Genomic DNA, 226,401 nt, shown 5'->3' on the forward strand with positions numbered 1-226,401 from the left:
TTCGCTGTTCATCGTGAGTCGGTTCCGGGAAGAGGTGGCGGCCGGGTACGACACGCCGACCGCGGTGCGCCGGTCCGTCATGACGGCGGGGCGCACGATCCTGTTCTCCGCCACCATGATCGTGGCGAGTCTCGGTGGCATGCTGATCTTCCCGCAGGGGTTCCTCAAATCGATTGCCTACGGCGCGATCGCGACGGTCACCCTCGCCGCGCTGACCGCCGTCACGATTCTGCCCACGATGCTGGCGATTCTGGGGCCGAAGGTGAATGCGCTGGGTATCAGGCGATTCCGGCGCGTGGCTTCGGCTCAGGCTGTCGAGCAAGGCTTTTGGGGGCGTTGCACCGGGTGGGTGATGCGGCATCCGCGGAAGATCACCGCCGTCTTGATTCTCGGCTTGCTTCTGCTGATCGTGCCGGTGCGCAATGTCGCCTTCGGCGGGTTCAGTGAGAAGTATCTGCCGCCGGACAATACGGTTCGCGTGGCGCAGCAGCAGATCGACACCTACTTCCCGTATCGCAAGTCCGATCCGATCGAGTTGATCATCGAGACCGAGGACACCACCGAGGTCGGTCCGCTGGTCGCCCAGGCGAGCCACGCCCCCGGACTGCTGCCCGCCGGGTTCGAGATTCCGACCCGCTCGCAGATCGAGCCGAATGTCTTTCGCACCCAGGCCTATCTGGTCGATTCGACCAAGTACGACAAGACGATCGACTACATCCGGGCGCTGCCGGTTCCCGAGGATGTGACGCTGCTGGTCGGTGGTGTGCCGACCGTCCAGCACGACACCATCGCGGCACTGCTGAACCGTTTGCCGCTGATGATCCTGCTGGTGCTCGGCGTCACCACGATCCTGATGTTCCTGACCTTCGGCTCACTGGTGCTGCCGTTGAAGGCCGCCTTCATGAGCGTCCTCGGCCTGGGCTCCACCCTCGGCATCCTCACCTGGATCTTCACCGAGGGCCACGGCGCGACCCTGCTCAACTTCACCCCCCAACCGATTCAAGCGAACATCCTGTTCCTGATCATCGCCATCATCTACGGCCTCTCCACCGACTACGAGGTATTCCTCTTGTCCCGCATGGTCGAAGCCCGCGCCGCCGGTGCCACCACCGAGCAGGCCATCCGCTCCGGCACCGCCCAAACCGGCCGCATCATCACCGCCGCCGCCCTCATCCTCCTGGTCGTGACGGGCGCCTTCGCCTTCTCCGACCTGGTCCTCATGCAGTACATCGCCTACGGCATGATCGCCGCCCTCATCATCGACGCCACCGTCCTCCGCATGCTCCTGGTCCCCGCCACCATGAAACTCCTGGGCGACCGAGTCTGGTGGGCCCCCCGCTGGATGAAACGCATCCAACGCCGCATAGGCCTCTCCGACCCCGTCCTCCACGAAGAGCCCCACCACTTCCGCAAGCCCGAGTTGGCCGACGCCCGAGCCTGATTCGCTAAGAGCCCGCGGCGGCGCGGCGCAGCTGCCAGATGCGGGCTCCGCCGACCAGGGCCATCAACAGGATCCCCGCGATCACCGCGAACAACAGCGCCACTCCGAGGGGCCACTCGAAATCCCAACCGAGAAAAGAGATCACGACCCGCTGCGTGTTCTGCAGGATGAAGATCAACACGACGACCAGCACCAGCGCCCCCGACGCGAGCGCCAGCCACACCCGACCGGTCCGCGTGGATTTGATCGATCCGCGGCGAGGCCCGGTATCCACCGGTGGTCCGGCGGGCGGCGGACCGACAATGGGCGGCGTGCCCGGTTGCGCAACCGGCGGCGGTTGCACAGGCCCTGGAACCGGGCGATCCCCCGGCGGAGTAGTGGCTGGTGGTTCCGGCGTACTCGTCATAAACCCCGAGTACCCGCGAATCACCTGACGATCAGCCCGATTTCGACCGGCAGTCGTGAGCTAGCTGCCGACGAGCATGCAAATTGGCGGGTAAACGTCAAGAAGAGGCCTGCTGATTTGCATGCTGGTGGGTTAGGAGGCGGATTGGGGGTGGTCGGGGAGTCCTAGGCGGAGGTGGTCTATGTGGTAGATGGCCTCGTCCAGGAGTTGGGCTACGTGGGTGTCGTAGAGGGAGTAGATGATGCTGCGGCCGGTTCGGGTGCCGGTTACCAGGCCGAGGTTTCGCAGGAGGCGCAGTTGGTGGGAGACGGCTGACTGTTCCATGCCTACTGCTTGGGCCAATTCGGTGACCGGCAACGGGCCCTGGCGAAGTTCGGTGAGGATAAGAAGGCGGCTGGGGGTGGCCAGGGCCTGGAGTGTGTTGGCTACGTGAGCAGCGGATTCGGCGTCCAGGCGAGCTGCTGGCCGGTCGCGGCCCTCGACTCCATGTCCCATACTCCGGCATGCTACCTCGAACACAATATATGAAGACGTCTTCATGTCTTCTGTTATCGTGGGCTGCGTCCCTGCTGCTCGCTTCGGAGGTCGCGATGAGTTTGACCGCTCCCGCCCTGCTCGCCGCCGGAGCCGGTGTCGGCTTCGGGCATGCTGTGCTGCCCGACCATTGGGTTCCGCTCGCGGTGATCGCCCGTACCCAGCGGTATCCACTGCGGAGGGTGCTGCGGCTCTCGGCGCTGGCGGGGATGGCGCATGTGGCGCTCTCGCTGGTGCTGGGCGCGATTGTGATCGGCGTCGGATTGCAGTTCCGGGCCACGGTCGAACGACACGAAAGCTTGATCGTGGGTGGGCTTTTGATCGCGACCGGGTTGGTGTTCGCGGTGCTGGAGCTGCTCGGACGCGGGCATACGCACAGCCATGACGAGCATGGTGGGCATGGGCATGGGCACGACCACGACGATCACGGCCATCACCACGACGATCACGACCGTGACCATGACGATCACGACCGTGACCACGCCCACGGCACCGACCACCACGCGGTGGCCACGATCCCGGTCAGTGCGCACGAGCACGGGCAGAATCGGGTTACGCGGTTGTTGGCCTTCGTGATTCCGTTCGGTGCGGCAGCCTCACCCGATTTGACCATCCTGCCGGTCTTCCTTGCCGCGAGCGCGGTGGGCGTGACGGCGGCGGTCGGCACCCTTGTGGCGTTTTCGCTGGTCACGCTCGGCACGATCGTCGGCTTGACCCTGCTCGGCGTGGTCGCCGGTTACCAGCTGCGCGGCGCGTGGATCGACAAGGGCGCCAACCTGATCACGGCCGCCGTGCTGGTCCTCCTCGGAATCCTGGTCGCCACCAACGTCATCTGAGGAGGGGAATCCTCAGGCGGCGGAAGGGTTTTCGAGGACGATGGCCACGCCCTGGCCGGATCCGATGCAGACGCCGATCGCGCCGTAGCGCGCATTGCGTTCCCGCAGTTCGGTGGCCAGGGTCAGGACGTAGCGGGCACCCGTGGCACCGAACGGATGACCGATCGCGACCGCCCCGCCGTTGGGGGTCAGCTTCTCGTCCGGGATGGTGAAACCGCCCAGCTGGTTGGGCAATTCACGCAGTACGCCCAGGGCCTGGGCGCTGAATGCCTCGTGTACCTCCCACACGTCGATCTGCTCGGGTGTCAGACCCGCGCGCTTGATGGCCAGCGGCAGCGCCCACGCAGGAGCCAGACCCATGTAGAGCGGATCGATGCCGTACACCGCGGACGACACCACCCGGGCCAGCGGTTCGACGCCGAGTTCGGCGGCCCGCTCACCCGAGGCCAGCACCAGCGCGCTGGCCCCATCGGTCAGGGGCGTCGAGTTCCCGGCGGTCATCTGTGTCGTCCCCGGCTGCGGCGGCAATGCCGCCAGCGCTTCGGCGGTGGTGTCGTCGCGGATGAACTCGTCGTGCTCGAACAGGCGGGCGGGGGTCTTCCTCGTGCCGGGAATCTCGACCGGCATGATCTCCTTGGCCAGTCGCCCGGAATCCCTGGCCGCCTTGGCGTTTCGTTGCGTCCGGAGCGCGAACGCGTCGATCTCCTCGCGGGTCAGCCCGTACCGGTCGGCCACGTTCTGTGCCGTTTCGATCATGCCGATGTAGGCATTGCGCGCCAGCAGCGTCGGATTGGCCGGGCCGCCCGCACCGGCCCACATGGTGTCGAGCAGGATGACCGGGCCGCGCGGCCCGAACGGGGAGTCGCCCTTCATGTACGCCCAGCCCGACCGCGACATCGACTCGACGCCGCAGGCGATCCCGACGCCCAGGTCCCCCGCCTTGATCGCGTGCGCGATATTCACGGTGGCGCTCAGCGACGACCCGCAGAACCGGTTGATCGTCGCCCCGGCCACCGTATCCGGGAATCCCGCCGCCAACGCCGCCCACCGCGCGACGTCACCCATCCCCTCATGGGCCGGATTCACGCAGCCCGCCACGATGTCCTCGATCTGATCGAGCCCCACCCCGACGCGCTCGCACGCGCCCTTCATGGTCATCCCCAGCAGGTCGTCGGCCCGAATGTGCGACAGCGAGCCACCGTATTTGGCGAATGGGGTCCGGACACCACCGAGCACGAACGCTTCCGTCATCACGATCTCCTTCGAGAGTGTCCTCGGATCTCAACGGGCCGAGCGCCGTTGCCCTTCCGATCTTGCCCCGGTTCCAACGGAATCCGCGACACCGCCCCGAACGACGGCTACTGGGCGACGAGGCCGATGCTGCGGCCGATATCGGCGAGGGTGGAGTCGAAGAGGACGTCCGGGTGGGAGATCTGGATCGGGTAGTTGTTGAAGACCTCGAGGGTGACGTGGCCGTAGAGGCGGGCCCAGAACTGGATCATGACGTAGCTGACGCCGAGGTCCAGTTTTTCAGCGGGGAACTTCTGGCCCGAATCGGCCAGGACGCGAAGGAGTTCGGTTTGGAAGGTGATCAGGTCGTCGCGCAGTTCCGGCGGAATGAGTTCCGTGGGCGGGGTGATGACCTCGTATTCGGTGAGCAGGCGGCCCGCCGCACCCAGGAAGATGCGCCCGACCGGTTCACCGAATTGCTGCATGGCGCTGGTGATTCCGGCCGTGACCGGCGACGCGAAGACGAGGGTGAATTCCCGGGAGTGCGTCAGCGCCCAGCGGCGGAAGCCGCGGCAGATGGCGAAGAAGCGGGTGCCCGCGTCGTCTGGGAGGTCGGCGATGGCGGCCTCCAAATCCTTGGCGAGGTCGCCGCAGACGTCGGTGCGAACCGCCGCGACGAGGTCGTCGCGGGATTCGTAGTACCGGTACAGCGCGGGAGCGGTGATGCCCAGCTCCCGCGCGATGGCCCGCAGCGTGATCGCGTCGGGCCCCTGGTCGACCAGCAATGACCGCGCGACGCGGCGAATGTCGGCGTCGCTGACCGCGGGCACGCGGCCGCGTCGGCGAGGTTCAGTCATGCCGGTGTGGACCTCACTCGTACTTGACCTGCCAGCTCTTGATGCCGTTGAGCCAGCCGGAGCGCAGGCGAACGGGGTCGGAGACCTGGCTCAGGTTCGGCATCACGTCGGCGATGGCGTTGAACATGAGGTCGATCTCCAGTCGGGCCAGGTTGGCGCCCACACAGAAGTGGGTGCCGGTGCCGCCGAAGCCTACATGGGGATTCGGGTTCCGGAGAACATTGAACTCGAAGGGGTTCTCGAAGACGGTCTCGTCGAAGTTGGCGGCGGAGTAGAACATTCCGACGCGCTGGCCCTTCTTCAGCTCCTGTCCGCCGAGCACGGTGTCCTGCAGCACGGTGCGCTGGAAGGCGATGACGGGGGTGGCCCAGCGCACGATCTCGTCGGGCGCGGTGCGCGGCCGCTGTTCGCGGTAGAGCTCCCACTGCTCGGGGTGGTCGACGAAGGCCTTCATGCCGTGGGTGATCGCGTTGCGAGTGGTCTCGTTGCCCGCGACCGCCAACAGGATCACGAACCAGGCGAATTCGTCCGAGGCCAGCGCCTCGCCGTCGACGTCGGCATTGAGCAGCGTGGACATGATGTCCCCGTGGCCGTCCAGGTCGACGGGGCACTTGCGCTTCTCCTCGGCGAGGTTCCAGGAGTAGCCCATGACCTCGGCGGTGGCGACCTTGTGATCTCCGTTGAAGTCCGGATCGTCGTAGGAGATCATCTGGTTGGTCCACTCGAAGATCTTGCCGCGATCCTCCTGCGGAATGCCGATGAGCTCGGCGATGGCCTGCAGCGGCAGCTCGCAGGCCACCTGGGTGACGAAGTCGCCGGAGCCGGTCTTCTTGGCCTCGTGCACGATTCGCTCGGCGCGCTCACGCAGCGCGTTGCGCAGGCTCTCGACCGCGCGCGGGGTGAAGCCCTTGGAGACGATGCGGCGCAGCTTGGTGTGGCGCGGCGGGTCCTGGTTCAGCAGCAGGAAGCGCTGGACCTCGATCTCCTCGCGCATGATGTCGTCGTAGAAGCGGATGACCGCGGTGTTTTCCTCGGAGGAGTACACCTCGGGGGTCTTGGAGATCTCCTTGATGTCTTCCATCTTGGTGACGGCCCAGTAGCCGTCATCCTTGAACCCGCTGCCCGCCTGCGGAATCCAGGCGACGGGGCTGGTACGACGGAGTTCGGCGAACTCTTCGACGGGCAGGCGGGTGGCGAGCAGATCGGGATCGGTGAAATCGATCCGATTAGGGATGGACGGCGCGGCAGTGCTTTCTACAGACACGGAACCTCCTTTGGAACACGTTCGCCGTCGAGTGAACCACACCACACTGCCGTTTGTGAACAGGTATTACTAAATGGGTTTCATTTGATGTGTCATCGGCCCCTGACCTCGAATCGCACCGCCTCGTCGGCGTACCCTTGATAGCGGTCATCCGCTGGCAAGCGGAGTCGCTCGGACCAGGGATTCGGGGGAAATATGAGTCCGATCCTCATGTTGGTGCACGACACCTACAACACCGTTCTCGCTCAGACCCATGACCCGGAAGTGCCGCCAACGTCGGATAAGACACTGAAGGTGGTTCGCTACCTGACCTGGCTGGTGATCTTCCTCGTCATCGTGGCTGCGGTCGGCGGCGTAACCACATTGCTCGTTGTGTTGTCCCGGAGACGATCTCGAGGCGGACCACCGCGGTAACCGACGGGCAGGCGCTGGGTGGTGTCGACGGCGATGGTGACCGGCGGCCGTGGCGGCGCTAGGTTGGCGGCATGGCACTTTTGGGAACGACCGACCTCGATATCTACCCGCTGTGCTTGGGCGGGAACGTCTTCGGCTGGACCGCGGATCGGGAGCAGTCCTTCGCCGTGCTCGATGCGTTCGCGGCGGCGGGCGGGAATCTCGTCGATACCGCCGACGCCTACAGTGCGTGGGTGCCGGGCAATTCCGGCGGCGAATCGGAAACGATTCTGGGCGAGTGGATGGCTGCGCGCGGCAACCGGGACACCATGTACATCGCGACCAAGGTGGCCAAGTCCCCTGCGCGGCCCGGCCTGAGTGCCGCCAATATACGTGCGGCCGTGGATGATTCGCTGCGCCGACTGCGCACCGACTACATCGACCTCTACTACGCGCACCACGACGACACAGAGGTCCCGCTCGCCGAGACCCTGGGCGCGTTCGACGAGCTCGTCCGCGCGGGCAAGGTGCGGTATCTGGGCGCGTCCCAGTACACCGCCCCGCGCCTGGCCGAGGCTCTCGCCATCGCCGACCGCGAGGGCGTGGCCCGCTACCGGGTCGTGCAGCCGCAGTACAACCTGATGGATCGCACCGTCTACGAGGGCGAACTCGCGGACCTGTGCGTGCGCGAAAAGCTGGCGGTGCTCCCCTATTACGGCCTCGCGAGGGGTTTCCTCACCGGCAAATACCGCCCCGGCGACACCGACACCGCAAACGCGAGTCCGCGCGCCGACGCCGCCCGCGCCTACCTCGACGACCGCGGCCTCCGTGTCCTGACCGCCCTCGACGAAATCGCCACCACCCACAACGTCCCCGTAGCCACCGTCGCCCTGTCCTGGCTCCGCGCCCAACCCGCCATCGCCGCCCCCATAGCCAGCGCCCGCACCGTCGACCAACTCACCCCCCTCCTGGCCTCCGCCACCCTCACCCTCACCCCCACCGAGCTCAACCAACTCACCACGGCGTCCCACCGTTGAACCCATCCCCGCCCCGCCCCCACCCCCGTCCGCGCCGCCTCTTCCGCCCCGCCTACCTGATCCTGGCCTTCCTAGCCCTCCCCCTCGTATTCGGCTGCGGCACCCTACTACTGATCATCCTCATCTCCCCCCACTCCACCGCCCCCTCCACACCACACCCCACAACCTCCTCCAGCCAATCCAACCCCTCACCCGCCCTACCCACCCAACACCCCTGCTACCCCTTCCAACCAAACTGCTGACACCACGCGTCATGACTCGTCGAGAGGCGGCTACGTCGGTTCGGATTTGACGACATACAGTCGGGGCGTTGGGAGTTCGAGGCCGAATATGCGGGCCAAGGCGACTCTCAGGGCCTCCTCATCGGAGAGGTCCGCCGAGTGTCGGCGATCTCGTGTTTCGACAGCTGGCGTGGGATCGGGCTCTACCTGGGCGATGCCAGGCTGTACAAGCAACGAGCCGTCGTCGGACGATAATGCTTGGCGCAGCGCATCATTGACAACCTGCCGCTTCGACCGCCGCTGCCTTCGCGCCGCCTCCTCGAGCAGTACAACGACGTCAGGATCAAGAGCCACGGAAATCCTCACGCCTCCATGATTCCCGCTCCCCGCCCCGCAGTGGAGAGAACATTTTCACAGGCCAAAGAACCTCTCGAAAACCGAACACCGCGCTGACTGAAGCGGCTATCTCGGTTCGATTTTGGCAGTCGCAGAGGGTGCGAGACGCCGGGTCCAGACCTCGCGGATCGCCACGGCCACCAGGATTACCAATACAGCGGGAACTGATTCGAGGAAGAAGCTCCAGTGCCCGAGTGGCATTGCGGCCCAAATCAACGCTGCCGTCACGAACGGCACGAGGACGGTGATGATTCCGGCGGCCACCCGCCGCACCGCGACCGCCTCGGCTACCGCCGCGAGAACCAGCAGGCAAAAAGCGACGAAGGTCAAGCCCGAGGTGATATCGAATCCGTCCGACGGGACGTAGTCCGTGTACCTTCGGGGCTCGCCCATTCGGGATCCATGAACAATCCAGCCAGCATCGCCGCGGTCGGAATCACCGAACCATGAGATTCCCCCTGCCACCATGGTGGCCGCGATGAAGAACCACCAGAACGCATACCCGCAGATACGTGCTACGCGAAATAGCTGGTAGCGAGTCATACACGGCAACTTAGAACATTCCACTCCGTCCATGGCGCTCCGCCGGGAATGGCTCGCCGATGACCAGTAGGCCGTGCGGTGCGGGCGTCGGCGGCATAGTCGTCATTCACCGCTGTGGGTGGCACGTTCGCGCAGCTCGCCGAGGATCCGGAATGCCCATCTTCGAGTTCGTTCGTCGTTGCTGGTGGATGCCGCACTGACAACGGAATGCCATGGCGGGGCGGTTATCAGTGACCAGTAGCCGGTTCGAAGTGACTCCAGGGTTGCCCAGTTCGGTGGTGTCCGGTTCTGGCGACCGTCCAGAAAACAGGCGAGAATCCAGAGCCAGCGATATCGGTCCACGGTGGGTGTGAGCGCGCCCGTGTGCGAGAGGTAGTCGGTGAGGACCTGTTCGGCGTGCTCGTAGTCCCAGATGGTGCCGCCCATGCCGTCACTCCAGACCAGCGTGGACATCAGGTCTCCGGTGTGGTCGATGAGAGCCTCGTCGGCATCCGGTGCCGCTATCGCTCGGTGGATCGGTACAGCGCAGGCAACCTTGTAGGCGTATTCGCCGTTGAGGTAGTCGCCATCGCAGGCCTTGCGCAGGAGCCACGGTTCCGCCGCGGGATCGTTGAGCTCGCAAATGGCTTGGACGAGATACACGCGACCCCAACCCGCGGTGCGGTCGGCGAGCCAGATGAGGTTGGCCGTGGCATCGGGAAGCCGTGCGAGAGCCTGGGCGGCCAGAAGTCCAAAGGTGTTGGACAGCAGTCCGATTGTCTGGATCAACGAGACATCCTCTTCGGTTCCGACAGCGGCGAGTATCGCCATGCCGAGCACAGTCGGGTTCTCGTCGATGCTGGTGCGAGTGAGACGACGGCCCAGTTCACGAGCTTGGTCAGGCTCCACGCGGCTGATTGCCTCGGCCATCGACGGCCACAGGGCGCTCTCGATGTCGTACTCGATGACCTCGCGGCGGAGCCGTTCGATGTCGCGGTTTTCTGGTGGCGCACCGAAGTATTCATCGATCAGGCAGCTCGTACGGGTGCCCTGGTAATCGGACCTGTCGTCACCTCCCACGCGAATGAATCGGCGGTCGGCATCCGGATACGGTCTGCCTTCTTGGGGCAGTGGGATGCCCGGGTATCTCCGGGCGAGGGCGAGAGCGTGGTTGTAGAAGGAAGTCCGGGGGCGGGGCTCGGCCGGGCCGGTGGTCACGCTCATCGCGCGGTGGAGGACTCGATTCTTCCGATCATGAGGGCCGATAGTGACAGGCGTTGCCCTCCTTCGCAACTCGGCGGGTGGGAGTGGGGCTAGCGGGGGTCTTCTGGGTTTGGGTCGTCCAGGGTGAGGTCTCTGGTTAGCTTGCTGAGGTCGGAGTTGATGCCGTCGGCGTTTGTTGTTATGGAGGCTGTGTAGGGGGTTTGGGGGTCGTCGATGTTGGGGTTGTCGGGTGATGTCATGGGGGTCAACGCCTTTCGGTTCAGTGGGGGGTTGGTGGGATTACCCAGAGGGTGTCGGCGTTGCCTGCGGTGAGGCGGGCTCGGTAGACGGCTAGTTTGTGGTCGATGAGCTGCAGGTTTTGCTGGAGTTCGGCGAGTTTGGCGAGGACGGTGGCGCGGTGGGATTCGAGGAGGTCCAGGCGCTGTTGTTCGTTGCCGCGACCGGCGTCTACTAGTTGGGCGTAGTGGCGGATGGTTTTGATGGGCATGCCGGTGGCTCGCAGTTTGGTGCAGATGGTGATCCAGTCCAGGTCGAGTTGGCGGTAGCGGCGGCGACCGGTGGAGGTCCTGGTGATGTTGGTGAGGACCAGACCGGCGCGTTCGTAGTAGCGCAGGGTGTGCACGCTGACGCCGGTGCGGCGGGCGGCCTCGGCGATGGTCATCCCGGCCTCCGGATCGGGATGGGCCGATTGGGGTTTCGATTGCGCCTTGACTTCGAGCACGCTCTAAATTCTAGCGTCGCGGGTATGACAACAACTTTGATCACCGGAGCCAACAAGGGGCTCGGCTATGAGACAGCTCGTCGGCTCGTTGCTGCGGGCCATACCGTCTACATCGGCAGCCGGGATGCTGTGCGCGGTCGACGTGCCGCCGAAGAGTTGGGCGCGCGGGCCGTTCAGCTCGATGTCACCGACGATGCCTCCGTACTCGCCGCGGCCGAGACCATCAAGGCGGAAGGCGGGCTCGATGTGTTGGTCAACAATGCCGGAATCGCGCCGGAGTGGAGCGCACCCGACGACGTGGTCGGTGCCGGAGAGGTGACCGCGGACTTGATGCGGAGGACGTTCGAGACCAACGTTTTCGGCATGGTCCGCGTGCTGCACGCGTTTCTGCCACTACTGCAGCGGTCGTCCGCCGCGGTGGTGGTCAATGTGAGCAGTGGGTTGGCATCACTGACCCGGTCCGCCACCGAAGGCACAGCGGCGCACGCCTACCCCGGCGTCGCGTACCCGGCGTCCAAGTCCGCCGTCAACGCCATCACCCTGCGCTACGCACACGCATTCCCCACCATCCGGATCAATGCCGTGGAGCCCGGATTCACCAGCACCGACCTCAACGCGGGAGCCGGACGACAGACCGTCGAGCAGGGCGCCGAAATCATCGTCCGCATGGCTCAAATCGACCACGACGGCCCTACCGGCGGATACTTCGACACCGACGGCACCCTCCCCTGGTAATCGAACCGGGTGAAAGCTAGTGATGAGATCGGGTGCGACACAGGGGCTGTCACAGTGTTGGTGCGGCGATCGGGGCGTGGGGCAGACGGGTGAGCGGGGGCACCGAGATGTCGGTTGCCTTGACATTGATTCGGGCGATGAACTGTTCGGTGTCGATGATGGCACGGTGATGAATGCCCTCACCGATGTTGTCGCGATCGTCGCGAGCCTGGACCGACCATCGAATGCGGCGACCTTGCACGGCGGTGACCTCGACCTGCACGGTGACCGTCATGCCGGGCAGCGAGGGCGCGACGTGACTGACATCGATGTGGGTTCCCACGCTGGTCTGCCCTGGGCTCAGGTGCGGATGGAGGTGGCGTGCGCAGGCCCACTCCATCAGGCCGACCAGGTAGCCCGTCGCGAACACCGCTGGAATCTGTTGAAACTCTGGCGAATCCGGGTAGAGGTCGGGCACCGTCCGACCCTCCGGGATTCGGTAGATCAGTTCCGAGCGGGCACCGACTTCGATCACAGAATTCCACCTCGCTTGCGCGTATTTCCTTCGCCATCCGCGTGTTTCGCGCCTGCCAGGCTATATCCCTCGTCGCCGCAACGCGACGCTTTCGTCGCCGCGATCGGTCGCTTTCCCGGCGTCCAGACGCAGGGCTTCGTCGGCGATATCGCCCAGCAGCGCCGGATCGAATCGGGCCACCGCATCCAATGCCGAGAACCAGGGTCCGAGGGTCCACACCTCGGCCAGGAGTCGACGGATCTCGCGTCGCGCGGCCTCCTTCTCGGCGGCCGGGAGACCGGCGGAGGTTCGGACTCGAGCATCCACGATGCGCGTGAGCAATCGCGAGCGCGTCTCGCCCTCGGTCGTATGCGCCAATTCGTCGGCGTAGCGGCCGTCCCCGATCGCCAGGGCCACCTCGACGAGTGGTTCGACGGCGAGGTCGCGGAGGTCGGCGCGCGGAATCTCGCCGAGCAGCAGTGCCGCATCCCGCAAGATCGTTCGCGCGCTGTCGGTTCCGAGATTCTCGGCCAGCGCCGGAATGACCACCGCCAAGGCCCGAATCCGCTCCACCACCAACGGAATACGCTCGCTGAACCGCAAGGCCCGCTGCTCCTGTCCGGCTCGCACGAGCGCCGCGACCACCTCGCGATAGGCGAGGGATCGTTCCCTCTCGTCCGAAACGACGCTCGCGATCATGGCCGCCTCACCGAGCGGACCGGTCCGGGCCCGCGCCGCCGCGAGCACCGAATACACGTGCTGCGGATCGAGATCGAGGGGCGAGAGTCCGTCGACCAACCGGCCGACCCGATCACCGTCGCCCAGGGCCGCCGACAGCAGCACCAGGCTCACCCGATCGGGCAGCGTCGCAACGTAATCGGCCGCCGCCACGGTCTTCTCGAACTCGTCGAGCAGCGGACCCACGATCGGTGCGGCGAGCTCGATGCCCGCGTTCTCGACCATGTAACGCAGGACCGTGCACCGCCGTCCGACCCCGAAGATCCGGTCCAGCACACCGTGTAGGCGATCGGCGTGCCCCAATTCGACGAAAACAGCGGCCAGACAACCCAGTTCGTAGTCGAGTCCGTCCGGTGGTTCGGCCCAGCTCGAGTACAGACCGGCGAGCCGCCGCCCCAGCCCCGTCGCCGAATCGATGGCGCCGATGGCGATCAGGCCGCCGGTCAGCTCAGCCAGCGGTGTGGGCCCGTCCCGATCGGGCTTGGCCGCTACCAGCACGGTCCTGGTGAACTCCCACAGCGCCTTCTCGTCCCCGGCGATCACCCGGTCCAGCAGCAGGTGCAGCGTCCGCATCGCGGTCTCGAGGAAAACCGCTGCCTGCTGGGCGGTTTCGTCGGGTCGCGTGCCGAGGTGGGTGAAAACCAGGAATCTGCAACCGTTGTCGTCGATGCGGTCGGCCAGCGCGGCGGCCCGGATCATGTCGCGGGCGATGACCAGGGCCCGAATCACCGTGTAGAACGCGAATCCGCGCTCGTAGGGATCGGTGGTCCGATACGAGGTGCGTTCGATTTCGGCGGCGAGACGTCGCCCGTCGGCGATCCGGTCGGCGGAGACGAGTGCGGGCAGTACGGCGGTCAGGATGTCGAGTCCGTTGGTCCCCGGCGCGAATTCGCGACCCAACTCGATGGCGTGATCCGGATCCTCGAGCACGACCAGGCATTCGACCAGATGCTCGACGATCTCGAGACGCGCCCGCCCCGTGTACCCGGCCAGCCCGGTCTCGACGGTATCGACCTCGGCGCGGAGCTCGTCCCGAAATCCCCCGGCCACCAGATCCGAGGCGACCCGGGCCAGGAGGCTCGACCGTTCGACCAGATCGACGATCGACCGTCCGATGGCCAGCGCCGACCCGACGCACATGGCGGCGGGCTCCGGCTCACCCTGCAGCGCCATGGATCGCGCGATCCGGCACAGCGCGACGGCCTGGAAGTCCGCGGACTCGATCAGGCGGCCCAGGGAGAAGCCCTCCTCGAAGTCGCCGATATCGGCGAAGGCAGCGACCGCGTAACTCAGAATCTCGTCCCGATGATCGGGCCCCTTCACCAGCAGCGCATGCCGATGAACCTCGCCGATCGCCACCTCGAGCTCCGCCCGCCGATCCTCGGCCCGCCAGGCCGAAACCAGCTGCGCGAGAACGCGAACCCGCTCCCGGGGCGTAATGATCTCCTGCGCCAGCTCGGCAGCGGTCTCGGGGTCTCCGGCCTCGATCAGGCCGGTGGCGATCCGGCGACGGTCATTGTCGGTCAGTGTGCGGTGGGTCGATCTGCGCAAGGCTTCGACCAACGATCGATTGCCCGACGGATCGGCAGCGCTGAATTGCACCGAATCCAAGGCGATTTGCGCCCGCAGACGTCGACCGGACCGCAGCATGCCGTCGACCAGACTCTGCGCCCGGGGCAGGTCCCCGAGCAGCGCGAGCGCGGCGGGCAAGCGCACCGGGACATTGGTGCCGCGCTGGGTCAGCCGTCGCCGCCGCATGGCGAGCCGCGAGACGGACAGCAGATCGGGATCACGATCGGCCAGCCAGAGCCGCGAGACGGTGGCGATCTCGTTGCGCGCGGTCCCGTCCCCGCCGGTGAGGTCCAGCAACCGATCGTGGCGGACGGTGTCCAATGCCAGCGCGGTCATGCGCGCCACATCACGCTGCCCGCGCAGCATCGAGAAGTACCGGGTCAGTAGGTAAGTCGGGGTGCGGCTCGGCCAGCCCTGATCGCGATATCGGGCGGCCCAGGCGTGAATCCGCTCGCGATACCGCTCCATGAGCGTCCGCCCCAGCGCGGTCTCGGCCTCCCGCTGCAGGGTCTCGTGGGCGAGCAGATTGATCTGATCGGCGGCGTAGCGACTGGTGTAGGCGCGGAAGGTGCGGCCGGTGACGCCGGTGAGCGTCTTCTCGATCCGGAACGGCGGCAATCCGGTGAGGTCCTCGAGTTCGCTCGCGGTGAGACCGTGTGCCGCGGTGATCAACCCGAGGATCTCCTGATCGTCATCGGAGCGCTCCAGAATGCCGCGCAGCTCCAACCGCGCGGCCTGAATGATGTCGAACGCCGCCGGGGACCGATCCACCTCGCGGCGACGGCAGTGATGCAGCGGGTGATTGCCGGGAACATCCAGCGGCAGTGCGGGATTCGGCCGCGCCGCGACAATGACCCGCAGCCCGGGCCCCGGATTCTTCGGCAGCAGCGAGGCGATGCTGGGCTTGCCGCGATCCTCGTCGAGGCCGTCGACCAGCAGCACCAGTCGCGCGCCACTGTCCGCGGCCCGCTGGGCGGCCAACTCCAGCAGATGCAGACGCAGCGCGTCGCGATTGCTCCCCGCCCGCGCGAGCGCCGCCGCCTGATCCGGCACCAGCACCGAAAGCTGTTCCAGCACAGCGTCGGTGAACGCATTGTGATCGTCCTGCGCCGCCAGCCGCGAGGTGATGAAGAACGACACCACCCGCACATTCGGCGGCGGATGCAGCGCGAACCACGTCATGATGGCGGTCTTGCCAGCCCACGGTCCCGCCTGCCACCACACGTAAGGCTCGTCGCCCGAACAGAATTCGGCGAGCTCACGGAGTTCGGCCTCGCGATCGAGCAGCCCGTCCGCGGGCGTGAGATCGCGGATCTGCGCCGTATAGGCGGTGGCGATCAGCTCCGGGAGCCCGACTGGCTCGCTGCGGCCGGTCCATCCGGCATTGGCCGCGAGGGCCACCCGTCCGGCCGTACCGCGTTCCAGCGCTTTGGGTTTGGGCATATTGGCGGCGGGCAGCCGGTCGCGCAGTTCGCGGAACAGCACCGACATGGTCAGGTAGCGATCCGCCGTCGGCACCCCGGTGCGGAGGATGTCGAGCATCATGCCCGTGAACGCGGTGCGCCCGCCATCCCCCTTCGCCACCGCGAACTTGGTCTTCTCATCGGTCGCGGTCAGCACGAACGCGCCGTCGATATCGGTGGCCGCGCGCAGGATCTCGCCGTCACCCGCGAGCACCTCGCGTCCGAACGCCTTCCCGCTGTGGCAGCAGTCGAGAATCACCACGACCGCTCCCCGCGCATTGCTCTTGATCCGCGACCGCACGATCGAATAGGGCAGCGCCGTCACATCCGCCTCGTCGGCGCGGGTTCCGGTGTGCGTCAAGTGCAACTGGTTGTCGACGACCACCCCGTGCCCGACGTAGTAGACGAGCAGCAGCCCGGTCGCCGCCCGCGCGGCGGCGGTAATGGTGGCGGCCATGGTCGACCCGTCGGCCGGGTCGAGCACGACATCGATGTGCCGCTCGGGAATTCCGGTCTGGGTCCGCAGGAACTCGGCGAAGTCGGACAGGCTGCGTGCGATCTCCGGAAAGGAGTCGAATCCCGAGTCCGCGTCGTAGTTCGCGGTTCCGATCAATACCGCACGGGTCGCTTCCGGGTCAGGAAGCGTCATCCGGCACCAATCCCACTGTCATCCTCCCCCGCACGGCGTGTCCGCAGAGAGTCTGCCATGGGTGACGAATCGGTGAGAGCCGAACCGGCGTCAGTACGCGCCCTCCCCCCTGGTCACCGCACCGATCGTCTTGGCGATCAGCAGGAGATCCAGGACCATGGACCAGTTTTCGACGTAGGAGAGGTCCAGGCGCATGGCGTCCTCGGGGGTCAGGTCGGAGCGGCCGCTGACCTGCCACAGGCCGGTGACGCCCGGCTTCACCAGCAAGCGCCGCCGCATGACGCCGTCATAGGAGTCGACCTCGCGCCGCACCTGCGGCCGGGGGCCCACGATGCTCATCTCACCGCGCAGCACATTGATGAACTGCGGCAGCTCGTCGAGGGAGTACTTGCGAATCACCTTGCCCACCGGGGTGACTCGCGGATCGTCGCGGACCTTGAAGAACAGCGGGTTGCCGCCGTTCGATTCGATCAGGGCGTTGATGTGCGCCTCGGCGTCGGCGTACATGCTGCGGAACTTGATCATTCGGAACGGCCGACCGTCGCGGCCGATGCGTTCGGACAGGTAGAAGATGGGGCCGCGGCTGTTGAATTTCACCGCCAGCGCGATGACCGCCAGCGCCGGGGCGATGGAGATCAGGGCCGCCAGGGCGAAACAGAAGTCGAAGACGTCCTTGCGAATCGACTTCGCGCGGTCGTATTGCGGCTTCTCCACGTGCAGCATCGGCATGTCCGCGACCACCCGGTGGGTGAGGCGGGTGCCCGCGATGTCGACGAGGCCCGGTGTGACGATGAGTTCGGCGCCGAGTTCGTCGAGTTCCCATGCCATGCGCCGGAAGTCGGCGGGGCCGAGATTGTCGGTGACGGTGACCGCGACGGTGTCGGCCCCGGTGCGGCGGACCGCGTCGATGACATCGTGATCGTTTGCGACAATGGGGATTTCGCGACCCCCGACCTCGAGCACCCGTTCCGCGAGGTCGCCGTCCTCACGGGTGCAGACCCCGATCACCTGGTAGCCGGAGTCGCAGTCCCGGGAGAAGGCCGCCACCATGGCGCGCGCCGACTCGGGGCTGCCGACCACCAGCATGGCGGTGCGGTATTCGCCGCGTGCCCGGCGCGTTGCCACCCAGTAGCGCCACAGTCGGCGCTCGACCATGAGCCCGATCATGCCCAGCGGCAGGGCGATGGCCAGATAGCCGCGGGCGATGTCCACCCGCAGCAGCAGCGACACGATGGCGATGCCGCCGAAGAGCTTGAGCGACGCGGCCACCACGCGTCGGTATTCCTCTGTACCACTGCCGATCACGCGCGGCGACCGAGTGCCGCTGAGCGTGAGGGTGAGCGACCAGGCCACCGCCAGCACCACCGAGACCATGGTGTAGCGCACCTCGAGCGGTAGCTGCGAGGCCAATGGCGGCTCCGTGGCCGTGCCCCCGAATCGAATCCACTGGGCGAATCCTATGGCCAGGACCAGAACAAATAGGTCGCTGACAAATAGCCGACGCGCGTAATCCGCTTGCCAGCGTTCACGATCCGAGCGTGGCGCCGGACGTGGTGGCCGGTGTGCGCGCACGGCGCGACCGGCAGAAACCTCGTAACTCATGAAACGAACGCACCTCCCCCACGGGAGAACTCGGTTCCAATCCCCGCTGATCAGTTCCACGACAGGCTGACGCCGGTTCCCCAAGGGCTTTCAGGACCATGACAACCGATGTGGCCGTCGAATAGTTCGTCGGCCAGAAGGCGAATGTTACACACCTCCGGCGGCGGGCAAGTTCAATCCCGCACGGCCTCAACGTTTCCGAAAAGTAACGGACGCCAACGCGACCGTCGGCACGCCACCCTCCCCCCATTTCCCCTATTCGCAACATCGCAGGTTGAACTACGCAGGACACACCGTGTGAGCTGGGCGAAACCCTTGTAATGCAAGACTCGGAGGTTTGCCGACCGGACGCCCGGTTCTGCGAGTCGCAGAAATACAGTCGATTTGGCACCATCCGTCACCCGCTTACCCCGGTAGCGCGGAGCAATCCTGTTGTAACGTAAGGCCGGACCGAGCCGACCACAGGTCATCCGGTGCTGCGCGGGCAGCCCGGGCTCGGTGAAAGGTGGGGAATCTTCGTGCAATGTCGTCTCTGCGACTCCAAGAGCTTGATCAGCATTCTTGATCTAGGTGCCACGCCGCCCTGCGAGAAATTTCTCACGGCCGACGAACTGGACCTGCCGGAATCGACATATCCGCTGCATCTGCGGCTCTGCGAGAACTGTCTGCTATTGCAGATTCCGGCGCTCATTACCCCGGAAGAGACATTTACGGAATATGCGTACTTTTCGTCCTTCTCCGACAGCTGGGTTCGGCACGCGAAACTCTTTGTGGATCAAGCAATCACACAGCTAAATCTGAACGGCGATAGTTTCATTATCGAGGTGGCGAGCAACGACGGCTACCTTCTGCAGCACGCCGTGGCCGCCGGGATCCCCTGCCTCGGCATCGAGCCGTCGGTGAATGTCGGTGCGGCAGCGCGGGATCGGGGTGTGCCGACCGAGACCGCCTTCCTCGACGAGGAGTTGGCCGCCCGGGTGCGCGCCGAGCACGGGCCCGCGAACCTGGTGGTGGCCAACAACGTCTACGCCCACATCCCCGATCTGCTGGGCTTCACCCGCTCGCTGCGGGCGCTCATGGCCGAGGACGGCTGGCTGTCCATCGAGGTGCACCACGCCCTGAACCTGGTGGCGCTGGCCCAGTTCGACACCATCTACCACGAGCACTTCCAGTACTACACGCTGCTGTCGGCACAGCGGGCCCTCGCCACCGCGGGCCTCGAGGTGGTCGATTGCGAACTGATCGGCACGCACGGTGGTTCGCTGCGCGTCTGGGCGCGGCCCGAGGGCGTGGGCACCCCCACCGCGCGGGTCGCCGAGGTCCTAAAGCTGGAGGCCGACGCCGGTTTGCACGAGGTCGCGGGCTATCTCGAACTGCGCCCCGACACCGAGCGGGTGCGGCAGGATCTGCTGCGATTCCTGTTGGAGGCCAAGGCTTCCGGCAAGCGCGTCGTCGGTTACGGCGCGCCCGGCAAGGGCAACACCCTGCTCAACTACTGCGGTATCCGGACCGATCTGCTCGAGTACACCGTGGACCGAAACCCGTACAAACACGGCAGGTTCACGCCCGGCACCCGGATTCCGATACACGAACCGGAGCGGATCGACGCCGACCGCCCGGACGTGGTGCTGGTGCTGCCCTGGAATCTGGAACGGGAGATCACCGCGCAGCTGCGGCACGTCACCGACTGGGGCGGCGAACTCGTCTATCCCCTTCCCCATCTTCATCATGCGACGTTCGACGATGCCGCCGCATCCATTCAGGCTGAGAGGTAAGCGAAGTGAAGGTCGTACTGTTCTGCGGCGGTTACGGCATGCGCATGCGAAACGGCACCGAGGACGTCATCCCCAAGCCCATGCAGATGGTGGGCCCGCGCCCGCTCATCTGGCATGTCATGCGCTATTACGCGCATTTCGGGCACAAGGACTTCGTGCTGTGCCTGGGTTACGGGGCCACCCACATCAAGAACTTCTTCCTCACCTACCAGGAGTCGGTGTCCAACGACTTCGTCATCCGCGGCGGCAAGGTCGAACTGCTGCAGTCCGATATCAGCGACTGGACCATCACCTTCGTCGACACCGGGGTGGAGTCGCCCATCGGTGAGCGGCTGCGCCGGGTGCGCAAGCATCTCGAGGGCGAGAAGTACTTCCTGGCCAACTATGCCGACGTGCTCACTGACGCGCCCCTGGACGAGGTGATCGGCCAGTTCCAGGCGTCGGGCGCCGCGGCCTCGATGATGATCGTGCCGCCGCAGTCCTCCTTCCACTGCGTGGACGTGAACGGCGCGGGCGAGGTCAAGAACATCACGCCCGTCTCGAAGCTGCCCATCTGGGAGAACGGCGGCTATTTCGTACTGACCCAGGAGATCTTCGATCACCTGCCGCCCGGCGGCGATCTGGTGGAGGACGCCTGCGGCGCGCTGGCCGAGCAGGGTCGGTTGTTCGGGTATCAGCATCACGGGTTCTGGAAGCCCGCCGACACCTTCAAGGAGCGTGCCGAGTTGGATGCCGGATACCAGCAGGGCGATCGGCCGTGGATGGTGTGGGAGCGTGCCGCCGCGGGTGACCGCACCGCATGATCCGACTCGACACCGGCGCGATCTCCGAGATCGCGCTGCTGGCAGCCCATTGCGATGATCTCGCCATCGGGCTGGGTGGCACGCTGCTGTCGCTCGCCGATTCCGTTCCGGGGCTTCGGGTCCGGGCGCTGATCCTCACCGGTGCTGGCACCGAACGGGAGGACGAGGAGCGGGCGGCACTCGAATCCTTCTGTCCGGGTGCGGATCTGGATGTGCGCATCCTGGATCTGCCGGACGGCCGCACGCCCGTGCACTGGGAGCGCGCCAAGGAGGCGGTCGGCGAGCTGCGGCGCGACGGCAACGCCCAGGTGGTGTTCGCGCCGCATCGCGACGACGCGCATCAGGATCACCGGCTGCTGGCCGAGTTGGCCCCCACCGAGTTTCGCGACCACCTGATCCTCGGCTACGAGATCCTCAAGTGGGAGACCGATACTCCGCGGCCCACCCTGTTCCATCCGCTGTCGGAGATCGTCGCGCGGCGCAAGGCCGAGCTGTTGATGAAACACTATCCCTCGCAACGCGATCGGGATTGGTTCGACGAGGAGTCGTTCCTGTCGCTGTGCCGCTTGCGCGGGGTGCAGTGCCGCGCCCGCTACGCCGAGGCGTTTCTGCTCGAGAAGGCCACCATCACTTTCGGAGGTGCATAGTCATGCGCGTGCTCGTCACCGGGCATCAGGGGTATCTGGGCACCGTCATGGTGCCGCTGCTACAGCGGGCCGGTCACGACGTGACCGGCCTGGACAGTGGGTATTTCGCGGAATGCGTGCTGGGTGAGGCCCCGCCCGCGCCGCCGAGCATCGAGGTGGACCTGCGCGACGTGACCGTCGAGCAGCTGACCGGATTCGACGCGGTCGTGCATCTGGCGGCGCTGTCGAACGATCCGCTGGGCGCGCTGGCCCCGCAGATCACCTACGACATCAACCATCACGCCTCGGTGCGGCTGGCGCGGCTGGCCAAGGAGGCCGGGGTGCGCCGATTCCTCTACGCCTCCACGTGTTCGGTGTACGGGGCGGCCGGGGATGGTCTGGTGACCGAGGACGCGCCGCTGCGTCCGCTCACGCCCTACGCCGAATCCAAGGTTCGGGTCGAGGACGATGTGGCCGCCATCGCCGACTCCGGCTTCTCCCCCGTGTTCCTGCGCAATGCCACCGCGTTCGGGTTCTCCCCGCGGCTGCGCGCCGATATCGTGCTCAACAATCTGGTCGGGTACGCGGTGCTCACCGGCGAGGTGAAGGTGCTCTCCGACGGCACGCCGTGGCGGCCGCTGGTGCACGCGCAGGACATCGCGTGGGCGTTCGCCACCTGTCTGGAAGCGCCCGCCGAGGCCATTCACTGCCGCGCCTACAACGTCGGCACCGAGGCCAACAATCTGACCGTGGCGCAGATCGCGCAGGCGGTGGTCGACGTGGTCCCGGAATCCACGTTGGTCATCACCGGCGAGAGCGGCGCGGACCCGCGCTCCTACCGGGTCGACTTCGGTTATGCCCGCAAGGAATTGGGTTTCGAGGCACAGTGGAGCATTCCCGACGGCGCGGCGGAGCTCTATCGCGAGTACACCGCGCGCGGGCTCACCTCCGAGGCCTTCTTCCAACGGTTCACGCGGCTGGCGCATCTGAAGTCGCTGAAGGAAGCCGGGGTGCTCGACGACGAGCTGCGTCGGATCAGGACCGAGGTGTGAGGTGATGGGCGGCGAGCAGCTCGCGCCACGAGCCCGCGCCCGCGTCCCGCGCCGACACCACGGTCACCGGCTGCGGCCAGGCAATGGCCAGATCCGGGTCGTCGAACGCGACACCCAGATCCTCGGCCGGGTCGTGCGGGCGATCGATGCGGTAGCAGACATCGGCGATGTCGGTCAGGGCCTGGAAGCCGTGCAGGAACCCCGGCGGGACGTAGAGGTGACGGAAGTCGGTGTCGTCCAGCAGGAATGCCTGCTGGCGGCCGAACGTCGGCGAGTCGGGCCGGATGTCGACCAGGACGTCGTGGACCGCGCCGTGCGCGCAGCGCACCAGTTTGGCCTCGCCCCGGCCGGAGCGGCCGTGCATGCCGCGCACCACGCCCTTGATCGAACGCGACTGCGAGTCCTGCACGAAGCTCGCCGACAGGCCGGGCGTGCCCAGGTGGGCGTCGAACTCCTCGGCGTCGAAGGTTCGGGTGAACAGGCCGCGGTCGTCGCGGTACGGCTGCGGGGTCAGGAGCAGGACATCGGCGAGGTCGGTCGATTCGATACGCACCGGGTCATCGTGCCATGAGCGGCGAACCGTTGTACGGGTGTCGCGGCTGCGGGCTGGGGCCGCTGGTGCGGGTGCTGGATCTCGGGAAAATGCCTGCGGCGGACGACTTTCCGAGTCTGGAGTCGGCGGGGCGGCAGACCGAGGCGGCGCACGCGCTGGCCATGGACCTGTGTGCCGGGTGCGGGCTGGCGCAGCTGGCCGAGGACGACACGGTCACCGCGGAACCGCGCGGGGTGGAACCGCAGGCCCTGCGGGACCAGGCCGCGGACGCGGTGTCCCGGGTCGCGGCGGGCGGGTGGCTGCCCGGCGGCGGGACCGTGCGGGAGTTCGGGAGTCCGCACGGCGGCAGCTGGCTGCCGCTGCTGACCGAGCGCGGCTACACCGTGACCGAGCGGCCCGCGGACGTCGTGATCGACTGCTTCGGCATCATGCACGAGCCGCATCAGCGGGTGGCGTTCGCGCAGCGGGCGGCAGCCGTCGCGCCGGGCGGAGTGCTACTGCTGCAATTCCATTCGCTGCACGTCATCGTGCGCCAGGGGCAGTGGAATGCGCTGCGGCACGGGCATTTCGCGTACTACTCGATGGCCGCGCTGCAGGAGCTGCTGCGGTCGGCGGGGCTGGTGGCGGTCACCGCGTGGGAGTTCTCCCTCTATGGCGGCACGGTATTGGTGGCGGCGGTGCACGCGCCCGCCGACGCCGATCCCTCGATCGCCCGTATTCGCGCGGTGGAGGCCGCGGTCGCGGATCCGGCCGTGGTGCGCGGACTCCAGCAGGCCGCCGATCGGCAGGCCGCGGCGCTGCGACGCTGGCTGGAGACCGAAACCGCCTCCGGCAGGACCGTTTACGCCTACGGGGCCGCCTCCCGCGCGGTGACCCTGCTGCATCTCGCGGGCGCGCATCGCGGACTGCTCGCGGGGGTCGCCGACGCGTCCCCGGGCAAGCAGGGACGCCGCATGCCCGGCACCGACATACCAATTCTGTCTCCGGCCGAACTCGTTGCCGCGCAGCCGGATCGGGTGTTCCTGACCCTTCCCGACCTGTTGCCGGAGGTCTCGTCCCGGTGGCCCGAGCTGGACGGGAGGTGGATCGTCGAAGTGCCCGAACCACTATGAAAGCCAGCAATCTTCGCCCGGCAGCGACATGAGTCCACCGGGCGCGCAACTCGTCGGCCTGTGATACCGATCATGCGATTGCGGCCACACGCAGGGGAATTGAGTGGGATAGTCTCAGCGTGGGGTCGATCACGACCGAGGGGGACGGGGGGACGTATACCCGCGTCCTGAGCACACAGGGGAATCATCAAGCACGCGTAGGCATTACGCAGCTACACCTGATGAGGGAATGGGAATTATCATGCGCAATAACAAGACTGCGCTTTCGCGCACCGCCGTCGTCGCGGTCGCGGGCACCATCGGCCTCGCGCTGAGCGGCGGCACCGGCGCCGCCGCGGTGGATGCCACCAACCAGATCGTCGACCAGCAGGGCCGGACGGTCCAGGCCATCTCGGCCGACACTCGCATCGACTGGGTGGCGCCGTTGGACGGCAACCCGCTCACCCGCGAGTGGTTCCACAGCGGCAAGGCCTGTTTCAAGGTCGATGTCCCGGCGGGTGATCCGTGGACCGGCCACATCACCATCGGCTACCAGGTCGGCTACCCGGCCACGCTCTCGGGCAAGATCTCCTTCCAGTACCAGACCCCCGGCCTGGAACTGGAACTCGGCAAGGACGGCCCGAAAGCGGATGTCTTCAACCTGATCCCGACCCTGGGCATTCAGCTCGATGTCGGCTTCGGCCCCGGCATCCAGTCCGTCGACGCCGCGGGCGGCGATGTCTCCGGCACCGACGGCTGCATCACCATGTCCGGTTTCCACGGCACCGTCACCGGTGTCTTGGGCACCACCACCATCCGACCCTTCGTCCGCCTGGTGAGCAGCTCCGGCGACACCGTCGTCGCCTACGGCCCGCTGTCCAGCATCTGATCCACCGGGTCCGGGTGGCCCCCGCGCCTCGGCGGCCACCCGGACCCGCTCTCCACCGGCGGGTCCGAAGGCCTTGGCGCAGAGAGGATTCCGCGCCGGTCAGTGCAGGATTTCGGGGCGGCGCAGGGCCGTGGCCACGGCGCGGACGCGGACTCGTTCGGCGGCGGCGCGGGCCAGGCGGAGATCGCCGCCGAGGACGGCGCCACGGCCCACGTACTGCGGGTATTCCGAGCCCAGGCGGTGGTGGAAGAGCAGCATTTCGGTGAGCTTGCTGACCGTCGAGGTGTTGCTGCACAGATTGAAGCTGGAATTGCGCCAGGCGGCGAGGATTTCGGGCATGCCGTAGAAGTCACCGAAGGCACACACGCGCGCGAACAGGTCGACATCCATGGGGAAGACCAGGTCGCCGCGGAAGCCGCCGACGCGGTCGAAATCCTGGCGGCGGAACATGGCGGCCGCGGTGGGGCCGAAGTCCGCGGGGCCGCGGTGGACGATGGTGCGCATGAGGGCGCGGGCGTGGCGGCGGCCGAGCAGGTTGGGCAGGCCGAGATCGGTGTCCTCGACAGCGCCGTTCTCGTCGATGACCTGGAATTTGGACGAGCAGATGGCGATGCCGTTGTCGCCCATGACTTCGAGCTGCCGGTCGAGCGCGCCGGGGAGCAGAATGTCGTCGGCGCACACGACCTTGACGAAGCGGCCCGAGCTCAGCGAGACGGCCTTGTTCCAGTTCTCGCCGATGGGCAGGGTCTCCTCGTTGCGATGCACGCGTACGCGCTTGTCGTCGAAGGATTTCGCGATGACGCCGGTGTCGTCGGTGCTGGCATTGTCCAGCACGAGGATCTCGGCGTCGGTGTCCTGGTCGAGAATCGAGCGCAATGTCGTCTCGAGGGTCCGCCCGGAATTGTAGGCCGGAACGCACACCGAAAGGTTCTTCATCTATTCCCCCTGAACTGGTTCGGCAATGTCGCCGGGCAGGCCCTCACCTCCCGCTACCAGCCCGTACACCCGATCCAGGCCCGCGCGACCGGCGTCGATCTGCTCAACTGCCTTCTGCTGCAGCGTATCCCGCAGTTCCGGCGCGGACTCCCACAATTGCCGAATGGCACGTGTCAATTCGGCATCGAGATTGTCCACGTCGAGATGCACGATCCGCAGCCCGGCGGCGCCGGTGTCGGTGTCGAACATGTCGGCCAACCCATAGAATTTGTCGTCGTAGTACTGGGAGGCCGTTACAGCCACCGCCGGAATCCCCTGGGAGAGCGCGAAAACGGCCAGGTGGTAGGCGCTGGTCACCAGCACCCGGCAGCGTGAGACCTGACGCGCCACATCCTGCGCGGTGCCCGCGCGGCTGATGACCGGCCGGGTGCGGGCGGCACCGGCCAGCAGCGGCAGGGTGTGGCGACGATCCTCGTCGTCGTATTCGGAGATGATGAGCGGGGCCAGCGCGGTATCCAGCTGCGCGGCCTCGCGGCGCACGACCGCGCCGAGAGTGTCGCGGGCCGAGTCGGTCACCTTGGAGTAGTCCGAGATGCGCAGGCACAGACCGAGATCGGTGCCGATCTCCGGCCGCCGCAGCCGGTAGGCGAATTCGACCGCGTCATCGCCGGTGACCAGGATCTTGTCCTCGGGCACACCGAGTTCGGCCAGCAGTTTGGGTCCGCGCAGGCCCTCGCGCAGGGCGATGAGGTCCACGCCCGGCAGCACCTCGGCACAGCGGCGCAGCAGTTCGGCATCGCGCATGGGGCCCAGGCCCTGGCCGATCATGACATTGGGAATGCCTTGGCGCTGAGCGGCTTCGAGGAGGTTGAGCGTGCGATGCGCCTGGTAGAGATCGACATCGGTCATGTAGCCGCCGCCCTGGGCGATGACCAGATCGGATTCGGCGAGGGCCGTTGGTACCGGCGGCAGGTCGGGCATGCCGGTGAGCTCGGATTCGCTCTCGCCCGTGGCGATCTGATGAACTTCCCTGCGGGCCCAGTTCTTGACGCCGCGCAGATAGTGCTTGGGCACCTCGGTGACGGCTCGCCACCGCAGGGCGGCGGGGCCGATCAGGTGGATTCCGGCCTGCGCGTCCAGCATGCCCGCGAAACCGCCGCTGCCCCACCGACCGCCGCTGTGGGCGACCACAGGTTCGGCCTGCGGCAGTACGCCCCGCAGAATGCGCGGTTCGTCGGTGAGCATGCCGATGCGGGCCTGCGGCCAGCGGTCCCGCAGGCGTTCGACGGTCATCACCATCATGGCGATGTCGCCCCTGTTGCGTAACCAGTACTCGCCATTGTCGACGAGCACCCGCACTGTCCCGGCACCATCCCCCGCGCCAGAGTTCCCCACGCGATGTCCTTCCGACGCTCGGTTCCGAGCAATTCGCAGCGAATCTATCGCAGGACCAGTCTCTTCCGCTACACGAGAAACAGACCGCTGGTCAGCGAAATCGATTCGCTCACAAGATCATCCAGGGTGGCCGAAACCGGTCTGATCAACCCGACAGTCCCGGATGGTCAGCCCGACAGCCCCGGGATGGTCAGCTTGCTGCACAGCCAGCGGCCATTGACGTAGTCCATGGCCATCGGCGTGGTCAGGGTGCGCTGATTGGTGTCCTTGCCGTTCACGGTGTCCACCAGATCGAAGACCCCGTTCAGTTCGTAATGCGTGTCACCGCCGGAGGTGACGGTACATTTTCCGCCGGTGGAGCGGGTGTGGTCGCCAGACTCCAGCAGCAACCGAACGGTGGGCAGCAGGGTCTGCAGGGTGCTCTTCCAGCTTCCGGTCGCCCCGTCCTCGACCTTGGTCTGCCAGGCGTCGCCATTGCCGTAGTCGTAGGTGTTCATCAGCTGCCCGTAGTCGCAGGCGGCCTTGGTGGCGGCGTCCTTGGAGACATCTTCGGCGACCGGTGATTGCTGTCCACCCGAGCTGACCGCCGAACCCGAGCCGCCGAAATGTATTGCGCCCGTGCCGACCGCGGCGCCGAGACCACCGGCAAGGGCGAGCACCACGACAAAGGCGGCGATCAGGCGTTTGTGTCCGCGTCGAGGCGCGGTGGGACTCGACTCGGCCGGGACGGCGTCGACCGGACCCGGCCCATTCCGCACCGGGCCGTACGCCCGCGCGGGCGCGGCCAGGTGGTGCGACTGCGAATTGACCTGCGTCGGCGGCGGTCCGGGCGGCGGCTGCGTGGGCATGCTGGGCTTGGTGGTCGCACCGGTGAACTTGCTCGGATCCAGGCCCATCCGCGATGGCGCGGAGCCGATATTCGGCGGCGCACCGACATTCAGGGGCGCACCGACATTCAGGGACGCACCGACATTCGGCGCGCTCCCGGCCGTCGCGGTGAGGGCCTGCGCGGCGGCGGCCGCGAGTTCCCCGCAGCTGCCGTAGCGCTGGTCCCGGTTCTTGGCCAGCGCGCGCTCGATGACATGGTCGAAGGCGGGCGGGACGGCGGGATTCACCAGGTGCGGGTGGGGGATCTCCGCGCCGAGATGCGCGGCCACCAGTTGGGCGGTGGTCTCGCCCGGATAGGGCAGCCGCCCGGTGAGCATGTGAAACAGCGTGCAGCCCAGGGCGTAGACGTCGGCCCGGTGGTCGGTGTCGGTGCGCAGCTCGAACTGTTCGGGCGCGGCGTACTGGAAGCTCGCGTACATCTCGCCGGTTCGGGTCAGCGCGCTGGTGTGATCCACCGCCTTCGCAATCCCGAAGTCCGCCAGATACACCCGCTGATCCGGCCCCCAGGCCAGCAGAATGTTCGCCGGTTTCACATCCCGGTGCAGCACCCCGGCCCGATGCGCGTGGTCCAGTGCCCGCGCCGTCTCCCCGATGATCCGTACCGCGTGATCCGGCCGCAGCGGCCCGTCCCGCAGCACCGCCGACACATCGGTCCCCTCGATGTACTGCATGGCCATCCAGAGCCGATGCTCGTCATCCCCCCGCGCATACACCGCGACGATATTCGGATGCGACAGCCGCGCGGCCGTATCCGCCTCGCGCAGGAACCGCGCCCGCACCTCCGGATCATCGGCCTTCCCCGACGCCAGCAGCTTCAACGCGACCGGTCGCGGCAGGTCCCGGTCGCGGGCGAGGTACACCTCCCCCATCCCGCCCACGCCCAGCAGCCGCTCCACGGTGTACCCCGCGAAAACCTGCCCGTGCGCGAGTGTCCGACCCACCGTCTGCCTACCTCCGACCACGTCCTGCTGCCGATCACCGTAACGCAGATCCGGCAGCACGGCGTTGTCGTTAACCGCGGTGCTCGGCCACCCCGTCCGAGGCGATCAGGGAGCCGCTCAGCGCGGAGCTTTGTCCGGTTCCCGACGCTGGGAGGTCCTTGATCTCGTTGTCGCCGTGGGGCATCGCGACGCGGTCCGCTCGCGGGAGGGTGGGTGCGCGGACGGCGGCGAAGGCGGTGGCGAACTCGGCCGCGCGGGTTGCGGGCACCCGGATCGAGATGGTGCGACGAATTGTCATGGAATACAGGGTAGGCGGCGGGAAATGGCCGTTCAGGACCGGGCGGCCGGTTGGTTGCGGATCGATAGCCCGCCTGGCGGGACGGATTGACATACACTTGCGCTGCAAGGGCATTCGGACGTTGCGATTGGTCGCGATGGGTTCGGATGTGGGTGACGACCCGGGGGTGAGGGTTTTGGTGCGACCCATTCGGGTGTTCATGACGGGGGCGGAGTGGTTTTCGTCCGCTCACGGGGGGCTCAATCGGTACTTCACCGATTTGCACGGCGCCTTGGCGAAGATTGACGAGATCAGTGTCAGCGCAAAGGCTTTCGGAGACGCACCGGTCGGTGCGGGCTCCTGGGGACCGACCGGCGGGTCGACGCTCACGCGGGCCCGGGCGGCCTTTCTCGATCGCGACGCGCTCACGCCCGGGACCGTATTGGATCGGCACTTCTGTCTGTACGGACCGTTGGCCGTGCGGAATCCGCTGGTCGTGCACTTTCACGGGCCGTGGGCGGCCGAGAGCCGCCTGGCCGGGGAGGGCGCGAAGGCGGTGCGGGCCAAGTATTTCGTCGAGCGGCTGCGCTATGCCCGCGCCGATCGGTTCGTCGTGCTGTCGGACCACTTCAAGCGGTTGCTGGTCGGCGACTACGGGGTTCGGGAGGGCAAGGTCGCGGTGATTCCGCCCGGGGTCGATCTGGATCGCTTCCAGGTCCCCGAGGACACCGCGGACACCGGGACCGTGCTGTGTGTGCGGCGGCTGGAGAAGCGGATGGGGATCGACGTGCTCATTCGCGGCTGGGCCGAGGTCGTCGCCGAGCATCCGGACGCCCGGCTGGTGATCGTCGGAACCGGTAGTGCCGAGGCCGAATTGCGCGCACTGGCCGCGCGACAGCCGTCGATCCGGTTCACCGGCTCGGTGTCCGACGACGAGCTCACCGAGCTGTACGCCCGGGCGGATCTGACCGTGGTGCCGTCGCTGGCGCTCGAGGGGTTCGGGCTCATCGCCCTGGAATCCCTGGCCGCCGGACGCGCACCCGTGGTGTCCGACTGCGGTGGATTGCCCGATTCGGTCCGGGATTTGGACGCGTCCCTCATCGTGCCGCCGGGTCGGGCCGAGGCGCTGGCCGCGCGGATCATCGCCGCCCTGAACGGCACTCGTCCCGACCCGAAACAGTGCCGCGCGCAGGCCGAGGCGTTCTCCTGGGCGGTCGCGGCGCGTCGGCATCGGGATCTCTACGCGGAGCTCGTCGGCCGATGACCGCGATGAAGGCCGTCTTCCTGGCACACACCGCGGCTCCCTCGGGAGCCGAATTGGCGACGCTGCGCCTGGTTTCGGCCATGCCCGCCGGACGATGCGCGGTGGTGTACACCGAGGACGGCCCGATGCTGCGGCTGATGGCCGAGCGCGGCATCCCCACGCGGTTGGTCCCCAATGATTTCGACTCCCGTGCCATGACCATCGACAAGGCCGGGGTCCGCAGCCTGGCGATCGGCGCGCTGGGTCTGCTGCGGCTGGGCTGGCGGTTGGGGGCCACGGTGCGCGAGCTGGACGCGACCGTGCTGGTCGCGGGCAGCACCAAGGCCCTGCTCATGGGTGCGGTGGCGGCCGGGCGGGCCCGGATTCCGCTGGTCTGGCATGTGCACGACCGGATTTCGGCCGACTACTTCGGCCGCTGGCTGGCCTTGATCATCCGGGTGCTCGGCTGGACGGTGGCGCGCGGCGTCATCGCCAACAGCCGGGGGACCCTCGCCTCGCTCTACACCTGGCGGCGCCGCGCCCTCGTCGCCTATCCGGGCGTCGAGTTCGCCGACGCGGCTGAGCCCCCGGAACAGCGCCCCGCCGCCGAGACCATTGTCGCGGTGGTCGGCCGCCTCGCCCCGTGGAAGGGCCAGGATCTGTTCCTGCGCGCCCTGGCCGACGTGAAAAACCTTCCGCGCGAAGTCTTTCTGGTCGGCGGCACCTTCTTCGACGAGGAGTCCTACCGCGCCGAGCTCGAGATGCACGCCACCGCGCTGGACCTGCCGGTCACCTTCACCGGGCACGTCGACGATCCGGAATCGTATCTGCGCCATGCCGATATCCTCGTGCACTGTTCGGTGCTGCCCGAACCCTTCGGCCAGGTGGTGGTCGAGGGCATGCACGCGGGGTGCGCGGTCATCGCCACCCGGCCGGGCGGGCCGGAGGAGATCGTCGAACCGGGCGTCAACGGACTGCTCGTCACGGCCGGGGACCGCGGTGCGCTGACCCGCGCCCTGGATACCGTCATCGCCGACCGGGAACTGCGCGCCAAACTGGCCGACGCCGCGCGCGTGCGGGCCCGGGATTTCGATGTGGCCGAGTCCGGCCGCGCCGTGACCGCTTTCCTGTCCGACATCCCGCGAAGGCGGTGGCGGCGTGGATGATCCCACCGATCCGCTACCGGCCTACGACCCGCCGACCGAGCAGCTACAGAGCCTCGGCACACTCGGCAGGCTGCGGCAGCGCCGCCACCTGCGGCACCGGATCCCGGACGTCGACCAGCAGGACGGCGCGTTCGAGCACGACGAGTCCCAGCACGAAGCCGGGTCGGTGGGCCACCGCCCCGGACCGGCCACCGCCAACGGTTTCGAGCCAGGCTTCGAGCACGGAAGCGGCTGGAACGCGGTCTCTTTCGAGGAGTCCCGGGCCGCCCGGTACGCCGCGCCCTCGCGCGGGCCGGTGCTGCCCACCTTCTACGGCGATCCCTACGAACCGCCGACCGTCCAACTGCCGAAGCTCAGCCCCACGGCCCGGGACGCCACGGGTGCGTACACCCCGTCCGCCGGGGACGAAACCTCCGGCGCGGCAGACCATGCCGAGGCCGATGGTCGGCATCGCAAAGCGGTCGGCGGACTCGGCGGTCTCGGCAGCATCCTCCGCGATATCGGCCTGGTGACCTTCGGCAAGTACGGGCAGTACGTCATCACGCTGGTCACCGTGCCGCTGCTGGCCCGCATGCTCGGACCCCACGGCACCGGCCTGCTGGCCATCGGCATGTCGTCCTATTTCATCGGCTCGCTCGCCGTGGATCTGGGCGTCACCTCGTTCCTGGCCGCCAAGGTGTCCGACGACGATCCGGGCCATCGCGAGGTGAACCGGCTGCGCGGCACCTATCTGGCCATTCGCGCGACGACCTTGACGATCATCGGCGCGGCGCTGCTGGCGAGCGTCGCGGTCGGGGTCTCGCCCAAACTGCACATGGTGCTGCTGGGATTGTTCGCCGGTGGCTTCTGGTCGATCTCGGAGGACTGGCTGCTCATCGGCCAGGGCAGATTCGGCAGCTCGACCATGTATCAGGGGGTCGGCCGCATCGGCTATCTCGGACTGCTGGTGGGTCTGCTGCCGCACTTCCCCAGCGCGTCGATCGCCGTGCTGTGCCTGCTGATCTCGTCGGTCGCCACCGTCGGGCTGACCTGGTGGGACTCCTTCCGCAAGTTCGGCCCGCCCGCCCGGCCCTACGGCGTGAAGGCCGTACTGCGCATGGCCGCACCGATTTTCACCTCGCGGCTGCTGGTCACCGGTTACGGCCAGGGCTCGGCCGCGGTGTACGGCGCGGTGCTCGAGGCGGCCTCGCTGGGCCTGTACTCCGCGGGCGACCGGCTGGTCCGCGCGATTCAATCCACCCTGGATCCCATCGGATTCGCGCTGCTGCCCCGCATGGCCCGGCGCAGCTCCCACGACCAGTTCTGGCGCAATCAGATCCAAATGCTGATCGGCTGTGTGACCCTGGCCAGCCTGGCCGTCGTCTCGGTGTGGGTGATGGCCCCGATCCTCATCCACCTCATCTACACCGACGACTTCAACGGCGCGATTCCCATGCTGCGCGTGGAGATCCTGATTCTGCCCGCCACCACGATCACCTCGTATGTGACCACCGCCGTCCTGCCGGTCAAGCAGGACACCATCGGTGTGCTGATCGGGGCGATCATCGGCACCTGCATCGCGGGGGTGGCGCTGACCGCCGCGTGGCGCACGCAATCGGTATGGACCCTGGTGTACGGCACCGTTTCCGCGGAAATCGGTGTCGCATTGTGGTACATCATCCGGGTGCGATGGCTCATGGTCCGGGAACGGACCACCCGGCGGGGACCGGTCGAGCCGACCACCGCACTGCTTACCAAGGGGGATCCAGCGTGAAAGTGCTCTTCGTCGGGGACGACTGGGTGGGTAGCAATGCGCGCTCACTCGCCGACGGATTCCGGCAGGCGGGGCACGAGGTGGTGGTGATCGATACGACCTCGGTCACGCTGCCCGCCCGATTGTCGCCGCCGTGGGTGTATTCGAAGCTCGCGCACCGCCGGGCACCGTGGGATGTCGAGGCGCTCCATCGCGAGATCGAGGCGGCCGCGCGCGAATTCGCGCCGGACATGCTCTTCGCGTTCAAGGCGGTGCATCTGGACCAGCGGCGGCTGCTGAGCGCGCCCGCAGGTCTGCACGTGCACTACAGCCCCGATGACGTGTCCAATCCGTACAACACCAGCCCGGAATACCTGGCACACGAGCCGGAATGGGATCTGATCGTCACCACCAAGTCGCACAATGTCGCCGAGCTCGCCGCCCGCGGCGTCCGGAACGTGAAATTCGTTCGTAGCGCTTACGATCCGGCGCTGCACTATCCCGTCGCGCGCCGCGGTGTCCGCCGGTATCTGGTCGGATTCATCGGCGCGGTCCGTCCCGACCGTCAAGGGCTCTTGATCGAGCTGGCCCGGGAACACCGGGGGGACATGCTCTTACGCGGTCCGGGCTGGCGGCGCGTGCGTCCGCTGTGGCGGACCGGTGCCGATATCGGCGGTGCGGTCTACGGCGAGCACTTCTCCGCCGCCATCGCCGCCGTCACCGCCAATCTGGTGCTGCTCAACTCGGACAACCGCGATACTCACACCTGCCGGACCTTCGAAGTTCCGGCCGCCGGTGGACTTTTCGTCGGCGAGCGCACCGACGAGCACGCCGAGCTGCTACAGGACGAGGCCGAATGCTTCCTGTTCTCCGGCCCGGCCGAACTGCGGGACATCCTGCGGCGCTGCGGCAGACATCCGGATCAGGTGGCCAAGGTGGCCGAGGCCGGGCACCGCCGCATCGCCGCCGAGGGGCACCGCTACGTCGATCGCGCCCGCGAGATCGTCGATGCGCTGGCATGAGGAACGGACCGAAAAGATCGGCCGCGCAGTCGGGTAACGCCCGGGCACGCGGCGCGGACATACGGGTGATGGGAGAGTGATGGCCTCCGCACAAGTCGCCGTATTCCTCGTCGCCGCCGCGCTGGCGACGATTGTCGTGGCCGCGATGTACCTCCCCGGTGTCGCCCGGGTGTTCCTCATCGCGCAGACCGCGCACTGGTCGCTGTCCTATGTCGCGCGTCCGGTGGTGCTGCTGTGGGTCCAGCCCGTGCCCAGCTTCGGCGACAACGTGCCCGACCCGCGGCTCTACGAGTACGGCTACGACCTGGGCATCACCGCCGTGCTGCGGCCGGTGATCTTCGGATTGTGGTTCTACACCGCGCTCGTCGTCGCCTACGTCCTGTGGGTGCGGCTGCGCCCGCGCGCAACCGCGCCGCGCGTCGCGCCTTTCGCGGGCGATCCGACCTTCACCCAGACGCTGATCCTGCTCTACGGCATCGGCACGCTGGGCCGCCTGGCCGCCTACGCCACCGGAAGCAGCGGCAAGGCAGGCGAATTGGAGAGCCCGAATCCGGTCATCAACCTGGTCACCATTCTGGCCACCATCGGCGCGGTCGGCCTGATCGTGTTCTACCGCAACGATTCCGCGCGCACCACCGCCCTGATGGTCGGCGCGCTGGTGTGCGGCGAGCTGGTCTGGACGGCGATCGTGCAGTCCAAGACCCCGATCATGGGCGCGGCCCTGGCCATCGCCGTGCGCTTCGCCATGACCGGCTGGACCCGGGTCAATGTGATCGGGGTGTTCGGCATCATCGGCCTGGCCCTGGGTGGCTTCGGCTGGCTGCAGTCGCTCAAGTCCACCGCCACCGCCAAAGCCGATGCGGCACAGGTGGATGCGCAGTATCCGGCCGTGGTGCACCCGTTCCTGAGCATGCTGCGCCGCTTCGACCTGCTCGAGGCCGCCACCGACTCCTGGTTCGCCGGGCCGAGCTCCTGGCTGACACCGGGTCAGGTGCTCGTGCACGCCTACCAGTCCCTGATCCCGACCCAGCTGCTGGGCGCGGAGAAATTCCGCTCCGGGGCGGCCTGGGCCGAGCAGGTGCGCGGCCGGTCGGTGGACATGTCGACGGTGGAGGTGTCGCTGGCCGAGGGCAATATCAACGAGGGCTACGTCCTGGGCGGCTACGTCGGGGTGGCGGTGGGGGTGACGATCACCTTCGTCCTCCTGCTGATCTGGATTCGCGCCCTCTACAGCAAGAACCTGGCCATGGCCATTCTGGGCCTGTCGGTCATCGAGGTGCCGGTGCTGTTCGAACGCGGCGTCCTGGGCACCGTCGAAATGCTCGGCAAGTATCTGCAGGCCGTGGTGCTGGCGTGGCTGGCGTATCTGGTTGTCGGTGAATTACGCAGACGGATGGATCAGCTGTCGGGGGTTCCGCAGCCATCCGGGAAAACGAGGACAGCGCAATGGGTTTGATCGACTACTGGCGGTTGCTGCGGCGGCGCTGGGCGATAATCGTCGCCGCGGTGGTGATCTGCGCGGGGGCGGCGTACGGCTATGCGGCCAGCTTGCCGACGGAGTACACGGCCTCGAGTTCGGTGTACATCTCCATGGCGACGGGGACCTCGGTCAATGACTCGTACCAGGGCGGACTGGCCGCGCAGCAGCGGGTGCGGTCGTATGTGGATCTGGCCTCCAGCGTCACGGTGGCGACCTATGTGCACGATCAGCTGGGGTTGAAGTCCTCGGTGAACGATCTGCGCGGGCGCATCAGCGCGGTCTCGCCGCCCGCGACGACGATCATCATCATCTCGGTGAAGGACTCCACCGCGGCGGGGGCGCGCACGCTCACCGATGAGGTGGTGTCGCAGTTCCGGGCGCTGGTGTCGCGGCTCGAGGTGATCCAGTCCGATGCCGCGCCCGCCGCGCGCGCCGAGGTCATCGACAAGGCGCAGACGCCGACTCAGCCGAGCGGGCCGCAGAAGAAGCGGTACTACGTCCTCGGCATCCTGGGCGGATTGGTGTTGGGCCTGGGCGCGGCGCTGGTGCGCGACCGGCTGGACAAGCGGGTGCGCACCTCCACCGAGCTGGAAGCCTTTCTGCCGGTGCCGATCCTGGGCATCGTGGACGACGGGCGGCCCGGCGCGGCGGGCGAGCTGCGCCGCCTGCGCACCCGTCTCACCGAGGATCCCGAACGGGTCAGCCTGCTGCTGACCTCCCTGTCCTCGCATTCGGAACCCGATGTGGCGATCGGGCTGGCGCGCACCTTCGCCGACACCGGCTCACGGGTGGTGCTCGTCGACGCCGACACCACCGGCAACGGCTCGACTCGGCGCACGCCCGCGGCGGCCGCGCCCGGGCTGGCGGAACTGTTGCGCAGCAACACAAGTCCGACGAACACCGTGGTGAGCTGGCCGGAGGTGGGGATCAGCGTGCTGGGACTCGGGGGCCAGGACTTCCGCACCGCGGATCTGCTCGATTCCGAGCGGTTCGACGACATCATGTCCAAGCTGCGCAGCGAATTCGACCACATCGTGGTGGAGGCCGCGCCGGTCACCTCGGCGGCCGACGCCATCGCGCTGGCCCGGCGCTGCGACGCCACCCTCGGCGTGATCGAGCTGGGGCCGACCACCTCCAATCAGGTGCGCGGCGCGCTGGCCACCTTCGGCCGCGACAACAAGCGGCTGATCGGCGCGGTCGTCTTCTCCCGGCCGCCAAAGGGTCTCGGCCATGTGCTCAGTCATCCCCTCGATCTGGTCAAGCGGTGATCGAGGAGGCCGGGGGGCAAGACGACAACCGGGCGGACGCCGCCGTGCGACGGCGGCGGCTGCTCGCCGCGGGGCTGGGGGCGGCCGCCATCCTGCCGGTGGCGGCGGCGTGCGCGAAAAGCGATTCGGGCGGAACGGAATTCCGGTCACCGCACGTCACCGATCAGCCGTCGGCGCGAAATGTGAAGGACTTCGGCGCGGTCGGGGACGGGAAGGCCGACGACACCGACGCCTTCCTGGCGGCGGCGAATGTGGGCGACAAGCCGCTGGTGCTCTACATTCCGTCCGGCCAGTACACGCTGAAACGGTTTCCGGCACTGCCGAATTACGCGACCGTCCTCGGCGACGGGGCGGATGTCACGCTGATCAACTACGAGGGCGACGACACGTTCATCTCGTTGCAGCGCAAGCAGCGGATTCGATTCTCGCGCCTGGGGTTCTATCTCTCCGGACCCAAGGCGACGGCGGTGCGGCTCTCGGAGTGCTTCCGCTGCACCTTCGACTCGGTGGTGCTGCGCGGAAATCATCTGAGCGACAACGCACCCCGGTTCCAGGAGCAGCGCGGGCTGGTGCTGGATCAGAACACCGGCGGCACCACCGTCATCAACTCCGATATCAACAACTTCGGGTACGGGATCGTCACCTCGTGCATTCAGAACTATGTGACCGCCTCCAAACTCACCAACAATCACATCGGGGTACTGGGCACCGGCGGCGATCACAATGCCGGATTGGCCTTGGCCAATGTGGAATTCGTGTCCGACAACGACCCCAAGACCACCGACAAGCATGTGGTGGTGGACGGGCCCGCCAATGACTGGTGGCTGACCAACGTGTGGTTCGAGGGCTCGGACACCGCGCTGTCCATCGGCGGACCCGCGGGCGGTCCCGCGCAGTTCGGCCTGGTCAACTGCAAGGTGGCCGCGCGCAAGGTCTGCCTGGACCTGATCCATTGCCGCCAGCCGTATCTGGCCAATGTGCAGTTCGATCCGGATCTGGACGCACCGCCGATCGAGGTGCGCGTGGACCCCAAGGGCGCGGCCGAGGGCACCGCCATCAATCTCATCTCCGGGTCCTACGAGGACGTCGATCCCAAGTCCTTTCCGGACGGATGGCACGTGATCGGGCGCGGGGCCATTCACGGGGCGCGGTTCGCCGGGACGACGGTGGTGCAGGCGACCCAGCCGGATGCCGACATTTTTCAAGTGCAGGAGCGCGACGGCACCGTAATGTCGGCCATATTGAACAGTGGCGCATATCTTTCCGATCGCAGCGAAGGGGGAATCGTGATGAAGGATTCGGCGGGAACGTATTGGCGGCTCTCGGTGGGGACGGACGGGGCGGTCAAGACCTCGTCGCTGGGTAAGCAGCGACCGCGCTCGTGACCGGCGGGTTCACGGGGCCCCGCCGCGGGTTCGCGGGACTGCGCCTGGGCCCGGCGCGGCTGCACGGACGCACCCTGGTGCTGCGGCTGCCGCGCTTCGACGACTTTCCGCAATGGCGACGGCTGCGGTTGAACGACCGCGCGTTCCTGGAGCCGTTCTGGCACACCTCGCCGCTGGACTGGGATGCCCGGCACAGCGAAAAGGCGTGGGTGCGTGAGTGTCTGGAGGCCGCCACCAATGCCCGCACCGGGCGGCGGGTGGCCACCGTCATCGAGATCGACGGCCGCTTCGCCGGGCAGGTGGAGATCGGCAATATCGATCCGCAGGCCCGGCAGGGCGAGATGGGGATCTGGATCGACGCCCGCATGGGTCGGCACGGGTTCGGCGGCATCGCGGCGGGCTTGATCCTCGACTTCGGTTTCGACGTGCTCGGGCTCGAACGCGTCAACGCGCCGATCTCGCCCAGGAACGCGGCGGCGACCAATGGGGCCAAGCAGATCGGATTCGTGCGCGAGGGTCGCATGGCGCTACGGTTCGATGTGGGCGGGGCGCGAACGGACCACGATCTGTGGGCGATGACCCGGGCCGAGATTCCGGACGTGGGATTCACGCGGATGTGGATCGCGCGGACCCTCGCCCACGCGACGGCGGTACCGCCGGAGGTGAACACCGGCCCCGCGGAGTCGGACGGAATACCCGATGCCGCCGTGGTTCTCGGGGTGACGGCCAGGTATCGGGCCGGGCAGCTGTGGCGGGCCGTGCAGCAGCTGCTGCCCGCGCGGCCGGTGACGCTGACGCTGCCCGGATACCAGGGCGCGGTGCTGCGGAGTCCGCGTCCCGCCGACCGGGTCGCGCACCCGGCGCGTAACGGTGGGCCCACGCCGGGCGACGTGTTCGATAGCACCGGAGCGGCCTGGTGGCGCGAATTCGCCCGCAGCACAGCGGGAGTGCGCTCCCCCGCCGGTCTGCTGCTCGTCCTCGACGTCGAGGGCGCCCACGCCGGGCTGGCCCGGCTGTTCGACCTGGACCTGTTCGATCGCAGTGCCCGGATGCAGATCCGGGCCGATCCCGCCCGCGCCGACGACGGTGTCCGCCTGGCGGCAACCCGGGCCTTGCTGGCATACGCCTTCGACCGGCTCGGACTCTTTCGCGTATTCACCGCCGTCGCCGCCGGGGATACCGCATCGGCCGCGGTCGCCGCGCAGGCGGGACTGCACAAGGAGGCAATCATGCGCAGCTACACCGGATTGGACGGGCGGCGCGGCGACCACGAGCTATGGGCCATCACCGCGGGAGGGACACGGCATGCGTGATTATCGGCGCAGCAACGCGATTCAGGCCCGGCTGCACGAGTTGGTGCCGGGCGGAGCGCACACCTACGCGCGCGGAGCGGACCAGTATCCCGAGGATATGGCACCGATTCTGGTGCGCGGCAAAGGTGCTCGGGTGTGGGACGCGGACGGCAACGAGTATGTCGAGTACGGCATGGGGTTGCGGTCGGTGACCCTGGGGCACGGGTTCGAGCCGGTGGTGGACGCGGTGGCGCGGGCCATCGCCGACGGGGTCAACTTCTCCCGGCCGACGGAGTTGGAGCTGCTTGCCGCCGAGGATTTTCTGAGCCTGGTGCCCGGGGCCGACATGGTGAAGTTCGCCAAGAACGGGTCCGACACCACGACGGCGGCGGTGCGGTTGGCGCGCGCGGTCACCGGGCGTGAGACGGTGGCGATCTGTGATCAGCCGTTCTTCTCCGTCGACGACTGGTTCATCGGCATGACCGAGATGAATGCGGGCATTCCGCCTCAATCGACCGTGCGGTTCCGCTACAACGACCTCGAATCGCTCGAAACGGCCTTGCGCGACAACGACATCGCGTGCGTATTCCTGGAGCAGGCCACCGCCCTGGCCGAACCCGCCCCGGGATTCCTCGAGGGCGTCCGCGCTCTCTGCGACCGATTCGGCGCACTGCTGGTGTTCGACGAGATGATCACCGGCTTCCGCTGGTCCGCCGGTGGGGCCCAACGTCTTTACGGCGTCACACCCGATCTCTCGTGCTGGGGCAAGGCGATGGCCAATGGCTTCCCGCTCTCCGCCCTGGCCGGGAAGCGCGAGTACATGGAGCTCGGCGGCCTGCGCACCGACGCGGACCGCGTCTTCCTGCTGTCCACCACGCACGGCCCGGAAACGGCGTCTCTGGCCGCTTTTCGCGCGGTGGTCGAGACGTACAAGAACTCGGACCCCGTCGCCCGGATGGAAGCTTCCGGCCGCCGTCTGGCGAGCGCGGTCAATGCCATTGCCGCCGACCTCGGCATCGCCGACCATCTGGAGGTGGCGGGTCGTCCCTCCTGCCAGGTCTTCCTCACCCGGGACCCGCAGGGCAGCCCGTCTCAGCCCTATCGCACCCTGTTCCTCCAGGAGCTCCTCGATCGAGGCGTCCTGGGCCAATCCTTCGTGAACTCCGCCGCCCACACCGACGCCGATATCGACCACACCGTCGACGCCTGCCAATCGGCCGCCAAGACCTACCGCAAGGCCCTCGAGCAAGGCACCGTCGAAGGCCTGCTCACCGGCCGCCCCGTGGCTCCCGCCTTGCGCCGCAAGGCCGCCCCGCGCCGCCTGCTCGACCGAGCCACCCAGGAGTAGACCCATGTCCGCAGCCCGAATCGCGATCGTGCACGAGCGGTTCACCGAGTACGGCGGATCCGAGGCGGTGGTCGCCGAGTTCATCAAGACCTGGCCCGGCGCACCGGTGTTCGCACCGATCGCCGATGCGCCGTGCACACGCGCACTGCTCACCGCGGCCGGACTCGAGGTCTCCGAGGAAGGGGACTCGACCGAAATACCCGCGGCGGCAGCACATCTGGTGCGTGACAGCTGGTTGTCGCGGGCCTATGCGGCAAGTGGTCGGCGGTCGCACGCACCGCTCTTGCCGCTGGTGCCACGGGTTTTGCGCGGGCTGCCGCTCCGAGACGAGTTCGATGCGGTGGTCGTGAGTCATCACGCGTTCGCGACGCAAGCCGCCTTGGCCACCGATGCGCCCGTGATCGCCTATGTGCACAGTCCGGCTCGATGGGCGTGGGACAGGGCGTTTCGGGCTCGGGAAGCCGGAGGAGTGGCAGGGCAGGCCGCTTTGACGGCCTTGGGGGTGATGGCGCGGCGGAACGAATTGCGGGCCGCGCCGCGGCTGGCGCATGTGGTGGCCAATTCGCAGGCGGTGGCCGACCGGGTGCGGGACTGGTGGGGGCTGCCCGCGTCGGTGGTGAATCCGCCGGTGCGCGTGGAGCGGTTCGCGCCGGACCCGCGTGTCGAGCGGGAGGACTTCTTCCTCTTCGCGGGGCGGCTGGTGCCCTACAAGCGGCCCGATCTCGCCATTCGCGCGGCGCGGCAGGCGGGGGTGCGGCTGGTGATTCTGGGTGACGGCCGCTATCGGCGTCAGCTGGAATCGATGGCGGGGCCGGAGACCGTTTTCCTGGGCGCGGCCTCCGACGAGGTGCTGCAGGACATGTATCGGCGCTGCCGGGCACTGCTGATGCCCGGGGTCGAGGACTTCGGCATTGTGCCGGTCGAGGCCATGGCCTGCGGCGCACCGGTGCTCGCGGTCGGCGAGGGGGGCGCGTTGGACACCGTCGTTCCGGGCATCTCCGGCGAACACGTACCGGCCGGTTCCGATGACTCGGTGGTCGCCGGGTTCGCCCGACTGATGCGCGATTTCGACCCCTCGGCCTATCACGCCGAGACCATCCGCAAGCACGCCGCCACCTTCTCCCCCGAGTCGTTCCGCACCCGAATCGCGGACATCGTGTCGCGCCATTCCCGTTGAGCGACCATCGATCGAATCCGAGGGGATTCATCGTGGCTGCGCGATCGGTGTCACGAGATCCGTTGGGGCGGAACGGCCCCGGAGAATAACCGTGTCGATGTTCCGCCAGTGTTCGGCCTCCGTCGATGCGGCAGCGTCGACCACTTCTCGGGCGGCGAGCACTCGACCCGGCCGCGCCTTGGCCAGGTCCGACAACCGTGCCGACTGATTCACGGCGTCGCCGATCACCGTGTATTCATAGCGGTCCTCCGCGCCGATGTTTCCCGCGAAGACCGTGCCGTATGCGACGCCGATCCCGAAATCCAGCATCCCGGGCGCGGATTCGAGCGATGCGGCCAATTCCCGTGCCGCGCGCAGGGTCGCGCCCGCCGGGTCGGAAATCTCCACCGGCGCACCGAATATCGCCAGTGCGGCGTCACCCTCAAACTTGTTGATGAAGCCGCCGTGCTCGTCCACGGACGAGACCACGAGGCGGAAGAAGTCATTGAGCATGCTCGCCACGGCGTCCGGCATATGGGTGGCGGCAAAGCTGGTGGACCCGGCCAGATCAATGAACAGCACAGCGACGATGCGTAATTCGCCGGTCAGCCCGGTGCCGTTGCGTAGGGCGTGGCTGGCCACATCGCGGCCGACATGTCTGCCGAACAGGTCGTGCAACCGCTCCCGTTCCTCCACCGCCTCGGCCATGGCATTGAATCCGGCCTGGAGCACTCCGGTTTCGGCGGTGTCGTAGACGGCTACGCGAGTGGACAATTCGCCCCTCGCGATGGCCGCCATGGCCTTGGTCACCTCGCGCAGCGGGTCCGACACCGATCGCGCCGCGAGGGTGGTGCCCACGATTCCGGCGTACAGGCCCAGGACGGCGGCCGCGAGCACCGGGCCACGCACATCGTGCACCGCGATCACGTGCGATCCCAGGTACTGGTCGATCACCAGCACGACAATGAGCACGAGTGCGGATCCGGTGAAAAGGAACCAGCTGATCAGCATGCGGACTTCGACACCGTGGCGCGGCAACGGCAGGGGCGGCTGTCCGGCCAGTGCCGCCGCGCGGACCGGCCGCAGGATGCGCTCGCCCATCAGGTAGCTGGACAGGCTCGAGACCGCACCGCCGACCACCGCCGCCAGCACGATGAGCAGCTGCAGCCGCCACGACGAATCCCGTTGTACGGCAACCAGGACGAGCCCGAGGACGGCCCAGGCCATCGCCTGCAGCAGGGCGACGCGGGCGGGCAGTCGCAATGCCCGCCCGCGCTGCCGCTCATCGGGTTCGGTTCCCTGACCGAACCATCGCCAGGTCTCCCGCATGACGACGACGGTCAGTGCGATCTCCGCGATCGCGGCCACGGCGACCACCACCCACGCCACGGCCAGGCGGAATTCGGGGCCGCCCAGCAGCCGCACCACGATGACAGCTACGGGCATCCGCAGCAGCGCGGTGCCGCCGATATAGCCGGGCCAGAGCGCGGGGCTCGTGGCGCGGAAGTCGTTGGCGCTGATGGGCTGCCGCCTATCGGTGGGAGACTTCAGGAGTATCCCGCAGATCTGGCGCGGACTCCAACGACATCGTTGTATGCAATAGAACTTTCGTCATAGGAACCCGGACGACACCACGTCCCAATACTCATCGAAGAGCAAGTGCATTATCTGAACAGCCTTATATAACAATGGAATTCGACTATCGCCGAGATCAATTCGGCGGTAGAATTAGAACATGGATTCGAAGGCGGTGACATTCGACAACTGCGGCATCACCGAACTGGTGGCCGCGGTCGAAGCCCTGTCGGATTCGATCCTGCACCACAGCCTCGCCGCGTTCTCCGATACCGAGGCCGTGGTGTTGATGCAGCAGCTGGAAACCTGCAAACGTCAACTGTCGGCACTGGATTCGAAGCTGATCATCGAGGCACAGGAGCGAGCGCTGCCGGAAGAGTCCGGGGCGGGCAAACTGGTTCCGTTTCTGCGTCACACCCTGGGTTTGTCGGCGCATGATGCGTCGGTGCGGGTGAAGATCACTCACGAGTGCGGGGAATTCCGGCAGCTGACCGGACACCTGCGCCCGGCGAACCTGGCGATCGCCGCCGATGCCTATGCGGCCGGGGCGATTTCGCGCGATCACGTCCGCCACATCGTCACCATCATGACCCACCTGCCCACCGACATCCCCGCCGAAGCCCGGACGCAGGCCGAGCGCATTCTGGTGGAGAAGTCCGCCGAGGGCCTGTTCCCCGACGATCTGCCCAAGATCGGGCGGGAGATCCTCGCCCGCCTCGACCCCGACGGCACCGTTATCAACGACGCCGATCGCCGTCGCCGCCGCGGCATCGTCGTCGGCCGCCCCGGCGTGGACGGGATGAGCTACATCGAGGGCTGGATGACCCCCAAACTGCGCGCACTCTGGGATGCGGTGATGGCCAAGTTCGCCCGGCCCGGCATGTGCAACCTCGAAGACGAGACACCGCTCACCACTCGCGATTCCGTCATCGACTCCGACGTCCTGGACGCCGCCGCGCGTCGGGATCGCCGCGACGCCGGGCAGCGCACCCACGACGCCCTGCTCGCCCTGCTGCAGCCCGGTGTGGACATGGGCAAGCTCGGCTCCCACCGTGGCATGCCCGTGCAGGTGACACTGACCATGGCCCTCACCGATCTGGAGCGCGGCACGGGGATCGCGACCACCGCCTCGGGCACCCACCTGTCGATCAACGAAGCACTGAAGATGGCCTCGGGCACCCGCCCGGTGCTGGCGGTCCTCGACGACAACGGCATCCCGCTCTACCTGGGCTACGGCGAGCGCATCGCCTCCTCCGGTCAGCGTCTGGCCCTGATCGCCCGCGACAAGGGCTGCACCCACCCGGGTTGCGATGTCCCGGCGACCATGTGCGCGGCGCATCATGTGATCGATTGGGCCAAGGGCGGACCCACCGACCTGAACAACCTCGCCCTGGTCTGCGATCACCACCACGCCATGGTCAACGACAGCGAACACGGCTGGAAGACAGTGATACTGGGCAAAGACTCCCCGCATCGCGGACGCGTCGGCTGGATCGCACCCAAATCCCTCGACCCGACCGGCACTCCCCGGGTGAACGAGAAACACCACCTCGCAGGGCAAATCGCCACTGATATAGAAGTCAGTTGCGAGCAATGGGGCACGCGAGCCGCGTAACCCGCCGGGTTCGCGCGTGCCCCGGCCCGCCCAACAGGTGATTCAGATGCCCGAGGCCAGGTAACCCGAGCGAAGACTCCTCACGTTGTTGTCCCGCAACGGGATTGTCCCGCACCGGCCTGTACCGGAAGTGTGGTTGCGTCGCCTGCCCTACCGGACCTGAGCTGACGCGACTTCGGTGCCGTATCCGCCGATCCCAGCCCCCGGACCGCACGTATTACGTTCTACAGACCAACCAATCCCACCTCACGCCGGGATGTCGTGGCGGCCCAATCCTCGAGGTGGCTGGAACCGCAGCCGAGGTGCCCAACCCAGCCAGCCCCTCCCCCTTCTCCAGGCATCTTTTGATCTTTTGTTCTTTCTTCTTTCGTCTTTTTGCGCTGTGTATCAGCCCATCAGGTCCAGAGTGCCGAATCGGTAGGCCGACCAGATACGCCGTGACGCTTGCTCGGGGTATGGCCGGGTGACCGCCTCAGCGTCATAAACGCGGGTAACTCGGGTGCGCGAATCATAGGGTGCCCAGCCGGGTTTGCCGGTGGTCGCGAAGCTCACCCAGTCGGCGCGGATGCGCTTGGCGACGTGGGGGATTTCGTCTGCGGCGGTTGGGTGGGCGGAGCGGTGGGCGCGGACCTCGTCCGGGCTGAGGGTGCCGAACAGCAGCAGGAAGTCCAGACAGTGCGAGGCACCCTGTTCGGCGTTGAAGCTCCAGGCCAATTCGTAGAACCAGACGGGTCCGCCGCCGACATAGGCGGCGTCGGCCAAGTGCAGGCTTGGCATGCGGAACAGCCAGTCGCTGTTGAGGATTTCGAATCGTTGGCTGGGGGTGGCATCGGGGTAGGCAGTGCGGTAGGCCCTTTCACCGTCCGTGCCGGGGCCGAGGTGGTCGAAGGCGACTGCGACCTGCTCCGGGGTCGGTTGATTGCCGGGCTGGGATGTGTAGAGCCGGAACTCGTCACGGGTATGGCCGATGAGCAGGTCCACGGCGTGGGCGGCACCGTTGGAGACCCCGGTCCATGGCGCGCACGGCAGCACATCTCCATCAACGATGGGTGAGAAGGGCGTCGGCGTGAGCGCCATCGGCCCCCAGATATCAACGAACTCCGGCAACTTCGCGATCACCGCCGTGGTGGCGTCGGTCAGCGCACGGGGCGGGAGGCGCGCGAGGTCGGAAACCGTGGCCCGCACGCCGAGTTGTGCGGCGATCGTGGTCGAGATCGCGTCGGCGAGCCGTGGGGTGAAGTAGGTCCCGGGCATGCTCTGACTGATCGCCCGGCGAAACAGCCCGGCCGCCTTCGGCATGACGAGCAGCGCGGCAATGGACGCTGCACCGGCGGACTGACCGAACACGGTGACATTGGCCGGGTCTCCACCGAACGCGGCGATGTTGTGCTGAACCCACTCCAGGGCAGCAATCTGATCCAGAATGCCGCGATTGTCCGGGGCACCGGTAATACGCCCGAACCCGTCCATGCCGACGCGGTAGTTCATGCTGACCACAACGACTGCTGCCCGGGCAAGGGTCGCGCCATCGCAGTGTGGATTCGCGGTGTTGTTCTCCAGATAGGTCCCACCCTGGATCCACACCATCACAGGCAGATTCGCGCCACCGAGATCAGGCGACCAGACATTGAGCGTCAGGCAATCCTCGGAGCCATCCTCGACGTCTCCGGACACCGACGACATCACCAACCCGAGATTGCTGGATTGCGGAACCGGCGGACCGAACTCCCGAGCATCGCGGACCCCATCCCACGGCCGTACAGGAATCGGAGCTAGGAACCGACGCGGCCCGATCGGCGGCTCGGCATAACGAATTCCGCGGAAGACTACGACAGCGCTCTCCCAGCTGCCGCGCACAACTCCGGCCGCGGTGCGGATTTCCGGTTCGACGTCCACGAAACGTTGGGGCCGTGGGTCAGTCTTCGTAGCGTTCGACTGTGGGGGTGGTACCGGGTTCCCAGAGGGAGATCAGGGGGTTGAGGAGGTCGGTGTTTTCGGTGCGTTCGGTGGCCATGTGTTTTTCCAGGGTTTGCTGGTCGGTCCAGCGTTCGAGCATGACCAGGGCGTCTGGGTCGGTGGTGTTTTGGTACAGGTCGTATTGTTCGCAGCCTTCCTCGCGGAGGGTGTGCGCGCGGACTGCGTCGAAGGCGGCGGCGAACTCCGCAGCCCGGCCTGCCGCCACCCGGATCGAGATGATGTGACGAATTGCCATGGGGTACATGGTATGCCTGTCGAGCCGCCCCCAGACCGTACGGCCGCACCGCGCCGTCTGCCGTGCTGGCTCCCCTACCGATCCCCATTGGACATTCGAATAGCGGACATTGTGTCGCGCGATTCCCTTTGACCGACTATTGATTGATTCCGAACAGAATTCATGGACGGCGGAACAGGGTGAGGCAGTGGTGGGTGTGTCCGGCGCGCTGGTGACCGGAGGGGCCGGTGATGTCGGGCGGGCGGTGGCGCGGCGACTGGCGGCGGCCGGACGCGCGGTGTGGGTCGCGGATGTCGATGTCGAAGGGGCGCGGGAATGCGCCGCGGGGTTGGGGCCGGACGCGACTGCGCTGGAACTGGATCTGACCAGCGAGGAAAGCATGGCGGCGGCGGCCCGGGCGGTGAGCGGGCGGGTGTCGACCGTCGTGCACTGCGCCGGGGTCGCGGTGGTCGAGCCGTTCCTGGACTGCGGAACTCTGGCCTGGGATCTCATGTTCCAGGTCAATCTGCGCGGACCCATGCGGCTGACCCAGCTGCTGCTGCCGGGCATGGTCGACGCCGAGGCCGCCCGCATCGTCTTCGTCGCCTCCGACGGCGCGCGGGCCGGTGCTTCCGGTGAAACCGTCTACGCCGCATCCAAATCCGGCCTGTTCGGCTTCGCCAAGTCGCTCGCCCGCGAGGTGGCCCGCCACCGCATCACCGTCAATGTGGTCTGCCCCGGCCCTCTGGAGGGCCGCATGGTCACCCACACCATGGCCGACCACCAAGCCAGCCTCACCGCCCTCGAAAAAGCCATCCCCCTCAAACGACTGGGCCGACCGGACGAAGTAGCCTCCCTCATCGCATGGCTGGCGAGCCCGGAAGCCAGCTACGTCACCGGCCAGCTGATCAGTGTCAGCGGCGGCATAACGATGCAGTAGGAGTTGCGAACACATGCCCACCACGCCCATCGTCGACGCCCACATGCACCTGTGGGACACCGCCGCCCACCCCTGGTATCCGAGTCTGGCGAGATTCGTCGAGGCCGGGAGGCCGGATATCGCACAGAACTTCCTGCTGCCGGACTTCGACCGGGGGCTCGGGGATATCGAGGTGGCCGGGCTGGTGCACGTGTCGGCGACCACCGCACCGCACACGTATCTGCCCGAAACCCGTTGGGTGGATGGGATTGCCGAGGGTGATCCTCGACCGTTCGCCATTGTGGGGGCGGTCGATCCGCTACTGCCCAAGGCCGATCTGATCGACCATCTCGAGGAGCAGGCACGCACCGAACGCTTCAGTGGTGTACGGGTTTTCACGGGATTGTCACCGAATACGCCTGCGGCCGACGCCCTTGCCGGGTGGCTGCAAGAGCGCGACTTGGTATTCGACCTGGTGGCCAAGCCCGCGGAGATCCTCGACTGGATCGACTTCCTCGTCGGATACCCGAATTTGCGGGTCGTGCTCGAACATCTCGGCTTCCCGCAAGGGCACTCCTCCGAGGCGCGCACGGCCTGGCACAACGCGGTGTCGTTGGCGGCCAAGGAAACCCAGTGGCTGTGCAAGCTGTCCGGCTTCGGGCTCATCTGCCCCGATTTGGCGTGGCAGACACTCGAATACTGGCTGGAGTCCAGTGTTTCGCTATGGGGCTGGCGGCGTTTGATGTTCGCCTCCAACATGCCGGTGGATTCCCTGGCGGGCACCTACACCGAACTGGTCACCGCGATCGACCACATCGTGGGCACCGACGCCACCGAGGAGGAAGCGGAATTCTTCTACCGCACCAACGCGACCGACACCTACCGCCCGCGCTAGACGGTCGCCTGCAAATGCCCCCGATCGACTGGTTGGAGTCTCGGGGTCCGGTACGGGGGCATCGCCTGATGACATCCGGCTATCGCGGCTCCTTTCCGTCGGCCTCTCGGGTCAACGCTGGCGCAGGGCGGTGAGACGGTCGGTGTATTCCTTGTCGTTGATCTCACCGCGCGCGAAGCGTTGGGCGAGTAGTTCTTCCGGCGTCGGGAGCTGGGGATAGCTGGGTCGCTCACCGATGGCGAAGCGGATGCCGATGACAATGGCTCCGATCACCAGGACCCAGAAGATGAGCATTCCAATGCTCATCCAGGCGTATCCCCAGCCGCCCATATCGTGGCCGTACCAATACATCATGGCCGTAATTCCTTTCGTTGCTGGTCGGCGATGTATTCGCCGATGCTCGACAAGCTCGCGCCCGAGCGGGAGTGCTGCTGTCCCGCGTTCGGCGGATTCGGTTGGGCCGCACCCGCCTTCACCGACTCGGCGACCGATCGCGCCCACTTCTCGATGGCGGGCCAATCGCGCAGATCCGCGGGCGGCAGCGCCCGCAGCGGCGAGGCGGGGAACCACAGCATCATGCGCTGCGGGCCCCGCAGGACGGCGGGATCCCAACGGCCGCCGAATATTTCGGAGGAGAAGGGACGCAGCCAGTCGTTGCGCTCGAGCAGGATGTCGAGTTGGGTGCGGGTGTCGGCGGATTTGTCGGCGGCGATATGTCCCGTCGCGAAGACGGCGACATCGCGGTGCGCGAGACCGGGACCGAAGCGGCTCAGGAAGTGGCGGGCCGTCCGGGGCCAGCGCCCGTAGTAGAACGGCGCGCCCAGCACCACGGTGCGGTAGTCGTCGATGCTGCGCACCTCGCGCATATCGCGGCAGTCGACCTCATATCCGCACTCGCGCAGGGTATCCGCGATTCGCTCGGCCACCTCCCGGGTGGAGCCGTAGCGGCTGGCATACGCGACCAGGATGGTTCCCCTCACGACCACACCTCATTCCACGGACTCGAGCACGAGCGCCTGGCCCGCGGTCGCGCCGCCGTCGGCGACGAATTCCGAACCGGTGGAGAAGGTCGCCTCGGTGATCAGGAATCGGACCATGGCCGCGATCTCCTCGGGTTCGCCGAAGCGCGGCAGGGGCTGCGCGGCGGCCATGGACTCGGGGAGACCGGCGGTCATCGGGGTGTGGATCGGGCCCGGATGCACCGAGCAGACACGGACATTCGCGGCACCCAGCTCGACCGCGGCAGCCTTGGTGAGACCCCGCAGGCCCCACTTGCTGGCCACGTAGCCGCCGATTCCGGCGTATCCGGTGAGTCCGGCCGTGGAGGAGATATTGACGATGACTCCCCCGCCCGCGACCCGCAGTCGCGGCGCGGCCAGGTGCATGCCCAGCCACGCGCCGAACAGGTTGACGTCCAACACATGCCGGAACAGGTCGGGGTGCTCGGATTCGATCGTGCCGAAGTCGAGAATTCCGGCATTGTTGACCAGCGCCAGCAAGGAACCAAATTCGTCCTCGGTCTCGGTCAGGACGCGCACCCAGTTGTCGGAGTCGGTGACGTCGAGGTGGTGGAAACGCGCGCTCGGGCCGAGGGAGTGGGCCAGCTGCGCGCCGTCGTCGTCGCGCACATCGGCGATCACCACCGACGCCCCCGTCTTCACAAATTCGGTCGCGATGGCCGCGCCGATCCCACGCGCGCCTCCGGTGACGATGATGCTTCTGCCCAATAGTCCAGTCATGGCCGACCTCCACGTCCGATTCGAGTCCGGTGTCGAATTCAGGATTCCGCGTCGATGGCGGGCACATCACGGCCGAAGGTCACGAGCGCACGGGCCCTGTGACCCCGCGTCGAAACCCGGTGCCGCACACCTGCTGCGAGGTGACCAAATCCCCTGCTCGCGGTGTCGCAAAGCCCGTATCGACGGGTGTCGCCGGGGCGAAGACTCTAACCATGACCGCCATGAACGTTCCCTCCGTCGCGATCCCGGACCGCCACACCCTGCTGGAGGCGATGCGTCGGGCCTCGCGCGCGCCGTCGGTGCACAACACCCAGCCCTGGCGCTGGGTGTTCGACGGCGACGTCCTGCACCTCTATGCCGATACGGATCGGTTGCTCACTGCGGCTGATCCGCTCGGTCGGCAGCTGATCATCAGTTGCGGCGCGATGCTGCATCACGTGCGCACCGCCTTCGGGGCGCGCGGCTGGCACACCGACACATTGCGCCTGCCGACGCCCGCGGAGCCGTCCCATCTCGCCGAAATACGGTTCCGCCCTTGGGATTCCCCGCCAGCCGGTTTGATCTCGCGCGCTGCGGCCATGACCGAGCGGCACACCGACCGCCTGCCCATGGACCCGCCCGAGGACTGGGAGGCGCTGCTGCCGCATCTGCGCATGCTCACCTCACCCCACTATGTGGAGCTGGACGCCTTGGCCGACGATCTGCGGCCCCGGCTGGCCGCCGCCACCGAGCAGGCCACCGCACTGCGGCATCACGACATGATGTATCAGGCCGAGATCGGCTGGTGGGCAGGGCATTCCGGGTCTCCGGAGGGCATTCCACCGACCGCGCTGCTTTCGGACGCCGAGGCCGCGCAGGTCTCGGTCGGCCGCCGCTTCCCGTCGGCCCCGCATTCCACGCGGCGCACCGACACCGAGGATCGGGCACGAGTCGTGGTGCTCAGCACCGAGTTCGACTCCCCCGCCGACTGGCTGCACACCGGTGAGGCGCTCTCGGCGGTGCTGCTCGAATGCACGGTGGCGGGCCAATCGACCTGTGCCCTCACCCATATCACCGAGCTCCCGACGGGCCGTCACCTGCTCACCAGCCTGACCCACCCGACCTACAAGCCGCAGCTGATGATCCGGATTGGCAAGGCGCCAGCCGACGAGCCGTGGCAGTCGACCCCGCGCCGCCCGCTGTCGGATTTCTTCACCACGCGCTGAAACAAGATCGAAGATCCCTGCCCGATCGGGACTTTCGCCCCTGTCGCCGACCGCCGCCAGCGGGAACGGTGGTCGGTGGCCGGACGGCCTCCAACCTCGGACAGGGAAGGCGGACATCACCCGTGGCGCGTGAGCTGACTCAGCGTGAGATTCTCGTCGAACTCGAACCGGTCGCCGGGCAGGCGCTGGATCGGCATCTGTCGGTGTTCAAGGACTGGCACCCGCACGACTACGTGCCCTGGGACGATGGGCGGAATTTCGCGGCGCTGGGCGGAATCGACTGGGATCCGGAGCAATCGCGGCTGTCGGAGGTGGCGAAGGCGGCGCTGGTCACCAATTTGCTCACCGAGGACAATCTGCCCTCCTACCATCGCGAGATCGCGGAGAACTTCTCGCGCGATGGGGCGTGGGGCACCTGGGTGGGTCGCTGGACCGCCGAGGAGAACCGGCACAGCGTCGTGCTGCGGGACTATCTGGTGGTGACGCGCGGCGTGGACCCGGTTGCGCTCGAGAACGACCGAATGGCGCACATGACAAACGGTTTCGCCGCGCCCGTGGATCCCGCCACCGCCGCCGCGCACGCCGGATTCCTGTACTCGGTGGCGTATGTCAGCTTCCAGGAGCTGGCGACCCGCATCAGCCACCGCAATACCGCCAAGGTCTGCGACGATCCGATCGCCGACCGCATGCTGCAGCGCCTGGCCCTCGACGAGAACCTGCACATGATCTTCTACCGCACCCTGTGCGGCGCGGCCCTCGAACTGGTCCCCGACCAGGCCATGGAGGCCATCGACCTGATCGTGGAGAACTTCCGCATGCCCGGCACCGGCATGCCCAACTTCCGCCGCAACGGCGTACTCATGGCCAAACACGGCATCTACGACCTGCGCCAGCACTACGAAGACGTGCTCATGCCGGTCCTACGCCAATGGAACGTCTTCGGCCGCACCGACTTCGGCCCCCGCGGCGAAGCGGCCCGCGACCGCCTGGCCGCCTACCTCGACAACCTCGCACATACCCAGATCCCCCGCTTCGAGGAACATCGCGACCGCTCCCTCGCCCGAGATCAGGCCCGAGCCTGCGCTCGAGCCTGATCGGAGTTCGCGGGCTCAGGTGGTCGGGTGGACGACCATGACGGGGCAGTAGGCGTGTTGGACCAGGGAGTGGGCGGTGGAGCCGAGGAGCATGCCGAGGAAACTGCCGCGGCCGCGGTTGCCAACTACCACCAGTTGGGCCTGTTCGGACCACTCGCGGAGTTGGGCGGCCGGGGAGGAGAGGTAGACGCGGCGGATGACTTTCACGTCGGGGTATTTCTCCTGCCAGCCCGCGAGGCGTTCGGCGAGGACGGATTCCTCGACGGTTTCGACGTCGTCGAGCATGGGCGTGGGGTGGTCACCGGCGAATTTGCCTGCGCTCCAGTCGCTCCAGACGTGGATGGCGACGAGATCCGCGCCGCGTTCGGAGGCGGTCCGGCCATCCCCGCCGCGCCGACCAAATCGAGTCCATGGACGATCTGCAGATCCCGACCGCGGCGCTGCGCGAACTCGGCCGCCCAGCGCACCGCGATATCCGACCCGGGCGACCCGTCCACGCCCACGACGACTCCCGCCGAGGCCAGGCGGTGCGGGTCGTCGTATTCCTGCTCTGTCATTTGGTTTCTCCCGGGGTAAGGGCTTTCACTTTCACGATGCGGACGATGCGGTCGAGTCCGGCCAGCGCCAGTGCTGGATCTCGAGCGGGTCCTCGCCATAGCGGCGCAGGTAGGCGCAGGCGACCTCGAGGCGAGACATCAGTTCCTCGGTGAGCGCGTCCAGGCTGCCCGCCAGCCGCGGCACCTCGGCGAGGGCGGCGGCGGCCAGTTCGAAGCGGTCGATGCCGTTCATGGCGCACATGTCGAAAGGCGTTGTGGTGGTGCCATTGTCGGTGAAGCCGTGCACATGCATGACATCGTGGCCGGGACGGCGGTAGGCGATGCGGTGGATCAGCCACGGGTAGCCGTGGAAGGCGAAGATGACCGGGGCGTCGGTGAAGATATCGCGGTAGTCCGCGTCGGAGATGCCGTGCGGATGGCGGTCCGGCGGGAACAGGCGGGCCAGATCGACGACGTTCACCACGCGAACCGCCAAGTCCGGCACCAGTTCTCGCAGCAGGGCCGCTGCGGCGAGGGTTTCCTGGGTGGGAACGTCACCGGCGCAGGCCAAGACGACCTCGGTGGCCCGGCCCTGATCGGTGCACGCCCACTCCCACACGCCCAGCCCCCGCGCGCAGTGTTCGCGAGCCGCCCGGCCGTCGAGGTACTGCAAGGCGGGCTGTTTCCCCGCCACAACGACATTCACGCGCCCGCGGCTGCGCAGGCAGTGGTCGAACACGTGCAGCAGGCAGTTGGCGTCCGGCGGCAGATAGACGCGGCTCACCTCGGGCCGCTTGTTCAGCACGTGGTCGATGAAGCCGGGATCCTGATGGGAGGCCCCATTGTGATCCTGCCGCCAGACATGCGAGGTGACCAGGTAGTTCAGGCTGGGTATCGGTGTGCGCCAGGGGAACTCGGAGGCCATGTGCATCCACTTGGCATGTTGCACCACCATGGAGTCGACGATGTGCGCGAAGGCCTCGTAGGTGGAGAACACGCCGTGACGCCCGGTGAGCAGATAACCCTCGAGCCAGCCCTGGCACAGATGCTCGGACAGCACTTCGAAGACCCGTCCGTCGGCCGAGAGCCGATCGTCACCGGCCAGACGCGGCAGCCGCCAGCGTCTTCCGGTCACCTCGAGCACGGCGTCGAGCCGATTGGAGGTGTGTTCGTCGGGTGCGAAGAACAGCATGTTGTGCGGATTTTCGACCAGCACGTCGCGCAGGAATCCGCCGAGCACGCGGGTGGCCTCGGCGACTTCGGTTCCGGGCGTGGCAAATCCGACGGTGTAGTCGGCGACGTTCGGCATCCGGAGATCGACGCTGTCGTGGCCGTGCGCGCTCGGATCGGCGCTCATGCGCAGCTGCTCCGGATGCAGGCGGGCAATCCGATCGACCGGACGACCGTCGTCCTGGAACAACTCGCTCGGGCGGTAGGACAGCAGCCAATTCTCCAGCTGCGCAAGGTGTTCGGGATTCTCCCGTACGCTCGTCAGCGGCACCTGGTGCGCGCGGAAGGTGCCCGCCACCGGGACCCCGTCGACGATATCGGGCCCGGTCCAGCCCTTGGGCGTCCGGAGCACGATCATCGGGCGGCACGGCACCCGCGGCCCCATGCCGAGCCGGGCATGCTCACGGATCTCCGCGATCCGCTCGAACGCTTCGTCGAGGACGGCCGCGTAACGCTCGTGCACCTCGAACGGGTCGTTGCCCTCCACATACATCGGCTCCCAGCCGTAGGCGGTGAGCATGCGGTCCAGATCCTCGCGGGCCATGCGGGACAACAGGGTCGGATTGGCGATCTTGTAGCCATTGAGGTGCAGAATCGGCAGCACGGTGCCGTCGCCGACCCGATCGAGGAACATCGGGGCGGTCCAACTCGCCGACAGCGCGGCCGTTTCGGCTTCCCCGTCACCGATCATGCAGGCCACCACCAGATCCGGATTGTCGAGCGCGGCCCCGGTGGCATGGGCGAGCGAGTATCCCAGTTCGCCGCCCTCGTGAATCGAGCCGGGCAGGTTCGGTGCGGCGTGGCTGGGCACGCCACCCGGAAACGAGAACTGCCGGAACAGCTCTCGCATACCGGCCAGATCCTGGCTCACCTCGGGGTGACGCAGCGAGTAGGTGCCCTCCAGCCAGGTGGCGGCGGTCAGCGCCGCCGCGCCGTGGCCGGGGCCGAGCACGAACATCATGCGCTGGCCGGTGCGTGCGATCACCCGGTTGAGATGCGCGTAGGTCAGGGTCACGCCCGGGACAGTGCCCCAGTGCCCGATCAGGCGCGGTTTGATGTGTTCGGGCCGCAGCGGCTCGGTCAGCAACGGATTGTCCAGCAGGTAGATCTGGCCCGCGGCAAGATAGTTCGCGGCCCGCCACCAGGCGTCCAGATCGTCGAGGGCACCACCGCCGAGATAGCGACCGGGCAAGGTCTGCGTCATTGTTTCGCTCCTCTGGTCATCGACTCGCTCCTGTGCTCGAGGGATTCACTCGGCCGCGTGTACGACCATGACGGGGCACTGCCCGTGCTGAACCAGCGCAAACGCGGTCGAGCCCAGCAGCATGCCGAGGAACCCGCCGCGACCCCGGTTGCCGACGACCACCAGCTGCGCGTGTTTGGACCACTCGAGCAGCTGCGTGGAGGGCGAGGTGAAATACACGCGCTGCTGAACTCGCACATCCGGGTACTTCTCGCGCCAGCCCGCCAGTCGCTCGGCGAGCAGCGCCTCCTCGACGCCCTCCAATGCGTCCAATCCGGACTCGGGGAACTGGCCCGCGAAGGTGCCCGCATTCCAGTCGCTCCACACGTGGACCGCGATCAGCTCCGCGCCGCGCTCGGAGGCCTCGGCGAAGGCCGCGGCGATGGCGGGCTCGCTGACCTTGCTGCCGTCGACACCGACCACGACCGGGCCGGTGTCGCGAACCGTCAGACCCGCGTCCGGATCCGGACGCACGACGATCACCGATCCCTGCGCGTGGGCGGTCACGCCCAACAGCGTGGAACCCAGATGTCCCAGGGTGCCGACGCTTCCGGTCGCGCCCAGCACCACCGTGTACGCTTCGGCGCTCTCGGCGATGAGCAGCGCCGCCGCGCTGTCGGCAGTCATATGGGTGGTGATCCGCAAGTCCGGATGGTTGGCCCGGACCGACTCCGAGGCATGGCGCAGCAGCGTCCGACCCTGGGCCCGCGCGATATCGATGATCTGCGGCGTGATGACCGTATAGGGTCCGGCGGCACTACTCGTCCCCGCGAGATTGAGTCCGTTCACGATCCGCAAGGCCCGCCCGTGCCGCACCGCGTAGTCCGCGGCCCACCGCAGAGCGATCGCCGCGCCGGGCGAACCATCCACGCCCACAACCACTTCCGCGGAGGTCAGGGTGTGCGGATCGTCGTATTCCCGCTCTGTCATGGTCTTCTCCCAGCGTGAGGGTCAGGCATGCTCGGCGAGCCGCCACCCCCACGGTAGAAATCCCGGCGAGTCGGGCACTGCGGCCGATCGTCACCGCCGTGAGGGTCCAAAGACCGCCGCCGCGAACCTGCCCGCCTACGGCCCCTCGATTCGGGACCTACGACCGCAGCGGCCTGCCGACCTGCACTTCTAGCGTTCGTGGTGAACCGACAGAGGAGGATTCACCATGCACGCGATGGTCTTTCACGGTCCAGGCCAGAAGTCCTGGGACGAGGTGCCCGACCCCACCATCCAGACCCCCACCGACGCCATCGTCCGGGTCGACGCGGTCACCATCTGCGGCACCGACCTGCACATTCTGAAGGGCGATGTCCCCGAGTTCACCCCCGGCCGCATTCTCGGCCACGAGGCCGTCGGCACCATTGTCGAGGTCGGATCCGGTGTGCACACCCGCCGCGTCGGGGAGCGGGTGCTGTTGTCCTGCATCAGTTCCTGCGGCGCGTGCCGGTTCTGCCGGGAGGGCCGCTACGGCCAGTGCCTGGGCGGCGGTGGCTGGATCTTCGGCCACCTGATCGACGGCACCCAGGCCGAATACGTGCGCGTCCCGTTCGCCGACACCTCCACCCACCCGATTCCGGAATCGATCAGCGACGAGCAGATGCTCATGCTCGCCGACATCCTGCCCACCAGCTACGAGGTCGGCGTGCTCAACGGCCGTATCGAACCGGGCGACACCGTGGTCATCGTCGGCGCGGGCCCGATCGGCCTGGCCGCCATCGCCACCGCCCGCCTCTACTCCCCCGGCCACATTGTCGCCGTCGACCTCGCCGACGCCCGGTTGCAGGCCGCCGCGAAACTCGGCGCGGATGTCACGATCAACGGCGGCCGCGAAAACGCTCTCGACATCGTCCACCGCCTCACCGCGGGTCTCGGCGCGGACGTCACCATCGAGGCCGTCGGAATTCCCGAAACCTTCGAAACCGCGGTCGAATTGGCGCGTCCCGGCGGCCATGTCGCCAATATCGGCGTCCACGGCAAGCCCGCCACCCTGCATCTGGAGAAAATCTGGATCAGCGACCTCACCATCACCACCGGCCTGGTCGACACCTACTCCACCCCGCGCCTGATCCAGCTGGTCGCCAGCGGCCGCCTCGATCCCGCCGCCATGATCACCCACCACTACCCCATGGCCGAATTCGAAAGCGCTTACGACACTTTCGCCCACGCCGATCAGACCGGCGCCCTGAAGGTCGTCGTCACCGCCCCGGAGCGCTGAACCCATGCGAAACGACGAGAACACCCAGATTCAATTCGCCCTGGAACGGCTGATCCAGCGGCATCCCGAGGTGCCCGCGACCACCGTGGCGGCCATCGTGGCCAATGCCCGCGAGGCCCTCGCGGGGGCCAGGGTCCGAAACTTCGTGCCCCTGCTGATCGAGCGCCGCGCCAACCTCGCCCTCGCGGCCCAGGCATAGCCCCTCGAACCCCACGCTGCGCCACCGACGCCTACTGTTCGTCGGTGGCGGAGTTCGGCTCGGGATCTATCGCGAGGCGGATCACCCGGCCGGGGAGGAGCGCGGCTTGTCGTTCGCCGCAATGGATTTCAACCGGGGCGGCGGTGCCGGGATCGGAGCGGAGCTCGACCTCGGTCGTGGTGATGCGGATGGTGAGGCGATGGCCGCGGTAGATGACGGGGAAGGTCAGCGGGCCGAGTTCCGCGGGCCAGCGGGGGTTGAGGATGAGGCGGTCGGCGCGGAGTTCGAGGCCGGTGAAGCAGCGTTGGACCAGGTCGATGCTGCCCGCCATGGCGGCGAGGTGGATTCCTTCCTCGGTGGTGCCGCCCTGGATGTCGGCGATATCGGAGTCGAGGACGCGGTCGAAGTAGGTCATGGCGTCGGCGCGGTGGGCGCGGGCCAGGACCCAGGCGTGCACCAGGGCGCTGAGGGTGGAGCCGTGGGAGGTGCGGGCCAGGTAGTAGTCGATGGTGCGGGGGATCATCTCGCCGGGGAGCTCGTAGCCGAGATGAGCGAAGAGTTCACGCAATTCGTCGGCGGACAGCAGGTAGAACAGCATGAGGACGTCGGCCTGTTTGCCCGCCCGGTAGCGGTTGATGTCGTCGCCCTCGGATTCGAGGATGCGGTCCAGGCGGGCGATGTCCGGATAGACCTCGTGGTAGTGGTCCCAATCCAGTTCGGCCAGTTGGTCGTATCCGGCGAACTGGCTGATCACGGCGTCGTGGAAGGGCACGAACAGGCGGCGGCCCACCGCTTCCCAGCGCGCGGGCTCCTCGGCCGCGACACCGAGTGATTCGAGCAGCCGGGCACGGTCGCGCGGGGCGAGCCGGGCCAGTGCCTCCTGGGCGCGCCGGATTGTCCACGCCGCCATGACATTCGTGTAGGCGTTGTCGTCGACGCCATCCTGGGGCGCGTGCGGGTAGCCGGAGTGGAATTCGTCGGGTCCGATGACACCACGCAGGTGGTAGCGGTCGGCGGCGGGCTCGTACTCGGCCAGGCTCGCCCAGAAACGCGCGACCTCGACCAGGATCTCCGCGCCATATTCGGTGAGGAATTCGATATCGCCGGTCACCTGAAAGTACTGCCAGACGTTGTAGGCGACCGCGCTGCCGATGTGCCGGGCCCGCCAGCTCGGATCCGGATGCCAGTGTCCCGACAGCGGATTCAGGTGCATGCGCTGGCTCTCCTCGCGCCCGTCGGTGCCCGACTGCCACGGGAAGGCCGCGCCCTTCAGACCGGCCGCGGCGGCACTGCGCCGGGCCTCGGGCAGGCGGCGATACCGATACCGCAGCAGCGACCGCGTCAACGAGGGGAAGCGCGGGTTGAGGATCGGGAAGACGAACAGCTCGTCCCAGAAGACGTGTCCGCGATACGCCTCCCCGTTCAAACCGCGCGCGGGCACGCCGACATCCAGGTCCGCCGTATGCGGCGAGAGCGTCTGGATCAGGTGCAGCAGGTGCAGGCGCAGCACCCGCACCGCGTGCGGGCCGTCGTCGAGGTCGATGCGCAGGCGGTCCCACAGATGGTCCCAGGCGACGGTATGGGCGGCGAGCAGCTCTGCGAAGCGTCCGACGCCGACCAGCCAGCGGGCGGCGTCCTCGTCGGGTGCCGAGACGCCGTGATCGCGGCCGGTGACGACGAGGACCGTCTTCTCCAGCGTCACCTCGTCGCCCGGTTTCATGGAGACCGCGCGATCGTGCCCGATCAGACCGTCGGAATCGACCAGTTCACCGGTGGGACAAATGGGTACGCCGTGTTGGAACAGCAGGTCCCGGGCGGCCACGGCCACCGGAATCCGCGACTGGCCGGTGCACACCATGGCCAATACCGAGTCCGCGGACAGTTCACGCGCCAGCACCCGCTCCAGATGCCGATCCGACAAACCCTGGTAGCGGGCCACCAGGGAATTGCGCACGGTGCAATCCAGCACCGACCGCATTACCAGTCGCCCGGACCAGTTCTCGGCGGTGACAACGGTTTCCAGCGCGCACAGATGCGGGTCGTGCATGGCCGCGAACCGGCGCTGCCGTACCGCGGTGATCCGACCAGCCGCGTCCTGGAACCGCACGTCCCGCATCAGTACGGCGCGACGCAGGTCGAATTGCTGACGGTAGGACAGAATTTCGACGGCATCGGGGTCGAACCACGGGCCGCCGTCGATCCGGAAGGTCACCGGCAGCCAGTTGGGCAGATTGACCAGGCTCTCATTGTCGACGCCGCGCCCGCCGACCTCGTCGTAGAGGCGGTTGTAGATCCCGGCGACATAGGTGCCGGGGTAATGATGCTGCCCGGCAATGGTTTCCGGTCCTGCGCCGCGCGTGGCGAGGTAGCCGTTGCCGACGGTGCACAGCGCCTCGCGCAGTCGCTCCCGTTGCGGGTCGTAGCCGTCGAAGGTCAGCAGCCAGGAATCCGAGGCGGCAGTGTCGGGTTCGGCGTACAGCAGGGTGACCAGGCCGTCGAGGAATTCCCGCACCTGGTCGGGGTCGCCGAGCGAGTACCGGGCGGCGGTGCGTCGATCACCGGATTCCGGGTGGCACACCACGATGCCCAGGCCGTCGGAGGCGACGGCGTCGAAGGCGTCCTCGTCGGTGAGATCGTCGCCGAGATAGATCGGCAGCACCGAGACGGTCAGATGGTCGAGAATCCAGCGCAGCGCGGTTCCCTTGTCCCAGTCCAGGTCCGGCCGCAGTTCCACCACCTTGCGGCCCTCACCGGCCCGCAGGCCCAGGCGTCCGGCCGCCGCGTGCGCGGCCGACACCACCGTGCCGATACGGTCCTCGGGCACCTGCCGGTAGTGCACGGCGACGGCGAATCGCTTGTGTTCCAGTCGAACTCCGGGAACTGCGGCCAGTTCGGCGCGCAGCGCCTCGGCGGCCTCGGCCAGGGCGCGTTCGGCCTCCGGCGCGGCTTCGTGCAGGTGCAGGCTGCCGTCCGGGGCCTGCAGTTCGAAGCCGTGGCAGCCCGCGTACCAGATGCCGTCCACCCCGACATGCGCACGCAGATCGGCCAATTCGCGACCGCTGATGATCGCGACCGGGCACTCCGCGGACAGGTTCAGCAGCGCCGCCGCGGTGTCCTCGGATAGTGTGGCCGTACCCGGGTCCGGCACGATCTCGGCCAGGGTGCCGTCGAAATCCAGGAGCACCGCGATCTTCTCGGTATCGAGCTGGTCGCCGAGCCGCGCCCAGGAGTCGAGCGCGTTCGCCAGCTCCGACATGCGTTCGAAGCCGCCGTTCACCCGCACCTCGCCCGCGTCGGACACGACGACGTCCGCGCCGCCCGCGCGCAGGGCCTCCGCGTGGCCACCGCGGTTCACGCCGATCACCAGTCCGAAACCGCCGGTGCGCCCGGCGTGCACCCCGGCTTCGGAATCCTCCACCACCACGGTGCGTTCGGGCGCGGCATCCAGTCGCCGGGCCGCCTCGAGCAGCATCGCCGGATCGGGTTTGCCCGCCAGCCCCAGTTGCTCGGCTACCAGGCCGTCCACCCGGACCGGGAACAGCTCGGGGACTCCCGCCGCGCGCAGCACCTCGGCGCAATTGCGGCTCGCCGAGAAGATCGCGGTGCCGATTCCGGCGGCCTGCAGGGCACGCACGAGGTCGACGGTGGTGTCGAACACCGGAACTCCGTCGCGGGCAACACGTTCCAGGAACAGTCGGTCCTTGCGATTGCCGAGCACGCAGACCGTCTCGATTCCGGGCGGATCGGCAGGCTCGCCTTCGGGTAGCGAAATTCCGCGTGTGGCAAGGAAATCGCGCACGCCGTCGTACCGTGGCTTGCCGTCCACGCTGCGCAGGTAGTCGGCCGGGGTGAACGGCGTGTGATCCTCCCCCGGCGCGGCGGGGCGTAGCGCGAGAAACTCGTCGAACAGTTCGGTCCACGCCGCCGCGTGCATGGACGCGCTGTCGGTGACCACCCCGTCCATATCGAAGAGGACGGCGTCGTATCGCCGCGAATCGATCAGCGGCCCTGCCGGATTGCATTCCACCCCTCTCAGAGTGGAGTGGCGCGCGGGGACGTCCAAGGGTCACAGGTCCCCGAATCGGTCCACCGTCGGCCCGCCGGGGTCCGGAGTCCGCGCGAGCGGGGACCTTGGACCCCTCCCCGCCGCGAAACCGCCGCCTAGCGTGGGGATATGAGCGACATACCCACCGGTGAGGTCATCGAACGGGCGGTGCGACTGGCCGGGCGCGCACCGTCGCTGCACAATAGTCAGCCCTGGCGCTGGGAGTTCGACGGCACCACCCTGCGACTGTTCTCCGTGCCCGCCCGGCTGCTGCCCGCCACCGATACCGCCGGGCGGCAGATGCTGCTCAGCTGTGGTGTCGCACTGGGGCATCTGCGGGCCGCGCTGGCCGCGGACGGCTGGCGTATTCGCGTCGCCTATTTCCCGAATCCGACCCGGCGCGATCATCTGGCGACTGTGAGTTTCGAACCGGCCTCGGTGGTCTCCGACGCCGATCGCGAGCGCGCCCGGGCCATCGAACACCGCCACACCGACCGGCTGCCGTTCGCCGCACCGCCCGGCTGGGCGGAATTCGACACCGTGCTGCGCACCGTCGTCGATCCGGCCGACGCCACGCTGACCGTCCTGCCCGACAGTGCGCGCCCAGAGTTGGCCCGTGCCTCCCGGCTGACCGCGACCCTGCGCCGCTACGACTCGTCCTATCAAGCCGAATTGCATTGGTGGACAGGGCATTCCTTCGTCTCCGCCGGGATACCCGCCGCCGCGCTGATCACCGCCGAGGAACGCGAGCGGGTGGATATCGGCCGTTCCCTGCCGACCGTGGTCGGCTCGCCGCGCCGCCCCGAACTCGGGGTCGACCATTCGGCCATCCTGGTGCTGTCCACCGAGCGCGACACCCCGGAAAGCCTGGTGCGCTGCGGTGTAGCGCTGTCGAACGTGCTGTTAGAGAGCACCGCGGCGGGGTACGCGACCTGTCCGCTCACCCATATCACCGAGGTGCCGCGCAGCCGGGCCATCGTGCGCACACTGACCGGGCTAGATGCCCAACCCCAGGTCATGGTGCGCATCGGGGCCGCCGGGTCCGGTGGCGAGAACCCCGCCCCGACACCGCGACTGCCGCTCTCGGAAATCCTGCGTACCGTGCCGCCGCCCGCCCGCTGGTAGCCCGATTCGCCCGGTGACCTTGGGTGTCCGAAGGTCACCACCGCGAGCACTTGTTTCCGGGACCTTAGGCCCCATTTGCCGTGCCCACGGCGCGCTATGTTTGTCCTCACAGCCCTTCTCTGATCGGATTCCGGCCATGATCAAGGTATTTCTTGTCGACGATCACGAGATCGTCCGCCGCGGCCTTGTCGACCTGCTCGAGAGCGACCCGGAACTCACCGTCGTCGGCGAGTCGGGCGATGTGGCGCACGCTCTCGCCCGCATTCCGGCCCTGCGCCCCGATGTGGCCGTGCTCGATGTGCGGCTGCCCGACGGCAATGGCATCGAACTCTGCCGCGACCTGCTCTCCCGCAATGACGGCCTGCGCTGCCTGATCCTCACCTCCTTCACCGACGAACAGGCCATGATGGACGCCATCCTGGCCGGTGCCAGCGGCTACGTGGTCAAGGACATCAAGGGCATGGAATTGGCCAAGGCCGTCAAGGAAGTCGGCTCCGGCCGCTCCCTGCTCGACAACCGCGCCGCCGCCGCCCTCATGGACCGCCTCCGCCGCAGCGCCGAACCCGACGGCCCCCTCGCGGGCCTCACCGAACAGGAACGCAAACTCCTCGACCTCCTCGGCGAGGGCCTCACCAACCGCCAAATCGCCGAGCGCATGTTCTTGGCGGAGAAGACCGTCAAGAACTACGTCTCCCGCCTGCTGGCCAAACTCGGCATGGAACGCCGCACCCAAGCCGCGGTCTACGCCTCCAAACTCCGCGGCGACCAAACCCGCGGCTGAGTGTCAGACCCGCGCTCGAGCGGCGGCCCGGAATCGCTCCATGATTCGGGCCGGATGGCCGGGCCGGGTTCCCGGCGTTTCCAAAGCCGCTGCGGCCGAAGCCAATCCGAGCCGCACGGCATCGCCCAGGGCGTAGCCGCGTACCAGGCCCACGCAGAGGCCGCCGACCATCGCGTCACCGGCCCCGATTCCGCTGCGCACCACCACCTCGACCGGTGCGAACCATTCCTCGCCGTCGGCGGTGGCCACCAACGCTCCCTCGACGCCCAGTGACAGCACGACGGCCTCGGCGACCCCGGCGGCAATGACCTCGCGCACCGCCGCGAGCCGGGTTTCCGAGTCCGGCAGCGGATGGCCGACATACTCGCCGAGCTCGCGCACGCTGGGTTTGAGGACGCGCACTCCGCGCCGCATGGCCCGCAAAGGCGCGCCCGAGGCATCCAGCACGAAGCCGATATTCAGGTCGGCCAGCAGATCCGACACCGTCTGGTAGAAATCGTCCGGTACTCCGGGTGGCAGGGAGCCGCTGGCCACCACGAGCCGGGCACCCGCCGCGGCGCGCTCCAATTCGGCCAGGCAGCGGTGGACTTCCGGTGCGGTGAGGCGGGGGCCGGGGAAGACGAAGCGGAACTGCTCGCCCGTGCCGGTGTCGGTCACCGCGAGGCTCTCCCGGGTCGCACCGGCGACCCGGACCGGACGGGCGGGGACGTCGGCGTCGGCGACCAGTTGTTCCAGCAGGGCACCGGACGGCCCGCCCGCGGGGAAGACCGCGGTGACCGGCTCGCCCAGGGCACCGATGGTCCGCGCGACATTGATGCCGCCGCCGCCCGGATCGAATCGCGGTGCGGCACAGCGGATCTTGTCGGTGGGGCGAATATGCTCCGCGCTCGCGGCGATGTCGATCGCCGGATTCATCGTCAGCGTCACGATCGACATGCCGTCTCCCGGGTGGAATGGGTGCCGACCCCGCGGCTCAGTGGGGTCGGCACCGCTCACTGTGCGGCATGCGCGCCGGTCGTGGCCAGGGCCCGCACGCCCCTCCTCGACGGGCCTTAGGACCCTACCGGTACGTGCGGGCGGCCCCTATCGCGCGCAGGGGTCGCGGTAGAGGCTGAATGGCATGCACACCAACGCATCTCGAAGCAGCGCGGGCGGACTCGCACTGCCGGTCGTCGCCGGAATCGACGGGTCTTCGGCCGCCGTGCGGGCGGCCGTGTGGGCGGGCGGTGAGGCTCTCGCGCGTGGGGTGCCGCTGCGGCTGGTACGGGTGGTCGCCGAGATCGACAAGGCCGCGTTTCAGCCGGGTGGGCTGCGGTATCGGGAGGCCGAGGAGTCTCTCGACGAGGCCCGGCGGGCCGTGAGCGACGCGCTGCCGCGCGGCGATGGGCCACAGCGTCTCGGCATCGATGTGATGGTGGTGCGCGGGCAGCCCGAACAGGTGCTGGTTCAGCAATCGCGGTCGGCGGGTCTGCTCGCGCTGGGCTGTTCGGGGGCCGGATTTCTGTCGCAGCTGGTGTTGGGTTCGACCGCGCTGGCGGTGACGCGGGCGGCCGCGTGTCCGGTGGTGCTGGTGCGGAAGGCCCGGGCCGAGCACGGCTCGGTCTTGGTGATCGTCGACGACTGGAATACCGCCCCGGCCGCGCTGCGGGCCGGGTTCGAGGCCGCGCGCACGCGGGGCGGGGAGGTGACCGTGGCGCGGATCTGGCATGGTCGCTCGTGGTCGGCGGGACCGGTGTGGAATCCACCGGCGGCGGTGGTCTCCGACGCTCAGATCGAACACTGTCTGCGGGAGTTTCCGGATATCGCGGTCCGCCCGGTCACGATCGTGGGCGACCTGGTCTGCGCGGTCGAAAACTTCGCCACGACAGCGCGACTCGTCGTCGTGGCGCACGACAGCGATCCCGGGCACCCGGATCGGCTCGGCCCGGTGACCCAGGATCTGGTCCGGTACGCGCCGTGCCCGGTGCTGGTGGTTCCGGATCGGCCGAGCGGGGCTGCCGCCGGGGACGGCCGGGCGGTGGCGCGATGAGGGTCGCGGAGCGGGCGCTTGTCGGAAATGTCCTCGGGTACACGCCATTCGTGAGGGTTCACGAAACGCATTCGGGAGTGGTCGTGCTCTGCGGCGATCGCGCCTACAAGACCAAGAAGCCCATTGTCACCGACTTTCTCGATTTCTCCACCGCGGACCGGCGCGAGAAGGCGTGCCGACACGAGCTGGAACTCAATCGGCGGCTGGCACCCGACGTCTACGTGGGGATCGCTCACCTGTCCGATCCGGCGGGCGAGCCGAGCGAACCGATTCTGGTCATGCGGCGGATGCCGGAGGATCGACGATTGTCGGCCATGCTCGAGGCGGGCGCGTTGATCGACGCCGAATTGCGGTCGCTAGCAAAGACACTCGCCGAGTTTCATCGCACGGCCGTGCGCGGAGACGCGATCGATCAGCAGGGAACGGCCGCGGCACTGCGTCGCCGGTGGCGGGTACTGCTGCACAGTCTGGCCGAACAACCCTCCGGGGCCATCGATCCCGAGCAGTTGCTCCGCGCCGAGCGCCTGGCGATGCGATTCCTCGACGGCCGCGACCGGCTGTTCACCGCCCGAATCCGCGCGGGCCGCATTGTCGACGGCCACGGAGATCTCTTGGCCGAGGACATTTTCGCGCTCCCCGACGGCCTTCGAATCCTGGACTGCCTCGACTTCGATGACGCCCTCCGTTACGTGGACGTCCTCGACGACGCGGCGTTCCTGGCCATGGATGTCGAGTTCCTGGGCCGCGCCGATCTCGCCGCCGGATTCCTCGGCGCCTATCTCGAGGCCGCGCGCGATGAGCCGCCGGACTCACTGCGCCACCACTACATCGCCTACCGATCGCTGGTGCGCGCCAAGACCGATCGCATTCGCGCCGCCCAGGGCGATCCCGACGCCGCCGAGCACGCCCGACGGCATGTGGAACTCACGGTCGCGCATCTCGAGCGCGGCGCGATCCGGCTCGCTTTGGTCGGTGGTCTGCCAGGTACCGGAAAATCCACCGTGGCAGCACGATTGGCCGCCGCGACGGGCGCACGAGTCATCTCCAGCGACGCCGTGCGGGCGGAATTGCGCACGGCCGGAACGATTACCGGCCACGGCGGCAACTACGGCGCGGGCGCGTATCGGCCCGCCGCGCGTGCACGCGTCTACGACGAACTCCTCGAACGCGCCCGGACCGAACTCGAACTGGGCCGATCGGTCATCCTCGACGCCAGCTGGACCGATGACGAATACCGCCGTCGCGCAGCAGAACTCGCCACCAACACCGCCAGCGACCTGCTCGCCCTGCGCTGCCACTGCCCGCAGCAGGTCGCCACCGCCCGCATATCCGCTCGCGCACACGGCGATTCCGAGGCGACTCCCGAAATCGCCTCCGCCATGGCGGCCACGGCCGCGAATTGGCCGGGTGCCGCCGGTATCGACACCGACGGACCGATCGAGGACACCCTCGCCGCCGCGCTGCGAATCTGGCATCGGCCATGAGGCGGCACGCCGAGTCCTTCCTCATCGCCGTCACATCACGGGTCGCACCGGTCACCCGGGACGAATACCAGTGGCGGATAAGTGAACTCGCACGATGCGATACGCAGGGAGCGCTCCGATGACCCGCATGGCGGCCAGCACACCGACTATTCCGAGCGCAGAGGGCATGCTCACCGCGCAGGACGCGGCTTCACGGGCCGGGACCGGCGTCCTGGCCGCCCTTGCCGTTTCGGAGGATGGGCTCACGACACAGGAGAGCGAGCGCCGGTTGCAGCGGTACGGGCCCAATGCGGTGCGGTCGCATCGGGCCCGCATGCTGCCGGTGTTGGTGCGGCAGTTGCGGTCTCCGTTGTTGTTGCTGCTGGTGGGAACCGCGATCGTGTCGTTCTTTCTCGGTGAGCGGACCGACGCGATCGTGATCGGGGTCATCGTCGCCATGTCGGTGGGGTTGGGCGTGCTCAACGAGTACCGCGCGGAGCGGGCCGCCGACGCGCTGCACGAACGCATTCGGCATCGGGTGGTGGTGTGGCGCGACGGGGCTACGCGGTCGCTGGATCTGGCCGCGCTGGTGCCCGGGGATATCGTCGAATTGCGTTCGGGGGAACTGGTTCCCGCCGATATTCGACTGCTCGCGGTGAACGGGCTGCACTGCGACGAGTCGGTGCTGACCGGTGAATCCGAGCCGGTGGAGAAGAATGTCGACCCGGTGGCGAGTGGCTCCGAGGTGGCCGAACTCGCCTGCTGTGTGCTGATGGGCACGGTGATCGCGGGCGGTAATGGGCGCGGGGTGGTGGTGGCCACCGGCGGCCGCACCGAATTCGGCCGAATCGCACTGGGATTGGCGCACCGGGAGCCGGAGACCGAATTCCAGGTCGGGCTGCGGCGCTTCTCGATGCTGCTGGTGCGGGTGGCGGCCGTGCTGACCGTCGGGATCTTCGCCGTGAACCTGCTGTTGCACCGGCCACTGCTCGACGCGCTGATGTTCTCGTTGGCCATCGCGGTGGGCATCTCACCGCAGTTGCTGCCCGCGGTTGTCTCCACCAGCCTCGCCGCCGGATCGCGGCAGCTGGCACAGCAGAAGGTGCTGGTGAAACGGCTGGTGTGCATCGAGGATCTCGGCGATGTGGAGGTCTTGTTCACCGACAAGACCGGCACCCTCACCGAGGGGCGCATCGAGTTCATGCGGGCGATCGGCCCGGATGGGACGGCCTGCGACGCGGCGGCCGCGCTCGGCCTGGTGTGCACCGATGCCCTCATCGAGGGCGAAACCTTGGCGGGCGGCGATCCGCTGGACACGGCATTGTGGACCGCCCCGACGGCACCCCGGCACGCGGTCGCCGACTACACCCGAATCTCCGTGCTGCCCTTCGACCATCGACGCCGCTTGGTCTCGGTGCTGGTGGAGCACGAGGGGGAACGGACGATCATCACCAAAGGCGCACCCGAGGAAGTGCTTTCGCGCTGCCCGAACACGCCCGAGAGCGCCGACCGCGTCGTGCGAGCCGAATTCGAGGCCGGTCACCGGGTGGTGGCGGTCGCGTCCCGCACCGCGCCGCGCGATTCCCAATCCCTCACCGCCGCTGACGAATCCGGGCTCACACTGCGCGGATTCCTGGTGTTCCTCGACCCGCCGAAGACCACCGCCCGCGACGCCCTGGACCGCCTCACCGCGCTCGGCATCGCGGTCAAGGTGATCACCGGCGACAACCCGGCCGTGGCCACCCGGGTGTGCGCTCAGCTCGGGCTGCCGCCGGGCGGCGCGCTCACCGGTGCGGACCTCGAGCGCATGACCGATGCCCAGATCGCCGAACAACTGCCCACCACAACGATTTTCGCCCGCGTCGGCCCGGAACAGAAGGCCCGTATCGTGCGCGCCCAACGCGCACTGGGCGTGGATGTCGCGTTCCTGGGCGACGGCGTCAACGACGCGCTCGCCCTGCACGCCGCCGACGTCGGCATCTCGGTCGATTCCGCCACCGATGTGGCCAAGGACGCCGCGGATGTGGTGCTGTTGGAGAAGGATCTGCACGTCCTGGCCGACGGTGTCACCCAGGGCCGTCGCGTCTTCGCCAACACCATGAAGTACGTCCTCATGGGCACCTCGAGCAATTTCGGCAATATGTTCAGCGCCGCCGGGGCCTCGGCCTTCCTGCCGTTCCTGCCCATGCTGCCGTCGCAGATCCTGCTCAACAACCTGCTCTACGACGCCAGCCAGCTCGCCATCCCCACCGACACCGTGGATTCCGAGCAACTGGCCCGACCCTCGCGCTGGGACATCGGTTTGATCCAGCGGTTCATGCTCGTCTTCGGGCCGATCAGCTCCCTGTTCGACTTCGCCACCTTCGGAATCATGCTGTGGCTCTTCCACGCGGGCGAAACCCTTTTCCACACGGCCTGGTTCGTCGAATCGCTGGCCACCCAGACCCTCGTGCTGTTCGTCATCCGCACCCGCCGCACCCCCTTCTTCCGCAGCCACCCGTCGACCCCGCTGCTGCTGGCGGGCCTCACCGCGGTCGGTGTCGGTGCGCTCCTGCCCTCGACACCGCTGGCCCGAGACCTCGGTTTCACTCCCCTACCCGGCACGTTCTTCCTGGCACTGACCCTCATGATCGTGGTCTATCTGGCCCTGGCCGAGACCGCCAAACACTGGTTCTTCCACGCCCAGCCGCACACCCCGGCCCAGCGTCCCCGCCGTCCCGGCCATCGGGTCCGTCGCCGCGCCGCCCGCTTCACGATCACCGGGCGAGGGTGAACAGGGCCTCGTCCTCCTGCGCGAAATGCAGGGTGAGGATGGCGTCCAGACCGTAGAGCGTGGCTCGCAGGTCGTCGATCTGATCGGCCCGCAAGCCGGTGGTCGCGCTGTCGAGGTGGCGGTGCAGGCGGGCGATGAGGCGCTCGATCTCGGTGTGCTCTCGACTCATGGTGACCAGGGCCTCCGGGTCGCGCAGGTAACCGGACAGGGCGGGATAGAGCTCGTGCTCCTCGGCGTGCTCATGTGGGAGGACCTGATCGGTGAGGAGCGTGACCGCGCGGCGCACGGCCGCCTCGGCAGGCGCGGTGGGGCCGTCGGCGAGGGCGTCGGCGGCCTCACGGACCGATTCCCGCGCGGTGTGCATGCGGTCGTGTTCGCGTTCGAAGCGCGCGACCAGCGGGTCGATGGCGGTCGTGGCGCGTCCGTGCGCACCGGTTCGCAAGGCCCGCAGAGCATTCAGAATGACCGCGATATCGATGGCTTCCTGGACCAGCGCGCCGACGCTGGGCGCGAGGTACCCGGTCGCGGCGGCGACCATGGCCGCCAACGACATCGCCATGCCCGCGGCGGCGCTCTGCACGGCCAGCCGATGCGAACGCTGGGCGATATCGACGGCATCGGCGAGCCGGTCGATGCGATCGTCCACGATAACAGCGTCGGCCGCCTGCACCGCTGCCGTGGAACCCCGTGCGCCCAAGGCGATTCCGACATCCGCGGCCGCCAGCGCCGGGGCGTCGTTGACCCCGTCGCCGACCATGACCGTCACCGCTGCCCGGCGTTCGGCGCGGATGGCCGCGATCTTGTCGGCCGGGTCGGCCTCCGCGATCACCTCGGTCAACTGCAGAGCCGAGGCCGCGTCGGTGGCATTCTCGACTCGGTCACCGGTGAGCAGCACCAGCCGACGCAGACCCGCCGTGCGCAGACGGCGCATGGTGCGGGCCGCGTCGTTGCGCAGCCGGTCCCGAACGAGCAGCGCGCCCAAAGGAATTTCATCGACGCACACCCAGACGATGCTCGCGAGATCCAGGCGGGCCTGGCGCGCCGCCGCTTCCGCCCAGGGCGCGAGATCAGCGTCGGCGGGCCGCTTGCCGACCCGGATGCGGTGTCCCGCAACGATTCCCGTGGCTCCCTCGCCCGGGATCTCGGAAACATTGTCCGCGACCACGATCGGGATTTCCCGCAGCGCCGCCGCGGTCGTCACCGCATGGGCCAGGACGTGCGGCGAGAGGTGTTCCACGGCGGCAGCCTGCCGCAGCACGTCCTCGGTGCTCACACCGGGTGCGGTGCGGATATCGACGACCTCCGGTCGACCGACGGTGACGGTTCCGGTCTTGTCCATCACCAAAGTGCTGGCACGCCCGAGCGTTTCGAGGGCCGCGCCGTTCTTCACCACCACACCGGCGCGAGCCGTCCGCGACATGCCCGCGGTGATGGCCACCGGCACGGCCAAGAGCAGCGGGCACGGGGTGGCCGTCACGATGACGGCGACCGCGCGCACCGCGCTGCCACTGAAGGCCCATGCCGCGCCCGCGACGCCCAGCGCCAGCGGCAGGAACCACACCGCCACCCGATCGGCCAGCCGCGCGACAGGGGCCACCTCGGCGGCGGCCTGGCGCGCCAGCGCCGTGATACCGGCGTAGGTGCTCGCCTCTGCCACGGCGGTCGCGCGAATATCGACCGCCGCACCGGCATTCACCACCCCGCTGCGGACGGGCGTGCCCACCCGCCGAACCACCGGGGCGGATTCTCCAGTCAGCGCCGACTCGTCGAAAACGCCAGGAGTGGCGAGCATTCCGTCGACCGGAACCACCTCACCCGGGAGCACCACCACGGTGTCCCCGACCACGACCGCATCCGCGCGCACGGTCTCGACACCGTCGACGGTCCGGCGGTGCGCCTGCGCGGGCGCGCGGCGCAGCAGCTCGGACAGATCCGCGCCCGCGCGACGTGCCGCGTACGCCTCCAGGACTCGGCCCGTGGCGACCATGAGCGCGATCAGCGCACCCGCGAAATACTCGCCGACCGCGGCCGAGCCCGCCAGGGCCAGCAAGGCCAACAGGTCCGCGCCGTAGCGACCCTTGCGCAGGTCACGCCACACCCAAAAGGCCGCGGGCAGCAATGCGATCGCGGTGGCCGCCAGCCACAGGCCGTCGGCCGCCGTCCGGCTCACCGGCCGCACTGCCAGTCCCGTCACGGTGAGCACACCGGTCAGTGTCACGAGCGCGACGGGGCCGGAGATCCGACGCCGCAGGGTATTCCAGAAGGCGGACAAGGCCGCGGCGATGTCACGTGTCATGTATCGAGAATCGCCGCTGCGCGATCGGCGGGTTAGGGTCGAAAAGCCAACGAGACAAGGGATTTCGGCCCCGGATGAGATCAGCTGGCGGCGGGGCGGGCGTCCGGGTCGCTCTTCTCGATCAGTCGGACCCCGGTGACCAGGGTGGGTTCGATGGCGACGACGGCATCCATGACGCCCTCCACCCAGGGGCGCAGGCGGGCCTCGTAGCGGGCCACCCGCTCCGGGTCGGTGACCGTGCGGGCGATGCCGGTGACGACGACCGACCAGCCGAGCTGTGTCCCGTTGTCGATCTCGTCGGCCTCATATGCGACGACGACATTGTGATCGGCCCGCACGGTCGAGGTGAGTCGGGAGGTCAATCGCGTTCGGACGATCACTATTTCGCCCTCATCGACGAAATGGTTGACCGGCCGGATCGCGGGCATGGCGTCGCGGGTGAAGACCACCCGGCCGAACGGGACACTGGCCAGCAGGCGTAGCGATTCGCTCCGCGAGAGATCCACGACGCTGCGGACCAGGTCGTCGGAGGGGAAGCCGCTCACCTCGCAATCGCCCGTCGATCACGCGCGCCGAGCGGGCGCGCGGAAAACCCGGGGCGGACCCGGAGCGACGGTTCGAACGAACGCATGGTGTGGCGACCCCTTCTCGACGACATCGGATGGTTCGGTAACGACTTCCATGTCAGCACCGAACTCCCGCCGCTCGACAGGGTCGAAGGTCCTCAACAGCGCATTCATCCGGACGTGCGCCCAATTCAATGCGGAACGGAAGATCGACCACCACGACACTGGAGTGGTCTCACTCTCCCGGGCGACGCCACTGGCGCCCGTTCGCCTCATTCGTTCCATGAATCGAGCTTCCGCCCGTTCGGGAGCCCGCCACAGGATCCAAGGTCATCCTCTCGATGGCCCTTCGGCAGACCGCGATGGTCCTTCGGCGACGTACGAGCCTCTTTCGGCGGCAGACGGTGAAAAAATGCCCGGTCCCCTTGCGGTACTGCGGTTTTGCCCGCTCACGCAGGACCTTCTCCTCTGTGGCACGCCCGCTGTCGGTCCGACGCTGGTGACATACCGGACCGAAGGAGACCTGTGATGAAATACCGAGTGGGTTTGTGCGAGACGGCGCCGCAGACGGTGCTGCGGATTCCGCTCGAGATTCGCCCCGACAAGCTGAGCGAGGGCATTGTCGCCGGTATGGTCCGCGTCGCGCAGATCGCCGAGCAGGCCGGGCTCACCGCCTCGGGCGCGCCGACCATCACCTTCCACCGCGAACTGCCCAGCGATGACGCGATCATCGTGGACTTCGGGTTGCCGATCGAGGCCGCACCGACCCTGGGACCGAGTTCGGGTGCGGAGCTCGTGGTGCAGGCTCCGACACTGGTGGCGCGCACCTGCCATCGAGGCAGCTACGGCGATCTCGACGCCGCCTACCGGGCGCTGCGGGATTGGGTGCACGTCGGCGGATACCGTCCCATCGGGCCGCCGACCGAGGCGTACCTCATCGGCCCCGACGAGGTCAGCGACCCCAGGCAGCTGATCACGGAGGTCCGCATCCCGGTCGCCCCGGCCCCCGCGATCGCCGCCCACCTCGACGGCGATTTCGCGACCGCCGTCGAGCAGACCCGAGACGCCTTGCGCCAACAGGGATTCGGGGTGCTGAGCGAGCTCGACATGCAAGCGATCCTGCGCGAGAAGGTGGGCGAACACATCGAGGACTACCTGATCTTGGAGGTGTGCAACCCGCGCCTGGCGGCCCAGGCGCTGGCGGCGGACCGGCAGGCGGGGCTCATGCTGCCGTGCCCGGTCGTGCTCAGAACCGACGAGACCGGGGTCCTGGTCGAGGCCGCCGACCCCGAAGTCCAGGTGCGCGTGCTCGTCGAGCCCGAATTGCTCCCCGTAGCCGCCGAGGCCCGTCGCCTGCTGGTCGCGGCACTGGACTCGCTGCACAGCCCGGCGGCCGCCGCGGGTTGATCTCGGTGACCATCGGCCTCAGCTCCGAGGCATCTGGCCTCTCAACGGATTCCGCGGCCGCGAGCAGGCTCGATGTCATGACACAGCACACTTCACCCAGGGTTTCTATCGTCTACGCCAGCGCGCAGGGATCGACCCGCGAGATCGCCGAATTCCTTGCCGCGAACCTCACCGCGCGCGGCGCGACCGTCGAGGTCGCCGACGCCGACCACGCCCCCGACCTCTCCCGTTTCGACACCGTCGTAATCGGCAGCGCCGTCCACAATATGGCGCTGCTGCCCGAGATCGAGGAATACGTCCGCTCGCACCGCGACGAGCTGAACGCCCGTACCGTCTGGCTGTTCAGCGTCGGCCTCGGGCCTGCCCTGCGGGGCCCGATCGGACGCCGCCTCGGCCGGGTGGTGCCCAGAAAGATCGCCGCCGTGCGGGACTCCCTCGCGGCTCACGAATACCGTTCCTTCGCCGGGCATTACGAACGCGCCGGAGTCTCGCTCCCGGCCCGCACCCTGTTCCGCCTGATGGGCGGCACCCGCTACGGCGACCTGCGCGACTGGCACGCGATTACCGCGTGGTCGGATTCGATCGCGGCGTCATTGCGCCTACCCGAACCGCAGGCGATTCCCACCCATCCCTGAATCACGAAGTCCGCCAGCCCTTCCCACCAGGGGGTAGCCCATGACCATCCGCCACGCCCCACTGTTCATCCTCGCCCTGCCCGTCGCAGTAGCCGTGCTGGCCATGGTGGGAGCACCCGCCATCGCCCTCCAGGCCGCCCTCATGTTCACCGCCGCACCGATTCTCCTGCTGCTGCTTCTTCCGAATACCAAGGATTCGAAATGATCGAGGCAACCCTTCCACTCGGCCGGATCGCTGGCGTCCGCATCGGCGCGCACTGGTCGGCCCTGGTCACCATCGGGCTGTTCACCTGGATACTCGGGGCGTACCTGTCCGGGTCCGGCCACGGCGCGGGCCTGTGGGTCACCGCGGTCGCCGGTGCGCTGCTATTGACCGCGTCTCTGCTCGCGCACGAGCTCGCGCACTCGATCCTCGCACGCCGCAAGGGAATCCGCGTGCGCGGGATCGTGCTGTGGCTGCTCGGCGGAGTCTCGGAAATCGAGGAGGAACCCGCGGACCCGCGCACCGATCTGGCCGTCGCCGTCGCCGGGCCCGCCACCAGTCTGGCCATCGCGCTGGTGGCGCTGGCCGCGGCCGCGCTATCGAGCCTGATCCCCCACGCCGGAGTGGTCACCGCCATGCTGGTCTGGCTGGCCACTGTGAATGCGGTGCTGGCGGTGTTCAATCTGCTGCCCGGCGCTCCCCTGGACGGTGGGCGGGTACTGCGCGCCATCCTGTGGCGGCACAGCGGCGACCGGTTGCGCGCGGCGACCACTGCGGCCCGCACCGGACAGGTGATCGGAACCACGCTGGTCCTGCTGGGCGTCGCCGAGGTCCTGGCGTTCGGTCAGCTCGGCGGCCTGTGGCTGGTGCTGCTGGGCTGGTTCCTGCGCACCGCCGCACACAGCGAGCTGGTCGGCGCTGGCTTGCGGCATCAGCTGGGCGACACCAGGGTTCGCGCGGCCATGACACCCAATCCGATCGCGATCGCGACCCAGTGGACGCTGCGCGACCTGCTCGCCTCACCCGCGCCGCACACCTCGCATCGGGTGTTCCCGGTCGTGGACGCGGCGGGCCGCCCCTTCGGGGTGCTGGCCTGGTCGGATCTCGCGGCGATACCCGAATCCCAGCGGCCCACCGTCGAACTCGCCAGCCTCGCTCGCAAGCTCACACCCGCCGCGGTAGCCCGTCCCGACGAGCTGCTGTCCGACGTGATGTGCCGAGTCATGCTGCGCCCCAACCTCGATGCCATCGTGGTGGTCGATCTAGCCGGGCGATTGATCGGCCTGCTCACCACCACCGATCTGGTGCTCGCCGCCGATCGCTCGGCCCTCGGGCTGCCGGTCGCCCCGTCCGCCAGGGCGTTCCGGTAGCCCGGCCGTGCGGCCTCGGCGGCGGGTCGTCTCATCGATTTCGCGCCGCTGACAACAGTTCTCGGATCTCGGTGTCGATGCCCTCGGCGATGACGCTGAGGTCCGGCATGGTGTCGTAGTCGCCGGTGATGCCGAAGGTGAGGTGGTCGGCGTAGCTGAGGATGGCGATGCCGCTGCGCAGGCGCATGGCGATCGGGAGGACCGGCAAGAGTTCCAGGACGGGACGACCGGCCAGGGACAATGGCTTTCGGGGGCCGGGGACGTTGGTTGCCAGGGCGGTGACGCTGGTCTGGGGTAGGCGGGCCACCAGGCGCAGGGTCCAGGCCACGGTCGCGAAGGGGATCCAACCGGCTAAAGCGAGTAGGCGGCCCTCCGCGGTCGTCTCACCGCGGCCCTTGTGCTGGTTCATTCGGTCGTGGACGACGGCCAGGCGCTCTACCGGATCTGCCAGGTGCACAGGGAGATACGACAGCATGGCGGTGACTCGGTTGTCGAGGACGTGTAGCGCGTCGGGTGAGCGAATGGAGACCGGCACCAGCATCCGGAGTGTGTCGTGGGTGGGTTGCTCGCCGCGCTGGAGCAGCAGCGCCCGGTAGGCACCGGCGACGGCGGTCAGCACGACATCGTTGACGGTGGTGCCGAAAACTGTTCCTATCTCTTTGATTTCGGCGAGCGAGGCACGGGTGACCGTGTAGCGCCGCTGCTGCCCGATCGCACCGATGAGCGATGATTGAGCTGTCGCGCTGACCAGCGCCTCGGCGACCGGCGCGAGGCCGCGTACGGTGTGCAGGGCGACGCGTGGCATGTCGAAGGGCAGCCGCAAGGCGATACGCGTCCAGTCGATCCAGCCGCGGGAGCCATTGGTCGCCTCGGGTTTCGCCGCTTCGGCAATGTTCCCCGCGCCGTCCGGATCGCACAGGTCCGCCAGCAGATTGACCCCCGAAATCCCGTCCACGACACTGTGATGCGCCTTCAACAGCAGCGCCCACCGTCCCTGCGTCAGTCGCTCCACCACCACGCACTGCCACAGCGGGTGGTCGCGGTCCAGTCGCGCGGCCACCTCGGTGGCGATCAGTTCGAACAGGGCCTCGTCGTCGGCCGGTTCGGGCAGGGCCACCCAGCGGATGTGGTGCGCCAGATCGAAACCCGGGTCCTCCTCCCAGACCGGCGTCGCCAGATCCAGGGGAGCCCGGTGGATCCGCTCGCGCAGCCGGGCATTGCCCGACACCCGCTCGGCGAGCAGGGCGCTGAACTCCGCGCGGGCGGGTGGCGGTCCGGAAAGTATGGCGACGGCACCGATACCGAGGCTGATGTGGCGATCGGAATCCTCGAGTTCGACAAAGCCCGCGTCGAGGGGGCGTAGTCCGGTCATGACGGTTACCTGAATTCGGAAGTAATGCTGATCCTTTCAGCGTGTTGCCGCATCGGCTCCCGGTACGAGATGCGAAGGCCATCGACCGATGTGACGGTCGTCATACGGTGTTGGGCGGTATCCACCGATTCGGGGCGCATAGGCCCAACGCCCGCCCAGGCCGGGACCTTCTCCCCTGCCGTCGCCGATCGCCAGCGCCGACGCTGAAATCGACACCCGCGCGGGGCTGACCTCAGCACGCGAACGATCGGAGCGGTAATGGGCGACTATGTGGCCGACCTGAAGGAGCTGCGGCTGGCGGACGCCGACCGCGCCGGAGGCAAGGGCGCGAACCTGGGCGAACTCGTGGTGACGCACATGCCCGTGCCGCCGGGCTTCGTGGCGCTGAAGTCCTGCTACGAGGAGGCGGTCTGCGCCGGACCGCACGGCGACGAAATCGACCGATTGCACACCCGGGCGCTCGAGGTCGCCGCCGGGTCCGCGCCCGGTGAGGAACTCGAGGAGTTGTGCCGCCGCATGCGCGAACTCGTGCACGCCACGCCCCTCGACGTGGCCATCCGCGACGCCATCGTCGACGGCTACCACGGTCTCGGCGACACCTCACCGGTCGCGGTGCGCTCGTCGGCCGTGGGCGAGGACGGCGCGACCGCGTCCTTCGCGGGAATGAACGTGACCCGCACCAATATTCGCGGCGACGAGGAGCTCATGACCGCGGTCGTGGACTGCTGGGCCTCGCTGTTCACGCCCCGCGTGCTCACCTATCGCGCCCGGCGCGGCATGCACGACCGGCCCGTCATGGCCGTCATCGTGCAGCGCATGGTCGCCGCGCGGTGTGCGGGCGTCGCGTTCACCGCCGATCCCGCCACCGGCCGCCGCGACCGCGTGGTCATCGACGCCGCCCGGGGTCAGGGTGAGGTCGTGGTGTCCGGTGCCACCGAGCCCGACACCTATCTGCTGGACGCCTCGGGTCCGACGCTGCTCGAAACCCGGCAGGGGAAGCAGAGTTTCGCCATCGTGGCCGGAGACAATGGCGACCGTCGGGTTGATCTGGATCCCGACGAGAGCCGCAAACCGGTGCTGACCGAGGACGAGGCGGTCGAGGTCGCGCGGTTGGCGCTGGCGGTGCAGCAGCACCACGGACGGCCCCAGGACGTGGAGTGGGCCTACGACGACCAGACGGTATGGCTGGTGCAGGCCCGGCCGATCACCATGCTCCCGGACTACGCCGGTTCGACCACACCCATGGCCGTGGCCGAACCGGGTCACCTGCTCGTCCGCGGCCTCGCCGCCGCACCCGGCACCGCGTTCGGCGCAGTGCGGGTGCTGCGGTCACCGGCCGAGGGCTCGCAGCTGCGCGACGGTGAGGTGCTGGTCGCGCCGATGACCAATCCGGACTGGCTGCCCACCCTGTCCCGGGCCGCCGCCGTGGTCACCGACAGCGGCGGGATGACCTGCCATGCGGCCATCGTGGCCCGTGAGCTCGGAGTGCCGTGCGTGGTCGGGACTCGCACGGGGACAACCGATCTCGCCACCGGCACCGAGGTCACCGTGGACGGCTCCACCGGTCAGGTGCGGGCCGGACGCGACGGACGACCGCAGGCCGTCACCGCCCGACCCGTGGCACCGGCGGTGACGGCGGCCGAAATCACCGGCACGCGTGTGTATGTCAATCTCGCGCTGCCCGAGATCGCCGAACGCGTCGCCAGCCAGGACGTCGACGGGGTCGGGCTACTGCGGGCCGAAACCCTGCTCACCGAGGCGCTGGGTGGCCGTCACCCCCGCGATCTCATCGCGCGCGGCGAGGGCGAGCGGTTCGTCGCACACATGTCGGAGGCGCTGGGTCGCATTGCCGGCGCCTTCGCACCGCGACCGGTCATCTATCGGGCAACCGATATGCGCAGCAACGAATTCCGCGCTCTGGAGGGCGGAAGCCGCTACGAGCCCGCCGAACACAATCCGATGATCGGCTTCCGCGGCTGCTACCGCTACGTCCGCGAACCCGAGATGTTCCGGCTCGAGCTGGCGGCGCTGGCCCGGGTGCGTGAGCGAACCCCCAACCTGCACTTGATGATTCCGTTCGTGCGCACCCGCTGGGAGTTGGAGGCGTGTCTGGAGCTGGTCGACGAGAGCCCGCTGGGCCGCCAGCGCGGCCTGCACCGATGGGTGATGGCGGAGGTGCCGTCGGTGATCTACCGGCTGTCCGAATACATCGGGCTGGGCATCGACGGGGTCTCCATCGGCAGCAACGACCTGACCCAACTCATGCTCGGCGTGGACCGGGATTCGGAGGAATGCGCCGAGCTGTTCGACGAATCCGATGCCGCAGTCCTCGAAGCCATCGAGCAGATCGTCGCGACGGCACGCGCCAATGGCATCACGTCCTCACTGTGTGGGCAGGCACCGTCCACGCGACCCGAATTCGCCGAACACCTGGTCCGCATGGGAATCACCTCGGTATCGGTCACCCCCGACGCCGTCGCCGCGACCCGCCGCGCGGTAGCCGCCGCCGAACGCCGAATACTGCTGGAACACGCCTACACCATGAACGGCGCGCGGTGACGGCAAGCCGCATCCAACCCGCCATGTGCAGGATACGAGGTTGACTCCTCGTCCCCATAGACTGTGACGAGCCGGTACGTCACATCCGGGCGTACCGCCCTCCGAAGTACAGGACACCTTCACATGACCGAGGTTCCCGGCAATTCTTACTCGGTTCGGAGCACGCTCTCTCAGCTCCGGCTGCGGGAATTGTTGACCGAGGTCAAGGATCGGGTCGATCAGATCATCGACGCGCGTGACCGGATGGACGGTCTGGTCGACGCCATGCTGACGGTGACGGCCGGACTCGACCTGGACCAAACGCTGCGCACCATTGTCCGCACGGCGATCAGCCTGGTGGACGCGCGCTACGGCGCGCTCGGCGTCCGGGGTGTGGACGCACATCTGACCCAGTTCATTCACGAGGGCATCGACAATGAGACCGCGACGCTGATCGGTGATCTGCCCGCCGGGCGCGGTGTACTGGGCGTGCTGTTCGTCCAGCCCGAGCCGATTCGGCTCGACAACATCGCCGATCATCCGGCGTCGGTCGGTTTTCCGAGCAATCACCCGCCCATGCACTCCTTCCTCGGAGTACCCGTCCGAATCCGCACCGAGATCTTCGGCAACCTCTACCTCACCGAGAAGAAGAACGGCCTGCCGTTCAACGAGGACGACGAGGTGATCGTGCAGGCACTGGCCGCCGCGGCCGGTATCGCCATCGACAATGCGCGGCTGTACGAATCGGCGCGCACCCGGCAGGCGTGGATCGAGGCGACCCGCGATATCTCCACCGAGTTCCTGGCGGGCACCGACGCCGATGAGGTGTTGGCCCACGTGGTCGACCATGTGCGGGCGCTGACCGATTCCGAGCGCGCGTTCCTGGCCATCACCGACGATCCGGAGAGCCCGCCCGAGGAGACCATCGAGTTGCGGATCGCCCGCTGGTCGGGTCCCGAGGGCGGGCCGAGCAGCCTCACGGTCCGCACCACGGGCACCGCCATCGGGCGCGTGTTCGCCGAGGGTGTTCCGCTGCGGTTCGACAATCCCGCCGATATCGATCTCGGCAAACCGCTCGACAGCCCCGGCCCGACGCTGATTCTGCCGCTGCACGCGCAGGGTTCGACCTTCGGCGTGCTGGTCATGGTGCGGCCCTTGGCTGCCCTGTCCTTCTCCGACGAAATCCTGGAATTGGCAGCGGCTTTCACCGATCAGGCGGCGCTGGCCATCCAATTGGCCGAGGCGCAGCAGCGCATGCGTGAGCTCGATGTGCTCACCGACCGCGACCGCATCGCCCGCGATCTGCACGACCACGTGATCCAGCGCCTGTTCGCGGCGGGTCTGAGCCTGCAGGGCACCATCGCCCGAGCCCGTACCCCCGAAATCCGCCAGCGCCTCGCGGATGTCGTGAACGATCTCCAGGACGTGGTCCAGGAGATCCGCACCTCGATCTTCGACCTGCACGGCGGCAATGGCCAGAGCACCCGCCTGCGCCAGCGTCTGGAACAGGCCATCGCCCAGCAGACCGCGGACACCGAAATCCGTACCTCCCTTCGGATTTCGGGTCCGCTGTCGGTCGTCGCCCCGATCCTCGCCGACCACGCCGAGGCGGTCGTCCGCGAGGCCGTCAGCAACGCGGTCCGTCACTCGGGAGCCCAAACTCTCACCGTGGCCATCGATGTCGCCGACGACCTGACCATTCTCGTCACCGATGACGGCCACGGCATCCCCGACGACATCACCCCCAGCGGCCTGACCAACCTGTCCCGCCGCGCCGAAGAGGTCGGCGGCGAATTCGTCATCCTCCGCAACCCCGACGACGCGGGCACCCGCCTGCGCTGGTCCGCCCCACTGCGCTGAAGACATGGGCTCCGGAGTCACGATTCCTGTCCTCCGGCGAGGTGGTCGCGGTCGTGCCAAGCCTGTTCCCACTGTCGCGTCATTGCCGGGTAGACGATCAGGTAGCGGAACGGTTTGATGGCGGCCATGTACAGCTGTCCGAAGATTCCGTTGGGTTTGACCAGGATCGCCATCCGCAGCTCGTAGTCGCCGTTCTCGCCCGGTACCCAGCCCAGGTGCATGATCGCGTGGACGGTCTGGTTCGCCAGTTCCATGGCGGATTCGTTGTCGAGTACGTACAGCTCGGTCATCGGTGTGCCGGGGACGACGTAGTTGTCCTGGGAGGCGGGGATATCGGGCGGCAGGCTTTCGCGCAGCGAGCGAGCTCGCCCCTCGAAACCGTTGTCGGGCTTGTCCCATCCGAACAGCGCGCCGAGCTTCCAGCGTGCCGCCAACAGAAACCGAACCACGAGAGAGGCGTTGGCGGGTCCGGCGTGGGCACGAAGTGCGGCGAGCATCAGCGGGAAGTCGTCCGGCCCGGCACCGGGCGTGCGGAACGACCACACGTCCTCGACCTGGAAGTCGCGGGTGAACTCGTGGATTCGCCACGGCTGGGTGGTATGGGTGTCGGTGGGGATTCTCATCGCGCACCTCCGGTGGTCTCGGGGAGATTGGTTCGGTGGGCGGCGTAGACGAGCATGCCGCTGCAGATCGCCAACACCGGAAAGCCGGTCGGCTCATAGACCAATGCCGAGAAGACGGACCAGACGGCCAGCACCCAGGACACATAACTGGGCAAAGCGAGACCGCGCACGGCGAATTGATGAATGATCGTGGCGAGTAGGAACATCGGCAACGCGAAACTGGCCACCGATGAGTAGAAGAACCCGTAGGTCTCCGGCAGATGACCGAACCGCGGCAACGCGATGAGCTCGCCCGTGAACCATCCACCGATGGAGGTGTGTGCTCCGGCAAGGAATGTCGTCATATGGACGACGCAGCCCGCGATAAGCAACCGAGCCGCCCAAATGGTGAGGGTTCGAGCGCGGCCTATAATCGGCCGCAGCGCAGCAGAACTCATTTCTCCCGAAAAGCTTCCGCGCGATCGAGCAGGACGAGACTGGTTGATCGTCATGATGCGGACACCTCACTGTGTACTGCCACCTGACGCGCCTGACGTCGGGCGGCGACCAGCAGGATGGCGATGGAAATGAATCCGATTTCGAGCGGGCTCGGCCGTCCGCCGAGACCGTCGACCGCGATGATCCACGCGGCGATGATCACTGCGAGGTAGGGCGGCGGAACCAGTCCCTGCCGACCGATCCAGCTGATGGCCAAACCGACCACGATCAGCGGCACGCCGAAGCTCGCCACCGATACGAAGAACGCGCCGACGATCGGCTGTGGTGAATCGAGGTTGATGTTCGTATCCCACAGCTCGCCCGTGAGCCAGTCGCCGAGAAACTGGCGAGTGTCGACGAGGGCACCGATGGTGTGACCGGTACCGAGAAGAGCGAGGAGGCGTCCGGCCCACATGACCGCTCGGGGACTGCCGAGAGAATTGGTTGTCATGGATTCGACTGTCGTCGAGCGGGCCGTGTCGACGCTTCCCGCCGCCGAGTGAATTCGCCTCCCTCGCACGGGGGAACCGGCGGGCACCGCCGCTCTGGAATGATCGACCCATGCGAGTGGCTGTGCGGGCGCTGCGCCGGGCGGTGGGTCCGCTGGTGCGATCGTCGACGTATGCCCGTGGCGTATACGTGTTCTTCGGCGGGGTCGTCTGCATCCCGTACGCCGCGCTGGCGGTGATCTTCGTGATCGGCCTGCGCCGCGACGACGCCACCGCGGGAGGCATCGCGCTCATCCTCGCGCTGGCCCTCGTCGCCGTCGCCGGGGGCGGGGCCGTCACCTTGCTGCCCGGCGTGCGCACACTCGAAATCGTCACCGTGCGAGCGCTTTTGGGTGTGAAGCTGCCGGATCCGGACCCGGCGTCACGCCAGACGTGGGAGGCGCGGACGCGCGGCTCGGTCTTCTACTTCCTGACGCTGGCGGTGGGCGGCTGCGTGTCGAGCCTGGTCATCATGTCGATTCCGCTGGGGGTCACCATGCTGCTCGTGCCGTTCTCCGGTTCGCACGCGGTGACCCTGACCTTGACCCGGAGATTCGCGCCAGCCGCGCACAGCACCCCGGCGGCGATCCTGATGGGCTGCGCGGGTGCGGCATTGCTGTGTGCCGCGGTGTATCTGCTCGCGGGTGCGGGGGCACTGCTGGCCCGAGCGGCCCCGATACTGCTCGGACCGACACAGGCCGATCACGTTGCCGCGCTGCGGCGGCAGGAGCGCAAGCTGGCCGCGGGCAACAGGCTCGCGCGGGAACTGCACGATTCGATCGGCCACGCCCTGACCGCCATGACCATGCAGGCGGGTGCCGCCGGGCGGGTCCTGGACGACGACCCGGAATTCGCGCGCCGGGCACTGCATCTCATCGAAGAGACCGGTCGCAGCGCCCTCGGCGAACTCGACGAGGCTTTGGGAATGCTGCGCCGTGGCGTCGACGAGGAGCTGTCCGGCTCGACACTGGCGGGTCTCGACCGATTGACGGCGGGCTATGCCGGGGCGCAGGTGCTCAGCACCGTGACCGGCGACCTGAACGCGGTGCCGCCCTTGGTATCTCGCGAGGCCTTCCGAGTGCTCCAGGAGGCGCTCACCAATGCGGTCCGACACGGCGACGGCGGGCCGATCGACCTCGTCGTGCGGGCGACGCCCTCCACCGTGCGGCTCGAGGTGACCAATGGCGTGACCGCCGGGCGCGGCCGGGGAACGAGCGGGCGCGGATTGATCGGTATGCGCGAACGCGTCCTCATGCTCGGCGGCGAACTGCGCGCGGGTGCCTCGAGCGATCGCTGGTCGGTGTGCGCGACACTGCCGTGGCCGGAGCCCGCGCCATGATCGCGGTCCTTGTCGTCGACGACGATCCGTTGGTTCGCATAGGGCTGCGCGCGATCCTCGACGCCGAGCCCGACCTCGAGGTCGTCGGCGAGGCGCAGGACGGCACCGAGGTCACCGACCGCGTGCGCGAGCTGGGCCCCGACATTGTATTGATGGATGTCCGGATGCCGGAAATGGACGGCATCGCCGCCACCAGAGAGCTGTTGACCGCCCTGCCGCACCCGCCGAAGGTCGTCATGATCACGACCTTCGAGAACGACTCCTACGTGTACGACGCCCTACGGGTCGGTGCCGCGGGCTTCCTGCTGAAGCGAGCACGCCCCGCAGAAATCGTCCAAGCGGTCCGCACCGTCGCAGCAGGCGACTCCCTGCTCTTCCCCGACGCCATCCGCGCCCTGGTCGCCGCCCGCGCCGAGCCCGCGAATTCCGCTCTGGCACATGTAAAACTGACCGAACGCGAAGCCGAGGTCCTGCGCGCCATGGCCCGCGGCCAAACCAACGCCGAAATCGGCGCCTCCCTGTTCCTCGGCGTCGAAACCGTCAAAACCCACGTCGGCAATGTCCTCATGAAACTCCGCGCCCGAGACCGCACCCAAGCCGTCATCCTCGCCTACGAATCGGGATTCATCGCCCCGGGCCGATAGCGGTCGACCGACTCGGGCCCCTAACGGCCCTAGGTCCCGAAAGGATCGGGAATATGGCCTCTGACCCGCACTTCCCCGTCCGACCAGGCTGTACCCCATGACATCTCGAACCTCCACCGCATCAGTCGGCACACTCGCCGCCCTGATCGGAACGGCGATGGTGATCGCAATCCCCTCCGCCATCGCCCTCCTGCCCTCCTGGGCCTCGGAATACGGCCCGACCCTGGTCGGCCTAGCCTTCCTCGAATACGTGGCCATCGCGACGGGCCTGGTCTGGTGGGGCATCCACCAACTGCGGTCATGACCGCACTCTGAAAGACAGTCAGGGCGAGGTCTTTTCGGTACTCACCGACCAACCGGCGTTCAGGCCGGTGTGGTGGGGATGAGGAGGACTGGGACGGGGGCGGCGGAGAGGGTGTGGCGGACGGTGCGGGCGCGGCCTTCGGTGAGGTGTTGGGACCAGCCTAGGACGATCAGGTCGGAGTGGGTGGCGGCTAGGTCGAGGATGTGGGCGCCGGGGGTGCCGCTGCGGAGGGTTACGGTGTGGCAGGAGGCGGGGAGGTAGGGGGCGCAGAAGCGGGCGTGGAATTCGCGTTCCCAGGCGGGGCGGGCGTGGGCGGCCTGGTCCCAGTGGGCGGGGGCGGTGTTTTGGTCGAAGACGTGTAGGACGGTGATCTCGACACCGGCGGCGCAGAACAGGCGGACCGTCTCCGAAATCGCTTGGGCGGCTTCCTCGGTGCCGTCCAGGGGGACCAGCACGCGCTCGAGAGCGTAGTCGCCGGAGGTTTCGGGCGGTACCACCACGAGCGGTACCGCCGAGTGCTGGGCGATCACCCACGGGCCGTGGGCGCGGGTCATGACGCCGAGCAGCACGTCGGGATCGCCGAGGGCGCGGGCGAATTCCTCGGCCGAGATGTCCGCCGGAACGGAAACCACCTCCGCGTCGGTCACTTTCGCCAGTGCGGCGGCAACGGCGAAGGCCGTCTCGGACATGCGGACCACGATGGTGTTCATGAGGCGTTTTCCTCGATTGCGGGCCACCAGAGCGAGCTGGCGACCAGACGTGCGGGCCGATCCCCCACCGCAACCCGGAGCGGTCCGTCGGTGTGCACGCCCACGCCCTCGGGTGTGACTTCCAGGCGCACACAGCGACCGAGACATCGAAATGCCAAGCCCAGCCGCGACCATCGGCGGGGCAGCACCGGCCGCAGGCTCAGCACGCCCGCGTGGACCCGCGCGCCCGCGAACCCGCTCAGCATCGCCTGCCACACCCCGCCCAGGGTGGCCAGGTGCAGTCCCGAGGCGGTCGAGCCAGAGCGGTCGTCGAGGTCCAGCCGCAGTGCCGGGCGCAGGGCTTCGAAGGCCTCGTCCGGTCGACCCGCCCGGGCCAGGAGGGCGGCCATTACCGCGGGCGACAGCGATGAGCCGTGCGTGGTGCGGGGGCCGTAGAAGTCGAGATTGGGCAGCAGGGTGCCCGGCGCGACGTCGTCGGGCAGGAGATGATGCAGCATCAGCACATCCGGCTGTTTGATCAACTGCGAACCCGCGACCCGACGCTGGCCCAGCAGCACGTCGGCGGCCACGGGAGCGTGGGCGACCTCCGCGGCCAGCAGTGGTTCCAGACCGAAGTAGCCGGTGAACTGTTCGTAGCGGCCGTCCGGGCCGAGCTGGTCGACAATGCGATCGGCCAAATCCCGCCAGGCCGCGAATTCCTTTGCTTCGTCAGCATTTTCGGGATGCAGCCGGGCGGCGCGACGCAGGTTCCAGCGGGCCATCACATTGGTGAAGGCGTTGTCGTCCACCGTTTCGTGGTATTCATCGGGTCCTATGACCTGATCCAGGTGCGCCCGGCCGTGCGCGTCCAGCCGCAGCCGGGACGCCCAGTACCTCGCCGTCTCGACCAGCAGCTCACGCGCCGTCGTCGCCAGGTAGTCGGTGCGCCCGGCCCATTCGGCGAAATGGTCTGCGCCCCAGGCGACATCGGCGGTGATGTGCTCTTCCAGCGTCCCGGTCAGAATGGGAACCGGTGCGCCGCCGAGGAATCCGGCGCGCGGGGTGACATCGGTGCCGTCGGTGGCCGACTCCCACGGGAAGCGCGCACCGCGACGGCCCTCGGCGCGCGCCCGCTCCCGCGCGGCATCCAGCCGTCGCAGCCGGTAGGCCACGATCGCCTCGGCCGCCTCCGGATCGATGCTCACCATGGCGGGCAGCACGAAAGCGTCAGCGTCCCAGAAGACATGGCCGCGATACCCGGACCCCGAGATGCCCCGGGCCCCGACCGCGGACTCACCGTGCGCCCCGGCATTCGACCACAGCTGGAACAGCGCGAACCGCACCGCCTGTTCGGTCTCCGGATCGTCGGGCAGGTCGATACCGACCGTGGACCAGCGCCGGGCCCATGTCGCACGCTGCTCAGCCAGCAACCGATCGACCCCGCGCTCCCAGACGCGCGGCAATTCGTCCAGAACCCGCGCCACACCGGTGCGCCGCGCGTCATCGGCCGCGAACACCGCGACCCGGTCGAGTCGCTCGATGCCGTCGGCGTGGGTTCGCGACTGGGCGGCGGCTGCCGCGATAGCGGATCCGGACGCGGATTCGACTCGCACACCGCGTGTTTCGATGCCGGGCAGCTGTGTCAGGCCCGGAATATCGGTCGTGTCACCCGCCGCCTCCGGCGGCACCAGCAGCGGTTGCTCCGCCGCGAGCAAACCACCCGGTGCCTCCACCCGCATCACCATGACGCCTGGTCGCGCCGCGCAGGCGAAGCGCAGGCTGCGAAACTCCCCCGCCGCGTCCGCGCGGTACAGCACGCCCGAACGCAGATCCAGGAACTGCTCCGCGCGCGGCATCGGGGCGAGCTCGAGCCGGGTCCACGTGGGACCCGCCATCAGCTCCTCCTCCGGACCGGTGCCGGTGTACACCCCCGCGACGAGCACCTGTGGCTCCTGGGTGGACGTAGCTTCCTCCACGACACCGCGACTCGCGATGCCACCGGAACCTACGGTGTACACCGTGGCATCGGATACGTTGTGCCGCACCGCATTTCCCGTGATCGTCCAGGGCAGGTCCGTGCGGTCGCCGACGGCGCGGGGCGTGGCGGTCACATCGGCGGCCGGATCCGGTGCTGTCATGTCCGCTGAGATGTCATGGCCACCACATCCTCCGTTGGGTGGGGCGATCAGTCCTTCACTATCGATGGTCCGCCGCGCACCGCCCGACGTCCAGGTGAGAAATTCGGGCCCGGGCGATCCGAGCCCGACGCTCACTCGGGGCGGACGATCAGGGTCGGGCAGTCGGCGCTGTGGAGGAGGGCGTTGCTCGTGGACCCCAGCAGCATGCCGGTAAAACCGCCGCGGCCGCGACTGCCCAGGACGAGCAGTTGGGCATTGTCGGATTCGTCGAGCAGGGCTCGAACGGGCCTGTCCATCACCAGGATTCGGTTGACCGCGACGTCGGGATAACGTTCGGCGTGACCGGCCAGTCGTTCGGCGAACAGCTCCTGTTCCTGTTCCCGGACGGTGTCCCAGCCCGGGGCGGGCAGGTAGAAGCTGCTGGTGTCGGTCCAGGCGTGCACGGCGGTCAGACCGACCTTGCGCAAAGAGGCTTCCTGGAAGGCGATGTCGAGGGCGGGCTCGCTGTTGGGGGTGCCGTCGACGCCGACCAGAACCGGCTTCTCGGCGGAGATCGGGTCGGTGGCGGACGTGCCGTGGACGACGGCGACGGGGCAATGCGCGTGATGGGCGATCGCGGTGCTCACCGAGCCGAGCAGACCGCGACCCAGCGCGCCCAGTCCCCGACTGCCCACCACGACCGAGCGCGCCCGCCGCGAGAGTTCGATCAGGTACGGGATCGCCGGTTCCATCGTCACCTCGGTGGAAATCTCCAGCGCCGCACCGGAAGCCGCGATTCGAGCAATGCGACTCGCCTCCTCCACAATGCGCTCGCCGTCCCGGTTGAGATAGGCGATATCGGCCTCGGACAGCAGCGGAACCGGTCCGAAGCCGACATGGATGGCGACCGAGGTGATGATCCGCAAGGGGCAGCCGTGCAGGGTGGCGTCCACGGCCGCCCAGGCGGCGGCCTGATAGGAGATGGCCGAGCCGTCGACCGCCACGACGATCGGCGGGTTCAAGGGGCGCTGGGCAATGGTTTCGTCGGTCATGACTGACTCCTAATGATTCCTTGTGGCACTTACGTTCCGATGGGACGCGCGATGCGCCGCCATTCGGACTCCCACCGCAGATTGCGTACCCCGCCCAAGGCGAGTTCCATCCCCCACAGCAGCATGACCGCGGTGGTCCCGCTGAGCAGCAGCACCATGAGCCCGATGCCGATTCCGTTGAAGACCGCCGCGTCCGGGCTGTCCGGTGCGCCGGTCGGCTTGCCGTCTGGGCCCAGCCACACCGGCACCGATGCGCCGGACTTCGTATCCGCTTCCACCGCCACGGTTCCCGTCGCCTCGGCACCGGCGCGCACCCAGCGCACGGACGCCTGATACCCGCCGTCGTGATATGGGCTCGACGACGGAGCCCGGGTGGCGTCCGCGACCGCGGTCGCCGACACCCGCACCTTCGCGGCGTTATCGGCTTTGATCTGTTCCGCCGTCCGGGTGTACGTGGTGGTGCCGATCGCGCCCGCGACCGGCACCATGAACACCAGCACGACCACGATCAGCGCCCGAATCACCGATTCCCAGCGATCCGACGGGCGCATCAGCGGATTCAGGCTCCACGGCCGCAGGCGCCACACACGCAGCCCGACAGTGGGATTCGACGACATCTTCGATCACCTCGATGAGTCGGTGGGTTCGAGGGGCCGCAGCACGTCCTGCAGCGGCAAACGCGGGGTGGTGGGCACGGGTTCGGCGCTGGTGGACGCCCAGCCCAGGCGCACGATCAGCTGCGGGTAGCCGAAGCCGCCGAGCAGTTCGGTGCGGATCCGCTCACGCAGGGAGGGCAGTTCCAGGGGTTCGGTGAGCGGGCAGGTGGCCAGGCCGCGGGCGGTCGCGGACAGCAGGATCGCGCTGGTCGCCTCACCGGCCCGCAGCCAGGCCCGCCAATCGTTGGAACCCGTGCACACCACCAGCATTCGGGCGTTCTCGGTGTCGGTCACCACGGCCTCGGACAACCGCGGATCCCCGAAGGGTCGCACGGTCGGATCCGTTCCGGCGACGGCATTGCGGGCGGGTACGCCCGCTGGCGCGGCGTGATGTCCACTCCAGGCGGCCAATTCGGCGACATAGCCCGGGTCCTGGGCATGCTCGGTGGCCGCCTTCTCGAAGGCTCGCAGCAGCCGGGCGCGCTCACCGGTCGAATCGACGCTGTGCACGCGCACCCCGGGCACGGTTCCGGCGGCGGCGATGGCGGCGATCTGACCGTCGGGGATCTCCCACGAGGTGAACCGGCGGCGGTCGCTGTGCCGCCGGGAAATGGCCCGCGCCAGGCGGACCGATTCCTCGTCGGGCCCGGCGTGGCGGAATTCGATCGCGGCCAGATGCGTGCGGTCCTCCGGGTTCGGGAACCGGTGCACCTGCGACTCCCAGCCGAAGGCGCGCATGGCGACGGTCAGATGATGCAGTGCCGCACCACAACTCAGCAGCAGCTCCCGGCAGTCCGGGTCGGCGTGCGGCAGCCTGCGGCTCTCGGCGGCATAGAGCTGGACCGTGGTGTCCCCCAGCCGCCATTCCCACGGCTGGGTGTTGTGCACCGACGGCGCGCGTACCGCCAAAGCCAGTGCGGCCCTGATGGTCTGGTGGTCGGGATGCATGGCGGGACCGTCCTCGTTCTCGTCGGCGATCGATTCGTGGGTGATCAGTTCGCCCGGCGCGTAACGGGGATCGGCGGATGCGAAACGGAAAGCGGCGGTGGTCATCGGGACTCCTCCTGTGTGCGCACCACCAGCACGGGGCAGGTGGCCACGTGCAGCAGTGCGGTGCTGACCGAACCGAGCACCACGCCCGCGAATCCGCCGCGGCCGTGGGTGCCGACCACGAGCAGCTGCGCGCGGTCGGCGTAGTCGAGTAGCGCTCGTACCGGGGTCTCGTAGGTGACGTGGCGTTCCACGCTCACGTCGGGGAACTCCTCGCCGAATCCGGCCAGGCCCTCGGCCAGCAGCACGTCCTCGCCCTGGCGAATGGTCTCCCACCCGACCACCTCGAGATCGAATCCGCTGGTGTCGCACCAGGAATGCACCGCGATGAGCGGGGCCTTGCGCAGCGAGGCCTCCTCGAACGCCATCCGCACGGCGGGCAGGCTGTTCTCGGTGCCGTCGACGCCGACGATCACCGGCTTGTCCACGCCGAGGCGCGCGATATCCGGATCCCCGTGCACGACGGCGACCGGGCAGTGCGCGTGCCGCGCCAAACCGGTGCTCACCGAGCCGAGCACGGCCCGGCGAATCGCGCCGCGACCGCGATTGCCCACCACCACCATCCGAGCCCGCGCGGACCGCCGCATCAGCGCGGGCAGCGCCAATTCGTCGGCCGCCGCACTGGTGAGGGCAATGGTGTTCCCGGGCGCGGCATGATGGGCGATCCGCACGGCCTCGGCCAGTACCCGCAAGGCCTCCGACCGCACCGCGTCCCGATCGGCCACACCCAATGCGGTGAACGGCTCCCGACCGGGCTGCACGCCGTACGCGGCGACCAGATGCAAAGGCCACTGCCGCAGCTCGGCCTCGACCGCCGCCCAGGCGACCGCCTGATACGAGATCTGGGAGCCGTCGACCCCGACCACGATGGGGCGCGGGCTGGTATCCGGCTCGGGGACGGTGGTATCCGACATGGTTCCTCCTGGTCGAGATGTTGTGTCGAGCATCGCGCCCCGGCGATGCCGGTCCCAGAGACCTAGGTCATGCCCGCCGCGGGCCGTCGGGCCCCGATTCCCGGGTCGGAGGTGCAACTTCGCGGGTCGACAATGCAACAGGGCCGCGGTGAGGACCTTGGACCCTGGCCGGTCACCGCTGGCTGGTTAGCGTCGAATCCATGAAATCCCTTGCCCAGCACCTGCTGTGGTTCCTGCCCATGCTGTGGCTCGGCATGGTGCTCGCCATCTCATTCCTGGAGGCGCCGCTGAAGTTCCGGGCCCCGGGCATGACCCTGCCGCTCGGCTTGGCGGTCGGCCGAATCGTGTTCCGCGCCTTGAACACCGTCGAATTCGCGCTCGCGGCGATCCTGGTCGCCGCCGCCGCGATCGTCCGCCCCTCCGACGCCGCCTGGGGCTGGCTGGGCTGGGCGATCTTCGTCCTGGCCACCCAACTCCTGGCCGTCCGCCCACCCCTGACCCGCCGCTCCGACCGAGTCCTGGCGGGTGAGCAACTCCCCCGCTCCACCGCCCACCGCTGGTACGTCGCCCTCGAACTCCTCAAGGTCGCGTCCCTGATCGGCCTGGCCCTCACCACCGCCCCCTGAATCCGAGAGAACACCGTCATGAGCGACATCACGCATACACCCCTCCCGATCGGACAGGCGGCTGCCGCCGTCGCCCGCTGCCTCGTGCGAACCGTCGTCCTGCTGCTGCGCCGACAGGTTCGCCTGCCGCGCGAAAACCTCGGTCTGCGTGTGGGTTTCGCGGACGGCACCTCGGCGCGGGTGTTCCGCGAGACCGTCATCGACCGCCCGGCCCCCACCGACCCCTGCGTCCTGGTGGTCACCTTCACCCTGCGCGTGGTCCGCGGCCGTGGCCATGCCCTGTTCCGCCGCGAGAGCCTGCTCAACACCCTGCTCTTCGCCGGGTTCCCGGGCCTGATCTCCAAGCTCTGGCTCACCGACGACGAACGTGGCCGCTACCGCGGCCTCTACGAATGGAACGACCCCACCTCCGCCGAGGCCTACGCCCGTGCCCTGTGGCGCGTGCTCGCCCTGGTCAGCGTCCCCGGCTCGATCGATTACCAGGTCCTGCCCGGCCTCCGCCGGGGCGATCTGCTCGCCTCGGCGGGCCTTCCGGACCCGGAAACCTCCCTCGACTGGTGGCAGCCCACTGATTTCGCCGCGGCCGAACCCGCCTGACCGCCATCCGGCACGGCGACATCGGAATGATGCCGACTCGCCCGGGGCGGTGCGAATGGAACTGAACTGTTTGCCTTCAGAATCGGGGACGATCCGTTATCGACAGGCGAAGGTCACCGGCAGGAAGGACGCAAGTGAGGCCCTCGGGCCCTTCGGCAATGCCGTCTCGCGGCACAGGATCGGAGTCGACTTCGAGCGAGAGGGAACGGTCATGAGGACTTCGAGGGCGGTTCTGGTGGGGTTGGCGTCGGCGGTGGGTGGGCTGGCCGTCGGGTATCGGCTTTTCGTGCGCAATCGGTGTCTCACCTGGGGTGCGACTGCTGAGGAGGCGGGGAAGGGGATGCCCGGTGATGGGCTGCTGAGCGAGCCGGACCTTGTCACCACGCGGGCGATCACCATTTCCGCTACGCCGGAGCAGATTTGGCCGTGGCTGGTGCAGATGGGGCCGGGGCGGGGTGGGGCGTACACGTATGACTGGGTCGAGAATCTGCTGGGGCTGGATATGCACAGCGCCTCGGAGGTTCTGCCGGAGTTTCAGGATCTCGCCATCGATGACATCCTGCCGATGGGTAAGACGGGTCCCCGTATGCGCGTGGCCATTCTGAGTCGGCCGTACGCGTTCGCGCTCGCTTCCACCGATCACCACTGGGTGTGGGCGTTCGAGCTTTACGAGAGCGATGGCGGCACCCGGCTGCTCAGCCGCAATCGGATCAAGCTACCGAATCATGGTGTCCTGCAACGGTTCTTCTACATGTTCGTGATGGAATCGGGGAGTCTGATCATGGAACGCAAGATGCTGCTGGGCATCAAGGAGCGCGCCGAGCGTGCGCGCCCGCTGCCCGCCGCGCCTACCGACGAACGTCACGATCACGCCGATCTGCATGCCGGGCGCAACTGGCCCACTCGAACGCTCGGAGTCTGAACGCTATCGATCCTGTTCCTCCGCTCTGCCCCCACTCAGTGACAGCGAAAGGCGGTGTGCACCATGATCAGTGCGGCATCCGAGGCCGTGACCGGGAATCCGGCACCCTTCACCTGGGTCACGGCCGTGTCCATGGCCGTGTTCTGCGGCATTTTGTGGCTCATCGTGGATTACATGCGCACCCATCCGCGCCCGGCGATGTGGGTGTGGGGGCTGTCGCTTTTGACCTTCCCCCTGTGGATTTGGGGCCCGGGCCGCGATATCGGGCTGATCAACTGGTTCTCGTGGGCGAAGATTCTGTCGGTACTGATTCCGCTGACCCTGGTCGGCGCGATGCGGATCTCGGTGGCCGAGCAGCGGCCGGGCCGGTTCTGGGAGCTCCTGCGCCATCCGCGCTTCCTGTGGTTTCCCTACGCGATCCTGTTCCTCAATATCGCCGAGGCCACCCTGCGCGACGCCCAGCTCGGCAATTACTGGAACGCGGCGGTCGGGCTGGGGTTGTGCCTGACCATCCCGTACTGCCCGCGCTTCTGGGAGGTCCTGCCCGGCCGCAATGCCGAGCTGGTCGCCTACACGACGATGGCGTGGAACTTCCTCTACACCACCTGGAATCTGTGCTTCACCTTCGGCGGCTATCCCCCGAAGGAAGAGCATTTCGCCGCCAGCATCTGCATTCTCGCCGTCGCCGAGATCTACCCGCTGGTCAAAGGCCGCCCCGAGCTGTACATCATGGCCCGCATCTACACCCTGCCGGTGCTGATGCTGGTGATCGCCATCTACAACATCTTCCCGAAGGTCATGCCCTCCGACGGCTGGTTCAACAACAACGTCTGGATGACCTGGGGCGCAATCAATTTCATCCTCACCATCCCCTACCTGTTCTGGTACACCGCCCAACTGGAAACCGGCCGAGCCTTCGTCAACTTCCGCCGCGGCCGCGCCCGAGCCGACTTCCTCCGCCAACACGGCCCGGCAGTCGAACAACTCACCGCCCTAGCCGACTCCCTCGACGCGGCGGTCGACACCCACGGCCGACCCTCCCGGACCGAGGCGATCTAGTCGGATTGCGCACCGTCCCAAGGGGTTCGGCGTGCAATCCAGGCTGACCCCGGGAGACGGATTCGCTCAGTTCGGGTTGAGTTCGGAGACCAGGCGGCTGCCGGTGAGTTTGTAGTCCTCGCCGACGAGTTCGTACATGCTGACGAAGCCGTCGAGGTCCTCGCCGTCGTGGTCGCCGCGCACGATCCAGAAATGCGGGATGCCGAGCATGGAGTAGACGCGGAGTTTGTCGATGGCCTCGCGGACCTGCGCCGGTTGCCAGACCGCCTCGATGACGGCGAACAGTTCGGCGGGCGCGTGGGTGGTGCTGTGCTTGTCGGGCCGATGCCCGGGCTGGAACACCACTCCGTCGGCCACGAAATTGTGCTGGCCGATGTCGCCGCGCGCGAATCCGCTGTCCGCCACGTATTGATCACCGGCGGCTTCATAACCGTGGTTGCGCCAGAATTCGAGCACCTGGCACACGATCCGGGAATACCAGAACGTGACGGGCATGAGGCTGAGCTCCAATCGACCGGATCGCAATTCCCAGGCCCAGCCGCGCGGCACCGTCGGCAGGGTGTCGAATTCGGCCCGGGTGCGCACGCCGGTGCTGGGCAGATCGAGCTGGTGAATGACCGACTCCTTTCACGACCGCGGGCGATAAGACTGGAACACCTTAACGTCAGATCGCCGCCGCGAGGCGTTCACCAGCACTTTTACCGCTCAGCCGGGCGATTCGGACAGAAGGGACATGCAAATGCGGCGAGCAAACCGACAGAGATCAAACAAGTGAGCGCACGCTCAGGACATTTGACCAGTAGCTAGCGAATTGCCAAGTGCGGCCATGGGTTACACCAAACCCCTTGTTACACATACCAACTCGGATAGCCCGGAGGTGACCATTCCCACATCGGGGATTCGGCGGCTCGAGTTGAACCGCCAACCGAGGATACGTAAAGTTACTCACTAGTTAGGCACGAAGGTGTTCCTACCTCGGCCCGACATTCTGCTAGGGGGCCAATCAACTCACGTCCGCATCCACCGACGCATGTCGGACGAACACCGTTGGGTACCAACACGTTCGTAATTAAGGAGGGGACGATGGTTTCTTACATCGTCACGGGCGGAACCGGATTCCTGGGTCGGCGCGTCATCGCCGCACTGCTGGAGCGCGACCCGGAGGCCGTGGTCCACGCACTGACGCGTGAGGCGTCGGTGGCCAAGCTGCGCGAGATGGCCGACGGCTGGGGGGCCGGAGACCGCGTCTTCCCGCTGGTCGGAGATCTCACCGCGCCCGGTCTCGGTCTTCAGGATGAAGCGCCGCGCGCCGATCACGTCATTCACCTCGGCGCGGTCTACGACATGACCGCCGACGAGTCCGTCACCTACGCCGCCAATGTGAACGGCACCCGCGCGGTCATCGATCTGGCGCTCGAGCTCGGCGCGGTGCTGCACCACGTGTCCTCGGTCGCCGTCGCGGGTGATCACAAGGGCAAGTTCTTCGAGGACGACTTCGACTTGGGCCAGGGCCTGCACTCGCCCTACCACCGCACCAAGTTCGAGGCCGAGAAGATGGTGCGCGAGACCGCGGGCCTGCGCTGGCGGGTGTACCGCCCGGCCATCGTGGTCGGCGATTCCCGCACCGGCGAGATGGACAAGATCGACGGCCCGTACTACTTCTTCCCGGCCATCGCGGGGCTGGCGGCGCTGCCGTCGGAGCTGCCCATGCCGATCCCGGATCTGGGTTCCACCAATATCGTTCCGGTCGACTACGTGGTCGACGCGATGGTCGAGCTCATCAACAAGCCGGGCCTGATCGGGCGGACCTTCCACCTGACCAACCCGGAGCCGCAGCCGTTCATCGAGATCTACAACGCCCTGGCCAAGGCGGCCGGTGCGCCGACCGCCATCGGCACCCTGCCGGGCTCGCACACCGCGCTGCACGCCCTCGGCGGCCTGCCGGGCGTGCCCACGGTGCGTGATTTCCTGTTGGAGCGCTTCGGCATTCCCGCCGAGGTCGCCCCGCACACCTCGTTCGAGTCCACCTTCGTCTCCGAATCCACCCGGGCGCAGCTGCGCGGCATCGAGGTTCCGGCCTTCGAGGACTACGCCGAGACGCTGTGGAAGTACTGGCGCGCCAATCTCGATCCCGATCGCGCCCGCCGCGTCGAGGGCGATCGACTCGAGGGCCGCATCGTGCTCATCACCGGCGCGTCCTCCGGCATCGGCCTGGCCACAGCGCACGCCGTGGCCAAGCGCGGCGCGACCGTGCTGATGGTGGCGCGCACCGAGGAGGATCTGGAGGCCGCGGCCGCCCAGGTCCGCGCGGAAAGCGGTGCGGCACAGGCGTACACGTGCGACATCACCGACGAGAAGTCGGTGGAGCTGCTGGTCAAGCAGGTGCTGGCCGACTACGGTCACGTCGACTACGTGGTCAACAACGCGGGCCGCTCGATCCGCCGTTCGGTGCTCAACTCCACCGATCGCATGCACGATTTCGAGCGGACCATGGCGGTCAACTACTTCGGCGCGGTGCGGCTGATCCTGGCGCTGCTGCCGTCCATGCGGGAGCGCCGCTTCGGCCACTTCGTGAACATCTCCTCGATCGCCGTGCAGACCAAGGTGCCGCGCTTCGCGGCGTACGTGGCCAGCAAGTCGGCGCTGGACAACTTCAGCGAGATCGCCGCGGTTGAGAACGCCGACGCCGGAATCACGTTCACCTCGGTGCGGATGCCGCTGGTGCGCACGGCGATGATCGCCCCGACCGACCTGTACAAGTCGATTCCGGTGCACAGCCCCGACCAGGCCGCCGACATCGTGGTGCGCGCCCTCGAACACCGCCCCAGCCGCATCGACACTCCGATCGGCACCTTCGCCCAGTTCGTCGACACCGTCATGCCGTCGGTGAAGCGCGCGATCCTGCATCAGGGCTTCCGCATGTTCGGTGAGTCGAAGGCGGCCAAGAACGAACAGCCGGTCGTCGAGTCCGCCGACGACACCGAGAAGCCGGAGTCCCGCAGCCCGCTGCTGGCACTGGCCCCGATCGTGCAGCCCCTCATGGGCCTGCCCGCCCCCGCGGCCCGCATCACCAACCGGATTCCCGGCCTGCACTGGTAATCGGCTGCCTCACAACAGTGTTCGGCCCGGCGTGGAACAGCACGCCGGGCCGAACCATTTCGGTACCCACTCGGCCGAGGTGGGACAGGAGCCCTAAGTGCCCATAGCACCTAACGCCCCCACGGCCGCGGATACCCGGACCCGCCCTGGGGTTTCGCTTGTGTCCGTCGAAACCGCCCGAGGGTCGGACCCGTCCCCTCCCCGGGGTCAGATGCGGTCGGCGGCGAAGTTCACCGCCGCCACCAGATCACTGCCGTAGGCCACGTGGGCGTTGGCGTCGGTGCCCGAACCGCACACGGGATCACCGCCCACGCACCAGTCTCCGGTGCGGGACACGTACTGGCCGGGGACATTCCAGCCCAGGCCGCGCACCGGGTCGCCGAAGAGCAGGACCGCGGCGATGCGTCCGCTCAGGTAGTCCGGCAGCTGCACTCGGCCCGGGTACCAGGTGACCGCGCCGGTGCCCAGGGCCGCGTGGACGACCGCCGCGCCCTGCGAGTAGCCGATCACCACGAACTCCTGGCCCGGACAGGCAGCGGCCTGGGATTCCATGTGCCCCACCAGATCCGCGCTGCCCGTGCCCACATTGAAGCTGTAGTCCGCGGGATAGTTCACGCGGTACGCGCTCACCGACACGGGTAACCGGTCCTGCAGCATGCCGAATAAGGGATCGCCGATCTCGTCGCCGAGCCAGCCGGGTTCGCCTGTGCCCCTGGCCACTACGACGTCCACGGCGGCGCATCCGTCCGCGTGGGCCGTCGACTGTGGCACGAACACGGTCGCGGCGATCACGGTCAGTGCCGCGAAGCCCCAAGCCGTACGCCATCTCCCAGGCAGCAACACCTTCCGGTCGCCCATTGTCCTCACCTCTCACGTCGTTGTGAGAAGCCCGGTGACTCTTGTCATTGACTAGAGACTGATCACCGGGCTATGTGACCCAAGGTAGGAATGGACGAAGAGAGCGGCAACGAATTCTACTGGAGAGTCACCTGATTGGTACCCAACCGTTTCCTCATGAAACTTGTTATCTACGTGCTACTTTAGGGCTACGAGACGGCCACGGACGGGTGCGATCGGGCACCGCGAACGGCGCGCAAAATGCAACCAGTTCTCATAGTGTGTTGGTATGGAACGACTTACCGGACTCGACGCGAGCTTCCTCTATCTCGAAACAGACACACAACTGCTGCACGTCTGCGCAATGCTGATACTCGATCCCACCGCCGACGGGGTGGAGTTCGAGCACGAGGCCTTCAAGGCCGAACTCGGACGGCGGCTGCACCTGATCCCGGCCATGACGCGTCGACTGCACCAGGTGCCGTTCAATCTCGATCATCCGGTGTGGGTGCGGGATTCGAACTTCGATCTCGACTACCACGTCCGACGGCTGGCGCTGCCCAGCGGGGCCGGTGATCGCGGATTGGCGGAGCTGGCGGCCGATATTGCCGGTCGGCCGCTGGATCGCACCCGGCCGCTGTGGGAGATGTGGGTCATCGAGGGTCTGCCGCACGGCAAGGTCGCGGTGGTGTCGAAGTACCACCACGCCATCGTGGACGGCATCACCGGCACCAATATGATGATGCACCTGTGCGATGTGGAGCCGGGCGTGAGCTACACCCCGCCCGCCGAAACCCCGTCGCCCGAAGCCGAACCCAATGATCTTCAGCTGGGCGTCGAGGCGCTGCTGAGGTTCCCGGGCAAGCTCGGCATGGTCGGCATGGTGCCCAAGACCGTCGGCATTCTGGGCGGGCTGGTGCAGCGGCGGCGCAGCGGCAATGGAAACCGCGGCATGCCTTTGCCGTTCACCGCGCCGCGCACGCCGTTCAATCGAGCAATCACCCCGCATCGCGCCATTGCCTTCGTGCAGACCGAGCTGTCGGATATCAAGGAGATAAAGTCGGCCTTCGGGGTGAAGGTCAATGACGTGGTGCTGGCCGTGGTCGGCGGGGCGCTGCGCAGCTACCTCGAATTGCACGACGAATTGCCGGAAACCTCACTGCTGGCCTCTGTTCCGGTTTCCACCCACGAGACCTCGCGCCACGAGGAGGGCACCAACAAGGTGTCGACCATCTTCGCGCGGCTCTACACCGATATCGAGAATCCCGTGGCGCGCCTGCTCGCCATCGCCGAGGACAATCGCGGGGCCAAGGAGGAGCACAACCTCATCGGGGCCGATTTCCTGCAGGACTGGGCGAAATACGCGCCGCCCAACACCTTCCAGCTGGCCGCGCGGGCGTATTCGTCGTTCAAGCTGGCCGAGCATCACCCGGTGGTGCACAACCTGGTGGTGTCGAACGTGCCCGGGCCGAACTTCCCCATGTACTTCCTGGGTGTGCGGGTGGCCTCGATGTACCCGTTCGGGCCGGTGTTCCACGGCGCGGGCCTGACCGCCACGGTGATCTCCAACAACGGGCACATGGACTTCGGGTTCATCGCCTGCAAGGAGCTGGTGCCGGACGTGGACAAGATCACCGAAGCCATTCCCGAGGTGGTCACCGAACTGCTCAAGGCCGCCCGCGAAAAGGCCTGAGCCAGGCGCGATCCACCGCCTGAGCCAGGCCCGATCCACCGCCTGAGCTAGGCGCGATCCACCACCGATTGCACGGCCTCGAGGAACACCGGGACAAAGACGTCCGCCTCGAGTGCGCAGGCCGCATGACCGGCCCTGGCGAGGAAGATCTCCGCTCCCGGAATAGCCTTCGCCATCTCCAGCTGACGGAAGACGGGCAGTGCCCGGTCCCGCGTGGTGATCACCACCGCCGTCGGCACTTTCAAGGTCGGCAGCCAGTCCGACGAATCGAAACGCCCCAGCACCGCGAGCGCCTGCGCGAGCGCCCACCCGCTGGTCGCCCGCAATTCCGTCATGGCCCAGCGATCCATGCGGCCCACCGGCCAGGACGATTCCGGCAGCGCGGGCAGTTTGTCGCGGCGCAATTCGGCGCGGCGGAAGGACCATTCGGAGAACATGGCGGCGGTGACGGCCCAGCCGCGGTGGAAGGCGCGCTCGCGCCACTTCTCCTGGAACCGGTAGGTGGTGGCGGCCAACACCAGCCCGCCCACGCGGTCCGGGTGACGGTGCGCGGTCAGCTGGGCGACGACGCCGCCCATGGAATAGCCCGCCAGAATGGGTCGTTCGACGCCCACCACGTCGGCGACGGCCACCACATCGTCGGCCAGATCGTCGAGATCGAAACGCTCGGAACGGATTCCGTGGCCGTGCCAGCGCTGGTCGAACAGGACCACGCGGTAGCGCTCATTGAGTTCGCGCAGGCTCGGGAACCAGTTGAGCATGGCGGTGGTCGCCATGCCGTGCAGCAGCAGGACGGTCGGCGAATCCGCGGCCGGGCCCGGCAGGTCCACCACGTAGGTGGTGCCGCGGCCGGGCAGTTCCACCATCGCGCCCTGCGGCACCTCGGTCAGCCGGGAGATGCGCGGCGAGAGGCGGCGGCCCCGACGGGGTCCGGCGTTCGCGGTGGTCAGGTCCAAGCTGGGGTTCGTCATCGAAGGCCTCCCGGCACACCGCCTCGGCGGTCGCGATCACACCGCCTCGGCGGTCGAAATGGAACACGTTCCATTTGATGATGCCATATCGGGGGCGGGGCGGCGGGTTACGACTTGCAGCCCGCCGGGGCGCTGACGACCGTGGTGACGACCACCGGCGCGGTGGGCGGGGGTGGGGTGGCGGGCGGCTCGGTGGGGATCTCGTAGAGGCGAACTCCGGTGTGGCGCAGGGCGCCCGGATCGAGGGTGACGCCGGAGACGAAGGCGGCGTGACCGTAGATATCGGTGACCTCGGCGGTGAAGGGGCCCGGGCCCAGGCCCGAGACGGACCAGTAGTTGTCGTTGCCGCGGCGCAGTGGCACGTAGTCGCGGCCGGAGTCGGGCTTCAAGGAGACTTGCGCGACCGGATTCCCGGTGCCGGAGAACAAGATCGAGATCCAGCTCGATGACGAGCTCGGTTCGACGCGGTAGACGAGTTCGGGGGCCGGGTTGGGGTCGCGCACGCGGCTGATGCGGACCTTGGCGACGCCGTCGGCGCTATTGGCGATGGCCTCGAAAGCCGAACGGCTCAAATCGTATTGGTTCGGGCCGCAGGCCGGGCAGCGGTCGACGACCTCGGCGCGGACGCTGCCGAGCGGGCCGTCGATATCGACGTAGGAGCCGCAGGGGGCCGAGCCGTCGTATTGGCCCGTGGGGACGCCGACGTAGTAGCCGTCGACCGGGAGGTCGGGTAGGGAGCAGGCCACGCCCTGACCGAAGGCGTAGAACCGGGCCTCGCCCTGTTCCGGGGCCGGTTGGGACTCCGTGGTCTGAATCTGCTGGGGAGTAACCGAACTCGGGGCCGCTGCGGCGGGAAGGGTGATGACGGTTGTGGTTGGTGTGGCGGTACTGCAGTTGAGTGGCTGCGGTCGGATCCACCACGTGGCCAGCCCGACCACCACCGCTCCCGCCAGAATCGTCCACAACCATGGCCTGCCAGAATGGACCTCTTCGTGTCCGGTGCGGTGCATGGCCGGTCCCCAACCCTCCGAATTGTGTTTGCTGACGCGATGCTGCACTCCACATCAGGAAAGCAGCCGCCGCCGTTACGCAGGGCTCGAATCGGAAACTCGGAGTGAAAAACACGGCGTGTTGCCGGTGTGTCCTGGGGATAGAACCGGGGACTCGTCCGATTCGTATGTCTTGTCATGGCCCAGCTCGCACCGTTCTACCGGCAGGTGCAGTCGCACTACGACCTGTCGGACGACTTCTACTCGCTGTTCCTCGACCCCTCCATGACCTACAGTTGCGCGTTCTTCGAGCGCGCGGGCATGAGTTTGGAAGAGGCGCAACAGGCCAAGATCGATTTGGCGCTCGGCAAGCTGGGGCTCGAGCCCGGCATGACACTGCTCGATATCGGGTGTGGGTGGGGGTCGACCATGATCCGGGCCGTGCTGACCTATGGCGTGCGGGTGGTCGGGCTCACCTTGAGCCGCAATCAGTTCGATCATGTGCGGGGGCGGCTGCGCGAGCTCGGGATCACCGAAGCCGAAGTGCGGCTGCAAGGTTGGGAGGAGTTCGACGGTACGGCCGACCGGATTGTGAGTATCGGCGCGTTCGAGCATTTTCGTAAGCAGCGGTATGCGGAGTTCTTCGCCCGCTGTCATCGTCTGCTGCCCGCTGATGGGCGCATGCTGTTGCACACCATCATCGGGCACACCCTCGCCGAGCTGCGGGCGGCCGACATTCCTGTCACCCGTGAGGACGCGCTGTTCCATATCTTCATGAAGCGCGAGATCTTTCCGGGTGGCCAACTGCCCCAACCGGATACGGTTCCCACCTATGCCGAGGCGGCGGGCTTTCACACCACCCGTATCCAGGCGCTGCGTCCCCACTATGCGCGGACCTTGGACCTGTGGGCCGAGGCCCTGGCCGCCCACCACGCCGAGGCGGTGCATCTGACCTCCGAGGAGGTCTATCAGCGTTATATGAAATATCTGACCGGTTGCGCCCACTACTTCCGTGCCGGGCACCTCGACGTCATGCAGTTCACTCTTCAGAAGTAGGCATCAATACCGCGGCACCAGCGAACCGGCCGTGCTTCAAATCCCGGAGTGCCGCATCGGCTTTCGACAGTGGATAGGGCTGCACCGTCACCTCCAGCCGATGTTTGCCCGCGAACTCCAGAAACTCCCGTGCGTCCTGCCGTGTATTCGCGGTGACGGACCGAATCTCCCTCTCCTGGAACAAATGTCGCTGATAGTTCAAGACCGGAATATCACTGAGGTGAATTCCGGCAATGGACAGCACTCCACCCCGATCCAAGGCTTCCATCGCGGGCAACACCAGATCACCCACGGGCGCAAAAAGAATCGCCGAATCCAAGCGCACCGGCGGCCTGTCCGCCGCCCCCTGCGCCGAAGCCACACCGAGTTCCAGCGCCAGATCCTGAGCCTTCTTGTCCCGGGTCATCACATGGACCTCCGCGCCCCGTGCCAGGGCCACCTGCGCGGCCAAATGCGCACTCCCCCCGAACCCGTAAATCCCCAGCCGCCCACCCTCGGGCACCTCGGCCCGTTGCAACGCCCGATACCCGATGATCCCCGCGCACAGCAGCGGCGCGAGCTCCGCATCCCCATACCCCTCCGGCAGCCGCAAGGCGTAATCCGCAGGCACAGTGGCGAATTCCGCATACCCCCCATCCGCGTCCCACCCGGTGTACTGCGACTCCAGACACAAATTCTCATCCCCGCGCCGACAGAACTTGCACACCCCACACGTATGCCGCAACCAAGCAATCCCCACCCGATCCCCCACCCCGAACTCCCCCGTCACCCCGTCCCCCACCTCCACCACCTCACCGACAACCTCATGCCCGGGCACCACATGCTCCCGATGCACCGGCAAATCCCCCTCGGTGACGTGCAGATCAGTCCGACACACTCCACACGCGAGCACCCGAACCAATAACTCCCCCGCCCCCGGGCGCGGTACCTCCACCCGCTCGAAGCCCACGGGTTCCCCATCGATCGCCCCCGGCTTGTCCACCCGCCAAGCACTCATCATCGCCATACCGCCAGTCTGCCCCTCCACCCCTCACACCCCGTAGAGCACTCCGACCCCGATCACCCCCGAATCCGCCAAGGCGGCTCGAGCCGATTCTCCCCGGCATAGAACAGGCACACCCGATGCCCATCGGGATCCCGCAACCAAGCCTCCCGCCACAGCCACGACTTATCAGCGGGCATGCTGTCGAACACCACCCCCGCGGCCCGCAACCGTGCACACTCCTCATCGAGCCGATCGGACTCGAAGTAGATCGCCACCTGCTCCCCCTCAGGCACCGATTCCACCAATTCGACCGAAAACGTACTGTCCCCCTCCGGACATTCGAACCGCAGATAATGCTCGGTCTTGACAATCAGCCCCAGCCCCAGCAGCCCATAAAACCGCTCAGCCTGGCCAAGATCAGTCGCGCCAACCGTAACCTGATTCAATCGCATCCCCACACCCTGCAACCTCAACCCCACTACAGGTCAACCGATCCACCTCTGTGCGGGATATCCCATGCCCTGGCAGAGAGCGATTCGTCATTGCCGACGGGTCACGGTGATTCCGCGTCCAGGCCGCCATGACTGGACAACCAGTTGTTGCGCTTCCTGATCAACCGTGGTGAGCACCGCCTCGGTGAGATCGAGGCGGAATAGGTGCGGTTCGGTGGAGGGCTCGGTCACCGCGGGCGAGTCCGCATGGGCGACCTCGATGGCCACACCTGCCACTTTGGCATCACCGTCGGATGGGTGCGCATGAATCGCGCACCTGCCGTCGCGTTGCAGGTCACGGGCCTTCCGCGCGTTCGGCATCGAACCGAATGTCAGATCCGTGCCGTCGAACTGCACCTCCGAACCGCTGACGCGCGGGCTGCCGTCCCGGCGGATAGTCGCCAGTACGTGGGTGCTGTGAGCTTCGAATCGCCGCCTCACCTCGCCTGCGAGATCCGGAGCCTCCGTTTCGAATTGGAGCCAATCGACCATGCGAGCAATTGTGGCATCGAGCACCGACACTAAGGCGTTGACGCGAATGTGCCGTTGGCCGTGGCTATTACGTCACTCCACGGGGGTAGTCCGAACCCCTACTCGGGGGTGATGGGGCATCGCGGGGTGTGGTCCTAGCGTTGGCTGCGTGATGATCATCCGGCGCTTGGGCCTCGACTTCGCCTACACGTTCTTGGGATTGCCTCTCTCATTGGTTGGTTTCAGCCTTCTCGTGCCGCTTTTCGCGGCGAGCCTCGGCACCGTGGTGATCTTCGTCGGGATCCCGCTGCTCGCACTGACATTGCTGCTCGCGCGCGGCTTCGCCGACATCGAGCGCGTACGCCTGCAGCAGTTGACGGGCAGGGTGGCGCCACGGCCTCGATACGCCCGGGCACCGGAGGGAGCGGGATGGTTCCGTCGGATCACCGCACCCATCGGGCAGGGGCAGAGCTGGTTGGATCTGCTGTACGCCGTCGTCAGCCTGCCGATCGCGATCATCAGCTTCGTGCTGCCGCTGGCGTGGTGGGCAATGGCGCTGAGTGGATTGACCTACTGGTTGTGGGGCAGGTTCATTCCCTACGGCGACAATCACGACGTCGTCACGGAGACGATCATGGGTGCGGACACCGCCACCAACCGCACAATCTTCAACACGATCATCGGCGTCGTAGCGCTGCTCACCGTGTACGCCGTCCAACGAGGCAGCGCCGCCCTCCACGCCGCTCTGGCACAGACCCTGCTCACCCGGCTAGCCGTCGTACAAGGACGCCTCGAGAATCCCGACTACCAGCCGGGCGAAGCCAGCCTGTCCACCGAGCCGACCGTGCTGCGCTGATAGCGCCGAATACCGGGTAGCGCATTCTGGAGGGAATTCGCGCACTGCGTCAGGCGAATTGCGCGCCGTGGCCGACGGACCAGTTCTCCTTCGCGGAATCGAGAACATTGATGAAGACGTCCTCTGGCCGGACGCCCGGGCTGTCGCCGAGCAGCTCGGCGATCCGCCGGAACAACGCGCCCTTCTGCGCGGCCGTACGTGTGTCGAAGACGGTGATCTGGATGTACACGACATCCTGACTACGGTCCACACCAAATGCCTTGCCGTAGCGAAAGTTTGCGCCGTCGTGTTCGGTGATGGTCATGAACTGATCGCCCTCGGGAACGTCGAGCGTTTCGCGCATTGCCCGGTAGATGGCGTCGAAGATCGCCTGTCGGTAGCTTTCGGGCTTCCCGGCACGCAGCGAAATGTGAACGAGGGGCACGGCGATCCCTTCCCGCAGACGGGGCGAACCTTTCTTGACACCGTGATAAGAACACGTTCTTGACACACTGTCAAGTAATCTTGTGGCCAGGGACTGCCCACTGCCGATCGGGAAAGAGCGTTGCGACCAAGAGAATTCGACCACGACGAAGTCCTGCGCATTGCGTTCGATCAGTTCTGGCGCAAGGGCGTGCGAGGCACCTCCCTCGCGGACATCGCACGCGATGCAGGCGTCCAACGCGGCAGCCTCTACAACGCCTACGGCAGCAAAGAGGCGCTGTTCCTCGTCGCCTACGAGCGCTACGCGAACGAGTATCTGGTCACGCTGCAGAACGTGCTAGCCACCGGGACGCTGCGCGAACGTCTCGTCTCTTTCTTCGACACAACGATCGAGAACTTTCGTTCCGGCTCCCCACCTCGCGGCTGTCCAACCACGCGCGGCCTGATGGAGTTGGCACCGGGCACCGGTGAGGGCCTCGGAGACGACGCGCGCCATGCCTTCGCCCACCTCCTCGACCGCATCACCGCCCTCGTCGAGCAAGCCTTCGTCGAGGGGCAAAAGCTGGGCGAGTTCAGCGGAACCCCCGCCACCGCCGCCTTGCACATCGTGACCGTCACACGCGGATTAGCCGTCCTCGAACGGGCATTCAACGACGAGCCGCAACTCCGCAAGATCGCCGCACACACAATCGATCTCGTCCTGACCACCCCAACCCGCTAACGGTCGTCAGAACACCGAGCGCTCGAGGCGCGCCGATCCGGTTTCTGGTTTTGGCGGTAGCGTCGGGTTCATGCAACTGCCCCGGGCGATCGCAACCTTCAACAAGTACGCCAACAACCGCATCCAGGGCCTCTGGGCCTGGCTGCTCCCACCATGGGCGATCGTGCACCATACCGGCCGCTCCTCGGGACGCCCGTTCAAGACGCCAATCGTGGGCTTCAACACGCCGGAGGGCTTCGCGATCCCAATCCTCTATGGCCCGCAAAGCCACTGGGTCAAGAACCTCCTCGCCGCAGGCGGCGGCGAGCTCCAACGCGCAGGCAAACGCTACAAACTCATCGACCCACGAATCCTCCCAGCATCGGACATCACAGCTAAGGGCATCGCAGGCCTCTACACCCGATCCGCCACCTCGACGCTCGTGGCCACGCTCGGCGAGCGCGTGTAGGACCCGGCCATGCACCGGGTCCCGGGCGACGCTAGCGCACGCTGTCACCGACCGCGTTCGGCGCAGGTGTCGGACGACTCCCGAGTTCGGTCTGATTGCTTGTGAGACTGAGGAATAGGCCGCCGATCGTCAGGACTGAGGCAATGAGGTAGAGGGTGCGGAGGCCGGGGGTGGAGTCGGCGATGAAGCCGCCGAGCAGGCCTGCGGAGGCGGCGGCTAGTTGGTAGGCGGAGGCGTTGACTGCCATGGAGAGGGTTGGGGCTTCGGTGGCGGCTGACATTACTCGGGCTTGCATGCCGGGGATGATTGCGAAGGACAGGCCGCCGATGAGCATGATCGATGCGGTGGCCCACAGTGGGGAGGTGGCGGTCAGCCAAGCTGCGGCCAAGGCGAGCGCGAGGAGGAGCAGGAGGACGGGTTGGGAGGTGTGGGGGTTTCGGTCGTACAGGGTGCCGCCGAGGAGGTTGCCGAGGGTGGCGGCTGCGCCGTAGCCGACCAGGAGCATTGGTAGGCGCGTGTTCGGCTGGCCCGCAACGGTTGTGAGCAGGGGAGCTATGTAGGTGAAGACCATCAGGACGCCGATGTTGCCTAGTGCGGTGAGCGATAGTGCCATCAGTACCGGTCGGCGTCGGATGACCCGAAGTTCGGCCACTGCCGATCGGCGTGACTCCTCGGGTGGGGCGGTGATCAGGACGGCCACCAGGACGAGGCAGAGCAGGCATGCGAGGCCGACGGTCAGAAACGCTGCGCGCCAACCCCAGTGGCTGCCGATCGCCGTGCCGACGGGTGCGCCGACGATCATGGCCAGGTTCATGCCGAAGGCTAGTCGGGCGACCGTGGTGGCCGACCGTTCGGGTGGCGCGGAGCGGACGGCGACCACGATCGCTTGCGCGAAGAATGTCGATGTCACCAGGGCTGTCGCGACCCGAGCACCTAGAAGCGGCACGAATCCGGGTGCGAGCGCGGAGAGCACGTTGCCGATCGCCGCGACCACGAGCAGTGCCACCATCAATCGTTTTCGGTCGATACCCGCCGTCACCGCGGTGAGGATCGGTCCGCCGACGATCATGCCGAGGGCGTAGGCCGTCACGATCAGTCCTGCCGTTCCGATCGGAACGCCGAGGCTTCCGGCCACCTCCGGAAGGATCCCCGCTACCACGAATTCCCCTGTGGTGATGCTGAATACGCACGACATCAAGACCGCTGTTCGAAGCATTCCGCTACGCTAAAGTCTGACACCGGTGTCAGAGTCAAGTGGCAATTCTCAGGAGGCGTCGATGCGTATCGGTGAACTATCGACCCGAACCGGCGTCAGCGTCCGCGCCCTGCGCTACTACCAGGACAAAGGCGCACTGCAAGCCACTCGAACACCGGCCGGGTACCGAATATTCGACGACACCGCCGTCCGCACGGTCGGCCATATACAGACCCTGTTGTCCGCCGGTCTCGGCATGGATCTCATCACCGAAATCCTCACCTGCGAATCCACCGGCACCCCGCTCCTCGACGGCTGCCGCGACCGCCTCCTCCACGAGCGCCGCCGCATGACCACCGACATCAACCGAATCCGCTCGGCGCGAACCCTCCTCGACCGACTCCTGGACGATCCCGCCCTGAACTGAAGACCGGCTAGATGTCTTCGGGCCGTTGCTCTTTGCCCGCGTACTGGTCGGCGAGCGTGCGAGCACGCGCGTGAAGAACGGTGCGCAACCATTGCGGAGCAAGGACTTCCGCGTGTGTGGCCAACTGCCACAGCGCCCATTCAGCGTGCCTCGCGTCTTGGAAGGTTGCTTCCAGCCGCAGCCAGCCGTCCGGATCCGTGGCCTCCTCACGGACAGCCAGCGCGGTGTCGATCAGTTCCGCGCACCGTTCCGGGTTCACACGCACCATGACGGTGAGAGTGTCACCGCCATACCGGAATCGCGTCGTGCGTTCCTGCCAGAGCTGCCCCAGGTCGACCCGGTCCGGTCGTTGCGCGGGTTCCGACAGTTCCTCGGCGGCCAGGATTCTCGACAGCCGGTAGGTCCGATCCGCGCCGGATCTGGTGGCCAGCAGGTACCCCTGGTCGCGAACCGTCACCAGACCGATCGGGTCCACCGTGCGCCAGGCCGGGGGTTGGTCCGCGGGCGCGTAGCGAATACGCAGCTTGTGTCCGGCGAAAACCGCGCGCCGGACCTCGGCCCCAATGGTGTCGGATACCGCCTCGGTGGTCGAAGGGCGGGAAAGGAAATCGGTCGTCGGCTCGATGAGCACCCGTTGGGAAGCATCGGTCGCGATGTCCCGAGCACTGTCCGGTAACGCGTCGACCACCTTGCGCATGGCCGACGCGAGCGGCGAGCCGAGGCCGAATGCCTGTGCGCCGCCGCGTGATCCGGCGACCAGCAGGGCCAGCGCCTCGTCGTGGTTCAACCCGGTGAGCTCGGTGTGGAAACCGGGCAGCAAGGCGAAACCGCCGTTCCTGCCGCGTTCGGCGTACACCGGAACGCCCGCCGCGGACAGCGCCTCGATATCGCGCAGCACGGTGCGGGTGGAGACCTCGAGTTCGCGGGCGAGCGCGGGTGCGGACATCCGACCGCGCTGGCGCAGCAGCAGCACCAGCGAGACCAAACGGTCGGCGCGCACGCGAGAAACATTACCGGAAATACCTGACACAGGTTGTCGTGATTCGTTGGCAGGCTGGGGTCATGACAAATCAGAAAGCGGCCGCCGAGCCGAACGACCTGGGACGGTTCTTCATCGAGCGCGCCAACGCCGGTGATGTCGATGGCCTTGTCGCGCTGTACGAGCCGACCGCGGTACTGGCATTCCCGCCGGGCAGCCTCGCGACCGGGCACGCGGAGATCCGCAAAGTGTACGAGCAATTCGTCGCGGCCGCACCGGTCCTCGAACCGGGCGTGCAGCACCCCGCGCTGGTGAGCGGCGACCTGGCGCTCACCTCGTCCACGCTGACCAACGGTGACATCACCGTCGAAATCGCCCGCCGCCAACCGGACGGCTCGTGGCTGTGGGCCGTGGATCAGCCCGCGGTCGGCCGCTGACGCAACGTGATCAGGTGGGGCCGAAAGCCGTGCGGAGAAATGCGGTGAGTTGAGTGCGGACTCGGTCCTGGGTCAAGCCGTCCGATCCGGAGCGGAGGGCGGAGAGCAGGGCCGAGACCAGCACCGAGAGCAGGACTTCGGCGGCTATGTCCGGATCGAGGGTGGGGGAAAGGTAGCCGTGGGTGATGCCCTCGCGGATCTTCTCGACGGATTGGGCGGCATAGGACCGCGCATTGCGCAGGCAGCGGTCGAGGACTCGGTCGTCGATGGAGGACGCCTCCAGCAGGAAGAAGTTCACGAGGCCGGGTTCCGAGGCGACGAGGTCGTAGCAGCGGTCGACGACACGGGCGTAGCGGGCGCAGAAGGCGTCCAGGGTGTCGGGGGTGTCGTCGCCCTCGGGGCCGAGCAGACGGTCGCGCAGCAGGGCGAAGCAGTGATCGATGACCGCGTCGAGAATGTCGCGCTTATTGGCGAAATAGTTGTAGAAGGTGCCGTGGCTGACGCCCGCGGCGGTGACGATGTCGTCCACGCCGATGCCGCGGAAGCCACGCGTGGTCACCAATTCGTATGCGGCGGTGATCAATTCGTCGCGACGACGTTCGATGCGGGTGCGGTGGTCGGGGTCGTGGGCGGACGGGGCGTCGGCGGTCGTCACGGGGTCGGTGTTCTCGGGCGCAGAGTCTTGTCGAGGAGGTCGAACACGACGGTCATGCTGCGCTCGCGAATGGCCGGATTGCCCGCGCCCAGCAATTCCCGCATGATCCACGGGCCGACCATGGTGAGAATGGTGTGGCCCAGCACTTCCGGGTCGATGTCGGGACGTATCCAACCTTCCTCCATGCCACGCGTGAGTTCCCCCGCGATTAGTGAGGCCGTAATGGCCTCGACACCGAGCAGCCGTTGCGCCAGTTCGGCATCGATGGCCCCCGCCTCCACCACCAGCAGCCGCAGCATTTCAGGTTCCCGCTCGAGCAGGTCGTAGAGCCGCTCCACGGCCGCGCGCACCGCCGCCACCAGCTCCCCGACATCGCCCGCGGCACCGAACACGCGGTGCAGTTCCATGGCGTCGGTCACCTTCTCGACACCGAGATCGATGACGTGGTCCAGGATTTCGCGTTTGCTGCCGAAGTAGCGGTACACGGTGCCCTGGCCGATTCCGGCGCGGGCGGCCACCTGCGAGATGGCGGCGGCCTCGTAGCCCTGGGCGGTGAACACCTCGAACGCGGCCTCGATGATCTGCCGACGCCGCCGCGCGGGGAGCTCCCGTTGCGGCGGCCGACCCATGCGTTTGGAGGCTCGGCCCATGCGTTCGGAGGCTATTTCGCGGCCCCGCTCTTCGCGCCGATGTCCTTGGGGCCGTAGTCGGTGACGAGCCACTCGCCGCCGTTCTTGGCCACGGTCAGCACCAGCAGGTTGGGCACGGTGGCCGGGTCCTGCTGCTGCACGTTCTGCGTCTTCTGCGTGGCGTAGACGGTGACGGTGTACTGGTCGTTGCCCTTGGCCTCCACCGAGGTGCCGACCACGTCACCGGTGGCGACCACCTGGGCGTCGGTCATGATCTTGGCGAGAGTGTCGTGGACCTGGGTGTAGCGGTCCTTGAGGGCGTCGGAGGTGCCGCGCTGCACGCCGTCGAAGAAGGCGGGCAGATTGCGGTAGTCGTAGGTCAGCGAGCGCAGGGTGTAGTCCTTGGCCACCTGCGCGGCCCGATCACGGTCGGCCTGACTGGATTTCAGGGCGTCGTAGTCGCGGGCCGAGCCGTGCCAGAGCACCCCCAGCACCACGGCTGCCACCGCGAAGAGCACGGTCGCAGCGGCGAGGAAGGGATAGGCGCGCTCGCCGAAACTCTTGGTGGACACCGGCTTCGAGTCCACGATCGGTGCCGGTGTCTCCTCGGACTTCGCCAACACGACGGTCTCGGCCTGCTGCTCGGTGGTCTCGGTGGTCGTCTCGACGGTTTCGGTCTCACTCATGAAATGCCTTCTCTCTAACGAGGAGTCGTAATGGCCACGTGCGCCGCGCCGTCGCCGGGGAACACGGTGGACAGCAGGTCCACGATCGATCCCGCGTCGACCCGCAGCGGTTTGATCTTGGTGGTGGCGGGTTTGAGGACGGTGGCGATATGACTCAGATCCGGACCGACCAACTGCAGGTACTCGTTGATCTTGGTGACCAGCGGCCCGATCGGATCGTCGAAGATCTTCTCGCCAATGTAGGAGTAGTTCTGGAACGCCCCGATGATGTGCAGCAGCTCCGGCAGCGCGGAGTCGATATCCCCCGCCGCGGCGCTGATGGTGGGTGCGCGCCCGTCGAACTTGTCGCCGAGGTTCTGCACATTGAAGTACAGCCGCGCGATGGCATCGTGCTTGTCGTGCAACATATTCGCGGTATCGATGAGCGCCTTGGTCAGATTGGCGACATCGGCGTCGCGGCCCTCGAAGCCCTGCGCCACCGTGGTCGCCAGGTTCTGCAGCTTGGCCGGATCCAGTTGCGCGGTCAGCGCATCCAGTTTGGCGAGCGCGTCACCGACCGTGGTGGCGATCTTGACCTGCCGGTTCGGCACAATGCTGCCGTCGTGCAGGAAGGGCCCCGCGGTCCCGCTGGGCCGGAAGTCCACGAACTGTTCCCCCGCCGCCGACAGATTGGCGATCTGCACGACGCTGTCGACCGGAATCTTGTAGCGCGAGTCGTATTCGAGGGTCACCGACAGCCCCCGCCCGGTGGCCGCGATATCGCGCACCTTCCCGATCGGCAGCCCGCGCAGGGTCACCTCGGAGGTCTTCATCAATCCGCCCGAGCTGTCCAAAAGCACTGTGACGGTGTTGCTCTGGCGTCGCGGGTCCAGATTCAGCACGCCGACGGCCATGTAGCTGCCGCAGACGAGGGTGAGCACGAGCAGCATCACCAGCGAAACCGGCCCGGAGAGTGAAAGTTTCATCTAGGGCACCATCCCGATCGAGCGCAGCGTGGTGATGAGTTGATCGGCCTGCACATCGGCGGAGATCTTGCGCACCTTCACATCCGGTGCCTGCAGAAAGGGAATGATCTTCTCCTTCAGCAGGGTGTGGAAGGTGTCGAGATTGGCCGCCAGGGTGAGGTCGGCGTACCCGGCCGTCACCGCCGTCGGCGCGAGGATCGACACGATCGATTGGAAATCGCCGACGTGCGGCAGCAGCAGATCGCCCGCGTTCTTGGCCAGCGGCCCACCGCTGATGATCAGATTGACCACCGCGAGCAGCACATCCGACAGACCCGCGGCCCGGTCGGGACCGAAGGTCAGGATCTGGTCGACCGCCCCGCGCCCGGACTCCAGCTTGGCGGTGATCTGCTGTGCCGACAGCAGGATTCGATTCAAATCATCGGTGTGCGAGGCCATATCGTGCAGCGCCGCCCGCCCGGCCGCATTGATCCGATCCAGCTCGGCCGGATCCGACGGGAAGGCCGCGTTCACATCGGTGACCAGCTTCTGGATATCGGACCACCGCCCGCCGGTGATGATGTTCGACAGCGCCCGCAGAATGTCTTCCACATTCGTGGCGGGAATGGTCTGGGACATGGGAATCACATCGCCATTGGCCAGGAACGCGGCGTTGGAGTTCTTCGGCGCTTCCAGGGCGATGTGGATATCGCCGAGGATGGTGTCCTGCCGCAATTCGGCCGTGGTGGTCTTGGGCAGTTTGGCGTCGGTGTGCAGTTTCACGGTGGCGACCGCGGTGGTGCCGATCAGCTCGATGTGGTCGAGCATGCCGATCTCGACGCCGTCGGCGATCACCTTGGCCCGATCGGGCAGATTGAGCACCGACCCGAATTCGATGCGCACCGAATAGGTGTCACCGCTGGGATAGGTGCCCGGGATCGGGATGTCGGTGGCCTTGACCCCGCACCCGGTGAGCACCAGCGTCGCCGCGGTGAGCACCGGCAGCAGTTTGATGATGGTTCGCCTCATTTGGCACCCACCTGCGGGAGCTGGGCGGCCAATGGCGGCAGCACCGAGAGCAGCGAATCGATATCGCCCATGTGCTGTTGGGTGAAGGTGTGCACCTGCGGCAGCACGGCATCGAGCAGCCCGTAGATCTGCTTGTCGTACTTGCCCACATTGCGGGCGATCACCGGCAGGAATTCGACCGCGACGTCCACTGCCGAGGAGAATTCCGCCGAGAACTCCCCGATCAACTGCAAGCCCGCGCGCAGATTGTTCAGTACCTCGGCCATGTCCGGCCAGTTGGTCACGAACATGGTGGTGAGCTGATCGAGATTGTCCACCAGCCGCCGGAACACGGCATCCTTCTGCGCCGGATCCCCGATGGTCGCCGACAGCCGCTGCAGCAATTGATTCCACTGCTGACCGGTGCCGTCGATGGCATTGTTGGCCGCGGTCAACGTGTCGTCGAGGAGCGTGTCGGGCTTGCCGCCGGTGCCGCCGCCGGTGAGATCACCGGCGAGCTTGCCCATGGCGTCGAGGGCCTCGCTGATGCCGATCGGCGTCTTGGTCTTCTCCAGCGGAATGCATCTCGAATTGTCGAACCGCGCCCCACCGGTGTACGGCTTGGTGAGCTCCACATGCCGGTCGGTCACAATGGAACTCGACATGGTGACGGCCTGAATATCGGCCGGGAGTTTCACCGAATCCTTGACCTTCATGGTGACCCGCATGCGGTCACCCAGCGCCTCGATCTTGGACACCGTCCCGATCTCGACCCCCAGCATGGTGACGCTATTGCCCTCGTACAGGCCGACGGTGTCGGTGAATTCGGCGCACAGGCTCTGTTTCGATATGCGCTCGGTATTGGCCCACGACACCCCCGCCACCCCGGCGGCCACCACCGCGACGGCGACACCGGCGGCGAGTACTGTTCTACCCCATCTCATTCAGCACGCCTTGCCTTCGTAGGGAATGCAGATCTGGACTCCGGCGACGGGCTGATCTACCTTGATCTGATTGCCCAGCAGCCCGTTCAATCTGTTGATGACATCGCGCATCCCGGTGATGACGGTGTCGAGGCGGTCCGGGTCGGCGACCACCTTGGAGAACAGCTGCTCGAATTGCGTCACCGTCGGTTCGATGCTGTCGCCGTAGGCCATGATCGGCCGGTGCAGGAAGACCAGCAGCCGCTTGAGCAGGTTGAACATGCTCACGATGTCGTCCTTGCGATTGCCGAGCTGATCGGCGACCTGACCCAGCTGTCGCACGAAATCCGCCAGCAGCGCCTTATCGGTGGCGATCGCGGCGATGTATTCGTCGGAGACGTCGAGCGCCGTGTTCAACTGATCGGTGCGCTCGGCGAGCAGCCCGGTCAGCTCATTGGCATTGCCGATCACGCTGCGCAGCGCGTCGGGTTGTTGGCCCAGCGCCTGATTCAGCTGCCCGATGGTGTCGCGCAGGGTGGAGGCGTCCACCTGGCCGAAGATCGGCGTGCCCTTGTCGAGAATGTCGCTCAGCTCGAACGGCGTGGTGGTGCGCTCCGGCGGAATGTGCTTGGACCCCAACGTCTTGTCCCCCGCCGGAGACAAGGCCAGGTAGTGCCCGCCGATCGGGGTCAGCATCTTGACCTCGACCGCCGACCGATCCCCCACGCGCACATCGTGATTCACCGTGAAGGCGACCTCCACGTGATCGCCGACCAGGTCCACGCTGCGAACCTTGCCGACATTGATGCCCGCCACCCGCACCTCGTCACCCGAGCGCGCACCGCCCGAGATCTTGAAGTCGGCCACGTAGGTGCGCTGCCCGAACGGGATGACGTACAGCGCACCGGCCACGGCCAGCGCGATCACGCACACCACGACACCGGCCATGCCCCACCGCAATTGGGTGTTCTGGTCGCCGCGCCCGGCGACGACATCGCGAATCAGCGCGCCGACATATGCGATCAGTGCCCTCATCAGTTGCATACCACCAGGTTCTGAGTGGACAGAATGACCCCGACCTGCGCGGGCAGCGCCGCCTCACCATTGGTGCAGGTGATGCGCGGCTTGTAGCCCTGACCGGGGACGGATTGATTGAGCCCGGTCACCAATTGCGGTGTGATGGCGAGGATTTGGGTGAGCTGATCGGTCTGCGGCACCAGGCGGCGCAGCAGCCCGTCGATCGGACCGTAGCCCTCGTCGTAGGCGGCCTGCCCCTCCTCCAAGATCGGGACCATGGGCGCGAGCACCTTCTTGGCGGTGTCGACCGCGCTGAGCATGGTCTGGGTCTTGGCGGTGAACTGGTGCAGAATGCCCGAAAGCTGTTGCACCAGATCGCCGACCGCCTGCGATTTCCCGCCGATGGCCTGCGACACCATGCCGAGATTGCGAATGAGCAACACGATCACGCCCTCGCTGTTCTTGGCATGCTTGGTGAGGGTGTCCACATCCGCCAGCACCGGTCCGATGCCGGAACCGTCGCCCTGAATGACCCGCAGCAGGTTGTTGCCGAATTGGTTGAGCGCGGCCGGATCCAGGGTGTCGAACATCGGTTTGAAGCCGTTGAACAGCTTGGACACATCGAAGCTGGGAATGGTGCGCTCCACCGGAATGGTCGCTCCCGCACGCAGTTTCGCCCCGCCCTGGCCTTCGGTGAGCAGTTCGACATACCGCTGGCCGATGAGGTTCTGGTACCGCACCGCGGCCTTGGTGTTGTCGTAGACCGGTCGGGTCGTGTCCACGGTGAAGTGCACGCGCGCCTTGGTCCCATCCAGCGACACGGTCTCGACCTTGCCGACCGCGACACCGGACATGCGCACCGAGTCACCGGCGAAAAGTCCGGAGACATCGGTGAATACGGCGTCGTAGGCGACCTTGTCGCCGGGAATCGGCGTGCGCAGCGCCGTCACGATGAAGGTCGTGCAGGCGGCCACGATCAGCAGGAAGACGGTGAGCTTGACCGCGGACTTGGTGATGTCGCTCATTTCGCTCCTCCCGCCAGCGAATCCGCCAGGTACGGCATGGTTTTCGCGATCAGCTCGAGTTGCAGCTGGACGTGGCCGTCCACCACCGGCAGCGCGCCGTCCATGGCCGCGAGCAGATTCGGCACCCGGTTGTAGGCCGGGGCCACCGAGCCGATCGAGACGCTGATCGGGACCGCCAGATCCAGAATGCTGTCGAGGATCTTCTCCAGGTCGGGGTTGTTCTGCTCCAGCAAATTCGACAGGCCGATCAACACGGCCTGATTCACGCCATTGGTGGATTTGTTGGTGCGCGCCCGGTTCTCCGGATCACCGAAGTAGGCGCTCTGCTCGAGCACGCCCAGAATGGCGTGCCCCGCCGAGGGCGTCAGATCCCGGAACGCGCCGGTCATGTCCCCGCCGATGCGCAGATAGTGCGCCAGGGTGTTCTGCTGCCCGTCGGCCAGCAGCTGCGCGGTCTCGAAGAACGACTTCAGCACCGGCCCCATGCTGGCGGCATTGTCGAGCAGCAGATCGAACAGCCGATGCACCGACGCCGAATCCAACACCTGGGTCAGGCGCGCCGCCCGCCGGAAGACACCGGCGACGGTGGCATTGGTGGCGTTCTCGCCGATCTGCAGAACGGTGTGTTCCTTCAACTTCCGGCCATCGGTGCCCGGCACCAATTCGATGGCGCTGGAACCGAATACGTTGGAGGAGGTGAATCGCGCCCCGACATCGTCGGTGAGCGCGTCGGCCTGCTTGCGGTCGATCTCGAGATCGATGCGCTGATGCCCGTAGCCGACGGTCTCGACATGCTTGACCGTGCCGATGGCGAAACCACGGAACTTCACCTCCGAACCCGGCGCGAGTCCCTCGCCGAGGGTCGCCGCGTCCACGGTGACCTCGAACTTGTCGGCGAAAGCGCCACGGGCATAGGAACTTACGACAATCGTCACCGTGACGACCACGACGGCGACGACCAGTCCCCGCAGTCGCAGCATCCACGGTCCGGCGCTACGGCCGGAATGATCCTTGAAGACGGCCATGATTCACCCCGAGATCCGGATGCCGACATCCAGGCCCCAGATCACGATCGTGAGGATCATGTCCAGGATGACCACCAGCACCAGGCTGGCGCGAATGGCGCGCCCGGAGGCCCGGCCCACGCCCTCCGGGCCGCCCGAGGCATAGAAGCCCTGGTAGCCGTGGATGAGAATGATTGCGACCACGAAGATCGTCGCCTTGAGCAGCGAGGCCAGCACGTCGCTGGGTTGCAGGAAGGCGTCGAAATAGTGGTAGTAGGTGCCCGAGGACTGCCCGTGCAGGACGTTCACCACGGTCGCGCACGAGAAGTACGACAGGATGAGCGTGAGCAGGTGCAGCGGCACGATGGTGATCACGCCCGCGATCACGCGGGTGGTCACCACGAACGGCATGGGTCGAATGCCGATGGCCTCGAGCGCGTCGATCTCCTCGGCAATGCGCATGGCCCCGATCTCCGCGGTCATGCGGCAACCCGCCTGGGCCGCGAAGCCGATGGCCGCCACCATGGGCGCCATCTCGCGGGTGTTGGCGTAGGCGGAGACGAACCCGGTGAGCGGGCCCATGCCGACCATGTTCAGCGCGGTGAAACCCTCCACGCCGATGGAACCGCCGACCGCGATGCCGAGGAAGGCCAGCACCGCCACGGTGCCGCCGCCCACGATGATCGCCCCGGAGCCCCAGGTGATGTCGGAGAGGATGAGCATGGTCTGTCGCCGGTAGTACCGCAGCGTGTGCGGGATGGCGGCGAGCACCTCGAAGACGAAAGTCGCTTGGTGGCCGAGGGATTCGAACACCGTCATGGGCGTTTGCGCGCTCTGACCGATGACTCGGCCCGCATGGCCGAGCGGGGTGTACTTGGCGGGAACCTGGGTCATCAGCCCACCTGCGTCGGGATGAACATCGAAACCAGCTGCGTGATCACGAGATTCACGCCGAAGGCCGCGATCACGCCGATCACCACGGCCGCGTTCACGGCATTGGCGACCCCGCGCGGACCGGCCGTGGCCTCGAGGCCGCGCTGACAGGACACGATGAGCACGATCACCCCGAAGATGAGGGCCTTCACGATGGCCACCCACAGATCGCTCATCTTGGCGAAGGCCGCGAACGCCGACAGGTAGGAGCCGGGCGTGACGCCCTGGAAGCCGACCGCGATCACGTACCCGGTGAACACGCCCATGAAGATGATCAGCATGCACAGCAGCGGGGTGAGCGCGATCATGGCCGCCAGCCGCGGCGCGACCAGTCGGCGCACCGGGTCGATTCCCATGACGCGCAAGGCATCCACCTCGTCGCGAATGGTGCGCGCGCCGAGATCCGAGGCGATGGCCGAACCGGCCGCGCCGCCGAGCAGCAGCGCGGTCACCATGGGCGCACCCTGCCGGATCACGCCGAGACCGCCCGCCGCGCCCGAGACCGAGCTCGCGCCGACCTGCTGGGTCAGGCTCCCCACCTGAACCGCCACGATCACGCCGAACGGCACCGAAACCAGCACGGCGGGAATCGCCGTCACGCTGACGATGAACCAACCCTGCTGTAGCGTGTCACGCCACGGATGCCGAAGTTTGACGATGTCGACGACCAGATACCGGAACGCCGCGATCGCCAGCTGAATGGTGCGTCCGAATGTCCGCAGCCCGGAAAGAACGAATTCGACGGCCTGCCGTACCCACGGCTCCGGCCCCCGAACAGCCTTGTCGACCAATGTTTACCACCCCACAGCCCCACTGTTGGTCGAGGTCGACCGGCCCCTCTGCTGGCCGGTTCCGACTGACCGAGACAGTAATACAGATTTCGGACTGACGTGTCAGTCTTCACGGAATTGGTCTTCCGGTTGACGGCGGGCCCGAGCTGGGGAATGATGCGCGCGCCGCGTGGATCACGTCTTCTACCAGCGGCTTTCAGCAATGGGTCGGCAAATGCGAAATGCCGCTGGACCATTGGGCGGTTCAGCGGCATTTCGGATATTGCGAGCTATTAGCTCAACTGCGGGCGCGCGCCCTCACGACTGTCCGGACAGTGTGAGCACCTCTGCGAGCGGGCGAGATTCGTCGGCGCAGGACTCGCTGTCGAGGACCGCACCGCGGGCCATCAGATCGCGAGCCACACGAAACTCGGCCGCCCGGCCCACGGCGACAACACCGGTCACGCGCCCCTCGCGCAGGCCGATCACCGTGGCGTCGCCGGACTCGGCGCTACCCCGGACGATCTGCTCGTCATCAGCCCGAATGTGGCCGGTGAACTGGATGTTTCGCCCGTACTGCGTGGACCAGCCCCACGGGATATCCGCCGCCGCCCGTGGCTTCCCGAGCATCGACCGGGCGGCCGCCGCACCCTGTGATTGCGCGCTGTTCCAATGCTCCTCCCGCCGATACTCCCCCGCCGCCGGATCGAACCGGCTGGCGACATCGCCCGCCGCGTAAACCCCGGCCGCCGACGTCCGATAGTGCTCATCCACCCGAATTCCCTCCGCGACAGCCAGTCCCGCAGCCTCGGCGAGGAAAGTGTCCGGGACAGATCCGATCGCCACCAGCACAGCAGCGGCACTCCAGGCCCTGCCGTCCGCCGCCGCCGCGACCACCTGCGCCCCGCCGTGCCCCAGGTGGGTCAGCAAAACATCGGTGTGAATCGCGACCCCGTTGTCCGCGTGCAGCTTCCGCACGAACTCACCGACAACCGGCGGCGCGACCCGCTCCAACGGCAACCCCGCCGCGTCCAACACCGTGACCTCGACCCCCAGGCCCCGCACGGTTGCCGCAACTTCGCACCCGATGAGCCCGGCCCCGACAATCACCAATGACCCGCCGCGCCCGACAGCTTCCCGCAGCACCTCCGCATCCGCCCGGCCACGCAGCGTCAGGATCTGCCCGGCCACACCTACGGTGCCGTAACTGCCACGGATGGTGGCACTTTCGCCCTGCTCGGCGGATGCGAGGCGCAACGCCCGCGGGCGGGCGCCGGTCGCGAGGAGCAGGCTGTCGTATCCGATGGCCGTGCCGTCGGCGAGCCAGACCAGGGCGGGGCCGGGTTCGACGGATTCGACCGTGGTGCCCAGGCGCAGGTCGATGCCGTGGGCGTGCCAGAAGTCGCTGGGTTGCAGCAGGGTTCGGCGCTGCTCTACGGTGCCCGCCAGGATCTCCTTGGAGACCATCGGGCGGCGGTAGGGCGCTTCGGGTTCCGCGCCGAGTAGCACGATCTCGCCGGTGTAGCCCTCGGTGCGCAGGGTTCGGGCGGCGGTGGTTCCCGCGACGCCCGCACCCACGATGACTATGCGGCCCTTCACGTGCGGCTGACCTCGACCATCTCGAAGTCGGATTTGGCCGCGCCGCAGTCGGGGCAGGACCAGTCGTCGGGGATGTCGTCCCAGCGGGTGCCGGGGGCGATGCCGTCCTCGGGCCAGCCGAGGGCCTCGTCGTATTCGAAGCCGCACTGCAGGCAGCGGAAGAGTTTGTAGTCAGGGTTCACGGCGGTGTCCTGTCGGGATGGTGGTGGGTTCGAAATCGACCTTCTCGCGCACGCCGCAGTCGGGGCAGCACCAGTCGTCGGGGACCGCCGACCACGGGGTTCCGGCCGGGAAGCCTTCGCGCGGTGCGCCTTTGGCCTCGTCGTAGATGTAATCGCACACGGGACAGCGGTAGGCGGGCACTACGCCACCCCGTACTCGGCCAGCACGCGGGCACGCTTGCGGGGCTGGATGTTCACGCGCGTGATGTCGCCGGAGTAGTGGTCGAGCACCCGGTGGTCCATCACCTTGCGCCACAGTGGCGGGAAGTACGCCAGCGAGATCATGCTGGCGTAACCGCTGGGCAGGTTCGGCGCGCCGTCCATGCTGCGCAGAATCTGGTAGCGGCGAGTGGGATTCGCGTGATGGTCGCTGTGGCGCTGCAGGTGGTAGAGGAAGATATTCGTGACGATGTGGTCGGAGTTCCAGCTGTGTTCGGGGGTGCAGCGCTCGTAGCGTCCGCTGGCCAGCTTCTGGCGCAGCAGCCCGTAGTGCTCCAGGTAGTTGACGGTCTCCAAGAGCGTGAAGCCGTACACCGCCTGAATCACCAACCAGGGCAGGATCGCCGGGCCGAATACCGCAACCAGCGCGCCCCACAGCACGATCGACATCAGCCACGCGTTGAGCACGTCATTGCGAATCGTCCACGGCCGCTTGCCGAGTCGCTCCAGTCGCTTGGCCTCCAACTCCCACGACGAGCGCAGGCTCCCCCACACGCTGCGCGGCAGGAACGCCCAGAAGGTCTCGGCGAATCGGGCGCTGGCCGGATCCTCGGGCGTAGCCACCCGCACGTGGTGTCCGCGATTGTGCTCGATGTAGAAGTGGCCGTAGCAGGTCTGCGCGAGGGTGATTTTCGACAGCCACCGCTCCAATTCGTCCTTCTTGTGGCCGAGTTCGTGTGCGGTATTGATACCGACACCGCCCATCACGCCCATGCTCAGGGCCAGGCCGAGCTTGGAGAGCAGCCCGAGCCCGCCGTCGATGCCCAGCCAGGACAGGTTGCCCGCGGTCCACAGGTAGCAGGCGAAGGTCAGGCTCAACAGCTGAAACGGGATGTAGGCGTAGGTGCAGTACCGGTAGTACTTGTCGTTCTCCAGGTACTCCATCACCTCGTCGGGCGGGTTCTGGCCGTCCGGGCCGAAGAAGCGGTCCAGCACCGGGAGCAGGCCGTAGACCAGCAGGGGGCCGATCCACCACCACACCGGGGAGACGGCGTCGAGGCCGATGTGATTACAGGCCCAGACCAGCGCGGTAGCCAGGAACAGGGCGGTCGGCGGCACCAGGCCGAACAACCAGAGGTAGCGCTTGCGATCACGCCACTGCGGGCGCGTGGAAGCCTCCGACTCTCGACTGTGAGATGTCGTCATTGCCGAACTCCTAGCGTTTACACTTTCCGAAGAACTGTATTCATTAGATACATGTGTAGCTAGTCTGTCAACGACGGGACGAAAGGCGAGCTCATGTACGATCGGGGCGTGGTGGACGCGCCGAACTTCCAGACCGAGATGCGACAGCTGCTGCGCGAACGGATCATCGACGCCGGGCGGCGGATCGTCGTCACCGAGGGCTGGGGCGCGGTGAACATGTCGCGGCTGGCCAAAGAGGTGGGCGTGAGTCGGCCGGTGCTCTACAAGGAGTTCGGCAACAAGCACGAACTGGCCGAGGTGGTCATCCAGCAGGAGGTCGACGGCTTCCTGGTGGGCATCGCGGAGAGCCTGGCCGCGCATCCGACCGATGTGGCAGCGGGGTTTACGGCGGCGGTCGAGTACACCCTGCGGACGGGTGCCGACAACACGTTGCTCAAGGCGGTGCTGGCCGGGCGATCGGCGACCGACACCGCGCTACTGCCGGTACTGATGACCGAGACCGAACCGGTGCTGGGGCGCGCGATCGTCGCGGTCTCGGCCGCGATTCGCGCGCAATACGGGCTCGCGGGCGTGGCGGATGACGAATTGACCTCCATGACAGAGGTTCTCGTGCGGCTCGCCCTGAGCCATTTGTTCCAGCCCACCGGACCCGTCGACCGGGCGGTCGAGCAGATCCGGCGGGTGATCGTGGGGGCGTTCGGCGCGGCCTTGGAGTCCTAGCGGCCCCTAGATTCTCAGCGGGGCCCTGGGCTCCTAGCCACCCCTGGATTGTCAGCGGGCCCTGGGCTCTTAGCCGCGCCGCGATCAACTCAATTCAGGGTGGCGGCTCAGGTGAGTGTGGCAGCAAGGCGGGTGGCGTTCATGTAGGCGATGGCCTCGATGCTCACCATCGGATTCACACCCGATGCCGTCGGGAAGCAAGAGCCGTCTGCCACAACGATATTCGGCACATCCCAGGTCGCACCGTCGGGATTGGTGGCCGAAAAGTCGGGTGAGCCGCCCATTCGGGCCGAGCCCATGATGTGCAGTGCGCCCATCGAGCATTGCCCCGGCGCGTATCCCGCGGCTTCGGCCTGCTGGGAGAACTCCTCGTGCGAACCGGTCACGCCGGGCTCGTAGGAGACCCCGGCCTGGTGGCCGGAGAAGATGCGCTTTGCGCCCGCGGCCTCGAGAATGCTTGCGGCATTGACGATTCCGGTGTGCATGTGGGCGGCATCGCGCGCGGAGATCCGGTAGCGCACGATGGCCTCGCCCTTGCGGTCCGTCTCGACCTTGCCATGATCGCGATCGCGGGTGATGATGCCGACGGCGACAGTATTGGCCAGCTTCAGCATCTGATCCCTGTGTGCGGCGGCCCCGGTCCACGCCTGGAACCCGACCGACATGCCCGGGGTCATGGGCCCGGTTTCGTAGATGACGCCGTAGCCCTTGCCGTCCAGGTCGCGGTCCTGTTTGGAGTAGCGGGTCTGCATGCCGCCCTCCCAGGGCCGGATCTCCTCGTCGAAGACACCGAAAACCGCTGTGGCGGGATGCAATCGGAGAAAATCGCCGATGGCGCGATTGCCCAGGCCGGAGCGGCGCAGCAGGGCTGGGGTTTGGATCGCACCGGCTGCCACGACCACCGCACGCGAGCGCACCCACACCGAGTGTCCCTCGGAGGTCACGGCTTCCACGCCGGTGGCGCGGCCATTGTCGACCACGATGCGCCGCACGTCGGTGCCGACGTACAGCCGCGCACCGGCCTCGACAGCATCGGCCAGCCACGTCTTGACCACCGACTGCTTGGCTCCGACACGACAGCCGAAACCACAACGGCCGCACTCGATTCCGGCATCGCACGCGGCTCCGACATTGCGCGGCAGCGGCTCTACATGCCAATCCAGCTTTCGCAGACCACGTTCGAGGATCTCGTCACGATGCGAGGCGGGCGAGTGCTCGGTGTTCACACCCAGCCGCGCCACCACGGCCTCGAGGGCGTCGGTGTACTCCTGCTCGGCGAACTGCCGCGCGCCGAGAGCGGCCCATTCCTCGCGGACGTCGTCGGGCGTGCGGTAAGGAGGTGGTCCAGTTGACCACCGTGCCACCGCCGAGCGCCGTACCCGCCACCAACCCGAGCTGCCCCTCGGCCGTCGCGGCGGGCCCGGGGGCGTAGAGCCGCAGGAAGCCTTCCTTCTCACCGATACCGAAGTCCGGATCGTCGAGGTATTCACCGCGTTCCAGCACAACAACATCGAGCCCGGCCTTGGCCAGCACCGCCGCGGCCGTCCCGCCACCCGCCCCCGACCCGATGACCACCACATCGCACAGAACAGTCGTATCGGTGTCCGGCCGCTCCGGACTCAAACCGCGTTTCGCGCCTTCCACGGGCCCGAATGCCGGTGGGATGCCAATCCGATCCCACACCGGATTGGTCCCCGTCGGCCCCGGCGTCAGATAGTAGGAGGTCACCGCGGCCCCCTTGAGTGCCTGAAACAGCGCCCGCTTCTTCTCGATCCGCGAATTGGCCATCCCCAACAGCCACCGCTCCCGCTCCTCAGCACTCAACCGCGAGAACTTCTTGAATCCCGCCCCATTGATCAGCCCGAACAACCGCGTATCCCATAGACGCATGAGCAGTTCGAACTGCTTACGCTCCGCCTCCCGAGGATTCCGCCCGAGCAACTCGCTCACCGTATCCACCACCCCGAGCTCAGAGGCCGTGAGCAACTCACCCCCATCCCCCGGCGTAAAACTGTCACAAACCATCCCGAGCACGCCACGCCGCGCCGCGTCTGAAGCCATGCCGCCATCATGCGCCACCCGCCACCCCATGTCCCCCCAATTGCCGCCCCCCGCCCTCACTTGCCGCACCACCCACACCGATTAGTCTCGAAGAGCCAAACGGAGGGGGAAACCTTGTGACGCTCGAACAACATTGGGCCCAGATTCGCGACACCGTGAACCGCGCCAGCCACTGCGCCATCGCCTCGGTAAATGCCGACGGGACGCCAACGGTGACACCGATCGGCACGGTATTCCTGCGCGACACCGCAACCGGCTTCTATTTCGATCAGTACACCGAGGCACTGGCGCGCAATGTAGACGCCGACGCCCGCGTGTGTCTCCTGGCCGTCGATTCCCGCCCACTGTTCTGGTTCCGCTCCCTCCTGACCGGCCGGTTTCCGGCCCCGCCCGGAGTCCGCTTGTACGGCACGGTAGGCCCGAAGCGCGCGGCCACCACCGAGGAACTGCGCCGGGTCCGCAATCGAGTGCGAATCCCGCTGCACCTCAAAGGCGGCCGTCTACTCTGGTCAGATTTCAGCCAGGTCAGGGACCTGACCTTCACCGACTACCGCCCGGTTCGCTACCCGCACATGATGTCTCACCTCTGGCTATAAACCGGTAGCCCTACCACCATTCTCTACGTAGCCGAGTTTCGGACGATGGGCCTATCCGTGCACAGATCGCTATTGGAAGACAGTTTTCTGCCAATTCAGCGGCCATAGTGCAGGTTTTGGCCCATGATCAACTTCAGGCTCATCCCTCGCGGGCAATGCACGCTCATGCTGCGTGGCGGATGGGTTCGAAGCCGTTGACCAGGTACAACCGAAGATCAACGGACCGAGGTCATTTCGGCGCCTCTCAGGATGCACGAACCACGCGGCGCTCTCATCGTCATGCCAGACGAAATCCCGGGGCTTCTCCGGGAATGCCGTGTCGTCCGCGAGTTTCTCTCTGAGCTCATACCGGCAGACCTGGACGCGGCCGCCGCCGCGCGACTGAGATTGGGAATCTTGGCGCGCCTGGCCAACATTGAGATTGCCGCTGGCCGAGCTCTGGGAGTGGGTGGCTGTCTGCTGATCTGGTAACGCGACATAGGCCGGGCAGATAGCTCACCCTCGCAGTCGCTGACGTCCGAGACGGGCTGAAGAGCAACCGATCGGTTCACCATCCGCAAGGGCCTACGCTTAGTTCGATAACAACCGCCGTGTGGTTCCGCACCGCCGCGATTTTCTCATCGGTCAGGATCGTGACGTCCCGAGTCCCTCGGTCTTTGACCGTGGGCGTCGGATTTGAGAAGAACGACACACTAGCCCCGCAGCCGTCCGGCCGTTCTCCGCGTGCTACCGCCTAATCGACATCAGGATGTTGCTTGGCCCACTCGGCGTCTGCACCCTCCACCTGCTTCAACTGGATCGTAGGGACCGATACGACTGTCACGACGTCGGGTTTGGGTGCGGGGCCGATGAAATACGCTTGCGCGAGAGGCGGGTTGTCGCCGTCATCGATGTTGATGATTCCGGTCCGGGTGAAACCAGCGACCGTCGCCTGCTCGACGATCCGATGTGCCTCGTCCCCACGGCGCTCGTACTCCAGTCGGTGATAACCAAAAGCCACCAGTCCCAGCACAATCAACAAGCCAAGACCCCACCGAAACCACCTGCTGTTGCGAAGTCTCACTGGCCTGTTCCAACGACGTGAGCCGTCTCTTTGGTGATTCGACGGCGGAATCGTCGACGGCGGCCGAAGGTGGTCAGTGCGATGGCTATTCCTAGGCCGATCCCGATCAGCATCGGCAGGGTCGAAAGCCAAAGGCCCTGTGAAATCGGGGGGCCGACGGCCACTGTCACACCGGAGTCTCCTTCTGTAGTGAGGCGGTAGGTCCCGCCTTCAACCGTATGGATCGAGAACTCCGCAGGGAAGTCGACAGATGTTCTCGCGTCGGCGTATTCGAAGTAGCCGACATAGTCGTGATCTGCGTCGAGCCTCAAATCGCGGGTCCCCGGAACGGCCGATCGCTGGAACTGATCGACACTGCTCACCATGTGGTCGAGCTCGCTTCGGCTGAGCACTATCGTGGTGCAGAATCCCAGCAGTACCACCACGGCCCCGATCACGAACCACCATCCGGAGGGGCGGATACGCGGTGGAGGCTGTACCCAGCCTGGGTAGGACGGTGGCAGGTTGCCCGGTTGGGACATGATCGAATCCTCTGCTGCGGCACCCACACTCGTTGAGTGGGCGAAATCTATAGAGGGCCAACTTAACCTGTCTCCGACAAGGATTCCGGACATGGCGAGGCGCTTGCGGACGAGAATTACTGTGCAGCAGCAGAACTCGACCGCCGCAAGGCATCGCATCGGATTCCAGTCATTAATGCACTCCCTGGCTAGGTCAGAGTCGTTGCCAGAGGACTGGAGCGTGCGGCTTGGCGGGTTCGAAAATCGTGTCGGTGCGGGTGGATAAAGTAATGCAGCGAGCATTCGAAATGGCTTCCGTGATCCGGAATACCTAGGGGGACACCAAGAGTGATGGGGATGGCCGACGGTGGAGCTGTGGAGGTATCGCCGCGGAGATGGTGGTTACGCCGACGATCGGTGATCGTGATTCTGGTCGGTGCGATCGCTGGTGGTGCTCTTGTCGGGTGGGCGGTGTGGGATGACCACCGTGAGGACCGTTGGGAGGGAGAGATGGCATTCCGGGTGAGATCCGTGCCAGCAAACGGCCCGCATGAAGACGCTTTGCTTCCGGCCACGCCGCTTCCGGCTGCCGATCCCCAATTCGTCAGGCAGGCAGCCGATGAGGTGATCTCCGGGTCGATCCAACCAGGAGTGCTGCCCGACGGAGCGAGGGTAGTCTGCCACGTCCATGTCTGGTGGCGTCATTCGGAGATGGGGCCCCGATTCTGGATCGAGCGCTGCACCCCGAACATCGCAGTGGGGTTTTGACCGCGGCAATGTAATGCGATATCGGCACCGTCCTAAACCCTGTCATTGACAGTGCCAGCATGGTGTCCGGCTAGAGCCACCGGGGTTCATGTGTTCGCTGGCGACCGGTCGCGCAGCGGCGGGGAGGTCACTACTGCCGGTTGTTGATACCACGCTTAATGGCGAGTATCGCGCCGCCGACTAGCAGCACACTCACTAGGAAAGGCAGTGCTCCCCCGACAAGGGCCTTACCTCCCTCCGCTGCGGCCGGGATCACCAGAGCTAGTAGCACGATGGCACCCAGCACGGGCAGTACCTTGAACATCTTGTCCGTCGCACCGATCCAGCCTGCGGGACCGGCTTCCAACCGCCAATCCAGCGCGGCCAACTCGGCCCTGATCAGATCTCCGGTCCGGTCGTGTGGGTCGCGGTCGCTCTCCGGTGGCAGATCGCCCGGCCCGTCGTCTCGCCGATACACCGGCGACACCCACGCGCGGCTGTTGTTTTCATCCAGCCGTAGGTGATATCGAAACGGCGTGCGTGTCTGCCGATGGCTGAAGGGGCGCTCGACCTCCAACCCATCATCGACGAAGCGCACCTGGAAGTGGGTGCCGCCCAAGGCAGTCCGCAGTCGATCTTCCAACACGATCAACTTCGACTCGTCCGCCTCACCCACAAGATCGCTATAGGTAGTTGAGAACTCCTGTGCAGCAGCAGAACTTGGCCGAGGAAATGCTCTAGTCTTTCGCGACGCCCGCCGCGCGGGCCCAATCTAGTCCTGCAGAAGAGCATTTGAAGATTTCAGGGCACAACTCCGGTGTCTGACTGCAGCACCCCGGTGAGTCGTTCATCTTCCAACACCCGCGCATGTGCGCCGCTTGCCATGTGGGCAGCTCGCAACGCGCCTCGTATGGTTGAATCGGGCTGTGGGACAGTGGATTCAGCTCGCCGATGCGGATCTGTCTCGGAGGGGTGATGAATCGTCGTCTCAACGCTGTCCTACGCGGTGCCGCTTGCACAGTGTTGATGGTCGCGTCGTTGTACTCATGTGATTGGGCGTCCGGCGGCGGACTCGACGTGGTCGATGGCCTGACTGCGTCGAAGGCTCGTGACCAGTGCCTGCACTACCTCGAGCAGACGCTTGGTGCCCTGCCGAAGGAAGTGTTCTTCACCCAGAAGAACCGTTGGGGTGGAGACAATTCAGAGGGACTCGTCGTCGACAGGAACGTGTGGACGTTGAGCAGGTGACCACTCCCGACGGATATCACGTCCGGGTCCAGGCTGGAGCGCATGGAGGACTTGGCGTGGACGTCTGGTCACCGTACTTTCGGGACAAGGCCGCAGGCCCCACAGTCCCAGAACCCACGACAATCCCGCATCCCGAACCGGGATCCGCGGCTGCGGGCGTAGTTTCCGGCGGCGCGCGTGGGATTGGCACGAATCGACAGTGTTGCGGGGCGGGTGGGCGTGGGACAGTGGGCCGCACGAAACTGCGGATTGGCGTGGGGTGACGGGCGATGATGGTCGTGTGGTGGGCGGTGTTGCCCTATGCGGCTGTCGCTTCGTGTGTTGTGGGGCATGTGTGGCGGTATCGGCGCGACGGGTTTCGGAGCTTCCTTTATGGGATGCCGTTCGATCGGGCGCAGCGGTTCGGGATCGGGGCGTTTCGGGTTGGGCTGCCGATTGTTTCGGGGGTTCGGATTATCGAAGCGTTTGCGTCCGGGCCGCATTCGCGGCCGGAGGCTGGCATCAGGGCGGTGCTCGTGATCGGGCAGCTCGTCGGTGTGCCGCTCACGGTTGCGGGTGCGGTGTTGATTCTGGTTCCGCCGCTCATTGCCGCCGATACGCGCGGGCGGGTGAGTCCGCTGGACCGGATGACGCTGCCGTTGCTGGCCGCGGCGCTCATGTCGGCCATCCTGGTCACCTTTGATACCAACTCCACCGACAATGGATACCGCAGCGCCGAAACACTTTTCACTTGGGCACGTTCGGTGTTCGTGCTGCGGCCCGACCCGGCCGTGATGGCCCACGCCCCGGGGCTCTATCAGGCGCGGGCGCTGATCATCATCCTGATCGTCGCCGTCTGGCCCTATACCCGACTGGCGGGCATCCTGTTCGTTCCTATCCTGCGCCTGCTCCGCCAGGTGGCCGCCGCACTGAATCCGGGTCCGGCGGCACCCCTGGGTGGTCAGGGCTGACGCGGGCGGTTGCGTTGCAGCGCCAGACGTGAGCCTGCGTCAGCCGTGGCCGAGCGGCACAGTCCAGAAGGCGAGTTCGTGGCGCATGCCGGTCAGGAACAGGTCCTCGGCGTTGTCGCCGCCCGCTTCGTCGAGCATTTGGGCGCAGCGGGCGGTGAGCGCCGCGAAGCCGGGGTCGGCGTAGGTGTCGATCCAGCGCCGGTAGCGCGGGTCGGCGGGTGGGTTCTGGGCGAGGATCGCGCCGAGGGTTGAATAGCCCCACATGCAGGGGTAGAGGGCGGCCAGGCCGTCGGCGTAGTTCGCGGCCGAATCCAGCAGGAAGGCAGTGTATCTCGCGCACGGCTCACCCTTGACCGCGCCGTCGAGGTCAGCGCCGAACTCGGCGGCCAGACCGCGGTGTAGCGAGATTTCGTCGTGGAACGTGGCGTGCGCGAGGTCCACCAGATCGCCGAGATGGTCGGCGGGCGCCTGCCAGGCGAGACGCGAGAAGACGCGCACATAATCGAGCAGGAACAGATAATCCTGTTCCAGCCAGGAGCGGAACACCGGCTCGGCGAGATCCCCTTTCGCGATTCCCGCCACGGTCGGGTGCGCCAGCTGCTCCTCGACCAACGGGCGGCCGAGCTGCTCCAGATGTGCTGCAAGACTCATACGAGCAGTCTGTCCTACTCGCTCCCGCTCGCGATATTCGCTCACGATAGAGTCGGCGCGACACGGTTTGCTGGTCACCACCCACGGCCGATGGGAGCCACCGTTATGCATGATGACCGGCGGTTGATCGAGGACAGGCTCGGGCGGGTGCTCGGGCGGATACGTCCGGCGATCTATCCCGAATCGGTGCCGTTGCGGGCGTCGATGTGGGTCGCGCCGGGGGAACCCGTCTCGGTGGCCGAGGGTTTGGCGGCACCGCGGACTCCGGTCGAGCCGGGCGCGCGGTGGGGTGCGCCGTGGGGGACGAGCTGGTTGACGGTCGAGGGGACGGTGCCCGATGGATGGGCGGGCAAAACCGTCGAGGCGATCATCGACCTCGGGTTCGACGGCGGGATGACCGGGTTCCAGTGTGAGGGGCTGGTGTACCGGCCGGACGGGTCGCCGGTGAAGGGACTGCATCCGGCGAACAAGTGGGTGCGGGTGGCCGCTCCGGCGGTGGGTGGCGAGCGGGTGCTGTGGCATGTCGAGGCGGCGTCGAATCCGGTGATTCCGTTCTTCGGGCCGACCGAGCTCGGCGACAAGGAGACCGCGGGCAATGAGCCCCAATATCGTTTGGGGCGAATGGATCTCGTGGTTTTTGATGAGCAGGTCTGGGAGTTGGTGCTGGATCTCGAGGTGCTCGGGGAGCTCATGCACGAGATGCCCGAGGATCCGGCGCGCCGCTATGACATTGTGCGGGCCATCGAGCGGGCGTTGGACGCCATCGATCTGCAGGATGTGAACGCGACCGCGGCGGCGGCTCGCGCATGTCTGGTCGAGGTGCTGGCGCGACCGGCCGTTCCGTCCGCGCACCGCATTTCCGCGGTCGGGCACGCGCACATCGATACCGCGTGGCTGTGGCCGCTGCGGGAGACCGTCCGCAAGGTGGCGCGGACGGCGGCGAATATGACCGCGCTCCTCGAAGACGAGCCCGACTTCATCTACACGATGTCGCAAGCGGCGCAATACGATTTCCTCAAACAGCATCGACCCGAGGTGTACGCGCGGGTCAAGGCAGCCGTCGCGGAGGGGCGGTTCGTGCCCGCCGGTGGCATGTGGGTCGAATCCGATACGAATATGCCGGGCTCCGAGGCCATGGCGCGACAGTTCGTGCACGGCAAGCGGTTATTCCTCGAGGAGTTCGGGATCGATAACGAGGAGGCCTGGCTGCCCGACACCTTCGGATTCGCGGCGGGGCTGCCGCAGATCATCAAGGCGGCCGGATCGAAATGGCTTTTGACGCAGAAGATCTCGTGGAGTCAGACGAATACGTTCCCGCACCACACGTTCCTGTGGGAAGGGATCGACGGGACGCGGATCTTCACCCACTTCCCGCCCGTCGACACCTACAACTGTTCCATGCAGGGCCGCGAGATCGCCCACGCGGCACGGAATTTCAAGGAGAAGGGGCGGGCCACCAGGTCGCTCGCGCCGACCGGGTGGGGTGACGGCGGCGGTGGGACGACACGCGAGATGATCGCCAAGGCCGCCCGCATGCGGAACCTCGAGGGATCACCGACGGTGGTGTGGGACAAGCCCGCCGACTTCTTCGCCGCCGCCGAGGCCGAGTACGCGAATCCGGCGGTATGGGTGGGTGAGCTCTATCTGGAGCTGCATCGGGCGACCTTGACCAGCCAGGCCAAGACCAAACAGGGCAATCGACGCAGCGAGCATCTGCTGCGCGAGGCCGAACTGTGGGCGGCCACGGCGACGGTGCGCAAGGGCGCGGCCTATCCCGCCGAGGAACTGGACCGACTCTGGAAAACGGTGCTGCTGCACCAGTTTCACGACATCCTGCCCGGCTCCTCGATCGCCTGGGTGCACCGGGAGGCACAGCAGACCTACGCGGAGGTGGCCGCGGAGCTGTCGACACTCATCGAGCGCTCGCAGTGGGTGCTCGGCGGCGAGCAGTCCGGGCCGAACGTCTTCAACCCCACCCCGCACTCTTGGCGCGGGATTCCGGCGGGCGCGGCGGCACCGGAGGATCCGGGACCGGCCTGCACGGTGCGCGAGCGCGCCGGAGGCGGCTTCGTGCTGGAGAACGGTCTGGTGCGGGTCGAGGTGGACGCCCGCGGATTGATCGTCTCCCTGTACGACATCGAGCACGACCGCGAGACGGTCCCACCGGGCGCAACCGCGAATCTGCTTCAGCTGCACCAGGATTTCCCGAACTCCTGGGATGCATGGGACGTCGACCTGTTCTACCGCGACACCGTCACCGACCTGACCGGCATCGACTCCCTGGTGGCCGAGACCGACTCCCCCGCCGCCGCAGTCCGACTCGGCCGGTCCTTCGGCTCGTCGGAGGTGGAACAGACCCTCACCCTGCGCCCCGGCACCCGCGCCCTCGAGATCGCGACCACTGTCGACTGGCACGAGACCGAGAAATTCCTCAAACTCGCCTTCCCCCTAGACATTCACGCCGACCGCTACGCCGCCGAAACCCAGTTCGGCCACCTCTACCGCCCGACCCACACCAATACCAGCTGGGAGTGGGCCAAGTTCGAGGCCTGCAACCATCGTTTCCTGCATGTGGGCGAACCGAATTGGGGCGTGGCCATCCTCAACGACTCCACCTACGGCCACGACCTCACCCGCACCGGCCGCCCCGACGGCGGCACCACCATCACCGTGCGCGCCTCCCTGCTCCGCGCACCCCGCTTCCCCGACCCCCGAACCGACCAGGGCACACACCATTTCCGCCACGCCATCCACCCGGGCGCGACCCTCACCGACGCCGTCCGCGAGGGCTACCGCGTCAACCTGCCGCCCTTCACCCCCGGCGTCGCCGAACCCGTCACCCCGCTGTTTGTCGTCGACAACGACGACATCGTCACCAGCGCAATCAAACTCGCCGACGACGGCTCCGGCGACGTCGTCATCCGCCTCTACGAAGCCACCGGCACCCGCGCCACCGCACTGCTCACCCCCGAGTTCCCCACCACCGGCCATCGCCGCTGCGACCTGCTCGAAAGGCCGCTTCCGGACGATGAATCCGCGATCCCGCAAGGCCGCGCCGTCCGCCTACACCTGCGCCCCTTCCAGCTGATCACCCTCCGCTTCACCCGCAAAGCCTGAGCGCTAGGCATCCGCTCCGAGCACGGTGGTCGCAAGCCCGGTGATCACCGGGACGGCATCGAACAGGTCGCCGTCGGGCCCGACCATGGTGTCGAAGGTCTCGAAGCTGGTGAGCGCCAACAGAATACGAACACGATCCTCGGCATCCACCTCCGACGCATTCCCGGCGAAGGGCGCTGACAGCACCGTCAAACCTTCGCGGCGGCGCTCGTCGCGGGCACTGATGACCGCGTGCACGTCGGAGTCCAGCGCGGCCAGTGCCCGCAGTCGCCGCATGGCGGGCCGGTCGGCCTGCCAGAAGCGTGCGAAGCAGGCGATGAATTCCGCCAACGCCGCCAGCGGTTCCGGATTGGTGAAGGCCTTGACCAACTCCGACAGCCCACCGGCGACACCCAGATCATCGCAAACCGCCTCCAGCAGACCGGTTTTCGACCCGAACTGGTAGTAGACCGTAGCCCGGGCCACATTGGCCCGCTTGGCCACCGCATCCAGCGTGAACCCGTTGTAGCCGTCGGCCTCACCGAGCAAAGCCCGGGCGGCATCCAGCACCTGCCTGCGGCTCTGTTCGATCTGGGCGGTGCGCTTTCCCAGGTTGTACTGGCGTGGACTCATGGCCTTGACAGTACCGGGTGGACCTGTTTTATTCATACACACAGTCTAACTAAATTAGAACTCGGTGGTAGATGACCATGAACAACCACAGGCCCACCACGACAATCGACTTCTTCGGCATGTATCTGGCGCACGACGCCTGCATGCGCGACCTGATCCGACTCTCCGAGGCCGTCGCCGAGGACCGCCTCACCGAACGGTCGGTGCGAGTCGGATGGGAGACCTTCCGCCGCCAGCTCGACCGGCATCACAGCACCGAGGACACCGCGCTCTGGCCGCTGGTGCGCGCCGCGACCACCGATCCGGAGGACCTGGCGATCCTCGACGACATGGAGGCCGAGCACGAAGGCATCGAGAAACTGCTGGCCGCAGTCGAATCCGGCCTCGCCGCATCCGACGGCGACCGATCGCTGCGGTCCGATGTGGACGCGCTCAGCGCGGCGCTCGATACGCACTTCACCCACGAGGAGCAGCGGGCGCTGCCGCTCATCGACCGCACCGTCGGCGGACCCGGATGGGCGGCCTTCGGCGCGGAGATGCGCAAACGCAACGGACTTCGCGCCGTGACCGAATACCTGCCGTGGGCGCTCGACGACGCGCCCGCCGAGGCGCGGGCCAAGATGCTCGCCTTCCTGCCCGGCCCGATTCGGGCCCTCTACCGCTACGTCCTCAAACCGCATTACGAGTGGCCGCGCCGGGGCTGGCAGTAGCCGGAAGACGCTGGGGAGCAAGGCACATGACACGGGCTACGACCATCCCGGCCGCCTTCGACTCGGCCTTGCGCAAGCTCGTGGTCGTGGTGGTCCTGGGCGCGATCATGACGATCCTGGACACCACGATCACCAGCGTCGCCGTGAATACCCTTGGCACTCAGTTCCATACGTCGCTCACGGCGGTCCAATGGGTGCTGACCGGATACACCCTGGCGTTGTCGGCCAGCATCCCGCTGACCGGCTGGGCGATCGAACGATTCGGCCCGAAGACCATGTGGATCGTCTCGCTGCTGCTGTTCATCACCGGCTCGGTGCTGTGCGGAATCGCCTGGGACATCACCGCTCTCGTGCTATTTCGGGTATTGCAGGGCTTCGGTGCGGGCATGATCCTGCCGATCGGGCAGACCATGCTGGCCCGCGCCGCCGGACCCGCGCGCATGGGGCGGGTGATGAGCGCGGTCGCGGTACCCGCCATGCTCGCCCCGGTGCTCGGCCCGACGGTCGGCGGGCTGATCCTGAGCCACCTGTCGTGGCGGTGGATGTTCTTCATCAATGTCCCGCTGTGCGCGATCGCGGTCCTCGCCGCGCTGCGGCTGCTGCCGAGCGATCCGGTCCGCGACCACCGCGCCCGGCTCGACCTGCTCGGATTGACGCTGCTCTCACCCGGTTTGGGCGCACTGGTGTACGGCACGTCGCAGGTGGGCGGCGGGGTGCACGTGACCGACCTCCGGGTCCTCGTCGGCGTGCTGACCGGGCTCGTTCTGGTCGGCTGCTACGTCCTGCACGCGCGCCCCAGGGGTGAGTCGGCGCTGGTCGACGTCCGATTGCTGCGAGACCGGAACTTCGCCGCGGTCAACGCGATGATGTTCGTCTACATCGGCGTCCTGTCCGGCTTGACGGCCTTGCTGCCCTTGAATTTCCAGACTGTCGACCACGCCAGCCCCTTGCACTCCGGTGCGATGGTCGCACCACTCGGGCTGGGCGCGATCGCGACGACCGTGCTCACCGGCAAACTGAGCGACAAACTCTCCCCGACGCTGCCCATCCTGACCGGCCTACCCGTCGCGCTCGCGGCCATCCTCGCCCTCACCCGAATCGGATCGCACACCGGCGACATCCCGATCATGGCAATGCTGTTCGTCCTCGGCCTCGGACACGGCATGATCATGCCCGCGGCCATGGGCGTCAGCTACCGAACCCTCCGCCACGCCGACATCGCCTCCGCTACCACCGCTACCAATGTCGGCCTGCGCGCGGGCAGCTCCTTCGGCGTCGCGGCCCTGCTGGTCCTGCTCCAACGCGACCTCGACCACACCGACGCGGCCCACGCCTTCGCCCACACCTACTGGTGGGCGCTGGCGATCGGCGCGGTGGCGGTCATCCCCGCCCTGCTGCTGCTTCGGACCGACTCGCACCCGTGATGTCCGATTTTGACCTAGGCTGGTGATCGATTTGCTCGCAATACGGAGTCGAGGAGGGTGTCGTGATCGGTGCGGTAGTGATGGATCTGGACGGGACCCTGATCGATTCGACCCGGTTGCAACCCGTCGCGGGTGCGGAGGCGCTGGTGCGGGTCATTGCCGACCATGTGCCGGTGGTGGTCGCCACGACCGCACCGGCCCGGTATGCGGCGATGCTGACCGATCTGCTGCCCGAGCTGTTCGATCCGGTCTCCAGCATTGTCGTCGGCGATCCCGCCGATACCCCCGCCAACCTGTTGGAGACCGTGCTCGAGTCGCTGGGCATGGCACCGCGCAATGTGGTGGCGCTGCTCAATTCCGCCACGGCGTTGACGAGCGCCCGCGCCCTCGGCATGCGGCCCATGGCCCTGCCGGACCCGCATCGACCGCTGGCGCGCCAGGCGGACATGCCGTTCGCTCCGACCCCGCACCACGCGGCCGTGGATCTGCTGCGCATGTTCCGCACCGAGGGCGCGATCCCGGTGCGCTGGAAGCTCATTCGGGAACTGCTGCCCGTGTGATCGCCCCCCGGTGCGCGAATCTCAGCCCATCAGTTCGTATTTGCTGACCATCTCGGCGTCGAACTCGATGCCGAGACCGGGTCGGGTGGGGATGTGGACCTGGTTGTCCGCGTATCGCAGGCGCGATTCCGGGGTGAGCAGCCGCTCGAAGTTGTAGATGCCCTTCTCGAGCGCGAAGTACTCCACGACCAAGGCGTTGGGAATGGCACCGCAGAGGTGGGCGTGCAGGTTGTGGTGCCAGTGCGGGGCCATGTGCAGGCCGAAACTCGCCGCGGTGTGGGCAATGCGCAGCCATTCGGTGACGCCACCCGCCACACCCGCGTCACATTGCAGCACCGGAATGCCCGCCTCGATGAGAGGGCGGAATTCCCATCGGGTTTGGTGGATCTCGCCGGTGGCGACCGGCGTGCGGATGGTGCGGGAGAGTTCGGCGTGGCCCGCGATGGCCTCGGGCGAGAGGGGTTCCTCGAACCACCACAGCGGGCGGTCACCGGCGGCGCGCTCGAAAGCCTCTATGGCGGTGCGGGCTTCGGCCACGGAACGGTAGGCGTTATTGGCGTCCAAGGAAAGTCGGCCGCCCTCGCCGATCGCCTCGATGGCCGCGGCCACCCGTCGGGCGTCCTCCGCGATGGACAGCCCGCCAACCTTGATCTTGTGATCGGTGAAGCCCTGGGAGGCATTGAATTCGATCTCGCGGGTAACCGCGTCGGTCCAGGCCCCCTCGTCGGGGCGGTAGTAGCCACCCGAGGCGTAGGACGGCAGGGGCGTGGTGGCACCGCCGAGGAAGCTCACCAGCGGCAGACCGGCGCGTTTCGCGCGCAGGTCCCACAGGGCGATATCGAGGGCCGACAGGGCGCGAATCACGGTGCCGCGGCGGCCTTCCAGCAGGGTTTCCTGATAGGCGCGCTCCCACAGGCCCGTGACATCGTTCTCGTCCGCGCCGAGATAAACCGGCGCGAGCAGATCGTCGACGGCCAGTTTGGCCAGCAGGCCCGCGCCGGTCCCGGCGTAGGTGTAGCCGACCCCGGTGTGGCCGTCCGCGCTCGCCACTTCGACCAGCAGGTAGTGGCGAACATTCAACTCGCGGTTGGACATTCGGGTCGGCTTGTCGACCAGTACGGCGACCGCGCGGGTGCGGATGCTGGTGATGGTCACGAGAGGCTCCTGGAGGTCGCGGCGCTGCGCACCGTCTGGACATTGGCGAATTCGGTGACCCCGTAGTGGCTGAGCTCGCGGCCGTAACCGCTGGCCTTCACTCCACCCACGGGCAGCCGCGGATCGGATTCGGACACGCGGTTCACGAAGACCGAACCGGTGTGCAGGCGACGGGCCAGCCGGTCGATGGCCTCGCGATCCGAACCCCAGATCGAACAGCTCAGGCCGTAGATCGAATCCTCGGCCGCGGCCAATGCGGCCTCCTCGGACGACACCGCCAATACCGCGCCCAGCGGGCCGAAGGTCTCCTCGCGGAAGGCGGCCGAATAGGTGTCACGCACCTGGACCAGGGTGGGCTGGAACCAGGCACCCGGGCGGGGATCGGCCTTGCCGCCGAACAGTATTCGCGCCCCGGCGGCCACCGTGACCTCCAGCTGCCGCCGCAGCTCATTGCGCAGATCGACCCGTGCCATCGGCCCGACATCGGTGCCCGATTCGGTGGGCGCGCCGTAGACCAGCTTGCCCAGCTCGGTCACCATGGCCTCGGCGAATTCCCCGAAGATACCGCGCTGCACAATGATTCGCTTCGCCGCGATGCAACTCTGCCCGGTATTGAGGAACCGCGAGCGCACCGCGGCCGCCGCGGCGGCCGACACGTCGGCGTCGTCGAGCACGATGAACGGATCCGACCCGCCCAGCTCCAACACCGACTTCTTCACCGCCCGACCGGCAGTCGCCGCCACCAGCGCGCCCACCCGATTGCTGCCGGTGAACGCCACCCCGGCGATCACCGGATGCTCGATGAGCGGCCCGACCCGATGCGGCGGCAACACCACGTGGGTGAGCACCCCGTATCCGAAGGTCTCGTCGAACAGCGACTGCAGCACCTTCGCGCACCCGGTGACATTGTCGGCGTGCTTGAGCACCACCGAATTGCCGACCGCGATGGCGGGCAGCATGGCCCGAATCACCTGCCAGAACGGGTAATTCCACGGCATGACCGCCAGCAGCACACCCAGCGGTCGCAGTCGGACCTCCGCGGTGTCGGGCGCGACATCCACCCGCTGCGGGGTGAGCAGCTCGGCCATATTGTCCGCGTAGTAGTCGCAGGCCAGCGCGCACTTGTCGATCTCCGCCCAGGCCTGCGTGATCGGCTTGCCCATTTCGACGGTGATCAGCAGTGCGAGATCCTCACGGCGCGAGCGCAACAACTCCGCCAGTACGCGAAAGTCCCTGACCCGCTGCGAAATCGGTCGATCGCCGTTGACGCGGACCGCGTTCTCGGCACGCCGCAGCCGCAGTTCGAGTTCCCGGTCGGAGGTGAAGCGGTAGGTGTCCAGGGTGCGTCCGGTGGTCGGATCGACGGTCCCGATCACAGCAGCACCTCCGCGGGTGCGGTGGCATCGCCCGCAGGTGCGGTGACGCCGTCCGCGAGCTCCGCGACGCGGGCGCGCAGCCAGTCCTGGAAGCGGCGGCCGATGACGACCGGATCCTCCAGCAGCTTGGGCACATTCGAGGCATTGCCCGCCTCGATGTGCACGTGCACCAGCACCGGACCGGGCAGCTCGAGCGCCTGCGCGAAGGCCGCGGCCAGCTCCTCCGGTTCGGACGCGCGCTGCACCGCCCACCCGCTGGCCTCGGCGAGCAGTCCGAGGTCGATGTCCTCGGCGTAGGTCGGCAGATTCGCGGTAGCCCCGTAGACGGCGTTGTCGAGCAACACCATCACCAGCTTGTCCGGGCGCAGAAACCCGCCCGTGGGAAGCACATTCGGGTTCATGAGCAGCGACCCGTCGCCCTCGATGACGACCACCTTCGACACCGGGGTGTCGGCGAGCCCCAGCGCGATCCCGGTCGCCACCGACCCGGCCAACCCCATGGAGTCCAGCAGATACAGATGATTCGGCCGGTCCGCCACGGCCGCCAGTTCCCGGCTCGAGGCCGCGCACGTCACCACCGTCGGCAGCTCGGCGGTGTGCTCGGCGAGCACCCGGAGCGCGTCGATTCTCCGCATGCTCAGGCCGCCTTTCCGTCGGTGTTCCAGAAGTGGGCGAGCACGATGGCGGGTCGGAAGGTCATGCGCGCGTGCACGCCCGCCTCGGTGACCACCGCCTCCCAGTCGGAAGCCGCACTGCGCCGGTCGATTTCGAAGACCTGCAGGCCCAGATCGCGCAGCAACGCGGGCGCGTACTGGCTGAAGGTGTGGATCATCGAGTTGTACTCCCCCAGCCCGCCCCGGGTGTTGGCCACGATCAGCAGCGGCAGGTGGTAGGCGGTGTTGAAGGTGGTCAGGGCCGTCAGCGCATTGCCGAAACCGTTGTCCTGCATGACGATCGCGCCGAACTTGCCGGTCAACGGCAGCGCGCCCAGCACTCCGGCCGCCTCCTCCTCCCGGGAGAGCGGGAACACGGTGCGCGAGCGGCCGTCCGCGCCGCCGCTGGTGTCCACGAGCGCGGAGATGACGGGCGCGACACTGACCGAGGGAACGTATCCGACCAGATCGACCTGCGCCGCCCAGATCCCCCGCGCGACCGATGCCGCATACGAAGTGGGGTCCACAGCATGTCCTTTCACAGGGACCAACTGCCGAGTGGCAGTTCAAGAACTACTCACAACATACTAATGATGGTGAGTAGCATGCAACTAGTTGGTAGAAGTTAGCTGAAGCGCCGTCAGCTCACGGATCAGTAGACGATCTGCTCGCCCTCGGGAACCGAGACCGACACCCAGCGCCGCCACTCGGCCACCAGGGCGCGATCGTTCTCGCTGGAGTGCGCGACCAGCAGATCCCCCGAGCGCACCAGATGCTTGCGCATGGCCCGCTCGGCCGCGCCCCCGTCGCGCTTGCGCAGCGCGTCGATGATGTCCCAGTGGTCGCGCAGCGCGGTCTCGACCGGCTGATACCGCGGAACCGAGTGCCGCCCATCGAGAGTCAGCGTCTGGCGCAGCTCGCGCACGGTCTTGGCCAGCCGCTGATTGCCGCTGGCCTCGAGGATCAGATCGTGCAGCCGCTCATCGGCGGCGAAGTACTCCGCGCCACCGTCGGCCAGCCGCTCCATGATCCGGTATTCGGTGAGCATGGCCTCGTCGTCGCGGGCGGTCATGACCGCCGCCGCACTGCGACACGCGGGCGGTTCCAACAGCACTCGCATGCTGCACAGGTCCACGATGCCGCGCCCGTCCTGCCCGACCACGCGCGCGCCCCGATTGCGCTCGATGCGCACCAGGCCCAGATCGGCCAGCTTCAGCAGCGCCTCGCGCACGGGAGTCCTTGACGCGCCGAACATTTCGCCCAGCTCGCGCGAGGAGTACAGCACGCCGCGCTCCAGCCGCCCCTGCCGGATCGCGTCGCGAATCTCCTCGGCGATCACCTCGGCTTTGCTGTCTGCCGGAACATCCTGCGACACGAGACCTCTTCGGGAGCGAGCACTGACGGAACGCCCGCGGCGGTTTGCCACGGGCGATTGCCCAGCCTAATCGGTGCCCGCGCGAACGCCTACGCGCCCACGCCGGGCACGGGCTCGCGCCCGCCCAGTGCGACCCGCCGACCCCGGGCGCGGACCGCCACACCGGCCAGGACCAGCAGCGCACCGACATTCGCGAAGATCATGACGCCGATCGAGAGGCCGGTATTGCCGTGCGAGGCATCCTGAATCCAGCCGAAGGCGTACGGGCTCACGAACCCTGCGGCATTGCCCATCGAATTGATCAGGGCGATGCCGCTGGCCGCGCCGACGCCCGCGAGATACGAGGTCGGCACCGCCCAGAACAGCGGTTTCGCCGTCTGTGCGGCCATGGTGGCCACGGTGATGGCCAGGAACGCGGTGGCGGGCATCGACAGTTCGACCGCGGTGATGACGAAGGCGACCACCGAGACGGCCAGCGCGATCAACACCGGCTTGGACGAGCGCTCGTCGCGCACGACACGGCCGGTCAGGTACATGCAGATGGCCGCGAGCAGGAACGGCACCGCCGAGAGCCAGCCGACCTGGAAGCTGCTCAGCCCGTGCCCGACCTTCTTGATCACCGAGGGCATCCAGTAGGTGAGCGGGTACGCGCCGCACAGCAGCAGGAAGTAGGCCACACACAGCGCGATCACGCGCCCGTCCTTGAGCGCGGCCCAGTGCCCGGTCGGCGCGGTCACCGCGCGCTCGGCGTCCTCCTGCGCGAGAATGCCGGTCAGCCAGGCCCTTTCGCTGTCGTTGAGCCAGCGCGCCCGTTCCGGCGAGTCGGTGAGGGTCAGGAAGAACAGCACGCCCAGCACGATGGCGGGCACCCCGCCGACCACGAAGACCCAGCGCCAGCCCGACAGTCCGAGGGCCCCGTCGAAGGCGTCCAGGATCCAGCCGTTGAGCGGTCCGCCGATCACACTGGCCAGCGGAATGGCCACCATGACGGTCGAAATCACCTTGGTGCGTTGGGCATTCGGATACCAGCGGGTGAGGTAGACGATGATGCCCGGGAAGAAGCCCGCCTCGGCCACGCCGAGCAGGAACCGCAGCACGCACACCGTGGTGAAGTCGGGCGCGAAGGCGGTGGCGGCGGCAATGATGCCCCAGGTCAACAGGATTCGGCTCAGCCACACCCGCGCGCCGATCTTGGTCATGGCGATATTGCTGGGCACCTCGGCCAGGATGTAGCCGACGAAGAAGATGCCCGCCACGAAGCCGTACTGGGTGGCGCTCAGGCCGAAGGCCTTGTCCATGCCGAACTTGGCGAAGCCGATATTGATGCGGTCCACGTAGCTGACGATGTACCCGATGACCAATAGCGGCACGAGCCGCACGGTCACCTTTCGCAGGACGCTCGCGCCGAATGGCGAATCTTCGGGTCTGAGAACGACATTGTCCATCTTTCCTCCACATGGACCTCAATGCAGGCGAACCACTCAGAGATGTGGCATGCCTTTCATAATTAGTAGCATGCTACTCATTCTGTGACGCGGCCCACAAGAGGTTCCAGAAACAGGGTCAGGACCGCGCGGCGGCGAGCATGCGTTCCTTGCCCGCCAGCACGTGCGCTTCCATCAGCTCGCCCGCGCGCTCGACGTCACCGGCGGCGAGGCAGTCGAGGATCTCGGCATGCTGGGTGTTGGAGATGTGCCGGGCCGCAGCGGTTTCCAGGCCGTGGCGGCGGAACAGGTGCAGTTCCTTGGAGACCGCGTCGTAGAGTTCGGCCAGGCGCGGATTGTCCGCCAGGGCAACGAGATCGCGGTGTAGGTCGACATTGCCGGGGTAGTAGTCGTCGGTGCTCGACTCGGCGGCGGTCAGCGCTTTCACCTTGTCCCGCAATCGGGTCAGATCCTCCGCGGTCACCCGCGCGACGGCCAGCTTGCCCGCCAGCCGGAACAATCCGGCGCGAATGTCGTAGAGCTGCGCGGCTTCCTCGACCGAGATCTCCCGCACGAACATGCCGCGATTGGTGCGGAATTCGACCAGTCGACTGCGTTCCAGCTGTCGGCACGCCTCACGGACCGGGCCACGGCTGACCCCCAGCCGCAGGGCCAGCGACGACTCGTTGATCCGGTCGCCGCCCTTCAGCACACCGCCGATGATCATCCGTTCCAGCTCTTCGACGATCAGCTGCGGCAGCGAGTTCGCCTGCCGCTCGGCCAGCCGCTGCTGTAGAGCCGACATCTCCGGGTCGTGGGCCATGGGGGTGCAGTATCCCCGATCCAATTGTCAATTGCAAATCGTTGACAGTTGACAATCTGGGCGCGCACACTCTGTCCACCGGACGGCCGGAGCCACCGGCGGCCGGAGCCGAGGGAGGCTTTGCGATGAGGATCAAGGACATTCGCGCCAGCGTGCACACCACCTCGATCGAGGTCCCGCTGCTGGACGAACGGGTCCGCGGCTACGGGCGGGAGGAACAGAAGGACTTCGTCTTCTGCGAGGTCGAGACCGATGAGGGGCTCACCGGAGTCGCCGTGACCGGGCATTTCCTGGCGCACGCGGTCGTGGTGGCGCTCGAAAGACACTTCCTACCGGCCGTTCTGGACCTGGATCCGCGCGAGATCGAGGCGGTGCACCAGCGGGTCTGGGGCAGCCTCAATCCGCGCGCCATGACCGGGGTGGTGTCCAGCGCGCTGTCGCTGCTGGACATCGCGCTGTGGGACATCAAGGGCAAGCACGCCGGACGCTCGGTGGCCAGCCTGCTGGGCGGGGCGCGCACCGAGGTGCCCGTGTACGTGACCTTCGGATTCCCGCAGTACGACCGCGAAACCCTCGCGGCGGCAGCGCGACTCCACGTGGATCAGGGCTTCACCGCACTGAAATCCGTTGTGGGCGTGGACAAGCGCGGTTGGCGCGAAGACGCCGCCCGGGTCCACGCCATCCGCGCGGCCGTTGGCGACGACATCGACCTCATGATCGACGCCAACTATCTGCTCACCCCCGTCGACGCCGCCATGCTGTGCCGCGAGATCGAAGACGACCGGCTCACCTGGTTCGAGGAACCGTTGCAGCAGAACGATGCTCGCGCCCTGGCCGACCTGCGCACCCACACCTCGATCCCGATCGCGGCCGGACAAATGGAGGGCCACCGCTGGCGACTACGCGAACTGGTCGAGCGCCGCGCGGTCGACATTCTCCAACCCAATGCCTGCTACTGCGGCGGCTTCACCGAACAGCGCAAGGCCGCCCACCTAGCCCAGATCTACAACCTCCCCCTCGCCCACGGCGGCGGCTGGCCCCTGTTCAACCTCCACGCCCTCGCCGGACTCATGAACGGCTGGTTCCTCGAATGGCACGTCGGCATGGCCCAAGTCGGCCAACTCCTCTTCCCGGACTCACCGCGCCCGATCAACGGCCGCCTCGCCGTCCCGGATCGCCCCGGTCTCGGCCTGACCGTAGACCGAGACGCCTTGCGCGACACCCTCGTTACGCAGCGATGAGGGGACGGCGAGTGTTATGGACACCCTCGGCACCGCGAGTCTGCCCGCCGCCGGACAGGCTCCGCCGAAACCTCGCTGGCGTCGACTGATTTCCAGCACCAGCCTCCAGGTTCTCCTCGCGGCCATCGCCGCCGCTGTGTTCGGCATTGTCGCGCCGCATTACGCGGCGGGGCTGCAGCCGCTGGCGAATGTATTCATCTCGCTGGTGCAGTTGGTTATTGCGCCGATTGTCTTTCTGGTCATCGTCACCGGGATCGTGACCGCGGGTGAGTTGAAATCCGTTGGGCGCGTGGCTTTGAAGGCGTTGATCTACTTCGAGATCGTCACCACGATCGGGATGCTGCTCGGGCTGGCCGTGGTGAACCTGCTGCATCCCGGGGCCGGGGTGCCCAAGCCGAAGCACGCGTCCGATCAGCTCTCCAGCTATATCAGCGCTGACCAGCACAACACCTCGCTGAGCTCGTTTCTGTCGAAGCTGGTGCCCAGCAATGCCGTCGGCGCGTTCGCGACCGGTGGCATTTTGCAGGTGTTGATCTTCGCGGTGTTGTTCGCCGTCACCCTGCTGGCATTGCCGAAGACGATCTCCGAACCGATCACCCGGGGCTGCACGATGCTGAGCACCGTCTTCTTCAAGATGATCGCGCTCATCATGTTGCTGGCCCCGATCGGCACCTTCGGGGCAGTGGCGTCCACCGTCGGCAAGTACGGGCCCCAAACCCTCACGGCCCTGGTCAAACTGGTGCTGGTTTCGATTCTGGCGCTGGTGGTGTTCATTCTGCTGGTGCTCGGCATCGTGGCCCGACTGGCGGGGTTCCGGCTGCTGCGGCTGATCCGGGTGCTGCGCCGGGAGCTGCTCGTGGTGCTGGGCACCGCGTCCTCGGAGGCGGTACTCCCCCAGCTCATGGAGCGCCTGGAAACCGTCGGCTGCCGCCGCAAGGTGATCGGTCTGGTCGTCCCCGCCGGATTCTCCTTCAACCTCGACGGCGTGGCCGTGGTCGTGCCCATCTGCGTGATCTTCATCGGTCAGGTCTACGGCGTCCCCATGACCGGGGCCGACCAGCTCACCCTGTTCGCGATCTTCCTGCTGTTGTCGAAAGGGACTGCGGGAGTGTCGGGTTCGGCGTTCATCACCCTCGCCAATACCGTCGCCGCCACCAGCCTGGTGCCCATTGCCGGTCTGGCCCTGGTGCTTTCGGTGGATCGCTTCCTGTCCATGGCTCGCGCCGCCACCAATGTGCTCGGCAATGCCGTGGCCACCGTCGTGGTGGCGCGCTTCGAACCCGACGGGCTCGATCGCGGCGTCGCGGCCCGCGAGATCGGTATGCGGCCCGCCAAAACCCCTGTCCCCCAATCGGAACAACTCTGAGGAGACCCCCGTGCCCCGCATTCTCGCCATTCACGAAGGCACCGTCCCCATCAGCTCGTCGATGAGCAATGCCTTCATCGACTTCAGCGCCATGGACTGCTCGATCGTCGCCGTCGTCAGCGATGTCGTCCGCGACGGCCAGCCCGTCGTCGGCTACGGCTTCAACTCCAATGGCCGCTACAGCGCCGGGGAGATCCTGCGCCGCCGCGTCATCCCCCGCCTGCTGGCCGCCGACCCCGAGCTCCTGCTCACCGCCGACGGGCTCGCGATCGATCCGGTCAAGGCCTGGGACGTCATGACCCGCAACGAGAAGCCGGGCGGGCACGGCGAACGCTCGGTCGCGGTCGGCGTCGTGGACATGGCGCTGCACGATCTGGCCGCCAAGCTGGCCGGGCTCCCGCTGTACCGCTGGCTGTCGCGGCACTACGACCTCGGCGAGCCCGACGAGGACGTCTTCGTCTACGCCGCGGGCGGCTATTACTGCCCCGGCAAGGGCCTGATTCAACTCCAGGACGAGATGCGCGCGTTTCTCGATCAGGGGTACGACGTGGTCAAGATGAAGATCGGCGGCGCGGATCTGGCCGAGGATCTCAAACGCGTCGAGGCGGTGCTGGACGTTCTCGGCGGTGACGGCTCGCGCCTGGCCGTGGACGCCAATGGCCGCTTCGACCTCGAGACCGCGCTCGACTACGGGCGCGCGCTCGCGCCGTACCGGCTGCGCTGGTACGAAGAGCCCGGCGACCCACTGGATTTCGCACTGCACGCCACCCTCGCCGAGCGCTACCCGGGCCCGCTGGCCACCGGCGAGAACCTCTTCTCACGCCAGGACGCGCGCAATCTGCTGCGCTACGCGGGCATGCGACCGGACCGCGACATCCTGCAATTCGACCCGGTGCTCGGGTACGGCCTGGTGGAGTACCTGCGCATCCACGACATCCTGCGGCAGCAGGGGTGGTCCGCGCGGCGCTGCATCCCGCACGGCGGGCACCAGTTCGCGCTGCACATCGCCGCGGCATTGCACCTGGGCGGCAATGAATCCTATCCCGGTGAATTCCAGCCCACCGGCGGCTTCGCCGACCATGCCGTCATCGAGCACAGCCGAATTCGATTGTCGGACATGCCAGGTATCGGATTCGAGGACAAGGCGGCGCTTTACAGCGTCTTCCGATCGCTGCACGACTGATCTCGAAAGCCCGTGTCCCCCAGCGGACACGGGCTTTCACTTCGATCGAATGAAGTTGAAACGCCTACTGCTCTGATCCAGGGAATTGAAAGTCGCGACCTGCGTCCCCGGGGCCGGGCAGGCGAAAGTCACACTCTTCACCATCGAGGTCGCATTGTCCGGCCGAGCGCTGTCGACGCCGCTGCTGCTCATGCGCAGCGTGGCCGTGAATCCGCCCGACGGAATGGTCGCGTAAATGCCCTCACCGGCACCCAGCGTGCGGCTGCGAAAGGCGATGCCGCCCGCGCCGTCGAAACTCAGCACATTCGAGGAGTCCTCGGCGGCGGTGAATTCCCCGCGATAGTCCCCCAGTGCCGCGCCGCACGGTCCCGCACCCGCGCCCAGCGGCGCCTCGGCGGTCACCGCGGCACAAACGCCCAGCGTAAGTGCCGTTGCGACGGCGATCCTGGAACCCTGTCCAGCAGCCATTCCGCTCCCTCCCGATCGAGTTCTCACCGGCAGTCAACGGCCAAATCGGACAAACACCCCGCAGACACGCCCATTCGTAACCGAAACGTGCTCTGGCACAGTACATAACACAATAATGTGAAACGTTGTTTTCCGACCGATCAGTTTTCTTGTCTCACAAGCGAATTCGCACTGTTGTACACCTGATCAGCAGGTCACGACATTCCGGCGACACGCGCATCCCACGAATTTCATTGAGACGGTTGTACCGTCATCGCATGACACGAAAGAAAGCCATCGGCCTGCTAGTCGGTGTGTTCGTTTGTGCCACCGTATTCACCCTCAACCCCTCCGCGGCATGGGGCTCCGGCGAAATCGGAGCGCCGCCCGCATCCCCCGGAGCGTCGCCGCACGCGCCCACTCCGGCGGGCGGCGGTGGCGGTGGCGGAGCACCCGCCCCCGAAAGGATCGTCCCGGTGCCGCCGCCCAGCGGCGGATTCCTCTGCCCGACCCCGTGAGAATCGGAACCATTAACTCCCAGAGCGGAAGCGGTGAAACTCAGGCCGCGAGAGCGGACGATAATTCGCGCAGTGCGGCCTGAGGATCCGAGACATCCACGACCAGGCGGGTGATATCCGAACCCGCCAGGTCGATCAGGACGCCGTGCCCGTCGAAGCGCGTATCCCAGAACTCCTTGCGGCCCTTACCCCGGAAGATGCCCGCGGCGATCACACCCGGGAAGAACGTGCCCGGCGCCCGCACCCACGGCGGGCGCAGATCCACCGGTGCCGGAGCAATGCGCTTGACCTGCGACAGATCGAAACTCACGTGCTCGCGGAGCGCCAGAATGCGATGAGCCCCGGTGACATGCACCGTCACGGTGGTACCGGTGACGTCCAATTCGACCATTCCACACCTCACACATTCGCCCGACACTGTTCTCCTTCAACAGTGCCGGGCGAATCTGGTCGGAGCCTGAGGGTTTCCTGGCCGTTCTCTCAGGCTTTGTGCTCAGTCGACGGGCAGGGTGACGCCCTCGGCCGCGGCCTTGGCGGCCACCTCGGCGGGGAAGATATTGCGGAACAGGTACAGGTCGCGGCCGAGCTTCCAGCCGGGCGCCAGCGCCACCGCGTAGCGCTCGAAGTAGCCGAGCTGCTTGCCCATCAGCACCAGCTGCTGCGGCCCGGACGCGCCGCGGCGCTTGCCGAATTCGAGCAGGCGGGCCGAGACCACGCCCAGGTCGAGCTTGTCGAGGCTGCCCGAAAGCACCGGGCCCAGCGCGACCGCGAGCTGGCGGCCGATGGTGGCGTCGTCACCGCTGTCGTCGGAGACCAGGTCCAGCTTGCGCAGCGCGCGGGCCACCGGACGGAAGTCGTTGTCGATGGAGCTGGCGTAGAAAAGCGCGCGGACGAACTCGCGCCACTCGTTCTCCATGCGCCCGACAATGCCGAAATCGAGCATGGCCACCCGGCCGTCGTCGAGCAACCATAGGTTGCCCGCGTGCACGTCGCCGTGGAAAAGACCGTGCACCGCAACGGATTCCATCCACGCCTTGACCAGACGGCGAATGAGCAGCTCCGGTTCCGGATGCGCGGCGCGGATATCGTCGAAGCGGTCCAGCGGCATGCCGCGCATGCGCTCCATGCACAGCACCCGCGGGGCGCAGTAGTCCCAATACACATCGGGCACGGCCACATTGGTGTTGTCGCCGAAGGCCGCCAGGTGCTCGCGGGCCCGGCTCTGATTGTCGGCCTCGATGAGGAAGTTCAGCTCGGCGACGGTCGCCTCGTACAGATCACGCACCACCGCTTGGGCATTGGCGACGCGGGCGTTCTCCGAACGCTTCTCGAGGGTGCGGGCCAGTCGCATGGCCGCGCGCAGATCCACGATCATGCGCCGGGCGATCTCGGGCCGCTGCACCTTCACCACCGCGGGGCGGCCGTCGGCCAGCACGCACGCGTGCACCTGCGCGATGGAGGCGGCCGAGAGCGGCTCGTCGTCGAACTCCCGGAACAGCTCCGAGATCGGCTTGCCCAGATCGGCCTCGATGATGGCGCGCGCGTCCGCGGCCGGGAAGGGCGGCACGTCGTCGAGGCAGCGCAGGCAGGCGTCGGCGAGTTCCCGCGGGAACGCGCCCGGCGAGGAGGCGATGAGCTGACCCAGCTTCACGAACATCGGGCCCAGCGCCTCGAAACCGTTCACCACGCCCTCGGCCGCGGCGCGCTTGCGCTTGGACGGGCGCAGCCCGCCGCGCACCACGCTGCTCACGACCGAACCGCCCAGTACCGCACCCACGATGGCGGTCCGCCGCCACTCGGAGAACCCGAAGGTGTCGAGGTCGGGCCGGATCACCTCGGGCGTCCCCGCTCGCACTGTCATAGGTGAGCTCACGGGCCGCAGTGTATCGCTGACTGTGCTTACCTCCGCGTCACGGGCGGCCCCGAGGGTCGCGAAAAACCGCGCGGGGGTCACCAGAAACGCGGGCCGCTATTTCCACGATGGAGGGTCGAGCGCCCGCGCCGCGGGCGAGCGGACAAGACATCCCGAGGTAAGCGACCATTCACCCCGCGCGGGCGGGGGCAGGTTACCCGGGCGTTCGGTGGTTCGGAACCGGACACGCACGGTACCGTGGGCGGTCGAGCCGCGACCCGGCTCGACGCGGGCGCGATCGAGCCCGACCTGATGTTGGCGGAAAGGCAAGACCGAGGTAATGACGGGTACAGCGGAAAAGCTGGCGGAACTGCGCAAGCTTCTGGAGATCGCCGAAGAACCCACCGGCGAGAAGGGCATCCAGAAGCGACTCGCCAAAGGCGTCGCCAGCGCCCGAGAACGGGTGAACATGCTGTTGGACCCGAACAGCTTCATCGAATTGGGCGCGCTGATGCGCTCACCCGGTCAGCCCAACGCCCTCTATGGCGACGGCGTGGTCACCGGTCACGGCCGCATCGACGGCCGCCCGGTCGTGGTGATCTCCCACGATTCCGGTGTGCAGGGCGGTTCGGTCGGTGAGACCTTCGGCCGTCGCGTCCGCATCGCCATGGAATTCGCCTACAAGAACGCGTGCCCGGTGGTCGTGATCAACGACTCCGGCGGCGCGCGCATTCAGGAGGGCGTCACCGCGCTGGCCTGGTACGCCACCATGTGCCGCCTGCAGGAGGACCTGTCGGGGTACGTGCCGATGGTCGCGGTCATGTTCGGCAAGTGCGCGGCGGGCTCGGTGTACGGGCCCGTGAACATGGACGTGCTGGTCGCCACCGACGACTCGTACATGTTCGTCACCGGCCCCGACGTCATCAAGGGCATTACCGGTGAGGACATCAGCGCCGAGGAGCTCGGCGGCGCGGCCGTGCAGGCCCGCAACGGCCTGCTGCATCACGTGGCCAAGAGCGAGCGCGAGGCCCTCGAATGGGCCCGCGAGTACCTCAGCTACCTGCCCAGCAGCTGCCTCGAACAGCCGCCGATCGTGAACCCTGGCCTCGAGCCCGAAATCACCGACTCCGATCGCGAATTGGACCGGATCATCCCGGATTCCGATCGGCAGGGCTACGACATGCACGAGGTGCTGCTGCGCATCTTCGACGACGGCGCGTTCTTCGAGATCCAGGAAGCGGCCGCGCAGAACCTCATCACCGGCTTCGCCCGCGTGGACGGTCGGCCGGTCGGTGTCATCGCCAACCAGCCGATGGTGCTGGGCGGGGCGCTGGACGCGGCCTGCTCGGACAAGGGCGCGTACTTCATCCGCCTCTGCGACGCGTTCAATATCCCGCTCGTCTATGTCGTCGACACCCCCGGCGTGCTGCCGGGCCTCGAGGAGGAGCGCAACGGGGTCATCAAGCGCGGCGGGCGCATGTTCCGCGCGCTCATCGAGGCGACGGTCCCGATCGTCACCATCGTGACCCGCAAGGCGTACGGCGGCGGCTACGCGGTCATGGGCTGCAAGGAGCTCGGCGTCGACATCAACTTCGCCTGGCCGACCGCCCGCATCGCGGTCATCGGCGCGGAGGGCATGGTGACCGTCACCGGCAAGAAGACCCTCGCCGCGACCCCGCCCGAGAAGCGCGCGGAGGTCCGCCAGCAGATGGTGGACTTCTACAACGCGCTCATCGACAACCCGTGGGTGGCGGCCGAGCGCGGCTACATCGACGGGGTGATCGAGCCGTCCAGCACGCGGCTGGAGATTCGCAAGGCGCTGCGCCTGCTGCGCGACAAGAACGCCGTGCGCAAGCACAACCCGCGCAAGCACAACCTCTTCCCGATCTAACCAGCTCTCGGGCTCTCAGGGGCTTCCCCTGAAACCCCTTCCACGAGCAAAGGGGCTTCCTCGAATCCCCTTCCCGCACAGAGGGGCTTCCTTGGATTCCCTTCTGCGGGCAGACGGAACCGGTTGCCCGCGTTCAGCATTCGTTGGGCGCGGGCACGCCCTGTAGGCGCTGGTCGAGCCAGGCGAGGGATTCGGGGTAGCCGGTGAAGGCGGCGATGAAGTGTTCGCCGAAGACGCTGCGGTACACCGCTTTCACGCCCAGCGAGCACTGTTCCCGGTAGAGGTTCTTGGCCCCGATGGCGGGGACCCAGAATTCCTGCTCGCCGTTGAAGATGTACAGCGGCACCGGCGATTTCTTGCCGTCCATGCGGGTGACCCGGTAGATCTCCTTGGCCAGATCGCTATTGAGCGGGTCGGGGATATTGGCCGCCAGATCGATGGGCAGCTGCAACAGGCCCGGAATCGCGAACACCTCGCCGCACTGGCTGTTGAGTTTCGAGACCGCCGCCCACTGCGCGGCATGGTTCATGCGGGCCAGGATCTCGGGCCGCTCGCGGCCGATGCCGAAGACCGCGCCCAGGAACACTCCCGAGGCCAGATTGGCGTTCATGCTGTGCGCCAGCAGGCTGAAATCCGCGGGCACCCCGCCCATGGCCGCGCCGACCACGACGTCGGACAGCTCGGGCGCGTACTCGCTCATCAGCTTGACCGCGCCATTGGTGGCGATGGCCCCGCCGGAATAGCCGATCATGCCGAACCTGCTGTCCCGCAACTCATCCGGCAGCTGATAGCGCACCGCGCGAATGGCGTCCAGGACGAGGTGCCCGGCCACCAGCGGGTCGGCGTAGGCCATGCGCGGACCCTCGTGGTCGGTGATGAGGACCGCGTACCCGCGCAGCAGCGCCAGCTGGGTGGTGGGCAGGATGTACCCGGTGAAGTTGGCGGCCCGCGAAAAGCCGTGCGCCATGGTGTAACTCGGGTTGCAGTCGCGGCCCAGCGCGTCGATGGGCAGATTGTTCACCACCACCGGCCGCTTCCCCGGTCCGGTCCAATTGCCCGGCGGCAGCACCAGGGTGGCAATGCCGTAGGAGGGTGCGTCGTGGGAGTCGTTGGTGCGGTACTTCAGTTGCAGCACCTGCCGCACCGGCACGATCAACGGCAGTGCGGCCGTGGCGCTCACATCGCGGACGGCGACGACACCGCCGAGGTCGTAGCCCTCGAGCCGGTCGGGCCAGTCGTCGACGAAGGAGTCACCGATGGCCGCGGGCATGGATGCCGAGCGCAGCGCGGCCAATGGCGCTGGCAGGTCCACGGTGTCGACCAGGGGCGAGTCGGCCGGGGCGGGCGGGAGCGGCGGCGCCGGAATCAGCTCGTCGAGCCAGCGCTGGATGTCGGCGAGCGAGAAGCCCGGCGGCGCGGGCGGAAGCTGTCCCGAGATGTCGGCGGGTGGCTGCGCGAACGCCGGTGCGGCCCCGAAACCGATGATCGCACAGCATCCGATCATCAAGGCACCGGCGATATTTCGCAGGCAACGCAGCACAACACCCCCACAGATCATCAGTCGGCGGTTCGGGTAACTCCTGATCTCTCGCGGGCCGAGCCTACGACGACCGACCGGTTCCGTCCGGGAGACACGGCGGTTCGACGCCACATCGAGACCCGATCCGTGCTCCGACGGTGGGTTTCACCGCCGTTGACGCATCACCATGTCGAGTTGGGCATTGCTGATCTGCCGCCCGGCATTCGATACCGAGGTCACCATGCAGCTGCCGAAGGATCCGGTCCGGTCAAACAGGGTGGCCACGCCCACGGCCATGCCGTGCTCGCTGAAGTGGCTGTCGGCCTCGACCCCGATCTCGGTGCCCTCGGGCAGGCGCGACAAACCCAGCGTCATATCGGTATTGATGAAGCCGATGCCCTTGTCGCCCCAGTTGGTCATCATGCTGGTCGCCTCGGCCACCACCGCCACCCGGACGAACGGGGTCAGCTCCTCGCCGGTGATCACGCGGATCGGGTTCTGCCAGGTGCGCTTCCGGTGGTTGTTCTCGTGCTCGGTGGGCACCGAACTCCAGACCGGGGAGTTCTCATCGCTGTTGAACAGCGGCACCTGCGGCAGCGGCGAGGGCGGGGCGAGTTCCAGCGACGGCGGCTGCGGCTCGCGCTCGCGCCGCCAGAGCTCACCCGGCGGCTGCTGCGCGGGCTGCAGCAGCACCGCCGAGGCCCGCGCGGCCACGCGGCCGTCCTGGACCACGCTCACGTCCGCGACGCGAATCCGCTTGCCGTCGCGCACCCGCACGGTCGGGGTGGTGGTGTGGACGAAGCGGGCCGCGCTGAACAGGTCCACGGTGAGCCGCACCGGGACGAAGCCGTCGGTGGCGTGCGCGCGTTCGAGCTCGCGGGCCAGCAGTCCGGTCAGCGCCGGGCCGACCACCTGGGCCGAGGACCACTGACTGGCCGCGAAGGGGGTCGGGTAGAAGCCGCCGTCCACCTCGTCGAAATACGCGGGTACTGCCACCACGGCACCGACTCCGTCCACTCTGGTTGATCAATCCACTGTTTCCAGAGCTAACACACCGCTGAAACCCGTTTCAATGCAGGGTCCGCTGGCCGGACCGTGACCCCGCTGGACAAGCCCGGGGTTAGCCGACGCGCCCTCGGGTACGCCATCGGTATGGTCCGCACCATCGACCGCCTCCTCGACACCGTCACCCGCACCGTGCAGGTCCTGCAGGACAACGAGATTCCCTGCGCGCTCACCGGCGACTACGCCATGTACGCGCGCGGCGGCCCGGCCGCCGAGGTGCACTCCGAGGTCGATGTGCTGGTGCGGCCCGCCGATCTGGCGCGCGGGCTGAGCGCGCTGGAGGCGGCCGGGCTGCGGCCGCCGCTGCCGATCGCCGACGCCGAGCGGACCACGCTCTACGACCACGACATTCGCGTCGATCTGGTGTTCCGGCCCAACTACCGCCCCGTCACCGACGAGCTGCTCGCCCGCGCCGAGCGACTGCCCATCGGCACTGAGGCCGCACCGGTGGTCACCGTCGCCGACTTCCTGGTGGACGAGCTCACCATCGCCGACCCGCACCGGCTGGATTTCACCCGGCTGCTGCACATCGCACGGGAATTGCGCGTACAGGTCGATTGGGAGCGCGTTCGGACCGAAACCGCGGCCTCACCCTATGCCCGCGCGTTTCTCGGCCTCCTGGACGATCTGGGCATCACTGACGGCCGTTGTGAACACGGCTCTACAGCAGTGTGATTCGCGCGAAACCCGCTCGGGTACCCAACCGTTACGCGAGTTCTGGAATCCCCCGTTCCGCATTCCCCGGAGAAAGGGACCGCGATGATGCCTGTCGTTCCGAATGCCTGCGCTGACACCCGCAATCTACCCGGCCCGATTCTGGCCGCCGCCGGAATCGTCGCGATCGCTTTGACTTTGACCGCCGTCGGTTACGGCTCACCGACCTGGAGCGGCCTGTGCGCGATCGCGAGTGTGCTGTGTCTGCGTTTCGGAATCGGGCTCATGATCATCGAGCATCGCCGGGTCAAGGCGGCCAAGTGGCGGGACGCGGCCGACACCGGACCACGAGGTATTTGATCTCCGTTTCGGGCGTGTTTGATCTTCCGCAAATTCCTGGATAAAGGGGAACAGTCCGGTCGCCCCGGAACTTTCGATCGGAACTACCTAGACAGCCCCGCTCGGGCCGATTGCAACCTTTTGCCAACCCTCGTTTCGCAAACTCATAGCATCCCAAAAACGGCCCCGGTGCTGGGAATTCGATGTTGCAGATGTACTTGCATCTGCGCAATGCACGGTCATAGACTCGTCGTGCAAGGCACCACTAATAGGGGACAACCAGAGAGCCGAGCGGTGAATCACCGGCGATTCTTCGCCCACGGTTAGCCGTCGGCCTGGCGTCAGGGGCGTTCGAATGAACCAGCCAATCAACCTCAGCCGACTCGGGTTTGCCGACAGAAGTCAGCCGGAGCAAACCTATTCCCGTGAGACGGCAACCGCTTTCGTCATCCGCCAGGTCGAATCCACTGGAGCGGCCACTCGGTACGATTTCGACATCGAGCGGATCGTCACCACGGCGCACGCCATGGTGAACGACTGGGATCTGCACAGCATGCAACCGGAGGCGTTCTGGCGCATCGCCTCCAGTTTCATCCGGCAGTAACACCGAATCCGGCCGTGCCGCAGGCCGACTCGTCCGGTTGGGCGGCACGCTGATAGGGGCCCCGAGAGGGGCCCCTTATCCATGTTCGGGGAGTGGCGCCGAACCCACGCGGGGACCGGTCGAACCCACGAGGGGCTCAGCCCGCGGACCTCAGTCGAGGTCCGCAGCAATCCTCGCCAGCTCTTTGCGGGACCGCTCCGGCGGCTCCGCCTGGACGCTCAGCTGATCCATGACCTGGCGGTAGAGCTCCAGATCCTGGCGACGATCCAGATACAGCGCGCTCGTCAGCTGCTCCAGGTACACGATGTCCGGGAGTTCGGGCTCGGCGAAGCGCAGCATGGTGAACGAACTGCCCGCTGCCGCATGCCCTCCCGCCGCGTACGGCAGCAACTGGATGGTGACGTTCGGCCGCTTGGACATCTCGATGAGATGCTCGATCTGACCGCGTAAGACGCCCGGCCCGCCCACGGGGCGATGCAACACCGCCTCGTCGAGGACGGCCCAGAAGCTGGGCGCGTCGTCGCGAGTGAGTAGCTCCTGGCGACGTCGGCGCAGCGAGACGCGGCGCTCTCCATCCGAGTCGTGCCCGAGGGCAACGATCGAGCGGGCATAGTCGGGGGTTTGCAGCAACCCCGGAACCAGTTGCCCCTCATAGGTGCGAATGGATTTCGCCGCGTGCTCGAGACCGAGATAGGTTTCGAACCAGGGTGGCAGCAGATCGCTGTAGCGATGCCACCATCCCGGTTGGTTCGCCTTGCGAACCAGTTCGAGGAACTGCTCGACCTCGCCCGGTTCCCTAACGCCGTACAGCGACAACAGATCCCGGACGTCACGTTCCTTGAAGCCGGTTCGCCCGAGTTCCAGGCGACTGATCTTGGCATGGGACCCGCGGATGTGTTCACCCGCGGCTTCCCTCGTAATGCCGCTGAGTTCCCTCAGCTTCCGTAGCTGGCTGCCGACCGCGATGCGCAGTGCAGTCGGGCCACGTTCGGCGACAGCGGAATCCGCCCGATCGTGGGCAAACGATTCTGCGATCATGGGGTCCACTCCGATGCTCGGGTTTGCCGTCAGTGGACTCACAACCGTCTGTCGCGAACCACCGCGCCGATTGCCAATGCTACCGCTCAGCGCGCGAGGTCGTCGAATTCTCCGCTCTTCGCGCCGCGCAGGAAGGCATCGATCTCCGGCCGCGTGTAGACGATCAGCGAGCCCTCCGGGTCCCGCGAGTTGCGCACCGCCACCTGCCCGTCGGCGAGGGGGGCCAGCTCCACGCAGTTTCCGCTGGGATTGCTGAACGTGCTCTTGCGCCACAACAGATTAGAGCGATCGAAAGGGATTGCCGCGATGTCCGTCATTTCCGACTCCTTGCCAGTACCGCCCGCAGACGGTGGTCCCAGTACTTGCAAATGTTCGATCAGGTGTACTTACAGTTGCAACCGCAAGCACGACGATAGCACGCAGATTGCCCGCTATCGATGGCTCGGAGCTGGCACATCCTTTGCAACGCAACACATTTGATCTTGGAAGACGCAAACGCCAAGCGAAGTTGCGAAGGTTTCCAGACAATTCCGGCCCGTCGGTCCTCTTCGCCCGATTGGCCCCGAACCATCGGCCCGATAAGTCACGTGACGGCGAAATGTCCTATTCGACACCAGCAATCGGCCGTCCGACACCGTATGCGAGCGTGCAGATGTACTTGCATCTGCACGAGCCGGAACCCTAAACTCGGTGCACCATCCACCCCCATCGGCCAGAGGCATCCAATGACACAGATGCTCGTCCGTTCCACCGAGACCGCGGCAGACAGCGGCGACTGCGCCGTCGAGCCGCGCTCGCTCACCTATCGCCAGGCCCGCAGCATCCTTCGCGCCCACGATCAGCACTTCGCCTGCCGCCAGTATCTGGCCGCGGTGGCGTATCTGTCGGCGGACAACGACGTGGACTGACAGGCGCGTCGAGCGCAAGGTTGCGTTCGCGTGCCGCGCGTAAGGAGTCTTGCGCGACGCCCCCACGGGGCCCCAAGCCTCTTGCGCGCCAAGCGGTGTGGCGGGTACTCCGGATGGAGAAGAGCCGACACGTGGAAGAGCGCCGAGATGATTCTTACTGCCACCCACGAACTGCTGACACAGATTCAGCACGCGCAGGTTTTCAACCCGACACCGGAGACGCCCCCGGTCGCCGACAAACTACTCCGGCTGGTCCGCTATTTCACCTGGTTCGTCCTGCTCTCGGGGATCCTGGCCATCACCTACGCCGGTGGCCGCTTTGCCTGGGAGAAGTGGAGCGGCGGACCGGTGCAGGCGCCGAAGCAGGTGGCGGGCGCGCTCATCGGCGGGATCGTCGCGACCAGCGCGGGGACCATCATGAACGCGGTGATCGGGTCGTGAATTTCTGTCCAGAGGGGTTGTCTGAGACGAAACCGACCCGTCTGATTTGAACTGGTCGGGCAGCCTTCGAACTGGTCAGGCGGTCGCCGCGTGCCCGGCCACCTCGTCGGCCTCCCCATCGGCCGCGCCCACCAATTCCTCGAAGCGCGCCACCACCTTTCGGTGGTACATGCCGAACAGATCCTCGAACAGCGCCAACTGCGCCTGACTCGGACCGCCGTCGGATTCCCAGACCGCGACCAGCGCCCGCCACACCAGCACGTGCAGATCGGGCGAGACCGCGAAGTACGCCTCCACCGCCTCCGGCACCTCGAGGACCATCTCGCCGATGGAGTTGAGCACCGCGCGCTGCACCGAGTGGCCGAGCGCGGTCAACAGTCGGCGCAGCAGCCCGAGTTCGATGGCGAGCATCCGACGCGGATCCGGTTCCGCGCTGCGCGCGAGGGTTTCCAGCTCGTCGATCGCGTCCTTGAATTCGGCCGGGTCGAGGGTGCGCTCGCTGCCGGTGTAGGCCAGCAGGGCCTCGAGCGCGATGCCGCGCTCCTCCTCGACGATATGGCCGAACATCTCCGCGGCGAGTTCCGGATCCGGCATGGACAGCCGGAACAGCCGCCGGTACACATCCACCCCGCCCTCGGCACGCACATCACGGATGACGAAGCCCTTGCCGCGGTAGGCGTCCACGAAGCCGTAGGACTCCAGTCGACCCAGAATCAATTGCGCCGTCGCGCGATTGAGGTCGAATTCGTCGGCGACCTGGCGGACGGACGGCATCAGACCACCGGGCTCGTACTCCCCGGATGCCACGCGGCGCGCCAATTCATCGGCCACGTCGGCGACGACCGTCCGGTCTCCCATCGTGTCACCTCTCCACAAATCTTGTTCACGTCCCAGACAGTCTAGGTGGTTGTTGGGTCAACCGCACAAGTCTTCGAAGGCGCAAGAAGAAGCGCAGAACCTTTTGGCATCTTTACGAAATCCATACGGCATGGGGTTCGGATTCATACGGATTTCGCACCTAGGCTCCGAGCGTGGTTTCACCGATCGACGTAGCCAAACGCCTCGTTCTGGGACGCCCGTTTCGCAGCGATCGGCTCGGCGAGACATTGCTGCCCAAACGGCTGGCGCTGCCCATTTTCGCCAGTGACCCCTTGTCGTCGGTGGCGTACGCGACGCAGGAGATCCTGCTCATCCTCACCCTGGGCGGGCTGGCGTACCTGCATTTGACGCCGATCGTGGCGGGCGGGGTCGTGGTGCTGCTGGCCGTGGTGGCGCTGTCGTATCGGCAGGTGGTACAGGCGTATCCGTCCGGGGGCGGGTCCTACGAGGTGGTCGCGGAGAATCTCGGGGCGCTGCCCGGGCTGGTGGTGGCCGCGGCACTGCTGGTCGACTACGTCATGACCGTGGCGGTCTCGGTCGCGGCGGGCGTGGACAACATCATTTCCGCGGTGCCGGATCTGAATCCGTATCGGGTGGCCATCAATATCGGATTCATCGTGTTCCTGACCGCCATGAATCTGCGCGGGGTGCGGGAATCGGGGCGGGCGTTCGCGATTCCGACCTACGGGTTCATTCTCGGAGTGTTCGTGCTCATCGCGGTCGGGCTGGGGCAGACGCTGCTCGGGCATACGCCGGTCGCCGAGAGCGCGCATTACGAGATTCACGCCGAACAGGTCGGGCTGTCGACGGCGGGCGTGGCCTTTCTGCTGCTGCGGGCCTTCTCGTCCGGTTGTACCGCGCTGACCGGTGCGGAGGCGATCTCCAACGGGGTGCCCGCGTTCCGGAAGCCGAAAGCGCTCAATGCCGCCCGCACCATGACGGCCATGGGTGTCATCGCCATCGCCATGTTCTCCGGGGTGACGGCGCTGGCCATGATCACCAAGACCCGGGTGGTCGAGAACGCCTGCGACCTCATCGGATTCGAGGGCAACTGCCAGACCGACGCGCAGAAGACCGTCATCGCCCAGATCTCGGCGGCGGTGTTCGGCGGGCACAGCATCGCCTTCTACTACCTGATGGTGACCACGGCGCTGATCCTCATCCTGGCCGCCAACACCGCCTACAACGGGTTCCCGCTGTTGAATTCGATTCTCGCGCAGCGTCGGTACATGCCCCGGCAGCTGCACACGCGCGGCGACCGGCTGGCCTTCTCCAACGGCATCATCCTGCTGGCGGCGGTGGCCGGATCGCTCATCTACGCGTTCAATGGCTCCACCACGCGGTTGATTCAGCTCTACATCCTGGGCGTGTTCACCTCGTTCACGCTGTGCCAGACGGGCATGGTGCGGCATTGGAATCTGGAGCTGCGCAGGGCCGAGGGAACCAAGGATCGGCTGCGGATTCACCGGGCGCGCTTCATCAATGCCTTCGGCGCGTGTTTCACCGGGGTGGTGCTGGTGGTCGTCATGATCACCAAGTTCACCCACGGCGCGTACCTGGTGGTCATCGCCATTCCGATTCTGGTGGCGATCATGTGGCTGATCCACCGGCACTACTCGTCGGTGCGCAGCGAATTGGCCATCGACCCGGACGATTTGGAGACGCTGCCGGGGCGGGTGCATGCGCTGGTGCTGGTCTCGGGCTGGCACAAGGCAACCCAGCGGGCGCTGCAGTTCGCGCGTGCTACCCGGCCGGACACGCTGACCGCGGTGACGGTGAACGTGGACGACGCCGATACCCGCGAGCTCGCCCGCGACTGGGAGCGGTACCACATCGAGATTCCGCTCAAGGTCATCGAATCGCCGTACCGCGAGATCACCCGGCCGGTGCTGGAAGAGATCAAGCGCCAACGCAAGTCACGGCCGCGCGACGTGGTGAGCGTCTTCATCCCCGAGTACGTGGTCGGACGCTGGTGGGAAAACCTGCTGCACAACCAGAGTTCACTTCGCCTGAAGGCGCGATTGCTGTTCGAGCCCGGCGTCATGGTGACCAGCGTGCCCTGGCAGCTCCATTCCTCCCGCAGCCGCGACACCTTGCGCATCGAACACACCGCGGGCGAGGTCCGCCGCGGCATCACCGGCTCCGGCGACGCGGCCTGAATCCGCCTCCAACGCACCGGCCTACGCGGAGAGCGACGGCGGTTCGGCCTCGTCATCTACCGACAGCGCGCCGCGACCGTCAGGAGACCTCGTCGGTGTCGGCGGCGTGTGCGAAGTTGGGTGCCCAGCGTTCGGACCAATTCCAGACCGGTTGCAGGGCTTCGGCCAATTGTCTTCCGGCGGTGGTCAATTCGTAGGACTTGTCGGGCTTCTTTTCCAGCACCGCGGCCTCGGACAGGCGTTGGAGGCGCACCGAGAGCATGCTCGAGGAGCAATTGCCCATGCGGCGGCGCAGTTCCAGGAAGCCGAGCGGGCCGGGTTCGAGTTCCCAGATGATACGGAGCATCCAGCGCTGACCGAGCAGGTCCATGGCGGCGAGCAGGGGTGTGGCCGAGGCATCGGCGCGGCTGTTCGCGGGCGGGGGCTGGCTTGCGCTTCTCATTTCGAACCACCATAGTGATTCTAAATCAGAAGCACTCGATCGGGCCGGAGGTAGCGGTATGGCAGTGGTGGGAGACAGCGGCGAGCCAGGCTGGCAGCGGCGAATCGTGCTGATCACCGGCGCATCCCGGGGCATCGGCGCGGAAACCGCGCGGTTGCTGGCGGCGCGCGGCGACCATGTGGTGATCAACTACCGGGAGAAGCGCAAACGCGCGGAAACCGTGGCCGCGGAGATCATCGCGACGGGTGGCAGTGCCTCGGTCGCGGGTGCGGACATCTCCGACCCGGACAGTGCGCGCGGCCTCATCGAGTCGGTGATCGCCGAGTTCGGGCGGCTGGATGTGCTGGTGCTCAATGCCTCCGGCGGGCTCGAACGCGACGCCGCGCCGGATTACGCCATGCTGCTCAATCGCGACGCCCAGACCCGGCTGGCCCGGCTGGCCCTGCCGCATCTCCCGGTCGGCGGGCACCTGGTGTTCGTCACCAGCCACCAGGCCCACTTCTCCCCCACCCGTGAGGTCCCGCCCGGCTACGAGACCATCGCCGCGAGCAAGCGCGCGGGCGAGGACGCGCTGCGCGCCATGACCGACGAATTCGCCACCCGCGGAATCGGTTTCACCGTCGTTTCCGGCGACATGATCGACGGCACCATTATCGTCCGCCTCCTCGAACGCCGCGATCCGGACGCCGTCACCGCCCGCCGCGACCACGGCGACCTACCCACCGTCGAGGAATTCGCCACCGCCGTCGCCGACGCCACCACCTCCACCGAACCTCTCGGCCACACGATCTATGTCGGCGGAGTGGACTACGTCGCTGCGGCCCAAGCCTGATTCTCGCCCTGGGCCACGGCCGCAATGAGCGCGAGAGGTCGGAGAGTGAACGGGCCCGCGCCACCGAGTCGCCTAGGTGCTTCGGGGCTGCCCCCTACCCGCGGCCGCACGGCGTGTCATGGGGACGCGCGGATTAGGGGTGCGAAGTTGGGGGGCGGGGGGAATTTCGCTGGGCAGGGTGGTTGGGGGCGTGACAGCATCGGCGGTATGCCGCATTGGATTGAGGTTTTGCCCGCGTTCACGCTCGCGTGCCTGGTGTTGGCCGCGATTCCGGGTCCTGCCACCGCGCTGTTCCTACAGCGTGCGGTGCGGGATGGGCGGGCGGCCGGGTTGGCGGCGGTGGCGGGGAATGAGATCGGGGTGTTCGGGTGGACCTTGGCGGGCGGGGCGGGGCTGTCGGCGCTGCTGGTCGCCAATCGGATTCTCGATATCGGCATTCATGTGCTGGGCGCATTCGTGTTGATCTGGTTGGGAATTCAAGCCTGGCGTGGGGCGCGCGGTGAGGACGCCTTCGGTGCGGCGCTCACCTCCGCGCTGCCGGGCGGTCGCACCCCGGCCGCCGCGTTCCGGGCCTCCCTGGTCTCCATTGCCGCCAACCCCAAGGCGGCGGTGTTCGGGCTCACGATCCTGCCGCAATTCCTACCCGGAAGCGGCCCGGTGCTACCGACGGTCCTGATCCTGGCCGCGATCCAACTGGTCATCGACACGGCCTGGTGTGTGGGCGTGGTGCTGGCCGCGGATCGCGCCGGTGAGTGGCTGCGCCGCACCGGAATTCGCCGCCGCATCGAGCGAGCACTGGCCGCCGTTCTGGTCGGCCTCGGTATCGGGCTCGCCGCCGACGCCGCCTGATCTCCCGAGCTGGCGGCCGACGACTCCCCCGCCGACGCGCCCGACCAGGTGCTTCGTTCGGCGTGGCGAGGGGTTGGGGCGGGGACGATCATGGTGATATCGGTCGGTTCGGCGGGTATGCCCCAAACGAGGAGGTGTGGCACATGGTGAACGACGTCGAGAAGCGGTGGAACGATCCGTCGATGTTGCGGCACGCCACTCGGTATGTGCTGGCCGTGCTCGGGGCAGCCGTGATCGGTGGGGTCGCCGTCGTCGTGTGGGCGTCCTCGCGGCCGCGGTGCCTGGATGCCGCGATGCTGTGCGACGCCACCTCCCGGGTGATGGTGGGGCTGGTGCCCGGTGGGATTCTGCTCGTCGGTGGAATCACCGCGCTGGTGATCGCGTTTCGGGCGTGGCGGGATGGTCGGGCCTGGCCGATCTGGCAGGGCGTGGGCTGGTTCCTGTTCACGCTGATGGTCGTGTACTTGAGCATTGTCGCCACGCAGGGGTGAGCGCTCAGATCGGGCAGGCGGACGTGTCGTGGTGGTCGAAAGGCGTGCCGCGAATGCCGACCCGGGCTGCCAGATACCGGGCCACGCGGGTGTTGCGGTCCCACATCGGGTCGATATGGCGGGCACGCCGGGTCATGCGGGAGCGGGCACCGGGGAGGTGGTCGTCGAGGGCGCGGACGCGGACCTCGGTATTCGCGGCCAGGCCGACCAGTCGGGCGAATGGGCGTAGAGGCACCGAGCGCAGGGGCGTGTCGGCCGTGAGAGTCCGGACCAGCGGCTCACTGCTGTAGTAGGCGAGGGCACCCAAGAGCGGTGCGGTGGCGGCTATTTGGAGTCGTCCTGCCAGCGTGGTGTCGGTGAACCGGCGGGTGGCGGCACCGGCCATGTTCGCGGTCCACTGCGGGGCCACGCCCGCGGTCGCGACCATGTAATCGGCCTGTTCCATGCCTTCGGCCGCCGAATGCGGGATGAGTTCCTCGGCCACACCGAAAACGTAGGCGATATAGGACCAGTAGTGCATGACGGCGTCGAGTTGCCGTGTGGTGCAACGGCGTCCGTGCACATGGTCGAAGCAGATCGGCGAGATGCCGAAGGTGACGGCCGCGCCCATGGTCGTCGCATTGGAGATGGGGTTGCCATGCTGAGCGAAATGCTCATCGCCCCAGGTACGCCGCAGCATGGCACGGACCTGAGCGTGCATGAGCCGAACGCGGATGGTGTCGTGGAAGATCGGGTTGCTCCGCTCCAGCGCCCGGGGTGCGGTGACACTGCGGAACCAGACCGAGGATTCGAGGCCGCGCCGGTAGGGATCCTTGACGAATCGCCCCGTCTGCCCCACGGCGGAGGCGACTTCCGCGCCGACGAATGTTCCCATGAAGTCTTGCACGCCCATGGCCATTTTCCCGGCGAGGGACACGTTGATCCAGAGTTGACGACCGTATTCCCACAGGTCCGGGTCGTACCAGTCCGGCGGATTGTCCAGGCGGGCGAAGAGATTCACCAGTTCGGGCAGCGGATCGTCGAGGCTGTCGATGCCGTGCGCGAGGGCCTGATTCAGCATGCGGCGGCCGCCCGCGGAACCGAGTCGACCGAAGGCGGCGACCAGGGCGTCCATCGGCTCGTCGCCCTGCCAGAGATGGTCGGCCATGAGTCGCGTGCGCGGGGTGTCGACCGGCTCGCGGCGGACGTCGATCCACGGTCCCAGCATGGCTTTTCGCGGTTCGAACCACAGGTCCGAGGGCACGGCGCGGGGCGGTGGCGGGCGCAGCGGCAAGCCGGGACGGTAGTAGTAATCGTAGGGGTGCGTGCCGGTTTCGAGTCCGTGGGTCATGGCGTCAAAAACCTGTCAGCTGGCGGAATCTGGTGATCGAGTCGGTGCCGCGGTCGGCGTGGACCGGGCAGTAGTGCTTGCCCTCGGCGCGGTGTTCGGGCGCGGGCCACAGCATTTCGGGTGCTTCGGGTGGGGCCAGCCGGGCCGGGCGTTTACCGGCGACGCGACGGCGGGCGGCGTGAATGCGCGGGAAGAAGTATTTGAGAGCGTCCGGCGTGACCGCGTTCATGGCCGACAAGGTGCGGCAGAGGCGCTCGAAGCGGCGCTGGTCGCGGGCGGACCAGGGAAAACCCATGGTGGCGCGGATTTCCGGATCGCACAGGCCGATGGTGACGAATTTGTAGAAGTGCGCACCGGCGGGGCGAAGCAGGTACTCCCACAATGGTTCGGGCAGCCTGCGCACGATCGGGAACGGCGGCACCGGGACCGTGTCGACCTGGCGGAAGACATCCCACGCCGCCTTGGTGGGTTCCAGGATGTCGCGGCACATGGTGCGCCAATACACCTGGAACTCCGGCCAACTCGTCGGCACCACCCGCATGCTCATGCCGTATAGCTCGTACCACTGATAATGCTCGCGCCAGAGTTGTTCGCGCTCGACCTCGCTCAGACCACCCATGAACAGGTCGGCGGCGCGCAGGTTCTGCACGAAGAACACCGCGTGCGCCCAGTAGAAGGTGCCGGGGTCGAGCGCGTGATACCGGCGGCCCCGCCCGTCGACGCCCTTGATATCGCGGTGATATCCGACGATCTCGCGCGCGGTCCGTTCGGCGCGATCACCGTCGAACACCACGCCGTAGATGGGATACAGCGACCGCAGAATCCGCTGATAGAACTCGTCCTGGATCTCGGAATGGAATTCCACGCCCGCACCCAGCCCCGGATGCATGTTCTGCACCATGCCGACGAACAGGGCGCTGGGCAGGAAGTACAGCGAGCCGAAGGTCTTCCAGGTCAACGACTCCGGCCCGAGCGGCACCGGTTCGCGGCGGGGATAGCGCGCCATTGCGCTGTGTGACACCATGTCTCCACGCTGACACGAATAAATGCTCGCATTCAATTCGCATTCCGAATCTCCCCCGAAACGCCATGACATCGAAACGCCGCACCCCGAAAACACCCGCGACACCCGCGCGCCGGACCCCGCAGCAGGATCGCTCGCGCGCCATGGTGGCTCGGATCGTGGACGCCGGACAGCAGGTGCTGATCACCCACGGATATGACGGGGCCTCCACCAATCGCATTGCCGCGGCGGCGAATATCAGCCCCGGCTCGCTGTACCAGTACTTCCCGAACAAGGACGCGGTGGTGGCCGCGGTGATCGAGCGCTACACCCGCGAGGTGGCCGATCGAGTCCGCGCGCGAGTGCTGTCGAATCTCGGCAAGCCGCCGGAAGTATCTGTGCCGGAAACCATCTCGTACCTGCTGGACGCCCTCGGCAACGACCGTGAACTACTGCGCGCCGTGGTCGAGCAAACACCTCGACTCGCCGCCGACGGCCCGGTCGTGGCCTTCGAACAACAAATCGGCGAGCTGTCCCGAGTCGCCCTCTCGATGGGCCACTACCCGATCCCCGACGACATCGACACCGACGCCGCCGCCTGGATGCTGGTCCGCGCGGTAGAACACCTCACCATCCGCTACCTCCTCGACGCCCCACCCATCCCCCGCGACCGCTTCCTCGCCGACCTCAACCGCCTGATCCTCAACTTCTTCCGCGACCCACGACCGCGAGCCGAACGCGAGTAACCAGACCGAACGGTCAATCGCGGGGCGGTAGAGGGCCGATCACGCGTCCCGATCTCACATACGGTCGCTCCCCGGCCGGGCCGCGCCGCGGTCACCCGATCGCAAGTCGCTGGTCGGCGGACGGTCGCCACGGGTCGCGGGTTCGCGGAAGGTCAACCGCGGGTTGTGGAGTCGGCGGTGGGGTGAGGGGCGGGGAGGGCCAGGAGGAGGTCTACGGCGCGGGCGGCGCTTTGGGCGGCGCTATCCATGGTGGCCGACCAGTCGGTTCGGGTCCAATCTCCGGCCAGGACGAGGGTGGGGATGGAGGTTCGCTGGCTCGGGCGCAGGCCCTCGGTGCCGACCACCTGGGAGAAGGTCGCTCGCGGCATCGGGACCACCTGCGCGTGGAGGACTTTCGCTTCGCGGGCGGCCGGGTAGTACCGGCGCAGTAATGCCATCTGTTCGTCGACCACCTCGTGGTGTGGTTTGTGGATCTGCTCGTACGCGCCGCTGGTGGTCAGGCAGTACAGCCAGCCGTTGAGGGTGCCGCGGCCGTGCATGCGTTGGCGGTCGAAGACCTCGTCGATGACGCCCGCGCCGCCGATGAGTGCCTCCATGGCGGCGTGCGTGCCGAGGGGGCGATCCAGGTAGAGGTTGGTGCTGACGATCGGGGTGTAGCCGAGTTTGTCGGCGGCGGAATAGATCTCGTCGTGCTCGGGGAGCTCGTCGAGCAGGCCGCCGATGGAGGAGTTGGGTACCGCGCAGACGATCGCGTCGGCCGGTTCGACATCGCCGTCGGCTAGCACCACACCGGTGACCGCGCCGTCCTCGATGCGGATGCGCCGGGCCACCGCGCGATATTTCACCTCGACGCCGTGCCGGTCGAAGACGCGCTGTGCCCCGGAGATGAACAGCGTGTCCAGATCCGTGGTCGGATAGCCGATCGTCACCGGCCTGAAATGCTTGACGCCCAGCCGGATTCCCGTGGCCATGACATCGGCGAACACCTTGGCCGACTCCTGTCGCACCGGTTCGGCGGCGATGCCGAGTGCCAGCCAATCCCACAGCGCCTCGCGCGCGGTGTCGGGCATGCCGACCCGGCGCAGCCATTGGTCGGTGGTGAGGTCGGCGAGGTCGCCCGGCTGGCGCAGGCACTGCCAGCCCAGACGCAGGGTGGCGGTGGCCGCGCGCAGGCGGTCGCCGACGCCCGCGTCCGGATGCGCGCCGAACAGCGCCCGCACGGCGGGAAACCCCTTGGTGCCCATGGTGACCGCGCGCCCGCCCGGCCAGCGCAGCACCCCGCGCTGCGGGAAGGCCACATACTGCCGGGTCCCGACGCTGTTCAAATACCGGAACAAATGGTCGTATCCACTGGCGATCACATGCTGCCCGTTGTCCGGCACGTCCCGCAGCGAGGGCACGTCCAGCGCATGCGTCCGCCCGCCCAGCCGCCCGCGCCGCTCCAGCAGCGTGACCCGCTTCCCGGCCTCGGCCAGCCAGACCGCGGACGCCAGGCCCGCCAATCCCCCGCCGATCACCACATACCGTCGCGGATCATCCATCGCGCACTCCCTCGAGCCGAACAGCGTTGAGCGCCTGGGTCACCTAGCAAGCTACGCCGCGGCGCGGTATCGCAGACGCGAATTCCGTTACCTCACACAGGGAATGCCGCCGGTGTCCATTTGCGAGAGGTCGGTGGCGGCCGGGGCGTTGGTTCCGGAGGCGGTGGCCGAGACGGGTGCGGGTGGGGTGGTCGAGGTGGTGGGCGTCGTGCTGCGGGTGGCCGACGTGCTCGGATCGGCTTGGTCGGCCACGAGATTGGCGATCGTTCCGGTCTTGGCGTCGGCACCGAGGGTCAGTTGGATGGTCTGTTCCTCCACCGCGGGCGAGGCGACAGCGGTGAGGCCGAGTTGGGCCGCCAGGGCAGTGGCGGCGGCTTCCGCGCCGGTGCCGTAGGCGAGGGTCGTGGTGTCGCGGGCACTGCCGGTGGCGGCGGTGCCGCGGGTGAATCCGCGAGCGACCAGTACTTCCTGCACCCTGGCCGCCAGGCCGGTCTGGCCGGAACTGTTGACCACATTGAGCACGACACCGGCGGCGGGAATGGCCGTCGTGGTGGTGGGTGCCGGGCTGGTGGTCGTGGCGGCCGAGGTGTCACCGGGCGAGAGCAGGTTCTTCACGATCCCCCGAATCTCGTCGGTATCAACGATATTGATCGATTCTCCGGCATCGTCGGTCCCGAAGTCCTTGACCGGCAAGGTGTACAGCGAGACCCCGTCATTGAACAGCGCGGATGCTCGCTGCGCGAACGACAGCGGGTCCAGGCTCTTGTCGATGGCGGTGTTCTGCTTGGCGATGTCGAGCAGATTGCGCAGCTTGCTCGGGCTGCTGAGGGTTCCGCTGTCCTGCAGTTGCCGCAGCAGCGACACGATGAACGCCTGCTGCCGCCGGGTCCGATCGAGGTCGGTGAACAGCGGCTGGTCCGGGTCGCGTCGCTGCCGCACGAAGGCCATGGCCTGCGAGGCGTCGATCTGCTGCTTGCCCTTCTTGAAATTGGCCCCGGAGTAACTGTCGGAGGTGTCCTCATTGAGGCACACGGTAATCGGCTGCACCGCCTGCGCGATCTGGAAGAACGCGGCCAGTGTCACCTCGACGAAATGGTCGACCGGCACATTGCCCAAAAACTTGCTGACCGTATTGCTCTCGGCCAACCGCCCCGCATCCCGCGAGCGCTGATCCAACTCCAGCGCATCCTTCACCCCCGCCGCCTGCAACTTGTCCTTGGCCCGCGCATACGCGAACCCGTACGCCTGCTTGATCTTCCCCTTGCACGGCGAGCTCGCACACGCCGCCGGATCGAGCGTCACGTAATCATCGCGCGGAATAGAAATAGCGGTCGACTTCGACCCATCCCCCGGAATGTGCACCAGGATCAGCACATTCGAATTGAACCCACCCTCGCTGTCATCCCCCGCGTGCAGCGCGTCATACATCTCCTGCGGCAACGGATTCCCATGCTCATCCAGCCGACTGTCCAACCCCATGATCAAAATGTTCTGCGTCTTCCCCGAAGACTTGGGCCCCTCCGGACTAACCCCCGACACCGTCAACCCATTCAACTCCCGGTGATACTGCCGCCAAGCCACCCCCGTCCCCACCAACACCCCCACCGCCACCAACACCATCACCGCCCGCCCCGCCACCAGCGCCCGCCGCCCCCGCGAAGGACCGCGGGGGCGACGGACGGTGGGTGGGCGGGCTCTGGATCTGGTCGGTTCCGGGCGCAGCGGCACCGTTTCCGGGTCGAACGCGCCCGAATGTCTACCCCGACGATCGCGAGCGTGCGTCATGCCTTCCGAGACTAGCGCGTCCCGGGGGCAGCCGTTTCCGCGTGCTTGCGGGAGAGCAGGGGGTATCCGGCGCAGACCAGGATGCCCCAGACGACGCCTACCACGAGGGCGCTGCGGCCGTCTTCGGTGAAGAAGAGCAGGACTACGACCAGGGCCAGGAAGGCCAGGGCGAGGACCGTGGTGTAGGGGGCACCCGGGAGGCGGTAGTCGCTGGCGGGCAACGTTCCTCGGTTGACGCGGAGGCGGTAGAGGAGGTGGCAGACGAGGATCATGCCCCAGACGAAGATGATGCCCATGGTGGAGACCGAGGTGATGTAGCCGAAGGCCTTGTCGGGGGAGAAGTAGTTGACCGCTACTCCGATGACCATGACCGCGGCGGAGACGGCGATGCCCGCGGCGGGGACCGAGCGGGGGCTCAGGGAGCCGAGCGCGGCGGGGGCCTCTTCGCGTTGGGAGAGGCTGCGGAGCATGCGGCCGGTGGAGTAGATACCGGAGTTGCAGGAGGACAGGGCGGCGGTCAGCAGGACGAAGTTGATGATGCCCGCCGCGCCGGGGATGCCGATCTGTTCGAAGACCTCCACGAACGGGCTGCGGCCCGCGTGGAAGGTGCGCCAGCTCGACACCGACATGATGACGATGAGCGCGCCGATGTAGAACAGGCCGATGCGGAACGGCAGGGTGTTGATGGCCTTGCGCAGGGTGCGCTTCGGGTCGCGCGCCTCACCGGCGGTGACGCCCACCAATTCCACACCGACATAGGCGAACACGACGATCTGCAGCGCCAGCATCGCCTGCCCGACCCCGTTGGGGAAGACGCCGCCGTCGTTCCACAGGTTGGTCACGGTCGGGTTGGTGGCGTGGCCGAAGTGGAAGACGAGCACGCCGAGGCCGATCACGATCATGGCCAGGATGGCGGTCACCTTGATGGCGGAGAACCAGAATTCGCCCTCGCCGAACAGCCGCACCGACACCAGATTCGCGATGAACATGATGCCGAGCACCACCAGCGCGGTCACCCACTGCGGGATGTCGAACCAGTACTGCACGTACTTGCCCGCGACGGTGATCTCGGCCATGCAGGTGGCCACCCAGACCGCCCAATACGTCCACCCGGTGGCGAAGCCCGCGAAGCGGCCCAGGAACTCGTTCGCGTATTCGGCGAAGCTGCCGGTGACCGGGCGATAGGTGAGCAGTTCGCCCAGTGCCCGCATGATCACGAAGATGGCCAGGCCCGCGGCCAGATAGCAGAGGATGAGTGCCGGTCCGGCCTTTTCGATCGCGCCGCCCGCGCCGTAGAACAGGCCGGTGCCGATCGCGCCGCCGATGGCGATCATCTGAATCGTGCGCGGCGACAGGCCGCGCGAGTATCCCTCGTCCTGGGTGGGTGCGGCTCCGGTGTCCGGTAGCTGCTGCCTTTCTGAGGCTGTCAAATGCGGTTCCTCTCACGTGCGTGCGGCCGGAACTCGCCGTTGGTGAGGGAGCACCCGGCCGCACCGAGCTAGCCGACGGATTGCCGTGCTCGGTCCAACGGCGTGTCACGCTACCGGAGCGGTATCGCGTGTCACAGTCACCCGCGCGCGTGGCGGGACCCCGAACCTATTACGGCAGCGCCTCAGCCTGCTTCGTCGATCAATTCCAGACCGGTGACGACCTCGGCCTCGATGCGAATCACATGGTCCATCGGCAGATTGATCCACGGGTCGAGCAGCGTCTCGTAACGCTGCACCTGTTCCGGATCCATGACCACCCGCGCCACCCCGGTGACGATGACGCTCCAGCCCTGCCGGGTGTGCTCGTCGAAGGAGTCGGCCTCGTAGGCCACCACCTGGCCGTCACCCCGCAACAGGCTTGCGCCCAGGTGCGCACGCACCACCACAACGTCCTCTTCGACAATGTGGTTGACGGGCCTGATGATCGGAAGTCCGCGGCGCGAGTACACAATTCGACCGTATTGCGCGCTGGCCAGCCGTTTCAGTGAATCGGCAGCCGAGAGCTCGCGCAGCCTTCGTGCCCCAACGCCGCCCATTCCTCCGATTGTGGTCCAAAGTTGAAGAATTCGCCAATTGCCTTGTCGCATCTCATGGTTCACTCCCAGCATCAGCGCCGCGGCGGCACCTCGACCAGGGCGGGCGGCTTGTCGGTGCGCAGCCCCTTCCAGCTGGGCATGCGCAGTCGCTCGCCGGAGAATTCGCGGTATTCGACGTCGCCGACCAGGATCGGATCCACCCAGTGCCAGCCGCCCGCACCGGCTTCCGGTGGGGGCCGCTCGAAAGGGCTTGCGGAGACGGTGATCTCGTCCAGGACGCCGCGCAGGACACGCCGGGCCGCCTGCGTGAATCCGGTTCCGACATTGCCGATGTAGACCAGTTGCCCGGTTTCGTCGTGCGCGCCCATCACCAGCGATCCGAAGGTCGCGCCGAACGCACCGGCCCCGGGCGTCCAACCCGCCACCACGACTTCGGTGTTCTGCCGCAGCGGCGTCTTGATCCAGGCCGGTGAGCGCCGCCCAGGCAGATACACCGAATCGGTCCGCTTCGAGACGATCCCCTCGATCCGATGCTCGCGCGCCACCTCCAGCAATGCGCTCGCATCCACATCGATCCAATACGGCGGCATCGAAATCGGCGGCGGCAGCGCCACTTCCGCGAGTCGCGCGCGTCGCTCGAGATAGGTCTCCCCCATCACATCGACCCCGTCCACCCGCAGCAGATCGAAGACGAAGAACCGCACCGGCACCTCGGCCACCAACTGCTCCCCCGGCCGCGCCACATGCATCCGCCGCTGCAACAGCCCGAACGACGGCGCACCGTCGCGATCCGCCGCGATGATCTCCCCATCCAGAATCAGAGATCCCTTGCCGGACAGCCCCTTCAGCGCCCCCACGACCTCCGGATACGCCGCACTCACGTCATTCCCATTGCGGCTGAGCAGAGTGCACGCCCCCGCCTCGCACACCGCGATGATCCGCACCCCGTCCCATTTCATCTCCACCGCCCACCCCGGCCCGTCCGGCGGCGCGCCCCCGGTCGCCAGCATGGGCGACGGGCCACGGCGCACGGGCGCGGCCACCGACGGCTACCCGAGCCGACAATCCGGCAATAGGGACATAAGGCAAAGTTTGCTAGCAGATTGCGACAGCATCGCCCGCGGCACGCCGAGGACTGCCGGGGTCGTTATGGATTCCCGATGGCGGGACCTCGACAGAGGTCCCCGCCATCCCCGCATCACACCCCTCGGGCTCGGCCCCTAGCCCTCCCGGCCGGAGTCCGACGCATTCGGTGATACGGGCCGCCACACCGTCTCCGCCTCCCTGCGGCACCCGGTGCGCGGCTGATGCCCACCGATTGCCGGGGTCACCGGAAAAGTAAAAAGCGAGCGTTTGTACACTGTCAACGCTCGCGCGCCCGCCGATCTGGCTACCGCCTCTGACCTGCGTGTTCGCGTCGCATCCCGCATGATCTCCGCCACTTCTCGGCAGAGGTTGCCGACAGGCCGTCACGGGCCGTTGGACAACGCCGAGAAGCAGCCTCGCACACACCGATTCGAGGGGTTGGACCACGCATGCGCACAAGAAGTTCGCAAATGCACTGACACCGAGGAATCATGAACACCCCGATCACCCAGGACTGGATCGACCAGAATCGCGGTCCGCTCCACAAGTTCGTGCGGCGCTACCGCGAAAACAAGGGCCTCACCCAGCGTGAGGTCGCCGAGGCCATGGGCGTCGACGCCAAGCACTACGCCAAGCTGGAGGGCGGCCGGATCGCCTTCCACCCCGATTACCTGGCCTACTGGTGCAAGGCGGTGGACCTGCCCCAGTTCTTCCTGCGCCTCATCCTCGCCAATATCGCCTCCGGCCTCTACGACCCGAATCCGGGCAGTTGGCCGAGCCGCCTCACCGCGCTCGACCAGGAACGCCTCGACGCGCTGCCGTACGTGGCCATGCACCTGGGCGTGCCGCGCTTCGACGTGTTGCAGATCAACGACATCGGTGCGCGCACCCTGGTCGGTCTGGAAACCCCGGCGCCGGACGCGCTGGCCCCGAAGAACCTCTTCGACTGGTTCTTCAACAATCAGTACGCGCGGACCTCGATCGCGAACTGGCAGACCATCGTGGCGCGGCTGCTCTATGGCTTCAAGATCCTGGGCCCGGTGGCGCTGTCCGCCGAGGAGATGCGCGAGGTGCTCGCCCCGTGTGTCGGCCATCCCCAGTTCGCGCGCCTGTGGAATGCCGACTTCACCCAGGAGCAGTTCGACAACACGCTGATCATCCTGAAGAACCCCGACACCCGGAAGTGGGAGAACTACCGAATGTCGGCCTGGAACAGCGTGACTCCGGTCGTCCACGGCGAGTTCGTGCTCATGACCCCGACGAGCGAGGGCCCCGAGGATCCGGGCGCGTATGTCGATCCGCTCGCGCCGCCGCCGTCGGAGTCGGCGCTCGGTGCCGGGACTCTGCCCGACGACCGCGCGTTCGGTCCCGAGGACGGCGCTCCCGCGGCGTGAGACGAGCCCGGCGCACCGGGTTGGCGGCGAGCCGCAGGACGACGCGCTGTCCTGCGGTTTGACCGCTCGGCCAGCGGGAATTGCCCAGGCATGTTCACCATCATCGGACTCATCGCTCTGCTGGGTGCTGTGACCGTGGGAGTGGCCGGGGTGCAGGCCAACAGCGGTGACGGTCACCGATTGCCCGGCGGTTTCACCGTTTTCGATCACACCTATGGCGGGTCCTCCGGATTGTTGTTCGCCTACGGGATTCTGGTCGGCGCGGTCGGCACGGCGGGATTCATTCTGCTGCTGGCCGGGCTGTGGACCACGTCCCGGCGTAGCGTGGTGGCGCGGCGCGAGCTGCGGCAGTCGCGGCGCGAAATGGCGGCGGCGCGAAAGGAACTCGCGAAACCGGCACCCGAGGCCAAGCCCGCGCGTAGCGTGGATACACCCCGTCAGCCGGTGGTGCCCATGGCCAAGACGCCGCAGCAGAAGTTCACGCGACCGAACTGGCCGGTCAACCCGTTCCGGAAGAGCGGGGGCACAACCGAGAAAGAATCCGTCGCCAAATAGGACCCCGGTCCTCCAGAGGACACCGCATGCTCGCCGTGCTCGGCCTGGCGCTGCTCGACGCGGGCTGGCTCATCGCCACCCCGGCGCTCACCTCGTTGGGAATCCTGGTGCTGACCGCCGCACTGATCCGGTGGCTGCTGGGCGCACCGGCCCGCTACCTCGCCCACCCGCGCTATTGATCGGATGCGGCGCGGTTTCCGCGGTACCCGTCGCGATACCGGCAGAGCGTCGCGCGATACCGACAGAGGCCCGCGATACCGACAGAGCCCCGTGCGATGGCGAGGGTGCTCCACGCGATGCCAAGGGTGCCCGCCCGATGCCGAGGTGCCCCGCGCGATACCGACCGCGGCTGACCGGAATTCACCCGGTCGGCTAGCGTCGCTGTCATGACGGTGACGGTGCTGGTTCCGGACGACTACGGTTTCGCTGCCATCTCGCGGCTAGAGGGCGCGCGCCCCCTGCGCTACGAGCTCGGGCAGCCGCTGCCCGAGGGCGCCGACGAGGCGGAGATCCTGGTGCCCGGATTCCTCGCCGGGCGACCCGAACTCGTCGAGCTGGCGCGCTCGCTGCCCAAGCTGCGGCTGGTGCAGCTGCTCACCGCGGGGGCCGAGGCGTGGGTGGGCAAGCTGCCCGACACCATCGCGATCTCCACCGGCCGCGGCGCGCACGGCGCGAGCACCGCGGAATGGGCGATCACCGGGTTGCTCTCGGTGTACCGCGAATTCACCGGCTTCGCCCTGGCCCAGCGCGAGCACCGCTGGACCCAGCATCGCACGGATACCTTGCACGGCAAGCGAATCCTGATCATCGGCGCGGGCGATCTGGCGACCGAACTGCGTCGCATGCTGGAGCCCTTCGACACCACAGTCGAACTGGTCGGTACGCATGCCCGCGACGGCGTCCACGGCGTCGACGAAATCCCGGACCTGCTGCCGCATTTCGACGCCGTCGTGCTCATGGTCCCGGTCACCACGTCCACCATCGGCATGGTCGACGCCGCCTTCCTGGCCCGCATGGCCGACAATGCCATCCTGGTCAATGCCGCCCGCGGCCCGGTCGTGCGCACCGACGATCTCCTCGCCGAGCTCCAATCCGGCCGCCTGCGCGCCATTCTCGACGTCACCGACCCGGAGCCGCTGCCGGAGGATCATCCGCTCTGGGATGCGCCGGGCCTGCTGCTGACCCCGCACGTGGGCGGCAGCAGCAATGGCAATCTGCAGCGGGGTTGGTCCATCGCGACCGCCGAGATCGCGCGTTATTTGTCCGGCGAGCCGCCGCGGAATCTCATTCACGGCGAGTACTGATCACCGGCGCTAGAGCGTGTCCTTGCCGATCGGTCGGTTGATCCCCCGCCACTCGCGCTCCCAGCGCGCATATCGTCTGGCATCGAACACGGTGCCGGTGAACCACACCGATGCCGCTGCGGCACACCAGGTTTCGACCAGCACCGCCAACCCCGTCCCGATCCCCTCGGCCGCGGCCGCGCCCGGCCGAGCGGGAGCCAGCGTCGGCTGACCGTCCTTGACCCACAGCGTCACGCTCGACCCCGCGGCCTGCGGCCCAATGACATCGACGGTGGCGGTGCCGCTCTTCCCATCGATGGTCCATTGCACCGGAGCCTGATACCGGTCCTGATGCCCCGCATAGTGATCGCTGTCCGGCAGCCGCACGGCATCGGCGGTCTCGGTGGCCGTCACCTTGGTCTTCCCCGCGTCCTGCGCGGCGATCCGAGCCTGCGCACCCGTATAGCTCACGGTCCCAACCGCCCCCGCGATCGGCACGGCCGCCGCCACCACAACCACCGCCACGGCCCGCAACACCACCTCGGCCCGATCCGAGACGCGCATCAGCGGATTGGGGTTCCACGGCCGCACCCGCCACAGGCGAGTCGGCAAGGGAGGACGCATCGACACCTGGACCGCCTCTCTCCACGCGTCGTCTCTACCGGCTATATCGGTAGCTGTACCCCATTCGATACGCCATGAACCGGGGGAACGTCAAGGTCAGCGCGTTGCGAGTACATTACGCGGCCGCCAGATTCCACTTTTGCTCCCTGCAACAACGGATCGGCGGCCGCTGGAGATACCAGACGGTAGGAGCGACTGTTGTTCTTGCGCTTTGGATTCGACTCGACAGTTCGGCAGGTCATCGGCATCTCACCCACGGGCCCGTGGTTTTAACCTGAGGCAGTAAATCCACGCTGTGGTTTTCTCGAAGGTTGGATTCATATGGCCGACACCACGCTCACCCCGGAGCTTCGCGCGTACCGCGAGCGGCTCGTCCTCGACCACTTCGCCGACGAGGTCCGTCAAGACTGGGACGCGACCTTGTCGACATTCCCGCACCCACGCTATGAGCTGATCCCGATGGGTGTGGTGCACGACGGCGAGACCGAGGTGCGCAACTACTACCGCGATACGCGCGTGGCGTTCCCGGATCAGCGACACGAGATGATCCAGCTCCGCCACACCGAGGACGCGGTCGTCGTCGAGTTCTATCTCCTCGGCACCCACAAAGGACCGTTCGGGACCATCCCGCCGACCGGGAACAAGTTCAAGGTCCGCATGACCGCGTTCTTCATCTTCGAGGGCGAGCAACTGATCTGTGAGCGCATCTACTTCGACCAGCTGAGCATTCTGAAGCAACTGTTCGGCGGCATGGACTTCAAGAAGCCGTCGACCTATCTCTGGCTCGCCAAAACCCTTCGGGCACTGCCCTCTTCGCTCGGCAACAAGCACAAGCCCGACGACGAGGCCCACCGGATCTGGGAGGCTCACCGGTGAGGGTCCACCACCTCAACTGCGGCACCATGAACATGCCGACCTACCCGATGGTCGCGCACGTGTTCCTCGTCGAGACCGACCGCAACGGTCTGGTCCTGGTCGATTCGGGGTTCGGTCTCGCGGACATCGCAAATCCGGCCGTCCGTGTCGGCCCGATGCGGCACCTCATCAAACCGGCCTTCGACCCGAACGAGACCGCCCTGCGTCAGATCGAGCGTCTCGGCTTCACCCGCGAAGACGTACGGCACATCATCGTCACCCACCTGGACATGGACCACATCGGCGGCATCGCCGACTTCCCCCACGCGAAGATCCACACCACCGCGGCCGAAATGCTGGCCGCGGTAATCACACCCGGACGCCGGGAGCGAGCACGCTACCGCAGCGCACAATGGGCCCACGGCGCCCAGTTCGTCGAACACTCCCCCGGCGGAGAATCCTGGCGCGGCTTCCCCGCCGCCAAGGAACTCACCTCCATCGCCCCCGGCCTGGTCCTCATCCCCACCCCCGGCCACTCCCGCGGACACGCATGCGTCGCCGTCGACGCCGACGACCACTGGCTCCTGCACTGCGGCGACGCGTTCTACCACTGGGGAGCCATCCACGGCCGAACCCCCATCCCATGGCCGGTCAAGGCCATGGAATCCCTCGCCACCTACGACCGCGCCAAACTGCGCGAAAACCAACAGCGAATCGCCGAACTCCACCGCCTCGACCAGCCCGACCTACGCATCGTCTCGGCCCACGACCCCGCCGACCTAGCGGCATTCGCCACTTCGTGACGGACACGCCGTAACTCGCCGCCACATGTTCAATCGGTGATGTCGCCGATCATTGGTGGCCATACTGTCCACGCTCTCGGTGTGTTCTCGCCGAACAATCGCTCTACCGTCGTCGAACTATCGAAATGAGGTAGCTGGATTGCTGTGTGCCACACGATCGACCGGGAAGACGTTGTCGCGCTGGAGTTTCGGTGTGATCGCCGCGCTAGCGGTGACGTCCTGCGCGAGTTCGCACTCCACCACTCCCGCCGCAGAAGCTCTGGATAGCGGGTTCGGTTCCGGCGGCAAGGTAACCACCGATCTCGGATCGCGCGGCGACCGCGCGCGAGCGGTGGCGGTACAGCCGGATGGCAAGATCGTCGTCGCGGGCTCGGCCCAGGATCCCACCCAGGGCGACAATTTCGCGGTCGTCCGCTACACCCCGGACGGCCAGCTCGACACCGGATTCGGCGACCACGGCAAGGTCTCCACCGATTTCGGCGGTAAGGCCGATGTGGCCAACGCCGTCGCCATCGAATCCGACGGCAAGATCGTCGTCGCAGGCACCAGCCACGGCACCGCCACCGGCGACAACATCGCCCTGGCCCGCTACACCTCCGACGGCAAGCCCGACACCGGATTCGGTGACGGCGGCAAGGTCTCGACCGATCTGGGCACCCAAGCAGATCACGCCAATGCCGTCGCGGTGCAGTCCGACGGCAAGATCGTTGTCGCGGGCTCCACCCGCGATCCGGCCCAGGGCGACAATTTCGTTGTGATGCGCTACGCACCGGATGGCAAGCCCGACACCGGATTCGGCCGCGACGGCGTGATCTCGACGGATTTCGGCGGTAAGGCCGATGTCGCCAACGCGGTGGCCGTGCAGTCCGATGGCAAGATCGTCGCGGCGGGCACCAGCCACGGCACCACCGGCGGCGACAACATCGCGGTGTCCCGCTATACCTCCGACGGCACACTCGACACCGGTTTCGGTGACGGCGGCAGGGTCTCGACCGATCTGGGTAGCCAGGCCGATCACGCCAACGCCGTCGCGCTCACCTCCGAGGGTCGGATCGTGATCGCGGGCTCCACACATGATTCCGCGCAGGGTGACAACTTCGTCCTGGTGCGCTACACCGCCGACGGCAAACAGGACATGGGATTCGGCGACAACGGCAAGGCGTCGACCGATTTCGGTGGCAAGGCCGATACCGCCTCCGGGCTCGCGATCACCCGGGACGGCAAGCTGGTCGCCGCCGGAACCAGCACCGGCACTGCGACCGGCGACAACATCGCCGTCGCCCGCTACACCGCCGAGGGCAAGCCCGACACCGGATTCGGTGACGGCGGCAAGGTCTCGACCGATCTGGGCACCCAAGCAGATCACGCCAACGCCGTCGCGGTGCAGTCCGACGGCAAGATCCTCATCGTCGGCAGTACCGCCGACCCGCAGCAGGGGGACAATTTCCTGGTGGTCCGCCACAACGGCTGACCTTCCGAGTCCGCACCCTGCGCGACCGACAGGCGGCACCACTCGCCGCCTGTTGGTCCCGGTGCACTGCCCCGCAGGACTTGGAAACCCGCGCGCGACCGCGACCGGCATCCGGTGCGTTCTGTGACGCACCACTCTAGTTGGAGAACCAGAACAGCCTGGGCCACATTGGAATCGGAACATTAGAGTGGATCAGGTGGCTACCGACGACGGACCCGCCGACGCGTCAGCACGATCGCGCCCACGACCGGACCTGGTCGAACGCGCCGCCCCGTTCCTCCCCGCGGGCAGCGAGATTCGCCAGGCGTTCATCGGCCAGGCCGCCCCGAACTTCGCATTCTTCCTCATCACCTATCTCACCGGCCTGACGATGTTCTGGATCGAATACCGGTGTGTCGCGATCACTTCCGATGCCATCTACGTGCTCGACAGCACCAAATTCTCCGGCGGGGCCACCCCGCGCCGACTCCTGGGCACCATGCCGCGCCACACCCGCCTCGGCCCGGTCTCCGGGCGCTGGGCCCAGGTGAGCCTGCTCGGTGAGCGACACTGGGTCCACAAGCGCTTTCACGCCCAGATCGAATCCGCCGACCGCGAGGCCGGATTCACGACGGAATGACCCGGCCGCCGCACACTCCGCCAACAGGTTTGACATCGAATTCGCATGCGGGGTCGTGTGGGGGGAGGTCTGTCAGTGGTCGGAGACGGCTTCCTCGTAGGCGCGAAGGGTCGCTATTACGAGGGCGCGTTGGTCGGGGGTCAGGGGGGCCAGGGCGGTGCGCCAGCCGTGGTCGGCATTGCCGAGCCAGGCCTCGATGGCTTTGCGATGGGAATCGGCGATGGCGACGAGGGTTCGTCTGCGGTCGTTGTCGTCGGTTCGTCGCTCCACAACGCCCTGGCGGCTGAGGTCCGCGACCATCAGGCTCACGGTGGTGGGCGCGACCTCGAGCCGACGCGCCAGCTCGTTCACCGTCAGTGGACCGTCGAACAGCACGTAGGTCAGCATCGACAGATGGCGAGGCGCGAGATCGAACGAGCGCAAGGCCGCCGGGACCGGCAGGCGTTTCGCGCGCCCGATCAACCGGGGCATGAGCAACACCATGGCGCGCACGCTGTCGTCCAGGGACAGACCGGAATCCGTTGACATACCTCTCTCTCCAAATTACCTTTGCAACCAAAGCTATCTTGCCGAACCGGACCTCCATCGTTGCATGCGACCGTCCGGGATCCGCGCTCCGCAAAGGAGAACCATGTCCGAATCAGTCGCGCGTCCCCGGGCACTGACCATTGGCCTGCACCCACGAGCCATGGACTACGACCGTCGCCCCGACCTCGACGAGGTGGAGCTGACAGCCCGAGTCGACGCGGCGAACAACGCCCTGCGGGACACCGAATTCGACGTCACCCCGCTGCTTGTCGATGCATCCCCCGACGATGCCGAGTCCGAGATACGAGCGCTGCTGGCGAACCAGCGTTTCGACCTCGTCATGATCGGCGGTGCGATACGCGCCTTTCCCGACCACACCCTGCTGTTCGAGCGCATCATCAACGTCCTCACCGAGGCTGCCCCGGGAATTCGCTACTGCTTCAACACATCTCCCGAGACCACGCTCGATGCCCTCCGCCGAGCATCCAAATCCATCTGAACCGCAACAACACCGAGCGCGCCTGATCTCGGCCGATCTCATTGCCGCAGTTCGGGAATGGGTTGTTCCTCGAGGACCACAATCTCGCAGTCTTCGGCCCAGTGCAGGTGATGGTGGTCTCGGACCATGTCCAAGGCTCGAGCCATCGAATCCGCTTGCAGGATGGACATTCCGATGATTTCGCTGTCCGTCTCGCTGATCCGGGTGGGTGTCACTCGGCGGGCGTTGCCGAGCGGCTTGCCCGGGTCGAGGAGTCCGGTGCCGATGCGGTCGCTCCATTCGGTCCACAGGCGCAGGCCCGCGGCGGCCTGCTCGGGTGTGGCCTGGGCGAAGCGTTCGGCGACCGACAGCGGTGCGTAGTACAGGACGATGTATCGATTCATGCGGCGACAATAGGTGACCAAATGGTCACATGTCAATGGTCATGTGACCATCCGGTCTCGTATAGAGTTGGGGGCGTGGACGACGACGCGGTGTTCAAGGCCCTGGCCGATCGCACCCGGCGGCACCTGCTCGACGCACTGTTCGCCAAGGACGGTCAAACCCTGACCGAACTCGAATCCGGCCTGGAGATGACACGATTCGGCGTCAGCAAGCATCTGCGGCAGCTCGAAGAGGCGGGGTTGGTCACCGCGGTGCGCAGCGGGCGCAAGACATTGCACTATCTGAATCCGGTGCCCATCAGGCTGATTCACGATCGCTGGATCGACAAGTACACCGAGCGACCGATCGCCGCGCTGGCCGAGTTGAAGAAGGACCTGGAATCGTGAGCCTCGACGATGTCCTGCGCCGCGCGCGCCCGGAAACCACGCAGATCCATCGGGTGATCATCGCCGCACCGGCCGCGCGGATCTGGACGGCCATCACCGAACCGGAATGGACGGTGCGCTACGGATTCGGCGGGCGCAGCGTGATCGAGCCCCGGGTCGGCGGTGCGTTCACCGTGTTCGCGCCGACGCCGCTGCACCTGGCCGCCGACGGCGAGCGGGCCGAGGTCCTCATCACCGGCACCGTCACCGACTACGACCCACCGTCCCTGCTGGGCGTGCGCATGCGCCTGCACAACGACGACACACTCGCGGCGGAACCGGAAACCTTGTTGCGGTACGAGATTCGTGATCGCGGCGACGACACCTGCGCGCTCACCATCGTGCACGATGTGACCGGAGCGCCCCTCACCTCCATCATCATTTCCGGCGATCTGGAACCCGAGGGCTTCGGCGGCGGCTACCCGTTCCTGCTCAGCGACCTGAAATCCCTGCTCGAGACCGGGAATCCACTGCCGGTCAGCCGACCCACCCGCAAGGACCCGGCCAACGGCTGACCACGGCGCAGGCTTAGACGTTTGTGATCGCCCCATCGGTGTTATGGCATCCGCATAGGAGTGCGGCCGAAGTCCCCGACCCGGAAGGGGTGTGGTGATGGCTTACGACAGTGCGGCCCTGTTGAAGGCGTTGGCGCGGTTCGCGCGGCTGTTGCCGACCGAGTACGACGTGCCGAGCGCGTTGGACGAGCTGGTGGACGGGTTGACCCGGGTGCTCGGATTGGCGGGCGCGGGGGTGTCGCTCGAGTCGGAGGACGGGCTGAAGTTCATTACCGCCCCGAACGAACAGATCGCCGAGATCGAACGCACCCAGGAACGAACGGGCGAGGGCCCGTGCGCCGAGGCGTTCGAACGCGGACAGCCGGTCATCGTGGCCGATCTGTCGTCGCATGCCGGGGAATGGCCGCAGTACTGCGCCGCGGCGGCGCAGCATTCGATCGTGGCCGCCGCCGGTGTCCCGATGATGGTGGGCGAGCACAAGGTCGGTGTCACCAATCTCTACGATTCGCGGCGCCGCGACTGGACGACCGACGAGATGGAGGCCGCGCGCGTGCTGGCCGATATGGCCACCGGATACGCGGTCAATGCCGATAAGCGACGGCAAATGCAGCAGCTGACCGAACAACTGGATTACGCGCTGAAGTCGCGCATCGTGATCGAACAGGCCAAGGGCATCATCGCCAATGTGCACGGCATCGGCCCCGACGAGGCGTTCGTGCTCATCCGACGCTACGCGCGCAACAAGCAGGCCCGTTTGCACGCCATCGCCAGCGCGATCGTCGAAGCGGGACTGCGGATCTGACGCAGCCATCCCCTGATCGGCAGGACCGCCCGATCGCGCCGAGATGGTTACGGCGGTCGGTGCCGAGGCTATAATTCTGGCAACCGACGCGGCATTTTCGACGCAGCGCTCGGCCCGCTCATCCGCCCCGGTCCCCGGTGGGTCTCACACTTCCGTTCCACGCGAAGGGTTCTGTGCGATGCACGACAAGGATTTGACCAACTCGATCGAGGATGGGCCGAGGAAATAGCTTGCGGAGCAATCATTTCGAAGAAGATTTGCTGGCGTCGATTCAGGTTCGCTGGTCACCGGAGCAAGCCCACTTCGTCGCCTGGTCGACCCGATATCCCGGGCTGACCTACTGCGATCCGTGGTCGTCACTGGCCGCGGTGGACGGACTCGTGGAAGCGATCGGCCTCGACGCCAGAGTCACGACCGAGGGGTCATCTGCTGGCTAACCATCGGATATGGGCACATCGGTGCAGGCGACAGAGTTTTTGCCGCCGGACGTCTAGGACGATGGATCATTTGTTGGCCGAAATCGCTATCACGCAGCGACTCTCCGCGATAGCGTCTCGGCATGACTTCGCTCCCTGAAACGGTTGACGCGGCAGTGGGATTGGATCGCGCGGCGCACGCGCAGGCCATGGTCGGGTGGGGGTGTCGCCTCGACGACGGGTATGTGGTGAATCGCGAGAAGATCCGGGAGTACGCGCGGGCGGTGCAGGATTTTCATCCGGTGCACTGGGATCAGCGGGTCGCTCGGGATTTCGGTTATTCCGGCCTGATCGCGACGCCGACCTTCGCGTCGGTCATCGCGATCCACGCGCAGGCACGGCTGTTCGAGACGCTGGCTCTCGATTACGGTCTCGACGAGGTGGTGCAGACCGATCAGGTGATCGAGTTTCACCGACCGATCACCGCTGGAGACCGCTTGGTCTGTGAGGCGTACCTGCACTCGTGGCGGCGAGCCTTCGGCGGTGACTTGCTGACCACCAGAACCCTGCTCTCCGATCATCGGCAGCGACTGGTTCTCGAGACCTACACCAGCTACGTGGCCCGACCTCGAAGAACGGACGCCGAGCACCGCGATCCCACACGGGGGCAAGCGATCTCACCGCGCGCCGCCATGGCCTCCGGGCCGACGCCGCTTCCCTCCCACGCCATGATCTCGGAACTCCGGACCGAACCCCGCCCACCGGCCGCGCACGCCAGGCGATTCGACGAGATCTCCGTCGGCCGGGAGCTGCCTCCCCACACCGTCAGTCTCACCACCGGAGACCTGGTCAACTACGCCGGAGTCTCCGGCGACACCAACCCCATCCACTGGGACCGCGCCGCCGCCGCACAGTTCGGATTCGACACCGTGGTCGCGCACGGCATGCTCACCCTGGGCCTGGCCGCCGCCTTCGTCACCGCGTGGCTGGGCGACCCGGGCGCGCTCCGCGGCCTCAGCGCCCGCATGACCAGCCCGGTTCACGTCAGCGAGCACGAGGCGGGCCGAATCCGCTTCACCGGCAAGGTGAAATCGATGGACCCCGCCACCCGGACCGCCGTCACCGCCCTCACCGCCGAACACGCCGGACGCCGCATCTTCGGCCGCGCCACCGCCACCGTTCAACTGGCTTGAGACACCGTGCCGCGTTCACACCGTTCGGTGGCGAACGTCGGAAATTCCCGCTGGCTCGCCGACCGCGTCAGTGTGCCTGGGCGACAATGCCGCTGAGTTCATTGGGTGCGGCGTCGAGGGTGACCGATGCGGTGATCGTGCCCGCGGCGAGATCGACGCGGTGCAACTGCCTGGTGGCGGGCTCACTGACGTAGACGTCGATGCCACGAGCGAAGACCGCCGGACGCGGCTGCTGCCAGTCGAGCGGCTCTTCCCACGGCCGGACGACCTCGAAGCTGCGCGTGACGGCCGCCGTCGTCGGATCGATCACGCGCATGCGCCCGTCGGTACCGAGCAGCAGGGCCTCGCCCTGTGGGCCGCGGGCCAGGGAGCGGAAGCTGTAGCTGGTGCCCAGCGGGACCAGGCGCAGGCTGGCATCGCGGGTGTCGATCAGGGAAATCTGTTGGGGGCGTTCGAGTTCGGCGTCCTTGTCCTGCTTGTAATCGCCGAAGGCGATGGGCGAGACGTCCGTTCCGGCCTGATTGCCGATGCGGCCGTACGGGGTGGGGCTGGTGACCTTCGTGATGACGCCGTCGCGGTAGATCAAAGCGCCGTTCTGGCAGCCGATCACAATGGCCTCACCGGCGGCGGTGGATTCGCCGTGGACCCCGGGGCAATCCTCGTTCCGGGCGATCTCCTTGCGGTCCTTGTCGAGAACGACGATGCCCGTGCGCTTTTCCTCGGTGCCCAGGGTCGTGACGAGTCGGCCGTCGGCGAGTTCGATGGCCACACCGTGGTGGGGCGCGGCCGTCTTGTAGACCGTGGTGTCGGGTTTGCCGTGCTTCAGATCGCGGGGGTCGAAGCTGGTGACTTCGCCGGTGCCATCGGCGAACAGGACGGTGCGTCCGGCGTGCCGAACCACATGGCCCGGCTTCGCGCCGGGGAACTCGATATCGGTGAACTCGCCATGGACCGCGTCGAGAACCCGGAATCCGCTTTTCGTGGAGACGAGCATGTGGCTGTCATCGCCGGACGGATTCACCCGATTGAAGCCGTCTAGCTTCACATCGGCCGCGACGTTCAGGGTCTTGCCGTCGAGGACGTAGATGCCTCCGGCGTAGGTGACAACGACCGGATCGGCGATCTCCGATCGCTTCGGCTTGTTCTCGGTGGCACAGCCGCCGAGGGCGATTGCCGAGGTCACCAGACCGGTCAGGGCGGCCGCGGACACAGCTCGGGCGCGAATTGGCATGGATTGCTCCTTGTTTCAGTGGTTTCAGTGGTTTCAGTGCGGGGTCAAGCCGTCGACTATCGAGTCGGTATTGGCGCGCATCATGGCGAGGTAGGTGGGCGCGCCCCCGTCCGGGCCGGTGAGGGATTCGGTGTGCAGCGCCACGACTTCGATGTGCACGCCCGCCTGTGCGGCCAGCACGCGAGCCAGCCGGTCGGGCTGCGAGGAGTCGGCGAACACGGTGCGCACCCCGGTGGCGCGGACCGTCGCTGCGAGATCGGCCAGATCCGAGGCGCTCGGCGAGGCCAGGGCGGTGCCGCCGGGAATGATCGTGCCGACGACGGTGAGGCCGAATCGCTGTGCGAGATAACCGAATACGTGATGGTTGGTGACCAGCCGCCGATTCTCGGGCGGCAGCCCGGCAAAGCGGGCGCTCATCCACCCGTCGAGCCGGTCCAGTTCCGCGAGATAGTTGTCGGTGCCGGTCCGGACCGCGGCGGCATCGACGCCATCCAGGGCACGAATCCGGTCGCTGATCACCTCGACCGCGCGGCGCACTCGCGCCGGGTCGGTCCAGAAGTGCGGATCGGGGCGGTCACTGTCGCGATAGCGCAGCGGCTCGATCTGCTCACCCACCGACAGTGTGGGCGTGCCCGCGCTGTCGGCGGCGAGGACATGGCGTTGGATGCCCTCTTCCAGGCCGAGACCGTTGTGGACGACCAGTGCGGCACGGTCGAGCCGGGCGGCCTGCTGCGCGGAGATCGCGAATTGGTGCGGGTCGGCCCCGGGCGGCATGAGGATCGTGACGGCGGCGGCGTCACCGACGATCGCCCGGGTGATGTCGCCGAGAATATTGGTCGTCACCACGATCTCGATCCGACCGGTGTCCCTCGTCGAGCAGCTCGGTACCAGCAGCAGCGCGAGCAGAACGGGCAGCAGGGTGCGCAGTGCGGATCTCATCGGCCGGTCTCCACCATGTGCTCGGGAGCGAAATCGAGGGCGAAAGTCCGTGCGCGACGCAGATTGTCGCGATAGTCGATCTCGTGCACGGCGTGGCCGGAGGAGTCGTTGATATAGGCACGGGCGGTGTCGATTTCGATGACCGGGAGGGTCGCGCCCGTGAGAGGTTCGGCGAGCACCCGCGTGTGCGCGGTCACCGCGCCGGTAGTGAGGTCATGGGCGTGCAGGACACCGTCGCGGGTCAACACCAGCAGCGCGCTGCTCTCACCCGCGGTATTGGCCGCGGCCACCGGACCGGTTTCGACGAGACGCCAAGTGCGGGAGACGATGTCGAGAACCCACACACCACGCTCCCCGGCGCGGGCGACAAGGGTCGTGCTGCCCTTGCGGTGCGCGAAGTCGGTGGCGCGTTCGGCTGCGGGGACCGCGTCCGGATAGGGAATCTTCGTGGCGGTGAAACCGTCCGCCGCGGCGGCAACGACCACAGCGCCGTCCGCGCAACCGAAGACGACACCGCGTCGGGTGACCGCGGTACCTTGCGGCCGCGGACACGATTCGGTGAGCGCCGTCGCGGCCGGACCGTCCCGATCCCGAATCTCGCCCCTGCCATCCGTGGAAACGACGATGAGGTGTTCGGCGAGCGGAACAGCCAGTCCGCTCAGCACGCCACGCTCGGTGACCGTGCCCGACTCTTGTGCGTGACGGTCCAACAGCACCGTTTCGGGCGCGGTCGGCGGGCCGGTGATCATGACCGTGCTCATCGAATCACTGTGTACGGCAACAACTTCACCGCGCGGCAGGCCACCCAGATCGCGGACGGCCGCCCGGTAATAGTGCACATGGTCGCCGTGATCGACCGTCCAGCCACCACCGTCGACGATCCGCAGCCCCTCGGGCCCGCTCGGATAGGCGTAGCGGTCGTCTCCGGCGATCCGTGTCGCGCCCGGCAGGCGGCCGCCGTCAGCGATCTGTTCGGTGAGCAGGTCGATCGTTCGGATTCCACCGGTGGGGTCGACCACGACCAAACGTGGTTGCGCGGAATCGGTTTCCTGCGCACCCTCCACGTAGCCGTGCGGCTTGTCCTCGGCGCGAGTCTCTTCGGCGGCCGATTCACATCCGGCCAGCGGCAGCGCCAACCCCAGCACGAGCAGCAGCGCGGACGGATTCATCCGGGTCCCCGACAGTCGCATTCGAATCCGGGAGGCCAGCGCGGAGACGAAGAACACCCCGACCGCCACCGCCGCTATGCTCGCCCCCGCGGCCGTACCGGCATGCCAGGACACCAATAGCCCTGCGACAGTGGCGAATCCACCGAACACCGCCGCGAGGCCCATGATCACCGGAATGCGATCCGACCAATAGGTGGCCGCCGCGGGCGGGGCGATGAGCAGGCCGAACACCAGCAGCGTACCCACCACCTGGAAGGACGCGACGATGGCGAGGGTCAGCAAGCCCAGCAGCACCGCGTGCGCCCACCGCGGACGCAGCCCGAGGGTGTGCGCGGTGCGCGAATCGAAGGCCAGCGCCACGAACGCGCGATGCCCGAGCACCGTGACGATCAACGAAATACCCAGCGCCACAGCAAGATACACCAGATCTCGATCCCTGATCGCCAGCACGTCACCGAACAGCATGCCGGTTACGTCGACCGCGAAGGACTGCGAGCGCGACACGATGATCACACCCAGCGACAGCATCCCCGCGAACAACAGTCCAATGGCGGTATCGGCCGCGAACCGGGACCCGCGCCCCAACGCCGTGACCCCCGCCGCTATCGCCGCGGCGCTGAACGCCGCACCCACCACCGGATTCCCGCCGACCAGCGCGGCCACCGCCACACCGGGCAGCAACCCGTGCGCCATGGCCTCGCCGAGAAAAGCCATGCCGCGCACCACGACCCACGTCCCGGCCAGTGCGCAGACCCCCGACACGAGCAGGCCACCCCACAGCGCTCTCTGCACGAACCCGATCTCGAACGGGGCGATCAGCCATTCCATGGCACGGCACACTAATATGAAAATGATTTTCAAGACAAATAGGTGGTGTGGTGAACGTTCAGCGAACGACCGCGGTGCGCATCGACGGACTGTCGGCCGGGTATCGGGGCCGAGCGGTCTTGACCGAGGTCACGGCCGAGATACCCGCCGGGCAGGTGACAACGATCCTCGGGCACAACGGATCTGGAAAGTCGACGCTGCTCGGCGTGCTGGCGGGTGTGATCGCGCCACTGTCGGGAACGGTCGTGCGCGCGGCGCGACAGCGCCCGGCGCTCGTGGTGCAACACAGCGCCGTCCCGGCGACACTGCCGATCACCGTGCGCGAGACGGTCGCGATGGGCCGGTGGGCACATCGCGGACCGTGGCGCAGGTTGACCCGCGCGGACCGCGCGGTGATGGACGACTGCATGGATCGCCTCGGAATCCGCGAGCTCGCCCGGCGTCGACTCACCGACCTGTCCGGGGGTCAGCGGCAACGCGCCCTGCTGGCCCGGGCCCTGGCCCAGGAATCGGATCTGCTCCTACTCGACGAACCCACGACCGGCTTGGATATCGAAGCGCAAGAAGGTATTTCACGGATCCTCCGCGAAACCGCCGACGCCGGAGTCGCCGTGGTGTACGCCACCCACGCTCCGGGTGAAGCGCTCGCCGCCGACCATCGCCTGATCCTGCGCAACGGCGAACTGATCGACGAGTGACTCGGGCGCTCAGCGAATCGGCTGGGTGAGGTCGCCGAGTTCGTCGTTGGCCAAATGGAAGGCGTAGGCGAGGTCGTTGATGGCCGTCGGCCAGCTGTCTCGCGCGCCGTTGGCCGACGGATCGCGTGCGATCGCCAGCAGGACGCTGGCGGCCTCGACGGCGTGTGAGGCCGCGGTCAGCAGGGCGCGCGAGGCCGCGGGGACCTCCACGGCGGACAGCATTGCGATCCGCTGGCCCAGCCAATTCGCGTCGAACTGAGCCTGTTCCGAGGCCGGAGCGCCGCACTCGGCCAAGGCCGCACCCGCCGCGTCGATGGCCGAGGACCAGGAGGACCGGCAGTGCCCGAGCGGGGCCTCGATGACCGAGCGCCGCATGGTATCGCCGAGCATCGCGTGCAGGATCGCCGACAGTTCCGCCCGCTCGATGGGCGAATCATCCACCGCGCCAACACCACCGACCTCCGCGTCGGGATGCGATACCGCCAGCATCGCCCGCAGTTGCGCCGTGCTCAGCATGCCTTGTCACCCCTCATCTCGCCGCCCTTGGCGGCCCCGACAACGCCGACTGCCCCTCCGCGCCTCGAATCCGCTGGCAGGCTCTCGAATTCGGGAACTAGTGGACGCTCGGCATTCTGCACGATCCCCCGTGGCGCATCCCGGGATCTCACGGGACCGATCGCGCCAATCTCCCGCGAATTGCGCCACAATAGCCGGAATCGGTGTCGCCGGGCACCGCCTCGTAGGCTCCGTGTCAGGGGCGCTCCCCCGCCGACCGATTCAAGATCAGGTCGCCCGCCCGGGCGATGACCTCTTCGCGGGTGCGGCCCCGATGGTCGGCGGCGAGGAAGTGGCTGCCGATGGCGGCACAGAAGGCGAGCAGGCTGCGGGCCTCGATTTCGTCCGGGTCCGAGCAGACGGTGCCGATCGCCTCACGGAGCAGGTCCATGCGTCGGTTGTCCACGCGGCGTAGGCGTTCGGCGACGGCGGGGTCGCGGCGGGCCCAATCGCGAACGGCCAGGTCGATGGGGAGCAATCGGTCGCTGGAGAAGGTGAGATGACCGGCCAGCCGAGCCTTGTCGAGCACGCTGCCCTCGGCGTGCGCGACCTCGTCGAGCACGTTGTCGACGGCCTCGCGCTCCCACGTTTCCAACATGGCGGTCAGCAGCGCGTCGCGGTCGGCGAAGTAGCCGTAGAAGCCGCCCTTCGTCACGCCGAGTGCCTTGGCGAGCGTCTCGACCCGCACCGCATCGACGCCCCCGGTGGCCAGGGCCCGCAGTCCGGCCTCGACCCAACTCTCGCGTGGTGTGCGCAGCGCGCCCATCCGGTGATCCACCTCACTTCAGCGTTGTACGGAGCCGTATAACAGATCTAACCTCTGATTATACGCAACCGTATAACTTGCAGAGGACGGTGTCATGTCCAATCGACTCCCCCGCACCGCATTCACCGAAAAGCCTTGGCGCATCCATGACCTCGCGCCCGACTTCCACGTGCAGGACGTCTGGGCCTTTCGCGCGCCGGGCGGCGGACCGGACGACTTCCCACGGATTCTGGCGGCCTTCCGCTCGGACGACGGCCCCTCGGGCACCTCCCCGGTGGTTCGATTCCTGTTCGCCGTGCGCTGGCGACTCGGCGCGCTGCTGGGCTGGGACGACCCCGGCGAGGGCCTCGGGAATCGAGTCGAGTCACTGGCCGACCGACTACCCGATGACCTGCGGCAGGAGTCGACCGGGTCCGCGGTCCCGAACAGCCCGTTCACCACGCTCTATGAGCTCCCCGACGAGGCGGCGCTCGAGCTGGCGAACAAGACCGTGCACGGGGTGGCCCACTTCGGCTGGGTCTCGACCTCCGACGGTTACGAACTGCGCATGGCGGTCCTGGTCAAGCCGAACGGTCTGCTCGGCCGCCTGTACATGGCTGGCATCGAACCGTTCCGCCAGGCGATCGTCTATCCCGCCATGTTGCGACGATGGAATCGTGTCTGGCCCCAACACGATTCGAGCCGCTAGCTAACCCCGAGTGCGTCGCGCACGATCCGGTCGACGGCCTCGGCCGCGTCACTCAGTTCGGCGCCGGACTTGCGCGCACAGCGCCGCACGGCCGCGTACGGCAGTTCGATGATCAGCAGCGCCAACCGTTCCCGCTCGACCCGACTGCGGAAACCCAGCCGATCCCCGAGCTCCCCGACGGCGTCGTCGATTCGGGCCTGCTGCTTCGCGGCCACCTGAGCCGATTCGGCGCTCCACTGCGCGGATCCGAAGGCCGCCGGGCCCGCGAGCAGCACCGCGACCTCCGTCGGATGCGTTCGCGCCCAATCGATCACGTGCCGCGCGGCGGCCCTCGCGGCCTGCTGCGGAGGATCGATCCACAGAGCCTCGAGAAACCCGCTCTGGAATCGATCGATCGTGCGCAGCCACAGGCCCGCCAGCAAGGCCGCCCGGTCCGGAAAGCGGTGGTAGACCGAGCCACTCGGCGCGCCCACCGCCGCCGCGACCGCGCTCATGGTGACCGCCGCCGCGCCCTGGGTCGCGGCCAGCTCGGCGGCGGCGTCCAGCAGCGAGTCGGCGGTGTGCGTAGGTTTCCTTGACACGTTTTAGAGATTACCCTCTAATTGGTTTTAGAGAGCACTCGCTAAATGAAAGGTCCAGGTCATGGTGAGCAACATGCACAGCCGAGTGATCGCAGCCGACGCGGAGGCGGTGGGCCGCCTGCTCGACACGCTGGCGACCGAGGACGACCGGCTGTGGCCGATCCAGCAATGGCCCGCAATGCGATTCGATCGTCCGCTGGGAGTCGGCGCGGTCGGCGGACACGGACCGATCCGCTACACCTGCGTCAAATACGTCCCCGGGCACGAGGTGAAATTCCGGTTCCATCGACCGACCGGTTTCGATGGCACGCACGGATTCATCGTGGAAGCCCTGGACGCCAGGCACACCCGCCTGACCCACGAGCTGATCATGCGCACTCGCGGAAAGGACCGCCTCACCTGGCCGCTGGTATGGCGCTGGCTGCACGACGCGGCCTTGGAGGACTCGCTCGACCGCGCCGAGACCGCCCTGGTCCCGGATACCACGCCGAGAAGCCAGCACAGCCGCTATGTTCGCTTCCTGCGCAGTCGAATTCACCGCGATCAGGTCCGCAGGCACGCGGCCCGACAAATGCCCTCCCTCGCCCAGGAATCCGGAGCTGCCCGGTGACAACGACCGTCCCCACTTTCGAGCAGGCCCGCGCCGTGCTGGCCGCCCAACCGTTCAGTGTCCTGGTCGGCGCGGAACTCACGGCCTTCGACGCCGATGCCGCCGTTCTGGAAGTGACGATCCGCGACGACCTGCGCCAGCAGTTCGGCTACGTCCACGGCGGAGTGCTGTCCTATCTCGCCGACAACACCATCACCTTCGCCGGTGGCACAGTCTTGGGCCCGCATGTCCTGACCGGTGGTTTCACCATCACCTATCTGCGACCGGCCGACGGAATCGCGCTGCGCGCGGTGTCCCGTGTCGTCGACGCCACCCGCCGCCAAGCCGTCTGCGACTGCCGGATCTACGCGGTCCCCGCCGTGGGCGATCCGGTGCTGTGCGCGACAGCCCAGGGAACGGTTCGAGCGATCGAACCACCGGGCGCACGGGAGGTGCGCCCGGCCTAGAGGTTTCGGGTTCGGTCGGCCGGACCGGCGGGATTGGCAAGGCGAATCGGGGACTCCCGCCGGTCGTCGGGCGATCTCGTGCTCGGCCGCTTCCATGGCTGGGAGAAGTGACCGTTCCGGGGCCGAAAGGGCAGGCGGCCCCCGGGATTTCGAGTACATGCCACCGGATAGCTCGATGACGACACCTGATCGAATCCCACCTGCGACGATAGGGCCCATTGTGGCTGCGGGAAAGCCCTTTCCAGGCAGTCGGCACGTCAGGTCAGTGTCGCTGCACGCCAGGTCACACCATTCCCTGCGGGTTAGCTCGATGAGCGCGGTCACCTGTGCGAGCGGGTTGTCGCCGGTCGCTCTCGTGTCAGCGGGTCTTGCGGGGACACTCCGTGGCGTGCAACGGACACGCGGAGGCGACGTAGACGGAGTGGTAAAGGTCCGAGGCAGTCATGTTCTGTCTCATCGTCTCTGGAAGGAACGGCATGTTCCGGATCGGGAATGGTCGACCGGCTGTGGGGATTTCTTGGACGGGGATTTCTTGGACGAGGGCCGTGCCGGTTGCGCTCGCGGCGGTCGTGGCCGTCGCGATGGTGGCTACCGCACCGCACGCACGGGCCGGGGCGGGGTTTCTCGCGCCGATCGTGGTCGGACAGAAGGCATTCGAGCCCGGAATGCATGTCGCGCCGGACGGAACGCTCTATATAGAAGGACCGACCGGCCTGCTTTCTGGTGGGATCTCCTCGCCCAGCAGCCTTTTCCGGTCCCGCGACGACGGCGCGACCTGGGTGGCGACCGCGCCCGGGCTGCGCGGGGTGCTGCCCGGCGGGGGTGACGCGACGCTGGCCGTCGCGCCGAATGGCGATCTCGCCTTCGCCGATCTGTGGGCCGGGAGCTCGACCGTGGCCAGGTCGTCGGATCAGGGCGATTCGTGGCTCGCGCTCCCCGCGGCCGGGTTGCCGATCCAGGATCGGCCGTGGCTGGCGAACTCGGGAACCGCCGTATACCTCGCCTATCACCAGCTGCCGAGCGGAATCGGGGTGTCGCGGTCGTTCGGGGACGGCCTGTTCTACCCGCTGACCACCGTCGCCGCGACCATCCTCGATCAGGAGGGGTGTCTGACCTGCGCGGCGGGAACGATCATCGCCGCGCCCGGCGGCACGGCGTTCACCGATCGCGTCGGCGTCGTGTTCAGCGCCCAGAACGGCGGTGTGAAGTTCAGCCGCTCACTGGACGACGGGCTGACCTGGTCGGTGCGAACCCTCGAGCCCTCGGGCACTGCCAACACCACCCTCGTCTTCCCAACCGTGGCCGACGCCGGTGGTGGCAATCTCGTCGCCACCTGGCTGGACGTCACCGACACGCGCAGCATCGTCCGCCTCGCCACCTCCACCGACTGGGGCGACACCTGGTCGGCGCCGCGCACCCTCACCACCGCGGGCACCTCGGTCTACCCCTGGGTGGCGGCGAAGGGCTCGAAGATCGCCATCTCCCTGTATTGGAACGCCAGCGAATCCACCGCCGACACCACCCCGGCCGACACACCCTGGTACGAGTCCTATTCGGAAAGCACCGATTTCGGCGCGAGCTTCACACCCTTGACCGCCGCCGACCCCACCCCGGTGAAATTCGGACCCATCTGCACCGGCGGCTCGACCTGCGGGGCCAATCGAGAACTCGGCGACTTCCAATCCGTCGCCATCGACAACCAGGGCCGCTCCGACCTCGCCTACAACCGCTCGATCGCCGACGGCACCTCGGTGGAGGTTCGCTTCACCCGCCAGTGCTGACCGCCGGGCGCTGGGTAACCGGAAGGTTAACTGTGAATGACCGGCCCGAAAAGAGTTCAGCTATCAGCTAGCTAATTCTCACAATCCTCTGGCAATCCGATCACGCGACAGGTTAGCGTCGTGGTCCGTCGGTTACACAAGGGCAAATGGGTCGCTTCGGGCGGCGCTTCGGCCATTGTTTCGCTCGATGGATAACGGCAGGGGTCGGGGGATTCCGCCAGCGGAGGACCGCACATCATGAACAATTTTCAGATCGACCATAGCTATCGGACCGACCAGGGCGCACCGGCGAAAGTGCTGGTGGTACAGAGTAATCCGGCAGTCGCGGAGATGACGGTGCTGGTGCTCGCGGCGGCGGGCCATTTGGCGGTGCAGACCGCGAGCGGCGAGCAGGCGCTGCGGACGCAGTCCCGTCTGGTTCCCGACATCATTCTGCTGGACCGGGCGTTGAAGGACATGGCCGCGGCCGAGTTGTGTCGCGTGCTCCGGTCGCGCACCGCCGCGCCGATCCTCGTCTTGACCACCGATCACGACCCCGACGTGCACGAATCATTGCTGGCCGAGGGCGCGTCGGAATGCCTGCCGCTGCCGATCCACACCGGCGAACTGCTCGGGCGCATTTCCGGCCACCTGCGCGCGCAGCGCCAGCCCGCCGCGAATGCCGAGGCAAAGCGGGAAACCACGCCGGACCCCACACCCCGCGCCGCGGCCTGACCACGGATTTCCACCACGCTCGCGACCTTTCAGCATGTTCGCTTAATACACGAATTTCCTTTATCTGTAAGGAGATTCAATCTTTTGACGGCGGCCGAACCCACTCCTACCCTGCAATGGTCAGCTCGGGGAGAAGGAGTTCCGCGTGACCACGCACACCGAAGTCCGCCGCTATCCATTCGGCGATCCGATTCGGCTCGATCCGCATCCGCTCGCGGCGAAACTGCAACGCGAGGAACCGATTTCCCGCGTCCGACTGCCGTTCGGCGGCGAGGCCTGGCTGGTCACCCGCTATGCCGATGTCCGCGCGGTGCTCAGCGATCCCCGATTCGGCCGGGCCGCCACCGTCGGGCGCGAGGATGTGCCGCGGGTGCGTGAGACGCCCGCCCTGCCGAATGTGCTGACCAGCATGGATCCGCCCGAGCTGACCCGGGTGCGGAAACTGACCATGACCGCGTTCACCGCGCGCCGCGTCCAGGAGCTGCGGCCGCGCGCCGAGCGGCTGGTGGACGAATTGCTCACGGTCATGGCCGAATCCGGCGCGCCCGCCGATCTGGTGACGGCCCTGGCGCTGCCGGTGCCGGTGACCGTCATCTGCGAAATGCTCGGTGTGCCCGCCCAGGACCAGCGCAGGTTCCGGGAATTCTCCGATGCGGTCATGTCGACGACGCTGGTGTCGGCCGAGGAGCGCATGGCCGCCTACGGTTCGCTCGCCACCTATCTCACCGAGCAGATCGCGGTGCGCCGCGCCGACCCGACCGACGATCTCCTCGGCGCACTGGTCGCCGCCCGCGACAATGAGGACCGCCTGACCGAGGACGAACTGGTCACCCTCGGCATCACCCTGCTGGTCGCCGGTCACGAGACCACCGCCAACCAGATCGCGAACTTCACCTACGTCCTGCTCACCACGGGTGAATGGGATCGCCTCCGCGACGATCCCGACCTGGTCCCGGCCGCGGTCGAGGAACTGCTCCGCTACGTCCAACTCGGCAATGGTGGCGCGTTCCCCCGCATCGCGAACGAGGACGTCGAACTTTCCGGCACCCTCATCCGCGCGGGCGAGGCGCTGTTCGTCGACCTCGGCGCCGCCAACCGCGACGAGGAGGTCTTCCCCGACGCCCACACCCTCACCCTGGACCGACACCACAACTCGCACTTGGCCTTCGGCCACGGCTTCCACCACTGCGTCGGCGCACAACTGGCCCGCCTCGAACTCCAGGTCACCCTCACCGCCCTCCTGCGCCGCTTCCCCACCCTGCGCCTGGCCGTCCCCGCCGACGAAATCGCCTGGAAGACCGGCATGCTCCTGCGCGGCCCAAAGAGCCTCCCGGTCGCCTGGTAGATCCGCCCTTGCCTCGCCGCGGCTCCCGATCACCTCGCCGGAGCTGTCCGGAAGCGTGCGTCGGCAGGATCCGATGAGCCTCCGGGCCGCCTCGTGGATCCACCCATTGATCACCGCTGAATCTGTTCGGTCGGCGGCGTGAGCTGTGGTCGGTCTCAGCGGGAATCGATAGGGTGCGGCGGTGGATACAGCGGAGTTCGTTCAGCACGGCAGCACGATCGTGGATCGGCTGACCACGACTCAGGCCGCGCCGCCCTGGCAGTTGGTGGTTGGCACCGGGGTGGTGGCGCTGGTGTTGGTGGTTTTCCATCCGACTTGGCGGGTGCTGCGCAATGTGGTGACCATCGCTCATGAGGGCGGGCACGCGTTCACCGCGCTGTTGACGGGTCGGCGGCTCAATAGCATCCGATTGCATTCGGACACTTCCGGTCTGACGGTGTCCAGTGGCAAACCGTATGGCCTGGGCATGATTCTGACCATGGCGGCCGGATATCCCGCGCCCGCGCTGGTGGGTCTGGCCTACGCCGCGCTGCTGGGCGCGCATCGCATCACGCTCATGCTGTGGCTGACCATCGCGCTGCTGCTGGTCCTGCTGCTCAAGGTCCGCAACTTCTACGGTCTGCTGTCGCTGCTGGTGACCGGCGGCCTGGTCTTCGCGGTGTCCTGGTTCGGCACCGACACCACCCAGGCGGCGCTGGCATACGCGGCGGCCTGGTTCCTGCTGTTGGCGGCGGTGCGGCCGGTGATCGAGCTGCAGCGCAATCGGGTGCGCGAACCGCATTCCGACGCCGATCAACTCGCGTATCTGACCCGGATTCCCGGGATCCTGTGGGTGCTGCTGTTCGGGGCGATCGCCCTGTGCTCACTGGTCCTCGGCGCGCGTTTGCTGCTGGCCGACGTCTCCGGCATCTGCGTGCCCGCCATCACGCACAGCACCTGCGCGGCGGCACCGGCTCGCTGAGCATTCCCCCACGTCAGGGCGGAAGTGGTATCACTGCAAGGCATCTGGCGAATGCCGACTACCATTCGGTATGCACCGCCCGGGTGATCGGGAACACCGGATTTGCCCGGATCTCGGCCCGCCTCGCTCAGCACGGCTCAGTGCTCGTGGCACCACCGAGCGGCGGACGTTCGATCGTTGCGGCAAGGAGGGTTTCGGGATGGAAAGACCGGCGTGGGCCCCGGAGGGCGTGGACATGAACCGCCCCAGTCCGGCGCGCATGTACGACGCGCTACTGGGCGGCTCGCACAACTTCGAGGTGGATCGCCAAGCCGCCGAGCAGGCCAAGAAGCTGGTCCCGGACCTGCCGCGGCTGGCGCTGAGCAATCGTGCGTTCCTGCGGCGGGCGGTGCGGTTCCTGGTGGATTCGGGGGTTCGGCAGTTCCTCGACATCGGTTCGGGCGTGCCGACCGCGGGCAATGTGCACGAGGTGGCCCAGGCCATCGATCCGGAATGCCGGGTGCTCTACGCGGATATCGATCCGGTGGCGGTCGCGCACGCGCGCGCGATCCTGGCGGGCAATGCGAATGCGACGGCCATCGAGGCGGATCTGCGCGAGCCCGCGGAACTGCTGGAGCAGGCGCGGGCCACCGGCCTCATTGATTTCGACCAACCGGTCGGTGTTCTGCTCATTGCCGTCCTGCACCTCATGGGCGACGACGACGCGCCCATCGACCGGGTGAACGCCCTCCACGACGCCGTCCCCCCGGGCAGTTTCGTGGCCATCTCCCATCTCACCTCGGCCACCCGCCCCGAGGACGCCGCGAAGCTGCAGAACAATTCGACGCATGTCAGCAAGATCGGCCTGCACTTCCGGGGCCGCGACGAGATCGCCGCGCTGTTCGGCAAATGGGAGCCCATCGAACCCGGTGTGGTGGAATTGCCCTTGTGGCGGCCGGAATCCGATCGCGATCAGCACGAGACGCCGGGCCGCTCGCTCGGTTTGGCGGGTGTGGGCCGCAAGGCCTAGGTGATCGAGGCAGGGGAAGGGGGTTGCCGCGGTGGGTGTGAGCGAGCTGGCGGTCCGCTGGGCCGACATGCTGGACGGCGCGGTCGCGCCGACGCTCACCCGAGCCCAGGTCGAGGAGCTGCTCGACGGCTTCTGCCCCCGCCTGATCGCGGCGGTGCGCGGCACCGGAGATCTCTCGGTGGCGCGGGAGGCCGCCGCCGCGCTGGTCGCCGCCAATTACCGCGATCCGCTGGCGGTGAATCGCTCGGTCTTCGTGCTGTGCAAGGACCTGGTCGAAACCGTCTGCCCCGAACCCGATTGCGCGGACTACTGGCCGGTGCGCGATCGCACCATCGAGCTGGCCGCGGAGTTCGCGGCCGAGTTCACCGCGGGTCTGCGCAATGTGGCGCTGGCCGAACAAGAGACGACGCTGAGCGCCGCGCTCACCGCCGCCCGCGAGGCCGAGGCCCGGCGGCACCTGTCGGAGGCCAGGTTTCAGGCCATCTTCGAGGGCGCGTCGGTGGGCATCGGCACGGTCGATATCAGCACCGGCAAGGTGGTCGACGTCAATAACGCCATGGCCGAGACCCTGGGCGTCCCGGCCGAGGACATGCCGGGCCGCTCGGTCGCCGAGATTCTCGGCCCGGCCAATATCGGCGACGCGTTCGGACTGTTCCAGCGTCTGCTCTCCGGGGAGATAGACCGCTTCCGCTTCGAAACCGAGCACACCAAGCCCGACGGCACGCACACCGTCATCGACCTGTCCATGACCATCGTGCGCGACAGCGAGGGCAGGCCGCGCTTCCTCATCGGCGTCACCGTCGATGTCACCGACCGCAAGCAGCTGGCCGATCAGCTCTGGTACGACGCCCATCATGATTCGCTGACCGGTCTGCCCAACCGGCTGCTGTTCTTCGATCGCCTCACCGCGGCCTCCGGTCAGGTCGGGGTCTGCTATCTGGATCTGGACGGCTTCAAGGAGATCAACGACCGCCGCGGTCACACCGCCGGTGACCGGGTGCTCTGCGATGTGGCGCACCGGCTGCGCATGGCCGTGGCGTCGAATGCCGTGGTGGCGCGCCTCGGCGGCGACGAGTTCATCGTGCTGGTCGAAAACTGCTCGGGGCAGGCCGAATTGGACGGCGTGGCCGACAGTCTGCTGGGCGCGCTGGAGGATCCGTTCGATGTGGCCGGGCTGTCGGTGCGGGTGGGCGCGAGCATCGGCACCGCGCTGGTGGACACCGACGCCACTGCCATCGACGAGCTCATGCACGCCGTGGACACGGCCATGTACCGCGACAAGGCGCTGCGCCACCGCGGTGATCCGCCGCGCCGGGCCGCCCGCTAGATCACCGATGCCGCCCGCTAGATCACGAACGGCACCAGGGCCTTTCGCTCCGGCGGGTAGTCGCTGAACTTCTCGCGGTACCAGCCGTGGGTGGCGAGGGCGCGCGGCACCAGATTGCCGAAGGTGATCAGGAAGATGACCACGCCGGGCAGCGCCCACGTCAGCATCGCGAATCCTGCCCAAGCGACCAGCTCGCCGAGATAGGTGGGGCTGGTGACGAATCGGAATCCCAGACCGTACGGAATCTTGTATTCGGTTGCGCCGGGGTTGTTCTTGTCGCGCAGATTGCGCACGATGTGCTCGGAGCTGACCAGCAGCGCGAAACCGCTGAGGTAGATGAGCAATCCGATAATGAAGCGGGGGTCGGTGAGCCAGTCGGTGCCGTACCGGCCCAGGTAGTCGTGGCTGAACAGCGCGCCATTGAGGTAGCCGTGCAGGGTGGTCACGAGCATGCCCATGCCGAGCACCGAAACATTGAAACTGCTGGTCTTGCCGGGCACTTGGCGAATATTGAGGGGGAAGAACCAGCCCCGATTGCCGTAGTGCAGAATCCAGATGGCCGCCAGCACCAGCGAAGTCGGCTCGAAGCGGCGTGGACCCGTCAGGTACGCGACCGCGAAGACCACGGTGGCCGGAATCTCCATCAACCACCAGCCGAGCTTCGGATTGAGATTGAGTCCGAGCTTGGTGGTGGCGAAGCGACCGTACGGGCTCTGTCCGAAGAGGCCGCCGATGAGAACGAAGGCGGCGAACGCGAAGGCGATCGTGAGCACGGTGTCGTAGACGGTATTGCCGGTGTACCAGTTCATTCGTGGTCCTTCAGGTGGAAAAACTAGAACAGGTTCTACCACAGCGGGCGTGCCGACCGGTACCCATCGGTAGCCGCGGTGGAAGACCGGCGGGTAGGTTGGCGGGAACCCGGAGGGAGGCAAGGTGGGTTCGCAGGGTTGGGATGTGCTGGTCAAGTCGATGCCGTTTTTTCTCGAGGAGGACGAGGACGCGGACGAATCCGGACTCGGGTGGAACCCGCGCTTCATCCAGATCCGTGACGAACTCACCGGCCGCCGAGTGCATTTCGCGCAGCAGGGCACCGAGATCGAGGTGATCGTGGCGGTGCCCGACGACGCCGCCGACGCCGAACGGCTGTTGAGCGTGCTGCGCGAGCAGCCCGACGGCACCTGGGACCCGGTGCCGCTGCCCTCGGAATCCGATGCCACCGCACCGGATCCGCAGTGGCGGGCCATGCAGCGGGTGCATCAGCAGCCGCGGCTGGCCCGGGAGTGGAGCACCGGCTGGCAGCGCGGCGAGTCCCTCGACCTGCGGCGCGCGGTCGCCGAATCGGTGGTGACGGTGCTGCGCGAGGGGCTCGATATGGACGGCGACCGATTACGATTCGCCACCTGGAGCATGGACGCGCCCGGCACCGGCAGCTACGGGCTGCCCGCCGACCGGCCCAGCGAACGCGACGCACCCGTGGGATGTTCGGACTGGGCCGATTTCGAGGCGCGCCTGGCCTGGGCGCTGACCACCCTGCCGTGGGACGGCGTCATCAACCTGAGCACCCCGCACCCGGGGCCGGACCCCTGCTTCGTCCAATTCCTGCACGGCAGACAGCTTTTCAACGAGGCCAGCGGCTGGGACGTGGCGGGCCTGGGCACCGGCGAATTCGACCGCCGCATGCGCGATCTCGGCTGGAGCTTCGCCCCGCACAGCGTCCCCGGCGGCGCGGCCCTGATCTGGGAAGGCCCCCTCGCCAAGGCGGGCTTCAACCCGAGCCTGCGCGGCGCACCCCGCCGCACCGTGGCCACCTTCACCGAGGTCTACGCCGTCGGCCACCCCCAAGACCTCGTCTTCCGCGCCTTCCGCAACGGCCGCCGCCGCGACCCCGAACTCCGCTACCTCGACATCGAACTCGGAATCCCCCGCGACGTCCGGTGACCCGCGTCGTCATTCCGGCGTGCGCTTGGCCGGAATCCACTGCGGCAAGCTGGATCCCGGCCACAGCGCGCCGGGAGGACGGAGCCTCGACCCCGAGAGGACGGGACCGAGACTCCGGGCTGACGGGCCGCGACCCGGAGCACAGGATCGATCAGAGGGGGCGGAGGTGGATGGGGAGGCCGTCGGCGGGGGTGGGGCCGGTTCCGGCGACTAGGGGGACCTGGTAGTTGGGTGGGACGGTCCAGCGGTAGTTCAGGAGCATGCGGTGCATGGTTGCTTTGACTGTCATGCCGCCGAAGTAGCGGCCTATGCATTTGTGGGCGCCGCCGCCGAAGGGGGGCCAGGCGAAGCGGTGGGATTTGTCTTCGGCGCGGGTGGGGTCGAAGCGTTCGGGGTCGAAGGTGTCCGGGTCGTGCCAGTATTCCTCGTTGCGCATCATGGAGTACGCGCCGACCATGACGAGTGCGCCCTTGGGGATGTAGTAGCCCGCGATGTCGGTGTCCGCCAGGGCTTCTCGCACCATTTGCCCGACCGGGGCGTACATGCGCAGCGTTTCCTTGAACGCCATTTCCAGGCCGGGGAGGCGGTCGAGGTCGGCGTAGTCGAGGGTCGGTTTGCCCAGGGCCTCGGATTCCTTGCGCAGCCGCTCCTGCCATTCGGGGTGGCGGGCCAGTTCGTAGGCGAGCATGGAGATGGCGATGGTGCTGGTGTCGTGCGCGGCCATCATGACGAAGATCATGTGGTCGACGATGTCGGCGTCGGTGAAGGATTCGCCGTCCTCGGTCTCGGCGTGGCAGAGCACGCTGAACAGGTCCTCGCCCTCCCCCGCGCGTTTGGCGGGCAGTTCGCGGCGGAAGTAGTCCTCGAGGAGTTTGCGCCCGCGCAGGCCCCGATTCCACACTCCCCCGGGCATATTCGTGCGAATGATGGCCTTGCCGCCGTGCACGGCGTCCTCGAAGGCGCGGGACAGCCGCGTGGCCTCGGGGCCGAGTTCCGCGCCCGCGAAGACCACGGTGGCCTGTTCCAGCAGCAGTCGCTTGACGTGATCGTAGAGCGGGAAATCCGGTGCGGGCAGCCAGGAGTCGACGCCGCGCACGATGCGCGGGGTGGTGAGATTGAGATACCCGACCAGGCGCGTCCGCGTGAACGCCTGTTGCAGGATGCGCCGGTGGTAGGCGTGATCGTCGAAGTCCCGCAAGAGGATTCCGCCCCGGAAGAACGGCCCGATGAGGAACTCCCAGCCCTTCTGCGCGGAGAGCACATGCTTGCGGTCCAGCAGGAAATCCTCGATGGCGGCCGGGCTGCCGAGGCCGACGACCTGACGGCCGAACACCCCGGTCCACTGCACCGGGCCGAACAGCTTCATGCGTTCGCGGCTGAATCCGAGGGGATCGGCGAGGGTGGCGACCACGTGTCCGATGCCGGGCGGACCGTAATCACCCATCACCGGTTTGAGCCCGCTGCCGGGCGGCGGTGTCGCCAGCGCCCGCGGCACGGTGGGATAACGCTCCAGCACCCCGGCGGCGCGACGCTGAATTCGGTGATTCACCACGGCTTTTCGAACAGCCATGTACCAACGGTAGCGGAAACGGAGATATCCGTAAACGTTCGTTTCCCGATTTCTGTGCCAAGCTGTCAGAGTGACGCGGGCTTTCAACGGAACCTATCGCGGCACCACGCTCGATGAGCGCAGGGAACAGCGCAGGCGGCGACTGCTCGACGCCGCGCTGGAGATCGTCGGAACGCAGGGGCTGGCCGCTCTCACGGTGCGCGGCGTGTGCGAGCAGGCGAAGGTCGGCCCGCGCTTCTTCTACGAATCCTTCACCGACCTCGACGCTTTGGCCGCGACCCTGCTCGATGAGGTCCAGGGCGAGGCCCTCACCCGGGCCCGCACGGCCATGACCGAAACCCCCGGCGGCTCCGACCAAAAACTCCGCGCGGGCGTGGCCGCCCTCATCATCGCCGTCACCGATGACCCCCGCCGCGCCAATATCGCCTTCGCCCAGGCCTACGGCAGCGAGCTACTCATGCGCCGCCGCTTCGAAGGCATGCGCCAGGTAGCCGCCCTCCTCATCGAACAAACCCGAGTCCTCCTCGACCGCCCCGAAGGCGACGACACCGCCCTGACAGCCCTGGCCCAGCTGATCACCGGCGGCGCAGCCGAACTCATCCTCGTCTGGCTCGACGGCGGCCTAAAGGTAGACCGCCCAGTCCTCATAGACCTCGTAGCCGACTACGTCGTCGCCATGGTCGACCGCCTCCCCGGCATGACCGAAAAACTGGCCTGAGTCACCCATACCCGGCGACCACCACCATTCCGGCGCACCGCTCCCCCGCCATTCCGGGGCGCTTGTAGCCGGAATGCGCCCTGCTACCAATGATTCCCAATCCAGAGCGTGCCGGGCATGCGATCCGCCATGACGAGCGCTGGCGCAGCCACGAGCGCAAGCGCGGCTGATACCGCGCCGCACAGGCGGCCAGGACGACGAGGACGTGGATCCGCCGAGAGGAGATGCCGATCAGGGGCTGGGGCGGGCGAGGCCGGAGGCGAGGATTTCGTCTACGACGATCTTGGCAGTCTCCGCGCAGGCGGTGATGCCGCCGTTGGCGTATTCCTTGACGGCGTCGCCGACGTTCCAGAGGTTGGCGAAGGGGGTGTCGTGGGGGAGGTCGTATCCGGCGACGGCGCGTTGGGGTGGCCAGTCGTCTCGGGTTACGGCGATGGAGAGGATTCGGGCCTGTTCGAAGCCGGGGAGTTCTTCGCGGAGATCCTGGAGTACCAGGGCGGTTTCGGCCTCGGGGTCGAAGTCGCCGACCGAGGGTTTGGGGACACCGGTGCCGACGTAGAGATGCCAACCCTCCGGTGCCATCTCGGGGCAGGTCGCGGTGAAGTTGGCGACGTAGCACAGGCGGCGGGTGCGGGCGAAGCTGAGCAGGCCGGGGGCCTTGATCAAGGGTTCGCGGCTGGCGAAGTTGACCGAGATCATGGCGCAGGGCAGATCGCGCTGGAGCACAGTGCCGACGTAGGCGGACGGGAAGTGTTCGGGCCCAACGAGATCCAGGGTGGCCGAGGGTCCGATATCGCTGATCGCGAAAGCGCAAGTCACGGTGGTGGTTTCACCGTCACGTCGGATGCGGGCCCCGGTGATGCGATCGTCCTCGACCAGGAGCTTCTCGACCTCACTGTTCAGCCAGACCTGTCCCCCATTGTGTTCCACCACCTCGGCGAGCGCCTTCCACAGCCCGATCGTCCCCTCCGGGCAGAACCCGAACTTCTTGAACGCCGACTTGCGCGTGAAGTAGGTGAGGAACACGCGCGCGGGCAGCTCCTCCGACCCGACCGCGAAGATCGATCCGCACATATTGCGGAAGATCCCTTGCACCGCATCGTTTTTGGTGTACCGCCGCACCCATTCGGCGGTGGACAGCTCCCGATCGGGCAGCCCGCTGTCCTCGCGGGCCGCGCCGATTCCGGTGAGCAGCCTGGCCCCGTGCCGGGTCAGTTGCGAGATGAGCAGTCCCCAACCGCCGCTGGTGACGTCCACGTCACGCCCGTTGATGCGGTAGAGAATCGGCGGATCCGCCGGTCGCACTTCGAATTTCGCCCCGACCTCCTGAAAGGTCTGTTCGGTGATGCCGCCGATTTCGACGACCACCGCGCCGGTATTGATGGTGAATCCGTCGATCTCCTCGGTGGAGGCGCGTCCCCCCACCCGATCCAGCCGTTCGACCACCAGGGTGCGGTAGCCGTCGTGGGCGAGCCGGGCGGCCGCGCACAGCCCGCCCACTCCGGCTCCGACAACCAGTGCGTCCCACATGTTCTCGCTCATGGCGAGCTCCTCGCGCAGGCTCAACCCGCGTGGGGTTCACCCCGCTGGATTCACCCCGGGCTGAGCGTCGGACATATCGGTAATACGACTCCAATTCTCTCGCACCTCATCCAGCGTCGGGACCGCACTGAACAAGACGGGCTTGTTGGCGAACAACTGGACGCGGTGCACCGCGCCGCCGCCGACCACGAAGGTCATGCCGGAGTCCTGGTTCTCCTCGCTGACCAGGTATCCCACGATCGGCGCGACCTGGGCGGGCGGCAACTTCTCGAGCATTTCGGGAGAGGCGATGTCCGCGGTCATGCGGGTGGCAGCGATGGGGGCCACCGCATTGACCTTGATGTCGTATTTGCGGCCCTCGATGGCGAGGGTGTTCATCATGCCGACCAGGCCGAGTTTGGCCGCGCCGTAATTGGCTTGGCCGAAGTTGCCGTACAGGCCGGAGGTGGAGGTGATCATGACGATGCGGCCGAAGCCCTGCTCGCGGAAGTGGCCCCAGGCGGCGTGGGTGACATTGAACGAGCCGAACAGATGCACGCGCTGCACGGCTTCGAAGGCCTCGGGGGTCATCTTGCCGAAGCTGGTGTCGCGCAGGATGCCCGCGTTGTTGACCACGCCGTGCACCGCGCCGAAGGTGTCGAGCGCGGTCTGGACGAGCGCCTGCGCGCCCTCGACGGTGGCGACGCTGTCGTAGTTGGCGACCGCGGTGCCACCGGCGGCGCGGATCTCCTCCACCACCGAGTCGGCCATGCTGTGGCCGGAGCCGGAGCCGTCGCGCGCGCCGCCGAGGTCGTTGACCACGACCAGCGCACCCTCGCGGGCCAGCAGCAGCGCGTATTCGCGGCCCAGGCCGCCACCGGCTCCGGTGACAATGACGACGCGATCGGTTACACCAGGCATGAAGTTCTCCTTGCCGAATCTAAGGTCCTTTCGAAAAGTAGCAGTCGGGCAGGGGGCCTCGTGTGCTGGCCGCCACACTCGTCGCGGACCTGGGCAGTGGATAGGGTTGGTGTGATGACCCCGCATCTGCACCAGCGTTATCCCGAACTCGCGCGGACTCTCCCGCATGTGCGGTTGGGAACGAGCCCGACACCGGTGCGGCGGCTGGCGTCACTGGACACGGTCGGCGCGGATATCTGGCTCAAGGACGACAGCACGTTCGGTGACGGTGGCTGGGGCGGCAACAAGGTCCGCAAACTGGAATGGCTGCTGCCCGATGCGCTGCGGCAGGGCCGCAAGACCATCGTGACCGTGGGCGGTTTGGGCACCAACTGGGGGTTGGCGACCGCGCTGTACGGGCGCGAGCACGGGTTGAAAACCGTTCTGGCACTGGTCGATCAGCCCGAGGACGAGCATGTGCGCGCGCAGTTGAAGAGACTGCGCGACTCGGGCGCGGAGCTGCACTTCACCCATACCAAGGCGCGGACGATAGCCAGTGCGCCGTTTCTGCTGGGGCGGAATTTCTCCGGTTTCCGACCGCCGTATTTCCTGCCCGCGGGCGGGTCGTCGGCGGTGGGTGCGCTCGGATATGTCGAGGCGGCACTGGAATTGGCGGAGCAGGTGCGAGCGGGAGAGCTGCCGGAGCCGAGTCATATCGTGATTCCGGTGGGTTCGGGCGGTACCGCCGCCGGGCTTTCACTGGGCTTGCGGCTCGCGGGGCTGTCGACCCGGGTGGTGGGTGTGGTCGTGAATGACACACTGCGCCTTGACGAATCGACGCTGTCGAAGCTTGCCGCTCGCAGCGAGCGGCTGCTGCGTAAGCGCGGGGCTCAGCTTCCCGAGGACCTCTCCCCCACCGACAATCTCGATATCGTGACCGAGTATCTCGGACCCGGATACGGCCACCCCATGCCGGAAGCAGCTACCGCACAGGCACTCTCGGCCGATCGGGAGCATATGCAGCTGGAGCCGGTCTATACCGCCAAGGCCATGGCCGCGCTTCTGGATATGAACGCGCACGGGCGATTCGGCGACGGTCCGGTGGTGTATCTCAACACCAACGGACCGCGCTGAGGCCGAACCCGTCCCGCACCATCGATCACGCTTCGGCGAGCTTGGCGGTCAGGAATTCTTCCCAGGTGCGCTGTCCCACAGCGTGATCCGGCGTCAGGTTGGCACCCGCCGCGTAGATGCGCGACGCCTTACCCGGTGCCTTCACGGTGAGGATCGGGCGACGCCGTCCGGTGGCGTCCAGGTAGCTGCGCTCGAGTTCCTTCATGGTGTACACCTTCGGGCCGCCGATCTCGTCGACCAGTCCGGCGGGCTCACCCAGCGTCAGTTCCACCAATCGCGCTGCCACCTCGGCGGTTTCGATGGGCTGGAACCGGAAATCGAACGCCGGGACGATGGGCAGCTTGCCCATGGCGGTCACCATGCCGAACAGCAGATCGTGGAACTGGGTGGCGCGCAGGGTGGTCCACGGCAGGCCCGAATTCTCCACCACCACTTCGGCTTCCCGCTTGCTGGCCATGTAGCTCATGGTCTGGCGGTCGATGAAGCTGTGCACCGGCACCCGGTCCGCGCCGACCACCGAGATATAGATCAGGTGCGGGAAGGCCCCGGCCGCCTTGATCGCATCGACCAGGATTTGCGCCTTCTCACCGTCGCCCTTCAGTTCGCCCGCGAGGTGCAGCACCGTGTCCACACCCTTGACCGCGGCCTCGACGCCCTCGCCGGTCTGCAGGTCTCCGGCCACGTATTCGATGCCGTCCACGCTCTCCCGCGCGGTGCGGCTCAGTACCCGAACGGTGACTCCGGCCTGCAGCAGCAGCGGCGTTACCAGCTTGCCCAGGGTGCCCGTGCCACCGGTAACCAGCACCGTCTCAACCATTGTGATCATCTCCTTCTGTCGGTTGCGCCATGCCCTCGATGGCGTCTCGACTGGTAGACGAGACGGCCCCGCCGCCTGTGACACGGTGTGACCGGTCGCACAGCACCGGCCCGTCGTACGCTGGCCTCATGCCCGCTCCCGACCAGCTGGATCGCCTCTTGGAGTTGATCTCCGGCCGCCGCCTGGCCGTCCTCACCGGCGCGGGCATCTCCACCGACAGCGGCATCCCCGACTACCGCAGCCCCGATTCCCCGCCCCGCACCCCCATGACCTACCAGCAGTTCGTCGGCGATCCGGTGTTCCGGCAACGCTATTGGGCCCGCAACCACATTGGCTGGCGTCGCATGGACGCCGCCCGCCCCAACCCCTCCCACCACGCGCTGTCGCGTTTGGAACGCGCGGGCGTGGTCACCGGCGTGATCACCCAGAACGTGGATCTGCTCCACACGAAAGCGCTGCACCGCAACGTCATCGACCTGCACGGCATTTATGCCCGAGTCCGCTGCCTCAGCTGCGGGTCCCTCACCTCCCGCATGTCCCTGGCCGACCGCCTGGAAGCCGCCAACCCCGGCTTCGCCGAATCCCACCCCCTCGACGGCCTGGAGGTGGCCCCCGACGCCGACGCGGTGGTCACCGACACCGCCTCCTTCCGCATGGTCGACTGCCTCGAGTGCCGCGGCCTCCTCAAGCCCGACATCGTCTATTTCGGCGAATCCGTCCCCAAACCCCGAGTTGCCGCCGCCTTCGAGGTGGTCGACTCCGCCGATGCCCTCCTGGTCATCGGCTCCTCCCTCACGGTCATGTCCGGCCTCCGTTTCGCCCGCCACACCGCCAAATCCGGCCGCCCCGTAATCATCCTGAACCGCGGCCGCACCCGCGCCGACGACCTCGCCACCCTCACCCTCGACACCGCCTGCGCCCCGATCCTCACCGCTGTCGCAAACGCCCTCGCCCCCAACTGATCCGAAACGTGGGTAATCTGCCGCAGACAATGCGTGATTGGAGATGCCACCATGGATACCGTTGAGCGGAACATGTTCCCGGCCTGGTTCGACCGCCTGCAGGTCAAGTACATGAACCCGGTCGTCCGCAAACTCGGGCCCTACCTGCCGGGCTTCGCCGTGATCCAACACCGAGGCCGCAAATCCGGCCGCGCGTTCTCCACCCCGGTCAACGCCTTCCGTGTCGACGGCACCCTCTATGTGGCCATGGGCCACGGCCGAACCGACTGGATCAAGAACATCCTTGCCGCGGGCGAAGCCGAAACCACCTACGCCTTCCGCCGGTACCGCCTCGTCAATCCCCGAGTCATCCCCCGCGGCGAAACCGCGCTCCCCGGCCTCGCCCGCTTCATGGCCCGCCGCCTCCCACTCTTCGCGGCGGACACCGTCGCCGCCTGAGCTCGGGCTCGTGGCCAAAGCACCGGCGACCAGAGTCACCACCTCGTCGACGGTGGCATCGTCGCGCACGACACGCGCAGCTGCCGCAGTTCCACCCGCGCGTCGGTGTCCACGACCGTCTCCCTCAGTTGTAATTGCGCCGGACGCTGGACCCGACCCGCGTGAGGTCGGTGCCGTAGATGTGCAGGCTGATGGCGGTTTCGCGGGTCTCGTTCCGAATGCGGTGGATATCGCCGGGTGGGGCGAAGCCGTCGACCTCGCCTACACCGTTGTCGCGCACGCCGATTCGTTCGAGCGATGCGTCGAACAGTTCCTCGTGCTCGGTGCCCGCCAGCACGCCGACGACGCACCAGGTGATGTGGTCGTGGATGCGGGTGGTCTGGCCGGGCAGGCAGACCAGGCCGACGATGGAGAACGCGCCGTCGGGCTCGACGTGCAGGACGTGGCCCGCGAGCTCGTCGGGATTACCGCGACGTTGTTCGGGCGTCAGAACGTCGGGGCCGGGCAGATGGGCGCGGAGCTGTTCGGCGACCAGTTCCGCGGTGCGTGCCCAGTCGACGCGCCTATCGATCACCCGGCGCACCGCCGCGACGAGATCGTCGAGTGCCGGGGTGGTCGGGCGCGTGGTCGAGGCGGTTGTCATGGTGTCCTCCTCGCGAGAGCGGTTGTGTCGCTCAGCGTCTCGCCGGGAGGTCGTATTCGTCCAATGACAATATTCGCGCCTACCGATCAATATCCTTGATGGATGCTGGATATCGTGCGATTACGCGTGCTCGCGGCGATCGCCGCGCAGGGCTCGGTCACCAAAGCCGCCAAGCAGCTGAACTATTCGCAGCCCGCCGTCAGCCATCACCTGGCCCGCCTGGAAGCCGAGACCGGCGCTCGGCTCGTGCAGCGGGTCGGCCGCGGTATCCGACTCACGCCGGAGGGCGAACACCTGGCCCGCCGCGCGGCCGAGATCGTCGCCCGGGTCGACACCGCCGCCGCGGAATTGTCCGCCCTGGTCGGCCTGCGCACCGGTCGGGTCCGGGTGGCCGGATTCCAATCGGCATTGGCCACATTGATCCCGCATGCCGCGATCACCCTGCGCCGCGAATATCCCGGCATCGAACTGCATTTGGCCGACGCCCACCCGAATGTGGCCTGCGATCTCCTGCGGGCCGGGGAGGTGGATGCCGCCGTCATCTTCCGCTACGACGACACGACGCCGGACGACATCCACACCACCCACCTGTTCGACGACCCCATGTGCCTGCTCAGCCTCGAACCCGGCCAGACCCTGGCCGACCACCGCGACTCGGACTGGATCGCCGGTTGCCCAAACTGCCGCCGAGAGTTCCTCGAGGCCTGCCAGCGCGCCGGTTTCACCCCGCGCATCACCTACACCAGCGACGACGTGATCGTCGAGCAGGCGCTGGTCGCCGCGGGCATGGCCGTGACCACCATCCCCGCCCTGACCCTGCGCAGCCACCGCGCACCCCTGATCCAGGCCACCCCACTGCCCGACTTCCGGCGACGCATCTACCTGGCGACGTACGGCGACCCCCCGATTCCACCGGCGACTGCGGCGTTTATTGAAGCGCTGCATCACGCTGTTGAGGCGATTGAAAGTTGAGGATGGGCCTATTCGTGCACAAATCGCTGCCGGAGGACAGGTTGCTGCCAATTTCCATGGCTTTGTGCACGTTTAGGCCCATGATCAACTAATCCCCGGTGCAGAAGATGTTCCAAGGCGGTCGGCCGACGTGGTGCGACCGCAGCGGAGGATGCTCGGCTCGGCACTCGAGGAGGGGGACACGGGCCGCGAAGTACCTCTTGGCCTCGCACTCGGGACCGCAGTCGTGGTGTTTGGCGAGAGCGGATTTGGCCATCTCGAGATTCATGACCGGATAGTCCGGAATGTCGTGGCAGACGAACGTCATGGCTGGCTCCAGTTGTGGGAGTTGATATTTGGACTCGCCGCGCGCGGTGATACGAGTACACGCCAACCAGCCAGGACTTTGGAAGTTTCAGCTTGGCGAGCCAACCGAAAACTGCCAGACTTTCATATTGGGTACTTCCAGATTTCGACTCTCCTCAAATAGCGAGGCTAAGAAAATGTCTGGTTCTACGCTTCCCGCCAGAGCACTCGGAAGGATGCTGGCGCAACTTCGCGAGCGTGCCGAGATGACGAAATACTCTGCGGGACAACTGGTCGATACGTCTCAGCAGACCGTGGCCCGGATCGAGTACGGCATGAAGGCCAAGGTGTCACAGCTCTGGATCAATGTCTGGGCCGACGCCTATCAGGCCAGCGACGAGGAGCGGAAGGTGATGCTCGGCCTGGCACAGGAACTCGCGGCATCACAGAAGAACTGGTGGCGGGCTTACGCCGACGAGTTGAATCCGGGCTTCGACCACTACATCGGACTGGAACAAGCCGCCCGGAAGCTGGCCACGTGGCGGTTGAATGTGGTTCCCGGACTGCTGCAGACCCCCGAATACCGGCGGGCCATCACATGGATCGAATCCCCGCAGATGCCGCCCGAGCAGGTGGCCAAACGCGTCGAGATGTTCGTCCGACGCCAAACCCGTTTGGATGACCCGTCTTTCACCGTCGATGCGATCCTGTCGGAGGCGGTTCTCCGGGATCAACTCGGCGGTCCCGCCGTCATGGCCACACAGCTGCAACGCCTCACCGACCTCGCCGAACGCTCGAACATCACCATCCGAGTCGTGCCATTCACTACGAGCGGCCACCTCGGCTCCCTCATCGGATCGTTTGCGGTCCTGGAGTTTCCGAAGCTCCCGAGCATCGGCCTGACCGAACCACCGGTGGTCTTCGTCGAAGGCTACGCCGGAGACCTCTATCTGGAACGCGAGGGCGAGGTACAGCGCTACGCCGATGCCTTCGCCGAGATCAGCCGGGTAGCGTTGAATCCGGACACATCCCGACAGCTACTGCTGTCTGCGGCAAAGGAGTACGAAGCGTGAACAGCGATCTATCCGGGGCACGCTGGTTCAAGAGCAGCTACAGCACCAGTTCGGGTGGGGACTGCGTGGAGGCGGCGCATCTCGGCGGCGGCCAAGTCGCAGTGCGGGATTCGACGTTGCGCGACGCCAGCCCGGTGCTGGTTTTCGAGCCCGCGGCGTGGGACAGCTTCACCGCCGCCGCGCGGGCCGGGGTGTTCGATCTGATCTAGCACTGTTTCCAGGCGAGGCTGTAGGTCGTGCCGGTCGTGCCATCGTGCGAGCCCACGGAGAAGTAATTGACGTCGGATGCGGAACCGCCGCCACTGACGCGTAATTCCGTGTTGATGATGAGGTTTCGCTGTTGGCCGCATGACTCGAAGGAGACGACGCCAACGGGGTCGGTGGTCTGCCAGCTTTCATCGAGTGGACCGTAGAAGTTGTGGCGAAGCTGCCGCGTGGAGGCCTCACCCGCGAAGTAGTACCCCGCTTGCATCTGGGCAGACACGCCTTGCTGCAACGATGCATATCCTCCGTGGTCAATCCGCGCCACGCCGAAGGTGTATCCCTGCGGCTTTGAAACTTTCAAGATCATCTGACAGTTCCGTCTCGAATCCCTGGCAGGGACGCCGCTGCCCGCCTGTGCGATGAACCCAGAGTAAAAGATCGTGAATGCATTTCGGTCGGACGAGACCGCCACGGAAGCTGTGCCCGATGGACATCCGCTTCCAGTGACACTGACAATGTCGACGGCGACCTTGTCGGGCGGTGCCACGTCGGCCGACGCCGGGGATACCACGGCGGTCGCCGTGACCAGCGACGCTATGCCGAGTATCGCTGAAGTGACCAAACTCCGAGCAGTTGCCATCCGGATCTCCCGCTGTTCGCGTCGGCTCCGCCCAAGTTTGCCGCACGTATGCCAGGTTCCCGGTGATTGCTCGCTCGCCGCCTCGCGGTGTCGCGTCCGGGGGTTCGAGTCACTGGTTGGGAGACAGCACCTAGTCGCGTACTTCGAGTCGCCGTACCAATGCGACCAGAGCTGCGCGCAGCGCGTCGGGGTTGTCGGTGTCTGCGCCGAGGATCATTCGGACCACTTGAGGGGCGGCGAACCACCAGGCTGCGAGGGCGGCTACGGCGTAGAGGAGGTAGCCGGGGGCGACGTCGGTGGTGAGGGTTCCGGCGCGTTGGGCGGCGGCGAGGGCTGCGACTTTTTCCGCGTAGTGGGAGGCGCGGGCGGATTCGGCGGGGAGTTCGCCTTCTTGGGGTTGCAGGCCTTCCCAGTACATGAGGCGGAGGAATTGGGGGTGGGTGCGGTGGAAGTCGAAGACGTGGCCCGCGTATTCGGCCAGGTCTCCGGCCTTGTCGGCGGAGAGGGGGCTGGCTGCCGCGAGTTGTTCGAGTTGGTCGGTGAGGACGGCTTCGAAGAGGCCGCGTTTGTCGCCGAAGTACTGGTAGATGCGTTCCTTGTTGATGCCCGCGCGGGCGGCGATGGCATTCACCCGGGCACCGTCGGGTCCGCGTTCGGCGAACTCGTGCACCGCCGCCTCGAGTAGCAGCCGTTTGGTCCTCTCGGTATCCCACGCCATGGGCCCTATCCAACCATCTCCAACCACACGGTTGCGGTTGGACCCGCGACTGTGGCAAACTCCAACCACACGGTTGCAACCATTTGGTTGCGGATGGCCCACTTGGTTGTGGATGGCAGAGAGCAGGAGGTGGCATCGTGCCCGAGTTGCGCTCCCGCACGGTCACGCACGGACGGAATATGGCCGGGGCCCGCGCGCTCATGCGTGCCAGCGGCGTCCCGTCGGCGGATATCGGCCGCAAGCCGGTCGTCGCCATCGCCAATAGCTTCACCGAGTTCGTGCCCGGCCACACCCACCTCCAGCCAGTCGGGCGCATGGTCTCCGAGGCCGTGCGCGCGGCGGGCGGCATTCCGCGCGAGTTCAATACGATCGCCGTGGACGACGGAATCGCCATGGGGCACAGCGGAATGCTGTATTCGCTCCCCTCCCGCGATCTCATCGCCGATTCGATCGAGTACATGGTGAACGCGCACCGCGCCGACGCCCTGGTGTGCATCTCCAACTGCGACAAGATCACTCCCGGCATGCTCATGGCCGCCCTGCGCCTGAACATCCCGACGGTGTTCGTCTCCGGCGGCCCGATGGAGGGCGGCACCGCGGTGCTGGTGGATGGCACCGTGCGCAGCCGCCTCGACCTGATCGTCACCATGGCCGAGGCCGTGTCCCCGGAGGTTTCCGACGAGGACCTGGCCCGCATCGAGGAGAACGCCTGCCCCACCTGCGGTTCCTGCGCGGGCATGTTCACCGCCAACTCCATGAACTGCCTGACCGAGGCGCTGGGCCTGGCCCTGCCCGGCAATGGCACCACCCTGGCCACCCACACCGCCCGCGCCGAGCTGTACCGGGCGGCGGGACGGACCGTCATGGATATCACGCGCCGCTACTACGACGCGGACGACGCCTCGGTGCTGCCCCGAAACATCGCCTCCCGCAAGGCCTTCGACAATGCGATGGCCCTGGATCTGGCCATGGGCGGCTCCACCAACACGGTGCTGCACCTGCTGGCCGCCGCGCAGGAGGCCGGGTTGGATTACAACCTGACCGATATCGAGAAGATGTCGCTGCAGGTGCCGTGCCTGTGCAAGGTGGCCCCGAACGGCGACTATCTGATCGAGGATGTGCACCGGGCGGGTGGCATTCCGGCGCTGCTGGGTGAACTGAACCGGGCGGGTCTGCTGCACCGCGATGTCCATGCGGTGCACGCCGATTCGCTCGACGGCTGGCTCGGCGAATGGGACGTGCGCGCCGCCGAGCCCTCCCCCGCCGCCCTGGAACTGTTCCATGCCGCACCGGGTGGGAAGCGTTCGGCCTCCGCCTTCTCCCAGTCCGAACGCTGGCACGATCTGGACCTCGATGCCGCCGAGGGTTGCATTCGCGATGTCGCGCACGCGCATTCGCGCGACGGCGGGCTGGCGGTGCTGCGCGGCAATCTGTCTCCCGACGGCGCGGTGGTGAAGTCGGCGGGCGTGGCGGCACACATGCACACCTTCACCGGCCCGGCCGTGGTGGTGGAATCCCAGGAGGACGCGGTCGAGGCGATCCTGTCCAAGCGCATCAAGTCCGGCGACGTCCTGGTGATCCGCTACGAGGGCCCGCGCGGCGGCCCGGGCATGCAGGAAATGCTGTATCCCACTTCATATCTGAAGGGCCTCGGCCTGGCCAGGGAGTGCGCGCTGATCACCGACGGCCGCTTCTCGGGCGGCTCGTCCGGCTGCTCCATCGGCCACATCTCCCCCGAGGCCGCGGCGGGTGGCACCCTGGCTCTGGTCGAGGACGGAGATTCGATCACCATCGACATCCCGTCGCGCACCCTGACCCTGCACGTCGACGACGCCGAGCTCGAATCCCGGCGCGCGACCCTGGAAGCGAACGGCGGCTACCGCCCACGCAACCGCGACCGGCAGGTGTCACTGGCGCTGAAAACCTATGCGCTGCTGGCCACCTCGTCGGACCGCGGTGCGGTGCGCGACCCGGCCAAGCTCGAGGGGTGAGAGCGAGCACCGTCAGTCGCTGACGGCCTCCACGACGAAGCTGGCGACGGTCGTTGTGCTGCCGCCGATATTGACGGTGCCGTAGCGGGTGACATCCGGGAGTTGGTAGTCGCCCGCGCGGCCGGTGACCTGTTTGTAGGCGTCTAGCAGCATGCGGACGCCGGTGGCTCCGACCGGGTGGCCGATGCCGATCAGGCCGCCGCCGGGATTGATGGGGAGACTGCCGTCGCGGGCGATCGTGCCGGATTCGATGGCTTTCCAGCTTTCGCCGGGGGCGGTGAGGCCCAGGTGGTCGATGGCCAGGTACTCCGACATGGAGAAGCAGTCGTGGACTTCGACGCCGTCGAGTTGATGGATGTCGGTCAGGCCCGCGCGGGAGAGGGCGTCGAGGACCGCGGTGCGGACGTGGGGGAAGACATAGGGGTCGTTGGCGGAGGCGTGGAATTTCGCGTCCAGGGGTAGGCCGACGGTGCGATGTCCCCACCCGGAGATCACGGCGACGTCGGCGGCTCGGAAGTCGCTGTGCTGCTTCAGGAATCGGTCGGAGACCAGGACGACGGCGGCTGCACCGTCGGTCATCTGGCTACAGTCCTGACGCCGGAGTTTCCCGACGACGGGCGGGTTGGCGGCATCGTCGTCGGTGAAGCTGCTGTCCGTGTAGGACCAGTCACGGGTTTGGGCAAGCGGATTCAACCGGGCATTGGCGATATTCAGCTCACTGATGGCCCGCAGATAGGCCGGATCGAGTCCGTAGCGACGGTCGTATTCGTCGGCGATGGCGGCGAATTGGGTGGGCCACACCAAATCGGTGCCCACGGCTTCGTGACCCGCCCAGGCGGCAGCACCCATATAGGCTGCCGCCTGCGCACCCGGAACGGTCTTCTCCAATTCCGCACCCAGGACGAGCGCACAGTCGTAGCGCCCCGATTCCAGGTCGGCCATGGCGGCCAGAGCGGCCATGCTCCCGGAGGCGCAGGCAGCCTCGTGCCGGGTGGCCGGAACACCCCAGAACCCGGGACGAACCGTTGCGGGCATGCCGCCGAGATGGCCTTGGCCGGTGAACAATTGGCCGAAGGCATTGCCCACGTGGATGACGTCGATTGCACTCGCGGCCAGCCCCAGGGGTTCGAGTGCGTCGTACAGCACACCGTAGATGAGTGCGTCGAATTCCAGTCCGGCGCGATGAAAGTTGAAGGCAAAATCGGTTTGCGCGCCGCCGAGTATGTACACGGACACGGGTTCCTCCTCGAAGGTTCAGAGTTGGGCGCGCAATTCCCGGCGCAGCAATTTGCCGACCGGGTTGCGCGGGAGCGTCTCGGCGATCTCCAGGCACTCGGGCAGTTTGAACGACGCGACGTCACGAGCCTTCAGGTGGGCGACGAGATCCTCGAGCGTCACGGTCGCGCCCTCCGCGGGAACGACAATGGCGCAACACTTTTCGCCGAGCACCTCATCGGGATACCCGACCACCGCCACGTCCGCGACCGCCGGATGATCCATGAGCAGACCCTCGATCTCCGCAGGCGCGATATTCATCCCACCCCGAATAATGATCTCCTTCACCCGATCCACGAACCGGAGATACTTCCCACCCTCGGCGAGCTCGAAAACGTCTCCGCTACAGAGGTATCCCTCCTCGTCGAACGGTTCGGCGCTCGCGGTCCCCGGCAGGTAGCCGCCGAACACGGCCGGACCGCGCAACCGCAGTTCCCCGCGTCCCCCGGTCTCGGTAACGGTCTCCCCCGTGGTGACGTCGACCAGTTTCACGCTGGTTCGCGCGGCCAAACGAGTGGACCACCGCACCCCGGCCGCACCGTAGTACGGCAGATGCTGGGCCCGCACCGTCGGATCCGGAATATCGGCCGGAGCCCCCAAGAGGCTGACGCCCTCGTTGGATCCGAAGAAGTTGATGACCTGAATCCCCAACTCCTCCTGCCATCCCCGCACCACCGACGGCGGCAAGGGCGCACCACCCGAACCCACGGTCCGCAGCGAGGACAGATCCGCCTGCGCCCGCAGCGCATCGTTCTGCAACAGCATGGTCAGCAATGCGGGCGGCATGGCCGTATGCGTCACCCGATGCTCGGCGATCTGCCGAAAGAACACCCCCAAATCCAACGGCTGATGCTGGACCAAATGCCCGCCACCCAACAACCACGGCAGGAACGACCCCGCGAATCCGGCCATATTCACCATGGGAAACGGATTGAGCACCACCGACTCCGGAGTCACCCCAAGGCCGTCCTGCACCCCACCTGCCACCGCCAGCCAATCCCCATGACACCGCGGCACCCCCTTGGGCGCCGCCTCGGTCCCACTGGTCCAACAGATCGTCACCCGATCATTCACACTGACCCGCAGCCGAGACTCGTAATCGCGCAACTGGTTACGCGCCTCCTCGCCGACCGCGTCACCGATCGGTACCACGCGCGTCCGATCTTCGAGGGCACCCCCCGCATCGGACGAATCGAAGACGAATACGGTGCGCTCGCCTCGGGCCACCTCGAGTGCCTCGGCCGCCAGCGCGCGATCACCCAGTCTCCCAACGGTAATGATCGCCTCGGCATCGGTTGCCGCCACGATCCCGGACAGCTCATGCCGCCGATACGACACCGGCATGGGCGTTGCCACCGCGCCGAGCCGCCAGAGGGCCAGATAGGTGGCGGTGAGGGCGACGGAGTTCGGGAGTTGGATGGCGACCGTCGAGCCTTGGCGAATGCCGTTGGCCAGCAGGACCGCGGCGATATCGGTGATGTAGTCGTCGAGTTCGCGCCAGGTCAGGGTGCGCGGCTTCGCTCCGGTCAGGTCGGCGAGGTTGGCCGGATCGGTGAGTGCCGGGGAATTCGGAGCCCCGGCCAGCCGTTGGTGGAAGATCTCGGGGATCGTCTCGGGCTGCCACCACCCGCGCTCGAGGTAGGTCCGCACGGTGTCCTCCGGATGGCAGCGAGCGGCCTCGCTCGGCGCGCGGGAAGTGGTTGCGGAGGAGGATGTTTCGGCCATCGAGTCCCCTGGTGGTGAGTAGGTCCGGGAGTGGGCGCGCGTGGCGAGTCGGGTTCAGGTCATGCGGCGCAACACCATTGCCGAGCCCAACCCCAGCGCGGCCGGAATGGCGACCAGCGCGTATTCGCCGTCGCGGCGGCGCAATTCATCGAGGGCTTGGGTGAGGAGGATTCCGCCGGTCGCGCCGAGCGGATGGCCGACGGCGACCGCACCGCCGGACGGATTCACCCGCGCCGCGTCGAGTCCGAGTTCCCGCATAAGCACCAGCGGTGTGACGGCGAAGGATTCGTTCACTTCGATCACGTCCAGCTGCGTGGCCGATATTCCGGCCCGCTGCAAGGCCACCCGGGCCGCGCTGATCGTGGCGGTCAGCAGCGGCGACCGCACGGAGGTCTGTGCCGTGCCCACGATCTGCGCGACCGGTAACCGTCCGAGGATGTCCGCTGCCCGCCAATTGCCGAGCAGCAGTGCGGAAGCACCGTCGGCGAGTTGCGGCGCGGTGGCGATCGTGTGCAGCCCGACGGCCGGGCGACGAGCACTCGGCAGCCGACGGGCGACCCGTTCCCACGAAGGGTCTGCGCCGAACAGCGTGGGCAGGGCCGCGAAGGCCGACACGCAGGCATCCAGGCGCGCACCTTCATCGGCGGCGAGCACCGTGGTGTCGCCCTTGCGCACGGGTATCACCGAATCCGACATGGTCGCGCTCCCGGCCCGCCGATGCGAGCGCACCGCGTAGGCATCCAATTCGGCCCGCGTGATGCCGTATTCGGCCGCCGTCACATCCGCCGACACCCCGATGGTCACGAACCCCGTCCGCTCCCCCAGATCCGCGTCCAGCGCGATGGCGGGCCGATCCGCCAGCATCGGCACCCGCGACATCGACTCCACCCCACCCGCGACAACCAGA

General features: G+C 67.1%; 225 protein-coding genes and 1 pseudogene (2 of these 226 only partly in view). 109 read left to right on the forward strand and 117 right to left on the reverse strand.

Annotation, left to right across the window (positions count from 1 at the left end):
• Positions 1-1,441, forward strand: partial view of an MMPL family transporter gene (locus VMT40_RS28795; RefSeq protein ID WP_326362065.1) — the 3' portion only. The gene continues 710 nt to the left of window position 1, outside the view; only the last 1,441 of its 2,151 coding nucleotides appear in the window; its start codon lies off the left edge, out of view; its stop codon occupies positions 1,439-1,441.
• Between the two features lie 4 nt (positions 1,442-1,445).
• Here VMT40_RS28795 and VMT40_RS28800 read toward each other — a convergent pair whose 3' ends face one another.
• A complete protein-coding gene (locus VMT40_RS28800; protein ID WP_326310393.1) occupies positions 1,446-1,715 on the reverse strand; it encodes a LapA family protein in 270 nt (89 codons plus the stop codon).
• 264 nt (positions 1,716-1,979) lie between these two features.
• Positions 1,980-2,342, reverse strand: coding sequence for an ArsR/SmtB family transcription factor (locus VMT40_RS28805; protein WP_326362067.1), 363 nt, complete (start codon positions 2,340-2,342; stop codon positions 1,980-1,982).
• A 95-nt stretch (positions 2,343-2,437) separates the two neighbouring features.
• Between VMT40_RS28805 and VMT40_RS28810 the strand changes: the two genes are divergently transcribed.
• A complete protein-coding gene (locus VMT40_RS28810) occupies positions 2,438-3,217 on the forward strand; it encodes a hypothetical protein (protein WP_326362069.1) in 780 nt (259 codons plus the stop codon).
• 12 nt (positions 3,218-3,229) lie between these two features.
• On the opposite strand, the gene VMT40_RS28815 is transcribed toward VMT40_RS28810, so the two are convergent.
• The 3 genes from VMT40_RS28815 to VMT40_RS28825 form a co-directional block, all read right to left on the reverse strand.
• Positions 3,230-4,468 carry a thiolase family protein gene (locus VMT40_RS28815; protein ID WP_326362070.1) on the reverse strand — a complete coding sequence of 413 codons (1,239 nt, stop codon included), beginning with the start codon at positions 4,466-4,468 and terminating at the stop codon, positions 3,230-3,232.
• A 107-nt stretch (positions 4,469-4,575) separates the two neighbouring features.
• A complete protein-coding gene (locus VMT40_RS28820) occupies positions 4,576-5,304 on the reverse strand; it encodes a TetR/AcrR family transcriptional regulator (protein ID WP_326362071.1) in 729 nt (242 codons plus the stop codon).
• A 13-nt stretch (positions 5,305-5,317) separates the two neighbouring features.
• Complete coding sequence (locus VMT40_RS28825; RefSeq protein WP_326362073.1) at positions 5,318-6,568, reverse strand: cytochrome P450; 1,251 nt, start codon at positions 6,566-6,568, stop codon at positions 5,318-5,320.
• Between the two features lie 485 nt (positions 6,569-7,053).
• Between VMT40_RS28825 and VMT40_RS28830 the strand changes: the two genes are divergently transcribed.
• Complete coding sequence (locus VMT40_RS28830; RefSeq protein WP_326362074.1) at positions 7,054-7,998, forward strand: aldo/keto reductase; 945 nt, start codon at positions 7,054-7,056, stop codon at positions 7,996-7,998.
• A 272-nt stretch (positions 7,999-8,270) separates the two neighbouring features.
• Here the strand turns inward: VMT40_RS28830 and VMT40_RS28835 are convergent, their stop codons facing one another.
• The 4 genes from VMT40_RS28835 to VMT40_RS28850 form a co-directional block, all read right to left on the reverse strand.
• On the reverse strand, positions 8,271-8,585 hold the full coding sequence (locus VMT40_RS28835; RefSeq protein WP_326362076.1) for a CopG family transcriptional regulator: 315 nt from the start codon (positions 8,583-8,585) through the stop codon (positions 8,271-8,273).
• Between the two features lie 96 nt (positions 8,586-8,681).
• Positions 8,682-9,158 (reverse strand): hypothetical protein, encoded by a 477-nt coding sequence (locus VMT40_RS28840; RefSeq protein ID WP_326362078.1) that lies wholly within the window; start codon positions 9,156-9,158, stop codon positions 8,682-8,684.
• A 102-nt stretch (positions 9,159-9,260) separates the two neighbouring features.
• Positions 9,261-10,217, reverse strand: coding sequence for a hypothetical protein (locus VMT40_RS28845; protein WP_326362079.1), 957 nt, complete (start codon positions 10,215-10,217; stop codon positions 9,261-9,263).
• A 403-nt stretch (positions 10,218-10,620) separates the two neighbouring features.
• On the reverse strand, positions 10,621-11,082 hold the full coding sequence (locus tag VMT40_RS28850; protein ID WP_326362080.1) for a MerR family transcriptional regulator: 462 nt from the start codon (positions 11,080-11,082) through the stop codon (positions 10,621-10,623).
• Between the two features lie 24 nt (positions 11,083-11,106).
• Here VMT40_RS28850 and VMT40_RS28855 point away from each other — a divergent pair, with 24 nt between their 5' ends.
• On the forward strand, positions 11,107-11,817 hold the full coding sequence (locus VMT40_RS28855; protein ID WP_326362081.1) for an SDR family NAD(P)-dependent oxidoreductase: 711 nt from the start codon (positions 11,107-11,109) through the stop codon (positions 11,815-11,817).
• Positions 11,818-11,866: 49 nt separating this feature from the next.
• Here VMT40_RS28855 and VMT40_RS28860 read toward each other — a convergent pair whose 3' ends face one another.
• The 3 genes from VMT40_RS28860 to VMT40_RS28870 form a co-directional block, all read right to left on the reverse strand.
• Entirely contained in the window at positions 11,867-12,331 is a 465-nt protein-coding gene (locus tag VMT40_RS28860; RefSeq protein ID WP_326362083.1) for a thioesterase family protein, read from the reverse strand.
• A 60-nt stretch (positions 12,332-12,391) separates the two neighbouring features.
• The gene (locus tag VMT40_RS28865; RefSeq protein ID WP_326362084.1) at positions 12,392-16,732 is read right to left on the reverse strand and encodes a caspase, EACC1-associated type; all 4,341 of its coding nucleotides are present in this window, start codon (positions 16,730-16,732) and stop codon (positions 12,392-12,394) included.
• A gap of 90 nt (positions 16,733-16,822) precedes the next feature.
• Complete coding sequence (locus tag VMT40_RS28870) at positions 16,823-18,334, reverse strand: sugar transferase (protein WP_326362086.1); 1,512 nt, start codon at positions 18,332-18,334, stop codon at positions 16,823-16,825.
• Positions 18,335-18,852: 518 nt separating this feature from the next.
• Between VMT40_RS28870 and VMT40_RS28875 the strand changes: the two genes are divergently transcribed.
• The 4 genes from VMT40_RS28875 to VMT40_RS28890 are packed head-to-tail and all read left to right on the forward strand — an operon-like array spanning position 18,853 to position 22,590.
• Positions 18,853-20,109: a class I SAM-dependent methyltransferase gene (locus VMT40_RS28875; RefSeq protein ID WP_326362088.1), complete on the forward strand. Its 1,257-nt coding sequence runs from the start codon at positions 18,853-18,855 to the stop codon at positions 20,107-20,109.
• 5 nt (positions 20,110-20,114) lie between these two features.
• Positions 20,115-20,912 (forward strand): glucose-1-phosphate cytidylyltransferase, encoded by a 798-nt coding sequence (locus VMT40_RS28880; protein WP_326362090.1) that lies wholly within the window; start codon positions 20,115-20,117, stop codon positions 20,910-20,912.
• Complete coding sequence (locus VMT40_RS28885; RefSeq protein WP_326362092.1) at positions 20,909-21,559, forward strand: PIG-L deacetylase family protein; 651 nt, start codon at positions 20,909-20,911, stop codon at positions 21,557-21,559. Before VMT40_RS28880 ends, VMT40_RS28885 begins: the two co-directional genes overlap by 4 nt.
• Positions 21,560-21,561: 2 nt before the next feature.
• Positions 21,562-22,590, forward strand: coding sequence for an NAD-dependent epimerase/dehydratase family protein (locus tag VMT40_RS28890; RefSeq protein WP_326362094.1), 1,029 nt, complete (start codon positions 21,562-21,564; stop codon positions 22,588-22,590).
• Here the strand turns inward: VMT40_RS28890 and rfbC are convergent.
• Positions 22,574-23,143, reverse strand: coding sequence for a dTDP-4-dehydrorhamnose 3,5-epimerase (gene rfbC / locus VMT40_RS28895; RefSeq protein WP_326362095.1), 570 nt, complete (start codon positions 23,141-23,143; stop codon positions 22,574-22,576). The genes VMT40_RS28890 and rfbC overlap by 17 nt on opposite strands.
• Positions 23,144-23,157: 14 nt before the next feature.
• Here rfbC and VMT40_RS28900 point away from each other — a divergent pair, with 14 nt between their 5' ends.
• Together VMT40_RS28900 and VMT40_RS28905 are read left to right on the forward strand one after the other, a co-directional pair.
• Positions 23,158-24,255: a class I SAM-dependent methyltransferase gene (locus VMT40_RS28900; RefSeq protein ID WP_326362096.1), complete on the forward strand. Its 1,098-nt coding sequence runs from the start codon at positions 23,158-23,160 to the stop codon at positions 24,253-24,255.
• A 241-nt stretch (positions 24,256-24,496) separates the two neighbouring features.
• Positions 24,497-25,123, forward strand: a complete 627-nt coding sequence (locus VMT40_RS28905) for an MspA family porin (RefSeq protein WP_326362098.1) — start codon at positions 24,497-24,499, stop codon at positions 25,121-25,123.
• Positions 25,124-25,222: 99 nt separating this feature from the next.
• Here VMT40_RS28905 and VMT40_RS28910 read toward each other — a convergent pair whose 3' ends face one another.
• The 4 genes from VMT40_RS28910 to VMT40_RS28925 form a co-directional block, all read right to left on the reverse strand.
• Entirely contained in the window at positions 25,223-26,059 is an 837-nt protein-coding gene (locus tag VMT40_RS28910) for a glycosyltransferase family 2 protein (RefSeq protein ID WP_326362099.1), read from the reverse strand.
• The gene (locus VMT40_RS28915) at positions 26,060-27,454 is read right to left on the reverse strand and encodes a polysaccharide pyruvyl transferase family protein (protein ID WP_326362100.1); all 1,395 of its coding nucleotides are present in this window, start codon (positions 27,452-27,454) and stop codon (positions 26,060-26,062) included.
• A 167-nt stretch (positions 27,455-27,621) separates the two neighbouring features.
• Positions 27,622-29,283 carry a serine/threonine-protein kinase gene (locus VMT40_RS28920; protein WP_326362102.1) on the reverse strand — a complete coding sequence of 554 codons (1,662 nt, stop codon included), beginning with the start codon at positions 29,281-29,283 and terminating at the stop codon, positions 27,622-27,624.
• A 70-nt stretch (positions 29,284-29,353) separates the two neighbouring features.
• Complete coding sequence (locus VMT40_RS28925; protein WP_326362104.1) at positions 29,354-29,581, reverse strand: hypothetical protein; 228 nt, start codon at positions 29,579-29,581, stop codon at positions 29,354-29,356.
• 199 nt (positions 29,582-29,780) lie between these two features.
• On the opposite strand from VMT40_RS28925, the gene VMT40_RS28930 reads away from it, so the two are divergent.
• The 10 genes from VMT40_RS28930 (at position 29,781) to VMT40_RS28975 (ending at position 42,673) form a co-directional block, all read left to right on the forward strand.
• A complete protein-coding gene (locus VMT40_RS28930; protein WP_326362777.1) occupies positions 29,781-30,824 on the forward strand; it encodes a glycosyltransferase family 4 protein in 1,044 nt (347 codons plus the stop codon).
• The gene (locus VMT40_RS28935; protein ID WP_326362106.1) at positions 30,821-31,969 is read left to right on the forward strand and encodes a glycosyltransferase family 4 protein; all 1,149 of its coding nucleotides are present in this window, start codon (positions 30,821-30,823) and stop codon (positions 31,967-31,969) included. Before VMT40_RS28930 ends, VMT40_RS28935 begins: the two co-directional genes overlap by 4 nt.
• Before the next feature lie 487 nt (positions 31,970-32,456).
• Positions 32,457-33,722, forward strand: a complete 1,266-nt coding sequence (locus tag VMT40_RS28940) for an oligosaccharide flippase family protein (protein ID WP_326362778.1) — start codon at positions 32,457-32,459, stop codon at positions 33,720-33,722.
• A complete protein-coding gene (locus VMT40_RS28945; RefSeq protein WP_326362108.1) occupies positions 33,719-34,723 on the forward strand; it encodes a CgeB family protein in 1,005 nt (334 codons plus the stop codon). Before VMT40_RS28940 ends, VMT40_RS28945 begins: the two co-directional genes overlap by 4 nt.
• Before the next feature lie 79 nt (positions 34,724-34,802).
• On the forward strand, positions 34,803-36,179 hold the full coding sequence (locus VMT40_RS28950) for a hypothetical protein (RefSeq protein WP_326362110.1): 1,377 nt from the start codon (positions 34,803-34,805) through the stop codon (positions 36,177-36,179).
• On the forward strand, positions 36,170-37,471 hold the full coding sequence (locus VMT40_RS28955; RefSeq protein ID WP_326362111.1) for a Wzz/FepE/Etk N-terminal domain-containing protein: 1,302 nt from the start codon (positions 36,170-36,172) through the stop codon (positions 37,469-37,471). The genes VMT40_RS28950 and VMT40_RS28955 overlap by 10 nt, the downstream gene beginning before the upstream one ends.
• Positions 37,471-38,856, forward strand: coding sequence for a glycosyl hydrolase family 28-related protein (locus VMT40_RS28960; protein ID WP_326362779.1), 1,386 nt, complete (start codon positions 37,471-37,473; stop codon positions 38,854-38,856). Before VMT40_RS28955 ends, VMT40_RS28960 begins: the two co-directional genes overlap by 1 nt.
• The gene (locus tag VMT40_RS28965) at positions 38,853-40,169 is read left to right on the forward strand and encodes a GNAT family N-acetyltransferase (RefSeq protein ID WP_326362112.1); all 1,317 of its coding nucleotides are present in this window, start codon (positions 38,853-38,855) and stop codon (positions 40,167-40,169) included. Before VMT40_RS28960 ends, VMT40_RS28965 begins: the two co-directional genes overlap by 4 nt.
• On the forward strand, positions 40,162-41,496 hold the full coding sequence (locus VMT40_RS28970) for a glutamate-1-semialdehyde 2,1-aminomutase (protein ID WP_326362114.1): 1,335 nt from the start codon (positions 40,162-40,164) through the stop codon (positions 41,494-41,496). Before VMT40_RS28965 ends, VMT40_RS28970 begins: the two co-directional genes overlap by 8 nt.
• Before the next feature lie 4 nt (positions 41,497-41,500).
• Positions 41,501-42,673: a glycosyltransferase gene (locus tag VMT40_RS28975; protein ID WP_326362115.1), complete on the forward strand. Its 1,173-nt coding sequence runs from the start codon at positions 41,501-41,503 to the stop codon at positions 42,671-42,673.
• Between the two features lie 27 nt (positions 42,674-42,700).
• Here the strand turns inward: VMT40_RS28975 and VMT40_RS28980 are convergent, their stop codons facing one another.
• A complete protein-coding gene (locus VMT40_RS28980) occupies positions 42,701-44,098 on the reverse strand; it encodes an adenylate/guanylate cyclase domain-containing protein (protein WP_326362116.1) in 1,398 nt (465 codons plus the stop codon).
• A 289-nt stretch (positions 44,099-44,387) separates the two neighbouring features.
• Here VMT40_RS28980 and VMT40_RS28985 point away from each other — a divergent pair, with 289 nt between their 5' ends.
• Positions 44,388-45,842, forward strand: coding sequence for an HNH endonuclease signature motif containing protein (locus VMT40_RS28985; protein ID WP_326362117.1), 1,455 nt, complete (start codon positions 44,388-44,390; stop codon positions 45,840-45,842).
• 387 nt (positions 45,843-46,229) lie between these two features.
• Here VMT40_RS28985 and VMT40_RS28990 read toward each other — a convergent pair whose 3' ends face one another.
• Together VMT40_RS28990 and VMT40_RS28995 are read right to left on the reverse strand one after the other, a co-directional pair.
• The gene (locus tag VMT40_RS28990) at positions 46,230-47,738 is read right to left on the reverse strand and encodes a carboxylesterase/lipase family protein (RefSeq protein WP_326362118.1); all 1,509 of its coding nucleotides are present in this window, start codon (positions 47,736-47,738) and stop codon (positions 46,230-46,232) included.
• A gap of 19 nt (positions 47,739-47,757) precedes the next feature.
• Positions 47,758-48,054 carry a putative quinol monooxygenase gene (locus VMT40_RS28995; RefSeq protein ID WP_326362119.1) on the reverse strand — a complete coding sequence of 99 codons (297 nt, stop codon included), beginning with the start codon at positions 48,052-48,054 and terminating at the stop codon, positions 47,758-47,760.
• Positions 48,055-48,241: 187 nt separating this feature from the next.
• Between VMT40_RS28995 and VMT40_RS29000 the strand changes: the two genes are divergently transcribed.
• Positions 48,242-48,973, forward strand: a complete 732-nt coding sequence (locus VMT40_RS29000; protein ID WP_326362121.1) for an SDR family NAD(P)-dependent oxidoreductase — start codon at positions 48,242-48,244, stop codon at positions 48,971-48,973.
• A gap of 13 nt (positions 48,974-48,986) precedes the next feature.
• Positions 48,987-49,847, forward strand: a complete 861-nt coding sequence (locus tag VMT40_RS29005; protein ID WP_326362123.1) for an amidohydrolase family protein — start codon at positions 48,987-48,989, stop codon at positions 49,845-49,847.
• Between the two features lie 111 nt (positions 49,848-49,958).
• Here the strand turns inward: VMT40_RS29005 and VMT40_RS29010 are convergent, their stop codons facing one another.
• From VMT40_RS29010 to VMT40_RS29020, 3 genes are read right to left on the reverse strand one after another with little or no spacing between them, the layout of a single operon-like run.
• Positions 49,959-50,201, reverse strand: a complete 243-nt coding sequence (locus VMT40_RS29010) for an SHOCT domain-containing protein (protein WP_326362125.1) — start codon at positions 50,199-50,201, stop codon at positions 49,959-49,961.
• Positions 50,198-50,827 carry a flavodoxin domain-containing protein gene (locus VMT40_RS29015; protein WP_326362126.1) on the reverse strand — a complete coding sequence of 210 codons (630 nt, stop codon included), beginning with the start codon at positions 50,825-50,827 and terminating at the stop codon, positions 50,198-50,200. Before VMT40_RS29015 ends, VMT40_RS29010 begins: the two co-directional genes overlap by 4 nt.
• Before the next feature lie 9 nt (positions 50,828-50,836).
• A complete protein-coding gene (locus VMT40_RS29020; RefSeq protein ID WP_326362128.1) occupies positions 50,837-51,586 on the reverse strand; it encodes an SDR family oxidoreductase in 750 nt (249 codons plus the stop codon).
• A gap of 221 nt (positions 51,587-51,807) precedes the next feature.
• On the opposite strand from VMT40_RS29020, the gene VMT40_RS29025 reads away from it, so the two are divergent.
• Positions 51,808-52,791, forward strand: coding sequence for an Acg family FMN-binding oxidoreductase (locus tag VMT40_RS29025; protein ID WP_326362129.1), 984 nt, complete (start codon positions 51,808-51,810; stop codon positions 52,789-52,791).
• A 122-nt stretch (positions 52,792-52,913) separates the two neighbouring features.
• Positions 52,914-53,885: an acyl-ACP desaturase gene (locus tag VMT40_RS29030; RefSeq protein ID WP_326362131.1), complete on the forward strand. Its 972-nt coding sequence runs from the start codon at positions 52,914-52,916 to the stop codon at positions 53,883-53,885.
• 15 nt (positions 53,886-53,900) lie between these two features.
• Here VMT40_RS29030 and VMT40_RS39425 read toward each other — a convergent pair whose 3' ends face one another.
• From VMT40_RS39425 to VMT40_RS29050, 4 genes are read right to left on the reverse strand one after another with little or no spacing between them, the layout of a single operon-like run.
• Positions 53,901-54,170 carry a universal stress protein gene (locus tag VMT40_RS39425; RefSeq protein ID WP_442790072.1) on the reverse strand — a complete coding sequence of 90 codons (270 nt, stop codon included), beginning with the start codon at positions 54,168-54,170 and terminating at the stop codon, positions 53,901-53,903.
• The gene (locus VMT40_RS39430; RefSeq protein WP_442790073.1) at positions 54,089-54,541 is read right to left on the reverse strand and encodes a universal stress protein; all 453 of its coding nucleotides are present in this window, start codon (positions 54,539-54,541) and stop codon (positions 54,089-54,091) included. The genes VMT40_RS39425 and VMT40_RS39430 overlap by 82 nt, the downstream gene beginning before the upstream one ends.
• The gene (locus VMT40_RS29045) at positions 54,474-56,855 is read right to left on the reverse strand and encodes a phosphoketolase family protein (RefSeq protein ID WP_326362132.1); all 2,382 of its coding nucleotides are present in this window, start codon (positions 56,853-56,855) and stop codon (positions 54,474-54,476) included. Before VMT40_RS29045 ends, VMT40_RS39430 begins: the two co-directional genes overlap by 68 nt.
• Positions 56,856-56,900: 45 nt before the next feature.
• On the reverse strand, positions 56,901-57,824 hold the full coding sequence (locus VMT40_RS29050) for a universal stress protein (protein WP_326362134.1): 924 nt from the start codon (positions 57,822-57,824) through the stop codon (positions 56,901-56,903).
• Between the two features lie 226 nt (positions 57,825-58,050).
• Between VMT40_RS29050 and VMT40_RS29055 the strand changes: the two genes are divergently transcribed.
• Positions 58,051-59,100, forward strand: coding sequence for a zinc-dependent alcohol dehydrogenase family protein (locus tag VMT40_RS29055; protein WP_326362135.1), 1,050 nt, complete (start codon positions 58,051-58,053; stop codon positions 59,098-59,100).
• Between the two features lie 4 nt (positions 59,101-59,104).
• Positions 59,105-59,299 carry a three-helix bundle dimerization domain-containing protein gene (locus tag VMT40_RS29060; protein ID WP_326362136.1) on the forward strand — a complete coding sequence of 65 codons (195 nt, stop codon included), beginning with the start codon at positions 59,105-59,107 and terminating at the stop codon, positions 59,297-59,299.
• A gap of 31 nt (positions 59,300-59,330) precedes the next feature.
• On the opposite strand, the gene otsB is transcribed toward VMT40_RS29060, so the two are convergent.
• The gene (gene otsB / locus VMT40_RS29065; RefSeq protein ID WP_326362138.1) at positions 59,331-63,326 is read right to left on the reverse strand and encodes a trehalose-phosphatase; all 3,996 of its coding nucleotides are present in this window, start codon (positions 63,324-63,326) and stop codon (positions 59,331-59,333) included.
• A gap of 147 nt (positions 63,327-63,473) precedes the next feature.
• On the opposite strand from otsB, the gene VMT40_RS29070 reads away from it, so the two are divergent.
• Together VMT40_RS29070 and VMT40_RS29075 are read left to right on the forward strand one after the other, a co-directional pair.
• Entirely contained in the window at positions 63,474-64,469 is a 996-nt protein-coding gene (locus tag VMT40_RS29070; RefSeq protein ID WP_326362139.1) for an Acg family FMN-binding oxidoreductase, read from the forward strand.
• Positions 64,470-64,605: 136 nt separating this feature from the next.
• Positions 64,606-65,250, forward strand: coding sequence for a response regulator transcription factor (locus VMT40_RS29075; protein ID WP_326362141.1), 645 nt, complete (start codon positions 64,606-64,608; stop codon positions 65,248-65,250).
• Positions 65,251-65,253: 3 nt separating this feature from the next.
• Here VMT40_RS29075 and VMT40_RS29080 read toward each other — a convergent pair whose 3' ends face one another.
• Complete coding sequence (locus tag VMT40_RS29080; RefSeq protein WP_326362143.1) at positions 65,254-66,186, reverse strand: 1-phosphofructokinase family hexose kinase; 933 nt, start codon at positions 66,184-66,186, stop codon at positions 65,254-65,256.
• Between the two features lie 184 nt (positions 66,187-66,370).
• On the opposite strand from VMT40_RS29080, the gene VMT40_RS29085 reads away from it, so the two are divergent.
• From VMT40_RS29085 to mgtA, 3 genes are all read left to right on the forward strand, one after another.
• Entirely contained in the window at positions 66,371-67,279 is a 909-nt protein-coding gene (locus VMT40_RS29085) for a universal stress protein (protein ID WP_326362145.1), read from the forward strand.
• Positions 67,280-67,329: 50 nt separating this feature from the next.
• Positions 67,330-68,763 carry a bifunctional aminoglycoside phosphotransferase/ATP-binding protein gene (locus VMT40_RS29090; protein ID WP_326362146.1) on the forward strand — a complete coding sequence of 478 codons (1,434 nt, stop codon included), beginning with the start codon at positions 67,330-67,332 and terminating at the stop codon, positions 68,761-68,763.
• Positions 68,764-68,890: 127 nt separating this feature from the next.
• Positions 68,891-71,515 carry a magnesium-translocating P-type ATPase gene (gene mgtA, locus VMT40_RS29095; RefSeq protein ID WP_442790085.1) on the forward strand — a complete coding sequence of 875 codons (2,625 nt, stop codon included), beginning with the start codon at positions 68,891-68,893 and terminating at the stop codon, positions 71,513-71,515.
• Here the strand turns inward: mgtA and VMT40_RS29100 are convergent.
• Together VMT40_RS29100 and VMT40_RS29105 are read right to left on the reverse strand one after the other, a co-directional pair.
• Complete coding sequence (locus VMT40_RS29100) at positions 71,499-73,811, reverse strand: heavy metal translocating P-type ATPase (RefSeq protein WP_326362149.1); 2,313 nt, start codon at positions 73,809-73,811, stop codon at positions 71,499-71,501. The genes mgtA and VMT40_RS29100 overlap by 17 nt on opposite strands.
• Positions 73,812-73,891: 80 nt before the next feature.
• A complete protein-coding gene (locus tag VMT40_RS29105; RefSeq protein WP_326362150.1) occupies positions 73,892-74,356 on the reverse strand; it encodes a pyridoxamine 5'-phosphate oxidase family protein in 465 nt (154 codons plus the stop codon).
• A gap of 549 nt (positions 74,357-74,905) precedes the next feature.
• Between VMT40_RS29105 and VMT40_RS29110 the strand changes: the two genes are divergently transcribed.
• The 4 genes from VMT40_RS29110 (at position 74,906) to VMT40_RS29125 (ending at position 77,772) form a co-directional block, all read left to right on the forward strand.
• Complete coding sequence (locus tag VMT40_RS29110) at positions 74,906-75,784, forward strand: DUF302 domain-containing protein (protein WP_326362151.1); 879 nt, start codon at positions 74,906-74,908, stop codon at positions 75,782-75,784.
• 77 nt (positions 75,785-75,861) lie between these two features.
• On the forward strand, positions 75,862-76,419 hold the full coding sequence (locus VMT40_RS29115) for a flavodoxin domain-containing protein (RefSeq protein WP_326362153.1): 558 nt from the start codon (positions 75,862-75,864) through the stop codon (positions 76,417-76,419).
• Positions 76,420-76,459: 40 nt separating this feature from the next.
• Complete coding sequence (locus VMT40_RS29120) at positions 76,460-76,624, forward strand: hypothetical protein (RefSeq protein ID WP_326362154.1); 165 nt, start codon at positions 76,460-76,462, stop codon at positions 76,622-76,624.
• Positions 76,621-77,772 carry a site-2 protease family protein gene (locus VMT40_RS29125; protein WP_326362156.1) on the forward strand — a complete coding sequence of 384 codons (1,152 nt, stop codon included), beginning with the start codon at positions 76,621-76,623 and terminating at the stop codon, positions 77,770-77,772. Before VMT40_RS29120 ends, VMT40_RS29125 begins: the two co-directional genes overlap by 4 nt.
• 31 nt (positions 77,773-77,803) lie before the next feature.
• Here VMT40_RS29125 and VMT40_RS29130 read toward each other — a convergent pair whose 3' ends face one another.
• A complete protein-coding gene (locus VMT40_RS29130) occupies positions 77,804-79,144 on the reverse strand; it encodes a WS/DGAT/MGAT family O-acyltransferase (RefSeq protein ID WP_326362157.1) in 1,341 nt (446 codons plus the stop codon).
• A 258-nt stretch (positions 79,145-79,402) separates the two neighbouring features.
• On the opposite strand from VMT40_RS29130, the gene ppsA reads away from it, so the two are divergent.
• Together ppsA and VMT40_RS29140 are read left to right on the forward strand one after the other, a co-directional pair.
• A complete protein-coding gene (gene ppsA, locus VMT40_RS29135; protein ID WP_326362159.1) occupies positions 79,403-81,703 on the forward strand; it encodes a phosphoenolpyruvate synthase in 2,301 nt (766 codons plus the stop codon).
• Between the two features lie 123 nt (positions 81,704-81,826).
• A complete protein-coding gene (locus VMT40_RS29140; protein ID WP_326362161.1) occupies positions 81,827-83,542 on the forward strand; it encodes a sensor histidine kinase in 1,716 nt (571 codons plus the stop codon).
• Positions 83,543-83,559: 17 nt separating this feature from the next.
• Here the strand turns inward: VMT40_RS29140 and VMT40_RS29145 are convergent, their stop codons facing one another.
• The 3 genes from VMT40_RS29145 to VMT40_RS29155 are packed head-to-tail and all read right to left on the reverse strand — an operon-like array spanning position 83,560 to position 85,093.
• Complete coding sequence (locus tag VMT40_RS29145) at positions 83,560-84,165, reverse strand: DUF2867 domain-containing protein (protein WP_326362163.1); 606 nt, start codon at positions 84,163-84,165, stop codon at positions 83,560-83,562.
• Positions 84,162-84,656: a hypothetical protein gene (locus VMT40_RS29150; protein ID WP_326362164.1), complete on the reverse strand. Its 495-nt coding sequence runs from the start codon at positions 84,654-84,656 to the stop codon at positions 84,162-84,164. The genes VMT40_RS29145 and VMT40_RS29150 overlap by 4 nt, the downstream gene beginning before the upstream one ends.
• Positions 84,653-85,093 (reverse strand): DUF6463 family protein, encoded by a 441-nt coding sequence (locus tag VMT40_RS29155; protein WP_326362165.1) that lies wholly within the window; start codon positions 85,091-85,093, stop codon positions 84,653-84,655. The genes VMT40_RS29150 and VMT40_RS29155 overlap by 4 nt, the downstream gene beginning before the upstream one ends.
• Positions 85,094-85,203: 110 nt before the next feature.
• Between VMT40_RS29155 and VMT40_RS29160 the strand changes: the two genes are divergently transcribed.
• The 3 genes from VMT40_RS29160 (at position 85,204) to VMT40_RS29170 (ending at position 87,417) form a co-directional block, all read left to right on the forward strand.
• Positions 85,204-86,469, forward strand: coding sequence for a sensor histidine kinase (locus VMT40_RS29160; RefSeq protein ID WP_326362167.1), 1,266 nt, complete (start codon positions 85,204-85,206; stop codon positions 86,467-86,469).
• The gene (locus VMT40_RS29165) at positions 86,433-87,113 is read left to right on the forward strand and encodes a response regulator transcription factor (RefSeq protein WP_442790074.1); all 681 of its coding nucleotides are present in this window, start codon (positions 86,433-86,435) and stop codon (positions 87,111-87,113) included. The genes VMT40_RS29160 and VMT40_RS29165 overlap by 37 nt, the downstream gene beginning before the upstream one ends.
• Positions 87,114-87,210: 97 nt before the next feature.
• Positions 87,211-87,417, forward strand: coding sequence for a hypothetical protein (locus VMT40_RS29170; RefSeq protein WP_326362169.1), 207 nt, complete (start codon positions 87,211-87,213; stop codon positions 87,415-87,417).
• 59 nt (positions 87,418-87,476) lie between these two features.
• Here the strand turns inward: VMT40_RS29170 and VMT40_RS29175 are convergent, their stop codons facing one another.
• The 6 genes from VMT40_RS29175 to VMT40_RS29200 all read right to left on the reverse strand — a co-directional run bounded on the left by VMT40_RS29175 (position 87,477) and on the right by VMT40_RS29200 (position 93,895).
• A complete protein-coding gene (locus VMT40_RS29175) occupies positions 87,477-88,127 on the reverse strand; it encodes a universal stress protein (RefSeq protein WP_326362171.1) in 651 nt (216 codons plus the stop codon).
• Positions 88,124-90,244 carry a glycosyl hydrolase family 65 protein gene (locus tag VMT40_RS29180; protein WP_326362173.1) on the reverse strand — a complete coding sequence of 707 codons (2,121 nt, stop codon included), beginning with the start codon at positions 90,242-90,244 and terminating at the stop codon, positions 88,124-88,126. The genes VMT40_RS29175 and VMT40_RS29180 overlap by 4 nt, the downstream gene beginning before the upstream one ends.
• Positions 90,245-90,375: 131 nt before the next feature.
• Entirely contained in the window at positions 90,376-91,275 is a 900-nt protein-coding gene (locus VMT40_RS29185) for a universal stress protein (RefSeq protein ID WP_326362174.1), read from the reverse strand.
• Positions 91,276-91,304: 29 nt separating this feature from the next.
• The gene (locus VMT40_RS29190) at positions 91,305-91,892 is read right to left on the reverse strand and encodes an Rv1733c family protein (protein WP_326362175.1); all 588 of its coding nucleotides are present in this window, start codon (positions 91,890-91,892) and stop codon (positions 91,305-91,307) included.
• A 6-nt stretch (positions 91,893-91,898) separates the two neighbouring features.
• Positions 91,899-92,984: an Acg family FMN-binding oxidoreductase gene (locus VMT40_RS29195; protein ID WP_326362177.1), complete on the reverse strand. Its 1,086-nt coding sequence runs from the start codon at positions 92,982-92,984 to the stop codon at positions 91,899-91,901.
• The gene (locus VMT40_RS29200) at positions 92,981-93,895 is read right to left on the reverse strand and encodes a universal stress protein (protein ID WP_326362179.1); all 915 of its coding nucleotides are present in this window, start codon (positions 93,893-93,895) and stop codon (positions 92,981-92,983) included. The genes VMT40_RS29195 and VMT40_RS29200 overlap by 4 nt, the downstream gene beginning before the upstream one ends.
• 200 nt (positions 93,896-94,095) lie before the next feature.
• On the opposite strand from VMT40_RS29200, the gene VMT40_RS29205 reads away from it, so the two are divergent.
• The 4 genes from VMT40_RS29205 (at position 94,096) to VMT40_RS29220 (ending at position 97,099) form a co-directional block, all read left to right on the forward strand.
• Positions 94,096-94,521 (forward strand): hypothetical protein, encoded by a 426-nt coding sequence (locus VMT40_RS29205; protein WP_326362181.1) that lies wholly within the window; start codon positions 94,096-94,098, stop codon positions 94,519-94,521.
• An 18-nt stretch (positions 94,522-94,539) separates the two neighbouring features.
• Positions 94,540-95,118: a hypothetical protein gene (locus VMT40_RS29210; RefSeq protein WP_326362183.1), complete on the forward strand. Its 579-nt coding sequence runs from the start codon at positions 94,540-94,542 to the stop codon at positions 95,116-95,118.
• Positions 95,119-95,329: 211 nt separating this feature from the next.
• Positions 95,330-96,040 carry an SRPBCC family protein gene (locus VMT40_RS29215; protein WP_326362184.1) on the forward strand — a complete coding sequence of 237 codons (711 nt, stop codon included), beginning with the start codon at positions 95,330-95,332 and terminating at the stop codon, positions 96,038-96,040.
• A 63-nt stretch (positions 96,041-96,103) separates the two neighbouring features.
• Positions 96,104-97,099: a hypothetical protein gene (locus VMT40_RS29220; protein ID WP_326362185.1), complete on the forward strand. Its 996-nt coding sequence runs from the start codon at positions 96,104-96,106 to the stop codon at positions 97,097-97,099.
• 66 nt (positions 97,100-97,165) lie between these two features.
• Here the strand turns inward: VMT40_RS29220 and VMT40_RS29225 are convergent, their stop codons facing one another.
• Positions 97,166-97,684 (reverse strand): Uma2 family endonuclease, encoded by a 519-nt coding sequence (locus tag VMT40_RS29225; protein ID WP_326362186.1) that lies wholly within the window; start codon positions 97,682-97,684, stop codon positions 97,166-97,168.
• Between the two features lie 498 nt (positions 97,685-98,182).
• Here VMT40_RS29225 and VMT40_RS29230 point away from each other — a divergent pair, with 498 nt between their 5' ends.
• The gene (locus tag VMT40_RS29230) at positions 98,183-100,198 is read left to right on the forward strand and encodes an SDR family oxidoreductase (RefSeq protein WP_326362187.1); all 2,016 of its coding nucleotides are present in this window, start codon (positions 98,183-98,185) and stop codon (positions 100,196-100,198) included.
• Between the two features lie 207 nt (positions 100,199-100,405).
• Here VMT40_RS29230 and VMT40_RS29235 read toward each other — a convergent pair whose 3' ends face one another.
• Positions 100,406-101,056, reverse strand: coding sequence for a cutinase family protein (locus tag VMT40_RS29235; protein ID WP_326362188.1), 651 nt, complete (start codon positions 101,054-101,056; stop codon positions 100,406-100,408).
• 268 nt (positions 101,057-101,324) lie between these two features.
• On the opposite strand from VMT40_RS29235, the gene VMT40_RS29240 reads away from it, so the two are divergent.
• Positions 101,325-102,728, forward strand: a complete 1,404-nt coding sequence (locus tag VMT40_RS29240) for a WS/DGAT/MGAT family O-acyltransferase (protein WP_326362189.1) — start codon at positions 101,325-101,327, stop codon at positions 102,726-102,728.
• Between the two features lie 47 nt (positions 102,729-102,775).
• On the opposite strand, the gene VMT40_RS29245 is transcribed toward VMT40_RS29240, so the two are convergent.
• Positions 102,776-103,699 carry an alpha/beta fold hydrolase gene (locus VMT40_RS29245; RefSeq protein WP_326362191.1) on the reverse strand — a complete coding sequence of 308 codons (924 nt, stop codon included), beginning with the start codon at positions 103,697-103,699 and terminating at the stop codon, positions 102,776-102,778.
• Positions 103,700-103,806: 107 nt separating this feature from the next.
• Positions 103,807-104,709, reverse strand: a complete 903-nt coding sequence (locus VMT40_RS29250; RefSeq protein ID WP_326362192.1) for an expansin EXLX1 family cellulose-binding protein — start codon at positions 104,707-104,709, stop codon at positions 103,807-103,809.
• 177 nt (positions 104,710-104,886) lie between these two features.
• On the opposite strand from VMT40_RS29250, the gene VMT40_RS29255 reads away from it, so the two are divergent.
• A complete protein-coding gene (locus tag VMT40_RS29255; protein WP_326362194.1) occupies positions 104,887-105,744 on the forward strand; it encodes a cyclopropane mycolic acid synthase family methyltransferase in 858 nt (285 codons plus the stop codon).
• Here the strand turns inward: VMT40_RS29255 and VMT40_RS29260 are convergent.
• The 3 genes from VMT40_RS29260 to VMT40_RS29270 form a co-directional block, all read right to left on the reverse strand.
• Positions 105,728-106,741 (reverse strand): zinc-binding alcohol dehydrogenase family protein, encoded by a 1,014-nt coding sequence (locus VMT40_RS29260; protein ID WP_326362783.1) that lies wholly within the window; start codon positions 106,739-106,741, stop codon positions 105,728-105,730. The genes VMT40_RS29255 and VMT40_RS29260 overlap by 17 nt on opposite strands.
• 62 nt (positions 106,742-106,803) lie before the next feature.
• The gene (locus VMT40_RS29265) at positions 106,804-107,181 is read right to left on the reverse strand and encodes a VOC family protein (protein WP_326362196.1); all 378 of its coding nucleotides are present in this window, start codon (positions 107,179-107,181) and stop codon (positions 106,804-106,806) included.
• 87 nt (positions 107,182-107,268) lie between these two features.
• Positions 107,269-107,712 carry a pyridoxamine 5'-phosphate oxidase family protein gene (locus tag VMT40_RS29270; RefSeq protein WP_326362198.1) on the reverse strand — a complete coding sequence of 148 codons (444 nt, stop codon included), beginning with the start codon at positions 107,710-107,712 and terminating at the stop codon, positions 107,269-107,271.
• A 151-nt stretch (positions 107,713-107,863) separates the two neighbouring features.
• On the opposite strand from VMT40_RS29270, the gene VMT40_RS29275 reads away from it, so the two are divergent.
• Positions 107,864-108,547: a sensor domain-containing protein gene (locus VMT40_RS29275; RefSeq protein ID WP_326362785.1), complete on the forward strand. Its 684-nt coding sequence runs from the start codon at positions 107,864-107,866 to the stop codon at positions 108,545-108,547.
• Between the two features lie 49 nt (positions 108,548-108,596).
• Here the strand turns inward: VMT40_RS29275 and VMT40_RS29280 are convergent, their stop codons facing one another.
• Entirely contained in the window at positions 108,597-109,208 is a 612-nt protein-coding gene (locus tag VMT40_RS29280) for a tautomerase family protein (RefSeq protein WP_326362200.1), read from the reverse strand.
• On the opposite strand from VMT40_RS29280, the gene VMT40_RS29285 reads away from it, so the two are divergent.
• The gene (locus VMT40_RS29285) at positions 109,161-109,691 is read left to right on the forward strand and encodes a TetR/AcrR family transcriptional regulator (protein WP_326362202.1); all 531 of its coding nucleotides are present in this window, start codon (positions 109,161-109,163) and stop codon (positions 109,689-109,691) included. The genes VMT40_RS29280 and VMT40_RS29285 overlap by 48 nt on opposite strands.
• A 70-nt stretch (positions 109,692-109,761) precedes the next feature.
• Positions 109,762-110,139: a nitroreductase family deazaflavin-dependent oxidoreductase gene (locus tag VMT40_RS29290; protein ID WP_326362204.1), complete on the forward strand. Its 378-nt coding sequence runs from the start codon at positions 109,762-109,764 to the stop codon at positions 110,137-110,139.
• Positions 110,140-110,170: 31 nt separating this feature from the next.
• On the opposite strand, the gene VMT40_RS29295 is transcribed toward VMT40_RS29290, so the two are convergent.
• Complete coding sequence (locus VMT40_RS29295) at positions 110,171-111,355, reverse strand: MFS transporter (protein ID WP_326362206.1); 1,185 nt, start codon at positions 111,353-111,355, stop codon at positions 110,171-110,173.
• A 61-nt stretch (positions 111,356-111,416) separates the two neighbouring features.
• On the opposite strand from VMT40_RS29295, the gene VMT40_RS29300 reads away from it, so the two are divergent.
• Positions 111,417-111,761 carry a MerR family transcriptional regulator gene (locus VMT40_RS29300; protein WP_326362208.1) on the forward strand — a complete coding sequence of 115 codons (345 nt, stop codon included), beginning with the start codon at positions 111,417-111,419 and terminating at the stop codon, positions 111,759-111,761.
• Positions 111,762-111,768: 7 nt separating this feature from the next.
• On the opposite strand, the gene VMT40_RS29305 is transcribed toward VMT40_RS29300, so the two are convergent.
• Complete coding sequence (locus tag VMT40_RS29305) at positions 111,769-112,761, reverse strand: helix-turn-helix transcriptional regulator (protein WP_326362210.1); 993 nt, start codon at positions 112,759-112,761, stop codon at positions 111,769-111,771.
• Positions 112,762-112,823: 62 nt separating this feature from the next.
• On the opposite strand from VMT40_RS29305, the gene VMT40_RS29310 reads away from it, so the two are divergent.
• A complete protein-coding gene (locus tag VMT40_RS29310) occupies positions 112,824-113,177 on the forward strand; it encodes a YybH family protein (protein ID WP_326362212.1) in 354 nt (117 codons plus the stop codon).
• A gap of 10 nt (positions 113,178-113,187) precedes the next feature.
• Here VMT40_RS29310 and VMT40_RS29315 read toward each other — a convergent pair whose 3' ends face one another.
• From VMT40_RS29315 to VMT40_RS29385, 15 genes are all read right to left on the reverse strand, one after another.
• Positions 113,188-113,832: a TetR/AcrR family transcriptional regulator gene (locus VMT40_RS29315; protein ID WP_326362213.1), complete on the reverse strand. Its 645-nt coding sequence runs from the start codon at positions 113,830-113,832 to the stop codon at positions 113,188-113,190.
• On the reverse strand, positions 113,829-114,482 hold the full coding sequence (locus tag VMT40_RS29320; protein ID WP_326362215.1) for a TetR/AcrR family transcriptional regulator: 654 nt from the start codon (positions 114,480-114,482) through the stop codon (positions 113,829-113,831). The genes VMT40_RS29315 and VMT40_RS29320 overlap by 4 nt, the downstream gene beginning before the upstream one ends.
• 11 nt (positions 114,483-114,493) lie before the next feature.
• On the reverse strand, positions 114,494-115,147 hold the full coding sequence (locus VMT40_RS29325; protein WP_326362216.1) for a hypothetical protein: 654 nt from the start codon (positions 115,145-115,147) through the stop codon (positions 114,494-114,496).
• A 14-nt stretch (positions 115,148-115,161) separates the two neighbouring features.
• On the reverse strand, positions 115,162-116,112 hold the full coding sequence (locus VMT40_RS29330; protein ID WP_326362218.1) for an MlaD family protein: 951 nt from the start codon (positions 116,110-116,112) through the stop codon (positions 115,162-115,164).
• Positions 116,113-117,120 (reverse strand): MlaD family protein, encoded by a 1,008-nt coding sequence (locus VMT40_RS29335; RefSeq protein ID WP_326362219.1) that lies wholly within the window; start codon positions 117,118-117,120, stop codon positions 116,113-116,115.
• The gene (locus tag VMT40_RS29340) at positions 117,117-118,043 is read right to left on the reverse strand and encodes an MCE family protein (protein ID WP_326362221.1); all 927 of its coding nucleotides are present in this window, start codon (positions 118,041-118,043) and stop codon (positions 117,117-117,119) included. The genes VMT40_RS29335 and VMT40_RS29340 overlap by 4 nt, the downstream gene beginning before the upstream one ends.
• Positions 118,044-119,057 (reverse strand): MCE family protein, encoded by a 1,014-nt coding sequence (locus tag VMT40_RS29345; RefSeq protein WP_326362222.1) that lies wholly within the window; start codon positions 119,055-119,057, stop codon positions 118,044-118,046.
• Positions 119,057-120,064, reverse strand: a complete 1,008-nt coding sequence (locus tag VMT40_RS29350) for an MCE family protein (protein WP_326362224.1) — start codon at positions 120,062-120,064, stop codon at positions 119,057-119,059. Before VMT40_RS29350 ends, VMT40_RS29345 begins: the two co-directional genes overlap by 1 nt.
• Positions 120,061-121,089, reverse strand: a complete 1,029-nt coding sequence (locus tag VMT40_RS29355) for an MlaD family protein (protein WP_326362226.1) — start codon at positions 121,087-121,089, stop codon at positions 120,061-120,063. Before VMT40_RS29355 ends, VMT40_RS29350 begins: the two co-directional genes overlap by 4 nt.
• A gap of 3 nt (positions 121,090-121,092) precedes the next feature.
• On the reverse strand, positions 121,093-121,962 hold the full coding sequence (locus VMT40_RS29360; RefSeq protein ID WP_442790075.1) for an MlaE family ABC transporter permease: 870 nt from the start codon (positions 121,960-121,962) through the stop codon (positions 121,093-121,095).
• Complete coding sequence (locus tag VMT40_RS29365; protein ID WP_442790076.1) at positions 121,962-122,792, reverse strand: MlaE family ABC transporter permease; 831 nt, start codon at positions 122,790-122,792, stop codon at positions 121,962-121,964. Before VMT40_RS29365 ends, VMT40_RS29360 begins: the two co-directional genes overlap by 1 nt.
• 297 nt (positions 122,793-123,089) lie before the next feature.
• Positions 123,090-124,370, reverse strand: a complete 1,281-nt coding sequence (locus VMT40_RS29370) for an NAD(P)/FAD-dependent oxidoreductase (protein WP_326362228.1) — start codon at positions 124,368-124,370, stop codon at positions 123,090-123,092.
• Positions 124,367-124,552 (reverse strand): rubredoxin, encoded by a 186-nt coding sequence (locus VMT40_RS29375; RefSeq protein ID WP_326362230.1) that lies wholly within the window; start codon positions 124,550-124,552, stop codon positions 124,367-124,369. The genes VMT40_RS29370 and VMT40_RS29375 overlap by 4 nt, the downstream gene beginning before the upstream one ends.
• Positions 124,542-124,733 (reverse strand): rubredoxin, encoded by a 192-nt coding sequence (locus tag VMT40_RS29380; RefSeq protein WP_326362232.1) that lies wholly within the window; start codon positions 124,731-124,733, stop codon positions 124,542-124,544. The genes VMT40_RS29375 and VMT40_RS29380 overlap by 11 nt, the downstream gene beginning before the upstream one ends.
• Complete coding sequence (locus tag VMT40_RS29385) at positions 124,733-125,956, reverse strand: alkane 1-monooxygenase (protein ID WP_326362233.1); 1,224 nt, start codon at positions 125,954-125,956, stop codon at positions 124,733-124,735. Before VMT40_RS29385 ends, VMT40_RS29380 begins: the two co-directional genes overlap by 1 nt.
• A gap of 93 nt (positions 125,957-126,049) precedes the next feature.
• Between VMT40_RS29385 and VMT40_RS29390 the strand changes: the two genes are divergently transcribed.
• Positions 126,050-126,676 (forward strand): TetR family transcriptional regulator, encoded by a 627-nt coding sequence (locus VMT40_RS29390; protein ID WP_326362234.1) that lies wholly within the window; start codon positions 126,050-126,052, stop codon positions 126,674-126,676.
• Positions 126,677-126,783: 107 nt separating this feature from the next.
• Here VMT40_RS29390 and VMT40_RS29395 read toward each other — a convergent pair whose 3' ends face one another.
• Positions 126,784-128,040, reverse strand: coding sequence for a GMC family oxidoreductase N-terminal domain-containing protein (locus tag VMT40_RS29395; RefSeq protein WP_326362235.1), 1,257 nt, complete (start codon positions 128,038-128,040; stop codon positions 126,784-126,786).
• Between the two features lie 160 nt (positions 128,041-128,200).
• Positions 128,201-128,767 (reverse strand): annotated as a pseudogene (locus VMT40_RS29400) (gluconate 2-dehydrogenase subunit 3 family protein); the annotation flags it as partial.
• Between the two features lie 86 nt (positions 128,768-128,853).
• Between VMT40_RS29400 and VMT40_RS29405 the strand changes: the two are divergent.
• Entirely contained in the window at positions 128,854-129,333 is a 480-nt protein-coding gene (locus VMT40_RS29405) for a pyridoxamine 5'-phosphate oxidase family protein (RefSeq protein WP_326362236.1), read from the forward strand.
• A 733-nt stretch (positions 129,334-130,066) separates the two neighbouring features.
• Here VMT40_RS29405 and VMT40_RS29410 read toward each other — a convergent pair.
• The 3 genes from VMT40_RS29410 to VMT40_RS29420 all read right to left on the reverse strand — a co-directional run bounded on the left by VMT40_RS29410 (position 130,067) and on the right by VMT40_RS29420 (position 132,319).
• Complete coding sequence (locus VMT40_RS29410) at positions 130,067-130,354, reverse strand: hypothetical protein (RefSeq protein ID WP_326362237.1); 288 nt, start codon at positions 130,352-130,354, stop codon at positions 130,067-130,069.
• Positions 130,355-130,392: 38 nt separating this feature from the next.
• Positions 130,393-130,821, reverse strand: a complete 429-nt coding sequence (locus tag VMT40_RS29415) for a hypothetical protein (protein WP_326362238.1) — start codon at positions 130,819-130,821, stop codon at positions 130,393-130,395.
• 973 nt (positions 130,822-131,794) lie between these two features.
• A complete protein-coding gene (locus VMT40_RS29420; RefSeq protein ID WP_326362239.1) occupies positions 131,795-132,319 on the reverse strand; it encodes a hypothetical protein in 525 nt (174 codons plus the stop codon).
• 350 nt (positions 132,320-132,669) lie between these two features.
• Between VMT40_RS29420 and VMT40_RS29425 the strand changes: the two genes are divergently transcribed.
• Positions 132,670-132,891: a hypothetical protein gene (locus VMT40_RS29425; RefSeq protein WP_326362240.1), complete on the forward strand. Its 222-nt coding sequence runs from the start codon at positions 132,670-132,672 to the stop codon at positions 132,889-132,891.
• A gap of 272 nt (positions 132,892-133,163) precedes the next feature.
• A complete protein-coding gene (locus tag VMT40_RS29430; RefSeq protein ID WP_326362788.1) occupies positions 133,164-133,841 on the forward strand; it encodes a respiratory nitrate reductase subunit gamma in 678 nt (225 codons plus the stop codon).
• Between the two features lie 39 nt (positions 133,842-133,880).
• Here the strand turns inward: VMT40_RS29430 and VMT40_RS29435 are convergent, their stop codons facing one another.
• Positions 133,881-134,492, reverse strand: coding sequence for a TenA family protein (locus tag VMT40_RS29435; RefSeq protein ID WP_326362241.1), 612 nt, complete (start codon positions 134,490-134,492; stop codon positions 133,881-133,883).
• Between the two features lie 105 nt (positions 134,493-134,597).
• Here VMT40_RS29435 and VMT40_RS29440 point away from each other — a divergent pair, with 105 nt between their 5' ends.
• Positions 134,598-137,609, forward strand: coding sequence for an alpha-mannosidase (locus VMT40_RS29440; RefSeq protein WP_326362242.1), 3,012 nt, complete (start codon positions 134,598-134,600; stop codon positions 137,607-137,609).
• 3 nt (positions 137,610-137,612) lie between these two features.
• On the opposite strand, the gene VMT40_RS29445 is transcribed toward VMT40_RS29440, so the two are convergent.
• The gene (locus VMT40_RS29445) at positions 137,613-138,221 is read right to left on the reverse strand and encodes a TetR/AcrR family transcriptional regulator (RefSeq protein WP_326362243.1); all 609 of its coding nucleotides are present in this window, start codon (positions 138,219-138,221) and stop codon (positions 137,613-137,615) included.
• A 77-nt stretch (positions 138,222-138,298) separates the two neighbouring features.
• On the opposite strand from VMT40_RS29445, the gene VMT40_RS29450 reads away from it, so the two are divergent.
• The 3 genes from VMT40_RS29450 (at position 138,299) to VMT40_RS29460 (ending at position 140,915) form a co-directional block, all read left to right on the forward strand.
• Complete coding sequence (locus VMT40_RS29450) at positions 138,299-138,931, forward strand: hemerythrin domain-containing protein (RefSeq protein WP_326362244.1); 633 nt, start codon at positions 138,299-138,301, stop codon at positions 138,929-138,931.
• 26 nt (positions 138,932-138,957) lie between these two features.
• Positions 138,958-140,355, forward strand: coding sequence for an MDR family MFS transporter (locus VMT40_RS29455; protein ID WP_326362245.1), 1,398 nt, complete (start codon positions 138,958-138,960; stop codon positions 140,353-140,355).
• Positions 140,356-140,417: 62 nt separating this feature from the next.
• Positions 140,418-140,915 (forward strand): hypothetical protein, encoded by a 498-nt coding sequence (locus VMT40_RS29460; RefSeq protein WP_326362246.1) that lies wholly within the window; start codon positions 140,418-140,420, stop codon positions 140,913-140,915.
• 21 nt (positions 140,916-140,936) lie between these two features.
• Here VMT40_RS29460 and VMT40_RS29465 read toward each other — a convergent pair whose 3' ends face one another.
• From VMT40_RS29465 to VMT40_RS29495, 7 genes are all read right to left on the reverse strand, one after another.
• Positions 140,937-142,070 (reverse strand): mandelate racemase/muconate lactonizing enzyme family protein, encoded by a 1,134-nt coding sequence (locus tag VMT40_RS29465; RefSeq protein WP_326362247.1) that lies wholly within the window; start codon positions 142,068-142,070, stop codon positions 140,937-140,939.
• The gene (locus VMT40_RS29470; RefSeq protein ID WP_326362248.1) at positions 142,067-143,446 is read right to left on the reverse strand and encodes an aldehyde dehydrogenase family protein; all 1,380 of its coding nucleotides are present in this window, start codon (positions 143,444-143,446) and stop codon (positions 142,067-142,069) included. The genes VMT40_RS29465 and VMT40_RS29470 overlap by 4 nt, the downstream gene beginning before the upstream one ends.
• The gene (locus tag VMT40_RS29475) at positions 143,443-144,081 is read right to left on the reverse strand and encodes a thiamine pyrophosphate-dependent enzyme (protein WP_326362249.1); all 639 of its coding nucleotides are present in this window, start codon (positions 144,079-144,081) and stop codon (positions 143,443-143,445) included. Before VMT40_RS29475 ends, VMT40_RS29470 begins: the two co-directional genes overlap by 4 nt.
• 2 nt (positions 144,082-144,083) lie before the next feature.
• The gene (locus VMT40_RS29480; RefSeq protein WP_326312480.1) at positions 144,084-144,626 is read right to left on the reverse strand and encodes a thiamine pyrophosphate-binding protein; all 543 of its coding nucleotides are present in this window, start codon (positions 144,624-144,626) and stop codon (positions 144,084-144,086) included.
• Positions 144,627-144,751: 125 nt separating this feature from the next.
• A complete protein-coding gene (locus VMT40_RS29485) occupies positions 144,752-145,474 on the reverse strand; it encodes a GntR family transcriptional regulator (RefSeq protein WP_326362250.1) in 723 nt (240 codons plus the stop codon).
• A gap of 89 nt (positions 145,475-145,563) precedes the next feature.
• A complete protein-coding gene (locus VMT40_RS29490; protein ID WP_326362251.1) occupies positions 145,564-146,859 on the reverse strand; it encodes an MFS transporter in 1,296 nt (431 codons plus the stop codon).
• Positions 146,860-147,037: 178 nt separating this feature from the next.
• Positions 147,038-147,721: an FCD domain-containing protein gene (locus VMT40_RS29495; RefSeq protein ID WP_326362252.1), complete on the reverse strand. Its 684-nt coding sequence runs from the start codon at positions 147,719-147,721 to the stop codon at positions 147,038-147,040.
• A gap of 125 nt (positions 147,722-147,846) precedes the next feature.
• Here VMT40_RS29495 and VMT40_RS29500 point away from each other — a divergent pair, with 125 nt between their 5' ends.
• Genes VMT40_RS29500 through VMT40_RS29510 form a run of 3 tightly spaced genes read left to right on the forward strand, consistent with a single transcriptional unit; the run spans position 147,847 to position 151,511 of the window.
• Complete coding sequence (locus VMT40_RS29500) at positions 147,847-148,962, forward strand: mandelate racemase/muconate lactonizing enzyme family protein (RefSeq protein ID WP_326362253.1); 1,116 nt, start codon at positions 147,847-147,849, stop codon at positions 148,960-148,962.
• 16 nt (positions 148,963-148,978) lie between these two features.
• On the forward strand, positions 148,979-150,328 hold the full coding sequence (locus VMT40_RS29505; protein WP_326362254.1) for a cation:dicarboxylate symporter family transporter: 1,350 nt from the start codon (positions 148,979-148,981) through the stop codon (positions 150,326-150,328).
• Between the two features lie 10 nt (positions 150,329-150,338).
• Positions 150,339-151,511 (forward strand): mandelate racemase/muconate lactonizing enzyme family protein, encoded by a 1,173-nt coding sequence (locus VMT40_RS29510; protein ID WP_326362255.1) that lies wholly within the window; start codon positions 150,339-150,341, stop codon positions 151,509-151,511.
• Positions 151,512-151,547: 36 nt separating this feature from the next.
• Here VMT40_RS29510 and VMT40_RS29515 read toward each other — a convergent pair whose 3' ends face one another.
• Entirely contained in the window at positions 151,548-151,979 is a 432-nt protein-coding gene (locus VMT40_RS29515; RefSeq protein WP_326362256.1) for a hypothetical protein, read from the reverse strand.
• Between the two features lie 257 nt (positions 151,980-152,236).
• Here VMT40_RS29515 and VMT40_RS29520 point away from each other — a divergent pair, with 257 nt between their 5' ends.
• Positions 152,237-152,476, forward strand: coding sequence for a hypothetical protein (locus VMT40_RS29520; protein ID WP_326362257.1), 240 nt, complete (start codon positions 152,237-152,239; stop codon positions 152,474-152,476).
• A 40-nt stretch (positions 152,477-152,516) separates the two neighbouring features.
• Here the strand turns inward: VMT40_RS29520 and VMT40_RS29525 are convergent, their stop codons facing one another.
• Both VMT40_RS29525 and VMT40_RS29530 read right to left on the reverse strand, forming a co-directional pair.
• Positions 152,517-152,867, reverse strand: a complete 351-nt coding sequence (locus tag VMT40_RS29525; RefSeq protein WP_326362258.1) for a hypothetical protein — start codon at positions 152,865-152,867, stop codon at positions 152,517-152,519.
• Between the two features lie 102 nt (positions 152,868-152,969).
• A complete protein-coding gene (locus tag VMT40_RS29530) occupies positions 152,970-154,337 on the reverse strand; it encodes an ABC1 kinase family protein (protein ID WP_326362790.1) in 1,368 nt (455 codons plus the stop codon).
• Between the two features lie 331 nt (positions 154,338-154,668).
• Here VMT40_RS29530 and VMT40_RS29535 point away from each other — a divergent pair, with 331 nt between their 5' ends.
• Positions 154,669-156,219, forward strand: a complete 1,551-nt coding sequence (locus tag VMT40_RS29535) for an acyl-CoA carboxylase subunit beta (protein ID WP_326362259.1) — start codon at positions 154,669-154,671, stop codon at positions 156,217-156,219.
• Between the two features lie 133 nt (positions 156,220-156,352).
• On the opposite strand, the gene VMT40_RS29540 is transcribed toward VMT40_RS29535, so the two are convergent.
• Together VMT40_RS29540 and VMT40_RS29545 are read right to left on the reverse strand one after the other, a co-directional pair.
• Positions 156,353-157,759, reverse strand: coding sequence for a lipase family protein (locus VMT40_RS29540; RefSeq protein WP_326362260.1), 1,407 nt, complete (start codon positions 157,757-157,759; stop codon positions 156,353-156,355).
• Positions 157,760-157,903: 144 nt separating this feature from the next.
• Positions 157,904-158,737: an acyl-CoA thioesterase domain-containing protein gene (locus VMT40_RS29545; RefSeq protein ID WP_326362261.1), complete on the reverse strand. Its 834-nt coding sequence runs from the start codon at positions 158,735-158,737 to the stop codon at positions 157,904-157,906.
• 153 nt (positions 158,738-158,890) lie between these two features.
• Here VMT40_RS29545 and VMT40_RS29550 point away from each other — a divergent pair, with 153 nt between their 5' ends.
• The 3 genes from VMT40_RS29550 to VMT40_RS29560 all read left to right on the forward strand — a co-directional run bounded on the left by VMT40_RS29550 (position 158,891) and on the right by VMT40_RS29560 (position 160,400).
• The gene (locus VMT40_RS29550) at positions 158,891-159,478 is read left to right on the forward strand and encodes a hypothetical protein (protein ID WP_326362262.1); all 588 of its coding nucleotides are present in this window, start codon (positions 158,891-158,893) and stop codon (positions 159,476-159,478) included.
• Positions 159,479-159,565: 87 nt separating this feature from the next.
• On the forward strand, positions 159,566-159,817 hold the full coding sequence (locus VMT40_RS29555; protein WP_326362263.1) for a hypothetical protein: 252 nt from the start codon (positions 159,566-159,568) through the stop codon (positions 159,815-159,817).
• 334 nt (positions 159,818-160,151) lie between these two features.
• Positions 160,152-160,400 (forward strand): hypothetical protein, encoded by a 249-nt coding sequence (locus tag VMT40_RS29560; RefSeq protein ID WP_157390198.1) that lies wholly within the window; start codon positions 160,152-160,154, stop codon positions 160,398-160,400.
• A gap of 150 nt (positions 160,401-160,550) precedes the next feature.
• Here VMT40_RS29560 and VMT40_RS29565 read toward each other — a convergent pair whose 3' ends face one another.
• The gene (locus VMT40_RS29565; RefSeq protein WP_326362264.1) at positions 160,551-161,438 is read right to left on the reverse strand and encodes a helix-turn-helix domain-containing protein; all 888 of its coding nucleotides are present in this window, start codon (positions 161,436-161,438) and stop codon (positions 160,551-160,553) included.
• Positions 161,439-161,524: 86 nt separating this feature from the next.
• On the reverse strand, positions 161,525-161,755 hold the full coding sequence (locus VMT40_RS29570) for a DUF397 domain-containing protein (protein WP_326312455.1): 231 nt from the start codon (positions 161,753-161,755) through the stop codon (positions 161,525-161,527).
• Between the two features lie 417 nt (positions 161,756-162,172).
• Here VMT40_RS29570 and VMT40_RS29575 point away from each other — a divergent pair, with 417 nt between their 5' ends.
• Positions 162,173-162,346, forward strand: coding sequence for a hypothetical protein (locus VMT40_RS29575; RefSeq protein WP_326362265.1), 174 nt, complete (start codon positions 162,173-162,175; stop codon positions 162,344-162,346).
• Between the two features lie 147 nt (positions 162,347-162,493).
• Positions 162,494-162,787, forward strand: a complete 294-nt coding sequence (locus tag VMT40_RS29580) for a hypothetical protein (protein WP_326312452.1) — start codon at positions 162,494-162,496, stop codon at positions 162,785-162,787.
• Between the two features lie 75 nt (positions 162,788-162,862).
• On the opposite strand, the gene VMT40_RS29585 is transcribed toward VMT40_RS29580, so the two are convergent.
• The gene (locus tag VMT40_RS29585; RefSeq protein ID WP_326362266.1) at positions 162,863-163,645 is read right to left on the reverse strand and encodes a GntR family transcriptional regulator; all 783 of its coding nucleotides are present in this window, start codon (positions 163,643-163,645) and stop codon (positions 162,863-162,865) included.
• A gap of 173 nt (positions 163,646-163,818) precedes the next feature.
• On the opposite strand from VMT40_RS29585, the gene VMT40_RS29590 reads away from it, so the two are divergent.
• The gene (locus VMT40_RS29590; RefSeq protein WP_326362268.1) at positions 163,819-165,825 is read left to right on the forward strand and encodes an APC family permease; all 2,007 of its coding nucleotides are present in this window, start codon (positions 163,819-163,821) and stop codon (positions 165,823-165,825) included.
• Between the two features lie 79 nt (positions 165,826-165,904).
• Here VMT40_RS29590 and VMT40_RS29595 read toward each other — a convergent pair whose 3' ends face one another.
• Positions 165,905-166,267 carry a winged helix-turn-helix transcriptional regulator gene (locus tag VMT40_RS29595; protein ID WP_326362269.1) on the reverse strand — a complete coding sequence of 121 codons (363 nt, stop codon included), beginning with the start codon at positions 166,265-166,267 and terminating at the stop codon, positions 165,905-165,907.
• A gap of 58 nt (positions 166,268-166,325) precedes the next feature.
• Between VMT40_RS29595 and VMT40_RS29600 the strand changes: the two genes are divergently transcribed.
• From VMT40_RS29600 to VMT40_RS29610, 3 genes are all read left to right on the forward strand, one after another.
• Positions 166,326-167,099: an SDR family oxidoreductase gene (locus VMT40_RS29600; protein ID WP_326362270.1), complete on the forward strand. Its 774-nt coding sequence runs from the start codon at positions 166,326-166,328 to the stop codon at positions 167,097-167,099.
• Between the two features lie 207 nt (positions 167,100-167,306).
• Positions 167,307-167,948 carry a LysE family translocator gene (locus VMT40_RS29605; protein ID WP_326362271.1) on the forward strand — a complete coding sequence of 214 codons (642 nt, stop codon included), beginning with the start codon at positions 167,307-167,309 and terminating at the stop codon, positions 167,946-167,948.
• A 143-nt stretch (positions 167,949-168,091) separates the two neighbouring features.
• Positions 168,092-168,439 (forward strand): hypothetical protein, encoded by a 348-nt coding sequence (locus tag VMT40_RS29610; protein ID WP_326362272.1) that lies wholly within the window; start codon positions 168,092-168,094, stop codon positions 168,437-168,439.
• Positions 168,440-168,443: 4 nt separating this feature from the next.
• Here the strand turns inward: VMT40_RS29610 and VMT40_RS29615 are convergent, their stop codons facing one another.
• Together VMT40_RS29615 and VMT40_RS29620 are read right to left on the reverse strand one after the other, a co-directional pair.
• The gene (locus tag VMT40_RS29615) at positions 168,444-169,769 is read right to left on the reverse strand and encodes an oxygenase MpaB family protein (RefSeq protein WP_326362273.1); all 1,326 of its coding nucleotides are present in this window, start codon (positions 169,767-169,769) and stop codon (positions 168,444-168,446) included.
• Between the two features lie 4 nt (positions 169,770-169,773).
• Positions 169,774-170,793: an oxygenase MpaB family protein gene (locus VMT40_RS29620; RefSeq protein WP_326362274.1), complete on the reverse strand. Its 1,020-nt coding sequence runs from the start codon at positions 170,791-170,793 to the stop codon at positions 169,774-169,776.
• Positions 170,794-170,858: 65 nt separating this feature from the next.
• Here VMT40_RS29620 and VMT40_RS29625 point away from each other — a divergent pair, with 65 nt between their 5' ends.
• Entirely contained in the window at positions 170,859-171,518 is a 660-nt protein-coding gene (locus VMT40_RS29625; protein WP_326362276.1) for a TetR/AcrR family transcriptional regulator, read from the forward strand.
• Between the two features lie 152 nt (positions 171,519-171,670).
• Here the strand turns inward: VMT40_RS29625 and hpnE are convergent, their stop codons facing one another.
• The 5 genes from hpnE to ligD form a co-directional block, all read right to left on the reverse strand.
• Positions 171,671-173,059 carry a hydroxysqualene dehydroxylase HpnE gene (gene hpnE, locus VMT40_RS29630; RefSeq protein ID WP_326362277.1) on the reverse strand — a complete coding sequence of 463 codons (1,389 nt, stop codon included), beginning with the start codon at positions 173,057-173,059 and terminating at the stop codon, positions 171,671-171,673.
• Between the two features lie 87 nt (positions 173,060-173,146).
• Complete coding sequence (locus VMT40_RS29635; RefSeq protein WP_326362792.1) at positions 173,147-174,679, reverse strand: LCP family protein; 1,533 nt, start codon at positions 174,677-174,679, stop codon at positions 173,147-173,149.
• A 176-nt stretch (positions 174,680-174,855) separates the two neighbouring features.
• Positions 174,856-176,274, reverse strand: a complete 1,419-nt coding sequence (locus VMT40_RS29640) for an amino acid permease (protein WP_326362278.1) — start codon at positions 176,272-176,274, stop codon at positions 174,856-174,858.
• A 182-nt stretch (positions 176,275-176,456) separates the two neighbouring features.
• Positions 176,457-176,942 carry a pyridoxamine 5'-phosphate oxidase family protein gene (locus VMT40_RS29645; RefSeq protein ID WP_326362279.1) on the reverse strand — a complete coding sequence of 162 codons (486 nt, stop codon included), beginning with the start codon at positions 176,940-176,942 and terminating at the stop codon, positions 176,457-176,459.
• Positions 176,942-177,913 (reverse strand): non-homologous end-joining DNA ligase, encoded by a 972-nt coding sequence (gene ligD / locus VMT40_RS29650; protein WP_326362281.1) that lies wholly within the window; start codon positions 177,911-177,913, stop codon positions 176,942-176,944. The genes VMT40_RS29645 and ligD overlap by 1 nt, the downstream gene beginning before the upstream one ends.
• A gap of 534 nt (positions 177,914-178,447) precedes the next feature.
• On the opposite strand from ligD, the gene VMT40_RS29655 reads away from it, so the two are divergent.
• From VMT40_RS29655 to VMT40_RS29670, 4 genes are all read left to right on the forward strand, one after another.
• A complete protein-coding gene (locus VMT40_RS29655; protein ID WP_326362282.1) occupies positions 178,448-179,350 on the forward strand; it encodes a helix-turn-helix domain-containing protein in 903 nt (300 codons plus the stop codon).
• A 90-nt stretch (positions 179,351-179,440) separates the two neighbouring features.
• Positions 179,441-179,905: a LapA family protein gene (locus VMT40_RS29660; RefSeq protein WP_326362284.1), complete on the forward strand. Its 465-nt coding sequence runs from the start codon at positions 179,441-179,443 to the stop codon at positions 179,903-179,905.
• 26 nt (positions 179,906-179,931) lie between these two features.
• Positions 179,932-180,084 carry a hypothetical protein gene (locus VMT40_RS29665; protein ID WP_326312423.1) on the forward strand — a complete coding sequence of 51 codons (153 nt, stop codon included), beginning with the start codon at positions 179,932-179,934 and terminating at the stop codon, positions 180,082-180,084.
• A 207-nt stretch (positions 180,085-180,291) separates the two neighbouring features.
• Positions 180,292-181,209: a 2-hydroxyacid dehydrogenase gene (locus VMT40_RS29670; protein ID WP_326362285.1), complete on the forward strand. Its 918-nt coding sequence runs from the start codon at positions 180,292-180,294 to the stop codon at positions 181,207-181,209.
• Between the two features lie 9 nt (positions 181,210-181,218).
• Here the strand turns inward: VMT40_RS29670 and VMT40_RS29675 are convergent, their stop codons facing one another.
• Positions 181,219-181,812: an Rv1733c family protein gene (locus tag VMT40_RS29675; protein ID WP_326362287.1), complete on the reverse strand. Its 594-nt coding sequence runs from the start codon at positions 181,810-181,812 to the stop codon at positions 181,219-181,221.
• Between the two features lie 321 nt (positions 181,813-182,133).
• Here VMT40_RS29675 and VMT40_RS29680 point away from each other — a divergent pair, with 321 nt between their 5' ends.
• From VMT40_RS29680 to VMT40_RS29695, 4 genes are all read left to right on the forward strand, one after another.
• Complete coding sequence (locus VMT40_RS29680; protein ID WP_326362289.1) at positions 182,134-182,688, forward strand: ester cyclase; 555 nt, start codon at positions 182,134-182,136, stop codon at positions 182,686-182,688.
• Positions 182,685-183,470: an MBL fold metallo-hydrolase gene (locus VMT40_RS29685; protein WP_326362292.1), complete on the forward strand. Its 786-nt coding sequence runs from the start codon at positions 182,685-182,687 to the stop codon at positions 183,468-183,470. Before VMT40_RS29680 ends, VMT40_RS29685 begins: the two co-directional genes overlap by 4 nt.
• 193 nt (positions 183,471-183,663) lie before the next feature.
• On the forward strand, positions 183,664-184,941 hold the full coding sequence (locus tag VMT40_RS29690) for a hypothetical protein (protein ID WP_326362293.1): 1,278 nt from the start codon (positions 183,664-183,666) through the stop codon (positions 184,939-184,941).
• Positions 184,942-185,137: 196 nt separating this feature from the next.
• Complete coding sequence (locus VMT40_RS29695; RefSeq protein WP_326362294.1) at positions 185,138-185,560, forward strand: hypothetical protein; 423 nt, start codon at positions 185,138-185,140, stop codon at positions 185,558-185,560.
• Between the two features lie 72 nt (positions 185,561-185,632).
• Here VMT40_RS29695 and VMT40_RS29700 read toward each other — a convergent pair whose 3' ends face one another.
• Positions 185,633-186,088 (reverse strand): MarR family winged helix-turn-helix transcriptional regulator, encoded by a 456-nt coding sequence (locus tag VMT40_RS29700; protein WP_326362295.1) that lies wholly within the window; start codon positions 186,086-186,088, stop codon positions 185,633-185,635.
• A 103-nt stretch (positions 186,089-186,191) separates the two neighbouring features.
• On the opposite strand from VMT40_RS29700, the gene VMT40_RS29705 reads away from it, so the two are divergent.
• Positions 186,192-186,587: a hypothetical protein gene (locus tag VMT40_RS29705; protein WP_326362296.1), complete on the forward strand. Its 396-nt coding sequence runs from the start codon at positions 186,192-186,194 to the stop codon at positions 186,585-186,587.
• 38 nt (positions 186,588-186,625) lie between these two features.
• Here VMT40_RS29705 and VMT40_RS29710 read toward each other — a convergent pair whose 3' ends face one another.
• The gene (locus tag VMT40_RS29710) at positions 186,626-186,970 is read right to left on the reverse strand and encodes a hypothetical protein (RefSeq protein ID WP_326362298.1); all 345 of its coding nucleotides are present in this window, start codon (positions 186,968-186,970) and stop codon (positions 186,626-186,628) included.
• 75 nt (positions 186,971-187,045) lie between these two features.
• Between VMT40_RS29710 and VMT40_RS29715 the strand changes: the two genes are divergently transcribed.
• The 5 genes from VMT40_RS29715 to VMT40_RS29735 all read left to right on the forward strand — a co-directional run bounded on the left by VMT40_RS29715 (position 187,046) and on the right by VMT40_RS29735 (position 190,322).
• A complete protein-coding gene (locus VMT40_RS29715) occupies positions 187,046-187,357 on the forward strand; it encodes an ArsR/SmtB family transcription factor (protein ID WP_326362300.1) in 312 nt (103 codons plus the stop codon).
• Entirely contained in the window at positions 187,354-187,911 is a 558-nt protein-coding gene (locus tag VMT40_RS29720) for an SRPBCC domain-containing protein (protein ID WP_326362302.1), read from the forward strand. Before VMT40_RS29715 ends, VMT40_RS29720 begins: the two co-directional genes overlap by 4 nt.
• Before the next feature lie 97 nt (positions 187,912-188,008).
• Positions 188,009-188,713, forward strand: coding sequence for a GAF and ANTAR domain-containing protein (locus VMT40_RS29725; RefSeq protein ID WP_326362304.1), 705 nt, complete (start codon positions 188,009-188,011; stop codon positions 188,711-188,713).
• Between the two features lie 230 nt (positions 188,714-188,943).
• A complete protein-coding gene (locus VMT40_RS29730; protein WP_326362305.1) occupies positions 188,944-189,150 on the forward strand; it encodes a hypothetical protein in 207 nt (68 codons plus the stop codon).
• A gap of 122 nt (positions 189,151-189,272) precedes the next feature.
• The gene (locus VMT40_RS29735; RefSeq protein WP_326362307.1) at positions 189,273-190,322 is read left to right on the forward strand and encodes a fused (3R)-hydroxyacyl-ACP dehydratase subunits HadA/HadB; all 1,050 of its coding nucleotides are present in this window, start codon (positions 189,273-189,275) and stop codon (positions 190,320-190,322) included.
• A gap of 67 nt (positions 190,323-190,389) precedes the next feature.
• On the opposite strand, the gene aztD is transcribed toward VMT40_RS29735, so the two are convergent.
• From aztD to aztB, 3 genes are read right to left on the reverse strand one after another with little or no spacing between them, the layout of a single operon-like run.
• Positions 190,390-191,553, reverse strand: coding sequence for a zinc metallochaperone AztD (gene aztD, locus VMT40_RS29740; RefSeq protein WP_326362308.1), 1,164 nt, complete (start codon positions 191,551-191,553; stop codon positions 190,390-190,392).
• 33 nt (positions 191,554-191,586) lie between these two features.
• Positions 191,587-192,492: a zinc ABC transporter substrate-binding protein AztC gene (gene aztC / locus VMT40_RS29745; protein ID WP_326362310.1), complete on the reverse strand. Its 906-nt coding sequence runs from the start codon at positions 192,490-192,492 to the stop codon at positions 191,587-191,589.
• A complete protein-coding gene (gene aztB / locus VMT40_RS29750; RefSeq protein WP_326362311.1) occupies positions 192,489-194,489 on the reverse strand; it encodes a zinc ABC transporter permease AztB in 2,001 nt (666 codons plus the stop codon). Before aztB ends, aztC begins: the two co-directional genes overlap by 4 nt.
• A gap of 50 nt (positions 194,490-194,539) precedes the next feature.
• On the opposite strand from aztB, the gene aztA reads away from it, so the two are divergent.
• The gene (aztA, locus tag VMT40_RS29755) at positions 194,540-195,187 is read left to right on the forward strand and encodes a zinc ABC transporter ATP-binding protein AztA (RefSeq protein WP_326362312.1); all 648 of its coding nucleotides are present in this window, start codon (positions 194,540-194,542) and stop codon (positions 195,185-195,187) included.
• Positions 195,188-195,196: 9 nt separating this feature from the next.
• Here aztA and VMT40_RS29760 read toward each other — a convergent pair whose 3' ends face one another.
• The gene (locus VMT40_RS29760; RefSeq protein ID WP_326362313.1) at positions 195,197-195,703 is read right to left on the reverse strand and encodes a hypothetical protein; all 507 of its coding nucleotides are present in this window, start codon (positions 195,701-195,703) and stop codon (positions 195,197-195,199) included.
• A gap of 235 nt (positions 195,704-195,938) precedes the next feature.
• Positions 195,939-196,508, reverse strand: coding sequence for a TetR/AcrR family transcriptional regulator (locus VMT40_RS29765; RefSeq protein ID WP_326362314.1), 570 nt, complete (start codon positions 196,506-196,508; stop codon positions 195,939-195,941).
• Positions 196,509-196,602: 94 nt separating this feature from the next.
• Here VMT40_RS29765 and VMT40_RS29770 point away from each other — a divergent pair, with 94 nt between their 5' ends.
• The gene (locus tag VMT40_RS29770; protein ID WP_326362315.1) at positions 196,603-197,196 is read left to right on the forward strand and encodes a DUF2867 domain-containing protein; all 594 of its coding nucleotides are present in this window, start codon (positions 196,603-196,605) and stop codon (positions 197,194-197,196) included.
• Here the strand turns inward: VMT40_RS29770 and VMT40_RS29775 are convergent.
• Entirely contained in the window at positions 197,193-197,777 is a 585-nt protein-coding gene (locus VMT40_RS29775) for a TetR/AcrR family transcriptional regulator (RefSeq protein WP_326362316.1), read from the reverse strand. The two genes, VMT40_RS29770 and VMT40_RS29775, sit on opposite strands and share 4 nt — an antisense overlap.
• A 61-nt stretch (positions 197,778-197,838) precedes the next feature.
• Here VMT40_RS29775 and VMT40_RS29780 point away from each other — a divergent pair, with 61 nt between their 5' ends.
• From VMT40_RS29780 to VMT40_RS29815, 8 genes are all read left to right on the forward strand, one after another.
• Entirely contained in the window at positions 197,839-198,387 is a 549-nt protein-coding gene (locus tag VMT40_RS29780; protein WP_326362317.1) for an SRPBCC family protein, read from the forward strand.
• Positions 198,384-198,833 (forward strand): PaaI family thioesterase, encoded by a 450-nt coding sequence (locus VMT40_RS29785; RefSeq protein ID WP_326362319.1) that lies wholly within the window; start codon positions 198,384-198,386, stop codon positions 198,831-198,833. Before VMT40_RS29780 ends, VMT40_RS29785 begins: the two co-directional genes overlap by 4 nt.
• 545 nt (positions 198,834-199,378) lie before the next feature.
• Entirely contained in the window at positions 199,379-200,614 is a 1,236-nt protein-coding gene (locus tag VMT40_RS29790; RefSeq protein ID WP_326362320.1) for a sialidase family protein, read from the forward strand.
• 237 nt (positions 200,615-200,851) lie between these two features.
• Positions 200,852-201,328, forward strand: coding sequence for a response regulator transcription factor (locus VMT40_RS29795; protein ID WP_326362321.1), 477 nt, complete (start codon positions 200,852-200,854; stop codon positions 201,326-201,328).
• Between the two features lie 145 nt (positions 201,329-201,473).
• The gene (locus VMT40_RS29800) at positions 201,474-202,673 is read left to right on the forward strand and encodes a cytochrome P450 (RefSeq protein ID WP_326362323.1); all 1,200 of its coding nucleotides are present in this window, start codon (positions 201,474-201,476) and stop codon (positions 202,671-202,673) included.
• A gap of 181 nt (positions 202,674-202,854) precedes the next feature.
• Positions 202,855-203,634, forward strand: coding sequence for a M50 family metallopeptidase (locus tag VMT40_RS29805; protein WP_326362325.1), 780 nt, complete (start codon positions 202,855-202,857; stop codon positions 203,632-203,634).
• A 199-nt stretch (positions 203,635-203,833) separates the two neighbouring features.
• Positions 203,834-204,643 carry an SAM-dependent methyltransferase gene (locus VMT40_RS29810; RefSeq protein ID WP_326362327.1) on the forward strand — a complete coding sequence of 270 codons (810 nt, stop codon included), beginning with the start codon at positions 203,834-203,836 and terminating at the stop codon, positions 204,641-204,643.
• A 31-nt stretch (positions 204,644-204,674) separates the two neighbouring features.
• A complete protein-coding gene (locus VMT40_RS29815; protein WP_326362329.1) occupies positions 204,675-205,970 on the forward strand; it encodes a sensor domain-containing diguanylate cyclase in 1,296 nt (431 codons plus the stop codon).
• 17 nt (positions 205,971-205,987) lie between these two features.
• Here VMT40_RS29815 and VMT40_RS29820 read toward each other — a convergent pair whose 3' ends face one another.
• Positions 205,988-206,779 (reverse strand): 3-oxo-5-alpha-steroid 4-dehydrogenase, encoded by a 792-nt coding sequence (locus VMT40_RS29820; protein WP_326362330.1) that lies wholly within the window; start codon positions 206,777-206,779, stop codon positions 205,988-205,990.
• A gap of 124 nt (positions 206,780-206,903) precedes the next feature.
• Between VMT40_RS29820 and VMT40_RS29825 the strand changes: the two genes are divergently transcribed.
• Positions 206,904-207,908 carry a TY-Chap domain-containing protein gene (locus VMT40_RS29825; RefSeq protein ID WP_326362332.1) on the forward strand — a complete coding sequence of 335 codons (1,005 nt, stop codon included), beginning with the start codon at positions 206,904-206,906 and terminating at the stop codon, positions 207,906-207,908.
• 151 nt (positions 207,909-208,059) lie between these two features.
• Here VMT40_RS29825 and VMT40_RS29830 read toward each other — a convergent pair whose 3' ends face one another.
• Positions 208,060-209,478, reverse strand: coding sequence for a cytochrome P450 (locus VMT40_RS29830; RefSeq protein ID WP_326362333.1), 1,419 nt, complete (start codon positions 209,476-209,478; stop codon positions 208,060-208,062).
• 70 nt (positions 209,479-209,548) lie between these two features.
• Here VMT40_RS29830 and VMT40_RS29835 point away from each other — a divergent pair, with 70 nt between their 5' ends.
• Positions 209,549-210,196: a TetR/AcrR family transcriptional regulator gene (locus VMT40_RS29835; RefSeq protein WP_326362335.1), complete on the forward strand. Its 648-nt coding sequence runs from the start codon at positions 209,549-209,551 to the stop codon at positions 210,194-210,196.
• 231 nt (positions 210,197-210,427) lie between these two features.
• On the opposite strand, the gene VMT40_RS29840 is transcribed toward VMT40_RS29835, so the two are convergent.
• Both VMT40_RS29840 and VMT40_RS29845 read right to left on the reverse strand, forming a co-directional pair.
• Positions 210,428-211,738 carry a phytoene desaturase family protein gene (locus VMT40_RS29840; protein WP_326362337.1) on the reverse strand — a complete coding sequence of 437 codons (1,311 nt, stop codon included), beginning with the start codon at positions 211,736-211,738 and terminating at the stop codon, positions 210,428-210,430.
• Between the two features lie 36 nt (positions 211,739-211,774).
• Positions 211,775-212,638 (reverse strand): SDR family oxidoreductase, encoded by an 864-nt coding sequence (locus VMT40_RS29845; protein WP_326362338.1) that lies wholly within the window; start codon positions 212,636-212,638, stop codon positions 211,775-211,777.
• Between the two features lie 114 nt (positions 212,639-212,752).
• On the opposite strand from VMT40_RS29845, the gene VMT40_RS29850 reads away from it, so the two are divergent.
• On the forward strand, positions 212,753-213,751 hold the full coding sequence (locus tag VMT40_RS29850) for a 1-aminocyclopropane-1-carboxylate deaminase/D-cysteine desulfhydrase (RefSeq protein WP_326362340.1): 999 nt from the start codon (positions 212,753-212,755) through the stop codon (positions 213,749-213,751).
• A 25-nt stretch (positions 213,752-213,776) separates the two neighbouring features.
• On the opposite strand, the gene VMT40_RS29855 is transcribed toward VMT40_RS29850, so the two are convergent.
• Complete coding sequence (locus VMT40_RS29855; RefSeq protein ID WP_326362342.1) at positions 213,777-214,568, reverse strand: SDR family oxidoreductase; 792 nt, start codon at positions 214,566-214,568, stop codon at positions 213,777-213,779.
• 128 nt (positions 214,569-214,696) lie between these two features.
• On the opposite strand from VMT40_RS29855, the gene VMT40_RS29860 reads away from it, so the two are divergent.
• Together VMT40_RS29860 and VMT40_RS29865 are read left to right on the forward strand one after the other, a co-directional pair.
• A complete protein-coding gene (locus tag VMT40_RS29860; protein WP_326362343.1) occupies positions 214,697-215,530 on the forward strand; it encodes an NAD-dependent protein deacetylase in 834 nt (277 codons plus the stop codon).
• Between the two features lie 51 nt (positions 215,531-215,581).
• Positions 215,582-215,968, forward strand: a complete 387-nt coding sequence (locus tag VMT40_RS29865; protein WP_326362345.1) for a nitroreductase family deazaflavin-dependent oxidoreductase — start codon at positions 215,582-215,584, stop codon at positions 215,966-215,968.
• 124 nt (positions 215,969-216,092) lie between these two features.
• Here VMT40_RS29865 and VMT40_RS29870 read toward each other — a convergent pair whose 3' ends face one another.
• On the reverse strand, positions 216,093-216,611 hold the full coding sequence (locus tag VMT40_RS29870) for a cysteine dioxygenase family protein (protein ID WP_326362347.1): 519 nt from the start codon (positions 216,609-216,611) through the stop codon (positions 216,093-216,095).
• A gap of 102 nt (positions 216,612-216,713) precedes the next feature.
• Between VMT40_RS29870 and VMT40_RS29875 the strand changes: the two genes are divergently transcribed.
• Positions 216,714-217,583, forward strand: a complete 870-nt coding sequence (locus VMT40_RS29875) for a LysR family transcriptional regulator (protein WP_326362349.1) — start codon at positions 216,714-216,716, stop codon at positions 217,581-217,583.
• An 88-nt stretch (positions 217,584-217,671) separates the two neighbouring features.
• Here VMT40_RS29875 and VMT40_RS29880 read toward each other — a convergent pair whose 3' ends face one another.
• Positions 217,672-217,890: a hypothetical protein gene (locus tag VMT40_RS29880; protein ID WP_326362350.1), complete on the reverse strand. Its 219-nt coding sequence runs from the start codon at positions 217,888-217,890 to the stop codon at positions 217,672-217,674.
• 214 nt (positions 217,891-218,104) lie between these two features.
• Here VMT40_RS29880 and VMT40_RS29885 point away from each other — a divergent pair, with 214 nt between their 5' ends.
• Positions 218,105-218,941 carry a helix-turn-helix domain-containing protein gene (locus VMT40_RS29885; protein ID WP_326362794.1) on the forward strand — a complete coding sequence of 279 codons (837 nt, stop codon included), beginning with the start codon at positions 218,105-218,107 and terminating at the stop codon, positions 218,939-218,941.
• Positions 218,938-219,150, forward strand: a complete 213-nt coding sequence (locus VMT40_RS29890) for a DUF397 domain-containing protein (protein WP_326362351.1) — start codon at positions 218,938-218,940, stop codon at positions 219,148-219,150. The genes VMT40_RS29885 and VMT40_RS29890 overlap by 4 nt, the downstream gene beginning before the upstream one ends.
• Here the strand turns inward: VMT40_RS29890 and VMT40_RS29895 are convergent.
• Positions 219,147-219,785: a DUF4360 domain-containing protein gene (locus VMT40_RS29895; RefSeq protein ID WP_326362353.1), complete on the reverse strand. Its 639-nt coding sequence runs from the start codon at positions 219,783-219,785 to the stop codon at positions 219,147-219,149. The two genes, VMT40_RS29890 and VMT40_RS29895, sit on opposite strands and share 4 nt — an antisense overlap.
• 130 nt (positions 219,786-219,915) lie before the next feature.
• On the reverse strand, positions 219,916-220,503 hold the full coding sequence (locus tag VMT40_RS29900) for a TetR family transcriptional regulator (RefSeq protein ID WP_326362355.1): 588 nt from the start codon (positions 220,501-220,503) through the stop codon (positions 219,916-219,918).
• 137 nt (positions 220,504-220,640) lie between these two features.
• On the opposite strand from VMT40_RS29900, the gene ilvD reads away from it, so the two are divergent.
• Positions 220,641-222,494: a dihydroxy-acid dehydratase gene (gene ilvD / locus VMT40_RS29905; RefSeq protein WP_326362356.1), complete on the forward strand. Its 1,854-nt coding sequence runs from the start codon at positions 220,641-220,643 to the stop codon at positions 222,492-222,494.
• Between the two features lie 12 nt (positions 222,495-222,506).
• On the opposite strand, the gene VMT40_RS29910 is transcribed toward ilvD, so the two are convergent.
• The 3 genes in view from VMT40_RS29910 to VMT40_RS29920 are tightly spaced (at most 54 nt apart) and all read right to left on the reverse strand, a layout consistent with a single transcriptional unit that may run on beyond the window.
• Positions 222,507-223,730, reverse strand: a complete 1,224-nt coding sequence (locus VMT40_RS29910) for an acetyl-CoA acetyltransferase (protein WP_326362357.1) — start codon at positions 223,728-223,730, stop codon at positions 222,507-222,509.
• 18 nt (positions 223,731-223,748) lie between these two features.
• Positions 223,749-225,494, reverse strand: coding sequence for a class I adenylate-forming enzyme family protein (locus tag VMT40_RS29915; RefSeq protein WP_326362359.1), 1,746 nt, complete (start codon positions 225,492-225,494; stop codon positions 223,749-223,751).
• A 54-nt stretch (positions 225,495-225,548) separates the two neighbouring features.
• A protein-coding gene (locus tag VMT40_RS29920) for a thiolase family protein (protein WP_326362361.1) crosses the window boundary here: on the reverse strand, positions 225,549-226,401 show its 3' portion. 332 nt of this gene lie beyond the right edge of the window; 853 of the gene's 1,185 nt are visible here — the last part of the coding sequence; its start codon lies off the right edge, out of view — the gene reads right to left on this strand; the stop codon is at positions 225,549-225,551.

Origin of the sequence: Nocardia sp. CDC160 (assembly GCF_035818795.1) — a bacterium.
Lineage (GTDB): Bacteria > Actinomycetota > Actinomycetes > Mycobacteriales > Mycobacteriaceae > Nocardia.

What these genes read in the sequence shown, in the direction of transcription:
- VMT40_RS29620 (WP_326362274.1), bottom strand. Translation starts at nt 170,793, where the DNA reads ATGGTGTCACACAGCGCAATGGCGCGCTATCCCCGCCGCGAACCGGTG.
- VMT40_RS29125 (WP_326362156.1), top strand. Translation starts at nt 76,621, where the DNA reads ATGATCGAGGCAACCCTTCCACTCGGCCGGATCGCTGGCGTCCGCATC.
- aztC (WP_326362310.1), bottom strand. Translation starts at nt 192,492, where the DNA reads ATGAGATCCGCACTGCGCACCCTGCTGCCCGTTCTGCTCGCGCTGCTG.
- VMT40_RS29610 (WP_326362272.1), top strand. Translation starts at nt 168,092, where the DNA reads ATGGTGAACGACGTCGAGAAGCGGTGGAACGATCCGTCGATGTTGCGG.
- VMT40_RS28830 (WP_326362074.1), top strand. Translation starts at nt 7,054, where the DNA reads ATGGCACTTTTGGGAACGACCGACCTCGATATCTACCCGCTGTGCTTG.
- VMT40_RS28980 (WP_326362116.1), bottom strand. Translation starts at nt 44,098, where the DNA reads ATGCCCGTAGCTGTCATCGTGGTGCGGCTGCTGGGCGGCCCCGAATTC.
- VMT40_RS29205 (WP_326362181.1), top strand. Translation starts at nt 94,096, where the DNA reads ATGAAATCCCTTGCCCAGCACCTGCTGTGGTTCCTGCCCATGCTGTGG.
- VMT40_RS29060 (WP_326362136.1), top strand. Translation starts at nt 59,105, where the DNA reads ATGCGAAACGACGAGAACACCCAGATTCAATTCGCCCTGGAACGGCTG.
- VMT40_RS29230 (WP_326362187.1), top strand. Translation starts at nt 98,183, where the DNA reads ATGGTTTCTTACATCGTCACGGGCGGAACCGGATTCCTGGGTCGGCGC.
- VMT40_RS28815 (WP_326362070.1), bottom strand. Translation starts at nt 4,468, where the DNA reads ATGACGGAAGCGTTCGTGCTCGGTGGTGTCCGGACCCCATTCGCCAAA.
- VMT40_RS29900 (WP_326362355.1), bottom strand. Translation starts at nt 220,503, where the DNA reads ATGGCGTGGGATACCGAGAGGACCAAACGGCTGCTACTCGAGGCGGCG.
- VMT40_RS29700 (WP_326362295.1), bottom strand. Translation starts at nt 186,088, where the DNA reads ATGTCAACGGATTCCGGTCTGTCCCTGGACGACAGCGTGCGCGCCATG.
- VMT40_RS29915 (WP_326362359.1), bottom strand. Translation starts at nt 225,494, where the DNA reads ATGGCCGAAACATCCTCCTCCGCAACCACTTCCCGCGCGCCGAGCGAG.
- VMT40_RS28930 (WP_326362777.1), top strand. Translation starts at nt 29,781, where the DNA reads ATGACGGGGGCGGAGTGGTTTTCGTCCGCTCACGGGGGGCTCAATCGG.
- VMT40_RS28870 (WP_326362086.1), bottom strand. Translation starts at nt 18,334, where the DNA reads ATGAGTTACGAGGTTTCTGCCGGTCGCGCCGTGCGCGCACACCGGCCA.
- VMT40_RS29855 (WP_326362342.1), bottom strand. Translation starts at nt 214,568, where the DNA reads ATGGTTGAGACGGTGCTGGTTACCGGTGGCACGGGCACCCTGGGCAAG.
- VMT40_RS28975 (WP_326362115.1), top strand. Translation starts at nt 41,501, where the DNA reads ATGTCCGCAGCCCGAATCGCGATCGTGCACGAGCGGTTCACCGAGTAC.
- VMT40_RS29820 (WP_326362330.1), bottom strand. Translation starts at nt 206,779, where the DNA reads ATGAACTGGTACACCGGCAATACCGTCTACGACACCGTGCTCACGATC.
- VMT40_RS29115 (WP_326362153.1), top strand. Translation starts at nt 75,862, where the DNA reads ATGACACAGCACACTTCACCCAGGGTTTCTATCGTCTACGCCAGCGCG.
- VMT40_RS29600 (WP_326362270.1), top strand. Translation starts at nt 166,326, where the DNA reads ATGGCAGTGGTGGGAGACAGCGGCGAGCCAGGCTGGCAGCGGCGAATC.
- VMT40_RS28995 (WP_326362119.1), bottom strand. Translation starts at nt 48,054, where the DNA reads ATGGCAATTCGTCACATCATCTCGATCCGGGTGGCGGCAGGCCGGGCT.
- VMT40_RS29260 (WP_326362783.1), bottom strand. Translation starts at nt 106,741, where the DNA reads ATGAGTGCTTGGCGGGTGGACAAGCCGGGGGCGATCGATGGGGAACCC.
- VMT40_RS29080 (WP_326362143.1), bottom strand. Translation starts at nt 66,186, where the DNA reads ATGTCGATCGTGACGCTGACGATGAATCCGGCGATCGACATCGCCGCG.
- ppsA (WP_326362159.1), top strand. Translation starts at nt 79,403, where the DNA reads ATGGGCGACTATGTGGCCGACCTGAAGGAGCTGCGGCTGGCGGACGCC.
- VMT40_RS28955 (WP_326362111.1), top strand. Translation starts at nt 36,170, where the DNA reads ATGGGTTTGATCGACTACTGGCGGTTGCTGCGGCGGCGCTGGGCGATA.
- VMT40_RS29445 (WP_326362243.1), bottom strand. Translation starts at nt 138,221, where the DNA reads ATGAGTCCACGCCAGTACAACCTGGGAAAGCGCACCGCCCAGATCGAA.
- VMT40_RS29130 (WP_326362157.1), bottom strand. Translation starts at nt 79,144, where the DNA reads ATGACCGGACTACGCCCCCTCGACGCGGGCTTTGTCGAACTCGAGGAT.
- VMT40_RS29500 (WP_326362253.1), top strand. Translation starts at nt 147,847, where the DNA reads ATGAGGATCAAGGACATTCGCGCCAGCGTGCACACCACCTCGATCGAG.
- VMT40_RS29340 (WP_326362221.1), bottom strand. Translation starts at nt 118,043, where the DNA reads ATGAGATGGGGTAGAACAGTACTCGCCGCCGGTGTCGCCGTCGCGGTG.
- VMT40_RS39430 (WP_442790073.1), bottom strand. Translation starts at nt 54,541, where the DNA reads ATGGCGAGGACCCGCTCGAGATCCAGCACTGGCGCTGGCCGGACTCGA.
- VMT40_RS29565 (WP_326362264.1), bottom strand. Translation starts at nt 161,438, where the DNA reads ATGATCGCAGAATCGTTTGCCCACGATCGGGCGGATTCCGCTGTCGCC.
- VMT40_RS28910 (WP_326362099.1), bottom strand. Translation starts at nt 26,059, where the DNA reads ATGAAGAACCTTTCGGTGTGCGTTCCGGCCTACAATTCCGGGCGGACC.
- VMT40_RS29220 (WP_326362185.1), top strand. Translation starts at nt 96,104, where the DNA reads ATGATCAGTGCGGCATCCGAGGCCGTGACCGGGAATCCGGCACCCTTC.
- VMT40_RS29605 (WP_326362271.1), top strand. Translation starts at nt 167,307, where the DNA reads ATGCCGCATTGGATTGAGGTTTTGCCCGCGTTCACGCTCGCGTGCCTG.
- VMT40_RS29525 (WP_326362258.1), bottom strand. Translation starts at nt 152,867, where the DNA reads ATGGTCGAATTGGACGTCACCGGTACCACCGTGACGGTGCATGTCACC.
- VMT40_RS29450 (WP_326362244.1), top strand. Translation starts at nt 138,299, where the DNA reads ATGAACAACCACAGGCCCACCACGACAATCGACTTCTTCGGCATGTAT.
- aztD (WP_326362308.1), bottom strand. Translation starts at nt 191,553, where the DNA reads ATGCCAATTCGCGCCCGAGCTGTGTCCGCGGCCGCCCTGACCGGTCTG.
- VMT40_RS29795 (WP_326362321.1), top strand. Translation starts at nt 200,852, where the DNA reads ATGAACAATTTTCAGATCGACCATAGCTATCGGACCGACCAGGGCGCA.
- VMT40_RS29050 (WP_326362134.1), bottom strand. Translation starts at nt 57,824, where the DNA reads ATGACAGAGCGGGAATACGACGATCCGCACACCCTGACCTCCGCGGAA.
- VMT40_RS29215 (WP_326362184.1), top strand. Translation starts at nt 95,330, where the DNA reads ATGAGGACTTCGAGGGCGGTTCTGGTGGGGTTGGCGTCGGCGGTGGGT.
- VMT40_RS28890 (WP_326362094.1), top strand. Translation starts at nt 21,562, where the DNA reads ATGCGCGTGCTCGTCACCGGGCATCAGGGGTATCTGGGCACCGTCATG.
- VMT40_RS29615 (WP_326362273.1), bottom strand. Translation starts at nt 169,769, where the DNA reads ATGACCCACGGACTCGAAACCGGCACGCACCCCTACGATTACTACTAC.
- VMT40_RS29195 (WP_326362177.1), bottom strand. Translation starts at nt 92,984, where the DNA reads ATGACCACCGCCGCTTTCCGTTTCGCATCCGCCGATCCCCGTTACGCG.
- VMT40_RS28840 (WP_326362078.1), bottom strand. Translation starts at nt 9,158, where the DNA reads ATGACTCGCTACCAGCTATTTCGCGTAGCACGTATCTGCGGGTATGCG.
- VMT40_RS29250 (WP_326362192.1), bottom strand. Translation starts at nt 104,709, where the DNA reads ATGCACCGCACCGGACACGAAGAGGTCCATTCTGGCAGGCCATGGTTG.
- VMT40_RS29520 (WP_326362257.1), top strand. Translation starts at nt 152,237, where the DNA reads ATGACACGAAAGAAAGCCATCGGCCTGCTAGTCGGTGTGTTCGTTTGT.
- VMT40_RS28855 (WP_326362081.1), top strand. Translation starts at nt 11,107, where the DNA reads ATGACAACAACTTTGATCACCGGAGCCAACAAGGGGCTCGGCTATGAG.
- VMT40_RS29345 (WP_326362222.1), bottom strand. Translation starts at nt 119,057, where the DNA reads ATGAGGGCACTGATCGCATATGTCGGCGCGCTGATTCGCGATGTCGTC.
- VMT40_RS29735 (WP_326362307.1), top strand. Translation starts at nt 189,273, where the DNA reads ATGACTTCGCTCCCTGAAACGGTTGACGCGGCAGTGGGATTGGATCGC.
- VMT40_RS28810 (WP_326362069.1), top strand. Translation starts at nt 2,438, where the DNA reads ATGAGTTTGACCGCTCCCGCCCTGCTCGCCGCCGGAGCCGGTGTCGGC.
- VMT40_RS29845 (WP_326362338.1), bottom strand. Translation starts at nt 212,638, where the DNA reads ATGCCTGGTGTAACCGATCGCGTCGTCATTGTCACCGGAGCCGGTGGC.
- VMT40_RS29560 (WP_157390198.1), top strand. Translation starts at nt 160,152, where the DNA reads ATGAACCAGCCAATCAACCTCAGCCGACTCGGGTTTGCCGACAGAAGT.
- VMT40_RS29245 (WP_326362191.1), bottom strand. Translation starts at nt 103,699, where the DNA reads ATGACGAACCCCAGCTTGGACCTGACCACCGCGAACGCCGGACCCCGT.
- VMT40_RS29570 (WP_326312455.1), bottom strand. Translation starts at nt 161,755, where the DNA reads ATGACGGACATCGCGGCAATCCCTTTCGATCGCTCTAATCTGTTGTGG.
- VMT40_RS39425 (WP_442790072.1), bottom strand. Translation starts at nt 54,170, where the DNA reads ATGCTCGACGACGTCGAAACCGTCGAGGAATCCGTCCTCGCCGAACGC.
- mgtA (WP_442790085.1), top strand. Translation starts at nt 68,891, where the DNA reads ATGGCGGCCAGCACACCGACTATTCCGAGCGCAGAGGGCATGCTCACC.
- VMT40_RS29475 (WP_326362249.1), bottom strand. Translation starts at nt 144,081, where the DNA reads ATGCGGAGAATCGACGCGCTCCGGGTGCTCGCCGAGCACACCGCCGAG.
- VMT40_RS29875 (WP_326362349.1), top strand. Translation starts at nt 216,714, where the DNA reads ATGCTGGATATCGTGCGATTACGCGTGCTCGCGGCGATCGCCGCGCAG.
- VMT40_RS29190 (WP_326362175.1), bottom strand. Translation starts at nt 91,892, where the DNA reads ATGTCGTCGAATCCCACTGTCGGGCTGCGTGTGTGGCGCCTGCGGCCG.
- VMT40_RS29430 (WP_326362788.1), top strand. Translation starts at nt 133,164, where the DNA reads ATGGTCGTGTGGTGGGCGGTGTTGCCCTATGCGGCTGTCGCTTCGTGT.
- VMT40_RS29705 (WP_326362296.1), top strand. Translation starts at nt 186,192, where the DNA reads ATGTCCGAATCAGTCGCGCGTCCCCGGGCACTGACCATTGGCCTGCAC.
- VMT40_RS29235 (WP_326362188.1), bottom strand. Translation starts at nt 101,056, where the DNA reads ATGGGCGACCGGAAGGTGTTGCTGCCTGGGAGATGGCGTACGGCTTGG.
- VMT40_RS29055 (WP_326362135.1), top strand. Translation starts at nt 58,051, where the DNA reads ATGCACGCGATGGTCTTTCACGGTCCAGGCCAGAAGTCCTGGGACGAG.
- VMT40_RS29625 (WP_326362276.1), top strand. Translation starts at nt 170,859, where the DNA reads ATGACATCGAAACGCCGCACCCCGAAAACACCCGCGACACCCGCGCGC.
- VMT40_RS29270 (WP_326362198.1), bottom strand. Translation starts at nt 107,712, where the DNA reads ATGGTCGATTGGCTCCAATTCGAAACGGAGGCTCCGGATCTCGCAGGC.
- VMT40_RS29665 (WP_326312423.1), top strand. Translation starts at nt 179,932, where the DNA reads ATGCTCGCCGTGCTCGGCCTGGCGCTGCTCGACGCGGGCTGGCTCATC.
- VMT40_RS29320 (WP_326362215.1), bottom strand. Translation starts at nt 114,482, where the DNA reads ATGGGCCGAGCCTCCAAACGCATGGGTCGGCCGCCGCAACGGGAGCTC.
- VMT40_RS28905 (WP_326362098.1), top strand. Translation starts at nt 24,497, where the DNA reads ATGCGCAATAACAAGACTGCGCTTTCGCGCACCGCCGTCGTCGCGGTC.
- VMT40_RS29515 (WP_326362256.1), bottom strand. Translation starts at nt 151,979, where the DNA reads ATGGCTGCTGGACAGGGTTCCAGGATCGCCGTCGCAACGGCACTTACG.
- VMT40_RS29290 (WP_326362204.1), top strand. Translation starts at nt 109,762, where the DNA reads ATGCAACTGCCCCGGGCGATCGCAACCTTCAACAAGTACGCCAACAAC.
- VMT40_RS28970 (WP_326362114.1), top strand. Translation starts at nt 40,162, where the DNA reads ATGCGTGATTATCGGCGCAGCAACGCGATTCAGGCCCGGCTGCACGAG.
- VMT40_RS29575 (WP_326362265.1), top strand. Translation starts at nt 162,173, where the DNA reads ATGCTCGTCCGTTCCACCGAGACCGCGGCAGACAGCGGCGACTGCGCC.
- VMT40_RS28805 (WP_326362067.1), bottom strand. Translation starts at nt 2,342, where the DNA reads ATGGGACATGGAGTCGAGGGCCGCGACCGGCCAGCAGCTCGCCTGGAC.
- VMT40_RS29155 (WP_326362165.1), bottom strand. Translation starts at nt 85,093, where the DNA reads ATGACAACCAATTCTCTCGGCAGTCCCCGAGCGGTCATGTGGGCCGGA.
- VMT40_RS29255 (WP_326362194.1), top strand. Translation starts at nt 104,887, where the DNA reads ATGGCCCAGCTCGCACCGTTCTACCGGCAGGTGCAGTCGCACTACGAC.
- VMT40_RS28885 (WP_326362092.1), top strand. Translation starts at nt 20,909, where the DNA reads ATGATCCGACTCGACACCGGCGCGATCTCCGAGATCGCGCTGCTGGCA.
- VMT40_RS29390 (WP_326362234.1), top strand. Translation starts at nt 126,050, where the DNA reads ATGTACGATCGGGGCGTGGTGGACGCGCCGAACTTCCAGACCGAGATG.
- VMT40_RS29555 (WP_326362263.1), top strand. Translation starts at nt 159,566, where the DNA reads ATGCCTGTCGTTCCGAATGCCTGCGCTGACACCCGCAATCTACCCGGC.
- VMT40_RS29895 (WP_326362353.1), bottom strand. Translation starts at nt 219,785, where the DNA reads ATGGCAACTGCTCGGAGTTTGGTCACTTCAGCGATACTCGGCATAGCG.
- VMT40_RS29325 (WP_326362216.1), bottom strand. Translation starts at nt 115,147, where the DNA reads ATGAGTGAGACCGAAACCGTCGAGACGACCACCGAGACCACCGAGCAG.
- VMT40_RS29660 (WP_326362284.1), top strand. Translation starts at nt 179,441, where the DNA reads ATGTTCACCATCATCGGACTCATCGCTCTGCTGGGTGCTGTGACCGTG.
- VMT40_RS29210 (WP_326362183.1), top strand. Translation starts at nt 94,540, where the DNA reads ATGAGCGACATCACGCATACACCCCTCCCGATCGGACAGGCGGCTGCC.
- VMT40_RS29670 (WP_326362285.1), top strand. Translation starts at nt 180,292, where the DNA reads ATGACGGTGACGGTGCTGGTTCCGGACGACTACGGTTTCGCTGCCATC.
- aztB (WP_326362311.1), bottom strand. Translation starts at nt 194,489, where the DNA reads ATGGAATGGCTGATCGCCCCGTTCGAGATCGGGTTCGTGCAGAGAGCG.
- VMT40_RS29175 (WP_326362171.1), bottom strand. Translation starts at nt 88,127, where the DNA reads ATGAACACCATCGTGGTCCGCATGTCCGAGACGGCCTTCGCCGTTGCC.
- VMT40_RS28985 (WP_326362117.1), top strand. Translation starts at nt 44,388, where the DNA reads ATGGATTCGAAGGCGGTGACATTCGACAACTGCGGCATCACCGAACTG.
- VMT40_RS29330 (WP_326362218.1), bottom strand. Translation starts at nt 116,112, where the DNA reads ATGAAACTTTCACTCTCCGGGCCGGTTTCGCTGGTGATGCTGCTCGTG.
- VMT40_RS29810 (WP_326362327.1), top strand. Translation starts at nt 203,834, where the DNA reads ATGGAAAGACCGGCGTGGGCCCCGGAGGGCGTGGACATGAACCGCCCC.
- VMT40_RS28925 (WP_326362104.1), bottom strand. Translation starts at nt 29,581, where the DNA reads ATGACAATTCGTCGCACCATCTCGATCCGGGTGCCCGCAACCCGCGCG.
- VMT40_RS28820 (WP_326362071.1), bottom strand. Translation starts at nt 5,304, where the DNA reads ATGACTGAACCTCGCCGACGCGGCCGCGTGCCCGCGGTCAGCGACGCC.
- VMT40_RS29360 (WP_442790075.1), bottom strand. Translation starts at nt 121,962, where the DNA reads ATGACCCAGGTTCCCGCCAAGTACACCCCGCTCGGCCATGCGGGCCGA.
- VMT40_RS29635 (WP_326362792.1), bottom strand. Translation starts at nt 174,679, where the DNA reads ATGGTGTTGGTGGCGGTGGGGGTGTTGGTGGGGACGGGGGTGGCTTGG.
- VMT40_RS29595 (WP_326362269.1), bottom strand. Translation starts at nt 166,267, where the DNA reads ATGAGAAGCGCAAGCCAGCCCCCGCCCGCGAACAGCCGCGCCGATGCC.
- VMT40_RS29440 (WP_326362242.1), top strand. Translation starts at nt 134,598, where the DNA reads ATGCATGATGACCGGCGGTTGATCGAGGACAGGCTCGGGCGGGTGCTC.
- VMT40_RS29675 (WP_326362287.1), bottom strand. Translation starts at nt 181,812, where the DNA reads ATGCGTCCTCCCTTGCCGACTCGCCTGTGGCGGGTGCGGCCGTGGAAC.
- VMT40_RS29725 (WP_326362304.1), top strand. Translation starts at nt 188,009, where the DNA reads ATGGCTTACGACAGTGCGGCCCTGTTGAAGGCGTTGGCGCGGTTCGCG.
- VMT40_RS29335 (WP_326362219.1), bottom strand. Translation starts at nt 117,120, where the DNA reads ATGAGGCGAACCATCATCAAACTGCTGCCGGTGCTCACCGCGGCGACG.
- VMT40_RS29655 (WP_326362282.1), top strand. Translation starts at nt 178,448, where the DNA reads ATGAACACCCCGATCACCCAGGACTGGATCGACCAGAATCGCGGTCCG.
- VMT40_RS29860 (WP_326362343.1), top strand. Translation starts at nt 214,697, where the DNA reads ATGCCCGCTCCCGACCAGCTGGATCGCCTCTTGGAGTTGATCTCCGGC.
- VMT40_RS29550 (WP_326362262.1), top strand. Translation starts at nt 158,891, where the DNA reads ATGGTCCGCACCATCGACCGCCTCCTCGACACCGTCACCCGCACCGTG.
- VMT40_RS29140 (WP_326362161.1), top strand. Translation starts at nt 81,827, where the DNA reads ATGACCGAGGTTCCCGGCAATTCTTACTCGGTTCGGAGCACGCTCTCT.
- VMT40_RS29240 (WP_326362189.1), top strand. Translation starts at nt 101,325, where the DNA reads ATGGAACGACTTACCGGACTCGACGCGAGCTTCCTCTATCTCGAAACA.
- VMT40_RS29110 (WP_326362151.1), top strand. Translation starts at nt 74,906, where the DNA reads ATGAAATACCGAGTGGGTTTGTGCGAGACGGCGCCGCAGACGGTGCTG.
- VMT40_RS29645 (WP_326362279.1), bottom strand. Translation starts at nt 176,942, where the DNA reads ATGCTGGGAGTGAACCATGAGATGCGACAAGGCAATTGGCGAATTCTT.
- VMT40_RS29880 (WP_326362350.1), bottom strand. Translation starts at nt 217,890, where the DNA reads ATGACGTTCGTCTGCCACGACATTCCGGACTATCCGGTCATGAATCTC.
- VMT40_RS28900 (WP_326362096.1), top strand. Translation starts at nt 23,158, where the DNA reads ATGAGCGGCGAACCGTTGTACGGGTGTCGCGGCTGCGGGCTGGGGCCG.
- VMT40_RS29770 (WP_326362315.1), top strand. Translation starts at nt 196,603, where the DNA reads ATGTCCAATCGACTCCCCCGCACCGCATTCACCGAAAAGCCTTGGCGC.
- VMT40_RS29580 (WP_326312452.1), top strand. Translation starts at nt 162,494, where the DNA reads ATGATTCTTACTGCCACCCACGAACTGCTGACACAGATTCAGCACGCG.
- VMT40_RS29495 (WP_326362252.1), bottom strand. Translation starts at nt 147,721, where the DNA reads ATGGCCCACGACCCGGAGATGTCGGCTCTACAGCAGCGGCTGGCCGAG.
- hpnE (WP_326362277.1), bottom strand. Translation starts at nt 173,059, where the DNA reads ATGGATGATCCGCGACGGTATGTGGTGATCGGCGGGGGATTGGCGGGC.
- VMT40_RS29310 (WP_326362212.1), top strand. Translation starts at nt 112,824, where the DNA reads ATGACAAATCAGAAAGCGGCCGCCGAGCCGAACGACCTGGGACGGTTC.
- VMT40_RS29765 (WP_326362314.1), bottom strand. Translation starts at nt 196,508, where the DNA reads ATGGGCGCGCTGCGCACACCACGCGAGAGTTGGGTCGAGGCCGGACTG.
- VMT40_RS29200 (WP_326362179.1), bottom strand. Translation starts at nt 93,895, where the DNA reads ATGTCGGATACCACCGTCCCCGAGCCGGATACCAGCCCGCGCCCCATC.
- VMT40_RS29020 (WP_326362128.1), bottom strand. Translation starts at nt 51,586, where the DNA reads ATGACTGGACTATTGGGCAGAAGCATCATCGTCACCGGAGGCGCGCGT.
- VMT40_RS29710 (WP_326362298.1), bottom strand. Translation starts at nt 186,970, where the DNA reads ATGAATCGATACATCGTCCTGTACTACGCACCGCTGTCGGTCGCCGAA.
- VMT40_RS29385 (WP_326362233.1), bottom strand. Translation starts at nt 125,956, where the DNA reads ATGACGACATCTCACAGTCGAGAGTCGGAGGCTTCCACGCGCCCGCAG.
- VMT40_RS29840 (WP_326362337.1), bottom strand. Translation starts at nt 211,738, where the DNA reads ATGAGCGAGAACATGTGGGACGCACTGGTTGTCGGAGCCGGAGTGGGC.
- VMT40_RS29170 (WP_326362169.1), top strand. Translation starts at nt 87,211, where the DNA reads ATGACATCTCGAACCTCCACCGCATCAGTCGGCACACTCGCCGCCCTG.
- VMT40_RS29865 (WP_326362345.1), top strand. Translation starts at nt 215,582, where the DNA reads ATGGATACCGTTGAGCGGAACATGTTCCCGGCCTGGTTCGACCGCCTG.
- VMT40_RS29535 (WP_326362259.1), top strand. Translation starts at nt 154,669, where the DNA reads ATGACGGGTACAGCGGAAAAGCTGGCGGAACTGCGCAAGCTTCTGGAG.
- VMT40_RS28865 (WP_326362084.1), bottom strand. Translation starts at nt 16,732, where the DNA reads ATGACGCTTCCTGACCCGGAAGCGACCCGTGCGGTATTGATCGGAACC.
- VMT40_RS29425 (WP_326362240.1), top strand. Translation starts at nt 132,670, where the DNA reads ATGGTCGCGTCGTTGTACTCATGTGATTGGGCGTCCGGCGGCGGACTC.
- VMT40_RS29585 (WP_326362266.1), bottom strand. Translation starts at nt 163,645, where the DNA reads ATGGGAGACCGGACGGTCGTCGCCGACGTGGCCGATGAATTGGCGCGC.
- VMT40_RS28935 (WP_326362106.1), top strand. Translation starts at nt 30,821, where the DNA reads ATGACCGCGATGAAGGCCGTCTTCCTGGCACACACCGCGGCTCCCTCG.
- VMT40_RS29780 (WP_326362317.1), top strand. Translation starts at nt 197,839, where the DNA reads ATGGTGAGCAACATGCACAGCCGAGTGATCGCAGCCGACGCGGAGGCG.
- VMT40_RS29350 (WP_326362224.1), bottom strand. Translation starts at nt 120,064, where the DNA reads ATGAGCGACATCACCAAGTCCGCGGTCAAGCTCACCGTCTTCCTGCTG.
- VMT40_RS29760 (WP_326362313.1), bottom strand. Translation starts at nt 195,703, where the DNA reads ATGCTGAGCACGGCGCAACTGCGGGCGATGCTGGCGGTATCGCATCCC.
- VMT40_RS29275 (WP_326362785.1), top strand. Translation starts at nt 107,864, where the DNA reads ATGATCATCCGGCGCTTGGGCCTCGACTTCGCCTACACGTTCTTGGGA.
- VMT40_RS29435 (WP_326362241.1), bottom strand. Translation starts at nt 134,492, where the DNA reads ATGAGTCTTGCAGCACATCTGGAGCAGCTCGGCCGCCCGTTGGTCGAG.
- VMT40_RS29530 (WP_326362790.1), bottom strand. Translation starts at nt 154,337, where the DNA reads ATGACAGTGCGAGCGGGGACGCCCGAGGTGATCCGGCCCGACCTCGAC.
- VMT40_RS28950 (WP_326362110.1), top strand. Translation starts at nt 34,803, where the DNA reads ATGGCCTCCGCACAAGTCGCCGTATTCCTCGTCGCCGCCGCGCTGGCG.
- VMT40_RS29010 (WP_326362125.1), bottom strand. Translation starts at nt 50,201, where the DNA reads ATGATGTATTGGTACGGCCACGATATGGGCGGCTGGGGATACGCCTGG.
- VMT40_RS29295 (WP_326362206.1), bottom strand. Translation starts at nt 111,355, where the DNA reads ATGCTTCGAACAGCGGTCTTGATGTCGTGCGTATTCAGCATCACCACA.
- VMT40_RS29070 (WP_326362139.1), top strand. Translation starts at nt 63,474, where the DNA reads ATGAGCGACATACCCACCGGTGAGGTCATCGAACGGGCGGTGCGACTG.
- VMT40_RS29145 (WP_326362163.1), bottom strand. Translation starts at nt 84,165, where the DNA reads ATGAGAATCCCCACCGACACCCATACCACCCAGCCGTGGCGAATCCAC.
- VMT40_RS29150 (WP_326362164.1), bottom strand. Translation starts at nt 84,656, where the DNA reads ATGACGATCAACCAGTCTCGTCCTGCTCGATCGCGCGGAAGCTTTTCG.
- VMT40_RS29455 (WP_326362245.1), top strand. Translation starts at nt 138,958, where the DNA reads ATGACACGGGCTACGACCATCCCGGCCGCCTTCGACTCGGCCTTGCGC.
- VMT40_RS29045 (WP_326362132.1), bottom strand. Translation starts at nt 56,855, where the DNA reads ATGACGCAGACCTTGCCCGGTCGCTATCTCGGCGGTGGTGCCCTCGAC.
- VMT40_RS29185 (WP_326362174.1), bottom strand. Translation starts at nt 91,275, where the DNA reads ATGACCGACGAAACCATTGCCCAGCGCCCCTTGAACCCGCCGATCGTC.
- VMT40_RS29075 (WP_326362141.1), top strand. Translation starts at nt 64,606, where the DNA reads ATGATCAAGGTATTTCTTGTCGACGATCACGAGATCGTCCGCCGCGGC.
- VMT40_RS29160 (WP_326362167.1), top strand. Translation starts at nt 85,204, where the DNA reads ATGCGAGTGGCTGTGCGGGCGCTGCGCCGGGCGGTGGGTCCGCTGGTG.
- VMT40_RS29300 (WP_326362208.1), top strand. Translation starts at nt 111,417, where the DNA reads ATGCGTATCGGTGAACTATCGACCCGAACCGGCGTCAGCGTCCGCGCC.
- VMT40_RS29885 (WP_326362794.1), top strand. Translation starts at nt 218,105, where the DNA reads ATGCTGGCGCAACTTCGCGAGCGTGCCGAGATGACGAAATACTCTGCG.
- VMT40_RS29830 (WP_326362333.1), bottom strand. Translation starts at nt 209,478, where the DNA reads ATGGCTGTTCGAAAAGCCGTGGTGAATCACCGAATTCAGCGTCGCGCC.
- VMT40_RS29100 (WP_326362149.1), bottom strand. Translation starts at nt 73,811, where the DNA reads ATGACACGTGACATCGCCGCGGCCTTGTCCGCCTTCTGGAATACCCTG.
- VMT40_RS29085 (WP_326362145.1), top strand. Translation starts at nt 66,371, where the DNA reads ATGCACACCAACGCATCTCGAAGCAGCGCGGGCGGACTCGCACTGCCG.
- VMT40_RS29870 (WP_326362347.1), bottom strand. Translation starts at nt 216,611, where the DNA reads ATGACAACCGCCTCGACCACGCGCCCGACCACCCCGGCACTCGACGAT.
- VMT40_RS29505 (WP_326362254.1), top strand. Translation starts at nt 148,979, where the DNA reads ATGGACACCCTCGGCACCGCGAGTCTGCCCGCCGCCGGACAGGCTCCG.
- VMT40_RS29025 (WP_326362129.1), top strand. Translation starts at nt 51,808, where the DNA reads ATGAACGTTCCCTCCGTCGCGATCCCGGACCGCCACACCCTGCTGGAG.
- VMT40_RS29355 (WP_326362226.1), bottom strand. Translation starts at nt 121,089, where the DNA reads ATGGCCGTCTTCAAGGATCATTCCGGCCGTAGCGCCGGACCGTGGATG.
- VMT40_RS29180 (WP_326362173.1), bottom strand. Translation starts at nt 90,244, where the DNA reads ATGACAGCACCGGATCCGGCCGCCGATGTGACCGCCACGCCCCGCGCC.
- VMT40_RS29120 (WP_326362154.1), top strand. Translation starts at nt 76,460, where the DNA reads ATGACCATCCGCCACGCCCCACTGTTCATCCTCGCCCTGCCCGTCGCA.
- VMT40_RS29005 (WP_326362123.1), top strand. Translation starts at nt 48,987, where the DNA reads ATGCCCACCACGCCCATCGTCGACGCCCACATGCACCTGTGGGACACC.
- VMT40_RS29680 (WP_326362289.1), top strand. Translation starts at nt 182,134, where the DNA reads ATGGCCGACACCACGCTCACCCCGGAGCTTCGCGCGTACCGCGAGCGG.
- VMT40_RS29265 (WP_326362196.1), bottom strand. Translation starts at nt 107,181, where the DNA reads ATGCGATTGAATCAGGTTACGGTTGGCGCGACTGATCTTGGCCAGGCT.
- VMT40_RS29850 (WP_326362340.1), top strand. Translation starts at nt 212,753, where the DNA reads ATGACCCCGCATCTGCACCAGCGTTATCCCGAACTCGCGCGGACTCTC.